General features: G+C 41.6%; 196 protein-coding genes and 6 pseudogenes (1 of these 202 cut by a window edge). 81 read left to right on the forward strand and 121 right to left on the reverse strand.

The genetic code is table 11. From position 1 onward, the window contains the following. The first annotated feature begins 177 nt into the window (after positions 1–177). The 6 genes from VXQ92_RS01455 to VXQ92_RS01480 all read left to right on the forward strand — a co-directional run bounded on the left by VXQ92_RS01455 (position 178) and on the right by VXQ92_RS01480 (position 5,656). Positions 178–462 carry a hypothetical protein gene (locus VXQ92_RS01455; protein WP_416680040.1) on the forward strand — a complete coding sequence of 95 codons (285 nt, stop codon included), beginning with the start codon at positions 178–180 and terminating at the stop codon, positions 460–462. Between the two features lie 145 nt (positions 463–607). Further along, a complete protein-coding gene (gene argC / locus VXQ92_RS01460) occupies positions 608–1,663 on the forward strand; it encodes an N-acetyl-gamma-glutamyl-phosphate reductase (RefSeq protein ID WP_416680308.1) in 1,056 nt (351 codons plus the stop codon). A 76-nt stretch (positions 1,664–1,739) separates the two neighbouring features. Then, positions 1,740–2,489, forward strand: a complete 750-nt coding sequence (locus VXQ92_RS01465; protein ID WP_416680042.1) for a DUF6776 family protein — start codon at positions 1,740–1,742, stop codon at positions 2,487–2,489. 18 nt (positions 2,490–2,507) lie between these two features. Continuing rightward, positions 2,508–2,921 (forward strand): ATP-dependent Clp protease adapter ClpS, encoded by a 414-nt coding sequence (gene clpS / locus VXQ92_RS01470; RefSeq protein WP_064102072.1) that lies wholly within the window; start codon positions 2,508–2,510, stop codon positions 2,919–2,921. Between the two features lie 9 nt (positions 2,922–2,930). Next, the gene (gene clpA / locus VXQ92_RS01475; protein ID WP_064096102.1) at positions 2,931–5,207 is read left to right on the forward strand and encodes an ATP-dependent Clp protease ATP-binding subunit ClpA; all 2,277 of its coding nucleotides are present in this window, start codon (positions 2,931–2,933) and stop codon (positions 5,205–5,207) included. Between the two features lie 95 nt (positions 5,208–5,302). After that, positions 5,303–5,656: a YnfA family protein gene (locus tag VXQ92_RS01480; protein WP_416680044.1), complete on the forward strand. Its 354-nt coding sequence runs from the start codon at positions 5,303–5,305 to the stop codon at positions 5,654–5,656. 107 nt (positions 5,657–5,763) lie between these two features. On the opposite strand, the gene VXQ92_RS01485 is transcribed toward VXQ92_RS01480, so the two are convergent. Then, positions 5,764–6,240, reverse strand: coding sequence for a hypothetical protein (locus tag VXQ92_RS01485; protein WP_064102169.1), 477 nt, complete (start codon positions 6,238–6,240; stop codon positions 5,764–5,766). 354 nt (positions 6,241–6,594) lie between these two features. Between VXQ92_RS01485 and VXQ92_RS01490 the strand changes: the two genes are divergently transcribed. Further along, positions 6,595–7,887, forward strand: coding sequence for an MFS transporter (locus tag VXQ92_RS01490; protein ID WP_416680046.1), 1,293 nt, complete (start codon positions 6,595–6,597; stop codon positions 7,885–7,887). A 56-nt stretch (positions 7,888–7,943) separates the two neighbouring features. Here VXQ92_RS01490 and argF read toward each other — a convergent pair whose 3' ends face one another. Further along, a complete protein-coding gene (gene argF / locus VXQ92_RS01495; RefSeq protein ID WP_416680048.1) occupies positions 7,944–8,864 on the reverse strand; it encodes an ornithine carbamoyltransferase in 921 nt (306 codons plus the stop codon). A gap of 113 nt (positions 8,865–8,977) precedes the next feature. Continuing rightward, positions 8,978–9,625 (reverse strand): TetR/AcrR family transcriptional regulator, encoded by a 648-nt coding sequence (locus VXQ92_RS01500; protein WP_004646788.1) that lies wholly within the window; start codon positions 9,623–9,625, stop codon positions 8,978–8,980. 231 nt (positions 9,626–9,856) lie between these two features. Between VXQ92_RS01500 and prpB the strand changes: the two genes are divergently transcribed. After that, positions 9,857–10,741, forward strand: a complete 885-nt coding sequence (gene prpB, locus VXQ92_RS01505) for a methylisocitrate lyase (RefSeq protein WP_416680050.1) — start codon at positions 9,857–9,859, stop codon at positions 10,739–10,741. 4 nt (positions 10,742–10,745) lie between these two features. Next, positions 10,746–11,885 carry a bifunctional 2-methylcitrate synthase/citrate synthase gene (prpC, locus tag VXQ92_RS01510; RefSeq protein WP_044110021.1) on the forward strand — a complete coding sequence of 380 codons (1,140 nt, stop codon included), beginning with the start codon at positions 10,746–10,748 and terminating at the stop codon, positions 11,883–11,885. Positions 11,886–11,951: 66 nt separating this feature from the next. On the opposite strand, the gene VXQ92_RS01515 is transcribed toward prpC, so the two are convergent. Together VXQ92_RS01515 and VXQ92_RS01520 are read right to left on the reverse strand one after the other, a co-directional pair. Next, positions 11,952–12,572, reverse strand: a complete 621-nt coding sequence (locus tag VXQ92_RS01515) for an aminotransferase (RefSeq protein WP_416680052.1) — start codon at positions 12,570–12,572, stop codon at positions 11,952–11,954. Between the two features lie 104 nt (positions 12,573–12,676). Further along, positions 12,677–13,153: a CinA family protein gene (locus VXQ92_RS01520; protein ID WP_064096108.1), complete on the reverse strand. Its 477-nt coding sequence runs from the start codon at positions 13,151–13,153 to the stop codon at positions 12,677–12,679. Positions 13,154–13,406: 253 nt separating this feature from the next. Between VXQ92_RS01520 and VXQ92_RS01525 the strand changes: the two genes are divergently transcribed. Both VXQ92_RS01525 and VXQ92_RS01530 read left to right on the forward strand, forming a co-directional pair. Then, positions 13,407–13,637 carry a hypothetical protein gene (locus VXQ92_RS01525; RefSeq protein ID WP_064102078.1) on the forward strand — a complete coding sequence of 77 codons (231 nt, stop codon included), beginning with the start codon at positions 13,407–13,409 and terminating at the stop codon, positions 13,635–13,637. A gap of 602 nt (positions 13,638–14,239) precedes the next feature. Then, positions 14,240–14,518: a hypothetical protein gene (locus VXQ92_RS01530; protein WP_064102079.1), complete on the forward strand. Its 279-nt coding sequence runs from the start codon at positions 14,240–14,242 to the stop codon at positions 14,516–14,518. 107 nt (positions 14,519–14,625) lie between these two features. Here the strand turns inward: VXQ92_RS01530 and VXQ92_RS01535 are convergent, their stop codons facing one another. After that, positions 14,626–14,970: a hypothetical protein gene (locus VXQ92_RS01535; RefSeq protein ID WP_064102080.1), complete on the reverse strand. Its 345-nt coding sequence runs from the start codon at positions 14,968–14,970 to the stop codon at positions 14,626–14,628. A gap of 388 nt (positions 14,971–15,358) precedes the next feature. Next, positions 15,359–15,661 carry a hypothetical protein gene (locus tag VXQ92_RS01540; RefSeq protein WP_171254942.1) on the reverse strand — a complete coding sequence of 101 codons (303 nt, stop codon included), beginning with the start codon at positions 15,659–15,661 and terminating at the stop codon, positions 15,359–15,361. A gap of 976 nt (positions 15,662–16,637) precedes the next feature. Between VXQ92_RS01540 and VXQ92_RS01545 the strand changes: the two genes are divergently transcribed. Continuing rightward, positions 16,638–16,784, forward strand: a complete 147-nt coding sequence (locus VXQ92_RS01545) for a hypothetical protein (RefSeq protein WP_171254943.1) — start codon at positions 16,638–16,640, stop codon at positions 16,782–16,784. A gap of 41 nt (positions 16,785–16,825) precedes the next feature. On the opposite strand, the gene VXQ92_RS01550 is transcribed toward VXQ92_RS01545, so the two are convergent. The 5 genes from VXQ92_RS01550 to VXQ92_RS01570 form a co-directional block, all read right to left on the reverse strand. Beyond that, positions 16,826–17,461, reverse strand: coding sequence for an SOS response-associated peptidase (locus tag VXQ92_RS01550; protein ID WP_416680054.1), 636 nt, complete (start codon positions 17,459–17,461; stop codon positions 16,826–16,828). Positions 17,462–17,828: 367 nt separating this feature from the next. Then, positions 17,829–19,067: an alpha/beta hydrolase family protein gene (locus tag VXQ92_RS01555; RefSeq protein ID WP_416680056.1), complete on the reverse strand. Its 1,239-nt coding sequence runs from the start codon at positions 19,065–19,067 to the stop codon at positions 17,829–17,831. Between the two features lie 182 nt (positions 19,068–19,249). Continuing rightward, positions 19,250–20,392 carry a catalase family protein gene (locus VXQ92_RS01560; protein WP_416680057.1) on the reverse strand — a complete coding sequence of 381 codons (1,143 nt, stop codon included), beginning with the start codon at positions 20,390–20,392 and terminating at the stop codon, positions 19,250–19,252. 155 nt (positions 20,393–20,547) lie between these two features. Further along, positions 20,548–20,763 (reverse strand): hypothetical protein, encoded by a 216-nt coding sequence (locus VXQ92_RS01565; RefSeq protein WP_416680059.1) that lies wholly within the window; start codon positions 20,761–20,763, stop codon positions 20,548–20,550. Between the two features lie 411 nt (positions 20,764–21,174). Further along, positions 21,175–22,380, reverse strand: coding sequence for an alpha/beta hydrolase family protein (locus VXQ92_RS01570; protein WP_416680060.1), 1,206 nt, complete (start codon positions 22,378–22,380; stop codon positions 21,175–21,177). 1,556 nt (positions 22,381–23,936) lie between these two features. Here VXQ92_RS01570 and VXQ92_RS01575 point away from each other — a divergent pair. From VXQ92_RS01575 to VXQ92_RS01590, 4 genes and pseudogenes are all read left to right on the forward strand, one after another. Then, positions 23,937–24,221: a hypothetical protein gene (locus tag VXQ92_RS01575; protein ID WP_416680061.1), complete on the forward strand. Its 285-nt coding sequence runs from the start codon at positions 23,937–23,939 to the stop codon at positions 24,219–24,221. Between the two features lie 439 nt (positions 24,222–24,660). Next, entirely contained in the window at positions 24,661–24,798 is a 138-nt protein-coding gene (locus tag VXQ92_RS01580; RefSeq protein ID WP_404794093.1) for an I78 family peptidase inhibitor, read from the forward strand. A gap of 335 nt (positions 24,799–25,133) precedes the next feature. Then, positions 25,134–25,322: pseudogene (locus VXQ92_RS01585) on the forward strand (I78 family peptidase inhibitor); the annotation flags it as partial. Between the two features lie 460 nt (positions 25,323–25,782). Further along, positions 25,783–26,949: an MFS transporter gene (locus tag VXQ92_RS01590; protein ID WP_064096121.1), complete on the forward strand. Its 1,167-nt coding sequence runs from the start codon at positions 25,783–25,785 to the stop codon at positions 26,947–26,949. A gap of 16 nt (positions 26,950–26,965) precedes the next feature. Here VXQ92_RS01590 and VXQ92_RS01595 read toward each other — a convergent pair whose 3' ends face one another. Both VXQ92_RS01595 and VXQ92_RS01600 read right to left on the reverse strand, forming a co-directional pair. Then, on the reverse strand, positions 26,966–28,456 hold the full coding sequence (locus VXQ92_RS01595) for an amidase (RefSeq protein WP_416680062.1): 1,491 nt from the start codon (positions 28,454–28,456) through the stop codon (positions 26,966–26,968). Between the two features lie 49 nt (positions 28,457–28,505). Further along, positions 28,506–29,936, reverse strand: coding sequence for a diguanylate cyclase (locus VXQ92_RS01600; protein WP_144725128.1), 1,431 nt, complete (start codon positions 29,934–29,936; stop codon positions 28,506–28,508). A gap of 315 nt (positions 29,937–30,251) precedes the next feature. Here VXQ92_RS01600 and VXQ92_RS01605 point away from each other — a divergent pair, with 315 nt between their 5' ends. Continuing rightward, the gene (locus tag VXQ92_RS01605; protein ID WP_180086462.1) at positions 30,252–30,695 is read left to right on the forward strand and encodes a hypothetical protein; all 444 of its coding nucleotides are present in this window, start codon (positions 30,252–30,254) and stop codon (positions 30,693–30,695) included. Positions 30,696–30,751: 56 nt separating this feature from the next. On the opposite strand, the gene accC is transcribed toward VXQ92_RS01605, so the two are convergent. From accC to aroQ, 3 genes are read right to left on the reverse strand one after another with little or no spacing between them, the layout of a single operon-like run. Beyond that, the gene (gene accC, locus VXQ92_RS01610; protein WP_144725126.1) at positions 30,752–32,116 is read right to left on the reverse strand and encodes an acetyl-CoA carboxylase biotin carboxylase subunit; all 1,365 of its coding nucleotides are present in this window, start codon (positions 32,114–32,116) and stop codon (positions 30,752–30,754) included. 18 nt (positions 32,117–32,134) lie between these two features. After that, positions 32,135–32,551: an acetyl-CoA carboxylase biotin carboxyl carrier protein gene (gene accB, locus VXQ92_RS01615; protein WP_100355001.1), complete on the reverse strand. Its 417-nt coding sequence runs from the start codon at positions 32,549–32,551 to the stop codon at positions 32,135–32,137. A 16-nt stretch (positions 32,552–32,567) separates the two neighbouring features. Continuing rightward, positions 32,568–33,023, reverse strand: a complete 456-nt coding sequence (aroQ, locus tag VXQ92_RS01620) for a type II 3-dehydroquinate dehydratase (RefSeq protein WP_144725124.1) — start codon at positions 33,021–33,023, stop codon at positions 32,568–32,570. 971 nt (positions 33,024–33,994) lie between these two features. Between aroQ and ybaK the strand changes: the two genes are divergently transcribed. The 3 genes from ybaK to VXQ92_RS01635 all read left to right on the forward strand — a co-directional run bounded on the left by ybaK (position 33,995) and on the right by VXQ92_RS01635 (position 36,441). Beyond that, positions 33,995–34,462: a Cys-tRNA(Pro) deacylase gene (gene ybaK, locus VXQ92_RS01625; RefSeq protein ID WP_191731356.1), complete on the forward strand. Its 468-nt coding sequence runs from the start codon at positions 33,995–33,997 to the stop codon at positions 34,460–34,462. Between the two features lie 193 nt (positions 34,463–34,655). Then, positions 34,656–35,909, forward strand: coding sequence for a YncE family protein (locus VXQ92_RS01630; protein ID WP_416680064.1), 1,254 nt, complete (start codon positions 34,656–34,658; stop codon positions 35,907–35,909). Positions 35,910–35,970: 61 nt separating this feature from the next. Continuing rightward, entirely contained in the window at positions 35,971–36,441 is a 471-nt protein-coding gene (locus tag VXQ92_RS01635; protein ID WP_416680065.1) for a hypothetical protein, read from the forward strand. A 125-nt stretch (positions 36,442–36,566) separates the two neighbouring features. Here the strand turns inward: VXQ92_RS01635 and VXQ92_RS01640 are convergent, their stop codons facing one another. Genes VXQ92_RS01640 through tusD form a run of 4 tightly spaced genes read right to left on the reverse strand, consistent with a single transcriptional unit; the run spans position 36,567 to position 37,958 of the window. Continuing rightward, positions 36,567–36,878, reverse strand: coding sequence for a TusE/DsrC/DsvC family sulfur relay protein (locus VXQ92_RS01640; protein ID WP_064102141.1), 312 nt, complete (start codon positions 36,876–36,878; stop codon positions 36,567–36,569). A gap of 14 nt (positions 36,879–36,892) precedes the next feature. Further along, entirely contained in the window at positions 36,893–37,177 is a 285-nt protein-coding gene (locus VXQ92_RS01645) for a DsrH/TusB family sulfur metabolism protein (RefSeq protein WP_064096131.1), read from the reverse strand. Positions 37,178–37,194: 17 nt separating this feature from the next. Continuing rightward, positions 37,195–37,545 (reverse strand): hypothetical protein, encoded by a 351-nt coding sequence (locus VXQ92_RS01650; RefSeq protein WP_416680066.1) that lies wholly within the window; start codon positions 37,543–37,545, stop codon positions 37,195–37,197. A gap of 44 nt (positions 37,546–37,589) precedes the next feature. Continuing rightward, positions 37,590–37,958, reverse strand: coding sequence for a sulfurtransferase complex subunit TusD (gene tusD / locus VXQ92_RS01655; protein WP_144725118.1), 369 nt, complete (start codon positions 37,956–37,958; stop codon positions 37,590–37,592). A gap of 70 nt (positions 37,959–38,028) precedes the next feature. On the opposite strand from tusD, the gene VXQ92_RS01660 reads away from it, so the two are divergent. The 7 genes from VXQ92_RS01660 to VXQ92_RS01690 all read left to right on the forward strand — a co-directional run bounded on the left by VXQ92_RS01660 (position 38,029) and on the right by VXQ92_RS01690 (position 44,619). After that, a complete protein-coding gene (locus tag VXQ92_RS01660; protein WP_416680068.1) occupies positions 38,029–39,039 on the forward strand; it encodes an NAD-dependent epimerase/dehydratase family protein in 1,011 nt (336 codons plus the stop codon). Positions 39,040–39,177: 138 nt separating this feature from the next. Further along, complete coding sequence (fumC, locus tag VXQ92_RS01665) at positions 39,178–40,572, forward strand: class II fumarate hydratase (protein WP_416680069.1); 1,395 nt, start codon at positions 39,178–39,180, stop codon at positions 40,570–40,572. Between the two features lie 118 nt (positions 40,573–40,690). Beyond that, positions 40,691–41,182 (forward strand): hypothetical protein, encoded by a 492-nt coding sequence (locus VXQ92_RS01670; protein ID WP_416680070.1) that lies wholly within the window; start codon positions 40,691–40,693, stop codon positions 41,180–41,182. A gap of 421 nt (positions 41,183–41,603) precedes the next feature. Continuing rightward, positions 41,604–42,206 carry a nitroreductase family protein gene (locus VXQ92_RS01675; RefSeq protein ID WP_416680071.1) on the forward strand — a complete coding sequence of 201 codons (603 nt, stop codon included), beginning with the start codon at positions 41,604–41,606 and terminating at the stop codon, positions 42,204–42,206. A 129-nt stretch (positions 42,207–42,335) separates the two neighbouring features. Beyond that, positions 42,336–42,698, forward strand: a complete 363-nt coding sequence (locus tag VXQ92_RS01680; RefSeq protein WP_416680073.1) for a hypothetical protein — start codon at positions 42,336–42,338, stop codon at positions 42,696–42,698. Next, positions 42,699–43,067, forward strand: a complete 369-nt coding sequence (locus VXQ92_RS01685; protein WP_416680074.1) for a hypothetical protein — start codon at positions 42,699–42,701, stop codon at positions 43,065–43,067. 784 nt (positions 43,068–43,851) lie between these two features. After that, entirely contained in the window at positions 43,852–44,619 is a 768-nt protein-coding gene (locus VXQ92_RS01690) for an alpha/beta fold hydrolase (protein ID WP_064096140.1), read from the forward strand. Positions 44,620–44,657: 38 nt separating this feature from the next. Here VXQ92_RS01690 and VXQ92_RS01695 read toward each other — a convergent pair whose 3' ends face one another. The 6 genes from VXQ92_RS01695 to tssH are packed head-to-tail and all read right to left on the reverse strand — an operon-like array spanning position 44,658 to position 52,290. Continuing rightward, a complete protein-coding gene (locus VXQ92_RS01695) occupies positions 44,658–45,614 on the reverse strand; it encodes a M15 family metallopeptidase (protein ID WP_416680075.1) in 957 nt (318 codons plus the stop codon). Between the two features lie 5 nt (positions 45,615–45,619). Beyond that, on the reverse strand, positions 45,620–46,261 hold the full coding sequence (locus VXQ92_RS01700; RefSeq protein WP_416680077.1) for a hypothetical protein: 642 nt from the start codon (positions 46,259–46,261) through the stop codon (positions 45,620–45,622). Positions 46,262–46,275: 14 nt separating this feature from the next. Continuing rightward, positions 46,276–47,085, reverse strand: coding sequence for a type IVB secretion system protein IcmH/DotU (gene icmH / locus VXQ92_RS01705; RefSeq protein WP_416680079.1), 810 nt, complete (start codon positions 47,083–47,085; stop codon positions 46,276–46,278). A 5-nt stretch (positions 47,086–47,090) separates the two neighbouring features. After that, positions 47,091–48,455 carry a type VI secretion system baseplate subunit TssK gene (gene tssK, locus VXQ92_RS01710; protein WP_416680080.1) on the reverse strand — a complete coding sequence of 455 codons (1,365 nt, stop codon included), beginning with the start codon at positions 48,453–48,455 and terminating at the stop codon, positions 47,091–47,093. Between the two features lie 6 nt (positions 48,456–48,461). Then, a complete protein-coding gene (gene tssA / locus VXQ92_RS01715) occupies positions 48,462–49,568 on the reverse strand; it encodes a type VI secretion system protein TssA (protein WP_416680081.1) in 1,107 nt (368 codons plus the stop codon). Between the two features lie 55 nt (positions 49,569–49,623). Continuing rightward, positions 49,624–52,290 (reverse strand): type VI secretion system ATPase TssH, encoded by a 2,667-nt coding sequence (gene tssH, locus VXQ92_RS01720; protein WP_416680083.1) that lies wholly within the window; start codon positions 52,288–52,290, stop codon positions 49,624–49,626. Between the two features lie 360 nt (positions 52,291–52,650). Here tssH and VXQ92_RS01725 point away from each other — a divergent pair, with 360 nt between their 5' ends. The 12 genes from VXQ92_RS01725 to VXQ92_RS01780 all read left to right on the forward strand — a co-directional run bounded on the left by VXQ92_RS01725 (position 52,651) and on the right by VXQ92_RS01780 (position 67,893). Continuing rightward, entirely contained in the window at positions 52,651–53,310 is a 660-nt protein-coding gene (locus VXQ92_RS01725; RefSeq protein ID WP_416680084.1) for a hypothetical protein, read from the forward strand. A gap of 26 nt (positions 53,311–53,336) precedes the next feature. Then, complete coding sequence (gene tssB / locus VXQ92_RS01730; protein ID WP_416680085.1) at positions 53,337–53,840, forward strand: type VI secretion system contractile sheath small subunit; 504 nt, start codon at positions 53,337–53,339, stop codon at positions 53,838–53,840. Further along, positions 53,833–55,314, forward strand: coding sequence for a type VI secretion system contractile sheath large subunit (gene tssC, locus VXQ92_RS01735; RefSeq protein WP_416680086.1), 1,482 nt, complete (start codon positions 53,833–53,835; stop codon positions 55,312–55,314). Before tssB ends, tssC begins: the two co-directional genes overlap by 8 nt. A gap of 48 nt (positions 55,315–55,362) precedes the next feature. Continuing rightward, entirely contained in the window at positions 55,363–55,866 is a 504-nt protein-coding gene (locus VXQ92_RS01740; RefSeq protein ID WP_064096151.1) for an Hcp family type VI secretion system effector, read from the forward strand. Between the two features lie 76 nt (positions 55,867–55,942). After that, positions 55,943–56,419 carry a type VI secretion system baseplate subunit TssE gene (gene tssE / locus VXQ92_RS01745; protein WP_416680087.1) on the forward strand — a complete coding sequence of 159 codons (477 nt, stop codon included), beginning with the start codon at positions 55,943–55,945 and terminating at the stop codon, positions 56,417–56,419. A gap of 5 nt (positions 56,420–56,424) precedes the next feature. Continuing rightward, a complete protein-coding gene (tssF, locus tag VXQ92_RS01750; RefSeq protein ID WP_416680089.1) occupies positions 56,425–58,239 on the forward strand; it encodes a type VI secretion system baseplate subunit TssF in 1,815 nt (604 codons plus the stop codon). After that, entirely contained in the window at positions 58,203–59,195 is a 993-nt protein-coding gene (gene tssG / locus VXQ92_RS01755; protein ID WP_416680090.1) for a type VI secretion system baseplate subunit TssG, read from the forward strand. Before tssF ends, tssG begins: the two co-directional genes overlap by 37 nt. After that, complete coding sequence (locus VXQ92_RS01760) at positions 59,192–60,622, forward strand: hypothetical protein (RefSeq protein ID WP_416680093.1); 1,431 nt, start codon at positions 59,192–59,194, stop codon at positions 60,620–60,622. The genes tssG and VXQ92_RS01760 overlap by 4 nt, the downstream gene beginning before the upstream one ends. A 47-nt stretch (positions 60,623–60,669) precedes the next feature. Next, positions 60,670–64,515: a type VI secretion system membrane subunit TssM gene (gene tssM, locus VXQ92_RS01765; protein ID WP_416680094.1), complete on the forward strand. Its 3,846-nt coding sequence runs from the start codon at positions 60,670–60,672 to the stop codon at positions 64,513–64,515. Positions 64,516–64,557: 42 nt separating this feature from the next. Continuing rightward, the gene (gene tagF / locus VXQ92_RS01770; RefSeq protein WP_064102156.1) at positions 64,558–65,517 is read left to right on the forward strand and encodes a type VI secretion system-associated protein TagF; all 960 of its coding nucleotides are present in this window, start codon (positions 64,558–64,560) and stop codon (positions 65,515–65,517) included. 1 nt (position 65,518) lies between these two features. After that, a complete protein-coding gene (locus tag VXQ92_RS01775; RefSeq protein ID WP_416680095.1) occupies positions 65,519–66,295 on the forward strand; it encodes an OmpA family protein in 777 nt (258 codons plus the stop codon). 359 nt (positions 66,296–66,654) lie between these two features. Then, positions 66,655–67,893, forward strand: coding sequence for a tyrosine-type recombinase/integrase (locus tag VXQ92_RS01780; protein WP_416680096.1), 1,239 nt, complete (start codon positions 66,655–66,657; stop codon positions 67,891–67,893). Between the two features lie 13 nt (positions 67,894–67,906). On the opposite strand, the gene VXQ92_RS01785 is transcribed toward VXQ92_RS01780, so the two are convergent. The 4 genes from VXQ92_RS01785 to VXQ92_RS01800 all read right to left on the reverse strand — a co-directional run bounded on the left by VXQ92_RS01785 (position 67,907) and on the right by VXQ92_RS01800 (position 71,589). Then, positions 67,907–69,045, reverse strand: a protein-coding gene (locus tag VXQ92_RS01785; RefSeq protein WP_141667081.1) for an IS3 family transposase whose coding sequence is annotated in 2 segments (ribosomal slippage) — positions 67,907–68,787 and positions 68,787–69,045 — 1,140 coding nt in all. Because the reading frame shifts where the segments join, the coding sequence is not laid out codon by codon here. Then, positions 69,014–69,562 carry a transposase family protein gene (locus VXQ92_RS01790; protein WP_416680099.1) on the reverse strand — a complete coding sequence of 183 codons (549 nt, stop codon included), beginning with the start codon at positions 69,560–69,562 and terminating at the stop codon, positions 69,014–69,016. The genes VXQ92_RS01785 and VXQ92_RS01790 overlap by 32 nt, the downstream gene beginning before the upstream one ends. A gap of 154 nt (positions 69,563–69,716) precedes the next feature. Continuing rightward, positions 69,717–70,409: a response regulator gene (locus tag VXQ92_RS01795; protein ID WP_416680100.1), complete on the reverse strand. Its 693-nt coding sequence runs from the start codon at positions 70,407–70,409 to the stop codon at positions 69,717–69,719. Between the two features lie 259 nt (positions 70,410–70,668). Beyond that, positions 70,669–71,589 carry an NPP1 family protein gene (locus VXQ92_RS01800; RefSeq protein WP_416680101.1) on the reverse strand — a complete coding sequence of 307 codons (921 nt, stop codon included), beginning with the start codon at positions 71,587–71,589 and terminating at the stop codon, positions 70,669–70,671. A gap of 134 nt (positions 71,590–71,723) precedes the next feature. Here VXQ92_RS01800 and VXQ92_RS01805 point away from each other — a divergent pair, with 134 nt between their 5' ends. The 5 genes from VXQ92_RS01805 (at position 71,724) to VXQ92_RS01825 (ending at position 78,797) form a co-directional block, all read left to right on the forward strand. After that, positions 71,724–72,206: a hypothetical protein gene (locus VXQ92_RS01805; protein ID WP_416680102.1), complete on the forward strand. Its 483-nt coding sequence runs from the start codon at positions 71,724–71,726 to the stop codon at positions 72,204–72,206. 127 nt (positions 72,207–72,333) lie between these two features. Next, positions 72,334–72,822 carry a hypothetical protein gene (locus tag VXQ92_RS01810; protein WP_416680103.1) on the forward strand — a complete coding sequence of 163 codons (489 nt, stop codon included), beginning with the start codon at positions 72,334–72,336 and terminating at the stop codon, positions 72,820–72,822. Positions 72,823–73,064: 242 nt separating this feature from the next. Beyond that, positions 73,065–73,739, forward strand: coding sequence for a molecular chaperone (locus tag VXQ92_RS01815; RefSeq protein ID WP_416680105.1), 675 nt, complete (start codon positions 73,065–73,067; stop codon positions 73,737–73,739). Beyond that, entirely contained in the window at positions 73,739–76,162 is a 2,424-nt protein-coding gene (locus VXQ92_RS01820; protein WP_416680106.1) for a fimbria/pilus outer membrane usher protein, read from the forward strand. The genes VXQ92_RS01815 and VXQ92_RS01820 overlap by 1 nt, the downstream gene beginning before the upstream one ends. A 691-nt stretch (positions 76,163–76,853) precedes the next feature. Then, positions 76,854–78,797 carry an ATP-binding protein gene (locus VXQ92_RS01825; protein ID WP_416680107.1) on the forward strand — a complete coding sequence of 648 codons (1,944 nt, stop codon included), beginning with the start codon at positions 76,854–76,856 and terminating at the stop codon, positions 78,795–78,797. Between the two features lie 1,097 nt (positions 78,798–79,894). Here VXQ92_RS01825 and VXQ92_RS01830 read toward each other — a convergent pair. The 9 genes and pseudogenes from VXQ92_RS01830 to VXQ92_RS01870 form a co-directional block, all read right to left on the reverse strand. After that, complete coding sequence (locus VXQ92_RS01830) at positions 79,895–80,173, reverse strand: DUF971 domain-containing protein (RefSeq protein WP_096902715.1); 279 nt, start codon at positions 80,171–80,173, stop codon at positions 79,895–79,897. Continuing rightward, complete coding sequence (locus VXQ92_RS01835) at positions 80,160–81,152, reverse strand: HEAT repeat domain-containing protein (protein WP_096902714.1); 993 nt, start codon at positions 81,150–81,152, stop codon at positions 80,160–80,162. The genes VXQ92_RS01830 and VXQ92_RS01835 overlap by 14 nt, the downstream gene beginning before the upstream one ends. Before the next feature lie 7 nt (positions 81,153–81,159). Next, positions 81,160–81,981 (reverse strand): ABC transporter ATP-binding protein, encoded by an 822-nt coding sequence (locus VXQ92_RS01840; RefSeq protein ID WP_144723747.1) that lies wholly within the window; start codon positions 81,979–81,981, stop codon positions 81,160–81,162. Continuing rightward, positions 81,981–82,703, reverse strand: a pseudogene (locus tag VXQ92_RS01845) (ABC transporter permease); the annotation flags it as partial. The gene VXQ92_RS01840 and the pseudogene VXQ92_RS01845, both read right to left, overlap by 1 nt. Positions 82,704–82,871: 168 nt before the next feature. After that, positions 82,872–84,317, reverse strand: coding sequence for an ABC transporter substrate-binding protein (locus VXQ92_RS01850; RefSeq protein ID WP_416680109.1), 1,446 nt, complete (start codon positions 84,315–84,317; stop codon positions 82,872–82,874). A 9-nt stretch (positions 84,318–84,326) separates the two neighbouring features. Continuing rightward, a complete protein-coding gene (locus VXQ92_RS01855) occupies positions 84,327–84,572 on the reverse strand; it encodes a 4Fe-4S dicluster domain-containing protein (protein ID WP_096902711.1) in 246 nt (81 codons plus the stop codon). A gap of 47 nt (positions 84,573–84,619) precedes the next feature. After that, positions 84,620–86,365, reverse strand: coding sequence for a fumarate reductase/succinate dehydrogenase flavoprotein subunit (locus tag VXQ92_RS01860; RefSeq protein WP_144723746.1), 1,746 nt, complete (start codon positions 86,363–86,365; stop codon positions 84,620–84,622). A 29-nt stretch (positions 86,366–86,394) separates the two neighbouring features. Further along, the gene (locus VXQ92_RS01865) at positions 86,395–87,135 is read right to left on the reverse strand and encodes a GntR family transcriptional regulator (protein WP_163171361.1); all 741 of its coding nucleotides are present in this window, start codon (positions 87,133–87,135) and stop codon (positions 86,395–86,397) included. Positions 87,136–87,601: 466 nt separating this feature from the next. Then, complete coding sequence (locus VXQ92_RS01870; protein ID WP_416680110.1) at positions 87,602–88,564, reverse strand: aldo/keto reductase; 963 nt, start codon at positions 88,562–88,564, stop codon at positions 87,602–87,604. A 271-nt stretch (positions 88,565–88,835) separates the two neighbouring features. Here VXQ92_RS01870 and antA point away from each other — a divergent pair, with 271 nt between their 5' ends. The 4 genes from antA (at position 88,836) to VXQ92_RS01890 (ending at position 93,005) form a co-directional block, all read left to right on the forward strand. Next, positions 88,836–90,278, forward strand: a complete 1,443-nt coding sequence (gene antA, locus VXQ92_RS01875) for an anthranilate 1,2-dioxygenase large subunit (protein WP_416680111.1) — start codon at positions 88,836–88,838, stop codon at positions 90,276–90,278. A gap of 3 nt (positions 90,279–90,281) precedes the next feature. Continuing rightward, positions 90,282–90,776, forward strand: coding sequence for an anthranilate 1,2-dioxygenase small subunit (gene antB / locus VXQ92_RS01880; RefSeq protein WP_064101496.1), 495 nt, complete (start codon positions 90,282–90,284; stop codon positions 90,774–90,776). A gap of 10 nt (positions 90,777–90,786) precedes the next feature. Next, the gene (gene antC / locus VXQ92_RS01885; RefSeq protein WP_416680112.1) at positions 90,787–91,824 is read left to right on the forward strand and encodes an anthranilate 1,2-dioxygenase electron transfer component AntC; all 1,038 of its coding nucleotides are present in this window, start codon (positions 90,787–90,789) and stop codon (positions 91,822–91,824) included. Between the two features lie 161 nt (positions 91,825–91,985). Then, positions 91,986–93,005: an AraC family transcriptional regulator gene (locus VXQ92_RS01890; protein ID WP_416680113.1), complete on the forward strand. Its 1,020-nt coding sequence runs from the start codon at positions 91,986–91,988 to the stop codon at positions 93,003–93,005. A gap of 117 nt (positions 93,006–93,122) precedes the next feature. On the opposite strand, the gene VXQ92_RS01895 is transcribed toward VXQ92_RS01890, so the two are convergent. The 4 genes from VXQ92_RS01895 to VXQ92_RS01910 form a co-directional block, all read right to left on the reverse strand. Continuing rightward, entirely contained in the window at positions 93,123–93,986 is an 864-nt protein-coding gene (locus VXQ92_RS01895) for a hypothetical protein (RefSeq protein ID WP_416680114.1), read from the reverse strand. 66 nt (positions 93,987–94,052) lie between these two features. Next, the gene (locus VXQ92_RS01900) at positions 94,053–95,138 is read right to left on the reverse strand and encodes an LLM class flavin-dependent oxidoreductase (RefSeq protein ID WP_416680115.1); all 1,086 of its coding nucleotides are present in this window, start codon (positions 95,136–95,138) and stop codon (positions 94,053–94,055) included. A 75-nt stretch (positions 95,139–95,213) separates the two neighbouring features. Continuing rightward, positions 95,214–95,744 carry a flavin reductase family protein gene (locus tag VXQ92_RS01905; RefSeq protein WP_416680116.1) on the reverse strand — a complete coding sequence of 177 codons (531 nt, stop codon included), beginning with the start codon at positions 95,742–95,744 and terminating at the stop codon, positions 95,214–95,216. Positions 95,745–95,824: 80 nt separating this feature from the next. Next, on the reverse strand, positions 95,825–97,075 hold the full coding sequence (locus VXQ92_RS01910) for a dienelactone hydrolase family protein (protein WP_416680117.1): 1,251 nt from the start codon (positions 97,073–97,075) through the stop codon (positions 95,825–95,827). Between the two features lie 304 nt (positions 97,076–97,379). Here VXQ92_RS01910 and VXQ92_RS01915 point away from each other — a divergent pair, with 304 nt between their 5' ends. After that, the gene (locus VXQ92_RS01915; RefSeq protein WP_416680118.1) at positions 97,380–98,738 is read left to right on the forward strand and encodes an MFS transporter; all 1,359 of its coding nucleotides are present in this window, start codon (positions 97,380–97,382) and stop codon (positions 98,736–98,738) included. 392 nt (positions 98,739–99,130) lie between these two features. Here the strand turns inward: VXQ92_RS01915 and VXQ92_RS01920 are convergent. Then, a pseudogene (locus VXQ92_RS01920) lies at positions 99,131–99,663 on the reverse strand (transposase); the annotation flags it as partial. 1,711 nt (positions 99,664–101,374) lie between these two features. Between VXQ92_RS01920 and VXQ92_RS01925 the strand changes: the two are divergent. Next, the gene (locus VXQ92_RS01925) at positions 101,375–102,319 is read left to right on the forward strand and encodes a diguanylate cyclase (RefSeq protein WP_416680119.1); all 945 of its coding nucleotides are present in this window, start codon (positions 101,375–101,377) and stop codon (positions 102,317–102,319) included. A 223-nt stretch (positions 102,320–102,542) separates the two neighbouring features. Here the strand turns inward: VXQ92_RS01925 and VXQ92_RS01930 are convergent. The 7 genes and pseudogenes from VXQ92_RS01930 to VXQ92_RS01960 form a co-directional block, all read right to left on the reverse strand. Beyond that, positions 102,543–103,460, reverse strand: a pseudogene (locus VXQ92_RS01930) (efflux RND transporter permease subunit); the annotation flags it as partial. Between the two features lie 2 nt (positions 103,461–103,462). Next, positions 103,463–103,798, reverse strand: a pseudogene (locus VXQ92_RS01935) (imidazolonepropionase-like domain-containing protein); the annotation flags it as partial. Between the two features lie 43 nt (positions 103,799–103,841). Then, a complete protein-coding gene (locus VXQ92_RS01940) occupies positions 103,842–104,762 on the reverse strand; it encodes an ABC transporter permease (protein ID WP_416680120.1) in 921 nt (306 codons plus the stop codon). A 33-nt stretch (positions 104,763–104,795) separates the two neighbouring features. Next, positions 104,796–105,893, reverse strand: coding sequence for an ABC transporter permease (locus tag VXQ92_RS01945; RefSeq protein ID WP_416680122.1), 1,098 nt, complete (start codon positions 105,891–105,893; stop codon positions 104,796–104,798). Between the two features lie 40 nt (positions 105,894–105,933). Further along, positions 105,934–107,532, reverse strand: coding sequence for an ABC transporter ATP-binding protein (locus VXQ92_RS01950; RefSeq protein WP_416680124.1), 1,599 nt, complete (start codon positions 107,530–107,532; stop codon positions 105,934–105,936). A gap of 120 nt (positions 107,533–107,652) precedes the next feature. Further along, complete coding sequence (locus VXQ92_RS01955; protein WP_416680125.1) at positions 107,653–108,753, reverse strand: BMP family ABC transporter substrate-binding protein; 1,101 nt, start codon at positions 108,751–108,753, stop codon at positions 107,653–107,655. 719 nt (positions 108,754–109,472) lie between these two features. After that, positions 109,473–110,528, reverse strand: coding sequence for a Rieske 2Fe-2S domain-containing protein (locus tag VXQ92_RS01960; RefSeq protein ID WP_416680126.1), 1,056 nt, complete (start codon positions 110,526–110,528; stop codon positions 109,473–109,475). 280 nt (positions 110,529–110,808) lie between these two features. On the opposite strand from VXQ92_RS01960, the gene VXQ92_RS01965 reads away from it, so the two are divergent. After that, positions 110,809–111,732 carry a LysR family transcriptional regulator gene (locus tag VXQ92_RS01965; protein WP_416680127.1) on the forward strand — a complete coding sequence of 308 codons (924 nt, stop codon included), beginning with the start codon at positions 110,809–110,811 and terminating at the stop codon, positions 111,730–111,732. Between the two features lie 75 nt (positions 111,733–111,807). On the opposite strand, the gene hpxO is transcribed toward VXQ92_RS01965, so the two are convergent. Next, positions 111,808–112,965 carry an FAD-dependent urate hydroxylase HpxO gene (gene hpxO, locus VXQ92_RS01970; RefSeq protein WP_416680128.1) on the reverse strand — a complete coding sequence of 386 codons (1,158 nt, stop codon included), beginning with the start codon at positions 112,963–112,965 and terminating at the stop codon, positions 111,808–111,810. A gap of 212 nt (positions 112,966–113,177) precedes the next feature. On the opposite strand from hpxO, the gene alc reads away from it, so the two are divergent. Continuing rightward, entirely contained in the window at positions 113,178–114,182 is a 1,005-nt protein-coding gene (gene alc, locus VXQ92_RS01975; RefSeq protein WP_416680129.1) for an allantoicase, read from the forward strand. A 12-nt stretch (positions 114,183–114,194) separates the two neighbouring features. Then, positions 114,195–114,692 carry an ureidoglycolate lyase gene (locus VXQ92_RS01980; RefSeq protein WP_064101527.1) on the forward strand — a complete coding sequence of 166 codons (498 nt, stop codon included), beginning with the start codon at positions 114,195–114,197 and terminating at the stop codon, positions 114,690–114,692. Between the two features lie 56 nt (positions 114,693–114,748). Here the strand turns inward: VXQ92_RS01980 and VXQ92_RS01985 are convergent, their stop codons facing one another. The 5 genes from VXQ92_RS01985 to puuE all read right to left on the reverse strand — a co-directional run bounded on the left by VXQ92_RS01985 (position 114,749) and on the right by puuE (position 118,902). Further along, positions 114,749–115,462, reverse strand: a complete 714-nt coding sequence (locus VXQ92_RS01985; RefSeq protein ID WP_416680131.1) for an outer membrane protein OmpK — start codon at positions 115,460–115,462, stop codon at positions 114,749–114,751. A 126-nt stretch (positions 115,463–115,588) separates the two neighbouring features. Then, the gene (locus VXQ92_RS01990; RefSeq protein WP_416680132.1) at positions 115,589–116,947 is read right to left on the reverse strand and encodes a nucleobase:cation symporter-2 family protein; all 1,359 of its coding nucleotides are present in this window, start codon (positions 116,945–116,947) and stop codon (positions 115,589–115,591) included. A 29-nt stretch (positions 116,948–116,976) separates the two neighbouring features. Beyond that, the gene (uraH, locus tag VXQ92_RS01995; protein ID WP_064101530.1) at positions 116,977–117,297 is read right to left on the reverse strand and encodes a hydroxyisourate hydrolase; all 321 of its coding nucleotides are present in this window, start codon (positions 117,295–117,297) and stop codon (positions 116,977–116,979) included. After that, positions 117,294–117,797 carry a 2-oxo-4-hydroxy-4-carboxy-5-ureidoimidazoline decarboxylase gene (uraD, locus tag VXQ92_RS02000; protein WP_064101531.1) on the reverse strand — a complete coding sequence of 168 codons (504 nt, stop codon included), beginning with the start codon at positions 117,795–117,797 and terminating at the stop codon, positions 117,294–117,296. The genes uraH and uraD overlap by 4 nt, the downstream gene beginning before the upstream one ends. A gap of 142 nt (positions 117,798–117,939) precedes the next feature. Further along, positions 117,940–118,902, reverse strand: coding sequence for an allantoinase PuuE (puuE, locus tag VXQ92_RS02005; RefSeq protein ID WP_416680134.1), 963 nt, complete (start codon positions 118,900–118,902; stop codon positions 117,940–117,942). 309 nt (positions 118,903–119,211) lie between these two features. Between puuE and VXQ92_RS02010 the strand changes: the two genes are divergently transcribed. The 4 genes and pseudogenes from VXQ92_RS02010 (at position 119,212) to VXQ92_RS02025 (ending at position 123,603) form a co-directional block, all read left to right on the forward strand. After that, positions 119,212–120,261, forward strand: coding sequence for a Rieske 2Fe-2S domain-containing protein (locus VXQ92_RS02010; RefSeq protein ID WP_416680135.1), 1,050 nt, complete (start codon positions 119,212–119,214; stop codon positions 120,259–120,261). A 1,055-nt stretch (positions 120,262–121,316) separates the two neighbouring features. Continuing rightward, positions 121,317–121,817, forward strand: coding sequence for an Hsp20 family protein (locus VXQ92_RS02015; RefSeq protein ID WP_064101534.1), 501 nt, complete (start codon positions 121,317–121,319; stop codon positions 121,815–121,817). A gap of 674 nt (positions 121,818–122,491) precedes the next feature. Beyond that, complete coding sequence (locus VXQ92_RS02020; protein ID WP_416680136.1) at positions 122,492–122,878, forward strand: diacylglycerol kinase; 387 nt, start codon at positions 122,492–122,494, stop codon at positions 122,876–122,878. 38 nt (positions 122,879–122,916) lie between these two features. Continuing rightward, positions 122,917–123,603: pseudogene (locus tag VXQ92_RS02025) on the forward strand (phosphatase PAP2 family protein). 54 nt (positions 123,604–123,657) lie between these two features. On the opposite strand, the gene VXQ92_RS02030 reads toward VXQ92_RS02025, so the two are convergent. The 5 genes from VXQ92_RS02030 to VXQ92_RS02050 all read right to left on the reverse strand — a co-directional run bounded on the left by VXQ92_RS02030 (position 123,658) and on the right by VXQ92_RS02050 (position 129,731). After that, the gene (locus VXQ92_RS02030; RefSeq protein WP_416680137.1) at positions 123,658–124,977 is read right to left on the reverse strand and encodes an ATP-binding protein; all 1,320 of its coding nucleotides are present in this window, start codon (positions 124,975–124,977) and stop codon (positions 123,658–123,660) included. A 5-nt stretch (positions 124,978–124,982) separates the two neighbouring features. Next, positions 124,983–125,654 carry a response regulator transcription factor gene (locus tag VXQ92_RS02035; protein WP_416680138.1) on the reverse strand — a complete coding sequence of 224 codons (672 nt, stop codon included), beginning with the start codon at positions 125,652–125,654 and terminating at the stop codon, positions 124,983–124,985. A gap of 1 nt (position 125,655) precedes the next feature. After that, positions 125,656–127,341: a phosphoethanolamine transferase gene (locus VXQ92_RS02040; RefSeq protein ID WP_416680139.1), complete on the reverse strand. Its 1,686-nt coding sequence runs from the start codon at positions 127,339–127,341 to the stop codon at positions 125,656–125,658. 273 nt (positions 127,342–127,614) lie between these two features. Continuing rightward, on the reverse strand, positions 127,615–128,667 hold the full coding sequence (locus tag VXQ92_RS02045) for an NAD(P)-dependent alcohol dehydrogenase (protein WP_416680140.1): 1,053 nt from the start codon (positions 128,665–128,667) through the stop codon (positions 127,615–127,617). 290 nt (positions 128,668–128,957) lie between these two features. After that, positions 128,958–129,731, reverse strand: coding sequence for a glucose 1-dehydrogenase (locus tag VXQ92_RS02050; RefSeq protein ID WP_064096798.1), 774 nt, complete (start codon positions 129,729–129,731; stop codon positions 128,958–128,960). Between the two features lie 661 nt (positions 129,732–130,392). On the opposite strand from VXQ92_RS02050, the gene VXQ92_RS02055 reads away from it, so the two are divergent. Together VXQ92_RS02055 and VXQ92_RS02060 are read left to right on the forward strand one after the other, a co-directional pair. After that, positions 130,393–131,262, forward strand: coding sequence for an SDR family oxidoreductase (locus VXQ92_RS02055; protein ID WP_416680141.1), 870 nt, complete (start codon positions 130,393–130,395; stop codon positions 131,260–131,262). Between the two features lie 212 nt (positions 131,263–131,474). After that, on the forward strand, positions 131,475–131,645 hold the full coding sequence (locus VXQ92_RS02060; RefSeq protein ID WP_004280276.1) for a hypothetical protein: 171 nt from the start codon (positions 131,475–131,477) through the stop codon (positions 131,643–131,645). 82 nt (positions 131,646–131,727) lie between these two features. On the opposite strand, the gene VXQ92_RS02065 is transcribed toward VXQ92_RS02060, so the two are convergent. The 6 genes from VXQ92_RS02065 to VXQ92_RS02090 all read right to left on the reverse strand — a co-directional run bounded on the left by VXQ92_RS02065 (position 131,728) and on the right by VXQ92_RS02090 (position 138,961). Continuing rightward, positions 131,728–132,789 carry an enoyl-CoA hydratase/isomerase family protein gene (locus VXQ92_RS02065; protein ID WP_416680142.1) on the reverse strand — a complete coding sequence of 354 codons (1,062 nt, stop codon included), beginning with the start codon at positions 132,787–132,789 and terminating at the stop codon, positions 131,728–131,730. Positions 132,790–132,814: 25 nt separating this feature from the next. Next, positions 132,815–133,588 (reverse strand): enoyl-CoA hydratase, encoded by a 774-nt coding sequence (locus VXQ92_RS02070; RefSeq protein WP_064096796.1) that lies wholly within the window; start codon positions 133,586–133,588, stop codon positions 132,815–132,817. A 19-nt stretch (positions 133,589–133,607) separates the two neighbouring features. Continuing rightward, the gene (locus tag VXQ92_RS02075; RefSeq protein ID WP_064096795.1) at positions 133,608–134,735 is read right to left on the reverse strand and encodes an acyl-CoA dehydrogenase family protein; all 1,128 of its coding nucleotides are present in this window, start codon (positions 134,733–134,735) and stop codon (positions 133,608–133,610) included. 58 nt (positions 134,736–134,793) lie between these two features. Continuing rightward, positions 134,794–136,443, reverse strand: coding sequence for an AMP-binding protein (locus VXQ92_RS02080; RefSeq protein ID WP_416680144.1), 1,650 nt, complete (start codon positions 136,441–136,443; stop codon positions 134,794–134,796). Between the two features lie 86 nt (positions 136,444–136,529). After that, positions 136,530–137,420 (reverse strand): 3-hydroxyisobutyrate dehydrogenase, encoded by an 891-nt coding sequence (gene mmsB / locus VXQ92_RS02085; protein ID WP_416680146.1) that lies wholly within the window; start codon positions 137,418–137,420, stop codon positions 136,530–136,532. Between the two features lie 11 nt (positions 137,421–137,431). Continuing rightward, on the reverse strand, positions 137,432–138,961 hold the full coding sequence (locus VXQ92_RS02090) for a CoA-acylating methylmalonate-semialdehyde dehydrogenase (protein WP_416680147.1): 1,530 nt from the start codon (positions 138,959–138,961) through the stop codon (positions 137,432–137,434). Between the two features lie 177 nt (positions 138,962–139,138). On the opposite strand from VXQ92_RS02090, the gene VXQ92_RS02095 reads away from it, so the two are divergent. Both VXQ92_RS02095 and VXQ92_RS02100 read left to right on the forward strand, forming a co-directional pair. Further along, complete coding sequence (locus VXQ92_RS02095) at positions 139,139–140,023, forward strand: LysR family transcriptional regulator (protein WP_064101539.1); 885 nt, start codon at positions 139,139–139,141, stop codon at positions 140,021–140,023. Positions 140,024–140,192: 169 nt separating this feature from the next. After that, the gene (locus VXQ92_RS02100) at positions 140,193–140,870 is read left to right on the forward strand and encodes a type 1 glutamine amidotransferase domain-containing protein (protein WP_064096790.1); all 678 of its coding nucleotides are present in this window, start codon (positions 140,193–140,195) and stop codon (positions 140,868–140,870) included. Positions 140,871–140,980: 110 nt separating this feature from the next. Here VXQ92_RS02100 and aliA read toward each other — a convergent pair whose 3' ends face one another. The 4 genes from aliA to badH form a co-directional block, all read right to left on the reverse strand. Continuing rightward, complete coding sequence (gene aliA, locus VXQ92_RS02105; protein ID WP_416680148.1) at positions 140,981–142,648, reverse strand: cyclohexanecarboxylate-CoA ligase; 1,668 nt, start codon at positions 142,646–142,648, stop codon at positions 140,981–140,983. 48 nt (positions 142,649–142,696) lie between these two features. Next, positions 142,697–143,854 (reverse strand): cyclohexanecarboxyl-CoA dehydrogenase, encoded by a 1,158-nt coding sequence (gene aliB, locus VXQ92_RS02110; RefSeq protein WP_416680150.1) that lies wholly within the window; start codon positions 143,852–143,854, stop codon positions 142,697–142,699. Between the two features lie 12 nt (positions 143,855–143,866). Further along, positions 143,867–144,649 (reverse strand): 2-ketocyclohexanecarboxyl-CoA hydrolase, encoded by a 783-nt coding sequence (badI, locus tag VXQ92_RS02115; RefSeq protein WP_416680152.1) that lies wholly within the window; start codon positions 144,647–144,649, stop codon positions 143,867–143,869. A 75-nt stretch (positions 144,650–144,724) separates the two neighbouring features. Next, positions 144,725–145,489: a 2-hydroxycyclohexanecarboxyl-CoA dehydrogenase gene (gene badH, locus VXQ92_RS02120; RefSeq protein WP_064101544.1), complete on the reverse strand. Its 765-nt coding sequence runs from the start codon at positions 145,487–145,489 to the stop codon at positions 144,725–144,727. 503 nt (positions 145,490–145,992) lie between these two features. Between badH and VXQ92_RS02125 the strand changes: the two genes are divergently transcribed. Beyond that, complete coding sequence (locus VXQ92_RS02125) at positions 145,993–146,484, forward strand: MarR family winged helix-turn-helix transcriptional regulator (protein ID WP_064096841.1); 492 nt, start codon at positions 145,993–145,995, stop codon at positions 146,482–146,484. Positions 146,485–146,559: 75 nt separating this feature from the next. Here VXQ92_RS02125 and VXQ92_RS02130 read toward each other — a convergent pair whose 3' ends face one another. Beyond that, positions 146,560–147,831 (reverse strand): MFS transporter, encoded by a 1,272-nt coding sequence (locus VXQ92_RS02130; RefSeq protein WP_144723717.1) that lies wholly within the window; start codon positions 147,829–147,831, stop codon positions 146,560–146,562. Between the two features lie 358 nt (positions 147,832–148,189). Here VXQ92_RS02130 and VXQ92_RS02135 point away from each other — a divergent pair, with 358 nt between their 5' ends. After that, on the forward strand, positions 148,190–149,413 hold the full coding sequence (locus VXQ92_RS02135; protein WP_416680155.1) for a CaiB/BaiF CoA transferase family protein: 1,224 nt from the start codon (positions 148,190–148,192) through the stop codon (positions 149,411–149,413). Positions 149,414–149,483: 70 nt separating this feature from the next. On the opposite strand, the gene VXQ92_RS02140 is transcribed toward VXQ92_RS02135, so the two are convergent. From VXQ92_RS02140 to VXQ92_RS02175, 8 genes are all read right to left on the reverse strand, one after another. Beyond that, on the reverse strand, positions 149,484–151,166 hold the full coding sequence (locus tag VXQ92_RS02140; RefSeq protein WP_416680156.1) for an AMP-binding protein: 1,683 nt from the start codon (positions 151,164–151,166) through the stop codon (positions 149,484–149,486). A gap of 76 nt (positions 151,167–151,242) precedes the next feature. After that, complete coding sequence (locus VXQ92_RS02145) at positions 151,243–152,739, reverse strand: flavin-containing monooxygenase (RefSeq protein ID WP_416680158.1); 1,497 nt, start codon at positions 152,737–152,739, stop codon at positions 151,243–151,245. Between the two features lie 12 nt (positions 152,740–152,751). Next, positions 152,752–153,591, reverse strand: a complete 840-nt coding sequence (locus tag VXQ92_RS02150) for an alpha/beta fold hydrolase (protein ID WP_064101550.1) — start codon at positions 153,589–153,591, stop codon at positions 152,752–152,754. A 129-nt stretch (positions 153,592–153,720) separates the two neighbouring features. Continuing rightward, the gene (locus VXQ92_RS02155; protein WP_416680160.1) at positions 153,721–155,523 is read right to left on the reverse strand and encodes an acyl-CoA dehydrogenase C-terminal domain-containing protein; all 1,803 of its coding nucleotides are present in this window, start codon (positions 155,521–155,523) and stop codon (positions 153,721–153,723) included. Between the two features lie 211 nt (positions 155,524–155,734). Then, positions 155,735–156,715 carry an NAD(P)H-dependent flavin oxidoreductase gene (locus tag VXQ92_RS02160; RefSeq protein WP_416680162.1) on the reverse strand — a complete coding sequence of 327 codons (981 nt, stop codon included), beginning with the start codon at positions 156,713–156,715 and terminating at the stop codon, positions 155,735–155,737. An 11-nt stretch (positions 156,716–156,726) separates the two neighbouring features. Continuing rightward, positions 156,727–157,515 (reverse strand): enoyl-CoA hydratase-related protein, encoded by a 789-nt coding sequence (locus VXQ92_RS02165; RefSeq protein ID WP_416680309.1) that lies wholly within the window; start codon positions 157,513–157,515, stop codon positions 156,727–156,729. Between the two features lie 35 nt (positions 157,516–157,550). Next, positions 157,551–158,474, reverse strand: a complete 924-nt coding sequence (locus tag VXQ92_RS02170; protein WP_416680164.1) for a 2-hydroxyacid dehydrogenase — start codon at positions 158,472–158,474, stop codon at positions 157,551–157,553. Next, entirely contained in the window at positions 158,471–159,226 is a 756-nt protein-coding gene (locus VXQ92_RS02175; protein WP_416680166.1) for a class II aldolase/adducin family protein, read from the reverse strand. Before VXQ92_RS02175 ends, VXQ92_RS02170 begins: the two co-directional genes overlap by 4 nt. Before the next feature lie 110 nt (positions 159,227–159,336). On the opposite strand from VXQ92_RS02175, the gene VXQ92_RS02180 reads away from it, so the two are divergent. Next, positions 159,337–159,774, forward strand: coding sequence for a PaaI family thioesterase (locus tag VXQ92_RS02180; RefSeq protein ID WP_180049424.1), 438 nt, complete (start codon positions 159,337–159,339; stop codon positions 159,772–159,774). A gap of 114 nt (positions 159,775–159,888) precedes the next feature. Here the strand turns inward: VXQ92_RS02180 and VXQ92_RS02185 are convergent, their stop codons facing one another. From VXQ92_RS02185 to VXQ92_RS02195, 3 genes are read right to left on the reverse strand one after another with little or no spacing between them, the layout of a single operon-like run. Continuing rightward, the gene (locus VXQ92_RS02185; RefSeq protein WP_416680168.1) at positions 159,889–161,106 is read right to left on the reverse strand and encodes a 3-oxoadipyl-CoA thiolase; all 1,218 of its coding nucleotides are present in this window, start codon (positions 161,104–161,106) and stop codon (positions 159,889–159,891) included. A 32-nt stretch (positions 161,107–161,138) separates the two neighbouring features. Next, entirely contained in the window at positions 161,139–162,659 is a 1,521-nt protein-coding gene (locus tag VXQ92_RS02190) for a 3-hydroxyacyl-CoA dehydrogenase (RefSeq protein WP_416680170.1), read from the reverse strand. Positions 162,660–162,661: 2 nt separating this feature from the next. Further along, a complete protein-coding gene (locus tag VXQ92_RS02195; RefSeq protein ID WP_416680172.1) occupies positions 162,662–163,435 on the reverse strand; it encodes an enoyl-CoA hydratase in 774 nt (257 codons plus the stop codon). A 454-nt stretch (positions 163,436–163,889) separates the two neighbouring features. Between VXQ92_RS02195 and VXQ92_RS02200 the strand changes: the two genes are divergently transcribed. The 3 genes from VXQ92_RS02200 (at position 163,890) to VXQ92_RS02210 (ending at position 167,785) form a co-directional block, all read left to right on the forward strand. Then, entirely contained in the window at positions 163,890–165,188 is a 1,299-nt protein-coding gene (locus VXQ92_RS02200) for an MFS transporter (RefSeq protein ID WP_064096774.1), read from the forward strand. Between the two features lie 114 nt (positions 165,189–165,302). Next, positions 165,303–166,568, forward strand: a complete 1,266-nt coding sequence (locus VXQ92_RS02205) for a DcaP family trimeric outer membrane transporter (protein WP_416680174.1) — start codon at positions 165,303–165,305, stop codon at positions 166,566–166,568. Between the two features lie 17 nt (positions 166,569–166,585). Beyond that, positions 166,586–167,785, forward strand: a complete 1,200-nt coding sequence (locus VXQ92_RS02210) for an MFS transporter (protein ID WP_416680176.1) — start codon at positions 166,586–166,588, stop codon at positions 167,783–167,785. Between the two features lie 170 nt (positions 167,786–167,955). Here the strand turns inward: VXQ92_RS02210 and VXQ92_RS02215 are convergent, their stop codons facing one another. The 6 genes from VXQ92_RS02215 to VXQ92_RS02240 form a co-directional block, all read right to left on the reverse strand. Beyond that, a complete protein-coding gene (locus VXQ92_RS02215; RefSeq protein ID WP_416680178.1) occupies positions 167,956–170,535 on the reverse strand; it encodes an EAL domain-containing protein in 2,580 nt (859 codons plus the stop codon). A 203-nt stretch (positions 170,536–170,738) separates the two neighbouring features. Further along, positions 170,739–171,398, reverse strand: a complete 660-nt coding sequence (locus VXQ92_RS02220; protein WP_064096840.1) for a 3-oxoacid CoA-transferase subunit B — start codon at positions 171,396–171,398, stop codon at positions 170,739–170,741. Further along, a complete protein-coding gene (locus VXQ92_RS02225) occupies positions 171,398–172,069 on the reverse strand; it encodes a 3-oxoacid CoA-transferase subunit A (RefSeq protein ID WP_064096770.1) in 672 nt (223 codons plus the stop codon). Before VXQ92_RS02225 ends, VXQ92_RS02220 begins: the two co-directional genes overlap by 1 nt. A gap of 40 nt (positions 172,070–172,109) precedes the next feature. Continuing rightward, positions 172,110–173,390, reverse strand: a complete 1,281-nt coding sequence (locus VXQ92_RS02230) for an MFS transporter (protein ID WP_416680179.1) — start codon at positions 173,388–173,390, stop codon at positions 172,110–172,112. A 253-nt stretch (positions 173,391–173,643) separates the two neighbouring features. Further along, positions 173,644–174,843 carry an acyl-CoA dehydrogenase gene (locus tag VXQ92_RS02235; RefSeq protein WP_416680181.1) on the reverse strand — a complete coding sequence of 400 codons (1,200 nt, stop codon included), beginning with the start codon at positions 174,841–174,843 and terminating at the stop codon, positions 173,644–173,646. A 31-nt stretch (positions 174,844–174,874) separates the two neighbouring features. After that, positions 174,875–176,029 (reverse strand): acyl-CoA dehydrogenase family protein, encoded by a 1,155-nt coding sequence (locus tag VXQ92_RS02240; protein WP_416680184.1) that lies wholly within the window; start codon positions 176,027–176,029, stop codon positions 174,875–174,877. A gap of 494 nt (positions 176,030–176,523) precedes the next feature. Here VXQ92_RS02240 and VXQ92_RS02245 point away from each other — a divergent pair, with 494 nt between their 5' ends. Together VXQ92_RS02245 and VXQ92_RS02250 are read left to right on the forward strand one after the other, a co-directional pair. Beyond that, entirely contained in the window at positions 176,524–177,360 is an 837-nt protein-coding gene (locus tag VXQ92_RS02245) for an IclR family transcriptional regulator (protein ID WP_064102868.1), read from the forward strand. 228 nt (positions 177,361–177,588) lie between these two features. After that, positions 177,589–179,301 (forward strand): 4Fe-4S dicluster domain-containing protein, encoded by a 1,713-nt coding sequence (locus VXQ92_RS02250; RefSeq protein WP_416680186.1) that lies wholly within the window; start codon positions 177,589–177,591, stop codon positions 179,299–179,301. A 258-nt stretch (positions 179,302–179,559) separates the two neighbouring features. On the opposite strand, the gene VXQ92_RS02255 is transcribed toward VXQ92_RS02250, so the two are convergent. From VXQ92_RS02255 to betI, 5 genes are all read right to left on the reverse strand, one after another. Continuing rightward, positions 179,560–181,761, reverse strand: coding sequence for an OsmC domain/YcaO domain-containing protein (locus VXQ92_RS02255; protein WP_416680188.1), 2,202 nt, complete (start codon positions 181,759–181,761; stop codon positions 179,560–179,562). A gap of 339 nt (positions 181,762–182,100) precedes the next feature. Next, complete coding sequence (locus VXQ92_RS02260; RefSeq protein WP_416680190.1) at positions 182,101–182,871, reverse strand: hypothetical protein; 771 nt, start codon at positions 182,869–182,871, stop codon at positions 182,101–182,103. 129 nt (positions 182,872–183,000) lie between these two features. Beyond that, complete coding sequence (betA, locus tag VXQ92_RS02265) at positions 183,001–184,656, reverse strand: choline dehydrogenase (protein ID WP_416680192.1); 1,656 nt, start codon at positions 184,654–184,656, stop codon at positions 183,001–183,003. A gap of 11 nt (positions 184,657–184,667) precedes the next feature. After that, complete coding sequence (gene betB, locus VXQ92_RS02270) at positions 184,668–186,143, reverse strand: betaine-aldehyde dehydrogenase (RefSeq protein ID WP_416680194.1); 1,476 nt, start codon at positions 186,141–186,143, stop codon at positions 184,668–184,670. Positions 186,144–186,164: 21 nt separating this feature from the next. Next, positions 186,165–186,743 carry a transcriptional regulator BetI gene (gene betI / locus VXQ92_RS02275; RefSeq protein WP_416680196.1) on the reverse strand — a complete coding sequence of 193 codons (579 nt, stop codon included), beginning with the start codon at positions 186,741–186,743 and terminating at the stop codon, positions 186,165–186,167. Positions 186,744–187,011: 268 nt separating this feature from the next. Between betI and VXQ92_RS02280 the strand changes: the two genes are divergently transcribed. Both VXQ92_RS02280 and VXQ92_RS02285 read left to right on the forward strand, forming a co-directional pair. Next, entirely contained in the window at positions 187,012–189,048 is a 2,037-nt protein-coding gene (locus VXQ92_RS02280) for a choline transporter (RefSeq protein WP_416680197.1), read from the forward strand. A gap of 25 nt (positions 189,049–189,073) precedes the next feature. Next, positions 189,074–189,685 (forward strand): MarC family protein, encoded by a 612-nt coding sequence (locus tag VXQ92_RS02285; RefSeq protein ID WP_416680198.1) that lies wholly within the window; start codon positions 189,074–189,076, stop codon positions 189,683–189,685. 67 nt (positions 189,686–189,752) lie between these two features. On the opposite strand, the gene VXQ92_RS02290 is transcribed toward VXQ92_RS02285, so the two are convergent. Both VXQ92_RS02290 and VXQ92_RS02295 read right to left on the reverse strand, forming a co-directional pair. After that, on the reverse strand, positions 189,753–191,918 hold the full coding sequence (locus VXQ92_RS02290; RefSeq protein WP_416680200.1) for a TonB-dependent receptor family protein: 2,166 nt from the start codon (positions 191,916–191,918) through the stop codon (positions 189,753–189,755). 467 nt (positions 191,919–192,385) lie between these two features. After that, the gene (locus tag VXQ92_RS02295) at positions 192,386–193,303 is read right to left on the reverse strand and encodes a LysR family transcriptional regulator (RefSeq protein WP_416680202.1); all 918 of its coding nucleotides are present in this window, start codon (positions 193,301–193,303) and stop codon (positions 192,386–192,388) included. A 302-nt stretch (positions 193,304–193,605) separates the two neighbouring features. Between VXQ92_RS02295 and VXQ92_RS02300 the strand changes: the two genes are divergently transcribed. Continuing rightward, positions 193,606–193,773: a hypothetical protein gene (locus tag VXQ92_RS02300; RefSeq protein WP_416680204.1), complete on the forward strand. Its 168-nt coding sequence runs from the start codon at positions 193,606–193,608 to the stop codon at positions 193,771–193,773. 162 nt (positions 193,774–193,935) lie between these two features. On the opposite strand, the gene VXQ92_RS02305 is transcribed toward VXQ92_RS02300, so the two are convergent. The 3 genes from VXQ92_RS02305 to VXQ92_RS02315 all read right to left on the reverse strand — a co-directional run bounded on the left by VXQ92_RS02305 (position 193,936) and on the right by VXQ92_RS02315 (position 196,996). Further along, positions 193,936–194,136: a hypothetical protein gene (locus tag VXQ92_RS02305; RefSeq protein ID WP_416680205.1), complete on the reverse strand. Its 201-nt coding sequence runs from the start codon at positions 194,134–194,136 to the stop codon at positions 193,936–193,938. 253 nt (positions 194,137–194,389) lie between these two features. Beyond that, positions 194,390–196,120 (reverse strand): protein kinase domain-containing protein, encoded by a 1,731-nt coding sequence (locus VXQ92_RS02310; protein ID WP_416680207.1) that lies wholly within the window; start codon positions 196,118–196,120, stop codon positions 194,390–194,392. Positions 196,121–196,186: 66 nt separating this feature from the next. Continuing rightward, complete coding sequence (locus VXQ92_RS02315; protein WP_416680209.1) at positions 196,187–196,996, reverse strand: formate/nitrite transporter family protein; 810 nt, start codon at positions 196,994–196,996, stop codon at positions 196,187–196,189. Between the two features lie 286 nt (positions 196,997–197,282). Between VXQ92_RS02315 and cynS the strand changes: the two genes are divergently transcribed. After that, positions 197,283–197,732 (forward strand): cyanase, encoded by a 450-nt coding sequence (gene cynS / locus VXQ92_RS02320; protein WP_064096756.1) that lies wholly within the window; start codon positions 197,283–197,285, stop codon positions 197,730–197,732. Positions 197,733–198,034: 302 nt separating this feature from the next. On the opposite strand, the gene VXQ92_RS02325 is transcribed toward cynS, so the two are convergent. The 13 genes from VXQ92_RS02325 to nirB all read right to left on the reverse strand — a co-directional run bounded on the left by VXQ92_RS02325 (position 198,035) and on the right by nirB (position 213,901). Beyond that, on the reverse strand, positions 198,035–199,384 hold the full coding sequence (locus tag VXQ92_RS02325) for an MFS transporter (protein ID WP_064102881.1): 1,350 nt from the start codon (positions 199,382–199,384) through the stop codon (positions 198,035–198,037). Between the two features lie 328 nt (positions 199,385–199,712). Further along, complete coding sequence (locus tag VXQ92_RS02330) at positions 199,713–200,354, reverse strand: ATP-binding cassette domain-containing protein (RefSeq protein WP_416680212.1); 642 nt, start codon at positions 200,352–200,354, stop codon at positions 199,713–199,715. A gap of 1 nt (position 200,355) precedes the next feature. Continuing rightward, positions 200,356–201,039 (reverse strand): molybdate ABC transporter permease subunit, encoded by a 684-nt coding sequence (gene modB / locus VXQ92_RS02335; RefSeq protein WP_416680215.1) that lies wholly within the window; start codon positions 201,037–201,039, stop codon positions 200,356–200,358. Between the two features lie 6 nt (positions 201,040–201,045). Beyond that, positions 201,046–201,810, reverse strand: coding sequence for a molybdate ABC transporter substrate-binding protein (gene modA, locus VXQ92_RS02340; protein ID WP_416680310.1), 765 nt, complete (start codon positions 201,808–201,810; stop codon positions 201,046–201,048). Between the two features lie 26 nt (positions 201,811–201,836). Then, positions 201,837–203,078 (reverse strand): molybdopterin molybdotransferase MoeA, encoded by a 1,242-nt coding sequence (locus VXQ92_RS02345; protein ID WP_416680217.1) that lies wholly within the window; start codon positions 203,076–203,078, stop codon positions 201,837–201,839. After that, entirely contained in the window at positions 203,075–203,998 is a 924-nt protein-coding gene (gene moaCB / locus VXQ92_RS02350; RefSeq protein WP_416680219.1) for a bifunctional molybdenum cofactor biosynthesis protein MoaC/MoaB, read from the reverse strand. The genes VXQ92_RS02345 and moaCB overlap by 4 nt, the downstream gene beginning before the upstream one ends. 68 nt (positions 203,999–204,066) lie before the next feature. Beyond that, entirely contained in the window at positions 204,067–204,600 is a 534-nt protein-coding gene (locus tag VXQ92_RS02355; RefSeq protein ID WP_416680221.1) for a molybdenum cofactor biosynthesis protein MoaE, read from the reverse strand. Position 204,601: 1 nt separating this feature from the next. Continuing rightward, entirely contained in the window at positions 204,602–204,868 is a 267-nt protein-coding gene (locus tag VXQ92_RS02360) for a MoaD/ThiS family protein (RefSeq protein ID WP_416680223.1), read from the reverse strand. A gap of 2 nt (positions 204,869–204,870) precedes the next feature. Continuing rightward, positions 204,871–205,899 (reverse strand): GTP 3',8-cyclase MoaA, encoded by a 1,029-nt coding sequence (moaA, locus tag VXQ92_RS02365; RefSeq protein WP_416680225.1) that lies wholly within the window; start codon positions 205,897–205,899, stop codon positions 204,871–204,873. 230 nt (positions 205,900–206,129) lie between these two features. Then, the gene (gene mobA, locus VXQ92_RS02370; protein ID WP_416680227.1) at positions 206,130–206,756 is read right to left on the reverse strand and encodes a molybdenum cofactor guanylyltransferase; all 627 of its coding nucleotides are present in this window, start codon (positions 206,754–206,756) and stop codon (positions 206,130–206,132) included. Continuing rightward, complete coding sequence (locus tag VXQ92_RS02375) at positions 206,753–209,530, reverse strand: molybdopterin-dependent oxidoreductase (protein WP_416680229.1); 2,778 nt, start codon at positions 209,528–209,530, stop codon at positions 206,753–206,755. The genes mobA and VXQ92_RS02375 overlap by 4 nt, the downstream gene beginning before the upstream one ends. A gap of 189 nt (positions 209,531–209,719) precedes the next feature. Further along, positions 209,720–211,330 carry a nitrite reductase small subunit NirD gene (nirD, locus tag VXQ92_RS02380; RefSeq protein WP_416680231.1) on the reverse strand — a complete coding sequence of 537 codons (1,611 nt, stop codon included), beginning with the start codon at positions 211,328–211,330 and terminating at the stop codon, positions 209,720–209,722. Between the two features lie 24 nt (positions 211,331–211,354). Then, positions 211,355–213,901, reverse strand: coding sequence for a nitrite reductase large subunit NirB (gene nirB, locus VXQ92_RS02385; RefSeq protein WP_416680233.1), 2,547 nt, complete (start codon positions 213,899–213,901; stop codon positions 211,355–211,357). A gap of 503 nt (positions 213,902–214,404) precedes the next feature. Between nirB and VXQ92_RS02390 the strand changes: the two genes are divergently transcribed. Together VXQ92_RS02390 and VXQ92_RS02395 are read left to right on the forward strand one after the other, a co-directional pair. Beyond that, a complete protein-coding gene (locus VXQ92_RS02390; RefSeq protein ID WP_004280362.1) occupies positions 214,405–214,983 on the forward strand; it encodes an ANTAR domain-containing response regulator in 579 nt (192 codons plus the stop codon). A 10-nt stretch (positions 214,984–214,993) separates the two neighbouring features. Continuing rightward, entirely contained in the window at positions 214,994–215,998 is a 1,005-nt protein-coding gene (locus VXQ92_RS02395; protein ID WP_416680235.1) for a CmpA/NrtA family ABC transporter substrate-binding protein, read from the forward strand. Positions 215,999–216,063: 65 nt separating this feature from the next. Here VXQ92_RS02395 and mtlD read toward each other — a convergent pair whose 3' ends face one another. Further along, a complete protein-coding gene (gene mtlD, locus VXQ92_RS02400) occupies positions 216,064–218,190 on the reverse strand; it encodes a bifunctional mannitol-1-phosphate dehydrogenase/phosphatase (RefSeq protein WP_416680237.1) in 2,127 nt (708 codons plus the stop codon). A gap of 318 nt (positions 218,191–218,508) precedes the next feature. Here mtlD and VXQ92_RS02405 point away from each other — a divergent pair, with 318 nt between their 5' ends. From VXQ92_RS02405 to VXQ92_RS02425, 5 genes are all read left to right on the forward strand, one after another. Beyond that, positions 218,509–219,453, forward strand: a complete 945-nt coding sequence (locus VXQ92_RS02405) for an ABC transporter permease (RefSeq protein WP_416680239.1) — start codon at positions 218,509–218,511, stop codon at positions 219,451–219,453. Next, complete coding sequence (locus VXQ92_RS02410) at positions 219,453–220,334, forward strand: ABC transporter ATP-binding protein (protein WP_064096740.1); 882 nt, start codon at positions 219,453–219,455, stop codon at positions 220,332–220,334. Before VXQ92_RS02405 ends, VXQ92_RS02410 begins: the two co-directional genes overlap by 1 nt. Positions 220,335–220,411: 77 nt before the next feature. Beyond that, positions 220,412–221,419, forward strand: a complete 1,008-nt coding sequence (locus tag VXQ92_RS02415; RefSeq protein ID WP_191730743.1) for an isopenicillin N synthase family dioxygenase — start codon at positions 220,412–220,414, stop codon at positions 221,417–221,419. After that, complete coding sequence (locus VXQ92_RS02420; RefSeq protein ID WP_416680241.1) at positions 221,416–222,297, forward strand: hypothetical protein; 882 nt, start codon at positions 221,416–221,418, stop codon at positions 222,295–222,297. Before VXQ92_RS02415 ends, VXQ92_RS02420 begins: the two co-directional genes overlap by 4 nt. 8 nt (positions 222,298–222,305) lie before the next feature. Next, entirely contained in the window at positions 222,306–222,635 is a 330-nt protein-coding gene (locus VXQ92_RS02425) for a DMT family transporter (protein WP_416680243.1), read from the forward strand. A 67-nt stretch (positions 222,636–222,702) separates the two neighbouring features. Here the strand turns inward: VXQ92_RS02425 and VXQ92_RS02430 are convergent, their stop codons facing one another. The 5 genes from VXQ92_RS02430 to VXQ92_RS02450 form a co-directional block, all read right to left on the reverse strand. Next, positions 222,703–223,725: an ABC transporter substrate-binding protein gene (locus VXQ92_RS02430; RefSeq protein ID WP_416680245.1), complete on the reverse strand. Its 1,023-nt coding sequence runs from the start codon at positions 223,723–223,725 to the stop codon at positions 222,703–222,705. Next, positions 223,722–225,530 (reverse strand): allophanate hydrolase, encoded by a 1,809-nt coding sequence (gene atzF / locus VXQ92_RS02435; RefSeq protein ID WP_416680247.1) that lies wholly within the window; start codon positions 225,528–225,530, stop codon positions 223,722–223,724. The genes VXQ92_RS02430 and atzF overlap by 4 nt, the downstream gene beginning before the upstream one ends. Before the next feature lie 11 nt (positions 225,531–225,541). Beyond that, positions 225,542–225,985, reverse strand: coding sequence for a CopG family ribbon-helix-helix protein (locus VXQ92_RS02440; RefSeq protein WP_004280384.1), 444 nt, complete (start codon positions 225,983–225,985; stop codon positions 225,542–225,544). Continuing rightward, complete coding sequence (locus VXQ92_RS02445) at positions 225,978–226,109, reverse strand: hypothetical protein (protein ID WP_416680248.1); 132 nt, start codon at positions 226,107–226,109, stop codon at positions 225,978–225,980. Before VXQ92_RS02445 ends, VXQ92_RS02440 begins: the two co-directional genes overlap by 8 nt. Positions 226,110–226,598: 489 nt before the next feature. Beyond that, positions 226,599–226,973, reverse strand: coding sequence for a type III-B CRISPR module-associated protein Cmr5 (locus tag VXQ92_RS02450; RefSeq protein ID WP_278356997.1), 375 nt, complete (start codon positions 226,971–226,973; stop codon positions 226,599–226,601). 183 nt (positions 226,974–227,156) lie between these two features. On the opposite strand from VXQ92_RS02450, the gene VXQ92_RS02455 reads away from it, so the two are divergent. Next, a complete protein-coding gene (locus VXQ92_RS02455; RefSeq protein ID WP_278356998.1) occupies positions 227,157–229,019 on the forward strand; it encodes an AAA family ATPase in 1,863 nt (620 codons plus the stop codon). A gap of 21 nt (positions 229,020–229,040) precedes the next feature. Here the strand turns inward: VXQ92_RS02455 and uca are convergent, their stop codons facing one another. Further along, positions 229,041–230,686 carry the final stretch of an urea carboxylase gene (gene uca, locus VXQ92_RS02460; RefSeq protein WP_416680249.1) on the reverse strand. Its footprint extends 1,960 nt past the window's final position, so the window shows 1,646 of its 3,606 coding nt (coding positions 1,961–3,606); the start codon falls outside the window, past its right edge — the gene reads right to left on this strand; the stop codon is at positions 229,041–229,043.

Consider the following 230,686-nt stretch of genomic DNA (forward strand, 5'->3'; position numbering starts at 1 on the left):
TAATGTACAAGTTGCTGTAGAAGCATGTTTAGTTCGTCTGATCACAGATACGTTATAAAGTAGTTTGAGACTTTTTTAAATCCGTCAATGCGTAAGTCCTATATGAACCGCTTACTGACAAGTATTTTAATTTTTATGCTATCCATTCCTGCACTTTTCTTTTATGTGCTTTTTCTTATGAGTATTTTTAATCCAAGTCTGCCCATTGTGTATCCATGGCCATACAGGTTATTCATGTTGGCGGGGATTGTAGCTTGGGGTGTACTTTTTTATATGAGCATTTTATGGGTGAAGCATCTGCAGATCTCTCAATGGATTTCAGCACTGGGAACTTTGCTAGCGATTATAGGCTTAATTCCATTTATTATTCGATTAGACGCTATCGTATTGTTGGCATTGCCGGCATTTTTATTTACGATTTATCTATGCTATTGCAGCTGGTCAACAGCAAAAGCAGACTAACCACTAATAAATACTAATTTTAATGCAAATTTTATATGGACCTTTTGAAAGCCTATAAAAAACCAGCAAACCCCAGCAAAATGGTTTAGAAAAGCATAACTTCCTGTCATACTAGCCTTATAAAAGGCAACATTTATTTGAGGTAATCATCGTGATTTCAGTGGGTATTGTGGGTGGTACAGGTTATACAGGCGTTGAACTTTTGCGTCTTTTACTGCGACATCCAGATGTAAATGTAACAGCACTGACATCACGTACTGAAGCAGGCCGTCGTGTAGATGACATGTTTCCAAGTTTGCGTGGACATACTGATCTGCAATTTTCTGATCTCAGTCTTGAGCTATTAAAATCATGCGATGTGGTTTTCTTTGCAACTCCGCATGGTGTCGCCATGAAACATGCCGAAGAGCTGGTTGCTGCAAATACCAAAGTGATTGACTTGGCAGCAGATTTCCGTTTACAAAATCTTGGACAGTTTGAAAAATGGTATGGCATGCAACATGCATGTCCAGAACTGTTAAAAGATTCTGTATACGGTTTATCTGAGCTAAATCGTGAAGAAATTAAAAAGGCCAGTGTCATCGGAAATCCAGGGTGTTATCCAACCACAGTTCAGTTAGGTCTGGCGCCAGTCTTAAAAGCGACTAAAGCATTGGTGAAACCTGAAAGCATTATTATTGATGCCAAATCTGGTGTATCAGGTGCAGGTCGTAAAGCTAGTCTGGGCATGATTTATTCTGAAAATGCCGATAACTTTAAAGCCTATGGTGTAGCGGGTCATCGCCATCATCCTGAAATTGTCGAAGCGCTGGAAAATATTTCAGGTCAGAAAGATGTGTTTGATCATATTTTATTTGTACCGCATTTGGTGCCAATGATCCGTGGTATGTTGTCGACCATCTATATCGATTTAACTGAAGCAGGTCAACAAGCTGATCTTCAATCACTGTATGAAACATTCTATGCCAACGAACAGTTTGTCGATGTAATGCCAGCAGGCAGTTCTCCTGAAACTCGTTCAGTGCGTGGAGCTAACCAATTGCGTATTGCCCTGTATAAGCCGCAACCCGCTAAACTGGTCATTCTGGTTGCACAAGACAATCTGGTCAAAGGTGCAGCAGGCCAGGCCGTGCAGAACATGAACCTGATGTTTGGTTTTGCCGAAGATGCTGGCTTAAATAATATTGGTTTATTACCATAAAAAACGTATTAGAACTTCACACACATTTAGATTTGCATTTAAATGTGTGTCTTGTATAAAGCAAACAGAGATCAAAATGCCGAATAATGAGTCAAACATGACGATCGCTCAGGAACCCGATACAAAGAAATCATGGATGAAAGGCAACACACCATTAGTAACCGGTGCTGCTGTTCTGATTCTTGGGAGTGGTCTACTGGGCTATACCGTCGGGCATCGGCAAGGTTTGACTGCGGTTGGTTTTGATGCAGATGCGGAACAACTGGTTGAAGTGGTACAAAAACAGAAAGCCAGTCTGGAAACATTGAACAAAAACTTGAATACTGCGGTTCAGGAACGTGATCTGGCAGTCAGTAATGCTAATGATCTGTATCTGGCCATGACCAAGGCACGTGATGAACAGACTCAGGCTGAAAGCGTGGGAACCATTTATCGCGAGGTTTTGCGTCAGCGTGGTGGTTTGGCATTGGCAGTTCAAAATCTGTCAATCAAACCTTTACCCGAAAATGCCTTTGAATATCAGATTGATCTGGTACAGGTGAGTCCAAGTAAAAGCCGTGCTTCAGGTAGCGTAGAATTGCGCCTGATTAAAGGCACTGAAATTCTGGTCGTGCCATTAGAGGATAAAAACTTCAATTTTGAAAATTATGAGCGACTCACAGGCCGCTGGACCATGCCTAAAGGCTTTAAGCCTGAATTTATTGAAGTGCGTCTTACTGGTGCCAAACCTGTAATTCGTCGTTTTAGTTGGGAACAGGGCAAAGCAGTTGAAAATCAGGCTGCCTCCTTGTCAGAAATTCCGAAAACCGAAGCAAATGCAAATTAAGTGTGAAATATAAATCTTATGCCAAGCAATAAACGTCAAATGTGTTTAAGTGATATTAAAAACTCTTTTAATGAGTCTGGAATTGTTGATTGGCATATCAGCCCACGTTTAGCAAATGAACCCTCTGAAGAAGGTGATTCTGACTTGGCTGTACAGACTGCGCCGCCAGAATTGAAACGCCCTCCATTGTATGCTGTCGTTTTATTAAATGATGACTACACCCCGATGGAGTTTGTAATTGAAATTTTACAACAATACTTTGCAATGAATCTTGACCAAGCTACACAAGTAATGCTAACTGTACATTATGAAGGAAAGGGTGTAGCTGGGGTCTATCCTCGAGACATTGCGGAGACCAAAGCGAACCAAGTCAATAATTATGCTCGATCACAAGGTCATCCGTTACTTTGCCAAATAGAGCCTAAAGATTAAGGGGGTTACATGCTCAGTCGTCAATTAGAAGTATCACTACGTTTGGCTGTCAGCATGGCTCGTCAAAAGAGACATGAGTTCCTGACCGTAGAACATTTATTGTTGGCCTTGCTCGACAATGATTCCGCCGTAAATGCACTGAAAGCATGTGGCGCGGATATTATCGTGCTGCGTAAGGAATTAGAAGAGTACGTAGAACAACATACCCCTAAACTTGGTGAAAATAGTGACCAGGCACCACACCCGACAGAAAGTTTTGACCGGATCTTGCAACGCGCGATTTTTCACGTGCAATCAAGCGGCGGTGATCGTACTGTAGAGGGTGCCGATATTCTGGTAGCCATGTATTCTGAGCGTGATTCATTTGCGGTCTATCTGCTGAAACGCCATCAGATTAACCGATTGACGCTAACCCAGTACCTGTCGCATGGTACGCGTAAAGAAGACGTGCAATCTGAAGAAGAGATTGAGGACCTAGATGGCGAATCCACATCTTCAGCGAGTTCAGGCCCACTTGAGCTTTATACGACTAACCTGAATGTGGAAGCCCAAAAAGGCAAGACCGATCCACTGATTGGTCGTGAAAAAGAAATCGAGCGTGCCGCGCAAATCCTTTGCCGCCGTCGTAAAAACAACCCGCTGCTTGTTGGTGATCCGGGAGTTGGTAAAACCTCGATTGCTGAAGGTCTGGCCTGGTTGATCGTAAATGGTAAAGCGCCAAAACCGCTGGAAAATGCTGAAATTTTCAGTCTGGATATTGGTGCTTTGGTAGCAGGAACCAAATACCGTGGTGACTTTGAAAAACGCTTGAAACAGCTTTTAAATGCGTTGAAAAAGAAACCAGAAGCAGTGCTGTTTATTGATGAAATTCACATGATTATTGGTGCAGGCTCGAGTATGGGCAGCACCATGGACGCATCGAATCTGATCAAGCCGGCGCTGGCAAATGGTTCTTTACGTTGCATCGGCTCAACCACTTTCCAGGAATATCGCCAGGTCTTTGAGAAAGATCATGCTTTATCACGCCGTTTCCAGAAAATTGATGTGAATGAACCCTCTATTTCAGAAACCATTGATATCCTACGTGGTCTGAAATCGAAATTTGAAGATTTCCATCATGTGGAGTATGACGATCAAGCGCTGGTATCTGCAGTAGAGCTATCTGCAAAATTTATTAACGACCGCTTCCTGCCAGATAAAGCGATTGATGTGATTGATGAAGCCGGTGCACAGCGCCGTCTTAAAGCGGAGCAAGATGACAGTTTAATTACGGTAGAAAATATTGAAGACATCGTTTCTAAAATTGCGCGTATTCCACCAAAAACGGTCTCTAAAGATGACAAGAGTGTGCTGGAAAATCTTGAGCGAGATCTGAAACGTGTGGTGTTTGGACAGGATGAAGCTATTGAGGCCTTGGCATCTGCAATTAAGTTGTCACGTGCCGGTTTGAAGTCTCCAGATAAGCCTGTAGGTAGTTTTGTCTTTGCGGGTCCTACAGGTGTTGGTAAAACCGAAGTGACCAAGCAGCTCGCGAAACAGATGGGTGTGGAACTGGTTCGTTTTGATATGTCGGAATACATGGAACGCCATGCAGTGTCCCGTCTGATCGGCGCACCTCCCGGCTATGTCGGTTTTGATCAGGGTGGCTTGCTCACCGATGCGATTCACAAAAATCCGCACTGTGTATTACTTCTTGATGAAATCGAAAAAGCACATCCAGATGTATTTAACCTGTTATTGCAGATCATGGACCATGGTTCATTGACCGATAATAACGGGCGTAAATCTGACTTCCGCAACGTGGTCTTGGTACTGACCACCAATATTGGTGCTGAGAGTATTTCTCGTGCCAGCATCGGTTTCATGGAACAAGACAATAGTAACGATAATCAGGAAGCGATGAAGAAAGCCTTCTCGCCGGAATTCCGTAACCGTCTTGATGGCGTGATCCAGTTCAAGGCATTACCAAGCAGCATTATTGAAAATGTTGTAGATAAATTCCTGACAGAACTCCAGGCACAACTGGATGATAAAAAAGTCATGCTCGAAGTGGATCAGAGCGCACGTGAATGGATGGCTGAACATGGCTATGACCGTTTAATGGGTGCACGTCCAATGCAGCGTCTGATTCAGGAACACCTGAAAAAACCGCTGGCTGAAATGATCCTGTTCGGCGAACTGGCTGAAAATGGCGGTAATGTTGCGGTGTCTGTTAAGAAAGAAAATGGTAAGGCGGTCGGCTTAAAACTTGAAGTTTTTGAAGACCAGACAGCTGAACCAGCCTAATTGATGGAAAAGATTAAACCCGTGCTTGCACGGGTTTTTTCATGCATTCATATTTTAAAGCATTACATTCTTTCATCTAGTTCAAAAGATAAATTATGGATATTCAAATTACCAAGTTATTCACGACATTTTTCCTGTTTTTCGTCACTGCATTGATGGAAATTTTAGGCTGTTATTTTCCTTATCTAATTTTAAATCAGGGAAAAAGCCACTGGTTATGGATTCCGACAGCTCTGGCTTTAGCGATCTTTGTCTGGCTATTAACCTTGCATCCGGCCGCTTCAGGAAGGATCTATGCAGCATATGGTGGTATTTATATTTTTTCTGCTCTGATGTGGTTGCGCTTCATTGATCAAGTGACGCTGTCACGTTGGGATCTGCTGGGCGGTATGGTAGTCATACTAGGCGCATTAATTATTATTTTTCAACCACAAGGCTTGGTACGTTAATCGGGGTACACCTCGATAAAAAAGTTCATCAAAAAAGGCAGCCAAAGCTACCTTTTTGTGTTCTAAACTCTGTAATCGAATCACCCGAGATTTCTTATGTATTTAGACTATTTCAATTTGCAATCTTTCTGGGAAATAGCAGTCTTATAAGTTTGCGTTTGCGAGTTCAATGTAAGTTCAACCTTGTAAGGATTTTCAATCTGATAACGATGTTCAAAGAAAATTTCACAATTATTGAGCAGATTATTACGAATTACTTTCATCACCTCTTTGCGCCCTAGATCTTTTTCAAACTGGCTGAAGTCTGGTGTGGTAATCATTCCTTTTAGCGTGGTTTTATTAGCGCTTAGCTGCAATTGTTCAATCACTGTATTCTGGTCAATTTGCAGAGGCAAGGTTCTGGAATCTTCTGCGCTCAGTACTGTCAGCAATTCATTCAGTTCAGCTTTTTTCTTAATTTTAAAGCTACTGTCGAGAATCCCTTTTTTATGAAGATATTGATCAAATTCGGAAGCATTTACATTTGTTGTGAGTAGACCGAGACCAAGTCCTAAAACGCTGAGTAGCTTAATATTATATTTCATATGAATCACAGAAATTACGTTAACTTTATGAGAAAAATAGAAACATGACATGAATAGAAACAACACACAACTTTAATTTCATAGCGAATACTTAAGCGCTAAGTTTTAGTAACAATATTTGCCTATGAGTATTAAAATTTTCATATTTCAGCTTCAAAAAAATCATCAAAAATTACACTTATTATTTTGTCTGAATATTCAGCAAGGCTTATATTCATAGCAAATTATCTACAATAAAAAGTAATAACTCTGGCTTGGATTAATTTCTGGAGAAGGGGAAATAGTTAGTAGGAAGATGCATGCCTAATGCCTATAAATTTTCAACCTGAATAATTAAAATAAGGATGTCGTATTTTGAACCAAACTTATACTAGACAAGAAAAAATTAGTCGAATTAAAGGTGTTGTTGGAGCAGCTTCTGGTAACTTGGTCGAATGGTTTGATTTCTACATTTATGCTGTATTTGCAGTGTACTTTACCCATGCACTAACCGCTCCTGGAATGGAAAGTTCTGCTCAGGCGATTTACGTTTGGGGAGTGTTTGCAGCCAGCTTTTTCATGCGTCCCATTGGTAGTTGGCTATTTGGGCGTATTGCGGATAAATATGGCCGCAAGAAATCGATGGTTATTTCAATCTGTTTGATGGCATTGAGCTCTTTCCTGTTTGCAGCTTTACCTACCTATGAACAAGTTGGAATGATAGCTCCTTTTCTGTTGCTACTGGTACGTCTGCTACAAGGCTTGTCTGTAGGGGGGGAATATGGTGCAGTCGCAACCTATATGAGTGAACTCGGCCTCAAGGGTCAACGTGGATTCTTTTCTTCTTTTCAATATGTGACCTTAACAGGTGGTCAACTCTTGGCAAGTTTGTTGGGCGTCATTTTCTTGAATATTATGACGGAACAGCAGTTACAAGATGGAGGATGGCGAATTCCTTTTGTTATAGGTGGCGTTGCTGCACTTGCTTCTTTACTGGCACGTAGCCGGCTTGAAGAAACTTTATCGCATGAAGATAGTGAAAAGCAGGAATCCGGCACACTTAAAGAGCTATTTAAAAATTACTGGAAAACCTTTTTGCTGGTCGTTGGTTTGACTTCAGCAGGTTCTTTGAGTTTCTATGTGATCACGGTTTACTCAAAAACTTATCTGACCAATATTGGGATTGATGCCAAAACCGTAGGACTGATTATGACGGCGTCTATCTTTATTCTCATGATAGCACAACCCTTTTTTGGCATGCTATCCGACCGTATTGGACGGAGAAATTCAATGCTACTGTTTAGCAGTCTGATGGCTATTGCGATTTATCCCGTCATGGTGCTAGGTATGCGTGCCTTCAGCAGCTCTCCCTTGATTGTAGCGTTTCTGCTGATCTTTCTAATGATGATACTTAGTTTCTATACCTCTATTAGCGGTATTGTAAAAGCAGAATTGTTTCCGCCTCATGTGCGTGCGCTTGGGGTAGGCTTTTCCTATGCTGTTGGGAACGCGGTCTTTGGTGGCTCCGCACCCTCTGTTGCACTACAGTTTAAGGCAGCAGGAATAGAAAACAGTTTCTTTGTCTATGTGATCGTGATTCTGATTATATGTTTCTTCTGCAGCTGGCAACTTCCTAAAGAAGCTCAATATCTAAAAGATGATCTTTAGGAAGTGGAAAATCAAAAAAGCACCTCAGGAGGTGCTTTTTCATAGTTTATAAATTATCAGTCTTTTTTCAGGTTTTCATTGAGCAGAAACTCAACCAGCGCTTTTTGTGCATGCAGACGATTTTCAGCTTCATCCCAAACCACAGCATTTTTATGGTCAAGCAGATTTTCTGAAATTTCTTCACCACGATGCGCTGGCAGACAGTGCATGAACAGACAGTCTGGATGCGCAAGATCCATCAAGCGTTCATTGACTTGGTAGTCTGCAAATGCTTTTTCACGGATTTTCTGTTCTTCTTCCTGACCCATGCTGGCCCAAACGTCAGTCACGATCAGATCGGCATTCACGGCTGCATCTTCAGCAGTATCTACCAGCTCGACACAATGCGCGAATTCAGACAGGAACTGTTGCTGCGGTTCATAACCTTTCGGTGCAGCCACTTTCAGCTTAAAGCCCCACATGTGTGCTGCTTCAATATAAGAATTACACATATTGTTGCCATCACCAATCCAGGCAACAGTTTTACCTTCGATTGAGCCACGTTGCTCTACATAGGTCTGCATGTCAGCAAGTAACTGGCAAGGGTGGTGGTCATCAGTCAACGCATTAATCACTGGAACTTTTGAATAAGATGCAAAACGCTCCACGATATCATGGCCGAAAGTACGGATCATCACAATATCCAGCATGCTTGAAATCACACGTGCAGAATCTTCAATCGGTTCACCACGACCTAACTGGGTATCGCGTGAAGACAGGAAAATCGCGCTACCACCAAATTGGCTCATGCCAGCTTCAAACGAAACACGCGTACGGGTACTGGATTTTTCAAAAATCATGCCCATCACTTTACCAACAAATGGTTGGAACACTTCATTGTTATGCTGTTTGCGCTTAAGCTCAATTGCGCGTTGCAAAATCTGGTTAAGTTCTAAAGTTGATAAATCGCGTAAGGTGAGAAAGTGACGGAGAGCCATTCGTTACTCCACAATAATTGCCGAAAAACTCGATCAACAATCAGTTGTTGGTTAGTTTAAGAAAAAATACGGAATCGGCTAATATACTATAAGCAATGAAAAATGCAAAAAAACTAGACTTTTTGATGACCGTCTAAAAAGCGATCCACACAATAACTGATGTATTTGTCGATTTCCTGATCATCTTCCTGTACCGGAATTCCCATCAGAATACGCCATTCCAGATTGCGCAAAATACCAAAATACAGCTGCGCCGAATATTGTGGATTTTCGCAATGCAATAAACCTTGCGCATCTGCCTGTTCTAAAGCCGTGGCAATGGCACTTTGCACATGCACCGGGCCTCGCTCATGAATATGCTGAGCAAGTTCAGGATTACGCTGGCTTTGTTCCAGCACCAGACGCATAAAGGCCGAGTTTTCCGGTTGCATAATCTGGTGATAAAAATTAAGCAACGTGTGTACTAAATAACTACGAAAATCCAGTGCCATCAGTTCGATCGGAATACTGATATCTTCAAAAAACTTGATACGACGATAATCGCAGATGGCTTTAAACAAGCCTTCTTTATTGCCAAAGTATTTATAAATAGAGGCTTTAGAGCCACCGGCATGCTGGACGATATCATCCAGAGACACAGCATCATAACCCCGTTCCAGAAATAGCTCGGTTGCACTGATCAGCAGCGCAATACAACGCTCATGACCACGTTTGGTCTGTGGCAGATCTTTGGCGAGCGGTTCTAGGGCGAGGTCTTGCATAGGAGATAGTACATCAACATGTCAATAGAGATTGAAACGCCATCATAGCAAATATATGCACATATTTCATAATTGCGCCGGATAAGTGCAGTATTTGCTGGATTAGGTAAAGCAAAACTTAAAAATTTGACTAAAGTTTTAGAGTATTTGTTCTATCGGGTTATGGAATGAGCAAGCCAAATGAGTATACTCGAATTTCAATAATTATAGCCAAGACTGTGGAAAAGGAAGATGACAGAACAAATGTCTGCAGGTTTAAGATTTAGACAAGCGCTTGAAGTCGAGAAACCATTGCAAATTATGGGCACAGTAAATGCCTATGCTGCCATGATGGCCAAACAGGTCGGTTATAAAGCCATTTATTTATCAGGTGCGGGTGTCGCGAATTATTCTTATGGTTTGCCTGATCTGGGCATGACCAGCCTAGATAATGTTCTTGAAGATGTACGCCGGATCACTGAGCGTGTCGATACCCCTTTATTGGTCGATATTGATACCGGATGGGGCGGTGCATTAAATATTGCCCGCACGATCAAGCAGATGATTGCAGCAGGAGCCGCTGCAGTTCATATTGAAGACCAGGTTGCACAGAAACGTTGTGGTCACCGTCCAAATAAAGAAATCGTATCGCAACAGGAAATGGTCGATCGTATCAAAGCGGCTGTAGATGCGAAAACCGATTCAAACTTTGTGGTAATGGCGCGTACCGATGCGCTGCAAAAAGAAGGCCTGCAAGCCGTGATTGATCGTGCTTGTGCCTGTGTTGAAGCCGGTGCTGATGCAATATTTGCCGAAGCAATGACCGATATTACCATGTACCGTACAGTATGTGATGCAGTCGGTGTGCCCGTCCTGGCGAATATTACCGAATTTGGTGATACACCGTATTACACAGTTGATGAACTGGCGGAGCAGGGTATTGGCATGGTGCTGTATCCATTGTCAGCGACGCGTGCAATGCAAAAAGCCGCACTTGAGGTGATGCGGTCGGTACGTGAACACGGCACTCAGGTAAATGTTCTGGATCTCATGCAACAACGAAAAGAACTCTACGAATTTTTAGATTATCACAGCTTCGAAGACACATTAGATAAACTGTTTAAACAGGAGAATTAAAAAAATGGCTGAAGGAAAAGTACTCACCGGCGCAGGATTGCGCGGACAAGTGGCAGGTAAAACCTCACTTTCAACAGTAGGCAAAAGTGGCGCAGGCCTGACCTATCGCGGCTATGACGTGCAGGATCTGGCGGAACATTGCCAGTTTGAAGAAGTCGCTTATCTGATTTTCTTTGGCGAATTGCCGACAGCAGAGCAATTGGCCGCCTATAAAGCTAAACTGAAATCATTACGCACTTTACCCCAGGCGTTAAAAGAAGTGCTTGAGCGTATTCCTGCCGATTCACACCCAATGGATGTGATGCGTACTGGTGTTTCCATGCTGGGAAATCTTGAAACTGAGCAGTCTTTTGAGCAGCAACAGGATATCGCAGACCGTATTTTGGCAACTTTGCCGGCAATCATTTGTTACTGGTATCGTTATAGTCATGACGGCGTGCGTATTGAAGAAAATACTGATGATGATTCGATTGGTGCACAGTTCCTGCATCTTCTGCATGGTGAAAAACCAAATGAGCTACATGAACAGGTAATGAATGTTTCCTTGATTCTGTATGCAGAACATGAATTCAATGCTTCAACTTTTACCGCTCGTGTGTGTGCATCAACATTGTCCGATATGCATTCCTGTATTACCGGCGCAATTGGTTCCTTGCGTGGCCCTCTACATGGCGGTGCCAACGAAGCTGCGATGGACATGATCGAAAACTGGAAGTCGCCTGAAGAAGCTGAGCGTGAAATGCTGGGCATGCTGGAACGTAAAGAAAAAATCATGGGCTTCGGTCATGCGATCTATAAGGACAATGATCCGCGTAACGGCATTATTAAAGTCTGGTCTGAACGTTTAGCCAAAGATGTCGGTGACACGGTACTGTATCCAGTCTCAGTGCGCTGCGAAGAAGTCATGTGGCGTGAGAAGAAATTATTCTGTAATGCGGATTTCTTCCATGCATCTGCTTATCATTTCATGGGCATTCCAACCAAGCTATTTACCCCGATTTTTGTCATGTCGCGTGTGACAGGCTGGGCAGCACATGTGATGGAACAGCGCGCAGATAACCGTATTATCCGTCCAAGTGCAGACTATACCGGTCCAGAACTACGTAAAGTAGTGCCAATCGCTGAGCGTTCTACAGCGGCTTAATCTGTTTCTGTAGTAAAAATAAAAAAAGAAGGTCTCAATTGAGACCTTCTTTTTTAGTGAATTCTGTTATCGGCTTAACAGTGCCGGATCTTCAATGCTATAACCTGTTTCAAAAGGAATACCTAGATACTTGACTGTCACTAGAGTTTTATTCTGTCTCGGAACTTTATAGGCTTGGCTAATTTTCAAGCCTTGCTGATAACTGACTGCTTGCTGAACCGGGCTTTTTTGTGCGCCAGATTTCACTTGATATTGATAGGTCCATTTTGGCACTTTTTCATTCGGATCATGCCAGGCAGGCGCGCTACCTTTCGTTGTCTTTAACACCTTAAGCTGTGGCTTTGATTTTTGAATCGGACTCAATGGGACTAAACGTTTTTTGATTTTGGCAATGTCCTGATCAAACTTGCGGCTATCCTGATCATAATCGATGCGCTTGGTTTTAGGATTGATATATAAGGAATTGACCTGAATCAGCTGATTCGGTGTTTTAGATTTAAAATTATAATAATACAGTTGAGGCAAGCGTCCACGACCATCAAGGTAATGACGAAGGATATAAAGTTTTTGTTCTTTGACTTCATAGCCTAAAACTTCAATATTTTGTGGACCGCCTACTGTAGCGAAAGCCAGACCGGGCAAGCTAAGAGGGAGCAGAAGCAGTGCGGTTTTAATATTCATGGTCATTCCACTCTCAAAAAAAAATAGATTGGCAACTAATCATGCCAATCTATCCTAAAATACGGTAGAAATAATGAAGCTTATTCAGGCTACACAGTAACTTTGAAAGCTTAGCGGTTATTCAGCAGATTGATCATGTCATGTGCAACCGCTGCCGACAGTTTGTTGAGGCGTTCAAGTGGTGAGCCTTTGAGATAATACTGAAACTGATGGATTTGCGTGCCATCATTAATGGCCACAAAAAATGTTCCTTCCGGTTTCTCTGGTGTCGCGCTACCACCTGGTTTAAGCAATCCGGTACAGGCGATAATCCAGTCAGCATTACGAAACATTTTTTTACCTGCTTCCGCCAGCGCAACAGTTACCGGCATAGATTCGGCAGTATGACTATTAATCAAGGTTTTAGAGATACCCAATACTGAAGTCTTGACACTTACATCGTAGCAGATCAAACCACCAAGCAGAATTTCGGCACCTTCACCTTTACAGATGGAGAACTGGCTGCTGAGATATCCAGAACTTGCGCTTTCGATAAAGGCAATTTTTATATTTTTCTCTTCGAGTAAGCTGCAACAGGTTTTTATCATAGTCTCTCTATTTCTTTGTGGGAGTAGTGATTGTCGATCAATCTAGACAGATTTTTCCATCCATTAACTTCAAGTATATTTATATTTTTATGAAAATTAAAACTATTTTCAGAGATAAGTGTAATTTCATGTTGTTTGGACTTTATAGTCTGAGTGGTTAAAGCTTGGGCTATTTTCATAAATAGAGGTTTCTTCTCAAGCGGAACAGTGGTAAAAATAAAAATAAAGTGCTTAGTAAAAGTAGGGCGTTGGAATGCAAACCACAGTAAAATATGTTGTCTTGAAAAGTCTTGACTATCAATTGGGAACACCGTTATTTCAGGAAGAAATCGATGCTGATGGTCAATATTTTGATCAGATTCCAAGCACGCTTTCTTATCAGAACTTACAGTTTAAGGTGATAAGCAAGGAGCTTAAACGTTTACATCTAGCTGAAGAGCAGGAAGATACTCAGACTATTATTGTTAAAGTGGTCAATATCTAATAAAAAATGAGTCTAATAAGTCTCCTTAAAGGAGACTTATTATATAGAAGTGATCTAATAAAGATAATTTAAAACAATGAGTTTACCTAAATTAATAGTAAAAAAAAGAAAAAATTATTTAAGTCAAAATCAAGATAAAATCTATAAACAAAAATTATTATTGAGGAAATTATTTTAATTATCGTATTAAGATGTGTTTAAAATATTTTAAAAAATGGATTATGAATATTTAATTCGATTTTCAAAAAATATTGCAAAAGATAAATTTTTTTATATATTTATAAATATCAAAAGCATAAGTTATGGTAAGTTGTATTTAATAATATTTTTCAATTTTTCTATATATAAAACAGAGCTTAAGTTATTTCTTTTATTGGATAATAGTTTTGATTTTTATATCTTTCCTTATGTTTCTTTTGCATTATATTAGGTGATTTATGTTGCTCATTAATCTCCACTTCAATTACTTAGCTTACTATTTTTTACATTGAATTAAACTGTAACAGGTCAAAGGTTGGATAAATCTAAAAAATGAGTAGAGTGGTTATTAAGTCGAAACTCTATCGGCTTTTAATTTAAAGCAAATAGTAAGGAATACCACCATGGCTAATAACCAACAGCAAGACCAACAGAACCAACAACAGCAACAGCAAAATCAACAACGCAATCAAGATCAACAGCGTCAGCAAAATAACCAGCAAAATCCAAATCAGCAACAACACAACCAGCAGCAACAACAGCCGCAGAGTCAAAGTAATCAGCAACAACAGCAGCAACCGCAGCGCAATCAGCAACAAAACCAGCAAGGCCAACAGCAACAACAGCCACAGCAAAAAAGTAACCAGCAACAACAAAATTCACGAAATCAACAAGATGAGTGAAAAATAAAGCGTTAATTCTTTCCAGAATATACGCTATTTATAAAAAACCGCCTGAATAAGGCGGTTTTTTATGCATTTACTTTTTCTTATAAAATTGAATATATCAACTAGGAACACTGAATATTAGCTTTCTGCTTGTAGAAATTCAGCGCATTGTCTAGATCTTGGAGTAGATCCTTTTCTGTATATTCCTGAGGGGCAAGTTGTAGTAGTGCTGGCATGTAATTATTTTTATATTCTTCAGGATACTGGTTACAGAGGATGCGGATTCTTTCTTCTATACTAATTGTTGAAGAATCTAGTTTATCCAGATAAACACTGAGCTGGTTATCTGACTGTTCAAACTGTGCTCTGATATTTGAATCAGGTTTGGCTGAGCTCTCTGCTTGTTGTTTTTGGCAACCACATATTGCCACGCTCATCAAGACAGTAATCAGTATGCGTTTTTTCATAGTGCTAAATGTTGATATGCCTTATATGAAAAATTATAGAGATAAATAGCGAAAAAGAAAGCAGCCATCTGCAAATTTTATAAGTTGTTGAGAAACTATATATAGTTAGTAGCAAGTATTTTAAAAATGAGAATCTTCTCCCAAAATTTGAACCAAGCTTTTTAATATTTATTTGAATTGATCATCTTTAATATTTGGATGTTTATTGGTCAAATTTGAGGGGTGAAAATATTTTTGCCTAAAATACAGACATTTATTTAACAGAAATAGTGAATATTTCACATTTGGAAACATTGAATCTATATATCCTACACAGATTGGGTGGTTGGCTAGTGATATCTTGGCGTCATTCTAAAAAACTTAATTTAAATAATTAAAAATCAGCATATTACAAAGCCTGTTCAATTGAGGAGAGTTGAACAGGCTTTTTCTTTTTCGCAACAATCTTCTTTTTTGATACTGATTGTAGTTTTCGCCCCTGTTGTTCACATAAGTTTTCATTCACAACATAAAGCATGAAAATTCTCTCAAGAGAAATACATGAATAGATGTTATTTATATATCTCTTTTCACGAAAAGACAGGACAAAGCTATGATGAGATGTATATGCGCATTTGGCATGGGCGTGATGGTCGGCTGTTGTTTTAAATCTTGCAAAGAAAAAATGTGTCAGATGATGAGCAACGAGCATTGTAAAAGTGATCATTGTAAAAAGGACCAGATGACTAAAGCTGAAGAACCTGTACGGACTTAGCTCTGAAGGCTTTAATTTACCTAAATACGAAGCAGAGTAGCGAAGTCGTTCCAGCTTATTCAGCTGATCCAAATCATGATGTATTGGATCATTTTATATTTGAAGCAATAAAGCTCGATTCAGAATCGAGATTTATATAAAAGGAGAAAAACATGATGCAATTTATATTTTGTTTATTTGGTCTTCATGGTGCAACTGAAATCGATTACACCTGTGATGATGATGAAATAAAAGAGTGTCGTGATTGCTTGAAAAATATTGAATAATATTCCAACAATAAACGTAAAGCCTTTCCAGTTCAATCACCAGGTGGCGAGGGCTTTACTGATGAAATTTTCCTTATAATAGAGATAAGGTTGGAAGATTTTCGTATTTGGTCTCGGTGAAAACAAGATTTGGTTGATTACGATACTTATGTATCCGGCAAGATAAATTTATATTCGTCATGTTTTTTCTTCTATGAATATGATAAAGGCCATGGGAAAGAAGTATTGTAAATGTGATGCTTAAAACAGTCTTTTGATTGCTGGCCATTATTGCACCACATTTTCTGTCTTTCTGGTGGAACAACAAAGTCAGTCAAGCAGACTTATCTGAGGTGGTGACGTAATCGCATTTCAGACATATTGAATGACACACGTTAGCAAAATATTCAAAAAACAGGGGGCGTCTGAATCCTTTAATTACACCGCCAAGACTCTCTATTAACCAATAAGTAAGTTTATATTCTCATACGGTATTATCCTCCAATCAGCTATCGAGACTTATTAACTTATGTGTGACAGGTGCTGTGAGAAGTGAGTACATGCTGAAGAGATTAAATTTCTATAATGTAAATGTGAAACATAAATAACATTGATGTTTATTGTCAGATGTCATATTTATTTTGAGTAAACAGATCGAGGAGATATATATGACAAATAAGCCAGAGCAAGAGCAGGAATCAAATCCACAAAAAGAATCAAATGACGATAAAGGGAATCAGGAATCTTATAAGCATGTCAAGCCGGAGAAAAAACCCAATGCCGAGCCAGAAAATCCATTGAGAGAGCAGAAATAAGTATTTTATATGAATAAAGCCCTAACTTGGTTTAGGGCTTTTCAGTTGGTCCACAAACCTTGCTCTTTAGGCCTTGTTATAAATTCATCTTTCATTTCAAAGAAAAAATTATGAGCTTGTTCATGGTCGCAGTTGAGCCAGTCGTGTCGTAATTCTTCAGGAATCACAATAATCGAACGTTTTTCATCATTCGGCTTGTGAAACCGTTTCATAAATGGGTGCTGATCCGAATTTATGGTAAGCATCGAAAAGGATCTGATTTTCTCACCTTCAATCAATGCATCCTCATAAATTGCTGCAACCGTGAAAGGATGACCATCTTCACGTGAAATACCAAACCAGTGTGGTTTATCGTCTATATATTTAGGCTCAAAGAATGTATCGACTGGGACTAAAGTAAACTGGTTATTTTTCCAGGCATGTCGAAAACTTGGTTTGGATGCCACTGTTTCACTCCGGGCATTGTAGGTATGTCTGCCATATTTCAACTCTTTTGCCCAAGATGGAACTAGTCCGAAACGTGCAATATCCAGCTCAAACTTGTCCGCACCACGCATAATGATTGGGGCGGGTGCTAATGGATAAACATGTATTTTTATTCCGAGTTCCAGTTGTTCTTCATGAATATCTAGTAAGGAAAGACGTTTTTTTGAAGGGAATTCATAGTTCGAGCACATAAAGAACCTCTTTCATTCTCATTGTTGTTTGCTAAAGAATTAAGGAATCAAAATGGGGAACTCAAAAATCAAAATTATGAGTTTCAGCAAAAGCTCTAATACTTGCTTTAGCTACACGTTTGCGAAGGAATAAAATTTGGATTAATTAAAGTTAGTTGGCCTGTAGCAGGCCCGGATTAATCTCAAATAAATGAAATATTACGTTTCGATATTCGTTACAGCTTAACTGCGATAAGCGTGTTAATGGCATACTCAGGCCATAATAGCTAAACTTTTAATGATATGCAGTCTAGTAACAGACTGCATATTTCATAGATTTCATATAGTTACCGTGATCACAAATATCTAATCGACAAAAATATGAACATTAATTTGTCTCACAAGTACTCATAAATTTTCCTTGTTCAACTGAGTTGATAAAGTCTTCGACCATAAATTGACTTTGTCTTAAAGAGCCATGATGATCTGCACCTTCAACAGTTTTAAATGCAATCGGCTTTTGTTTGGTACACATTAGCTGATAATAGGCATGAGTACCTTGATAATCTACAATCTGGTCTTTATTACCCTGAACTATCATTACAGGGACAGTAGGTATCATATTTTCGATGGATTGTTTTTTCGAGTATTCTATTAAGGGATTAAGATCTGCATCGGGTTTGAAAACTGTTTGAGGTGCTTCTTTCACATCGGCTTGTAATTCCGATAAGCCATGATTACGCGCATAATTGACAATCTGGGCCATTTCAGGACTCAATAAATTCATAATATTGAGGCTAGGATCCGCGGCTTCAGCACCTAAAAGAACGATAGGAAGAAATGCAACCACACTTTTTTCGATTTGAGGATGCAAGGCTGCGTATTGAGCAATTCCCTCATATTGATATCCTCCTGGGGCGACGACCAGTGCTCCACGTAACTTTAACTCAGGTGCATCTTTTTGCCCATGTGCAGCTACCATTAGGGCAGCAGCGCCTCCCTGACTGTGACCCATGACATACCATTTCCTGTTAAAATGATAAGGCTTTAAAAAATGAAGTGCTCTTACAGAGTCAACCACAGTATGCAGTTGGCTCTGTGCATTCATGTAGGGGTGTTTGCCGGGTGTACCTAAGCCCTGATAATCAGTGGCAACTACTGCATAGCCTTGGGCAAGCCAGGCATCAAGTGGTTTGGAAGCCAGCTCTTGATAGGCATGCACGGGTCCACCGACATAATCACCAGAAGGGGCACAGGTATCTGCCACTCCGGTGGTGCCATGTGCCCAGGCTAAAACGGGCCAGCCACCTCTAGGTGGTTTGCCTTGTGGCAATAAAACAAATCCGGAGACAACAATGGGTTCTGAATGTATACCACGGCTGCGATAGGTAATTAAAAATCGTTGGGCGGCATGGGGAAATAAATCAGTACTTTGTTCTTCGATAGCGAGTAGAGTTCCGGGGGTCTTTGCAGCAATATCACAATTATGATGATTGCATTTCTGGGAATCCTGATTCTTGCATTTCCGGGAAATAGCAGGAGAGGCGAGCAAATAAGCAGAGCCTAAGCCCGCACAGCCCACTATAATTTTCAGGAGAGGACTTTTTGTTTTCATCACAGATACCATTTCAATTTTTATAATTTCATTTATAATGTAGCAGTCTTAGCCATGTTTCTAAATTAACTATTAACAAACTTTGTAAACTAAAATTACTAAAATTATTAAGCTAAATTAAATAAATGATGCAATAATCGCTCTAATTTTAGTTTAAGTTATAATTTAATTAATAATTCATATATATTTAGTTCTCAGTGTGGTTCTAATCTTTTAGTAGCATTCATCTCATGTCTAAGCTGACTGATACGCTCATAAATCACCTTTCGCATCCGGTTTACTCCTCCCAGAGGTTTGTGTTCCGGTACTGTATGCCATGGCGTAAAGGAGAGGTTTTCACAAAATTCGTTTTGTTCAGGTGTATCAAAAACCTGTTGAGGAATATGAATAGTCGCTAGCTTGTAAAAAGGTGCCTGGTTTTCTGGCCATTCGGTCATCGAATCTTCGACCGACATGCTGTTTGATGTTCGGGGTTGTACTAAAAACTCCATGCATGCCTTACTTTTTTGCAATTGGTTCCGTAGATTTTCTCTTAGAAAATTATTGTGGGGATTATAGGGTATAGGATCTGTTCCTCTTGAACATGCTTGGGCTGAATACTTTACAGCTTGACGACCACTGCCTGTTCCTAATTGATAGGGCACCATGGACCAATATCGGGTTTGCAGAGGATTAGATATTGTATTTCTCGTATTTAAGGCAATCCAGGTTCCTTTAGCCCCTAATGCAAAAGGGGTATGCAATTTTTTGAGAAAGCTTTCACTATTTATATCCTGCATAAATGCCATATAACGAGCTGGATCATTCACAAAAAAAACCGGATGATTAATCATGATGAAATCTTGAGTAGACATTTCATCATGATTTAAAAGTCTTTCTCCCGGTACTGCCAAAAGCTTTATTGCCATGCCACGGGCATCTTTTTTAATATCTGCTTGTTGAGCATTACTAGATCCATTAGAAAAACGTATCCAGGCTTGATAGGTTTTTCCGGGAAGAAAAATACCTTGTGCCAACTCTTTGGGAAGTGCTTCAGCTATCTTGAACTCTGCGCGTACACAACCGTGTGCCTTAGGGTGTGCATCACGTAGCGCGATACCGGTCGAATACTCTTTCCGAATAGATTTCTCAATAATGTCTGCGATCTTTTTAGCTGTGATTTCTTCATCAGGATAAAGGCTTTCATTTAAACCACGATCTATATTGGGATATGTGATAGCTTTGGGAGATTCAGGGGTTATAGGCGAGGTATCAGCATATATAGTGTTAAAGATATTGATGGTCATCAGCGGGAGGTAAAGTAGGCCCAAGCCTACAGCTCTTATAAAGTCAGGCATTGAGTATCTCCTTGATATACCGCTAAAGTTAGTTTTAACTTATGATCTGAAATTCTTTGAAGGCCCTTTAGACCAATAATAATGATCATATTTGTTTGATTATCATTCTTTATTAGATACTCTATTTCAAAGTAGGTTTTTACTTTTAATTCAACTTAATAATAAAAATAGGGATCCTGACTGTTTTTTGCCACTTTATTGCAGTTCTTGCACTTGATACTTTCAATAGAGTAGCGCCCATGAGTTTGCTTGCCTTCTGCAGCAGCAATAATAGAAAATTGCTGAGTATCATTAAAGCTATAGTCATCCTGTGCTTCACAAACAGAACACTTGATAATTTTTCTATCGCAGTAGATGTATGCTTCGCTCATTATGTATCTCCTGATTCTTAGTTTTATATTTTCACTGTTTATCATCATCCAATATTATGTAGTATTCACCTAGAACTATATACTGAATAGCTTGTTTTTATTAAATTTTTTGTGTACACATTGATAGATTATTGAGATGAAAATACAATTAAGGTGATGTATGCTTATAATATAAATTTATGAAATTTATAGATTATTTAATTTTTCGAAAAGCGTTTGTAATCCGGTGTAGGCACAGTGGATTCTGCTCTTTAGCAGTTATCTCCTGAGTATAGCTTCTGAGTTGTGGAAGTGTGAAAAGGGCTATGCCTGTATTGCTGTGCATGGCATTAAATGCATGTACAGCCCCTCACTTGCAATCAAGGGGCTGACAATTCTTTAAAGGCTAATTTTTAAAGTTTTACTTGATTATTATTTATTACAGGTACTAATAAATTTCCCTTGTTCAACCGAGCTGATAAAATTTCCTACCATGGATGCACTTTGTCTTAATGAACCATGGTGATCGGCACCTTTAACGGGCTGGAATGCGATGGGTTTTTGCAATTTGCAGATCTGCTGATAGTAAGCATAAGTACCACGAGGATCTACAATCTGATCTTTATCACCTTGAACAATTATTACGGGAACAGTAGGTATCATATTTTCAATCGACTGTTTTGCGGAATAGTTAAGTAATGGAGTAAGATTTGCATTTGATTTGAATACTGTTTTGGGAGCTTCTTTTACTGTAGCTTGCAATTCTGATAAGCAACGATCCCGCGCATTAGTCGTAATCTGTCCCATTTCTGGACTTAGTAGATTCATGACGTTCAGGCTTGGATCTGCCGCATCGGCACCCAGAAGAACAATAGGAAGAAATGCAATCACACTTTTTGGAATTTGCGAATGAGTTGAAACGTATTTGGCAATCCCTTGATATTGATAACCACCTGGTGCAACAGCCATTGCTCCGAGCAGCTTGAGTTCAGGAGCATCTTTTTGCCCGTGAGCAGCTACCATCAGGGTGGCAGCACCTCCTTGACTATGTCCCATGACAAACCAGTTTTTACTGAACTGGTAAGGCTTTAATAGATGGATTGCCCTGACAGAATCCACGACAGTATGTAACTGGCTCTGTGCATTCATATAAGGATGTCTTCCTGGTGTACCTAAACCCTGATAGTCCGTTGCAACCACTGCGAAACCACGAGCGAGCCAGGCATCAAGCGGTTGGGCGGCGATTTGCTGATAGGCATGCACAGGCCCTCCTACATAATCTTCAGAGGGTGCACAAGTGTCAGCCACACCAGTTGTACCATGAGCCCAAGCAACAACAGGCCATCCACCTTTTGGGGGATTACCTTTAGGGAGCAGGATGAATCCGGAAGTTACGATAGGCTCTGAATGTATGCCACGACTACGATAATTAATTAAAAATCGTTTTGAAGCATGAGGAAATAAATCGGTGCTTTGTTCCTGAATGGATAACAAAGTACCTGGTGTTTTTGATACCACATCTGTTAAAGGACTTTTATCTTTTTGGGATTGTGTAGGAGAAGCTGCAACATGGCTAGCAAAGCCTAGACATATACAACTAATCATAACTTTAAGAGGAATAGGATTTTGAATTTTCATTGCCGATACCACTTTAATTTTTATAATTTCATTTTTAATGTAACAGTCTTAGCCATGTTTCTAAATTAATTATGAGTAAACTTTGTAAACTAAAATTAGTAAGCTGATCTCAACAATTGATGCCCTGAGTACTATGGTTTTAAGTAGGTGATATTTGAAAAAATCACAGGAATAACTGCACTCAGTCTTTGTGGTTAAGAGACGTACCATCTGACATCTCCATAAATTTAAAACCCAGATTTTTCCTGATATTTATAAGGTGAGCTTTATATTAAGTGGGCGGTCTATGACTCACTTTAATTGTGAACTGATGTCTCATGAAAATATTGAAAATTGTCTATTTTTTAAAAGGCATATGAAATATTTCACAGCGAATCATCGTGATGACCACGATCCTTGCTTATTAATGGCAACGACAATTCCAAAGTTTATTGATTTACTATCAAAACAACCTGATAAATTTTATGCTTTAAATTTTAGACATCTATAAATACTATTTATTACCAATAAAAGAAGCTATAAGTAAATTAATTGGTATGAAGATGAACCGTGATCAGAGTCAATAATAACTTTTTTATATTGGTCTTATAACATTTTTTAGTATGAGTAACATAAAAAGTACACCGGCTGATGGATTATTTTATTGTTTAGAAAATGCTACAAATTAATAAAATAACCTAAAAAAACACTTTGAAACATTTTATTCATATTTTCTACATTTTATTTAATGATTTTCAATGGTACATTTTATATGCGCTCTGAAGAAGACGCATGTAATACGAAGAAAATGACTACAGTAATGGCCCGCTTGTTCGCAAGAATAAGCGGGCTTTTCAACTGAAAAATAAATTTATTTTAGTCTTGAATATAATTTAAACATATATATAATACAAAAATAGATTCTATGGCTGTAGTTTCTTTAGTTTTTCAACCTCCTTTTTCATAAAGGAGGTTTTTTTTGCTTTTTTATTTAAGATTTTATATATATTAATAATTTGTATTATTTTAAGTGTATGTATTATATAAAAATAATAATAGTAAGGTTAGACTTTTGTGTATTCTATCTGCGCTTTATAAAGGTTAAATTGATATATTTTTAGTAGAAATGAAAAAACTAATTAAAATGAATAAAGAACCAAATATCAGTCTAAATCTATATTAGAAAATGTAATTTTTAAAGATTTACATAGGATCTTAACGCTTAAATTTTAATTCTTTTCACTATTTCTTTTTTTTCAAAAATAAATAGGTTAATATTTGAAAAATAGGGAGTTTTATGTTTTTTTGGAGAAGCAGGCTAATAATTATTCGATTATAAAATTATGTCATTAAAATAAAATACTTTAATAATAATTTGTATGGAAAATAAAAATAAAATTATGGCGAAAATCCACCTACTTAATTTATAAGAATTAAGTGGGATTTTTTAATACGAACAAAATGTGAATTTAAGTTCGTAAAGTAAAGGTTTAAATACGTTTTCTAACTATTTTAAAATCTAAAACTATTTTATCTTTTAATACTTATTAATTCGACCAGAAGATATAGGCATTCACATGACACAGGAAACACTGGTTTTAGTATATGATGAAGCTCTGAAGGTGCATGGTTCAGCTACGCATGACATAAACGGTAAGTTGAAGTTTCTTGCAGAATACTTATCATTATATGCAAAATTAAGGAATGAAGCAGCTCTTATTGAAATTAAGACTTTGACCGTACGATGCAAATACAGATCTAGGTCTAGAACCTATTGGGTATTCGATATGCCTGAAATATCTAATAAAAAGCTATATATTGAATATCTTTTTGATTTAATTGGCGGATTTAAAAGGCTGTAATAATCATTATAAATTACTAGCAATTGAATATTTAACATCTTTAAAAGACAGAATTTTATAAAACTCATAGATAGGTCATATAGCATTAGGGTCTCTCTATTTTAAACCTCCTTTATTAGGAGGTATTTTTTGCCTGTTAAAAAATCAAGGTTTTAGTTTCTGTTTTTAAATCTCTATTTCATAATGTGTATTAAGATTGTTGATAAAGCTAGGCTCATATAAACCGTCTGTCTTAGGTATGATCCTACTTTTATTTATTAAAGATATAAGTTTATGAAATTTATTTATAATTTATCATTTATTCTTGCAGCAGTGGCCTTGAATGCTTGTGCCAGAACTCCAGATAAAGAAGTCGTTTACAAGCCTGAAATGATGAAAAAATAAGTACCTGACAGTGCAGCTAAATTAGCACGTAAGACATTAGCAATGTGAAGCTGATATCAAATCAAAAACAAATGCTGAGGTTGTTAGACTGGTTGCACCGGGTCAACCTATCACTAAGGATTATCATCTAGGACGAATCAATGTAATTGTTGATCCACAAACTCAAAAAATTGTTAAGGCATTTTGTGATTAAAAACTAAAAAGCAATAGTCTACAGAATCTTCTTCGGGAGGTTATTTCCATTATAACTGTTAAAAAAATACGAAATTCGCCAAATCATCAAGCTGAAAGCAAGATACTTTTTTTATTAAGCTTTCTGTTTAAATAGAATGTATAGAGATTGTTGTTAAGCCTGTAGTCGAGGCTACCATATTCTGTATGATTACCTTTTTTATCCTGAAAAGACAAAATTTTATGAAAATTATCCAGAATTTATCTTTAATGTTAGTTGCTGTCGCATTGACAGCATGTGCAAATAATCCTGAACAGATGCCTCCTCACCAAGGAAATACTATGAGCAGCTGTATATCTGATGAAGCAGCAAAACTTGTTGGGCAAACTGGTTTATCTGAAGCGACAATTAAGGCAAAGACTAAAGCTGAAATTGTACGTATGGTGGCGCCTGGCCAGCCGGTAACTTTAGATTACCGTTCAAATAGAATTACAGTAGTTACTGATCCACAAACTAAAATTATCGTTCAAGCATCTTGTGGCTAATAACTCAAGACTGATTAACAAAAAGCCATCTTCGGATGGTTTTTTTATGGTGGCAATTTATGGACGCTCATTAATCTAAAACCCTAACCCATAAGCCTCTATCCAAGAAGAAATCTCGCCATCAATCACAACCATTGCTAACCTAACTTATTCAGATGTGAAAAAGCGGCAATTTGAATTCATGCCAAATAAGATCAAGTGCATATTCAAAATAAATTTCCATATTTAAATATCGTAGATCACTGATTAAAATGACGAGATCTATGAATCCCAAATTATTTTTAAAAAGAATTATATAAAATTCCAAGAGTGATAAAATTATAAGAATTAGCAATTTAGAAAGGAATCTACAAAAATAAAATTTGTAGATTGTAGAAATGCAAAATAAGGTCAATTCAGTGCAGTTAAGAACCACTTTTAGTAAGTTGCAAGTTTCGAAAATACAAGGATATAGATATCTATGCCAGCTCTAGCAATTCAGCATAGACTCAGTGGATTCTACTTTTTTTACTATGCAATTGTCGGGGCGTTCCTGCCTTTTTGGAGTCTGTATCTTGAAGATCAGGGCTTCAATTATCAGGAAATCGGGATTTTATCCTCTATTGCTATTATTACCCGGTTCTTTGCGCCGTTGATTTGGGGCTGGATTGCAGACAAGTCGGGTAAGCGAATGCTGCTGGTGCGTATAGCCACCTGGATGGAAGCTTGTATCTGGCTCATGATTTTCATTATTCCGAATAGCTTTCAATCTGTAGCCTTGCTAATGCTGATTTTCAGTTTCTTTCAGAATGCTATTCTTGCTCAGTTTGAAGGCGTAACCTTGTTCTGGCTCGGAGAAAAAAGAGCAGAGCTCTATGGCAAAGTACGAAAATGGGGATCTGTCGGTTTTATAATCGGTGTATTCGGCTTAGGTACCGTCTTTGAAATTATCAGCATCAGTATGTTGCCAGTCTTGTTGCTCTGTATTTCATTTCTGGCCTTTCTCTGGTCATTTACTATTAAAGAACCAAGGACGGCACCCACTGCACAGAAACAGCTCGAACCTTTATGGCCGATATTCAAACGTCCTGTCGTGTATAGTTTTTTTCTGATCGAATTAATTCTGTTATTTTCGCATGCACCGTTCTATAGTTTTTACAGCAATTATCTAAGTCAGGCTGGATTTAGTACCAGCCAGATTGGTTTGCTGTGGTCAGTCGGAGTTATTGCAGAAATTATCATGTTTGCCTATGCGACGTTCTTTTTGACACGCTGGTCATGGCGTCATCTGGTCACGCTATGCTTGTTAATGACTGGATTAAGATGGTTCATCGTTGGGGTATTTCCTGCTTCATTTACGGCACAGTTTTTTGCTCAAACGATTCACGCTTTCAGTTTTGGTTTATTTCATATGATCGCGATGCGGGTAATTTTCCAGAACTTCTCTGCAGGGCAGCAAGGACGTGGACAGGCACTTTATAGCACTATGTGGGGGATCGGGGTAGCAAGCGGTAGTATTCTGGCTGGTCATTATTGGGATCAAATAGGCGGAACATCTATCTTTATCGCTGCTGCGGCATCGACCTTGTCAGGTTTATTGCTGGTTTTCGGGTTGCCTAACAAAGTCGAACTGCAAAAACAGGCTTGAACATATTATCTTGACATTAAATACGGATTTTTGAGTATTGCTCAAACCACGGCTGTGCCTGCTCCAGTTGGGCCGCCAGTTGGAGCAGTAGATCTTCATGTGCAAACGGCGCAATAAACTGTGAACCGAGCGGCAGGTTCTGGTCATTCCAGTACAGCGGTACCGACATTGCCGGAAGGCCGGTAATATTGGCGAGCTGGGTAAAGGGCACCCATTTCAGATTTTCTTTAACAATTTTATCGACCAGTTTGCCTTGTGCCAGCAAATGGGCTTTACCCACATTCAATAAAGCTTTTAAAATTGGTTTTTGCCAAGCAGGTGTTTTGACCTCACCATTTTTCGGAGCCACTGTCGCCGTTGCAGGCGTCAAATACAGATCATAATCATCAAAGAAATGATTCATCTGGGTTACATACTGACCCCAGTTATTTAGGTTCTGAATATAATCCAGCGCGCTGGTCTTGGCTCCGAAGGCGGCCAGTGCCAAAGAGTCCAATTCAAAATCATTCGATCTAGACGGATAGCTTTTCTGGATTTCATCCAGCATGAAAGAAAACTGGCTAAACCATGTGGTAATAAAATCCTTGGCCAACTGCATCCCATCAATCGCTGGACGGTCTTCAATCACTTCATGACCCAGAGACTCTAGTAGTTTTGCTGTATGTTTAATAGCTTGAATTGCATCCTGAGAGACAGGTGTGCCAATCGTAGAATAAGTGCTAAACGCGATTTTCAGCTTCTTGGGTGGCTGCTGAATTACATCCAGATAATGATGTTGAGGACGTTGAATTTTAAATAGTGAACTATGATCTTCACCATGAGTAGCATCCAGCATTGCAGCACTGTCACGCACCGTTTTGGTTAATACATGCTGAATTGCGGCGCCATGCATGGCTTCACTCATTTGTGGTCCCCAAGGTGTACGGCCACGACTTGGTTTCAGGCCGAACAGGCCACAATAGGAGGCAGGGATGCGAATCGAGCCACCACCATCACCAGCACCCGCAATTGGCACAATTCCGGCTGCCACAGCAGAAGCCGAACCACCTGAAGAGCCGCCACTATTATGCTGTAAATTCCACGGATTTTTACAGCTACCCCAGGCATCTGGTTCAGTAATACCTTTAATGCCAAATTCAGGCGTATTGGTGCGTCCAAAGGTCACAATTCCGGCTTTTTCCCAGCGATTGACAATCTCGGCATTGGTCTCGGCGATATAACTGATCCGTTTTAAACCCTGACAGCCATAAGAAGTCGGATAGCCTGCATATTCCTGAAACAGGTCTTTGACCAGAAAAGGTACACCGGCAAAAGGGCCAGACAGATTTTGCTGGCTACGTTTTAACGCATGTTCATGCATCGGGATGATAATTGCATTCAGCTCGGGATTGGCAATTGAGCTACGTTCCAGGGCAGCAGATAAAAGTTCACTTGAATGTACCTGTTTATTGCGGACCAGTTCAGCGAGCCCTAAACCGTCATATTGTAGATATTCTTCTAATTTCATTGCCATTCCCTAGCGTTGATACTGTTTTAAGGTTGTAGAGGTTTTATGCTTAAGATGCAAGTACCACCTGATTGCGCCCACGATGTTTGGCCTGATATAGGGCTTGGTCTGCAATATTAATCAGGTTTTGCAGATCTTGGGAGTTGGGTTCATTTTGGTGGGTGATGCCTATGCTCACTGTAATATACAAAGATGAGCCATCTGATTGATGCATCGGGGTTTTCTCCACAAGGTCTCGAATCCGTTCTGCAATGATGCGGGCTTCTGAAGGCTCAGTATTCCAGAGTAAGAGTACAAATTCTTCTCCGCCAATGCGTGCAAATAGATCTTGGGCACGTAAGTTGTTACGTACAATTTGTGCAAAGTGTTGCAGGACTTTATCACCGACATGATGGCCAAAATGATCGTTCAGGCGTTTGAAATAATCAATATCCAGCATGATCACTGAAAATTCCATCGTCTTGGCATATTGCAGTAAATATTCGCCTTTCTTAAAGAAGAAATGACGATTCATGGTTCGCGTTAGACTATCGTGATTAGCCAGATATAGAACCCGTTTAAACAGTTCATTGCGGTTTTGGCTGATAATACACAGGATGAGCGGCGATAAGGCCAGCATAAACAGCCCGATCCGCAGTGAAATATAAATCGTGGAATCGGCCAGTATGGTGTGATTGGTTGCATAAAACTGTGTCAGGCTGTAATAGGTCAAAATGATGACAAAAGCATTGATCATGGTCATGGTAAACAGGCGATAGGTCAATGCAGCCCAGATCAGTGCAGCCAAAGGGTAGAGCATTGCGCCCGGGCCTGCAAAAATATTGGTAATGATGACACAGGCCACGACTGAAGATGCCGGTAAAAAATAGCTGAAATAATTACGTTTTTGACGACGGTTTTTAAATAGATACTGCAGGTCTTTTATTCTTGGGAATGCCAAGATTAAAGGGAGAAACACAATATAATTCACCATTTCACCGGTCCACCACAGACCAAAATCAATCCATAAATTTTCTTTGGTCATGAATGAATTTGGTAGATTCGGCAAGGTGAGAACTGCAAAGGCTGCACTGGCCAGACAGCCTGCAAAAGCGAAGATGCCAAATAAATGAACAAAGGTATAACCGGTATTATAGTATTTGTAATTAATCTTGAAATATCGAATAAAAAATATCGAAACAATAGTACTAATCAAATTGGAAAGGGTAAGAAACAGGCTATGCAGTAAACCATTCCCGGTGACCAGATCTGCAAACATAAAAGCACTGAACGCGCCTAACCAGCCTCCCAGATTATTTAAATGTGGAAAGCGTAAAAATAGGGCCAGCAAAGCCGCGTTCGCCGGCCATAATAAGGCCAGATACTCTAGCGGTCTGGTTGCGATCCCAATAAGACAACATACTAAAACAGCAAAAACAATAACGAAATAAGCATGAGTTTCATGATTTAATTGTTTTTCTATTATTCGAGCTAATTGCAAATTTAAAATCCTATATTCAAATTTTTAAGTGTGAATGATCACTTTGTTTAGCAACTAAGTTTGACCCAAAATATGATTTTATTGTTTGATTAATCTGTTATTAATACGAACTATTAAGATTCTTATATACGAAATATATACAAAAAAATCAGAAAAGAAATCTATGTTTTTAAACAATGTGATAAATAGTTTCTGACTCTGTATTGAAATTGCGTTAGAGCGGGACATGATCCCAATAAATATGATAATTTAGAATTAATTGTTAAAAAGATGCCAGTAAATATGAAAAAAACATGTCTTAGCCTTATCTTAATCATGAGCTCACCTTGGCTAATGGCGACAGAAAACAAAAAACCAGAGAATACTCCAGTTAAAACTGCTGAAATTCCAAATACCTTTACTGTTAAAACCCGTCCGGAAATTGTCGGCTTGTGGGGGATGGAAATTCCGAATAATAAAAAGTGTATCGAATATTATAATTTTAAGGGAAATAATAATGTGGTGATCAAAAGTGGCGACGAATGGACATCAGGGTTATATGATTATCAACCCGCACAAGACCCTTCGCAGCAGATTCCCGCACTAATTCTGCAAGTGAAATATGATAATAATGAAAAAGACTGCTCGGGTAACCAAGTTGACCAATCTGGTGAAATTTCACAGTATTTTGTGAAATGGCAAAACCCTTATACGATTAATTTCTGCGCCAATGACAAGGCCGAGCAATGTTTTGCCGTCCTCAGACGCGTATTGCCTTAAATGGTCAACAATAAAAAAAACCGCTGAATGACAGCGGTTTTTTTATAAGCTTGGTTTTAGGCGTTGTCTTCAGCATTTTCAAGCTGCTTTAACAAATGTTTTTCCAGATAATGAATATCCATTGCCTGTTTGCAGAAGTTCTTGTCCTGAAGGATTAAATCTTTATGCAAAGGAATATTGGTTTTCACACCAGTCAGAATCATTTCGTCCAGAGCATTTCTCATGCGCGAAATAGACGTTTCACGATCCTTACCATGTGCAATCAGTTTCGCAATCATCGAATCATAATAGGGTGGAATGCTATAACCTGGATAAACATGTGAATCCAGGCGAATGCCCGCACCCCCTGGTGCATAAAAGTTTTCGATCTTGCCTGGTGAAGGTAAGAAGGTAGAGGGATCTTCTGCGTTAATACGGCATTCAATCGCATGCCCCAAAACCTTGACATCTTCTTGCTGGATATCGAGACCTAAACCACCCGCAATACGCAATTGCTGTTCAATAATATCAATACCCGTAACCATTTCTGTCACCGGATGTTCAACCTGAACACGCGTATTCATTTCAATAAAGAAGAATTCATCATCTTCAAACAAGAATTCGAAGGTACCCGCACCACGATATTGCATCAGCTTACATGCATTCACACAAGCTTCCAGAATGTCAGCACGTGCTTGCTCTGGCAAGTTCGGTGCTGGAGCTTCTTCCAGTACTTTTTGGTGGCGGCGCTGCAGCGAGCAGTCACGATCATACAGATGAATCGCATGGCCATTACCATCGGCGAGTACTTGTACTTCGACATGACGTGGCTTTTGCAGGAAACGTTCCATATAGACCGTATCATCTCCAAACCACATTTCTGCATCACGCTGTGCAGCCTGAACTGATTCCAGCAGGGTATCGACATTTTCGACGATACGCATACCACGACCACCACCGCCAGAAGCGGCTTTGACGATCAGCGGGAAACCGATTTCTTTCGCTTCAGCCAAGGCATTATTAGGCGTCACTGCATGAGCTGAACCGGGTACAGTCGGGACACCCGCTTTACGCATGGCCATAATCGCAGAAACTTTGTTCCCCATTAAACGAATATGTTCAGGACGTGGACCAATAAAGATAAAACCAGAATTTTCTACGATTTCGGCAAATTCTGCATTTTCAGCGAGGAAGCCATAGCCAGGATGGATAGCGTCTGCACCGGTAATTTCGGCAGCAGTAATAATCGCTGGAATATTCAGGTAGCTGTCACTGCTCGCACCTGGGCCAATGCATACTGCTTCATCACAGAAACGCAAATGCATTAGGTCCTTGTCTGCGTCAGAATAGACACCTACAGTTTTGATCCCTAAAGTTCTGCAAGCTCGGGTGATGCGTAACGCAATCTCACCACGGTTTGCAATTAAAACTTTTTGCAACATTATAAATCCCCGGGGTGATTAAGCGCGGTAGCGGAAAAGTGGTTGACCGAATTGAATCACTTCACCATTTTTCACCAGAATTTCTTCAATCACACCGCTTTGAGTGGCTTCAATCGGGTTCATGATTTTCATTGCTTCGATAATACCGAGCGTATCGCCTGCAGAAACGGTCTGGCCAACTTTAACAAATGTCGGTTCACCTGGGCTTGGTGCTGCATAGAACACGCCGACCATTGGTGAAGTTTCAACAGCACCGCGAGGAGATTTTGCCACTGGCGCTTCGGCTGCTGGTGCAGGCATCGCAGGAACAGCTGCTGCAACCACTGGATTACGACGAGTTAATGCAATCGATTGATCGCCTTCTTTAACTTCGATCGCCTGTAAGTCAGATTCAATCATCAAATCGATGAGTTTCTTGATTTTACGGATATCCATGAGACAGTATTCCTAATTAAGATTGTGTAGAAGATTGTATTTTTTCAATGACATAATCGAGGGCAGCAGCATAGCCTTTTGCACCCAGACCACAGATCACACCGATGGCTTTATCGGACAAGTACGAATGATGTCGAAATGCCTCACGTGCGTGCACATTCGACAGATGGACTTCAATGAAAGGAATGGCGACGCCAAGGAGGGCATCGCGAACCGCAACAGAGGTATGGGTCAATGCTGCCGGATTAATAATGATATATTGAACGCCGTCTTGCTGGGCTTGATGAATCCGGTCAACAATGGCACCTTCCCAGTTGCTCTGGAAAGTATCGAGTTGTAATGTGGCCTGTTGAGCTTGGACAGTCAGTTGCTGGTTAATATCATCAAGACTAAGGTGACCATAAACTTCCGGTTCGCGCTTCCCAAGCAAGTTTAAATTCGGTCCATGAATAACCAAAATGGTCGAACTCATCCAGCATGCTCCAATTAAAAGTATCGGGTTTTGTTTGCAAGATGTCTGCAAACTCTGCTTATTATTGCATGATTTTCTACATTACTATTTATAATTTCTTTGAATTGACGTAGAAAGCATATAGCAAACAGTGGCGCTATAATGAAAACTTTGCAGAGATTTGGCAATGTTAAAAAATTACAATTCGCGAGGTATTCATATTATTTTCATTGTAAACCCAATTGGCAAAAACAGTTAATATCCTTTGTGTAACTGTATCTTCATGTTAACGCTAAATTCTTCCTCTTAGTGATATTTTTAATTTTAACCAGCTTTTTCCTGACAAATTTGAATGCGGTATATAAGTTGAATCCGGTAAAAAAAACTTCAGATTAATGTTGAAAATTTTTCTGCTCATTTCTTTTAAATAAAAGTGATAATTTCCTCAGTGTCATGTAATGAAATTTAAAAAACCTAAAATAAGACAATATCTTAATGGATTTTACTTGATGTAAAATCTGCATTTTTTCTAAGATTCTAAAATTAGTCATATCTCTCTAAATTCAGTTGTGCATCATAAATATGATTTCAAGAGGTACTTTATTGCCGAGATATAAGGCCTGTATCCCGGCAAGTTTGACAGAAGATCCTTGGAATATGTACTTCCTATTTATAAGCTAGATGAAGTGACGAATGTGTTCATCTTCATATTTTCTTGCAATCAAAAAATGACCTCTCTAACGCTTAGATAGTGGCAAAAACGCATACATTTGCTGTAATTTTGCTCATCTTCATCTTTGTAATAAAAACTTAAAAAGTGCTGATAGCCACAATGATTGACTAAAAAATGAAGGCTATAAAACAAAATAGGTTTGAAGAGGCCAGAATAGGGATTTAAAGCAAAATTTGCTCTTTAGTTAGTTCATCTGATTTAACTTCTCGAACCAATATTTATATAATCATATGATTTCTCATCACCCATAAGACTTTCCATGACCCCTGCATGTAAATTGTTAAAAGTAAATAAAATTGAATACAGCATTCACGAATATGAACATAATGCCAATGCCAAAAGTTTTGGACTGGAGGCTGCTGAAAAATTGGGGCTTTCTGTAGAGGAAGTCTTTAAAACCTTACTGGTGACGGATGATAAACAATATTTTGTTGCCGTATTGCCGGTACATCATCAGCTTAACCTGAAAAAAGTAGCCCAGGCCGTGGGATGTAAAAAACTCCAGATGGCAGATCCTAAACAGGCAGAACGCTTGACTGGTTATCTGGTTGGGGGAATTAGCCCTATTGGCCAGAAGAAACGGTTAAAAACAGTAATTGATGCAAGTGCCGAACAGTTGAACAAGATTTATGTGAGTGGAGGTAAAAGAGGACTGGATATAGGACTAAAACCGGCCGATCTTGCCAAAGTGCTCAATGCCCAGTTTGTCGATGTGCTGGATACATAAAATCACAGCAAGATGTTCTTTTAAATTCAGAGAATATAGAACGATAAATTTAAATGAGCTGTATTTTTTTTGGTCGGAAATAACAGTAAATCATCTTATACATTTGTATATTAGAGGCGTGAAAACGCAGCCTGACTGTGTCTATAACAAGGAATTAAAACAAAAATACAAATTATTATGCGGAGCATAAGGGATGAAAATTCAAAATAAAAAATGGCCAAAGTTCTGTCTGACCTTGTCTGCGATGGCGATGCTATCTGCGTTGCCAAGTGTGCAGGCCGCTTCTACGCCTTCAGCTGCACCTGCCAATTCTCAGCAGGTTTTCTTTGTCGGAAATAACTGGGATGGTACGGTAACTGTGATTCGTCCTTCAGGTGATTTTGGCAAAATTGGCGTCATTAACATGATTCCTGACCGGAAAGAGCGCCTTAAGGAAATTCACCTGAATCCAATCAAGCTGATTGCCTATACTTACATTCAGGCCACAGCGGGTGAAGGCAATGACCAGCTGGTAGATGATATGTACTCTACGCCAGACGGGCAATCGGTGGTCGCATCACGCCCAAGTTTCGCCGATGTCGTATCAATCAATATCAAAACTGGCAAGATTAACTGGCGCACGCCTGTTGAAGGCTTCCGTGCTGACCATATGGCAGTATCACCAGATGGACAACGGGTCGCCGTATCTGCATCTTCAGGAAATGTAGTGCATGTACTGGATATTAATACCGGTAAGGAAGTAGGTCGTTTCAGCACGGGCGATAAACCGCATGAAAACATTTATTTTGATGGCGGCAACAAGATTCTGAACTCTGCTATCGGCAACGTGGAAACCTCGATGGATGCCCAATGGCAAGATTTTACCAAAGGAAAGCGTTTTATCACCATCGCAGATGCCAATACCCATCAGGTGTTGAGAAAAATTGACTTCAGACCCGCACTGGATGCATTTGGCCGAAAAGATTTGTCCAACTCAGTACGACCAATGGTATTTAGTAAGGATGAAACCAAACTGTATGCCCAGGTTTCATTCTTTAATGGTTTGATTGAATACGATCTGAACCAGAACAAGATTAGCCGGATTGGACAGTTGCCAGGGAGCGACAGTATTCCGAAAGATCGGACAAAATGGGTGAATGATTCGCGCCATCATGGCCTATCGATCAGTGCTGATGGTGAAAAGCTTTGTGTTGCGGGAACTATGGACAATTATGCCACTATTGTTGATCGCAAGACGCTGACTGCCGGGAAACTGATTTCTGCGGGTAAACCGTATTGGGCAACGCGTAGCCCGGACGGTCGTAGCTGTGTGATTTCCGAAAGTGAAACTGATGTGGTTACCGTGATTGATTTTGCTACTGGCAATAAAGTGCTTAGTGTACCAGTAGGAAATCACCCACAACGTGTCCGGATTGGTTATGCGCCTGCAGACTGGTCAACACCGTAGTTGATGAGTAGAAAAGACAGCTTTTGAATAGGGGCTGTCTTTTTAAGCTGAGGACACAAAGATGAATAATAAAACAATTCAGTTATATGTATTGATTACATTGCTCTTGTTTGGAGCCTTACTGGGTATTGGCTATCAAATACGAAAAGAAATCTATCAAACCCATCTTACTAATCAACCCCATTCTGCTCCCGTCCAGCCAGCTGAAAAATCTGCAAATGATGCCTCTGTCAGCTCTACTGCTAATAGTCAAACCAATAAAACCGGACAAAATAATGCATCTGCAAAGCAAAGTGAATTGTTAAGGCAGCAGCAACAATTATATCTGGACTTTTCCACGATGATTAATGCATTAAGTGAAGGACAACGACCCGATCTTCAACAGGTCAGCTTACTAATCACTCAGCAGCAGAAGCTGGTAGAGGCTCAACAGGTCAGCAAGGCCGAGGCGAAAGCACAGATTGAGTTTCTGATCAAAGTCTTGCCTGAAATGCAACATGAACTGCATCGGGCCTTACGAGCTTTAGATTAAACCTGTATTTGCTGTCTGCAGGCTACTTGTATCTTTAATTATTCTAGAAGTGAAAATTGATCGCATAAAAAAGCCCGAATAAAAAGTCAGGCTTTTACAGACAAAATATCGAAGACTTGACAGCTTTATAAACAGTTCGCAGGCTTGGGTACGCCGGCCAAACGGCTTAAGTGACGTGCCACCAGACCAGTATTAAACTTTTCCTGAAGCATGGCATTATTGATATCGGCACTGACAGTTTTCATTAAAAATTTGATTAGAGGGCGCGTTGCTGGTGAATGGCCAAACTGCTGATAGAACTGACGTACCGCTTGCAGAATTTCAAAATGCCATGGGGTCAAGTCAAGGTCCAGGCTATTGGCTAGGAGTTGAGCGACATCTTCATTCCAGATGGTGTAGTCAACCAGATGACCATCTTGATCCAATTCTAAATTCATATTTAACCCATTCATTATTTCATTGAAATGCAGCGATTAAACTGGAGGCAAAGAGCAGCAAAATCTGCATAATTCAACAATTTTACTTGATCAGGTAAGGGCTGTATCAAGAGTTCAGCATCATTTTTCAGCATATAAATTTGCGGCAAGCTTTGTAGAAATGAATGCTCTAGCAACAAAACCGCTTCACCCATCAGCACGACCTGATCGCTCATTGTATAAATCTGAGCCAATTGATCGAGGATCTGTGCAGTTGCCGAATAGCTGGATTGGATCAGATAAAGTGTATGATTTGACATTTGTATATCCTTATTCCTTACCAATACAGCACATGATCAAAGCTTTGAATAAATTCAGGATTAAGCTCAATAAATTCGATTTCTTGTTCGCTCTGCGTCACAAATGGGGAATTTTGATTTTTCTGCTCAATCAGAATCGGAGTGAGATCATAAAACTCGAAACTGTCGACCATATTTGATGCCAGTTTAAAGGCATGTTGTAACTGGTCAAATTGCAATTCTGAACGCAGAAGGCTAAGGGCAGCACCTTGTAGCAGGACTTTAACTTCCGAGCCAAATGTCGCCAATACCATTGTCGCAGACAGACTTTCATGCACCTGCAGGCTGGTCAGATTGGCTTGGGTTAATATAACAAGTACAGATTTCACACAAGATTCCTTGGAAAAGCAACACATTCTAAAAAATGGAACATCTAGAATTGAATCAGACGTTGTGAGGATTGAACAGCATCGGCAAGTTCACCTAAACCGACTAATTCAAACGCATCTGCCAGATTATGCTGATGAATATTGTGACGTTGAGCATTGTCCGGATCTGTAATTCCACGCGCCAGTGCTGCACTTACACAGACCGGGAGGCGAATCTGCAGTGCTTGCCATGCATGTGTAAGATGACGTTGATCGTCGGGTACCCATTGCAGTGCATTTGCGACCGATACGCCGTCCTGATAGAAAAACACACGGAATGCTTCCTGCTTATCCTGCAAAGCCTGAGCTAAACCTAGGGCATGCCAGGCATAAATGGAAGTCGGTGCGGAGGTAACAAGAATTAAGGTACTCATCGAAATTCACTACAGGCTTGATCAATAGCAACAGATTGATCTTGGCTTCATTAGAAAGTAGGTAGTATAAATGATTTTAGTGACGGGTGGATTAGGCTTTTTAGGCTCACATATTGCTTTAAGTCTGTTAGCACAAGGACTAGAGGTCATTGTGGTCGATAATTTGGCCAATGCTAACTTACAGACTCTGGAGCGTCTCGAATTTATTTCTGGTATGTATGTGCCTTTTATCAAGATTGATATTCGCAACACGCCAGCATTGAACAAAGTCTTTGAGCAGAATTCGATTCAGGCTGTGGTGCATACCGCAAGTTTTAAGTCACTGGAAGAATCAGTATTAAAACCACTTGAATATTATAATGATAATGTCAGCTGTATTATGAGTCTCATGCGTGCCATGCAGCGTACCGGGGTACGTCATCTGGTACATTTATCCAGTTTGGCGGTATATGGCCAATCTGGCACAGACTTAAGCGAAGATCTGCCTTTAAACTTTACTTATCCTAATCCTTATATCAAGTCGCAACAGATGGTGGAGGAAATTATTCGGGATACCGCTAAAACTGACAATGAATGGCGGATTGCGATCCTGCGTCTTTCTAATATTGCCGGTGCCTTTGAGCATGGTCTCTTAGGGGAAGCAGTGCCACCTTTACCGAAAAATATTGTTCCTCTGGCAATGCAGGTCGCTGCGCAGCAACGTGAATATCTTGAATTACGCCGTCAGGCCCATACTGCAGATGGCACAGTAGAGCGCAGTTTTCTGCATGTCGCAGACTGTTGTGATGCCGTGATCAAATCCTTACAGTGGTTGTCACAACAGCAGGAATTAAAGTGTGAAGCCTTTAATATCGCTGGTGAACTGATTTCCATACAGGCTTTACTGGATCAGCTTGCTGAAGTCACCCAGTCTGCAATTAAAACTGTGGATGCCTTACCTTATCCCCATGCTGAACTGGACCAGTTAGGTGCGAATACTGAAAAGGCACAACAGATTTTGCATTGGCAACAGCAGCGCTCGATCAGAAAGATGCTTGAGGATGAATGGTTGTTTTATCAAAATATTCTCAAAGGGCAGTAAATTAGATTTTTAATTTAATATTTGATAATAATTATCATTTACATATTTAATGTAATCGATTACTTTAAATGATTAGAGTAAATCATTGATATACAGATTCCTAAGATTATTAATAAGCAAAAAGAATTGAGGTTGAACATGCAAACACGTATCGAACATGACACGATGGGAGAAGTTGCTGTACCGGGTGAGGCATTATGGGGCGCTCAGACTCAGCGCAGCTTGCAAAATTTCAGGATTGGAAATGAACGTTTGCCACGGCCAATGATTCGTGCCATGGGACTCGTCAAAAAAGCGGCTGCCTTGACTAATGCCGAGCTGAACCAGATTTCACAAGAACTGTCACGATATATTGTGGATGCTGCTGATGAAGTCATCAGTGGGCAATGGGACAGTCAATTTCCACTGGTGGTCTGGCAAACTGGTTCAGGTACGCAAAGTAATATGAACTGTAATGAGGTAATTGCCAATATTGCCAACCAGAAACTGGGTAATCATTTAGGGGCACAAAAACCGGTTCATCCAAATGATCATGTTAACCGTGCTCAATCTACCAATGACTCATTTCCGACGGCGATTCATGTGGCTGCGAGCTTGCAGATCAATGAACTTTTAATTCCGGCAGTCACACGTTTACGCGATACCTTATATGTCAAATCTCAGGAATTTGCTGATATTGTAAAAATTGGCCGGACACATCTGCAAGATGCTACGCCGTTAACGTTGGGACAGGAATTTAGCGGTTATGTTTCTCAACTCGATCATGCACTTCTTCGTCTAGAACAGGCCTTGGGGGGACTGTACGAACTGCCATTGGGCGGGACAGCCGTCGGTACAGGGTTGAACGCTCATCCTGATTATGCTGTTGAAGTAGCTAAAACTCTTGGATATTTAACTGGTTTGCCATTTGTAACAGCACCAAACAAGTTTGAGGCTTTGGCTGGCCGTGATGCTGCAGTATTCGCTTCAGGTGCCTTAAAGACTTTAGCCGTTAGCTTAAATAAGATCGCTAATGATATTCGATGGTTAGCCAGTGGTCCACGTTGTGGTTTTGGGGAACTCCGTATTCCTGAAAATGAACCGGGTTCTAGCATCATGCCGGGTAAGGTGAACCCGACGCAAAGTGAAGCGATGACCATGGTAGTCGCGCAAGTTCTCGGCAATGACACCACCATTAGTGTAGCGGGTGCATCAGGTAATTTTGAACTCAATGTATTTATGCCGGTCATTGCCTATAATCTGCTGCAATCTATCCAGTTATTAGGTGATGCTTGTAATAGTTTTAATGATCATTGCGCCGTTGGTATTGAGCCAAATCATGAAAAAATTGAACATTTCTTGCATGATTCATTAATGCTGGTTACAGCCTTGAATCCGGTCATTGGTTATGAGAATGCAGCCAAAGTTGCCAAGACCGCCTATAAGGAGGGTAAAACCTTGAAACAGGTGGCTGTGGAACTTGATCTCGTAACAGCTGAACAGTTTGATGAAGTCGTCAGACCTGAACAGATGGTTTCACCGAATGCCAAATAAAGGTAAATGTTTTTAATCTTTTAGCTGTTTTATCATGGAATAGTCAGCAATGGTTTTTATCTCGGGCAGACTTGCGTACAATAGGGGCTAGATAAGATTACCCACTGATGATTGTTTTATGTTTGATATTTATTTAACGGATGTTCAAAAAAAGGTGCAATTCAAGGATTATCCAGGTGAGCATCCTGTTAAATTTATTCTGAATTTCAAAAAGATTTTTCCTAGTGTTATGGAGCTTCTTTTACCTGTACTGCCAGATAATGAAAATCTGGAAGAAATGTCTTGGGAATCGACCAGCGATGATTTTGAAACCTTCCAGATGTTTTTAACTGGTTGGGGCATCATCGAATTACGTTTGAAAGCGATTATGCAGTTTAAAGATAAAGCATTTGCGGATCGTTTAGTTAAACAAGCCCAACAGAAACGCAAAGATTATCAAAAGCAGCAAACCAAGCTCAGCACAGTTGAATTGGATTATCTTTTTATGCATGAGATGCATGCTTTAATTGATGCAGAGCTGGTTGAGCTCGGTGAAAAATTCTATTTACCGGTTTTACGCGATCTTTGGAAAAACAAAGTATCTGCTCAGGTTTTGAATGCAAAGTTTTAAACCAGGTGTTTAGCTTTTATTTATAAAATTAATCCCTCAATTTTGAGGGATTAATTTTATCTGAAATATGAGAATTTTTTCATAATTCCTTGTCTAGCAAAATAGCCTAAGCTATAGAGATTTTATAAATAAATATCTTAATTTTGCTCAGTAATAGCGCAAGCTAGATCATGGTTTATCATCTGGCCCTTTAACAGTGCATATGTTTTAACGATTGTTCAAAAAATAGATGAAAATGATCATTTTTAGCTAAAAAATATATAAAAATATCAAATAAATAGCCTAGTAATTAAGTCTATTATTTTTTAAGGTATAGGCGCTTTAGCTTATTATAAGGTTAAAGCCTCATTAATTAGTTATCCTTCACAAAAATAGCTGAAGGTTCAAATTTTCCCGAAGATATATCCCAGGATTTTGAAAAATGTCGAACCAGTTTTTAGATTTAATTATTAAACGCCGTACTATTTATGCTATTGCCAAGAATGTTGAACAATCTCCTGAATATTTAACTGATCTGATTCAGACTGCGATAAAACAAAGCCCATCTTCTTTCAATTCTCAATCTTCACGCGCCGTCATTTTATTCAATTCAGAACATGAGAAGTTCTGGGGCTTTGTTGCAGACAAATTAAAAAGCTATGCCAAAGACGAAGAGAGTGCTGCAAAGACCACAGCAAAGATGGCCAGTTTTGCAGCAGGGGTAGGTACAGTCCTATTTTTTGAAGATCACAACGTAGTGAAAGGTTTGCAGGAACAGTTCCCATCTTATGCAGACAACTTCCCAATCTGGGCGGAACATTCGACTGCAATCGCACAATTTGCAACGTGGACAGCATTGCATACAGAAGGTCTGGGCGCATCATTGCAGCATTACAATCCGATCGTAGATGAGCAGGTTCATGCGGAATGGGGCATTCCATCAAACTGGAAACTTCGCGCACAGCTGGTATTTGGTTCGATAGAAGGCGAGCCGCGTGCCAAAGATTATCTTGCCAATGAAGAGCGTTTTAAAGTTTTTAAATAACTTTATTCATATCTGCCCTTAACCAGTGTAAGGGTAGATATTTTTTAGATTTCGATGAAATTCTCATAAGCCTTATTAAAATTAAGTTAAAATAGCGCGCTAATGTAAAAAATTAATGAGTACAACCGAATGTCGAAAAACACGCAAAACCTGTCACCTTTACAAGAACTGATCGCGGAACAAAAACTGCTCTGTGAAGAAGTAGGTTCGGCTTATGTTGAAGTGAGTGGTGATGATGTGGTTGCCGTGGCCGTACATACCTTGAAACAGGATCCAATTGTCGGCATTCGTAAAAAGCCTGAGCCGGTTGAAAATATCAGCTGGTATATTTACGGCGGAGAACCTTCAAGTGAAGATGCTTTTGAAACCATGACTGTACGTGAATTACAGGATATTGCACCAGAAGTATTGCCGTACCTTGCTCTGGAAACAGGTTTTCGTTTCATGATTGATGCCGATGATTATGAAGATGTCTGGAAAGAAGAAATCTAAATGCTAAAAAAATCATCTTTCATTTGTGCTGGATTGCTATTAGGGCTAAATAGTATGCTCTTTGCAGAGCCACTTTCACAAAGTGCCTACGACCAGTTTATTTCAGCACAGACTAAAATCGTGAATGAAACCAAGCATATTTTAGATGAAGATGATCAAAAGGCAGATGCTCAAACTCAACGCCAGGCTTTCTGTAATCGATTGAAAGCCTATCAGGATATTCAAAAGGTGTCCGAAGAAAATAGCAGTCTGAATATGGCACCTACGATGGCAATGATTGCCAGAAACTTTCTGGAGCGGCAGGATCAAAGTTTGACTAAATCTGGAATGACGGCGAGTGTATTTTGTAAAAATAGGGAAGTAGAATAGGTTATAAAACACTTCTCTTTCTCGAACGTTTTTCGCTGGAAAATATAAATAAAGCAAATGATTCTAATTTGAATAACCGGGCTTTTATAAATATGAAAAGTTCATTATTAATATATTTTCAATAAAACTATTAAGTTAATTTAAAATAAATTTGTAGAATTACCTTATATCTCGGGGATATATCCACTGATATTATCTCATTAATTAGAATATTTAAGTAATGGCAATTATTTTTCTAAAAACTTCCTAGAAATACTAAATAGTATTTGATAAGAAATGATTTTCATCCGAGCTAGGCTAGTTGCTGCACGCAGCTCATATTTAATAATTCAAATATCTTTAAAAGTTTGTAAAATAGCCTAAGCGAATTATAAATGTTAATAGCTATGAAAAGAAAAGGGGAGGAAACTTAATAATAGTATTTTCTGCTTAGCCAATTTGTAAGAAGCTAGGTAGTAAATTCCACCTGACTGCTTATACACCCGAAATATGACTTGTAAATGTAGTGTGGCTTATTATGCATATCCAGTTTTTGATTATGAATGAGTAAATAAGTGATAGTCAGAAAATTAAAAATTTTAAAGCTACCTGAGCTTATTTGAATAATAACAGCTAGTTTTTAGACCTCTCTGATTTTAAAAAATTGTACCAGTTTCACCTATTTAGCCTAAGCAAAAATTATTGCATATAAATAGCCTAAGCATATTTTAAAATTTAGCAATTGATTAATTCCCAATAAAATTCCAATATCACCACATCATCTATGAAATCACGGAATTCTCAAATGATCCTCAACTACCAAATCACCAGTCATGATAACTCAACACTTGTACCAATGGTCTTCATTCATGGTTTATTCGGCAGCTTGAGTAATTTAGGAATGCTGGCGCGACATTTTTCAAGCCAGCGTACCGTCATTCAGTTAGATCTGCGCAACCATGGCTTATCTGGACATAGTGATGAGCATAATTACCACTTGATGTCAAAAGATGTACTTGAAACATTAGATAGTCTTAACATCACCAAATTTGTTGTGGTAGGGCATTCTATGGGCGGCAAAGTTGCCATGAAACTGTCTGATATTGCGCGTAATCGGGTAGAGCAGCTTGTGGTTCTGGATATAACTCCAATCCCATATCATGAAAATCATCATGCGGAAATTTTTGAAGCCTTATTTGCTGTCGAGCGTGCAAACCTAAGTTCCCGGTTAGAAGCGACAAAAATCATGCGTGAATATCTGAATGAAGAAATGGTAATTCAGTTCTTGCTAAAATCTTTTAACAAAGGGAAGTGGCTGTTTAATGTACAGGCGCTCTTTAACCATTATCAGGATATTTTATTTTGGGAAGATATTACTCCAATTGATACTCCGGCACTTTTTCTCAGAGGTGGTAACTCTTTTTATATTTCTAAACCAGAGCATTTCGCTGCGATTGACCGCCAATTCACCCATTCCAAAGTTGAACTCATTGAAAATGCAGGTCATTGGCTGCATGCTGAAAATCCTGCACAAGTACTGGAACATATACAAGCATTTCTAGATGCACAATAATAAATAACACGGTTAACTTTGAAACTTTGAATCGAAGGTCAGTATCCAGCTGCCTGTAGCTGACCTTCATTAACCAACTGGTTTGCCATTTCAGCGGTTTTTTTCAAACCTGGCATACGATATTCAGTATGACCATAATCTTTAATCGATTTCCACCGACCGCCCCATGTGAGTCCGACCGATTCTGCGACTTGACCATACAGTTCATAACCACGCATTGCCCATGGATCACGTTCGCTGATGATGACTTTACCATGACGTTTAAAGGCAACGTCAGCTGCTAAACCGAACTGATGATAACTTTGATAACCTCTAGCACGCGTGGTATTCGGATTTGCAGAAAGTGAATTTTGACGTTCCGGACTGCGATAACCTTCTAGTAAAACCAGTTCATATCCATACTGTTCACGCATTATTTTGAAGACCATCAATAAACGCTGTTTATAACGTGGATTAATTTTATTCCATTTCCGGTTAACTATATTGAGATCACTATGATTATGGATCATAGGCAGATGTACATCTTCAGTAGGATCAGGTGGATTTATAACTTGGGCAGAAACAACATTGGTATAGTAATGGACTTCTCCCTGTATGGCTTCTTCAATCAGATGACCTTCTACTTCTGGGGGCGGTGCTAACACCTGACCATCGAGTAAAGTATAAATTTGGGGATCAACTTCACGTAAATAATTTGCTTCAAAAGTACTGGCAGTAATGGGGCGGGTTAAAGTAAAAATTACAATACTGCTAAATAACACTAAGGCCGCCAGCAAAATCCACCATTGTTGAATATGCCAATGTGACTGGATTTTATCTGAAGATGCTGCCTGATTAAATTCCCAGGCAACCTGTCTGGCTGCCAAAATTCGGTTCTTGCTATATGGTGAAATTTGCATGCACAGGTTTATCAACCGGATTCGGAATTCATAAGAAACCAGCAGCAACATACCTAAGCTAAGCAAAACAAAACTGAAAAAAATGAAGTAGATCATGCTGTTTATGACAGTGCTACTTCAGCACTTTCCTGTAGCGTAGTTGCTGAGGGCTGTTCCTGTGACGAAGTATTTGTAGTTTTTAGCTCAACAGATTTTTCTGTTTGTGCTGGCGATAGACGATCAGCATTTATATTTAAAGAACTTTTTTGCGAACCTTTAATTATCTTAGTCTTTATTGCTGAAGATTGAATTGTCCGAATTTCCGGTTTAAGTGGTTTATTTTTATCATTGGCCTGAATTAAAGGTTTTTGCTCTTGGGCACCAAACGCAGATTCAAAAGGTGAAGTATGGTTTTTAGATTCTGCATTACTTTCTGGCTTTGCTACCTTAAACATATTTTCAATATTCTGATCAAAACCATCTTCTGGATTCTGGATATTATCCTGATCCGACGGCGTAGCGGCTTTTGGAATAATTTGCTCAGATTCTGCGGCATGATTTAAGTCTGATATTTGATGATTTTCTGCATTAACTCGTGTACGGCTTGATCCCGAATGATTCTGATAATAACCATAGCCTAGTAAAACAGAGCTTACTGATAGCACCCCCAATACAAATCCGCTCAATAGGTAAAATTTAGGAGAATGAGGAACCGGCTTTATAGACTGTAAAAGACGAATATGTTTATTATTTTTGTTTGCCATAGTGAGTATAATATTTATGGTAAATGGATAGTGATGTGGGCCTGTTCTGCAGGAACACTAATCACATTCTGATATTGGGAAAATGCTGCATTACGGTCTTTGGACAACACATAGTGCAGACCAATAAAGCTTGCCAGAGCAAACACTAGCCAGAAAATCAGAATCCAGAAAAATGGCAATTCACGGTGAATGATATGTTTAATCTGGTCTGGAATTGCAGCAAAAGGAGAAAATGCCTTTTTCCCTTTGAGGTAATCGATTTGATCACCGACACGACTAATCAGACTGTTCAACTGACTCATTGATTCAATTCTGTATTTACCATGAAAACCTAATAATAAACAGTAATGATAAACTTCAAGAACGGCGAGGCATTCCTTGTCTTTATTGCGGATTTCTTCCATGTGTTCAAAAAAACGATAACCAGCCAGTTGTGATCCAAATAAACTGAGTTGTAGCGGGCTCATCATCCAGAAATTTTTCAGGTCAAAAAAACGGGAATCCTGTTGGGTGGCAATCGTCTCATCTAACAAAGCACAATATGCATATTGTGCATTATTAATATCTTCTGCAGAAAATTGCAGTTTTCTTGCCTGGTTTTCAAAACGTGCCAGCATATCTAGCACTTTCTGGCGGAAGGACTCCGGATTAGAGGGTACATACTGATTGCGAATCAGGAAAACCACATAGAATCCATCATGTAATAGATCGACCAGATGGGTAGTTGCTGAGTGTTGACTCTTATCTATCTTTGTATTGGTCTGAAAACCTGTACCAATTTGTCCATCATCAAATAGCGATGGCGCATTATTAATACTATTCATTATTCTTATCCATTTATCACAGCAATCAGTTCAATTGAAATATCCTGGAATCCGCTGGGGATATAGATACAGATGGTCTCGGACTCCAACATCCGTTGATACAGTTCATTATTTGGTTCAATTTCAAAATAGCTTACCCCTGAACGCACTGGAATGGCGGTTGGCACTTGAATCAGATGCTGAACAGGTACAGCTGGCAGTGCTGCAATCACGCGTTGTTCAACATCGACAGTACTGCCAACCTTGAAACGGATCGGCACATAGGCAATCAGATCATGGGCTGGCATGACACTACTCGATACTGCAAGATACAAACGGGTTTCTCGGGAAATTTTGTCTGTTTCAAGACTGCCAACCCAATAGGATGGACGGGTTTCTTTCAGGGCAATACTGATATAGCGGTTTGAAATAATCGTATCCAGCAATTCACGTAAAATCACGTCGAGCTGGCCAAAGCTTTCCTGTAAATGATGATGTTGATATTGGGGTAAATGATCGACAGCATAGGCGGTTGAAAAAGTCAGGAGCGAGCCGGTCAGACGTAATAATTCAGAATACAGCCGTTCTGGATGAATACGTGGATACTGCAAGATGTGATTCAACGTTGCATGTGCAGTATTGAGTGCATTCACCAGCCAGAAAGACACAATATCACCAGAACGGAATTCAATCAGTTTCTGTTCATTTTCCCGGTTATTGTTTTGAATGGTTTTGATCTTGGCCCGGATAATATTCAAGGTACGCTTCAGATTATTCAACAGATTTTCTGATGCTTCGATATGCAGGATGGGGGGAATAAACTTGTGATCCAGTACAAAATTCCCGGAACTTTGCCGTTTCATTGTGCCAATCGGAAGATAAAAATAGCCATCCAAAGCCTGTTCAGGTCCCTGGCTTATTTCAAAAATCTTAAATTCAGCACGACGGCGTACCAAGGTAATTTCTGCTGTAGCCGCATTGGTAAACAGATCATGGGTTGAACTTAAATAGGAATGGTAGCGGCTGGATTGAGAATGATCTTGATGATGAAGATTCTGCTTACTTGCCTGAATCATCGGTAAAGCAAGATAAATCGCCATTTCTGTACGCAGATTCAAAGTATCAAGCTGTATAGGTTCAGGTAATAGATCCAGTTCAGGTGCACGATAAATTTCCCCATCTTGCCAGACCATTTTAATCCGGCTGAGTGCCAGTATATTCATGCCTAACTGGGTTTCATCGAATTCAATTGACTGAATTCCATAGGCAAAAGGCAAGCTCGCCTGAATGATATGGTTCAGGCGTTGTTCGTGATAGGCATCCTGTAACTGAAAATGCTGAGGTCTTAAAAATAGGCCTTCACCCCAAAGAACTTTTTCTGCTTTAAACATTCAGTATTACCACTCATTATTGGAATTATTCATATCGTGTACACCTAGTAACTCTTGAACCTGTTCCAGGGGATTTTCATTTTTAATCACTTGTGCCAGCCATTCATGAAGTGGCATCTGACTCCAGCGAATGGTTTTTTGCAGCATATAACTTACCGGACTATGCGGTTCGTGCATCTGGAAATAATCCGCAATTTCATTTAAGACTTTCAATGCCTGTTCCCGATTGGCCAGATGATTTTGTGGCTGTAACCGGAATTGAGTTTGAACAACAGGGGAGGAAGTATCTGTATAAACTTGCTGAATTCCTGAGTCTGTCGGCGAGATTAAGCTTTCAGTATTTTGATTCGCTAATTGTTCCACTTTATATAGACGTTTAATTAGGGAAATGATCGAATCAATCTGTTCGTCAATTGCAGAAAAACTCGGTGCATTCAAACCCAGTAATTCATCCAGAATAGTTTTTAGATGGTGCCAGTGCTGTTGAATATCCAAAACCTGCTGGTAGTTTTCTATTATTACAGAGTGGGAAGTAGCCTGTAGCAATTGCTCGAACTTTTGTAGCTCATCGTTGCTACTTGAAGATTCGCCATCTTCATCCTGCTGATTACGGCGTATCCGGATATTTTTCTGATGTAAAAATGCCTCATAATTTCCTAAATGATAAAACGGCGCCTGACTGACCAGGGGAACCTGTTTCATCAAAGCTGGAATCTGGTTGATTAAGCCTTGTAGCAAACCCAGGCGCTGATCCAGATCATCATCCTCAATTAAAGGATGCATGTCCTGCCAATATTGCTGAATACTGCGATGGCTCAGTTCCAAGCCGCGTGCAACCCCTTCAAATCCGTGAGTTCTTGCCCAAGCTTCAGCTAACCAAGTATAAAGACGCAGATCTTTGGTTTTATCACTTAACAACTCAACTGATTTATTCAACACAAACTGCCAGTCTGGCTGACGTGGCTCAGAGATCCAGTCGCCTTGATCTAACAGAGGATCATCCTGAATTTTGGCCTTTTTAATGGCATGAAAGTCATTTGAAAACGAGCAATCCTCACCACCTGGCTGATGATCAGAGATTGGGGCAAGCAGTTGTTCAATATCTATAGTCATTCTTCACCTGAAACTTGTTCTTCTTATTTAATTCTTTATCTTTTAAAATATAGCTTTATACAGCATCCGTTTTCTGTTTCCGGATGCGTTTAGTTTTCGCTTTAGATTGCTGTGGATCTAAGTGATAAATGATTTCATCATTTTCAACATCAATCTGAATTTTTTCAGGAACTTTTTCCTCACTCAACGCCATCAGAATTTCAGTCGCTAAAGCGGGCAATACGCTGGCATTAAGAATATGGTCAACATTACGGGCACCACTATCAACTTCTGTACAACGGCTTAGGATAAGCTCTAACAGATCATTGCTATAAGTAACTTCAGTCTTGTATTGAGCTTGTACACGCTGAATAATTTTGCCAAGTTTATGTTCAATGATTCTGATCAGCAGATCATCATGCAGCGGGAAGTATGGTACGATCTGCATACGTCCCAAGAACGCCGGCTTGAACTGTTTATATAAACTTGGCTTAATCTGTTCAATAAGTTCATGTGCACTTGGCCAGTTTTCAGGTTCCTGATTGAGACAGACCTGCATAATCGCAGATGATCCTGCATTTGAAGTCAGCAAAATTGTAGTGTTTTTAAAATCAATCAAACGACCTTCACCATCTTCCAGCATGCCTTTATCAAAGACCTGATAAAACAGTTCCTGCACATCACTATGTGCTTTTTCAATTTCATCCAGCAGAACCACACTATATGGATTACGGCGAACAGCTTCAGTCAGTACGCCACCTTGCCCATAACCGACATAACCTGGCGGTGCGCCTTTTAATGAAGAAACGGTATGTGCTTCCTGATATTCAGACATATTAATCGTGATTAGATGTGATTCGCCCCCGTGCAGTTCATTGGCGAGGGCGAGGGCAGTTTCAGTTTTACCAACCCCACTTGGTCCCACTAATAAGAAAACACCTTGTGGTTTGTTAGGATCTTCCAATTTGGCTTTAGACGTTTTAATGCCTTGCACCAGTTGTTGCAGGGCATAATCCTGTCCCATCACGCGCTGAGCCAGACGATCTTCAAGTTGTAATACTTGCCGGATTTCATCATTGACCATCTTGCCCACTGGAATACCTGTCCAATCCGAAATGATTTCATGAATGATGCTGGTATTGACCCGTTCAAAGACCAGTGGTTTTTTTTGCTGTACTTCAATTAGTTCTAAGCGTAATTTTGCAATTTTTTGACTGGATTTTTCATTATGTTCTTGTGCCTGAATATCCCGGATCTGCTGAACAATCTGCAATTCACGTTGCCATTGCTCTTTAAGACACTGGATATCCTGTTTTAGATCTGAGATTTTTTTAGAAAGATCATTTAGTCTGGCATGATGAATTGGCAGGTTCTGGTTTTCCTGGGTTAATAGCTTGTGTTCCAATTCCAGATTATGCAGTTGTGCTTGTAGTTGATCGAGTTGTGCCGGCTGCGCATTTTGAGTCAGTGCAACACGAGCAGCTGCAGTATCCAGAACACTAATCGCTTTATCTGGTAACTGACGTCCACTGATATAACGATGTGAACTATATACAGCAGCGATAATCGCTTCATCATCAATCTGTAAATTAAAGTGTTGGGCCATCACCGGAATCATGCCACGCAGCATGTCAATCGCGACCGCTTCAGTCGGTTCCTCAACTTTAACGACCTGAAAACGGCGGCTGAGCGCTGCATCTTTTTCAAAATACTGTTTGTATTCTGCCCAGGTGGTTGCTGCAATAGTACGTAATTCCCCCCGTGCAAGTGCCGGTTTGAGTAAATTAGCAGCATCATTCTGGCCTGCCTGACCACCTGCGCCAATTAAGGTGTGTGCTTCATCAATAAACAGGATGATTGGATGAGAAGAACTTTGTACTTCCTGGATCACCTGTTTCAGGCGGTTCTCAAATTCACCTTTGACACTGGCACCGGCCTGTAACAGCCCCATGTCCAGCACATGTAATTGCACATTTTTCAGAGCGTCAGGTACCTGTTGCTGGGCAATTTTTAGTGCCAAACCCTCTACCACCGCAGTTTTACCGACACCCGGTTCACCCGTTAAGATCGGATTATTCTGACGACGGCGCATTAAAATATCCAGCATTAAGCGAATTTCAAATTCACGCCCAATTACCGGATCAATTTTTCCTTCAACAGCTTTCTGGGTCAGGTTGATCGTGTATTGATCCAGTGCTGGTGTTTTTTTGAGTAAAGTTTGAGAGTTTGGAGTTTTTACTGGCAGAGAAGGATGAGTTTGAGTTGACACATTTTCGATACTGTCCTGACATAAAGCCAGAAACTGATGCTTCATTGTATCGATCGGAATCAGTTCAAAAATACAGGATGAACGCATCGCAATCTGATACAGATCGGAAGCAGTCAGTAAAGCTACCAGTAGGTGTCCACTACGGATGACAGGTTCTTTTTCAGCAGATGCCAATAGCCAAGCTTGCTCAAGTAAACGGATAATTGACTTGGCAAAAATAGGGGTGCGTGAGTTTCCTTTGTTAAGCTGGAGTAAACTTTCCTTTAGATCATCCAGCAGGGCATCTTTGGAGAGCTTGTAATTTTTAAGCAGAAACTGGACATCATTTAGCTGTTCATGCGACAGCAATTCCAGGAAAAAATGTTCAATTTCGATTTCGTGGTTTTGCTGGTTAATACAGGTGTTGGCAGATTTCTCAAGACATAAGCGTGCATGATCAGATAATTTAGTAATTAAAATTTTTAGGTTATTCATGTGTTTCTCATTATTTATTCTTGCAAGGCATAATGTCTTTAAAAATTAAAAAATACCACTGTGCTGTTCTTATTATTTATTTGAATGACTGCAAGCCAATCATTTTTACTGATCTATTTGATCATGTTGTTGCATATTTTCTAACAGAATAAAATGATCAAAGTCATATAATCTTTAACATTATTTGAAAGACTGTTAAAAAATATTTTACAAAAGTCAATTTTTGTTGTTGACTTAGTGTGATCATTTTTTGTTAAATTCGCAAGATGATTTTTAAACAATAAATACAGAAAAATCATTTCAAGTAAAAAAATCAACAACCAGAAAAAGAAAAAATTGAGGCTTATTTTGAAAAAAAATATGAGTTCCATACTCGTGCTGATGATGGCTGTCTGCACGATGAGTTTGATGCAGACGCATGCTGCAACCCTGAAAAAATCATGTCTTAAAGCGTATCCATTGGCTAACGGAGATACTGATCCAGAAATACTGCAACAGTATGAACAGCTTTGTGCCAAGCCAACTCAGAAAGATCTTAATTTGCAGCGTGAAATTAAAGCCAATATTGCACAACTTTATCTGGATCGTGGTCTGCATCTGAAGGCACTTCAAGCTGTAGATCAGTTAAATCGTGAAAATTATACAACACGTCAATTAACAGATATCACATTCCTTTCTGGTGTGGCGATTTCAAATAAAGCTGTGAATTATATGCGCAGCACCGAAATTCGTCCGCTGACTGAAGAAACCTATGCCATTACCAAAGTTTTCAATGACAATGTACGTCTGTCTCAACCCGTCACTGTAATGCCTCTACGTGCACAATATAACTCAAGCACCAAGAAACAAAATGTGGTGAGTTCAAATAAAAAATCCAGTTCGACCAAGTCACGTCCAAGTGCTCCGACTAAAGCCAAAGAAATGTCTACCAGTAATGTTGTCGCCAAGAAAAATGAGCCTATCGTCACACGTAATGTCCCGCCTACCTCCAATCCATTTGGCGCACTTCGTAATAATTAATAAAAAATAATATAGGAATCAGCATCATGGCTAAGCGTGAAAGTGTACAGAAGAAATTACAGCGGATTCGTCCACCGCGGGTTCAATTAACTTACGATGTGGAAGTCGGTGATGCACGTGAAGTGAAAGAATTACCTTTTGTGGTTGGGGTACTTGGAGACTTTTCAGCAGCATCCGAGCTGGAAAAAACCAAACTAAAAGACAAGAAATTTATCAATGTGGATTTAGACAATATTGATGAAGTCATGGAATCACTGGCGCCACGTGCCAACTTTCAGGTTGAGAACACGCTGACTGAAGAGGGTGGCAAGATGTCTGTAGATCTGACTTTCAATTCCATGGGTGACTTTAAGCCAGAACAGGTGGTACAGCAGGTTAAACCATTACGTCGGCTGGTTGAGGCACGTGAACGTTTAACGGATTTACGCAACAAAATTTCCAATAATGAACGTCTGGAAGATCTTCTTGATGAAGTGCTGAAAAGTACGGATCAGATTCGCAAGATGAGTGTGGAGGTTGAAAATGAGTAATTTAAATGCAGCAACTGCTGAAAATACGAATGTAGAAGAATACTCATTACTTGACTCTATCGTTGAGCGTAGTCGTATCGCGCGTACTGATGAAGAGCATGATCGTGCCAAAAGCCTGATTGGTGAACTGGCACGCGAAGTCATGGCAGGGACAATCACCGTATCTGACAACATGATCCTGGCATTGGATAAACGTATTGCCGAAATCGATGCGCTAATTTCAACCCAGCTCAGCAAAATCATGCATCATGAACAATTTCAGAAAATTGAATCAACCTGGTGTGGTTTATATTATTTCTGTCAGGAAACGCCATCCAATTCCTTGATTAAAATCCGGATGTTGAATACCACTAAAAAGGAATTGATCAAGGACTTCCAAAGTGCGACTGATTTTGACCAAAGTACCTTATTTAAAAAGATTTATGAAGAAGAATATGGTTCTTTCGGTGGTGCACCTTATGCGACCTTGATTGGTGATTTTGAGTTTGATCGTACGCCATCAGATATGTTTCTACTGGAACAGATTTCACATGTGGCAGCAGCAGCACATGCACCATTTATTTCGGCAGCTAGTCCAAGCATGTTTGGTCTTGAATCATTTACTGATATTGATCGTCCACGCGATGTTTCCAAGATTTTTGAAACCGCTGAATATGTGCAATGGCGTTCCTTCCGTGAAAGTGATGATGCACGTTATGTCGCATTGACCATGCCACGTGTATTGGGTCGTCTGCCATATCATCCAAAAGAAGGTACTGCAACTGAAGGGTTTAACTACGTTGAAGAGGTTTCTGGTGAAGATCATAACGAATATCTATGGATGAATGCAGCTTATGCCTTCGGTACCCGTTTGACCAATGCATTTGACATGCATGGCTGGTGCGCAGCGATCCGTGGTGTAGAAGGGGGTGGTGTGGTAGAAGGCCTACCTGTACATACGTTCAAGACCAATGATGGTGATGTAATATTCAAATGTCCAACTGAAATTGCCATTACCGACCGACGTGAAAAAGAACTCAGCGACTTGGGTTTTATTCCGCTGGTGCATTGCAAAAATACAGATTATGCAGCGTTCTTTGGTGCGCAATCGACCCAGAAACCAAAAAAATATGACAATGATGCAGCCAATGCCAACTCAGCTTTATCAAGTCAGATCCAATACATTATGGCAGTTTCGCGTATTGCGCATTATTTGAAAGCGATGATGCGTGACAAAGTCGGTAGTTTTGCTTCAGCTGGTAATGTTGAAGCCTTCCTGAATGACTGGTTATCACAATATGTACTCTTGGATGACGGTGCTTCTCAGGAATCCAAGGCGCAGTATCCATTACGTGAAGCGTCAATCAAAGTTGTAGAAAGTCCAGCTGAACCTGGTCACTACAAATCAGTGGTCTTCTTGCGACCACATTTCCAGCTTGATGAGTTGTCAGTATCCCTGAGACTGGTCACTGAATTGCCGCAATCGAGTAACTAAGCCGGTTGCATTTTTAATTATTTATAATAAAACAGGTTAAAAATAACAATGAAAGATATATACGTCCAATTTCGCGGTAAATATAAAGTAGATGGTGAATCACGCGATTCTGAACATAAAAGCTGGCTAGAAGTAAATTCCTGGTCACATAATATTCGTCAGCCAAAATCTGCAACTTCTTCTAGCGTTGGTGGCCATACCGCTGAGCGTGTAGAACATTCTGACATGATTTTTGTTAAAGACCTGGATGCAACCAGCCCCAAACTTTGGGAAGCCTGCTCTGCTGGTTATACCTTTGATGAAGTGCAAATTGACTTCTATCGTGCCAACGGCGACAAGCGTATCAAATACCTTCAGATCAAACTGAAACACGTGCTGGTTTCTCAAGTAACGCCAAGCGTGAATGAAGAAGGTGTACCGACTGAAGCATTTGGTCTGAAATATGCTGCGGTTGAGTGGACTTATAACCAGCAAGATATTAACGGAACACAGAAAGGTGCCATAACCAAAAAATGGTCATTATCGAATAATACCGCATCTTATGCAGCTTAATTCTTCTGTGTTTAGAGGCTTGCATATGCAAGTCTCTAGCTGAAATTTGAATATTCCAAATGGATGATGGAAACGCATGAATCTGGATCAGCTTTATCCTTATGGATTCCGTCCAACCTTGTTTGACCGACTGTTGCCACAAGATGATGTCAGTACACAAGGCCAGTCGATTCAGAAATTGCGTGAAGCCGTGGCGGCAGATCTGGAAGATTTATTAAATAGCCGCATGGCCAAACTGGATCATATTATTGATGACTATGCTTGGGTAAAACAGTCCATCCTGCAATTTGGCATTATTGATTTTGTCGGTTTATCGACCGCAAACCCAATGGATCGCGACAAAATTTGTCGCTCAATTGAAGCATCTATTTCAGCACATGAACCACGGCTTAAACATGTACGGGTAGAAATGCTGCTGGATGAAAACAATATGGGTAGTCTTTGCCTTAGCATTCATGCCTATTTAAATATCCATCCTTTATATGAACCTGTAGTTTTTGATGCTTTACTGAAACCGACCACACAACAATACGTTATTTTGCCAAGATTATAATTAGAATGAGCGCGATTGAAGAAGTATTACCTTATTACGAAAAGCAGCTGCAGGAATTTAGCCAGCAGTCCCGAGAATTTGCCAATAAATATCCTAAAATTGCCCAGCGTCTGTCCTTAAATCAGGAGCAGATTGACGATCCTCATATTGAACGCCTGATTCAGGCATTTTCACTGATCTCGGCACGCATTGATAAAAAGCTGAATGACAGCTATCAAATTTTCACCCGATCAATTTTTGAGTTGATGTTTCCCCAGTATTTAAAGCCGTTTCCAGCATGTTCTATTGTTAGTTTTGAAGATGTCAATAAAATCAAACAGCTGAGTAATGCACATCGGATTCCTAAAAATACATCTTTAAAGTCTAAAAGTGTACGCGGCGTACAATGTGAATACCGGACTGTACAGAATGTGACTTTACTCCCCATTGCATTGAAATCTGTCAATTTCAAAACTCATCCTTCGGCACATATTCACTTAAACCGTAATGCCACACTGATTTTGGATTTTGAAATCTTTAATCATCAGCTGAAATTACTGCCACAGTACCAGCTACCCATTTATCTGGATGCAATTTCAAGTTTTCCTTTACAGGTTATGGATCAGATATTTAAGTCTGAAACCCAATTTTCAATCAAGATAGATGATCAAGAATTTAAAATTCCTAATCCATTTGAATTGTTAGGTTTTACTGAGGAAGAGAGTTTACTGCCGGTGGATCAGCATACTCATCATGCATATCGATTATTACTTGAATACTTTTGCTTTCCAGACAAGTTCAGTTTCCTGAACCTGAATATGGATTTTCTCAATCAGGTCGAACCCGATACGTCGAATTTTGAGCTGCATCTTCACTTTAAAATGAACCTGAATGATCAGGCCGCGATTCGCAATTATTCAGAACTGGATCTCGCCAATTTCAAGTTGTTCACTACACCAGTCATTAATCTGTTTGAGAAACAGGCCGAACCACAGAAAATCAATCATCAGCGACTGGAATATTCACTCATTTCAGATGCGCATCATCCTGAATATTATCAGGTGTATTCGGTTTCCGAGATGAACCTGATTCGTGAAAAAAGTGATAAAGAACAATTTGCCCATCAGGTCTTACCGTTTTTTGCCATGAGTCATTACCGGCATGAAGGTGCACAATTTTACTATCATCTGCAGCCAGAAATTGCCAGTACGCAAAAGAATGACCTGAAATTTTCTTTAATTTCCAAAAGCCTGGAGCCACAGAATACCTTCTCTGATTTTATCAGTACTCGGCTGCTGTGCTGTAACCGCGATCTGCCTTATGAAAGCTATAACAAGGATCAGAATGCACTCAGCTTAAATGACAGTCAGCTGGCTCGACGTGGAGTGTTGTTAAAGCGCCCATCTTTACCTTATATATTCAAGCAGAGCCAAAAAGAACAATGGCGTATTATTTCCCATCTTTGCCTGAATAATCTCTCCTTGATGAAAGGCGATGCAGTCACGCATCTTAAGGAATTGCTGGAACTGTATAACCTGCCAGCTTCCAAAGAAAATCAGCAGATGATTGAAGCAATTCAATCGATTGATTTTTCATTGAGCCAGAAATTATTGGACCATAAACCTTTTCCACTGTTTGTCCGTGGTGTAAGTGCAAAGGTCAAGATGAATAACGAAGCATTTCGCGGATCAAGTCTGTATGTCTTTGTCCAATTGCTTAATCATATTTTTAACCTGAAAGTACAAATGAACAGTTATGTGGAAATGGTTGTAATTGATGCTGCAACAGAACAGGAGGTATACCAATGCGTGCAGAACGTTGGTGGCAAAAAACTTCTGTAGTGGAGCAGCTGTATCAGCAGCCAACCCGCTTTGAACTGGTGCAGGCGACTCGTTTGTTGCGTCATTATCCTGAGCAAAATCAATTACAGGACTGGAACAGGGGATTTAGTTTTACGAGTTCACTGAACCTGAATTTTGCAAAATCCGAGATTGAATGTCTGGAATGGAAAGATCGGAAAATTCAGCTGACCAGCGCGATGATTGGCTTGACCGGTATACAGGGAGTATTGCCTTATGCCTATACCTATCGTATTAAGCAAAGTCCACGTCAACAGCGTGAGGAAACCCTGCATTTTCTCGGGTTGTTTAATCATAAACTCACCGCGCAATATATTGATGCTTCAGTTAACTATCATTTGCCACTGCGCTATGAAATTGAACAGGACAATTATTATCTGGAAATTTTACATGCGCTAAATGGCTATGTGCGTGAACAGCATCAGCAGAATCATCTGGATGATTATTTTGCTGAATTTTCCGGCTTAATGCAGGGGCAAAATAATAGTGCTTATGTGCTGAAAACCATGCTGAGTTGCATGTTCAAGCATAAGGTGAAGATCAGGGAGTATTTACCAGAACAGTTCAAGCTGGAAGATTTTCAAAAATCTTCCTTGGGTGGATCTACTCCCGCTTTATTGGGAATCAATAGTTTTTGTGGTGAATTGCTGACCCAGATTGATGAAAAAATTGAAATCGTAATTGGCCCATTAAACCGGCAAGACTATCTAAGCTTTCTTCCGCAACAAAAGCAGAGCGAAAAACTCAAACAGATCATTGCAACCTGGTGCAGCCCGACCTTGATGGTGGATCTGCGGCTGATATTAAACAAGGAAGAAATCCGTCCCATCCGGCTTGGTGATGAAAGTGTAGGGCTAGGACAGGGCGCTTTTCTGATGCCACAAGCATCTGCTGATAATCAGGAAACCTGTTATAGCCTGATGGGGAGAGCAGCATGATTAAGGTCATTGTCTCTACTATTCTGGCGTTGATCCTGATTACAAGTAGTCTAGTCATCTACTACTGGCGTGATGTGCAATACGATCCAACCGGCATGGATATGCTGCAATTCTTTATTCTGCTGCCGGTTTGTGCTGGCTTGTTATTGCTTTCTCCATGGCTGATTTACACATCGCTAAAAGCTTATCAGACAGGGAAAGCACAAAAGTTAGAAGCTGCTAAAAATAAAGAGCAACATCTGCAACAGCAAAGTGAACTAGAGAAAAACAAGGAGAAACCGGTCGAAGAACTGACGCTAAAAGTCTATTCATCTGCGGCAATCCACAGCTTTGGTGAAAATCAGGACATTATTGATGCTTTGCAGGCGTTTAAAAGCCCGGAACTGGATGAAACCTTGGCCAATCACTATGGACTGCCCATCCTGTCTTATCGTATTCGGAGTCTGGACGAGCTATTACCCGAAGCAGAAGAGAATGACACCCTGCACAGCATGCGAGTGCAACGTATAAATTTACTGATTCAGCAGCAGATGGAGCAACATAGTGAAAGCCTGTATCACATTGCTACACATCTTAGAAAGTCAGCTATGTTCTATGATGCAGAGACAGCTTATCAATATCGTATGCATCCGGGCTGGATCAATGAACAGTTTGATGAAGAGAAAGAAACGGATATTCCAGTTGAACAGGTTGCACGATTAAATAAATTGAATCTGCATATTCTGCTGCCGGCAACCTTAATTCATCTCTGGCCAGATGAAACCCAACAGAAGCTGATTGAACAGCTAGAACAGCAATATGAAATTGTGCAGAGCCAGATTCATGTCGAGTTTCATTATGTCGATCATAACAATGCCTATTCACTCTGGATGAACCTGCTCAATGATATTCAGCAGCAAAATGAACTGGTCAGTCTGGTGATTGCTGTACAGTCTGAAATTGACCAGGAGTGGCTGGAACAGCAGTTATGGCAGTCGGAACAATATCTGCCGGGAGAATATGCAGCGAGTATATGCCTGTCTTCACTACAGTTAAGCATTGAAGATTTGACAGAAATAAAAACAATAAAATTCGTTAAGCATGTCAAAAATATTAGTGAATATTTGAAGAAAAAAAGTCCAAACTTTGCTGATCAGCTACAGCAGGAAGCTGCATTTATACTTTTTCTGGATGATCCCTTACAGATCAGCACAGCAAAGAAGGTTCAACAGTATCTGGGTAAATTTGGAATAGAACTGCATCACGGCCTGTATTGTTATGCTTATCTAGGCGGTGCAACAGAGATGAAAGCACTATTTGGAATATTGCTGTGTATGCAAATGAATGAAGATGTCATTACATTGGCTTATTCAGTACAGCATCCTCAGATATTTTTTGTCTATCAACCCGTCAGTATGGTTGAGGAACTTGAACAGAACGCAGCCTGAAAAATTTTAAAAATCTGAAAAATAATAAAGAAATATAAGAGATTACAGTGAATACATTATTTTATACGATCTTGGGATATGTCTGGCAGTATGTGACCAATCCAAAAGCGATTATGGCATTGTCATTTTTCGTGGTGATTTTTTCCATGAAAAATACCGTTTCCGAGCGTGTGTTCTGGATTCTGGTAACGGTTTATAGCCTGATACTGATGATCTGGGGTATTTATGCATTAATCCAGCATTATCGACATGCCAAAAAAGGTGAAGAGATTTACGAGGCGATTGCTAGTACCACTGAAGCTGAACAGTACAAGCATAAGAATAAGGAAGAGTTACAGCTGATCCAACAGCAGATGAAGGAGTCAATTCAACTGATCCGCAAGTCCAGACTTGGAGATCGTAAGGGCAATGCTGCGCTATATGAGTTGCCCTGGTATATGGTGATTGGCAATCCGGCAGCTGGGAAAAGCTCTGCCATTTATCATTCAGGGCTGCGCTTTCCATTTGAAGAACATCACCAGAAAATGGTGTCTTCTGGCTTAAGTGGAACCCGTAACTGTGACTGGTTTTTCTCAACTGAAGGTGTTCTGCTGGATACTGCAGGACGTTATTCAGTCTATACGGAAGATCATTCTGAATGGCTCGGTTTCCTGAGCATTCTTAAGAAAAATCGTTCTAAGACACCTGTAAATGGCCTGATTGTCATTGTCAGTATTGCTGAACTGGTCAGCCAAAGTCCGGAAAAATCTATAAAATTAGCCAAAAACCTTCGTGCCCGTATTCAGGATTTAACCGAACGTCTGGAAGTTTTTGCTCCTGTATATCTAGTCTTTTCTAAAATGGACCTGATCGCAGGATTTACTGAATTCTTTGACTGTTATGATGCACAGGAATTTGATCAGGTCTGGGGGGCAACCTTACCGTATGCAGCCAATTCTAGCGAGCAGGCGGTAGAATTATTCGAGCAACATTACAACATTTTATACGATGGTCTGAAAAGTGTCAGTACAATACATCTGAGCCGTCGCCATTCACAGCATATTTCTCCAAGTGTCATGACTTTTCCGCTGGAGTTTAAGAGCTTAAAACCGGTTCTAAAAACCTTCATTTCTACACTATTTCAGGAAAATCCTTACCAGTTTAAACCGATTTTCCGAGGCTTTTACTTTACCAGTGCCTTGCAGGACGGCGTAATTGAAAGTCCGATGACGGAACAGATCGCTGATGATTTTCATCTGATCCGCAGTGATGATAGTGAAATTGGTCTGCCGAAACAGTCTATTTCTCAGGATCATGGTTATTTTCTGAAAAATCTGTTTTCTGAGGTCATCCTAAAAGATAAGCATTTGGTGCGTCAGCATATTAACCCTGCGAAAAAACGCCAGCGCTTTATGGCCTTCACAGGAGCGATTCTTAGCATATCAATTGTTCTTAGTTTATGGCTATGGTCCTACCGTAATAACCAGCAGTTGATTGCTGAAGTTCAGGCTGATCTTAATAAAGTAGTAAAGATGCAAGTACAGGCAAATCCTTCACTCACTCATCAACTGGATAGCTTGCTGATTTTACAAGGTCATTTACAGCAACTGGATCAATTTGATCAAAACCGGCCATTGAAATACAGTTTCAGTTTGTATCAAGGTAATCAGATTCGGGAAAAACTGCAAACTGAATATCTGAAAGGCATTGAGCATCTGGTTCTTCAGCCAACCCAGCAACAGATTGCACAGTACCTGCAACGGGTTAAAGCCAATGAAGCAGTTCTAAAAGAAAATCATATCCGGGTGAAAATCACCCATGTGGCGCAAGGACGTCAGATTGCTTCAGAACCTTCTGATCAAAATTCTCAAGATGCCTACAATGCCCTGAAAACCTATCTCATGTTGAGTAATCCTCAATATATGGATTCCAGTCACCTAAGTGATCAGATGACGCGTTTCTGGCGTACATGGCTGGAGCAAAACCGGGGTGAAATGCCGCGTGGAGAAATGATCCAGAAAGCTGAACAGATTTTAAGCTATGCCATTACATTGTCAGGACATAATGGTTTCCCTCAGATGAATTCTGATGCGGTACTGGTTGATCAGACCCGTCAGATCTTAACAGCGATTAACACCGGTGTTTCTGCACGTGATCGCGTTTATAACGAAATCAAGATGCGTGCTGCGGTGCGTTTCCCGGCAATTACGGTAAAACAGATTCTGGGGGAAACTAACCAGAATGTCATGCTGGGCAGCTATGCTTTGCCAGGAGTTTATACCTATCAGGCTTGGAAAGATTATGTGCAGCAAGCGATTGAACAGGCAGCAACCAGTTCAACGGATAGTCGAGACTGGGTGTTGAATACCACACAATCAGATGACTTAAGCTTTAGTGGTAGTCCTGAACAGATCCGTCGCCAGCTGACTGAGTTGTATAAAAAGGAATATATTGCCGAATGGCGTAAGTTTCTGAATGCGGTTCATTATGCCAAGGCAGGTGATTTTAACCAGCAAATCAAACAGATTGATATCCTGGGTGAACCTGAAAATTCTCCAATCAGGACGTTGATCCAGCATGTGGCCAAAGAAACCAGCTGGGATAATCCGGTGGTTCAAGCAGAACTGGCTGTGCCACAAAAAGGCTTTATTGCCTGGTTCAAACGTAAAGTGCTCAATCGTGATGCAGAAAAACAAGCACAACTGGCGAGTAACCAGTTAGGCCATGGCGTGATTGCACGTGAATTTCAGGTATTCTACCAGATGGCGCGTCATCGGGATGATCTGCAGAATCAATCCCTGCTAGATGGCTACATGCTTTCGATTTCCAAAATCCGCAGTCAATTCAATGACCTGAAAAGCTCTGGTGATATTGGTCCTGCAAGTATGGCCTTAGTAAAACAAACTATTCATGAGCAGAATTCCATTTTCAACACCACCCATAAATTTGTGGCCGAGAAAATGTCGGCTGGCACTACAGAGCTGGATCAGCAGCTACTGCAAAACCTGCTGATTGCACCCTTAATCCAGTCTTTTGGAAGCCTGATTGTTCCTGCACAGGCAGAAATCAACAAGCTTTGGACCATGCAGTCGTACCAGCCATTTACCCAGAGTCTGGCTCAGAAGTATCCATTTAGCAGTCAGGCAAATTTACAAGCTACTTCTAATGAAATTAATCAGATTTTTGGTGAAAGTGGCAGTATTGCACGTTTTGTAAAAGAGCATCTGGATCCTTTGGTGATCCGTCGTGGTTATACCTTAACTTCAAAAAGCTGGCAGGATCTGGGGATCAGCCTTAATCCAACTTTTGTAGCGAATTTCCAGACCTATGTAGCACCTAGTCATGGCGTAGCAACAGGTGAATTGAATCAGGGGCAGCGTATAGTACCGGCTGTAAACCAGTCCAATTTCCAGTTCTACCCATTGGAAAATCCAAAACTTTTAGCCTATACCTTTGATATCGATGGGCAGCGTATGCTTTTTGAAAATGGGGTACAACAATGGGTGAACTTTGTCTGGCCAAATCCGGGATCGATTCCGGGTGCGCGTATTACCGTGGTGGATCTGGAAGGGAAGACCCACACCATTTTTGATGAACCAGGTGAATATGGAATTAACCGCCTGATTGAAAGTGCCCAGCGTACCCAAAAAGGCAATAACTTTGAAATGATCTGGAAGAGCAAGGAGAATCCGGAACTTTCAGTAAAAGTAAACTTCCGGCTGGTTAGCGGCCAGAATAGCAATTCAATTGGTGGCCAGCCGAACTATACCAACCTGCAACTGGTAGATCAGGTAGTTTCCAATAAATCGGTGCGTGTCGTCGCTGCGCAAAGTGTTTCTATATCTCCTCAGCAAAGCTCAGGCCAAGCAGGTCCGACTACGGCATTCGCCAATACAGGAGCAGCTGTACCATGATGAGGATTCAACTCAAACTGAAGAAAATGGTGGAGGTGAGTAATGTATGAGTTAAAAACTACACCACTTTATTATGGTAAATGTCCAGCTCGTGGCGATTTTCTCAAGTCACGAGGACAATATCAGCTGATTCAGCTGATTGATCAATGGATTACGGAAGCATTGGAATTTGCCATGCAAAAGACAGAGTTCAAACAGGCCTATGCGCAATTACCATCGCTGGATTTCTTTATTGCCAATCCGAAGGCAAGGCTATTTCTGGTAGCGAATCTGATTTCCAGTGAAGACAGCTCAGGCCGGCAGTTTCCCATGGTAGTCAGTCATCTGATTGAGCATGAACAGCCATTTGAAAATATCGTGTATTCACCCTTGTGTTATAAGTCAGCACTGGTTGAGCTTTATCAGTGCAATCGTGTAATGCGTTCAATACGAGATAGCGATATTTTGCTGGATAAACTGAATAAGCTTAGTAACCAGATTATGGTATCCAGCTATGAAGAGGCACAGATATTTTATGAACCTCATACTATTCATTCCTTTGCTAGACTGATGAATCTTAGTGCGTATCAGCTGTCGCAAAGCCTGATTGGATTGGGATTATTGCTGCAACCGGTTATTCAGCAAGGCACAAGTCGTTTGAATAAGGTACTGATTTTACCCATTCATAACATCAGTTATTGCTATGAAATTGCAGCATTTTGGGTCAGTTTAATCAGTCAGTTTGTGAAACATCATCATACAGAACTATTGATTGGTGTATTGCATCAAGAAAAGCCAATCTTGTTATTTGGCTTTAAAGGTGCAGACATACAGGCTTTGAGCGACATTTTCACGGAAAATCTGGATAGTCAGCATTGGGTATCACTTATCAATGCAACCTGGATTGATCAATACCTGGAAAATAATGCAGGCCTGGCAACACTGGAACAGTCCTTAAGTGAGCGTCAGATGAGTCTGGCTCGAGGCATCAAATTATTTAAACAGACATTTGTAGAAATATAAAATGAATATAAAAATCAAGAATTTAAAATTAAAAAAACTTATAAAAATCAATACAATATCATACTTATTAGTGAGTTTTTCTGTATATGCACAACCGGTCATTATCGAAGGTGCTGTACCAAACGAAAACACTAAACAGGAAATATTGAGTAAATTATATACAACTTATGGACGGAAAAATGTAGTAGATCGCATCCAGATCCGTCAGGTCACGGCATCAGCAGGCTGGTCAAATACCGTCAGCAATGTAATTAATGAAGACCTGAAAAAGGTAAGACAGGGAAAATTAACAGTAAAAGGTGCTGATATCCAGCTGAGAGGTAAAGTATCAAATCCTGTTCAAATTCAGGAAACTACAGCTAAATTTCAAAGCCTTATACCAACAAATTACCGTTTAAATACACAGCTTTCAGTCAATCAGATAGAACAGCAGATTATTGATGCAGCATTGAAGAATCGAATCATTGAATTTGAATCTGGCAGTGCGGTATTGGCAGCTTCAGGCATACAGATTCTGGATGAAATGGTCAGTGCCTTAAGTAAGGTGGGTAGTAAAAAGGTACGAATTATTGGCCATACAGATAGCTCTGGCGATGCTAATAAAAACCTCATGTTGAGTCAGCAACGTGCAGAAGCCGTTAAAACTTATTTGATCGCAAAAAATATTCCGGGACATTTACTGAACACCGAAGGATTGGGATCTAGCAAGCCTGTAGCGGATAATACAACGGCTGAAGGTAGACAGAAAAATCGTAGGATTGAGTTTGAAGTGCTTTAAAAATATAAGTTGCTTAAGCAGCAACCAGACAGGCTTGAGTCATACGTTGATCTCGAAAATCTTTGAGAACTGAGACGTTGTATTTCCTTGTCAATCATAGTGTTCAGCATCTCGATTCATATCCAGTCCATGATGTTGATGCGCATCATAGACAAGACATTTTGATTGGTGAGAATGCAGACATTTCTATTTTGGGCTTACAGTTACATTTCGTATAATGTATATTATGTTAAATCCGATACACCTAACAATAACTTCATATCCTTCTTTCTTAAACTAGAATTCAATAACTTAACTAATTTCTATTTCAATCATAAAATATGATATGTTGACCTTAAGAATACTTCATAAACTTTATTATGTTTGCTTTAAAAACAATTAATTTGGAAAAGAAAGTTTCAAACGAAAATCAAATTATTCTTTTATTTGATCTGGATTCATCTTGTCCATGTTTGTACCCTATGCTGTACACCATGAAATTTCTTAGATTTCAAAGTATCTCTACGCAGCATGCAGATTTAATCGCAATAAAATTTTGGTATGAATTTTGGTTTGAAAAGTTTGCCACGTCCTTTTGTGAGTCGTTTTACTCTACATCCTACAATTTTGAGATCATCCAAGTTGAAATTGATAATTTCATTGTCTATTTAGAAAACAATAAAAAATTTGATAGCAATCTTATTCGGCTAAGAAATACAGACCATACCAATTACACAACAATTGGCCATAGAATTAGATCCTTTCTAAAGTTTTACAACTTTTTGATTGATGAATACTTAAGCATCCAAACACAGCCGCAACTCACGTTGAAGGAAATTCAAAAAATTAAAGAAAACTTGAATAAATATATGACAATAAAGAAAAAAATTATAAATAACTTTTCAAAAGCCAATAAAACAATTAAAAGTGAGATAAATCATAATTTTAAGAGTATGAATCAGGAAATGATTAAAGGATTGTATTCAGTTATTTCACCGAGCAACTCTAATAGATACAATGAATTAAACCCTTTTAGATCTAAAAGTGTGCAACTCAGGAATTTTCTGATCATACATCTCATGCTTAATTATGGTCTCAGAATTGGTGAGCTTATGCTACTAACAACCAATTCTATTAAAAAATCAATTCAGAATCATAATTTTAGTTTAATTATTACAAATACAGATGATGAGTTCGATGAACGATCAAAAAAGCCAAAAATCAAAAATGAATATTCGTACCGAGTAATAAAACTACAGGAACGAGACTATAGAATTCTTCAAATTTATATAAATGAAATACGAAAAGAAATTCCTTCACAAATCTTATTTACATCTTTAAAGCCTCCCTACTCTGCTTTAAGTTATGCCAGTGTTAAAAAGATATTTGATCAAGTAGATTTGTCATTAAAAGCATTGTTACCTGAGTGTTTTGATACTTCAGCTTATGATTCAATAGAACGTCTAACTCCACACGTATGTAGACATTCTTGGGCTTATATGATGTTAAGTTTTTCTTTTGAGAAATATAAGAAAGAAAATGCTAGTCACTCTGATCTCAAACAAAGTGTAAATGATGCTCTACTAAAAGCACAGGATGGACTGCTCCCAGTATCTTAGACATGAGATAGCCTCATTTTGAAGCTGTCTCGAATGCTTCTGGGCTCATACCATCGAGGTGCGAATGACGCCTGATTCGATTGTAGAACATTTCGATATAATCAAACACATCCGCACGAGCCATTTCTCGTGTTTTATAGATTCTCTTTTTAATTCTTTCCTTCTTTAAACTGCTAAAAAAAGATTCAGCAACAGCGTTGTCCCAACAGTTTCCTCTGCGACTCATACTGGGAATTAAATTATGCTTTTGACAGAATTTCTGCCAGTCTCCACTACTGTATTGTGAGCCTTGGTCTGAGTGTATGATCACAGGTTCATCGGGTCTGCGTCGCCATACTGCCATGAGTAGTGCATCAAGAACGATATCCTTAGCAAGAGTTGGTTTCATTGACCAACCGATCACTTTTCTCGAATATAAATCAAGCACTACAGCCAGATATAACCAGCCTTGCCAAGTCCGAATATAGGTAATATCAGTTACCCAGGAAGTATTCGGAGTATTCACAACAAACTCTCTATTTAAATGGTTGGGTGGCACAATCTGAGGACGACCACGGCCATAACTTTTATGCTTCTTGTATCCTCTAACTGCTGCAATACCATTGTTTTTCATGATCTTCAGTACACGATTCGGGCCACAGCCTTCACCTAGTTCTTTAAGATCCAAAGTAATGCGACGATAACCATAAATACCATAACTAGCATCATAAGAAGATCGGATGAGCTGTAATAACCGTTTATCTTCAATAGTTCTGCCTGATTCGGGTTCATGCAACCAAGCGTAATAACCAGCACGAGCAAGCTTTAAAACCCGACACATCGTTTTAATCTTAAATTGATTACTGTACTCAAGAATAAACTGATACTTTACTCGGGCAGACTTGCAAAGTACCTTGCGGCCTTTTTTAGTATGTCCCGTTCCTCTTCAGTTTGTCTAAGTTGACTTTTAAGACGGAGGATCTCTTTCTTTGCTTCGAGCAATTCATGTTCATCAGGGTTGTTGCGTAAAGGCTGTATCGCCTTTAACCATTTATAAATACTGTGTTGTGATACACCTAAACGTTCCGCTACATCAGTGACAGAATATCCTCGTTCAGTAATTAATTTTATAGCTTCGTCTTTAAATTCTGGGGTATATCGTTGTCCACTCATAATGTTTTCTCCTGTGCAAAAAGAATAGACGATATTTGTCTAGGAGAGTGGTGGCAGTCCAAAGAATAGACGATATTTGTCTAGGAGAGTGGTGGCAGTCCACTGTGGCATCCACGATCACAACATTCCAGTCGATGCCTTCACCTTCGGGTAAACTCTTCGGTAAATTAAACAGATTGGAGTGAATCAGGCAGTCTTCAACATGGTGTACAATTCTTGAGGCTGTGGGCTCTGAAACCCCGTAACTCGTAGCAACGTGAAATAAGGTTCGGTATTCCCGCCAATAGCTCAGACAGAACAGAACCTGATCCTCCAGGCTTAACTTGGGCGGCCTGCCTTTAGCAGGGACATGTATTTTTAATTGGTCAACCATCCAATAGAAGGTTGACCATGAGATGCCCGTGTATCGCTTGAACTGAGGATCAGAAAGCTTGTTTGAATCGATGTATTTCATCCGCAGATTATGCACGAATGCCAAGAAATCTGGAGTGCAAATATTAACCAAAAAGAAGACCATTTTTTGATTTATGAAAGAGATCTATTAAACGGTCAATGTAAATTTATAACAATAGATGGCGATCTTGTTTACTACAACCAGGGCTTAAATTTAAGGCTATTTGGATGAAGTAAAAACTCTTTGATGAATCTAAATTTGCTGACCACTTTTGGATTTAATTAATTAAACCTATTTGTTTAGCTGCATAAATTGCCTTAGTACGGGAGTTCACTTCCAGCTTTTGATAAATTTTTTTAATATGTGCATCTACAGTGTATTTTGAAATATTAAGCTCCAAGCCAATTTCATAGCTGCTCGATCCATTGGAGATGCAAGTCAATATTTCTATTTCTCTTTGTGATAAATTGGTATGAACGTGCTCATGGCTCATCGGAAAATCACTCAATGATTTTTTAAATTTACTTAGAATTTTTTTTGCGATATGTGGGTCGATAATAGCACCACCTTTCAGCATTGTTCGTATGGCAAACATCAATTCAAAATCATCTGTTTCTTTTAAGACATAACCTGTTGCACCTACATTTAAAGCTTTATAAATAACATCTAAAGTATTCCATTCGGAAAGAACCATAATAGGTACAGTATTTGTACTTTTTGCACGAATATGCATAATAAAATCGATGCCATTGCCATCCGGTAAATTTAAATCTACCAGCATAAATTGTATGGAATTTTTACTGCAAATATTTACAGCAAAATCTATGGTTTGAGAATAGAAGATATCTTTTTCTTTATAACCAAAAGTCTGTAAGACTTTAGAAATCCTCAATTGGTGAGTAGGATCATCTTCTAAAACCAGTATTGGCTTGAGCAATGGCGTACTGAAATTAAACATTTTACCATCCATTTGATTTACATAGATTCTCTTCCTTTAGCCATAGAATTGCTATCCCTAAAATTTGGGATTTTTATATAATTTATTTCAATCATATACAATTATTACAAAAAAGTGAACCACTTAACAAAATTCAAAGATATCAGTTCATTTAATGCATCCGTTATATATTTAAAAAGTCCGCCTTTTAAACCAGACTTTAAACATCTTCAATGACGGAATTAAATACGAACTAATGTGCGCAGCGAAAGTTAAATTCAAACGATTTCATTTATTCCTCAACATTTTTCATCGTACATTTTTTAGAGTTTTCTATAAAATCGACATTTGCGTTCACTAAACCTTTAGGTCTTGCACATTGTATCCATTGCAAATCATTAACACGCGGTACTGCCTTATCGAATTTTTGCTGAGCAAAATAATCATAAAAATTTGAATATTTTGGATCTAGATTATTTTTATTCTTGGTATAAATTTTATTTAGCTCACGAATATCTGCTAACTGTGAATTCTTAAAACCAAACCATTGATTGTTTGGTGTAGGATTTGTATTTTTGACAATATGGTTTTTATCTGCACCAGCAAAGCCCATGCTGTGTGTACCTAAGTTTGAAATGTATTTAACTGCAAATACATTTGGCATATCTGCTAAATGCGGTGCTTTATCAATTTTTTTATACCGTGTTTCATCATGACGGCTGACTGTTAAATAAACTGGTTTATCATTTTCCATCCACAACACTGCATGTTCCCAATCATGAATATGACCGAATACACCCATATCATGCACTGTATATAAACCGAAAATTCGAGCTTTATATTTAGAATTTTTTGATTGGACTTCATTATAAAGTATATAAGAATGATCTAATTGATTTTTTAATTGACATACATTTTTATAATCCTTAAAGAAATTAGTTGTACTGCTAATACCTGCATTTTTTTGAATGAACTGATCGGTTCTATTTTTATAAAATGGCGATGAAGCTAAACAGCCAGAATCACTAAATGCAAATACTACGCGGCCTTGATCAATATCTGCTGGCGCGTTCAATGTATCAGGCAGGCTATAACATGACCGGTCATCATTTTTACACGTATTGCCCCCCCAATTGGGTGCTGTATAGGCATAAGTGGATAAAAGACCAAGACCACTTGCAAGTAACATTGATGCTATTTTAACATCCTTCATAATACTGAGCTCTTATTCAATCATTTAATTTGAAATATGCCTGAGATAAAACTGCTTACAATACTTAAAATTAGGTATATAACAAAAAATAATAATAACTATGATTGGATTAAAAGATTAAGGAATACTCTCAAATGAATATTTTTTTAGTACTTAGTGGTATTTTAAGTTTTGTTGTCTGGTCTCATACAGCCTTTGCTGCGAACTGTACTATTACAGCTGATGCAAGCACTGTGAATTTAAACTTAGCAACTTCATCAGTAACAACAAATGTATATTTTAAGAATTGCATCAACCGAGTTAGGCCTAGCTTTCAATGGACAAATACTATAGGGAATAATGGTGCTTTCTATTTAAACAATCAAGCCAGCACATCCATCCCAGTACCTTTCTACGCTAGAATTGGCGGTGAATGGGATAATACTAATCCAATCGTAGGAGCAAGCCAATCTGCTGCTTCTGCTTCAATTAATTTTGACCGTTTCTTTTCTTCATCTGTCACTACTAAAAATTTGACAATGTATACACAATTTTCTCTGGCAGACTTTGGAGATTTGTCTAAATACCCAGCAGGAACGTATAAGACATCACTGATTTTTAATGCTAACGAATTTTAGCTAATCAATCATATTGATATTCAGAATACCTAATTATAGTTATTTCTGAATGAATTATTAAATTTTAGAATTATTCATATATTCAATATTTGAAAATATATATTTTTTTTAACTTAGAGATTTAACAATGAATTCATTGCTCAAATTATCCAGTCTACTCTTATTAAGCATGGGGGCTTTTGCGGCGCATGCTGCGTCACAAAGCGTAACGGTCAACTACACCCTTACCATACCTACAGTATGTACACTATCAGGTAACGGTACATCCATTAACAAAACTCTGCCGCATGAGGGTACCGCAGTAAATCAAAGCATTGACGTGAAATGCAATGTCCCTTATTCAATCAAAGCGCAATCTGCAAACTCAAAAGGGGTAAACCAGTCTGCAGTGATCAGTACTGCTAACCCAACGCTAAATATTCCTTATAACATCACACTGACTGGCGGCCCGAATGCGGTAAATGTCAATAGTGGCGTCCCTGTAACTGTTGCGCCATCTGCAACAACCAGAACCGATAGCTATACTCTATCTGCAAAAACACCTACAGCTATTGCAATTGAAGATTATATTGCAGGAATCTATACAGATGCTGTCATGGTAGAAATCAGCTACTGATCCTACAGGCGTGTATGCGTAGGATCGTCAACCGCATACATGCCTCATATTTATTCCTTAAAGCCTTGAGTTAAGGCTCTGATCTTTTGGCTTGACGCAACAGCATTGCGGCATAGTTTACACGCTATTAAAAGCCATCTTTACTGCTGATTTGCAAATAAAATACTGCATGGTTTTGGGGAACCTTTATGTCTCATTCATCATTAAAATACTTGTGCTTTTTAGCCAGCATCGCTGGCCTGATGACGGCAACTGCCTATGCCAATGTCACAATTTACCCAGTTAAAATGCAAATCAATGGGGAAAATCGCCAGCGTACAACAACTATCAACCTTCATTCTTCTGCGGACGAAGCACCCAAGAATTACGAAGTCAATGTTTATAAATGGACTCAGGATGAAAATGGTAATGATGTTCTGACACCAGATAATCAGCTCGTAATTAACCCTGCTTCATTTGTACTAGAGCCCAACAGTAAACAAATGATTCGTATGGGCTTTAAACAGTCGATTTCAGAAATGAACTTGCAAAATGAAGAAGCTTGGAGGATTAAAATTTCGCCATTGCCAGATGCAAAAAAATCAAACGGCATTAAATATGCCTATGGTTTTAATATACCGATGTTTGCAGGCAAAGATTTTAAGCCGGATATGTCATTCCATTTGGCAAAAAAAACAAATAACCAATCTTTTATTAATGCCAAAAACTTAGGCACTGGACATTTCCAAATCATAGGCTTTACGCTGCAAGACTCGTCTGGAAACAGCATTTTCAAATCTAATGAAATGAAATATGTTTTGGCACATCAACAGGTGCAGCTGAATATTCCAGCTTTTAAACCACAGCCCGGACTCAAGCTGATTTTAGACACCGCAGATGCAAAATCGTTAAAATTTGACATTGCGGAGCAAGAATAATGAAAATTCAAACGAAAACAGTACGCAATATCGTCAAATCCCCTTCTGTCTTAATTTTAATCTGCTGTAGCCTTCATTCACAGCATAGCCTTGCTCAATCGATCTCTGTGGGAACAGTAACTCCTGAAGCTGCACCAGACTTGCCTGAACAACATTCACTTGCGAATACGCCTAAAGCGGAAAATGCTATTTTAGGACTTTGGATCAATGGTGTAGATCTTCAGCAAGAGACATTCATTCTCAATATGAACAAGCAGCGTTATATTGAATGCAGCATTCTTCAGCAAGGCTTTGTCAATACCGCTCAATTGAGTATGTTAAAACAAGATAATATTCAATATTGTTTAATTGAAAATGCTGGCTTCAGCAGTGAAATTGATACACAGAAGCAACTATTTAAACTGAATATTCCTGCGCAATATATGCTCAAGCAAAAGCTCTCCTCACAGCAGCGGTATTTACCTGACTTGCCTAATTTGGGAGGTTTTATTAACTATAATGTGTATTTTCAGGATGGTGATTACAGTAAGCAAGCCAATGCTTCAACTGACCTGAATTTATTTTGGAAAAATGCGCTGTTTAACAGCAGCCACATGTTCCGTAAAAACTATAATGATCAGCAAACCTATTTTCAAAAAAGCAGTCGTTTAAACACGTCCTTAAGTTTTGAGTTTCCTGAGCAAATGACCACCTTAAAATTGGGTGATAATGTCAGCAACTATACTGGACTAAATCAATCTTTCTATTTTGGTGGTCTAAGCTTCGGCACTAACTTTAGTAGACGCCCCAATTTTACCTACTGGAATACACCATCTGTTCAAGGTAGTGCCTTAACACAATCGACTGTAGATTTATTGATTAACGGTTCACAGGCCTATAATGCCAAAGTAAACCCTGGCCAATACAATATTGACAGCAATATTGGTTTTTCAGGTTTAGGCGATGCTCAAATTATTGTCAAAGATATTTTGGGCAATACTACAGTGCAAAATATCTCGGTTTTTGTCGATCAACGGCTGCTGCGTCCAGGGCTGACAGATTATAATATTTCCGCTGGTAAACTGCGCTATAACTATGCTTATGACGACAATGATTATCGCGACTGGTTTGGCAGCGGCTATATCCGCAGAGGCATAACAGAGTCAACAACTTTAGGTGCAACAGCAGACTACAGTAAAAAACTGGAAAGCGCCGGACTGATGTGGAGCCAATATCTCTATAAGCTGGGATTACTGGAAGTCAACTCTGCCTACAGCCATGCAGATGAAGCAGGTTTAGAGGGCTATACGGTCAATACTGAGTTTAAGCGCAATACACAAAATTACAGTGTTGGCCTGCGCGCGCAGTATTATAGTTCAGGCTTTCGTATGCTAGGTTTAGAAGAGTACAGTGATAACAGCTATCTTCCTCAGTGGGAAAACCAAATCTATGTATCTAAAAATCAGATTCCCTATCTGAACAATCTTTCGCTCAGCTACATTGAACGAAAATACCGTGATGAGTCAAATTCAAAAGATCAACAGCTGTTCAATTTAAGAACCAGCCGTACATTGACACAAAACCTATTTGGCAGCTTGGGCATCTCCTATGATGCTAAAAGCAATGACCGTGCCAGTGTTGATTTCATGCTTAGCTACAACTTCGATGACCGCAAGCATTCCATCACGCTAAATCAGCATGATGATGATGAAACCAGCGTACAGTTCAATAAATACAGTTACGAAAATACAGGTTTTGACTACAGCATCGGCACAAGCCGCTGGCATGATGTTTATTCAGGCAATGCATCTGCAACTATGAAAACGAATGTCGGCGATCTTAATATGCAATACTTGCAAACAGATGACCAAAAATATTACAGTGCCAATTATATGGGTTCATTGGTGTGGCTAGGCAAGCGCTTAGATTTGAGCAAATATATCTCGGATAGCTTTGCACTGGTTCGTGTTGAAAATAGCCCAAATGTCGATATTTACAGTAATGGTTCATTTATTGGAAAGACTAATAAAAATGGTGAAATTTTCAGCTATAACCTATATGGCTATACTGAAAATAGTGTGGTTTTTGATGACAGTCAGATCAGCATTGAAAACAGTTTCACTCACTCTTCTCGCTCGATTATGCCAATCAACCAGCGTGGATATATCATTGATTTCCCAATGGGAAAAATTGCAAGCCACAACATTACCTTTAAATTTATTGATCAAAATCAGCAGCCGCTTGAAAGCGGAAGCATGGTAAACATTGAAGGAATTGCACAGGGTAAATATCCAATTAACAGTCAAAACTTAGTGACTGTTTACGGTCTAAACCCACAAAGCTATTCTATTAAAGTACAAACGTCTAATCAGACTTGCTCAAGTCAGTTTACCTTAGAGCCTGATATAGCTAAGGATGAAATAGTCGTTTTAACTTGCCAATAAAGTACAAAAAAAGGAGCTGTCAATCAGCTCCTTTTTACTGACTTATAAAATGATTTGGATTGTTCAACAATCCAAGATCTATTGTTTAATCCTGCTGTAACGCGTCATTCATACGCAGATACAATCATACTAGGTTCTATAATTTGCATAATAGAGGCATAGGGATTCATAGGTATATTTGGATTCCCGTTCTCCGACTTAAAAATAATCCTTCCATTTGCAAAATTATTTCATTTAAAATCAAGCTTAACCTGTTTGCTACATCAGGTAAGCCTTGCTTATAAAAATGGCTTTGATCTGCTGTGATTAGGTGTACAGGCATATTGGGTGATTTACGCATTGTGCGCCACCGCCAAGCGGATATAGTTCTGAAAATATGCGCTTCAATGTCTTTCGGAATACTGCGCATCACCCCACCCTAGCTTGAATACCATGCGCAAATTAATCATCAAAACACTGTGTATCAAAATCTTTGAATAAGAAGTTATTATTCAAAGTTGGCATGCCTCATCAAAACCGCTCCAGTGAGTATCCAATATTTTCTTTGAAATATCATGAAATTTATCTATATATTTTTGTTCAAAAAAAATATACTTTACAAAATTAGTCTTTGATTTTTATATTTTATTCATTCTGACTAAATATCAAATTTATCCAACTTTTAAAATAAATGAATGGGGAAGCAAGTGTAATGGCTCTGGGATTTGCTCAAACTTCATTTAAGCTAAATCATGACGCTTTTATCATGGCAGTCTTCACTTGTTTCATTTTATGTATAGGATTGTTCAATACGGCATTTGCTGCTTCAACTATTCAACATCCCAAAGATGTATGTCAAACAATAATACAGAGCATAATGGCAGCTCAGGGCAACGTAAATCAGGAAATGCAGCGCCCTGTTCAAGGCTGGGTTAACCTTGAAAAATTACCGGATCGCTGGGAAAAACGTTGGCCCGAGTTTCATGGTATAGCTTGGTATAAGATTCACTTTAGCTACACCTGTGACACTAATATGTCCAATCCACCGCTTAGTTTTGCTATAGAGGGAATCACACAAAGCGGGAAAATCTTTTTAAATGACGATTTGCTATGGCAAGACTTATACCTAAAAGAGCCAGCATCCCGCAGCCAGTATATGCCCCGTATATGGAATTTGCCCACATCTAGCTTAAAGCAAGGTCAAAATACCTTATGGATACAAGTATATGGAAGTATTACGCAAAAATCCGGTTTAGGCCATGTTGCTTTAGGCAATTATCCAAGCACATACAGTCTGTACAAAAAATGGCTTTTAGAAAAAAGAACACTTCCTGAATTCAATACGATGGTCAACATTGTAGTGGGAGTGTTTTATCTTTTGGCATGGCTGGCCAACCGCAAAGAAAAAGCATTCTTATGGTTTGCAGTGACCGGCTTAGGATGGGTTATTTACAGTTTTTGCTTTTTATATACCGACCCGATTTATTTTCTTTCCTTTATCAACATTGACCGTTTACAGAATATTATCTTCTGTATTTATACAGTCACGGGCTGTTTAGGTGCTTGGTACTTTGCAAATAAGTCATTTCCACGTATCCAAAAATTACTCTTTATCTTCTTAGCTGTGGCTACTGTTTGTATTACTTTGGCACCAACCAATCAAGTCAGTACAGTAATACAATTTTTCTTTTCAGTTGCTGTTGTCATCTTTTTATTAAAATGTATTACCTATCCTTTTATTGCTTATAAATCAAATTCTCCAGAAACTTATTTACTAGCCGTATTGTATTTAATCTACTTACCCATAGCTTTTAATGATGCGCATTTTATGTTCACTATGGAGGGGCGCCCGCTTTCACCTTATACTGGGCCTTTTACCACCATGGCGCTTGGCGCTATTTTAGCTATGCGTTTAGCCCGAAATGCACGACAAATTGAACGCTTTAATAAAACACTTGCGGAAAATGTAACTCAAGCCAAGCAGGAGTTGACGGCGTCATTAGGGCAGCAGCATAAGCTTTCGATCGAAAATGCTCGGCTGCAAGAACGCATTCATTTATCTCATGATTTGCATGATGGCTTAGGTGGCTCTATTGTCCGCTCAATCATCACAATGGAACAAAATGATAAAATCACTAAACCACAAGTGCTATCTATATTAAAAATGCTGCGCAGTGATTTACGACAAATTGTTGACTCAGGTTCCAGCTTCTCCTGCAAAGTCCCTTCTAATCCTATGGAATGGGGAGCGCCTATTCGCTATAGATTTATCCAACTCTTCGAGGAAATAGATATCCGTTCACACTGGAACTTTGAAAAAACATGGAAAAATATCCCTATATCTCTGCAATGCCTTACATTAACAAGAGTTCTAGAAGAGGCTCTCACCAATATTGTCAAACACAGCCAAGCATCAGAAGTTAACATATCTTTGACGGAGACAGAGAATAATAAACTGATGATGTGTATTTTAGACAATGGTATTGGCTTTAATCCCAAAACAGTAGAAGCTGGACTGCATGTTGGACTGCAAAGCATGCAGGCGCGCATTCATCGTTTGGGTGGCGAGTTTAAAATTGATTCACAGCCCGGTAAAACCTCAATTCAAGTACTTTTACCTTTGACCATTAATAAAATAAATAGAGATGTTTTCTGAATTGATTAATGCTTGCTGATATGAGAAGAAGTTGGTTTTCAAATAGATTTTAGCAGCAAGGTTCTTCATTTCGAGATTCTTTTACTAAAAAAGAAGCGCTCAAAATAGCTATGATTAACAAAGCCCATAGGGTCTATCTTTTCAAGCTATGAAGTCGCAATTTTTACTAGGTTCATGAACCGAAATTTTTCTAATCTATACTTTATATTGGCTTAAGTAATTAAATTTATTATTAGATTAATAGAAATTAAATTATGAACTAGACTTTAGATAAACATAAGTTAAATTGAGTACATGATACTTTAAGTTCATTAATATTGATATAGACTAATGATTACCCCTTTGGACTGTCAAGTCCTTATAATGCTGAAACTGTTTATAGACTTTAATAACTTCCCATAAATAGTTGTCCATAAAAGTTAATTTTGAAATTTTCAGCAAAAATAAAGGTAAAAGTGAAATCACCAAAAATTAAAGCTAATTTTGAAATAAAAACTCTGTTTCCTCAAGTTTTGAAGATTCATATCTAAACAATATGTAATGCAATATCTTTTACTAATCTTAATAGTCTTGAGATAAGTTCTCTAAACTTATCCTCTTTAATTTTTCCCCATCACCTTTGGGAGTTTAAATAAATATAAATTTATTGGCCCTTATTTATAAATTATTGTTTTTATGAATAATTTTTTACTTTTAAAAGCTAACTTTTTTGCAAAAAAGTGATCCATTTTAAAGAAAAAGATGAGCCCTATTATAATAAAAAATATTATAAATAAATTAAAATACTTATCTATATTTATTTTTTGTGATTCTAAGTAATAGAGGGTTAAGGAAAATATATAAAATATATTTAATAGTAGCATAGATATTATCTTTCTTATTTTTATTACTAGGTTTCTATAGGGTAGTAATTTCCTATATTTTATTGCATACTTTTTTCTATATAAATCTTGTGATTTCATAAGTTTAATCTAATGATTTTTTTATATTATTAATATTTAGTATTATGATTTAAAATAATTATTTTTCTTAACTATCTAATAATTTAGTATAAGTAGAAGATGAAAATTAAAGATTAACTTTCATCTTCCAAAATTTCACGGAATATTTTTTAAATATTCCCAAGGAAAAATACCTTTATCATGCCCATCACTGAAACAGATTTGAATACCATAACCTTGATGATTTAATTCTGTCACAAATACATGTTGATCATGAGTCAGGGCTATATTTTTAATACGCTTTGAACGACAGAATGCACATGGGCAGATTTCACGTAATCGTTGGTAAGAAAAACGTGCTTGATAATCAGGCCAAATAAAGTCTATAGCCTGTGATTGCACATCAACTTTAAGTTCAGGCTTAACTGCTTGCATGGCATTCTCGAATTTGATTTAAGCTAATACGGATGGCTTTACGAACTTCGGGATCTGGATCTAATTCATGAGCTTTTAGTAAAATTTCTGCTTCTTGGCCACCAATTTCTCCTAAAGCCAGTGCAACTTCTTTACGTAAATTACTAATTTCATAAAAAAAGTTATCCGCTAATCCATCAATAGCTTTAACAGATTTTAATAAACCCAAACTACGCACGGCTGGTATTCGTACTTGCCAATACGAATCAGACATTAACTGGATGAGTTGATCTTCAAGCGCAATTAATTTTAATTTACCAACGGTCAATGCTGCTTCAATACGCAATTGCCAGTCATCAGCAGATAAACCATGCTGTAATGCGTCAATAATATTTTGTGTAGGCTGCTTACTATATGCTAAGCCCCCGGTAGCAATTCTACGTGTTTCTAAATCACTTTCCTGTTTGGCAATATGCGCCAAACTATCTAAAGCGGATTCTAACTGTAACCAGCTCAAAGTGCTGACTGCTTCACGTCGTACGAGTACATTTTCATGATGTATATTTGACAGAATTTTTTCAAATAAACTGACCACACGTAAGGGTTTCAGAGCGCGTAAAATAGCGACTTTTACTTCAACGGCATCCTCATTAAGAAATGGTGCGAGTACAGTTGCCGCCTGAGGATTTTTGACTTCACTTAAACTTTGTGTGGCTGCCTCAATCACTTTCTTTGACTCATCAGAAAGTGCATGTGCTAGCGCGAGAAGACTGGTTTCATCTTCCCACCCCTCTAAACGCTTAGCCGCTTCTTCTCGTACAATTTCAGCAGGGTCATGTGACAAAGCATGATAGAGCCAAGGCAATAACTCTTCCCGCTCTTCATCTGCAATATTCATCAATGTAATAAAACGAATTTTTTCATCATCTTGATTCAGCTGATCAAGTAAATCTAAATCATCTTCATCAAGTATTTCTAGTTGTGGGTAATTGGGATTCATGAATGATTTAACCTTCTGTAACAGCTTTTTTCGGGAGACCTAGGGGATTCAAGCGTTTTAAATTGCTTAAGTCATCATGTTTAAGCGCCTGCATACAGTATTTTTTCAGCTCCACAAATTCAGGCGTGGTCACGATTTCAATATCTCGTGGACGTGGGAAACTTAATGGGATTTCTTCAATAATTCGTCCAGGTCGATGACTCATAATCAAAACACGGTCTGATAAATAGAGTGCTTCATCAATATCGTGGGTAATAAAGAGCACTGTAGTTTTGATGTTCTGCCAAATTTCCAAAAGGAGTTGCTGCATATGGACACGCGTTTGCGCATCTAATGCTCCAAATGGCTCATCCATAAGGAGAACTTTAGGCTCATTAATCAAGACACGTGCAATTTCGACACGTTGTTGCATCCCACCAGAAAGTTCAGCAGGAAATTTTTGCTCAAACCCTGTAAGGCCGACCAAATCAATCATTTGCTTAGCTTTTTCTAGACGTTCCTTAGTAGGTATGCCTTTCATTTTTAAGCCAAATGCAATGTTTTCGATAATACTTTTCCACGGAAATAATGTGTGGTGTTGAAAAACAAGCCCTCGATCCGGATGCGGTTGATGCACGACTTCATGATCAACTAATAAATCACCTGACGAATAACCTAGATGGCCTGCTAAAGCACCTAATAAAGTGGATTTACCGCAGCCTGAAGGTCCAAGCAAACAGATAAACTCTCCTGGTGGAATATGAATATTGACATGATCCAATGCTTGAAAACGTTGTTCGCCTTTACCTAAATGCAGGCATAAATCACGTATTGTTATTTCACCTTGCATTAAGATTTCCTCATTTGATACCAAGGCGTAAATTTATGTCCTAATCTGCGCACAATAAAGCTACTGAACATACCTAAAGCACCAATCAACAGCATACCTACAACGATGCTGCTATAGTTTTGTAGGGTAAAAGATTCCCAAGTAAAATAACCAATGCCATGTTGTCCTGAAATCATTTCAGCTGTAACAAGACAGAACCAACAGGTGCCCATCCCAATGGATAAACCCGTAATGACGTTAGGTAAAGCACCTGGAATGATGACTTCACGAATAATGGCTAAGTTGGTTGCACCTAAACTTTTTGCAGATGCAATTAAACGTGGATCAATCGCATCTACACCATGAATGGTATTCAGTAATATTGGAAATAATGCGCCAATAAACGTAATGTAAATCATGGATGCTTCTGAAGAAGGAAAAACCAAGATGGCTAATGGAATCCATGCCACAGCAGGAATTGGTCTCAACACTTCTAAAGGTGGCATTAAGAATGCTGCAATGCTCTTAAATTGACCAATGAATAAGCCAAGTAAAACACCTACACCTGAAGCCAATAAAAAACCTACGAGCACCCTAAAAATACTTGAGCTCACATGAGCCCATGCTGTGGGTAATTGTAAAAATCGTAGGATGGCATCAACAACTGCTAATGGCGTTGGCACATGACTAAAATTAACCACACCTAAATTAATTTTATTCATTGCCAAAATTTGCCATACAACTAAACTCAGCAAGATCGCAACTGTGCCCATCAGAAGCTGATTCAGCTTCTGATGGCGCTCTGTGAGCCAACGCATCGTTGTATGCGCATTCACACGTTTAAAATTTTGTTCGGCAATGCTATTCACACCGATATCCCTCATTGTTGGCTAATCGCTATACAACGTTTTTTAGTTCACGAGCTGTTTGACAGCGTTAAAATCGTAGACTTTGCCACCTTGAGCTTTAGCCCACTGAGTTGCATCACCTTTCAGTAAAAATGCATGAATTTCACCAGCACGGTTGGTTGCAAACCAAGCTAAATTGGATAACAACTTGATATCATTTAGCGCATCTTGGTTATAAACCACACGCACAGATTTACCTGCTGATTCAATCGCTTTTAAATCCTTAAATGCGTGTTCTGGAGTTTCATAATGACGTACCTTTTCTTCACCTTTGACCCAAATTTGAGTCACGCGATGAAAGGTTTTAATCTCTTCACCTGTAAGTGCATCTTTGGACACTAATGGAGATTTGCCATAATTATTTAATGCTTGGCTGTAATCTAAGTCAGATGCTGCAAAAGCATCTTTGATATATTTGTCTTGAATAAACGTGTTGATATCAACGTTTCCGTTATTTTTACCCAGATATTGCAGTGTATCGACAGCGACTTGTGTTGCCTGCTTGTATTCAGTTTTCCACGTTAAGTCACGCGTTTGTAAGCCGAGCGGTCCATGGAATAAATAAATAACCTCAGCTGGAATACCCGTTTTCTCAGCGATGACTTCGCTGTATTTTTCAGGTTCTTTTTGTACGAGTTGATCGGCTTCTATCGTCGCTTTTAAGTAGGCTTTTATCACTTCAGGATGCTGTTCAGCATATTGCTGATTGGCTAAGACGCCATGAAATGTTGCTCCTTTGGCTTGAGAACCATCGTAAATTTTCTTAGCAACTCCCTGGTAGGCAAAGAGTTCACCAAATGGAACAAAATCCGCATGTGCATCAATCTTATTACTCTTTAAAGCAGGTCCAGCAACTTCAGGTGCCTGAGCAATAATCTGTACGTCTTTATTTGGCTCCCAGCCTTGTGCTTTTACGGCACGAAGCAATAAACCATGAGCCGTTGATGCGAACGGTACTGAAATCGTTTTACCTTTTAATTCAGCAAATGACGTCACATGAGATTGATTTGGAACCACAATAGCATTACCACTGCCTGTGATACTACCAGAAAGCGGCGCCAAGAAAATACTGGCTTTGCCTGCTTCTTGAAAAGCGACTAAATTATTGACCGCTGGAAATTCTGCCATGACCCCTATATCTAAGCGGTCTGCAACCATTTCGCTCGTTAAGGGCGCACCAGATGTAAAGTTTTTCCATTGGATATCATATTTAACATTTTTATAATCACCCTCTTTAGGAAGGTGTTTCTCTAACAAACCTAACTCTCTAACCAATAAACCGCCTGTCGCACAGTTAATTGTCGTATCTTGTGTTCCAATCGCAATTCGAACCTTACTCACTGGTGCATCAATGCTGCTCTGCTCTTTACTCGTACAGCCTATAAGCCCAACTGTACCTAGTACCACCATTTTACTTAATAATATTTTTTTAGCTGCGAATGTAGACATTTTTTCTCTCTATTTTAATAAATACGGAATATTTACGTGGATTGCATCTGTTGGACAGTCTTTTTCACACGGCATGCAATACCAACATTCATCAAATTGCATAAAGGCTTTCTGGGTAACTGGATCAATTGCCAACAAATCCATTGGGCAAACATCTACACATACGGTACAACCTTTGTCTGCAATACATTTATCTTCATCGACTAAAACGGGTGCAACGGTGCGGTGTTGAACTTCTTTAAATATTAGGGCCATATTTTTTCCTGATTCATCTGTCAAAAGCATTGATTTAGCGACCTGCCTTAGATTGCTTCGGCTGCTTTCAAAGGTTGATCTTTTTGAATACGTAATTGGTTATAAGAATCTTTTTCTTGTGCCTCGATTGGCACAACATAAGGTTCAACTGGTTTTTTAAAGCTAACCATGTTGTCGTTTTCATCTTTTTTAAGATGCGTATGGCAGAACCAATCGCTATTATTTGTTGCTGGAAAATCAGCACGATAGTGATACAGCCCCCAACGACTTTCAGTTCGGAATAATGAAGCGCGTGCAGCCATTTCAGCACAGTCACGAATGAAGGAGACTTCAGCTGCTCGCATAAGTTCATGTGGGTTGTTGGCTTTAATCTGCGCGATATCGTGTTTGATTTCTTCAAAACGACGTAAGCCAATTTCTATTTTTTGTCGTGTTTTAGGGGGTTGTAGATAGTCATTCACAAATCGACGTAATTTGTATTCGACTTGATCTGCTGGTAAACCTTCTTTTACTTCTAGTGGTGCATAAATTCGTGCTTTTTCAGCCTCAATGTCTGCCTGATTCAGCTCACCCGAATCAATATCTGTAACATATTCTGCGGCATTCTCACCAGCGAACCAACCATAGGTAAATGCGCCCAACATATAGTTATGAGGAACCGCAGCCATATCACCAGCGCTGTATAAGCCTTTTACAGAAGTCTCTGCTTTCTCATTGACCCAAACACCAGAAGCACTATGTCCACTACAGAAACCAATTTCTGAGATATGCATTTCCACCATATCTTTGCGGTAATCTGTGTCACGTCCTTCATGGAAACGACCGCGACTTGGACGTTCATTCGTATGTAGAATTTCTTCAATTGTTTGAATCGTTTCTTCAGCTAAATGATCCATTTTCAAGAATACAGGACCATGACCACTCTGTAATTCTTGATAAAACTCCCACATCATCTGACCACTCCAGTAGTCACACTCAATGAATCGTTCACCTTTACTGTTTGCCGTATAACCACCTAAGGGGCCTGTTACATAGGCACATGCTGGACCGTTATAATCTTTAATTAACGGGTTGATTTGGAAGCATTCTAAGTTCGATAACTCTGCGCCAGCATGGTACGCCATGGCATAGCCATCACCTGCATTGGTTGGATTCTCATAAGTTCCCATGAGGTAACCAGAAGACGGTAAACCTAAACGTCCTGCTGCACCACAACATAAAATTGTAGCTTTGGTTTTAATGACATAGAACTCTCCCGTTCTACAGTCAAAGCCAAGTACGCCATTGATCGCACCCTGCTCATTTTTCAATAATTTGGTGGTCACGATGCGATTATTAATTTTGACTTGGACACGTTTCATTTGGCGATACAGGACTTTCTTTACATCATGCCCTTCAGGCATCGGTAATACGTAAGCACCCATATGATGAACTTTCTTTACCGCAAATTCGCCCGTCTCATCTTTTTCGAACTTGATGCCCCACTGATCTAATTGCTGAATCGTGGTAAAACTATGTTTTGCGTAAGCATAGATGGTGTTTTGATTCACAATGCCATCATTGGCAATCGTGATTTCTTTGGTGTATTGCTCGGGTGTGGCATATCCTGGGATGACTGCATTGTTTAGACCATCCATCCCCATAGAAATAGCACCACTGCGTTTCACATTAGCTTTTTCAATCAGTAAAACACTTAAATTGGGATTCGCTTGTTTCGCTTTAATTGCTGCCATTGGACCTGCGGTGCCGCCACCGATCACTACAATGTCATACTCTAAATATTTGGTATCCATAAGATTCCTTTTGCTTTTTTCTAGCTGCATTAACGGAAAATGCGTAATTGGTACTGGAAACTTTCACCTGAGAAATACAGGTATTCATAATCAATAGGTTGGTTTTTTGCATCGTGCGTTAAACGTTCAACACGTAAAATAGGTGTGTTCACATCTACCGCAAGTAGTTGTGCAAGCTCATCATCAGCTTGAATGGCATCAATATTTAAATCGGCATAACCAAGTGGAATAGATAAGTCACGCTCAATCGCACTAAAAATATCAGTACTGCGTAAATCCACTTCTTTCTCTACTAATTGTTCACCTACCGTTGCAGGTAAATAAGTCAATTCAAATGACACAGGTTCATTATTGAGTAAACGAACTCGTTTAATTTCTACAACTTGACTACGTACAGAAATTTTCAGTTTAGATGCGACTTGTATAGGGGCTTCAATGAATTTTACAGAAAGCACTTCATTTAAAATTTGATGTCCTGTGTGAGACATGGCTTCAGCAAAACCCTGTAATTGAGTAATGTTTTGGTATGCCTTTGGCTTACTCACAAAAGTACCTTTGCCATGAACTTTGAATACCAGCCCTTCTTGTGACAACTTATGTAAAGCTTGACGCACTGTGATACGGCTTACACTGAATAATTCTGAAAGCTCGTTTTCTGAAGGCAATTGACTTAGCGGAGGATATTCACCCTGTTGAATTTTGCTCTGCAATTGTTCTTTCACTTGTTCATACAAAGGCTGCTGGCTATTTTTGCTGGTAAGATCAGACATGTTTAATCAACTTGTTATAACAACTTGAGCAAACAATAATTAATGTTCTAAAGAAATGGAAATACCAAGATGTGATTTATTTATGAAAATTAACGATGAAAAGTAAAATAAGTGTTTATTATTTAAAGTAATTTATTATTATTAAAAAAATATAAGATAGATAATCTAAATAATGGCTCATGAACCAGTGATTATAAAATTTGTTATTAAAGATATATAATTTACTGATATTTAAATAAAAATATTGATGATTATTTTATGAACTAGACCTTAGGTAAACATAAGTTAAAGAAGTACACCATACAATAAGTTCATATTTACTTTCCTCTTACGTTATTTCAATTCCCATAAATAGTTGTCCATAAAAATTAATTTTGAAATTTTCAACAGAAATTGAAGCTAAAAATGAAATTAGAGCTTTTGACAGACATTTCATTTTTAGCTTTAGGTTATGCGTCGACTGAGTTTATTCCATTGACTGTGAATCTACTTCAAGTATTCCGAGATCATCGGCTGTTAGGTTTAATCTAAGTGCTTTACTAAAACTTTCTATTTGCTCTACAGTCGTTGCACTGGCAATCGGTGCGGTAATCCCTTCTCGAGTTAAAATCCAAGCCAAAGCAACATCTGCAGGTTGGACCTGATGCTGTTCAGCGACAATATCAAGCGCATTTAAAATACGTTCACCTCGCGCTGTAAAATATTTGCCTAAACTGTCTGCACGTTTACTACTTTTGATCTGTTCTAAATTACGGTATTTACCGGAGAGGAAACTGCTCGCAAGACTGTAATAGCTTACTACACCAATCTCATGTTCAAGACAAATCGGTTTGAGCTGCTCTTCAAAACCTTGGCGGTCATAGAGATTATATTCCGGTTGGAGTACTTGATAATGCGGCACATTAATCTGTTTTGCGGCATCGATCGATTGCTGTAATTGGGTCGCATCTAAATTAGAGGTTCCATAAGCACGAATTTTCCCTTGCTGTTTGAGCTGGTCAAAAGCAGCTAAGGTTTCTTCATAAGGTGTATTTTCATCTGGCCAATGGGCAAAATATAAATCAATGTAGTCAGTATTCAGACGCTTAAGTGAATCTTCCACCGCTTGCATAATCCAGCGTTTAGATAAGCCTTGATGTCCTGAAATCCCCATATCCAGACCGACTTTAGTAAAAAGGACTATATCATCGCGTTTCCCTGGTTTTTGTTTTAGCCATTCTCCTATAATGCTTTCAGACTCACCACCTTGATTGCCTGCTGCCCAGATCGAATAAAAATCTGCAGTATCAATCGCATTAAAACCATGATCTATAAAAGCATCAAGTACCTTAAAGCTTTGCTGTTGATCTATGGTCCAGCCAAATACGTTGCCACCGAAGACAACCGGTGCGATTTCTAAACCTGTATTTCCCAAAGTACGCTTTGTCATTTTATATCCTCATCATGTAATAAATATACATATCAACTTATTGAATTTTAAAAACATATCGATAAGGTATAGTCTATATATAGAATTTTAAAAATCCATATTTTTGCCTAAGATTATCCATTTTATGGATAAATGAATGAGCATTTTTATAAATACTAGAATTTAAGTGAATGACTTGGAAATTGGATAAAGATTAGAAGAAATCGGATAGAGTGAAGTGGCGTATCCCTGTTCAATCGAGAAAAAGCAATTGATTGAATGGAGGGGTAAAATGAGCTCAAAAACCAATATTGAGTGGCAAAATTTTGTCGAAAGTTGTGTCGATTTCCGTCCTCAAGATGGCGTGTTTCGTATTGCGCGTGACATGTTCACTGAACATGACCTTTTTGAACTGGAAATGCAGCATATTTTTGAGAAAGTCTGGATTTATGCCTGCCATGAAAGTGAAATTCCCAACAATCATGACTTTGTCACCGTACAAATTGGCCGTCAACCGATTATTGTCAGCCGTGATGGCAAAGGTGAATTACATGCCTTAGTGAATGCCTGTGAACACCGTGGTGCAACCCTGACCCGTGTAGCAAAAGGCAATCAATCTACCTTTACCTGTCCCTTCCACGCATGGTGTTATAAATCAGATGGTCGTTTGGTGAAAGTTAAAGCGCCAGGTGAATATGCACCGGACTTTGATAAATCGACACGTGGCTTAAAACAAGGACGTATTGCCAACTATAGGGGCTTTATTTTTGTAAGCCTGGACACGACAGCCAACGATACCATTGAAGACTTTCTGGGCGATGCCAAAGTCTTTTTAGATTTAATGGTCGAGCAATCCCCTACCGGTGAACTCGAAGTCCTACCAGGTAAATCAAGTTATACCTTTGCAGGCAACTGGAAACTGCAAAATGAAAATGGCTTGGATGGCTACCACGTCAGCACCGTACACTACAATTATGTCTCCACGGTACAGCACCGTCAGCAAGTCAATGCAGCCAAAGGCAATGATCTGGATACACTCGACTACAGCAAATTAGGTGCAGGCGATGCACAGACTGATGATGGCTGGTTTAGCTTCAAAAATGGTCACAGTGTCCTGTTTAGTGATATGCCCAACCCGACAGTTCGCCCGGGTTACAGCACCGTCATGCCGTACTTGGTAGAAAAATATGGTGAAAAACGCGCTGAATGGGCCATGCATCGTCTACGCAATTTAAATCTCTATCCAAGCCTGTTCTTTATGGATCAAATCAGCTCGCAACTGCGTATTGTGCGTCCTGTTGCCTGGAACAAAACTGAAGTCATCAGTCAATGTATTGGCGTCAAAGGTGAATCGACAGAAGCCCGTCGTAACCGTATCCGCCAGTTTGAAGATTTTTTTAATGTCTCAGGACTCGGTACCCCAGATGATTTGGTTGAATTCCGTGAACAACAACGTGGCTTCCAGGCACGTTTAGAACGTTGGAGTGATATCTCTCGTGGACACCATACTTGGTGCTATACCCAAAACCATAATGCCAAAGCCCTGGATATTCATCCGGTGATGATTGGGACTGAATTTACCCATGAGGGACTGTATGTCAATCAGCATGGTCATTGGAAACAACTCATGCTGCAAGGTTTAAATCAAAGTGCATTAAAAATGGCAGATGAGGATTCAATGGTCGCAACAGGCGAAGCATGCACCAAACAATCATGTTCTGTGGAGGAGGTTTAAGTCATGTCTATGGAATTACAATTTGCAGTCAGCCAATTCTTATACCGTAAAGCAGCGCTTTGTGACGCGTATGACTGGGATGCTTACCTCGATCTTTATGATGAAGACAGTGAGTATCATATTCCCCAATGGATCAATGAGCATGAATATGTCCAAGATCCAAACCAAGGCTTGTCTTATATTTATTATGAAGACCGATCCGGCTTAGAAGATCGTGTATTCCGCATCCGTACCGGAAAGGCAGCTTCAGCCACGCCTTTACCGCGTACATTGCATAGCATTAATAACATTCAAGTCGAAGAACGTGAAGATGGTCTTCTTGAAGTAAAGGTGAATTGGAATACATTCTATAATCGTCAGGGTCTAGAAGGTTGCTTCTATGGTTTAGCCACTTATGTCTTGCGTCGTACTGAAGATGGTGATTTTCGTATTCGTCGTCAGCATGCTTTATTACTGAATGACAAAATCGATTCTGTACTCGATTTCTATCACGTATAAGGAGCTGAGTATGGGACTTTCTGCGGCACTCAATTTTTCCGATGGCAAAACATTTTTCATTGATGTACAAGATCACGAACTCCTGCTTGACGCCGCAGTGCGTCAAGGGATTACCCTGCCTTTAGACTGTCGTGAGGGGGTTTGTGCAACCTGCCAGGGTCGATGTGATTCAGGTCAATATGAGCAAGACTATGTCGATGAAGATGCACTGACTGAACAGGACTTGGAAGATCGTAAAATCTTGGCCTGCCAGACACGTCTGAAATCGAATGCTACGTTTTATTTTGATCATGCTTCCACCTTCTGTCAGGCAGGTGAAGTATTAAAAATTCAGGCAACAGTGACTGCACTAGACTGGGTATCTGATGAAACGGTTATTTTAAAATTAGATGCCAGCCAATATTCACAACCCATTCAGTTTTTGGCAGGACAATATGCCCGGATCTATGTTCCTGAAACAGGTGAATACCGGGCCTATTCTTTTGCACATGCGCCTACTGCAGACAACCAACTGCAATTTTTAATTCGTTACCTGCCTGATGGTTTAATGGGGCAATTTTTAAAATCACACTGCCAAGTTGGCCATACTTTAGAACTTGAAGTCCCCTTTGGCAGTTTCTATTTAAGAGAATCTGCATCAGAACATCCCCTTTACTTTATCGCAGGTGGTACGGGCCTTTCTGCTTTTCTTGCAATGCTTGATCAAATGCGACCTAGTGATCAAGCAATTCATTTATATTATGCCGTACGACATGAGCTACATCTGTGTGAACAAGAACGTATTGCTGCCTATAAAGAAAAATTTCCAAACCTGCTTTACCAACCCGTGGTTTCGCGTCCAACAAATGCTTGGCAGGGATTGCAAGGTTATGTACAGGATCATTTAGTACCCGAACAGTTAAAAGACAATCACTTTAATATGTATGTCTGTGGTCCACCTGCCTTAGTTGAAGCATTGAAGTCACATTTAGCTGAACATCAAATTGAAAACTGTCATTTTTATAGTGAGAAATTTATTGCCGCTGCAAGTCAATTGGATGTGGCATAGAATTTAAGTTTTTTATATTTTTTATTTACCATATAGCTGCCTACTTAAACCTGAGTTGGCAGCTATTTATATTTTAAAAATATTAAAATAATACAAACATTTGGAACGAAAATTGCAATCACTTAAGTAGATTTTTTTAATCACTTGATTTGGTATTTAAGATGAACGCAGCTGCCCATTTGTTAAAGCATAGCATCCATGCTTCTACGCACTCGATTGATACAGCCAATCAATGCCTTAATCAGATCATTGGCCCACATGAATTAGTAGATTTATCACATGAAGAGCCTTTAAATTTCAGTTTTAAAGGTGAACAAATGGGTGGCATCATTATAGGTGACTTGATCTATGGTAAGGATGTTGTATTTAAGACCCAGCATCAGCAAGATATGCACTTTTATTGCATTAGCCGCCCTAAAATCGGGAAACCTGTTTTCCGTCAGGAACATGGGGTGTTTGAAGCCAGCCCAGGTAATGCGGCTATTGTGTCTCCATTCGATAAATTTGAAATTGAGATTGAACGAGACTGCGTACAATCCTTTATTTCAATCTCTAAACCGTTGCTTGAAAACACGCTTTCAGATTTAATTCAACGACCTCTAGATGCGCCGATTGAATTCAACCATATCATGTCAGTACAGAATGAGCGAGTTAATGCATGGTGGAGTTTGCTTGAATATTTCGGTTCTTACAGCAAACAAGAAATGAACTTTGATTGTTTAATGAATGAAATTAAACATGATTTTGAAAGAATTTTAGTCAAATCACTTTTATTGTCACAGCCAAATAATTATAGCCATTTACTGAGTGACAATCACAATAATGATCCAGAGTTTCTCAAGCGCGCTTTACAGTATATTCACGACAACATCCAGCAAAACATCTGCAGTGAGGATCTGGAGCGTATTGCAGGTGTGTCTAAGCAAAAACTATCCAAAGCTTTTCGTGATCGTATGAAAGTGTCATTTAACAGCTATATTCGCTATTACCGCTTAAAATGTATTTATCAAGAGTTGTCCTCAGCTCAGGATAAAAAGAATATTACCAATATTGCTATGAAATGGGGTGTTAACCATTTAGGCCGATTTTCGATTGAATATAAACAGCAATTTGGAGAAAGCCCGAGTGATACCATTCGTAAATCGATACTGCAACAGCCAGTGCTTTTAACACGACGATAATTTCTTCTAATTTTCTACGTTGGGAAGCAATATATATTTAAATATGTTTCCTTTTTTATAAGTCGCTAAAAAGAGGTCAAATTGAGACCTCTTTTTATATTACAAAGATGTGCTTTTTTAGAAATGATAGGCTGCCCGAATCATTGGTACGCTTGCAGTTGCCCCCTTGCCTGCCTCACCTTTTGTATCATTCCCGTATTTATTTTTCCAATATTGATAAGCTGGACCTATTTTAAAGGTTTGTGCTTTGGTACCGAGTGCATTGCCAATATCATACATAATTGAGGTATCAATAAAGATTTCAGGCTTGGTATCTCCACCAAACTCATTTTTTCCTTTTTCACTCATCCACACCGCAATACCATTAAATTCTAATCCTGTTTTTTGTATTAGAAGCCCCCATGAAAGTTGTAATGCCAGATATGGATCATAGGTATATTTACCATCAATCACATTCGGCTTATTGCTTTCATAATAGCCCAAGATATTGAAGTTTAAAAATCCAGGGACATCAAACATAATACTTGGACCTGCAACAATCATTTCACGATTAGAACCATAATCATCATTTTTAGTGTTCCAGTCACCACCGATGATCAAGCCGATTCCCCGCAGAAAATCTAGTTTGTCTTGAATAACACCAAAGATTTTTTCGTAGTCGAAGGTATGTCGGTAAATCACATAGGCTTCCTGAGCACCTTCGCCAGATACATTGCCATTTGGTTCATTATTCGACTGATGGAGGTTGACCTGGAAGAAATTGCTGCCGTATTTATAACCACTGACATGCACTAATGAAATAATATGCTTATCAATTTCAAAGGCGCTACCATCCCCATTGTTTTTAAACGGTTCTGAAAACTCTGTTCCGTAACTGAGCGCAATGGAAGTATCACTCCACTCTGCCGCCTGTGTACTTATACTTGCTGCAACGATTAAACCAAACCCCCAGCCTTTCAAGGCCATATTCAGAAATTGCATGTATAACATTTCCTTTTTACAGTGCATAAAAAAAACCAACCGTTATAACGATTGGCTTGATGAAAATTAACGTAACCCTTTTGCTTCTAGCAGTGGTAAGACGTTGTCACGGAAGTAAGGGAATTCTTCGACATAATCCAGGAAAGATAAAGTGGTTCCACTAAAGCCTGCCTGATGCAAGTCTTCAATACTCTGTGCAACCTGTTCTGGTGTACCGACCAATGGGAATCCGCCATGTCCTACGGCCATACGGTCACGCAATTGCTGACGAATTTCTGCAGGAAAGCTTTGTGCATGGGCAAACATGAGATTCATTAGATTATCCAAAGCCGGAATATCCGCATTATCTAGCTGACGTTGCCACTCAGCTTGAGCTTCTTCTAAAGTGGGACGACAAATGACATGCGAGAATGTCATCACATTAGTCGTACGCCCTCTCTCTAGACCAGCTTGCTTCAGTTCAGTGACTTCTTCAGCAGAACGGCCCAAGTCTGATACGGGTGTAAATAAAAAGTCTGCATTATTAATCGCAAAGTCACGGCCATTTTTTGAGCCTGCAGCATTAAAAATAGGCGGTACAAAATTAGGACGGGGCTTACCATAGCTGTTTTTGGTTTTAAAATACTTGCCATCGAAGTCAAATGGCTCTTCACTTGCCCAAACTTTCTTGATCAGGTCATACCATTCTTGCGCATAGCCATAGCGAGTTTCATGATCATCCGGCAGCTCTAAACCCAGTGCATCATATTCGGGCTTGTTCCAGCCTGCGACAATATTTAAACCCACACGGTCCTGACCAATTTTAGACATCGTGGCAATTTGTTTTGCAACCGCCATAGGATGATTCACTGCAGTCTGAATCGTGGCAAATACAACAAGATTTTTAGTACAGGCTAAAAGTGCCGATGCCCAGGTAATGGTTTCAAGTACTGTCCCCTGGAAATCCTTTTCACCACCATAACCGGTAAAACGCGCGATTGGCAGCATAAAGTCGATCCCCGCCTCATCAAGGAGTTGAGCTAACTTTAAATTTTTCTCCCAGCTTGCATCCCAACCTTCAGGCAATTTTGAAATGGTCATACCGCCAGAACAGTTGCTCGCAAAAGTGCCTAGCAGGAATTTATTGGTTTCTAAAAATGGATGTTTAGACATGACTTCCCCCTGACATTGAGCTCAAAGCGCAATGCCTGTAAATAATTAAATTGATTTAGATAAGAATAGAGTTAATCAAGCACATTGTTCCAAATGGACAGGATGAAGCTGTGCTTGATGGTATTTACCGTTATGGAATAACAAAGGTTTTCCGACATTCATGCTGCAGTGTTCAATTTGGCCGAGGATAATGTAGTGATCACCGGCTTCAACCCATTGGTAGTTTTTGCATACTAAAGTTGCTAATGCATCAGATAACACAGGAATACCTAGAACATCTTCTACCTGATCAATTGAATTAAACTTATCAGCTGCGGATTTGGCAAAATGGTTAGAAGTTTGCTCCTGCTGATCATTTAAGATATTAATGGCGAAATGCTCACATTCACGGAAATCATCCAGATTTGTTGCCGTTTTTGCGATATTCCATAAGATTAAGGGTGGCTCTAAAGATACTGATGTAAAAGAATTTGCCGTCATACCGACTTTACGTCCGTCTTGACCAGTGGTTGTCACCACAGTTACGCCTGTTGCAAACTGACCCAATAAAGCGCGAAGTTGTTTTTTATCTGCTTCTTCTGCCAAGAAACGTTCTGTTTTTTTCATATTTACTCCAGAATTTTAAGGAGCAGATCAGCCTTGCTGAGGTCGACTGATCTACCCATTCAGTAATGCCTTAAGGCAAATCAGTCAATTGGTTTACCTTCACTTGATGACCAGGTTGGCATTAATTCATTAGAAGGTAAGGTTTCATCAAGAAGTTTGTGTGCAGTAATTGCACCTGCCACGGGCAAACCTGTCGGATCGATTAAACCGAGCTGTACCAACAAACTCGCCTGATCCCAGTAAATATGCTCATGACATAATTTTGGACCACGGAATTTAATAACACCCAGCATTGGAATTTCGACAAATTTTCCGGTGGGTTTGATGCCAGGAATAAGCCAGTCGATTTCCTGATCATGAGTAAAGCGCATGATGAATTCATCTACTACTTGTGTGACACCCACAGTACGGGAAATCGAGATTAAGCTCATATCTTGCGGATTATTGTGTACAAAATGGTGACGGTAAAAACGTGATAACTGTGCATAACCCACACCGCCTGTTAAGGTTGGAATGTGGTTCACGTAAGGTTCTGCCACCATAGTCGCCATCGTTGCGGGGACATCACGGGTTTCAAATTCATATTTGCAGTGATCTTCCCACAGCGCTTCCAAGTCATACTCAGGACCAATCGCTTTACGTAATGCAGTGACTGTACGTTCATGGGCAATTAAAGCACTTGGTTTGTGGTAATGATCACCATGTGGGCGGGCAAAGGCATGATCAACATTTGGGTAAAGGAATGTTTTCACATTCTTTTTATGTGCTGATAATGCATCGGTGATTTGGGTACGTGCCTCAGCTGAACAGAATTGGTCAAGTTCAGCCATATGTAACACAAGCTTGCCCTGAATATTCCGCGCTTCATCCAGGTTATTTTCGATCCCGACGCCGTAATAGCCCACAGCACATGCCACTTCAGGCAAACGGCACGCAGCCAAGTAAGCTAATTTACCGCCAAGACAATACCCAACGACACCTAAGCCGGCTTCTGCATCACATACATCTAAAGTTTTTAAGGTGGCAAGCGTGTCTTTAATATCTTCAATACCAAGATTTTCATCAAAGCCTTGATAAAGCTCAAATGCTTTTGCGAAATCAGCTTCGGTATAACCCAGTTCAATGCCTGCCTGAGTACGCCAGAATAAATCTGGAACCAATACGGTATAACCTTCTTCCGCAAGGAAATCTGCTTTTTCACGCATTACACTGTTGATGCCAAAGATTTCCTGACATAAAACAATTCCTGGACCCTTGCCAGCTTCTGGCACAGCAAGATAAGCATTGAATTTTTTATCCCCGTTTTCAATCGCAATATAAGAACCTGTCATTTTCTGATCTCCTCTATCTTGAATTTATCTTGTAGGTTAAAACCCCCAAAAACTATCCATAAAATTTGTACGTTTTATCCGTTTTCATGAAGTTTTTAACGTGACAGATTCTAGCTTATAGCTGAAAATTTATTTCAAATCATATATATAGTTATAAATACTAAAAATGGATGCATAGCTGCGATTTTTTGGATAGTGGAAATTTCTATTCTTTTGTTCAATCAAAGTTAAATAAACAAAGTGCACTTTTTTTTCACGCTTTGTTTTCATCATCAATTAGAAATAGTAGAACGAAGGAGTGAGCATGCGAATAATTCAACCACAGCATATTATTGACCGAGAGAAACTTTCCCCTTTCCAGTGGATGGTGTTTGCTTTCGGCTTTTTGGTCTTTTTTTGTGATGGTTTAGATACCGGTATTATTGGTTTTATTGCACCTCAGCTCATTGAAGACTGGGGAATCAGTAAGCCTGCGCTTGCGCCAGTAATGAGTGCTGCACTCATAGGAATGTGTTTAGGTGCACTATTTTCAGGCCCCTTGGCAGACAAGTTTGGTCGTAAAGGTTTAATCATCAGTACATGTGTACTGTTTTCAGGATTCACAATTTTATGTGGTTTTGCTAACACCACTTACGAACTGATGCTTTATCGCTTTATTACGGGTCTGGGGCTAGGTGCTGCTATGCCGAATATTAGTACCTTGGTTTCAGAATATATGCCTGCAAAACGTAAGGCCTTTTTAACAGGTCTGGCGGGTTGTGGCTTTATGCTTGGAATTTCCTTTGGTGGGGTGCTTTCAGCTTATTTACTCGATCATTTTGGCTGGGAAATTGTCATTATGATTGGCGGTATTATTCCTCTTGTACTCGCAGTTATTTTATGCATGAAATTGCCTGAATCTGTGCAATATTTAGTAAAGAGTGATCAGTATGATCGAGCATGTGTCATTCTTAGTCAGATCGAAGGTAAACGTTTAAACCCTACTGCTAAACTATCTTTGGATGAGTCTCAATGCGAAACCACAGAAAATCCGGTTAAAGCACTTTGGGCTGGTTATCGCTGGAATTCGATCTTTTTATGGGTGTGCTGTTTTACTAGCCTATTGGTCTTTTATCTATTAACCAGCTGGATGCCGACCATTTTAAAAACAGCAGGACTCACGACACAGCAATTTAGTTTAATTGCTGCGATTTTTCCTTTTGGTGGCGTTGTCGGCGCCATCATCATGGGCTGGTATATGAATAAAGTAAAACCCACCAAAGTGATAAAATATTCTTATCTCATTGCTGTTCTATTTTTCATTATCGCAGGTTTGGTACATACTCATGTGCTCTTACTGGGAATAACAATTTTTCTGATCGGTGCTCTTTTGGCTGGTGCACAATCTTCTTTATTACCACTTGCCGCCATTACTTATCCGACATCCTGCCGTGCAGTAGGAGTTTCATGGATGCATGGTATTGGACGTACAGGTGCAATTCTTGGCGCTTTTTATGGTTCTTTGATTTTTAGTTATGAACTTGGACTGGCACAGATTTTCTTTCTATTGGCAATACCTGCAGCAATTTCATTCCTTGCTTTGTTGGCAAAAGTTATTTATGAAAATCGTCAAGCAACGTTAAAAGTAGAACCTATTGCTCAGCTTGAAACATCACAATCTTAATTAAAATTTAGACATGAAAAGAGATTACAGCAGAACTGTGATCTCTTTTAAATTTTAGTCGGTATATCTGACCTTGAGTTAAATATTTTTGTGATTTCAATTGAGAAGCTTTTTTATTTGCTGGCTTCTGATCACTAAAAATAATTTTAAAAACGATCAAGAGACTTTTACTTACATCATTTTATCTGAGCGAGGCATAAATCAGATAAGAACTTGAATATGCTAGGTTCATGAAGTAGATTTTTTGAAAAATTATAAAAATACACATAAATTTTTGTAATATATAGAATTTTAATTAAATTAAATTATGAAGTGGTCTTTAGGTAAACATAAGTTAAACGAAGTGTACTAAACAATAACTTCATATATGCCTTACATTTGGACTGCCACCACTCTTTGTAGATCCGATATATGCGTTTGTGATTCCATCCATAACCTTTGACATTGCGCAAATACAGATAGCAGAGTTTAAAACCCCACGTTTTATTTTCATTTGTTAGCTTAATCAACCACTCAGCGATTTGAACATTTTCCTCTTTCAAAAGAGCTTTATAGCGGTAACAGGTTTGGCTAACATTAAAAATTAAACAGGCCATGCTGATAGAAATCTTAAACTGCTCAGCAGCCTGCTGTGCAAGAGACTTCCGCTGAACTGGCCTTAAAACTTTTTTGAAAGAGCATCTTGTAAAATGTCAGATTTAAGCCGCTCATCAGCATACATACGTTTTAAACGGGCATTTTCAGCCTCTAATTCTTTAAGCCTAGTCATCATGGAAAGATCCATCCCGCCATATTTAGACTTCCACTTATAGAAAGTTGCGGTGCTCATTCCATGCTCACGGCAAAGGTTTGGAACAGGTGTTCCTGCTTCAGCTTGTTTCAAAATACTCATAATTAAGCTGTCTGAATATTTAGATATTTTCATAGAAAATCTCCTTGGATAAAGATTATTCGATTTTCTACTTTTAAACTCAATTATTTGCAGGGAGCATTACCGCAGAATCTGGATTAGGAATGAAGTTTTTTGTTATTTCTCTTATAGCACTGAGTTTTTGTTCATTCGCAACTTTTGAATCTGAGGGTGGATCATCAAACTCTTTTTCAGTGCAACCAAATAACATTGCAATAACTAAAAAAACCTAGATTTTTCATGATGTTCCCCTTTGCACAAGGGCGAAACTTTACATTATATTTCAACTTATACTAAGGAATGAGAAAACAACTTTGTAAGATTATGTTAGATCGGCCAAAATTCTACTGAAATTGATACTACACGTAACAACCAAAAATCTCTCTTTAGAAAATCTCGTGCAAGATCAAATAATTCAGTTAACCGGTTGGCAAACCATGTAAATAGTACTGGCAATCCCTATCACCGCCAATATGGATATAAATATTTCTATTTTAGTCATCATAGTTATATTCTTAATCTCATTAGAATATATTTTATACGATTATTCTGAGTTAATTAGAATAGCAGTATATTACAAATACATTATATGTTCGATATTAAAAACCACTCTTTCGAGTGGCTTTACCTAATTGAATGTTTGTCCTACGGCGTAAATCATCATGGATATAATCATGACAGCTACAATAATTAATAAGATCTCAATTTTTGTCATTAGGAAGCTCTCCGACTTCTACAGCTATATTTTATATAATTCGGAAAGAAAGACCTATAATTAAAGCGTTACAAGGTTTTAAATTATAAAATTCTCTTGGAGAACAATTTTTTTTTTGATTTTTTATTAGATTGAAAATTAATATAAGCGAAATCAATTTGATCAATATCATCAACCTATTCAATTATGTTTGAGACTTGAGAAGGTGACTTAGTAGGGGCAAAATTAAATATATGGTGTTGATATTCAACTTTAGCAATTAAAAAAATATGCAGCAGTATTCGAAGAATATTGTAAATATTCCTGATAAACCTGTAAATTCATAATTTGAATACTCTAATTGGTTGAGTTTATTTATTTTGTAACATCAAAATAACATCATTGGTTTAAGGTCAAATGAAAAATGACCTTTAATCAGAAAGCTATTGAACATTTCCGGAAATTTGCGTCTTTATTTTGAGCATAAGTTGAAAATACCTGATGCAAATACTTGGTTTTATTTGAATAAATAATAGTTATACTTTAATTAAAATGATAGAGAAGAATAGACCATGAAAGTGAACCTTTTACCTGTTTTACTGCTATCCTTTTCCGTTTGTACTTGCCAGAGATCACAGCCTGAAGATAAGGTAAAGCCAATTATTACGTCCATAGAACAATCAGAAAATACTCTCGCTGGTTTTATAAATCAGCTTGAATCAGATATTATCTCAGTTGAAACGAAGAAAATAATTTTATGTGAAGATTATCCTCGTGAATTTGAAACCAATTTCTTATCTAATATGCTTAAGCTAGAGTCCTCTGAATACACAAAAGAGAGCCTCCTAAAAGATCTAAATTTAACTTTAAGCTATTATAAACATCTTAAGAATATTCAATGCTAGCCAATATATAGAACTCCTTTCAAAACAGTATTTTAGCTTTTTTTCTAGTAAATTAAATTATTGGTGAATATCAGGGTTGGTTAGAATAACGGTAAATTATCAGACTATACGGAAATAGGTTCTCTCTATGCACAATGCAAATTTCAAGAATTTTGAAGAAGCTGGCCAGGCCATTTTAAAATTTTTATCTCAACGATTTGGATTTAAGTTATGGATGATTACCCGTACGGAGGGTAATGACTGGATTGTACTGTTGAGTGAAGACAATGGCTATGACATTAAGCCTGGGCAAGTGTTTAATTGGGCTGATTCTTTCTGCTCACAAATGGTACTAAATAATGCGCCGCGTATAGTTCCCTATTCACCTGATATTCAAATATATGCGAATGCACCAATAAATCAGCTAGTTACTATTCAAGCCTATATTGGTCAACCTCTTTTAAAAGAAGATGGCTCACTGTTTGGTACCCTCTGTGCGATTGATCCTGAACCTCAATCTAAAATTCTTGTTGAAGATACTCCACTATTCGACCTCATAGCCAAAGTGCTTAGTTATACGATTCAGGCTGAATTAAAAGCGGCTGAACATGTGCGTAGAGCTGAACGGTTTGAATTGGAAGCATTGTCTGATCCAATGACTGGGCTTTTTAATCGTCGTGCTTGGGACCGTTTAATTGAATTAGAAGAAGAGCGGTGCAAACGCTATGGGCATCCTACAGCTGTATTAATGATAGATCTTAATGATCTTAAGATTACAAATGATAGCCTGGGACATACGGTGGGTGATGATCTAATCCAGAGAATGGCACTCACGCTAAAAGATATAGTCCGTAGCAATGATATTGTTGCTCGCTTAGGTGGTGATGAGTTCGCTGTACTCAGCATAGAAACCAATCTGGAAAATGCTAAAAGACTTGTATCAAGAATTCAAAAGGCTTTCGCAGAAGCTGGTATTAGTGCTGCAATTGGCCTGGCAATGCGTAATCCGACATATGGGTTATCAACTGCCATCATTGAAGCAGATGAAAATATGTATAAGAATAAATCATTAATCAAATCTGGTAATTATTGATCAAAGCCACCCACCCGATAGAAGCCTGTTTAAATTTAACCTAATTGGTTCCCAATGAAACATTGCTTATAAATAGTTCAGCCACCCTCCCCGTAGCAACAAGCCGACATATTTTAGGGTCAGCTTGTTTTTAAGCAGTTTTGAATAAAAGATGGCACTGATAGAAATAATTATTTAACAGGTTTCTATAATGCCTATCTTTTATAAGCTCTAATTCGTAGTGTTAATATTCCTGTTGCACCAATAGTTTAGAGTTTTGTTGGTGCTTATTTATCCAGAGATACAGTATCGGCAACAGGACTAAAGTAAGCAAAGTTGATGAAATAATCCCGCCAATCACCACAGTTGCCAAGGGTCTCTGTACTTCCGCACCAGTTCCTGTGGCAAGAGCCATGGGTACAAAACCAAGTGAAGCCACACAAGCGGTCATCAGCACAGGGCGTAAGCGTAAGATCGCCCCTCTCCACACGGCTTCCTCTAAACTGTATTGATGTCTTAACTCTTTAATAAACGTCAACATTACAAGTCCATTCAGTACGGCGACACCTGACAATGCAATAAATCCAATACCTGCTGACATCGATAATGGAATATCACGAAGCCAAAGGAACAATACTCCACCTGTCAACGCAAAAGGTACACCGGTAAAAACAAGAAGGCTTTCTTTAACATTATGGAAAACAACCATAAGTAGAATAAAGATTGTCAGTAAGGCAAGTGGAATCACTATTTGCATACGTGATCTGGCTGAAGCCAGATTTTCAAATTGCCCACCATATTCAATCCAGTAACCACTTGGCAGCTCATAATTTTTCACTTGCTTTTGTAGTTCTGCGACATATGATCCTAAATCACGCCCGTCAACATTGGTCGTCACGACAATACGACGCTTACCGTTTTCACGACTGACCTGATTCACACCTTCAATCGTACTCACCATCGCAACATCCGCCAATACAATCTGTCCACCATTTGGAAGCTGTAAGGGCAACTGAGCAACACTTGCAAGATTACGGTCCTCATCACTTAAACGAACCACAAAATCAAAGCGTCGGTCACCTTCTAGAGTCTCGCCTACACTTTGACCGCCGATACTTGCTGCAACGAGATCTTGAATTGAGCGTACGCTCAAGCCATATTGTAAAGTGCCTCGGCATAACACAAATAAGAGGCAATCTTCGCATCCTCTGGTGTCAGTACCCGGTGCATCGGGTCAATATACTGCTGTAACCAATCCCACACTGGTAATCCTTCTGCCGTGCCACGCAATAAACCGGAATGACAATGGGTATTGATCAAGCCCGGCATCAGGATTGTTTGTGGGTAATCCTCAATGAGCGCCTGTGGATAGCATTGAGTTAACTGTGCCAATGTACCCACTGCTTTTATTTGTTCGCCCTCAATCAGTATCGCGCCATTTTTAATGCATTCATTCTGCACATTCATGGTGAGGACATAGGAAGCTGTTAAAATTTTCATGATTTATACTCAAATCTCTTCTATTTATGATGAATGGCTGCGGTTATGGCACGAAGGTTTTGCCTAAAGAAGATGGTAAATTCATTTTCAACACTCTTTTATTCCGCGAAATCATGACCAGCACCACAATGGTGGCTATATAGGGCAATGCGGCAAGCAGCTCATTCGGCACCTTGATTCCAAGCGCCTGGGCGTGAAATTGTAAAATGGTGACGCCACCAAACAGGTAAGCACCGAGCATTAAACGTGTGGGTTTCCACACCGCAAACACCACTAGTGCAATGGCAATCCAGCCGCGACCAGCCACCATATTTTCGATCCACATTGGTGTATACACGGTTGATAAAAATGCCCCGCCAACCCCTGCCATCAAACCGCCAAATAGCACTGCGCCATAACGAATCGCCAACACGTGATAACCCATGGCATGCGCACTTTCCGGTGATTCTCCAACTGCTTTAAGCAATAAGCCCAGACGGGTTTTTGCCAAGACAAACCACACCAGAAAAAAGCTCAAGATGGACAGATACACCACATAGTTTTGCTGGAATAAAATCGGACCCAATACTGGAATATCCGCTAATAGTGGAATATTAAAATTAGCCAGACCCGGTAAAGCCATACTGACGTAGTTCTGACCCAAAAATGCAGAGATACCGAGTCCAAAAATGGTTAAAGCCAAACCACACGCGGATTGATTGGTACTTAAAGACAAGGTAAAAAAGGCAAAAATCAGGGCCATCAGCATGCCTGCCAGACCACCCATCAATAAGGCACTTAACACACTGGCATCATATTGCGCAGCAAAGGCAAAACCTGCAATTGCACCGACCAGCATCATCCCTTCTACTCCAAGATTAATCACACCAGTCCGCTGTGTGACCAATTCCCCCAGACCTGCGAAAATCAGTGGTGTTGCTGCCGCAACAGTACCTGCAAGAATTGCAGTTATTTCTAAAGCCATATCATGCTTCCTTTTGCTGTAGACAACATTGGGTTAGAGGGTGGTTGCTGTGGGCTGAGGGACTGGTGGCGCCATTTTTTTGCTAAAACGGTAACGGTTTTCAATTAATGCATCGGAAGCCAGCAGGAAAAATAACAGCAGACCCTGGAAGATACCGGTAATCGCGACCGGAAGCTGGAGCTGCATTTGTGCCATTTCACCGCCCAGATAAATCAGCGCCATAAAACAGCCTGACAGCACAATACCGATGGGGTTCAAACGCCCGAGATAGGCCACGATAATCGCTGCATAGCCATAACCTGGGGACAGGTTCGGATTCAGCTGACCAATAGGTCCAGCCACTTCACAGAGTCCGGCAATACCTGCCATCATTCCGGAAATCACCAGACTCATCCAGATGGCTTTGGAGGAAGAAAAACCTGCGTATTTTGCAGCTAAAGGTGCCTGACCGCTGACTTCCAGTTTATAGGCCGTCAGACTTTTACGCATAAAGACCCAAAACAGGAAAACTGCAAAAAAAATGATAAAGATAGAGGCATTAATGCGTGTGCCTTCTACAATGAATGGCAGCGTCGCACTCTCACTAAAAACGACTGATTGTGGAAAATTCATCCCTTCAGGATCACGCCAGGGACCATTGACCAGGTATAGCAACACACATACTGCAACATAATTCATCATCAGGGTGGTCAGGGTTTCTTCAGCATTAAAATGGGTTTTCAGTAAGGCAGGAATTGCACCCCAGAGTGCCCCACCAAGTGCGCCCATGACGATCATTAACGGGAGAATCCACCAGCCGATTTGATCATGAAATAAAATCGCAATACCACCGCCAAAAATTGCCCCGATGGTAAGCTGACCTTCAGCACCGATATTGAATAATTTGGCGCGGAATCCGACCGCCAGTCCCAAGGCAATCAGAATTAAAGGCCCGGCTTTCACTGCCAGCTCACTCCAGCCATAAGATGATGTCAGCGGTTCAATAAAGAAAATGTACATGGCTTGCGCGGGATTAATCCCCAACATTAAAAACAGAATACTCCCGACAATCAGCATGGCCAGCAGCGCAATGAGCGGTGAAAGCCACTTCATGATTTGAGATGGATGTTCACGCGGTTCCAGTAAATGCATGTCGCTTTCCTCTCAATTTATAGATTTATTATTGACTGTATTAAGCATGAGCCTGCTGCTCCTCTACTATGATCGCAGTGTCATGGCTTGGAATACCTGACATCAAGACTCCAACATTCTCAGTATTGGTTCCATGGGTAGGTATGGCTGGAGATAGTTCACCATTGGCCAATACGCAGAGACGATCACTGATTTCAAACAGCTCTTCGAGTTCTTCTGAAATCACCAAAATGGCAACACCTTGTCGAGAGAGATCAATCAGGGTTTGCCGGATAAACATGGACGCGCCGACATCTACGCCCCAGGTCGGTTGAGCCACAATCAGGAATTTCGGGTTTTGCAGAATTTCCCGGCCTACAATAAATTTTTGTAGATTTCCACCGGACAAGGAACGTGCTTCTGCCTCTGGGCCACTGGCTTTCACCCCGAATTTTTCAATACAGTGCTGGGCAAAAAGCTTACATTGTGCAAACTTGATTAATCCCCATTGCGTCAGATTCTGCCGAAATGCAGTCAGCAAGGCATTCTGGGACAGCGTCATGTTCGGGACTGCACCGCGTCCAAGACGTTCTTCAGGTACAAAGCCCAGACCCAAGTCACGCCGTTGTCCAGGACTGAATCGGGAAATATCGATTTGATCCAGAACCATCCTGCCATGTTTCAGGCTATTTTCACCCGACAATAAAGACAGCAATTCTGCTTGCCCATTGCCGGAAATCCCAGCGATTCCTACAATTTCACCGGCACAAATATTTAAATTGATATTTTTCAGCGACACACCAAATGGATCATCGGACTGGTAATTGAGATTCTCGACCTGAAACAGCACCTGTTTTTCACCTGTATATTCAGGGCGTACATAGGTCGGTAAATCACGGCCAATCATTAAGCGCGCTAAATCACTGGTGCTGTTGTCTTTGGGATTAATATTTCCGGTCACACGGCCATTGCGCAAGATGGTCGCTTCATCACAGAGTTCTTTAATCTCATGTAATTTATGACTGATATATAAAATTGAAACGCCTTGGGAGGCCAATAAACGCAAGGTCTTAAACAGTTGCCGTACCGCTTGTGGTGTCAGTACCGAGGTGGGTTCGTCTAAAATGATTAAAGCCGGGTTTTGTAAAAGGCAACGAATAATTTCGACACGTTGCCGCTCACCTACCGATAAAGAATGTACTTCGCGGCGTGGATCAATCGGTAAACCATATTGTTCTGAGACTGCAATAATTTTTTGACTTAGAGCTTTTAAAGGAATCTTTTCATCCAGTCCCAGCGAAATATTCTCCACCACGGTCAAGGTTTCAAACAAAGAAAAATGCTGATAGACCATGCCAATCCCGAGCTTTCTTGCCATCGACGGATTATCAATATGAACTTCTTTACCATTCCAGAGGATCTGTCCCTGATTGGCCTTGGTTGCCCCATAAATGATTTTCATCAGAGTACTTTTGCCTGCACCATTTTCACCCAAAATGGCATGAATCTGCCCAGGTTGAACGGTTAAATGAATCTGGTCATTTGCTTTTAGTGAATTGTAACTTTTACAGATATTAATCAGCTGTAAACGCGGTACACCTGAAGAAGCCATGTTCCTCTTTTGTATATGAGCAGATCTATCGTGTTGAGAGGTCATCATCAGTGCCCTATTCAATGCTGTAGTAATGCAGCATCCATCGATGGTTGTCAGGCATGCAAATGGATGCAGAAAAGTACATCAAAGTATTTAAAGTTTTTTGAATTGCAAAATGACAAAGCTTTATTTAGGTAATGAGCCCTCTACGCCCTTCACGTAGTAATTCATTTTACTTAGTGCTGCATCATCTAGGCGCTTGCCTTTTGCCAATACCAATGTGCCATCCTGTTTATGAAGCGGACCAGTAAATGGATGTACTGTGCCCTTTAAAAGGCCATCACGTACACTCAGCGCTTTTGCTTTAGAGGCTGCAGATACTGAAGGACCAAAGCTTTCGATATTTACTGCTTTTTGTTTTACGCCATACCACATGGCACTTGGTTTCCAGTTTTTATTGCTGACTTGTGTCATTACCGGAGTGTAGATTTTTTCCCAATGTAGAACGGATGCTGCAAGATGCGCCTTAGGTCCAAATTTGCTCATGTCAGAATCCCAGCCAAAAGCAAAGACACCTTTTTGTTCAGCCGCCTGTACCACTGCCGGAGAATCGGTATTTTGCATCAGTACATCCGCGCCTTGAGCAATCAAAGCTAGGGCTGCGTCACGTTCTTTACCCGGGTTAAACCATGAATTCACCCAAATGACTTTGGTTTTAATTTTTGGATTTACACTTTGTGCGCCGAGGGTATAGGCATTGATATTACGGATAACTTCAGGAATCGGAAAAGACGCAACTACGCCCAAAACATTATTTTTGGTTTTTTGACCGGCGACTACACCCAGCATATAAGCACCTTCATAGGTGCGTACGTCATATACCCCTAAATTTTTGCCCTGCTTATAACCGGTTGCATGCATAAATACGGTATTTGGAAATTGCCTGGATACTTTCTCCATTGCATTCATATAACCAAATGAAGTCGCAAAAATAACTTTATTGCCTTGCTGCGCCAGGTTACGGATCACCCGTTCGGCATCTGCTGTTTCCGGGACATTTTCGATATAAGAGGTTTTATATTTTCCAGTTAGTGTTTTTTCAGCCTTGATACGACCCTGGTCATGAGAATAAGTCCAGCCATGGTCGCTGGTTGGGCCAATATAAACAAATGCAGCTTTATCTTGGGCCTGAACATTGGCGACAGCGGCCATGCCCATTACACCACTTGTAATTAACACCCCTACCAATTTTTTCAATCCGGTTTTCAAGCTATTTTTTTCTTTCATTCTATTCTGCTCTTGGTTGTTCTGTGTCATGCAACACATGCTTTAAAATGACTTCACTTAAATGTGCTCAGTCTGTTCAATATATAATTAGCAATAAGCATTCCAGTTTTTATCAAAAATAATAAAAATATGGTTTTAAAATAAGATGTTTTTATTTTTATGATTTAATTAAAGCGTGATGATATTAAATTTATAAAAGCTTATTTTATGATTGATAGGGAATTTAATTTATAAAATGGATTTATTTTTTATTTTTGCTTATTAGTGGTGCGATAAAATAAAATGCCTTTAATTTGCGCATTCCTTTTTTTAATCCAAGCTTCATATTTTTCATGAGCAAAGATAAATGTAGATGATAGAACCATGTATTGAGCTTCATTGATGGAATGGAGTTATTTTTAATATAAGTTATTAATATTAAAATAGATTAATGGTTTTTTAATAATTGGATTTAGCTTTAATGCACCGAAATATTGATGTCTTACAGATATTATTCTTTTCTCTCCTCATTGAAGGAAGTTGGAACTAGCTAATTGAAGCTTGCCTAGATTGATTTATTTTAATTTCCAAATTTTGACAATATTAATCAATTTTAATTAAAGAATAAGGAGGTATAAATAATATTTTTATCATTTAAAGAAATATAAATAAAAACCACTATATTAAAATATAGGGTTTTTATTCAAAATTTAATCCATATTTTTAAATTTTAAGATATATTAGACAACATAACGTTTACTTAATCCCCACTCAGCTAAGATGCGACGGTAGGTGGTTGAAGAACGATCCGCTTCAAAGTGTGCTTCCATGGAAATATCGAGCGGTAATTCTTCAGGTTTCTGGCTTTCCACCATGTCCTGATCTTCGGCAAAAATTTGTGCATTGAAGTCATATACCGCCTGTAAATCTCCTGTGGTATCGAAGTTGCGTGTCAGTGGCACAAATAAACGGGTTTTATTGTGTGAGACCGGGCAACAGGCATTGAGAATTTTTAATAGTCCCTGTTCTGGGAAATGTACGGTAAGTACTGCAGAAAACGGTGGATAGACATCAAATACACGTTTCCACAAAAAGCCTTCCGGTGCCAAATCTTGCATACCATGTGGATAGTTGCTGACACTGCTAACATATTCGGTATGCAGGCCGTAATCTGTACGTTCTGTCGTGTATTTGGGTACAACCTGATTTTCAGGATCTGCGAAAGACCCCTGATGAACCCAGGCAAAATGTGCAACATCAATAAAGCCTTCCAGTTGACGGCCACTTGAGCCGGCAATATCGACAAACGGCGGTAAAATTGCCTGATGTTCTGGCATCTCCCAGGTATCTAAAACAGGAAAATTGGCTTTTGCTTCGTCACGGCTAAAAATACTGGTCCAGATCAAGCCATATTTTTCCACTACAGGAAATTTAGTCAGAGAAAAGCGCTCAGAAATACTGGTCAGCTCGGGTTGTGCAGGAATTTTGATACATTTTCCCTGGCCATTGTAGTGTAGACCATGATAAGGACAGACCAGATTTTCACCCGAAACCCAGCCTTTGGTTAAGGGTACACCCCGGTGTGGACAGAGATCACGGACCAGATGAATATCTCCACTTTCTGTTTTGTACAATGCCAGTTTGACATCAAGCAGGGTCACTTGTTGCGGTTGGGTAGAAACGTCCTGAATCCGTGCAACCGGATACCAGTGACGAGCCAGAATGTCCCAGTCCTGATCATCAATCTGGCTATAGCAGGGTTTGTTGAATAAATTGATGACTGGAATGGCGTTCATATCAAACCTATATTTTTACTGTGGATGGTCTCTTTTTACAGGCCTTGAACATTGCAGAACTGTGCAATTTTGGCTTTGCTTATGATTGAAATTACTTAATTTATTGTCATTCTGTCTATTAGAATGATTCGTACTATTCATTCTTAAAATTAGAACACGTCAACCATGTACAAATATACTTGCCGATTAAAGCTGCCTTCTTTGGCATAAAACTCGCATAAATTACGGTTATCTCAAATATTGATATGAATAAACGGTGGTTCTTCGCTTGAGTAAATTAATGAATACGCCTTTTTCCCGATTTTCAGAATATTTTCTCGCGGTGGCGAAAACGGGAAGTTTACGCAAGGCCGCAGATCAATTATTCATTTCCGTGTCTGCAGTACATCGGCAAATTGCTCTGGCTGAAGAAGAACTGGGAATTGTGTTATTTGAGCGCTTGCCCAATGGTTTAAAATTGACACTGGCGGGCGAATTACTCTATGCCGATGTTATGAAATGGCAAAAAGAATTCCAGCAAACCCGGATTCGCTTTGATGAAATTCAGGGACTTACGCGTGGGACCATCGAATTCGGTTTAATTTCTGCCTTAAATGATGGTTTTGTCATGCAGTCCATGCAATATATGTATGAACATTATCCCTGGATCAATTTTAATATCCGGGTCGCAGACAGTGAAATTGTAGCCAAAAAAGTGATTGAGGCAGAACTGGATTTTGGCCTGATCCTGAATCCAAAGTCCCATCAACATATTGAAGTCCTTCATTTTCTGGAACTGCCTTTAGGTTTTGTGATGGGTAAATCACATCCTCTTGCTCAAGCAGAAAAGATCTGTTTTTCCGATACCTTGAATGACAACCATTTTATTCCGGCCGAACCCCTGATTATTCATGATTATGTACAGGCACTGTATAAACATCATCAATTTATACCTGCACGTAAAACGGAATCGAATGATATCCGTCTGATGAATACTCTCATTAAGGCGAATTCCGGGATTGGAATTTTTAGTTATCTCGATGTTTTACCCTATGTCGAGCGAGATGAAGTGGTCTTTAAACCTGTCACTGAAAAAGGGCTGCATCCGCTGACCATTGCCCTCTGTGTGGCGCCTAAACGCCAGATTTCACGCGTTTCCCAGTTGATGATCAAACATATTATTGAACAAATGGAAGCCTTAAAAAGCAAGGTGCAGCAACTGTAGTATTTTCATACTTAAATAAAAAAACCGCGATGGTTAAAATCGCGGTTTCTAGATATGTGATGCCATTAATGAGGCTTAATCCAATGGATTACCCACAATATTGCTAATAATGCCTTTCATAATATGTGGGCCTTGCTCTTTACGCAGGTCTGCATACCAGTCTTTGGTAATTTGCTCATCTTTCATATGCGTGACATCACAACGCTTACGTGCACGTAGCAGCAATTCATTGGCGCGTTCATTGCGTTTATTCTGATAACGTTTCAGGGCATCTTCCAGACCTAGCGTATTAATTTGTAAGGCACGTGCCAGATAGACCGCATCTTCCATTGCCTGGCAACCTCCCTGCCCGATATCCGGTGTGGTGCTATGTGCCGCATCCCCTAAAATTACCACACGGCCCTTATAAAACTGGGTAAAAGGCTCAATATCATGGATTTCGACACGATTGGTTTTCTGCTCATCAATACTCTCAATCAGGTATTGAACCTGTGGGCACCAGCCAGAGAAATATTGCTTTAATAGGGTCTTATATTCCGAACGCTGATTTTCCAGACCTGCGCGCAATGGCACATCAAAGAAGAAATAAAAGCGATGCTCTGCCACAGGCATCAGTGAAGCACGTTTGCCTTCACCGACAAACGTGGTCCACTGCTGTGCAGGCGCTAAATCTTCAGAGATCTCAACCAGTCCGTTCCAGTTCACATAACCGGCATAACGACGCTCAACCTGTTTGCCCAAGACATACTGACGCGTTATGGAATGGGTACCATCTGCGCCAATCAATAATGCTGCAGAAGCAGTGCTGCCATCCTGAAAACCGATTTCGACGTGTTGCCCCTTATCCTCAATAGACACCATTTTTTTACCGAGCTGAATATCCTGCCGGCCAAACTCATCCATTAACATATTTTGTAATTCAGCACGCGATACCGGATATGGACGTTGACCGACTTCTTCAATTAACGGCGCCAGACTAAACTGCGTCATGACCTCACCATTCAAACCATCGATATAGGCTAAGTCATTCATCTGGCCACCTAGCTTTGCAACCTGCTCAGTTAAGCCCAGATAATTCAAACACTTCACCCCGTTTGACCACAAGGAAATTGCAGCACCGACAGGTAAAATCTGTTCTGCCTGCTCATAGATGGTGACTTGATGTCCGAACTTTTTTAGTGCAATTCCTGTGGTTAATCCGCCCATACCTGCCCCAATAATTGCAATTTCCATCTATTTCTCCTGGCTATTTCATCTTCATTGCCAGCTAAAATGCTAAAAACGTGCCATCCTTGAAAAAAGATGCACTAAAAAAATTGCGAAAGTTGGCATACGCTGTGCTTTTAAATTCCTTCAATGTCCTGTTTTTATAAATACAGAATCAAATCTGGGTTTATAAAAATGCATATTCATGTGACGTATAACAATGATGATGGAAATTTAAGATGGCGACCTTATTAGCTCCAATTTTTGATCTGCCTGCTCCAGTACAGCAGTTAACTAACCTTGCAGATGCGCGAATTGGCGCAGAAATTCTTGAATGTTCAGATGAGTTTTTTGCTGAAGCGAAACGCATGTTGCAGTTTGAGACACCGGTCTTTATCGAAGACAAGTTTGATGAGCATGGCAAATGGATGGATGGCTGGGAAACCCGTCGCAAGCGCCACGCGGGCTATGATTGGGCTATCATTAAACTTGCTGTTGCGGGTCAAATCCAGGCACTGGATATTGATACGACTTTTTTTAGCGGCAATTATCCGGCTTCTGCTGCTGTGCAAGCATGTTATGCGCCAGATGGAAATCTTGATCAGGCAGAATGGATCAGCATTCTGGAAAATAATGTCCTGGGACCCAGTCAACATCATATTTTTCAGATTTCAGCAAAGCAGATATTTACCCATGTCCGTTTGAATATTTATCCTGACGGTGGGATTGCACGTTTTAAGGTCTATGGCCAGGTAAAAATCGATCTGCAAGATCGTGATCAAGTGCTGGATGTCTTGGCTCTCGAACATGGTGGTCGTGTCGTTGCCTATAGCGATGCGCATTTTGGACATCCACGCAACCTGATTAATCCGGGGCGTGGCATTAACATGGGCGATGGCTGGGAAACCAAACGGCGTCGTGCTCCAGGATTTGACTGGTGCATTTTGGCTTTAGGATCGAGTGCCCGAATCGAGAAAATTGAAATTGATACCGCCCATTTTAAAGGTAACTTCCCTGCCGAGGTTTCTATTCAAGCCATCTATGTTGAGGATGCAACCGATGAGCAACTCATTCCACAAAGCATGTTCTGGCCTTTTTTGTTAGAAGCCCAGTCCATGCAAATGGATCATATTCATCATTACATCAATAAAATTTTACAGCACGAAAAAATTTCCCATATTCGTGTCAACATGATTCCGGACGGTGGCATCAGCCGGATTCGGCTCTGGGGTAAATTGGCTTGAAGGATGAATGATATGTCTATGCAAAGTATAAAAATACAGTCTTTAAGCACTGAAAGTTTTCTGCCTTTTGGAGAAGTCATTGCCTGTCAGGGTAATCATTATTTTCATATCAATGAGCAGCAGACTGAGCGTTATCATGCTTTGGCTGAAGTAGAAAGTGATACCAAGGTCGGAATGAGTATTTTTAGAAATATACAAGCCACGACAATTCCTTTTCATATCTCAATGCTGGAAAGGCATCCTTTAGGATCACAGGCTTTTATTCCAATGCATGGCCAGCAATTTTTAATCGTTGTAGCGCCTGAACTTGATCATACACAGCCCGATATTAGTCAGATTCAGGCATTTATCAGTGATGGTTCGCAAGGCGTGAATTATCGTGCCGGAACCTGGCATCATCCTTTATTGACGCTTGAAGCCCCCAGTGAGTTTGTGGTGGTGGAGCGTATAGGTAGCGGATCAAACTGTGATGTTCATCCTTTCCCTAAAAGCATCCAGATCGTATTTTAAGTATATTAAAAAAGCCCTTTTTATCAGGGCTTTTACTTATTTCTTCATCACTTTGTCTAGAAGTGATATTTCACCAAAGCACTGACATTATTTTCATCAGCATTCGGGATTCCGAATTTATTGTTCCAGACAGAATGTTCAACCCCCAGATACAGGTTAGTTTCTGGCGAAATGTGTTTGCCGACATTCCATTTCCATTGTGTCGTCCAGTTCATTTCGCTTTTATGATCATCTTCTGCTGTTGACCAATCCAGGAAGCCATCCACCAGGAATTCTTCAGTACCCAGTTTGAATGGCACGGCATAGGTGAGTGTCAACTGGTAATCATCCTCAATACTCTCATTATTAGCTCGATAAAGATGAATGCCAGCATAACGGAAATATGGAATATCCAGATCGAAACCTACCCCATACAGGAAATTATCAAAACCCTCTCCACCTTCCCAGGTTGTTGCAATCAATACGTCTTTAACCGGACCAAAGGCAAGCTTCTGGCCTGATATTTCACCCAAACTTAATCGTGGTGAAAACTCAAAATAACTGGATTTAACATCATCTGCACCACGCATGCGGTCAATGAAGAAAAATACATCTGCATATTTTACTTTTGCCACATACTCAAAGGTGGCAGTCGCCTGTTTTTCATCGACCACCTCATAGTTTTCCCCATAAAGTCCGGTGACACTGAAGTCTTGCCAGACCGGTTTTGCCTGTGCGGATGCCGCACCTAATACAAGTAATGTTGCAGCCGTAAGTTGAGTGAATTTCATAAATAAGGGTCCCCAGTGGAATGAAAAAATCACGTTTTGAATTAAGCAAGAACAAAGCCAACTTTTTTAATTTTTGATAAAAAAATAGCCCATTTTCCGGGCTGCTTACAATCTGGTTTAAACTTTCTAATGTGGAAGCTTTGCCACAACTTTGGCTGTTGCCGTACTTTTATTTTTAAATAAGTTTAGATGATTGAATAACAGGTTGAGTAAAATGGCCATTAAGCAGGTTGAACTGATCCCCGAATGAAATAAGGTTTGCACCCATTTTGGAAAGTTGGCATAAAAGGAATGATCAATAATTGGAATCATGCCTGCTGCAATGGCCGTCGCGACAATGATAAGATTTTTTTGCTCGTTATAATCAATTTTAGCCAAGGTACGAATTCCGCTCGCAGCAACGGTTCCAAAAAGCACCAGACCCGCACCGCCCAGTACAGGTACAGGAATTGCGGCAATCAAACGCCCCATAATTGGCAGTAAACCCAGCACGACTAAAATCATGCCGCCCGCAGCGACCACAAATCGGCTTTTAATTCCGGTAATAGCTACTAAACCCACATTTTGCGCAAAAGCACTTTGCATGAAGGAACCAAAAACCGGTGCCACCGCACTCGATAACATATCGGCACGCAAGCCATTCGAGATACGATCCGCATCCACTTGGGTACCTACAATCTCACCCACTGCAATGATATCTGCTGTGGTTTCGGTCATAATCACGAGAGTAACGATGAGCATGGAAATAATGGCAGTGACCTCAAAAGTCGGTAGTCCAAAGGCGAAGAAGCTGGGCACCTGGATCCATGTTCCATTCGCAACTTTAGAGAAATCACCAAAACCGAATAAATAAGCCAGTACTGAACCTAAAACAATTGCCAGTAAAATAGACAAGCGACGAATAGCAGCATGTCGGCTCAAATTCAGGCAGACGACTAAAGCTAAAGTCATGAGTGCCAGACCAATATTTTCGACACTTCCCCATTCTGGTGCCTTGGGATTGCCGCCCATCATCCAGCGGACTGCTACAGGTAATAAAGACAAACCAATGATAGTAATGACGCAGCCTGTCACGACTGGTGGAAAGAAACGGATAATTTTGGAAAAATAAGGTGCCAGAAAAAAACCGATCAATGAGGCGACAATGACTGCACCGTAGACGGCTTGCAAACCACCGCCTGTAGTCACAATCGCCACCATCGTCGCAACCCCGGCAAAAGAAACTCCCTGCACCAAAGGTAATTTCGCGCCAATATATTTCACCCCAACGGTTTGCAAAATTGTAGCTAAACCACCCACAAATAGCGCCGCTGCAATCAATAATCCAATTTGATAGGCTTCTAGGCCGGCTGCCGTTCCCACGATTAAAGGTGGTGCAATAATTCCACCATACATGGTCAGTACGTGTTGCAAACCATAAGCTGCACTTTTTCCCGCACCTAAATATTCATGTTCAGGTGATATTGTTTTACTTTGTTCTGTCATTTTTCTCACCTCAAAGTCAAAATATAAAATCAGCTTCCGCGATATGTGGAGTACGCGAATGGGCTGATCAGTAAAGGAATATGAAAATGCTGGGATGCATCTTTTATATAAAAATGAATGACTGCTTTAGGAAAAAAAGTTTCTAATCCCAAACCTTCAAAATAGGCAGATGTAAAAAACTCAAGACTATAGATACCTGTGTTTAAATCGACCATGCCAAAATCACTGACGCGGCCGTCTGTATTGGTTTTTGCTTCCCTGATCAGGCGACCGTCTTCTGAAAATAGTCGAACGACCACGTCTGTTGCAGGTTTTCCCAGATGCGTATCCAGAATATGTGTGCTAATCATGCATGAAGCTCCTGAGCCAGTCGTGACAAGGCAATTTCTGCCAGTTGTTGATGCACAATACATTTCTCAATCTCTGGATCATTCAGCAAGCGAGATGTCAGGGCGTGAAGAACGTCTTCACTGCTCAATCCAGCGGCTTTGATCAGAAAGATAAACCCATATTTTTTTTCATAGGCAAGATTGCCTTTAAGCAGTGCAAGCCGGGTATCATCATCTGCGGCAATGCCGGATTGTTCATGATGGGAAAAGTCTTTTTCTATTTCACTTAATTCAGCTTGTGCTTTTTTCTCGCCTATACGGGGATGATTATCCAGCGCAGCTTTAATCTCATCCCAGTTCCAGGTCGCTGCTTGTTGTTGCGCTGCACTCAAAACCTCCTCAAGCGATGCATAAGGACGCTTTGCGACAAGCTCGGTTGACCAACTGGGTATTTGCACGCAGTGCTTTAAAAAGATCATCGCCTCTTCTGTTGATGCTTGATTAAATTCAAAGAGTTGCACTATTCAATCGCCTGATTATCTGGAATGATTATTTAAGGCAAGTTTTGCAATAATAGTGCCAAAGCTGAGTTTTCATGATTTTCATAAAGTACATGACTCAAAAAAGAGCATTTAAACTGATATTTCCAAACATATTTTATGATTATGGCGCATGATGGTTATACCAGTGCTCGGCAATATCCCCACGGCGGCAAATCCAGACCTTGTCATGATTTTGAATGTAGTCCAAGAACCTTTGTAGTGCTTTAAAACGTCCCGGCCGTCCTAAAATACGGCAGTGCATGCCAATCGACAGCATTTTTGGCGCAGTTTCACCTTCGGCATAGAGCACATCAAAAGCATCTTTGAGATATTGATAAAACTGTTTCCCGCTATTAAAACCGCCAGGTGAACTGAATTTCATGTCATTGCTATCCAGGCTATAAGGAATAATCAAATGCGGACGTGTTTCCCCTGCCTGATTAGTCAAGGTGCTCCAAAATGGCAAGTCATCCCCATAGTAATCAGCGTCATATTTGATTTGAGGAAATTCAGCCAGAAGTTGACGGGTATTCGGACTGTCCCGACCGGTATACCAGCCGATTGGTGCCTCATCAAACAGGCTTTCCAGAACACTGATCACCTGATCCATATACTGACGTTCGAGTTCAATTGGCATGTCCTGATAATGTAGCCAGCGCTGCCCATGTGAAACGACATCATAATGAGCGGCTTTAATCGCCTCGACTACATAAGGATTACGTATTAAGGCCATACCGACTCCAAAGATGGTCATCGGCAAACCACGTTTCTGGAACTCCTGATGAATGCGCCAGAAACCTGCACGTGAACCATATTCGTACATCGAATCCATCGACATATGTTTATCTGGAAAGCTGGCAGCACCAATGATTTCAGATAAAAACTGTTCTGACCCTGTATCGCCATGTTCAATGTGGTTTTCACCACCTTCTTCATAATTCAGTACAAACTGTACCGCGACACGCGCGCCGTTTGGCCATTGCACTTTTGGTGGTTCGCCATGATAACCAATCAGGTCACGCGAATAAGGTGCACTGCGAATGCTGTCAATAAGTTCTTGTCCGCGTAAGTAGCTAGTCGTCACATCAATTCCTTGTCGATTCTAGTAAATGATCAATGGTCTATACGCGTGATAAGCAATTTATGCGCCAAAGTAGAGCATTGAAACTGAGAGCACGCTTTTTAAAAAAATATTTTCAGCGAGATTTAAGCTTAGAAATATCCCACCTCAATATTTGCGTGGTTGAATATAAAAAAACTGGAAAGATGTTTATTTGTTTTCAATCGCCGGTCAGTGTTCTGATTTACGCAATCCTGTGTCCTGTTAATTGAAATTTCATAGAACACATTGCTGTTTTATAGTCCAGCTAAAGGTCACGAAACAGAATCCACCATGAATACAAATATCGCCACTTTTAGTCCCGACTTACCAGTCCATATGACATTCGAGGAACATGACTGGCATCTCTTGGCTCAGCACTGGTATCCGATTGCTCTTGCGCGTGATATTACAGACCAGCCAACAAGTAGCATGCTGCTTGATATGCCGCTGGTGATTTATAAAATGAACGATGAACTGGTGGTGGCGAAAGATGCATGTCCGCATCGCGGTGTACCTTTAAGCTTGGGGAAAAATGACGGCCAGGGCGTGGTGTGTCGTTATCACGGTTTACGCTTTGGCAGTGAAGGTAAATGCAACCGTATTCCTGCCCATCCTCAGCATAAAATATCGGAGCGCTTCCATCTAAAAACTTATGCTGCGGTAGAAAAATATGGTCTGATCTGGTGTTCGTTAAGTGCCACAAAAGATGCAGAACCTCATATTCCTCATATGCCTTTTTGGGATGATGCTGAGTATCAGCAACTGGTCTGTCCTCAGATAGACATTCAATGTTTTGCAGGAAGACAGCTCGAAGGTTTTATTGATGTGGCACATTTTGCCTGGGTGCATCCAGATACTTTTGGCGATCCGGACGATGTAGAAGTTCCTGAGTATAGTACGACAGAAACAGAGGTCGGTTTTAACGCAGATTACATCAGCAGTGTAGGACGTTATCCGATCGGAATCGAGCAGCGTGGCCAAGAAGATTTTAAATGGTTACGTCATTTCGAAGTCAGCCTACCCTTTACTGCAACCCTTACGATTCATTTTCCGAATAATGCCAAGCAGGTCATCATGAATGCGGCTTCACCGATGACTGCACGTTCAACACGACTTTTTGCACCTATTTGCCGCAATTATGATAAAGATTTACCGGTTGAAGATGCCTATGCATTTAATATGAAAATCTTTGAAGAAGATCGTGTCATTGTGGAAAACCAGAAACCTGAATATTTACCTTTGGACTTATCTTTAGAAGCGCATTTTCCGGCAGATCGGAGTTCAAGCATGTATCGGAAATTGTTACGCAAACAGGGATTTAGTCCATTATTTGCAATGTAGAAATTTAAGTACAAGAGCAGCGACTTGAGACAGATTTTTCAATATGTCTCTTTTTCCGCTATAACCCTCCACAGTACTTTTCCAGGATGGGCCTGTGTCATAAGTGCCTTATCTGACTTTAGCGGATTGAATTGTTTCCGAGCATAATATGTGTTCCGAACTAAAAAAACTATGAGCGTTGCTTGCTGAACAGACAGTAACTGAGTTTCCAACCACTCCTTGTTAAGTGAGCCAGTAATTGCTGTATTAATATAGCCACGTTCACTTCACTCTTATGAGCTAGACCAATTTCACCAACTTCCCCATCATTTTTGGATTAAGTCGTTCCGATTCGTATGTATAAAAAGATATTGCAAAAAAATGAGGATATTTTTCCTCCCTCATCAGTGCTTTGGTTTACTCGCTAAGAATGCAGATTTAAAAGAAAAGTATTGCTTTAATTACATCTTATAGTATGTAGAGTAATATAAATTATAAAATAAAAACCAAGAAACTCAAGTCGTGATTTTTTAAATATAAAAAATTAATTTAATAATAATTATAATGATAAGACATTTGTTTATTTTAAAATTAATATTATTTATTAATTAAAGTGTTGAATAAAAATTCCGATTTATTTTTAGATACGAATGTTTTGTAGGCCATCATCTTTTTTTAAAAATAAATAAATAAATGTGAGTGCATTGGAAATAATTTTTTATATAAAATCGAGATCTATATTTAATTAAATTATTGATAATAATAAAAAATTATTTTTTAATATTTTAATAAATATTTATTTAAGATTAAAGCTATTGATTTAAATGAATAAAATTAATAAATTTTTTTTTAAATAAATTTTTAAATTCAATAGGGAATCAATAAATATTATTTAATAAGAAATATTACAAAATTATGTTTTATTAAACATTAAAATTATTGAGTATAAATATTATTACCTTATATTAATTAAAGGCAATCTAATATTTTTAGATATTGCTTTCTATCTGTATTTATTAAATCTATGAATATCAGTATAAAAATACTGGTTCTAATATTTTTTTGGAGAACTTTTAATGAGCAATTCAAATCTTTCACCACTATTACGCAGAAGCATGGGTTTTGATCGTTTCAATGATTTATTCGACTATGCCCTGCAAACAGTTACGCCTAATTATCCCTATTATAATGTTGAAAAGGTAGGAGAAAATGATTATCGCATTTCTGTTGCTACGGCAGGATTCAATGAAGATCAGCTTCAAATTAATGTAGAAAATCAATTATTGGTTATAACTGGGAATGTTGAAGAAGAAAGCTCAGAATCTACGGTTGAATTTTTACATAAAGGAATCTCTAAGCGGTCATTCAAACTATCGCTGCGTTTAGATGATAATATGGAAGTACAACAGGCCAATTATGAAAATGGTTTACTAACCATAGACTTGAAACGCAACATTGATGAAGAAAATATGTCACGTCAAATTCCAATTGGGCGTAAGTCTAATGAACAAAAGATGTTAGATGACTCTAAAGCAGACTCTAACTCGGAATCTCAATCACAGTCTAAAGCGGAATAACTTAAAATTTTCGGTTCCTGGTATAGCCTCGGACTCATCTGTCAAGAAAAGCATAACTCTCTAATTCTTTATTTTAATTCTTTTTATGTTCAAGAATTAGAGAGTTAAATCTTCCCTACCTCTGATTTTTTATAATTATTTATTGTTATTATGAGACTGATTAGATCACTTTTTAACAAGATAATCACCCCTAAATTTCATAAATCCGATCACTGACTTATAAGAAAGTGTGATTAATATCACTCAATTGATCACAGCAACAAATCGTTCAATTTGGCTGTCAATTCTTAAACTCTAGCTCTCACTGGTCTAGACTTCATGGCACATTGATTTATTCAGATTTACGGAGTCCGCACGTAACGCTGTTTTGAACAGGCTCGTCCGGGGGCTTTATGCTAGCTGTTTATTGCCAATTTTTTTACTCATAATTTATTTAAGCTAAAAAAAAGCAGGTGCCTAAAAGAATTGGCGACCTGCTACTCTAGGGGAACTATATCAACACGACATCTCACTTCATTCTTAATATAAAAGTCCAAGCTTAAAAATCGCTTAATTTCGCGCAAAAAAATGTAAACACCATGTATAAAAATTCTATAAGGCCTTGGATTTTTTAAGAGAGTTTTAAGCTTGGAAATTTATGCTTTACTTCATCTCTGATTGACCGAATCTGTTCTATGTCCTCCTACCGATCACCTTATAAAGGTACCTCGGGAATCCTGCGTATTTTGAATGCAGCACGTTATTCCCTGGCTGGTTTTAAAACAGCCTTTCAAAATGAGGCCGCCTTCCGGCAAATCCTGCTCATCAACCTTATTTTGATTCCATTAAGCTTTTGGATTTCGGTTAGTCCAGCTGAGCAAGCGCTCATGGTGGCTGTTTGTCTATTGGCGCTGATCATTGAACTGATTAACTCAGCCATAGAGGCTGCGGTAGACCGGATTTCCATGGAACGGCATGAGCTGTCTAAAAATGCCAAGGACATGGGCAGTGCTGCCCAGTTTGTAGCACTCAGTCTAATTACAGTGACTTGGGGCATCATTTTGGCTGGTCATTCGATTTGACCACTGCACCCGCTACTGCCTGAAATGGACCATTAAAAATGATCACTGACCGTTCCCGGTTTTTATTGACTCAAATTTTAATTTTGATCTTCAGTTTTTTGATTCTTCTCAACTTCTTTGACATTGGAGGAGTGCTGGACTTATAGCTCATCTATCCCTTTATCGATAATCAGGGTCAATTTCCCCTTCGACAACAATGGGCGCTGGCAGAACTTAATCACCGTTATGTTAAAGACATGCTGATTCTGGTGTATATCCTATTATTTCTGGGCTGGCAGATATCACTAAAATGGCAAAACTGGCATACACGCCGCTGGGAATTTGGCTATTTCTTTAGCATGGTGGCAGTGACCACAGCCTCGATCGGAATTTTAAAATCCCAGTCGGCCCATGCCTGTCCGTGGAATATGGTTATTCCCACTTATGATGGTATTTTATGGGATTTTAGTGCTACTGCTGGCCACTGTTTTCCTGGGGGGCATGCCTCTAGCGGTTTTGCCTTTGTGGCTGGCTATTTTGTTTATCGTATGTCTAATCCCAAGCGGGCTTATTTCTTTCTGATCGCTGCAGTAATTTTAGGATTAGCCATGGGCTGGGCACAAATGATGCGTGGAGCGCATTTCCTGAGTCATAACCTTTGGACTGGCTGGATTATCTGGTGCCTGAATGTTATCGGCTATGCGCTGTTTAGCCACAAATTAGAGATAGAAAAAACTGTTCCTTAGCGCGTTTAATCAAGCAGCCTCAACGCCCAAATAGCCCGAAGCTTATATCCCCCCTTAGGCTTTGGCTAAAGGAAACTTGACCTGGACACAAAGGCCACCCAGATTGAGACTTCGGGAAAATTCGAGCGTTCCACCCAGGCGTTCGGTGGCTTTATCTACAATAGACAAACCCAAACCACTGCCAATTTCTGCATGATTATGTATCCGGTAGAAGCGTTGCCGAATCTGATTGAATTGAGCCGTATCAATCCCGGTTCCGCTATCTTCGATCTGTAAAACTGCCTGCTGGCCTTGCTGGAAAATCGATACGTTAATTACGCCATCCTTCGGACTATATTTAATCGCATTATCGATCAGGTTATAAATAATTGAATGCAAGGCCGAAGCCTGGCCCTGAATCAACAGTTCCTGCTGCTGCTCCACCCCTAAATCTATCTCTTTCTGCAATGCCAGTTGAATCAGTTCTTCGATACAAGTGACAGTCATCTGATTCAGTGACAGCAATTGAACCGGCTCACTTAAACCTTCGCTTACATCCTGTTTGGCGAGACTTAATAACTGGTTAACCAGATGCTGCATGCGCAAAATGCCTTGGCTCAAGTTATGGATAGACTTACTTTGCGGAAATTGCTGTAGCAAAATTTGTAGCTGTAAATTCAAGGCCGTGAGTGGCGTACGTAACTCATGTGCAGAGTCCGCCACAAATTGACGTTGTTCCTGTTGGGCCAGAGAAATTCGACCGAACAGGTGATTCATTTCCTGAATGGTCGGTTCCAGCTCCAGGGGATAATCTTTCATTGCAATCGGCTTTAAATCTTGTGCCTTGCGGCTGGCCAATTCAGTTCTAAAATCATTAAGAGGCTGAAAATTTTTCCGGATCATCCAGCCTAAACCGAATAATGCAAAAGGTAAAAAAAGCACATAGGGAAGAAACATATTGGCTGCCAGTTCCAGAGCAAGTTCCTGCCGGACATTTTGCTGCTGGCTCACCTGAATCTGTAATTGCTTACCAGGAATAATATAAGTTAACCAGGTTCCATACGGCGTTTGATGCTTGTAGAAACCTGCCTTCCTGACCGGTGCAACCAGAACATTGTGAGGATGCAAGGAAGTGGCTGTATCTGTATAGGACCAGATATCTACAAATAAATCTTCTTCACCGTACTGTTTTGCCAGATCGATTTGACTCTGCAGGGGCTGCGGATGATTTTCTGCAATGCGCTCTGCCAGACTTTGCATCTGTTTATCCAGTACTTCATTAATTTCTTCGAGTGCAATCCGGTAGGCTGCAAAGATCAGCACACAGCCTAATACCAGGCTAAATAATGAAATATAAATAACCAGACGTTTTTGCAAGGAATAACGTTTTTGCATGGCGCTCATCCTAAGCGATACCCTAGCCCACGTATGGTGCGGATGAAGTCTTTTCCTAGTTTTGCCCGCAGATGATGAATATAGACCTCTACCGTATTACTGCTGACATCACTATCAAAATCATAAAGCTTGTCTTCTAAATCGTTTTTAGAAAAAATTTTGCTAGGATGCATGAGCAGTGCAGTGAGAATAGACCATTCCCGATTAGACAACTCGATCGGTTCATCATTAAAGCATGCGATGTGCTGTTCTAGGTCCAGCTTCAGCCCACTGTGTGCTAACTTCTTATCGATATGTGTGCTAGTGTTTTTGAAGCCGGCACGTCGCATTAAGGCATGAATACGGGCCAGCAGTTCCTCAAACTCATAGGGTTTAATCAAGTAATCATCTGCTCCCTGATTCAGCCCATCTACCCGGTTTTGTAATTGATCCCGGGCGGAGATAATCAGTACCGGTAAATTTGGAAACTTCTGCCGGATATTTTTTAGCACCAGCATGCCATCCATCATCGGCAAGCCTAAATCGAGCAGGACAATATCGTAGACCTGCTGCTGTAACTGTTTTAAACCCTCAATCCCATTATTGACCCAGTACACCTCAAACTGATGCAGTTTAAGCAATGTTTCAGTCGACTCGGCAATCATAAAGTCATCTTCAATAATCAGTATTTTATGCATCTCAAGCTCTGTTTTTTAATGATGATGAGCATTGTGCAAGCATATCATTTTTAGCTTCAATCACTTGCGTTTTTATATCCAGCATACTTAATAAGCTGGGGAAAAGATGGTCGTGACTGCGTGCCTGTCCGGTCTGTGTTTTTAAACAGCTTAGCTGCCGGGCATGGTACTGTTGCCAGGTATCGGAAAACCACATCAGCATTGGGATATGGGTTTGCTGAGTGGGCGCCATGCTATAAGGAGCACCATGCAGGTATAAACCATGCTCTCCGGTGGATTCTCCATGATCAGACAGGTACCAGAAACCGGTTTGATATTGAGTTTGCTGCTTTAAAGTTTCAATGATCTGGGCAAGAACATGGTCTGTATATACAATCGAATTATCATAGCTATTCTTTAATTCTTCTGTACTGCAGCCCTGAATGGCATTGGTATTACAGGTCGGTTGAAATGGCTGATATGGCGCTTTGGAACGCTTGTAATATGCGGGGCCATGACTACCCATCTGATGCAGTACAATTAATTGGGGTGTCGGGTTGTTTTTATCCAGATGTGCCAGATAATCTTTCAGGCTATCCACCAGGATTTCATCAAAACATTCACCACCGGCATCACACCACTTCTGTTTCAATTGTGCCGGAATCTGGTATTTTTGTACCCGGTCACAGGCACCTTTACAGCCCGAATTATTATCAATCCAGGTCACCTGATACCCGGCGCGCTGCGCAATATCCAGTAAACCTTCTCGGTGGCTGGCTAACTGTTCATCATAGGTTTCACGTGACATGCCCGAAAACATACAAGGGACTGAAACGGCTGTTGCAGTTCCACAGGAGCTGACCTGATTGAAATTAATCACCGCTAACTTGCTCAGTTCAGGATTGGTATTGCGCGTATAGCCATTTAAAGCGAAACTCTCGGCACGTGCAGTTTCTCCCACAACCAGCACCATCAATTTAGGATGATCCTGCATTTGGGCCTGCTGTAACAGATGTGCATCTTCGCCGAAAACCACCAAAGGCAAATTTGCTTTAGGTGCTTTCTTTTTATAATAAGACAAAGTAGACGCAATGCTGTTTTGTGGCGAAAGCATGCCTTTCAGATCGCGATGTTCTCGGAAGATCGCTGCATAATCGATATAAAAACAGTATAACAATCCCAGAATTAAACCGGCTGAGAGCACACTGCTCAGGCTCTTATGCACTAGCTGATGTCCAAGCGATGCAGGCTTAATTTTCAGTATCCACACAACGCAGAGGGGAAAAATCACAAACACCAATGTCCAGATGACCAGTCGCATTGACCAGAGATCTCGAACTTCACGGGCATCGGTTTGCAGCATATTCTGGATCTGGTCAGGCGTAATAACGACCCCTAGACTATTAACAAAATAAGCACTAAAACCACCTATAATGATCAGGACACTGGCCAGTATTTTGGCATTCCATTTCCAGTTCAGCCACTGTAATATCAGATTGTAAAACGCAATAATGATCAGTGCCGTGGCAGCCAGTAACAGACCTGCTTTTAGATTGGTATAAGGCGTAAATTCATGGATTTTCTGATAGAAAGCAAAGTTTAGGATCAATCCCAGCCAAATAGCCAGCAACACGTTAAAACCTAAAAGACTGATCGACTTTTTCGGTTGTTGACTAAAAAAATAAGAATGGGAAAATAGCTTCAGCATAATCCATGGCTCAAAGACTTTAAGATGTTTCAGCTTATAATTTGAATCTTAAAAATGGCTTAAAGAGATGTATATTCACAATATATTTTTTGATTTCAATCGTTTAATAGTCTGTCACTATTAATCAACCTGTTTTAGATGCTTCAGGTATAAAAAGAGCATCCAATTATTTTTGGATGTCTTTTCAAACTATCATATATATACGTAAGGATTACAAGTCAAACCTTGATAAGGTTGTTCGCACATAAGAGGATATAGAGCAGAAAACCAGAATTAATTTTCGACTAAAGTTTTTATATCGATCACAAAACGGTATTTCACATCACTCTTTAACATGCGTTCAAAAGCTTCATTGATATTGCGCATTTCAATCATTTCCACATCAGCAACAATATTATGCTCCCCACAGAAATCCAGTAACTCCTGAGTTTCCTTAATGCCACCAATTACTGAACCGGCAATTGATCTTCTTCCCATAATCAGTGGAACTGAATTTGCACGAATCTCTCCCAGATATCCCACCAGAACAATGGTTCCATCTAAGGTTAATGTTGGAATATATGACTCCAAGTCATGGTTGTAAGGTACCGTATCTATAATTAAATCAAACTGATTCGCGACGGAATTCATTTGAGCTTCATCTGTTGATAGCACTACCTGATGGGCACCTAATTTTTTTGCATCCCCCTCTTTATTGACTGAACGGGTAAATAAGGTCACATCTGCGCCCAAGGCATTGGCCAGCTTAATTGCCATATGTCCCAAACCACCTAAGCCCACAACCGCTACTTTACTGCCCTTGCCAATATTCCAGTGACGTAAAGGTGACCAGGTGGTAATGCCTGCACACAGAAGTGGAGGCACAGCTTTAGTATCCAGATTTTCAGGTACTTTCAATACAAAATCTTCACTACAAACAATTATTTGTGAGTAACCGCCATAAGTAGGCTGCTGGTCATAACGATCCAGGCTGCCATAGGTCTGAATATTTCCTTGTTCACAATACTGTTCTAATCCTGAATGACAGGCTGAACAGGTACGACATGAATCGACCATACAGCCAATTCCTACCAGATCACCCTCTTTATATTTTTTAGCTCCAGAACCCGTCGATATGATGCGTCCTACTATTTCATGACCTGGAACTATGGGATAAAAACTAAATCCCCAGTCATTTCTAACGTGATGTAAATCAGAATGACAGACACCACAATATTCAATTTTGATCACCACATCATCTTCACGTGGCGTTCGACGTTCAAACTTAAAAGGTACTAAAGGACTTTGTGATGAATGTGCGGCATATCCTAATACTTCGGTGTTCATATTTTTTTCTCGTATATCGCGGTCAGGATAAAATCTGGTAAATAAATATTTTTCCTGAAGTATTAATTTTGAACAGTCGCTAAAATTTCAATAAAAAATCAAGGACTGGTATTATTAAAATAGTATAAAAATCAAAAAGTGTATGTCTGATCTGATGGCTTTAAAATATAGACTGAATTTTCATTAAAAATGATCAATCAGTCCGTTTATCTTAAGCCTGAAAATAACATCTCAGCCAGTCTTTATAAAATAAATCATTAAAATACTATAATAATTTTATATTTTAAAAATTAGTCAAGAGTTTGCTCTCCCCCACCATTTACAAACAATGTTTGCCCAGAAACCCAGGAAGACATTGGAGAAGCAAAAAATAATACTGCGTTTGCAATATCTTCAGCTTCACCCAGTCGTTGTAAAGGAGTATGAGCTAACATTTTTTTTTCAATTTCCGGCGTAAGTACTTTTGCTAATGCAGCAGTACGTACTGCTCCTGGCCCAACGGCATTAATTCTGACGATAGGCCCAAAATCATGGGCCAAGTTAGCGCCCATATGATTAAGGGCAGCTTTTGAAGAGGCATAGCCACTCATGGCTGGGCTTTTATTAATGGAACTCATTGAGGTAATATTGACGATTGAGCCATATCCGGCTTCATTCATATAAGGAACAACCAGTTGGCAAAGTCGCCAGGCTGCAAATACATTTAATTTGAAGTCTCTGATAAAGTCGTCAACTGTAATTTTTGAAGGTGATTCCCGGCCACCACCTCCACCGCCCGCATTATTTACTAATATATGGATAGCTCCAAAAGTATTTCGGGTGGTTTCTACGGCGTTTACGAGGTCATCATCTTCCAGAATATTACAGGCTACACACTGGACTTCACCTCCTGTTTTTTCATGGATTTCTTGAGCAGCCTGTTTAGCCTTCTCCTGATTTAAATCCGCAATCATGACTTTAGCTCCCGCCTGAGCAAGAGTAAGAGCACAGGCATGGCCAATCCCTGCCGCCCCTCCCGTAACCAAAGCCACTTTTCCTGTTAAATCTATTAGAGAGTTTTGCATGAGATACCTCGTATTAATACATTGTCATATAACTTTATGAGGTTAAGATTTTTCCCTATCATAAATTTTCAGCACTCTAAAAGTAATATATTTACTTTAGAATTTATTTTTAATTGTAATAGTAGGTGTAATTGTAATTTTTACTTATAAATATCAATTTTATTCATAAAAATAATATCAATTTAATACACGACTATTATTTATTTTTAAGATTATTATTCTTTGGGATTCTTTTATTTTAAAATATTCCATCTTATTAAAATAATTAGTATAACTTTCATTTAAATATCAAAGAAAATTATTATGGAAAATGTATTTTATTCAGTCTGGTTTCAATAAAGACTTTTATTTTTGCACTTTTTATTATCTATGCAACGCATAAGAGATAAGCTACAGAGGATTACCCATAAGAAGTCGATCATGATTTGCCTGAAGTTGTACGGGCAATGGATCGACATCAAATAAAACGTATCTCCTCTCATAATATTTATATATCTTTATTTAATGTAATTAAGTTATTAGACCAATGATAATCTGGATGAATAATTGATAAATCTCGAATACATTCTGTTATGAAATGTTGAATACAATCTTATTTTTTCCAAAAGCCACTAATATATTTTGTTCTTATATGGCTAAAATCATTGGAATTGGAAAAGATATGAATCATTATCCTGAAAGCCCAGCTTCAAGTGAAAAACAAGACCATCAGCCGGGTGCACAAAATGAAATGAATCCTGCACCGGAAGTGATAAAACCGCAATATAAAGGCAGCGAAAAATTAAAAGGCAAGGTTGCCTTGATTACCGGTGGTGATAGCGGGATTGGCCGCTCTGTATCGGTCCTATTTGCCCGTGAAGGTGCTGATATCGCTATTTGTTATCTGGATGAAGATCGCGATGCGCTGGACACTAAAAAAATGGTGGAAAATGAAGGGCAACGATGCCTGCTGATTAAATGTGACTTACAGGATCAAGAAGAAATCAGGAAAATGGTTGAACAGACCCTACAGGAATTTAAAACCATCAATATTCTGGTCAATAATGCAGGGGTTCAGTATCCGCAAGAAAGTATTACCGATATTTCACCTGAACAATTATTTAAAACTTTCAACGTGAATATTCTATCCATGTTTTATCTGACTCAGGCAGTGATTCCGCATATGCAAGCCGGTGATAGCATCATCAATACTACCAGTATCACCAGTTATCATGGGCATGACCAGTTAATTGACTATGCAAGTACGAAAGGTGCTATTACATCCTTTACCCGTAGCTTATCTACCAATTTGTTGAAAAATAAAACTGGAATTCGAGTTAATGGTGTAGCACCTGGCCCAATCTGGACACCGTTAATTCCAAGCAGCTTTGACGAAGATCAACTTGAGGATTTCGGTAAACAGACCCCAATGGGCCGTATGGGGCAGCCAAGTGAAGTGGCACCAGCCTATTTATTCCTGGCCAGTGAAGAAGCCAGTTATATTTCAGGCCAGGTGATTCATGTGAATGGCGGCAGTATTATTAACGGCTAATCAAGCAAAGAAGATAATGGTTTTAGCTGACCGTTATCTTCATCTCCTTGATTTCAGGACATATATTTTTACGAAATCTTTTTAAACATTAGTGTATAAAACATTTTCTAGATCCTATTTTTCTTTTATAAAATAAGTCAAACAAATACTTACCTTCATAGAAACCAGCCCTTGTTATAGTAATTTCAGTCAAACCTGAGGAGGATATAAAAATGCCTAGAGGTGACAAATCAGCCTATACCGATAAGCAGAAACGGCAGGCTGAACATATTGAAGAAAGCGAAAAAGAGCGTGGGCATTCTGAAGAAGAAGCCGAACGTATTGCCTGGTCGACGGTCAATAAACAAGACGGTGGCGGCAAGAAAAAGAAAACCTCTCATTAATCAGAATTCATACTGATGATGCGATAAGATACATATAAAGACTCTTTATAATTTAATTATAGAGAGTCTTTTGCCATCAGCTTTAAGTAATGTTTTCAATACGCTGCTGAGTCCATGCTGGCCAGAGCTTTTCCAGTGTTTGTTCAAATTCTGCATTCTCAGTTCGCCACTGCGGATTTTTGTCCTTATCAATAATCAGCGCACGAACCCCTTCAATAAAGTCGCCCTGCTCTAACCAGACATCCTGCAAGTCGCGTTCTAACTGCATGCATTTTTCTAGCGACAAATTCTGTCCGGCTTGCTGTAACTTCAAGCTGGTTTGCTTGGCCATGACCGGACGCTGCTGCAAAATTGCCAGCATTTTACTAGCCCATTCCTGATCGGTTGAATTACTTGTATGAGCAAGACTCTGTTCAATCTCCTCGAGGTTTTGATAGCCAAAATGCTGATTAATATGCTCTATACTTTTTTGTAGCTCGCTTTCTACCGGATGCGTAATATAGGAACTAATAATCTTTTGAATCTCCATCGGGTTTAATACCGGCGCTGCAATCAATGCCGCTTCCAGTTCAGCAAAACGCTCACTCGGCACATGATAATCCACCAGATCCAGATACAGTGCATCACTGCTACTGATCTGCTCACCGGTCAATGCCATATAGACACCGACTTCATCCAGTCGGGACAGAAAATGGGTTGCACCGACATCAGGGAAAAAACCAATCGCGGTTTCTGGCATGGCAAAACGTGATTTTTCACTGGCGACCTTGATATGACAGGCCTCAGCCAGTCCAAAGCCGCCTCCCAGTACATAGCCATCCATCATCACGATCACGGCCTTTGGAAAATTACGCAAGGTGCTCAGCATCTTATATTCAGTGGCAAAAAAATCCTGATACCGGGTATTGCCGGCCTGATAGCTGTCATACAGATAACGGATGTCTCCTCCGGCACAGAAGGCCTTGGGACTGTTGGAATTGATCAGGATGGCTTGCACTTCTGGCTCATGGCGCCACTGATTGAGTTGCGCCTGAATGCCCTGGATCATTGGCAAGGTTAAGGCATTTAAATGGCTGGTGCGGTCCAGGCTGATGATGCCCAGACCTCCTGCGACCCGAATCGCTAAATTATTTTCATCACTCATTATTTTTGTTCCTGGTATGAATTTCTTATTGATGGGTAAATTTGGCTGGCCGTTTTTCCACAAAGGCTTGCATGCCTTCCTTTTGATCGGAACCTGCAAAAATGGAATGGAATACCCGGCGTTCAAAGCGCAGGCCTTCAGCCAGGCTCACTTCAAAGGCCCGATTAATTGATTCTTTAATCATCATCACGGCAGTAAGCGACTTTTCAGCAATTTTTTCGGCAGCTTGCAGGGTTTGTTCCAGCAATTCTTCCTTGGCAAATACCCGAGCCACCAAACCACTTTGTTCCGCTTCCTGCGCCCCCATCTGCCGTGCCGTCAGGCACATTTCCATGGCTTTGGCCTTACCAATCGCCAAGGTTAAACGCTGGGTACCGCCAATGCCCGGCAACACGCCTAAGGTGACTTCAGGCAAACCAAATTTTGCATTGTCGGCGCAGTAAATAAAGTCGCACATCAATGCCAGCTCACAACCACCACCCAAGGCATAGCCACTCACTGCGGCAATTAAAGGTTTACGGCGCTGGGCAATTCGATCGGCCAGACTGAAAAAATCATCCAGATAAATTTGTGGAAAATTCAGATCTGCCATTTCCTTAATATCGGCACCGGCAGCAAAAGCTTTTTCCGAACCGGCAATCACAATACAGCCAATTGCCGGATCTTTTTCCAGTTGATCCAGTGCCTGATTCATTTCAAAAATCAGCTGGTTATTCAGTGCATTTAATGCTTGCGGACGGTTTAAAGTAATCAGCCCGACACCATTACGTTGTTCTAATAAAATCGTTTGCCACTGCATGAAATAAGTCCTTTTAAAATTAGAGGCTGCGTGCAATCACCAGGCGCTGAATATCGCTGGTGCCTTCATAAATCTGACAAATCCGCGCATCGCGATAAATCCGCTCAATCGGAAAATCTTTAAGATAACCGTAGCCGCCAAAAATCTGCAGCGCTCTGGAACAGACCCGTTCTGCCATTTCTGAAGCAAATAGCTTGGCCATGGAGGCTTCGGTTAAACAGGCTTCACCGGCTTCTTTTTTGCGTGCTGCAAAATGCACCAGTTGCCGTGCCGCTTCAATTTCAGTCGCCATACTGGCCAGCCTGAAGGAAATCGCCTGCTGTTCAAAAATCGGTTTGCCAAAAGCCACGCGGTCATGCGCATAGGCCGTTGCTTCTTCCAATGCGGCACGCGCCAAACCCACAGCCTGTGCCGCAATGCCGATCCGTCCACCTTCCAGATTGGCCAAGGCAATTTTTAAACCTTCACCTTCGGCACCGAGTCTTAAACTTTCATGAATGCGGACATCGGTTAAGGCAATCTGACAGGTATCCGAAGCATGCAGGCCCAGTTTTTCTTCGACCCGGATCACTTCATAGCCAAGTGTGTCTCGCGGCACTAAAAATGCACTCATGCCTTTTTTGCCCGCAGCTGGATCAGTCACAGCAAACACAATAATCATCCCGGCATTGTGGCCTGAGGTAATGAACTGTTTGGCGCCATTCAGAATGTAATGATCGCCCTCCTTGACCGCTCGGGTTTTAATCGCGGCAGCATCCGATCCTGTATGCGGTTCGGTCAGCGCAAAGGCCCCAATCATTTCACCTTGAGCCAAAGGCTTTAAAAATTGCTGCTTTTGCTCTTCTGTGCCGAACTTGAAAATCGGCACACAACCCACCGAGTTATGTACGCTCATAATCGCGGATGTTGCACCATCGGCCGCAGCGACTTCTTCTAAGGCCAGAACATAAGCCAGTGTACCTGTACCCGAGCCGCCCCATTCCTCGGGAATCAGCATACCTAAAAAACCCAGCTCTCCCATTTGGGCCAATGCATCTTTGGGAAAGATACCTTTTTGATCCCACTCGCCGGCAAAGGGTTTAATCTGTTCCTGGGCGAAGCTTTTGGCCATATCCTGAATCAGTTGTTGCTCTTCCGTTAGTTGCATCGATGCTTCCTTCAATCTCTTTATTTAATCTTCTTATTCAATCTGTTGGCTTTGGCTGTTATGCAGTCTTGGCTTGCTGCTTGTTGATTTCCTGATTGCGCAGTAAAAAGCGTTGAATTTTACCGCTTGGGGTTTTTGGCAATTCGGTCACAAATTCAATCAAGCGCGGATAGGCATGCGCAGACAAACGCTTTTTCACAAATTGACCCAGCTCTTCTTCCAGATGGGTCGAAGCTGAAAAATTATTCGCCAGAATCACAAAGGCTTTAATCACTTCGGTACGCTCGGGATCAGGCACACCAATGACTGCTGCTTCAATCACGGCATCATGTTCTAGCAAGGCACTTTCCACATCAAATGGGCCGACCCTATAACCTGACGTTGTAATGACATCATCACTACGCCCGACAAAGCTCATACTGCCATCAGCATGAATCTCTGCGGTATCCCCAGTTAAATAATACTGTCCGACAAATGGAGATTTACGGCTTTCTTCATAACCAGAGAACCACATCATCGGCGATTGGCTGATATCCACTGCCAGGATGCCCGGGACGTCAGCTGCTAATTCATGCCCCTGTTCATCGACAACGGTAATCCGGTAACCCGGGCTGGCAAAGCCTGCCGAACCTGAACGGACCGGATGTTCCAGGGCATGATGATTACACACCACCATCCCGACTTCAGTCTGGCCATAATGGTCATAAATCGGCACATCCAGTACCTCTTTAAACCAGTGGATCACTTCCGGATTTAACGGTTCTCCCGCACTGCTGACGACACGTAACTTGCCGCGCAGTTTTGCCATTTGAGCAGGATCGGCTGCCATCATCATGCGGTAAGCGGTCGGTGCGCCAGCCAGATTGGTAATGCCATATTCCTTAACAATTTCGCAGACACTTTCCGCATTAAAACCACCTTCATAAAATAAGGTCGAGTGTCCAAGCATTAAGGGACCAGTAATCGCATAATACAAACCGTAGGCCCAGCCGGGATCAGCAATATTCCAGAAAGCATCTTCAGGAGTTAGACCAATGGCATTTTGCATATAGCTTACAAAAGCAATCAGCGCTTTTAACGGGACTTTAAGAGGTTTCGCTGGTCCAGTAGTACCGGAGGTAAACATCAATAAAAAAGGATCATTAACATTCAGGATTTCCAGCTCACAAGCTTCAGCCTGACGGTTTAATACCGTCCAGAAGCTGAGGTCGTGCGGATAGCGCTCTGCCTCAGTTTCGGCATGTACCGTCACAATCGGTGGACAGTTGCTGATCTCGGATAATTTATCCCGATTCGCCAGATCAGTCACCACAAGCTTGCTTTGCGCCAGCTGAATACGATGCTCAATGGCTTTGGGACCAAAGGCGGTAAACAAAGGCTGATAAACCGCACCAATCCGCCAGGTTGCCAAAATAGTAATGATCAACTCGGGGGTACGTGGTAATAATCCGGAAACGCGGTCGCCTTTACCAATGCCTTGAGACTTTAAAAAGTTGGCAAACTGGCTAGAATACTTTTTGAGCTCAGCAAAGCTATATTGTTCTTTACGGCCATCTTTACCATGCCAGTACAAGGCAATCGCATCGGAATTGGCATGACGGTCACAGCATTCATAACAGGCATTCACTGCCTGCATTGAACCAGAGAGAAACTGACTTGCAACCGTATTTAAATCAAAATTTTGAACCGTTGTTTGATAATCTAACATGTTAAACCTCAGCCTGAATTTATCGTTATTACTGACAGGGTGTAATTATTGAAGCGAATCCTTGCTCCATCTGAATCTTTTAAGTTTTAAGCAGGTGGTGTGGTGTATTGATGCATGATGCTGGAGAAGTCCAGATGGGCATCACCTTCCTGACACAGTTGTTGATAGAGTTTCTGTACCATGCTGCCCAGAACCACCGGTTGATCCACCTGTTGCGCTGCATCGACCGCCAAACCTAAATCTTTGAGCATCAATTGTGCGGCAAAACCGTCGGTATAACCCCGCGATGACGGTGCATTGGCACAGATATCTGGCCATGGATTATAAATTTCAGAACTCCAGCAACGTCCAGTGGAACTGTTAATCACGCCAGCCAAGGCCTGTGGATCAATACCCAGTTTGGCTCCGAGCGCCATTCCTTCTGCAACAGCAGTCATGGAAATGCCCAGAATCAGGTTATTACAGATTTTTGCTACCTGTCCTGTTCCCACCGCCCCACAATGCACCAGATTTTTACCCATACAACCGAGAACCGGTTTGACGGCCTCAAAGGTGGCATCATCTGCACCGACCATAAAGGTTAAAGTGCCATCTTTGGCACCTAAAGTGCCGCCGGATACCGGCGCATCACAGACGCGAATCTGTTTGGACTGAGCTGCTGCAGCAATGTCCTGAATGGTTTGCGGGTCAATGGTGCTGCTGTCGATACACAAACTGCCCGATTGAAGTACCTCTAAAATACCATTTTCACCTAAATAGACTTCACGCACATGCTTGGCTGCGGGCAACATACTGACCACGATCTCCGCCTGCTTCGCGGCAGCTTGTGGACTGTCGCAGACTACACCGCCCGCTTCTGAAAAATGCTGTAAAGCCACTGCACTTAAGTCATAACCAAAAACCTGATGACCCGCCTTGAGCAGATTCTGCGCCATCGGACCACCCATGTTGCCTAAACCGATAAATGCAATCTTCATACTGATGCTCCTTAACGCAGACTGATTGTGGTATTCACACCACTATTTTCCTGATCATCTTCAAACCAGCGGCTGGTGATGGTTTTGGTCTGGGTATAGAACTGCACCGCCTGTTTGCCATAAGGACCTAGATCACCCAGTTTTGAACCGCGTGAACCGGTAAAACTGAAGAAAGGCACAGGTACAGGAATTGGAATGTTAATGCCCACCTGACCGATATCAATCTGGTTCTGGAAGGTACGTGCCGTATTGCCATTCTGGGTGAACAGTCCAACGCCATTACCAAATGGATTAGCATTAATCAGCTCAATGGCTTGTTCTAAAGTATCGACATGCATGATCGCCAGTACCGGACCAAATACTTCTTCTTTATAAATGCGCATATCGGTCGTGACCTGATTAAAAATCGTTGGGCCGACAAAATTGCCTTGTTCATAGCCTGGAACCTGTACCTCACGGCCATCCAGCAGTAGTTCAGCACCTTGTTCGACACCGCTGTTAATTAAATCGATGACACGGGCTTTGGCACGGGTTGAAATCACTGGTCCAACATCGGTATTCGGTTCATGCCCCCCATTAACTTTCAAAGTTTTGGTTTTATTGACCAGTTCATCGACCCAGTGCTTGGTCTCACCGACCATCACCGCCACTGAAAGTGCCATACAACGTTGACCTGCGGCGCCGAAGGCTGCACCGACCAACGCATTTAAGGTCTGTTCTTTATTGGCATCTGGCATTACCACGACATGGTTTTTAGCGCCCATCATCGACTGCACACGTTTTCCGTGCTGACCAGCGAGATTGTAGACATGCGTGCCGACCGCGGTCGAACCGACAAAAGAAATCGCTTTGATATCGCGATGGGTACACAACTGATCGACCACTTCTTTGCCGCCATGCACCACGTTGAGCACACCTGCCGGTACACCGGCTTGAATCGCTAACTCAACCAGCATCATGGTCGATAGCGGATCCTGTTCTGAGGGTTTTAATACAAAGGTATTGCCGCAGACAATCGCCATCGGGAACATCCAGAGTGGTATCATCGCCGGAAAGTTAAACGGCGTAATCCCCGCACAAACACCCAAGGGTTGCTGCAAGGTATAGGTATCGACACCGCGTGCCACGCCCTCAATATACTCACCCATCTGTAATGAACCGATCGAACAGGCATGTTCCACTACTTCCAGACCACGCTGGATATCACCCTCGGCATCGGCCAGGGTTTTGCCTTGTTCTGCTGTTAAGACCTGGGCAATACTTTTTAAGTTAGTACGGATCAGATCCTGCAATTTCAGCATAATCCGCATACGTGCCTGAATCGGGGTTTGGCGCCAGCTGGCAAAGGCATTTTGTGCAGCCTCAATCGCTGCATTGACTTCTTCAGCAGTGGCAAAAGGCACCTGACCCAAGACTTCCTGAGTGGCAGGATTGACAATATCTTGCCAATGGCTGGTTTTTGATTCGACAAATTCACCATTAATCAGGAGTTTTGCGGTAGTGAATCCGGTACTTTGCTGGGGATGAGAAATAGCGTTCATGATCGCTCCGTGCTGGTTTGTTATTGTCGTTGTGTGAGCCTTTAATGGCTTTTATTTAACGTATAATTTTTGCGCTGTTTTAGCAGACTAACAAAGAACACTTTGACCACCAATAGAAATTGATGCACGATGGTTGTGCAAATATGCACAGGGATTTAACAGGACGTTAAATAGAAAATGAAAGTAGATTGGGATCATTTACGCTTTTTTCTGGTTTTGGCACGTGCTAAAACGCTCACCAATGCCGCACGCTTGATCGGAGTGGAACACAGTACGGTAGCAAGGCGGATTCAGGCCCTCGAAAATACCCTAGGGACGCAACTATTCAAGCGTGAAGCGACAGGTTATGAACTGACTGCAGAAGGGCTGGCACTGGTGCCACGGGTCGAACAGATGGAACAGTCCTTTATCCAGATTGACAAGCGCCATAATCCCTTGCAGGGACGGGTTAGAATTGGTGCACCAGAAGGTTTTGGTACAGCGTTTTTAGCTCGTCTTTTGGCAGAATTTTCCCAACATTATCCTTTGCTGACCATTGACCTGATTCCGGTGCCGAAGGCGATTAAACTTTCACATCGAGAAGCCGATATTGTGATTGCGATTGACCGGCCCAAATCTGGACCTTATATCATTACCCGACTGACCAATTACTGCCTGAAACTGTATGGCAGTCAGCATTATTTACAGCAAAATCCGGAAATTAAAAAACTGGAAGACCTCCAGCAGCACCGTTTTGTCGATTATATTGATGATCTGGTCTATAGCACTGCACTCTATTCGCTAGAGCGTCTTCCACTGCAAGTCAGTGCCTGTTTTCGCAGTAACAGCATTCTGGCGCAGGAAATTGCCGTGCGTGCAGGCGCTGGACTGGCCATTTTGCCGAAATTTCTGGTCAATGATAAAAGTGAACTGAAAGAGGTGCTGGGTCATCAGCTCAGTTTTACCCACACTTTCTGGATGCTAACGCTGGTCGATCTGCAACATGAACCAAAAATAAAACTGGTCTGGGATTTCCTGCGCAAGCAGGCTGATCTTCAGCAAGATCTGTTAATGGGTAGATGAATATTAAATACAACTGTGCTGTATATAGAGTCACCTCTTTAAGTTAAATCAACTGAATTAACAACGTATCGATACAGCAAATGAACGTATCACAACACTCCTGACCTCTGTGGCTTGTTAAATTAACAGTCGATTATTCACGATGTTTAACGAGATACAGGAAAATAATATGAAAATCTTGATGGTACTGACTTCACATGACCAGCTGGGTGATACTGGCAAAAAAACCGGCTTCTGGCTGGAAGAACTGGCTGCACCCTATTACACCTTTGTTGATGCAGGCGCAGAGGTAGTTTTGGCATCTCCTGCAGGTGGTCAGCCACCACTAGATCCGAAAAGTAATGAGCCGGATGCGCAAACCGAAACCACCAAACGCTTTGAAGCAGATGAAGTGGCTATGCAGGCTCTTGCCAATACACATAAGTTGAGTGAAGTCTTAAATCAGGATTTTGATGCCGTATTCTATCCGGGTGGTCATGGACCACTATGGGATCTGGCCAAAGACCAGAATTCCATTTCTTTAATTGAGCAAACCTTGCAGGCAGATAAACCTGTTGCGCTGGTCTGTCATGCACCAGGTGTCCTGCGTGATGTGAAAGATGCCGAAGGTCGTTCTATTGTAGAGGGCAAGACAGTCACCGGTTTCAGTAATACTGAAGAAGACGGCGTGGGTTTGACAGATATAGTTCCGTTTCTAGTTGAAGACATGCTGAAAGAAAAAGGTGGGAAATATTCCAAAGCTGAGGACTGGCAGGTATACGTGCAACAAGATGGTCTGCTCATTACTGGACAAAACCCGGCCTCTTCTGCTGCAACGGCTGAAGCTTTATTAAAATTATTAAAGTAGAAGTTAATCTAAAATTCGTATTAACCTTTTAGATCGCTTCTTTTTGAATAAGAAAAACCCTGAATAAAGCAATATTATTCAGGGTTTAATTTATCTATTTATTCCCAGATTTAGTTCGCTTCAACTGCCGTTGAGGCAATATGCTGAGCCAGTAATTCTCTGAGTTTAAATTTCTGGATTTTCCCGGATGGCGTCATCGGAATTTCAGCCCAGATCTCCAAACGTTCTGGAAGATATTGCATAGTCAGATTATGGGTTTTCAGGAACTCTACCAGTTCATTGAAGCTCAAAGGTTGAGCCGGATTTTTCAGCTTGATGATTGCACAGGCACGCTCGCCCATTCGCTCATCTGCATAAGCCACTAAAGCCACTGTTGCAATATTCGGATGTTTATACAGCAATGATTCAATTTCTGCGACCGGAATATTTTCCCCGCCCCGAATAATCACATCTTTCTTACGTCCACAAATCCGGATATAGCCCTGCTCGTCCTGATAGGCAATATCGCCAGTATCGAACCAACCTTCGGCATCTGTATCATTTAAATGGGGGCGTTTTAGATATCCGCCAAAATTTGAACAGGTACGGATCATCAAACGACCGGATTCATTCAGGGCTTTGCTCTGACCTTTTTTATCCACGATCTTGATTTCTACACCTGGTAAAGCGATGCCATCAGTATTGAAAGAGCGCTCATCTTCATCTTTAGGTCGGGTTAGCGTCACCGCACCACATTCAGTCATACCCCAGGCTGATATGACTTTAACACCCAGAATTTCCCGGGCTTTTTGCACCAATGGACCTGGAATGGGTGCGCCGGCACACAGGAAAATTTTCAGTGAATCAACCTTGTCATGCTGTTCCGCCACGGTATTGGACAGGTCATTCAAGAATGGGGTCGAGGCCATGGTGAAATTCACCTGATGCTGATGAATCAGATCTACGGCTTTGGCTACGTCCCAGACATCCTGTAACACCACTTTGGTATTCAGCTGAATTGGCATCATCAGGCCATACATAAAACCGGTCTGGTGCGCCATAGGTGACGCCATTAACACCACATCATTTTCAGTTAAATGTAGCCGCTTCGCATAAGGCACAATATTGGAAAATAAAGTATTGGCGGTATGCATCACCCCTTTCGGTTCACCGGTCGTGCCTGAGGTAAAGATCAGTTGGGTAATGTCATCCGGGCCAGATTCCAGTCCATCCATCGCAGCAACTGCTGAAGCATCTTGTTCCAGTCCATGATTGAGCAACAGGCGATCAAAATTATTTTTGCCTTCACCATTGACCACCACTACATGCTTCAAGCTTTCCAGTTTGTTTTGCAGCTGATTGGCCAGCTGTTCATGATTAAAATTGCGGAACATTTTCGGTACAACAAAAACTTTGGATTCACCATGTTTGAGCATGAATTCCAGTTCACGTTCACGGAAGATCGGCATAAGCGGATTGAGCACGGCACCGATATGGCTACACGCCAGGTAAAGCAAGGTAAGTTCCCACCAGTTCGGTAGCTGGCAAGACACCACGTCATTTTTTGCTACACCCAGCTGTTTCAGACCCAGCGCAATGTTATTGGTCATGTCCCAAAGCTGCTGATAGCTGAAAGTCTGTTCAGTTTGATTCTCAACCTTAACGCTTACCAACGCTATTTTGTCCGGATTCTTTTCTACGGCACTGCGTAAAAAATCGAGTATTGTCTGGTTTAACCAGTGTCCCTGTTTAAGCATAGCCTCTTTTCTGGCCGGGATCAGAACCGCATCGAAATCCATTCGCTTACTCCTCATTATAATTTTAGTTCAGGCCTGTGCTTATTTTCCTTAAGCTGGTACAGCCTTACGTCCTGCCTTATGCCGCGCAATAATCGTTTTCATGATTTGTGCTGTTCCATCACCGATCTGGAAACCGAGTACATCCCGCATCCGCTGTTCCATCACACCGCGATCGTAACCGGCATGACCAAAAGTCAACAGACATTGATGAATTACATCATAGGCCAGTTTTGGCCCCCACCATTTACACATGCCTGCTTCAGAGGTATGGGGCAGATGATTGTCTTTCAGCCATAAGGTTTGCAGGCAAAGTAAGCGTGCAGCTTCAACCTGAGTTTCGTATTCAGCGAGTGGATGCGAAACTCCCTGAAAAGCAGTCAATGGCTGACCAAAAGCTTCGCGTTGCGCGGCATATTCCCAGGCTTCATCCAGACTCACCCGGGCAACGGCCAAAACCTGTAAACCGATCAGAGCACGAGAAAAATCAAAGCCCTGCATCACCTGCACAAAACCTTTGTTTTCATCCCCTAGACGGTGATTGACTGGCACACGAACATTGTCAAAAAAGATTGAACCGCGACCGATCGCGCGCTGACCATGACAGTCAAAACGTGTGGTACAGATGCCCGGTAAATTCATCGGAACCAAGAGCGCTGTCACGCCATGTGCACCATCTTCATTGGCGCCAGTGCGACCGAAAACCACCGAAGCATCTGCCTGATCGGCCGCAGAAATTGAAGTTTTTTCGCCATTAATGACATATTCGTCGCCATCACGTTCAATCTTTAAACGTAAATTTGCTGCATCAGAACCGCCTCGCGGCTCGGTCAAGGCAATTGAGAAGATAGCCTCGCCTGCAGTGAGTTTTTTCAGCCAGGGCTCAACCACTTCAGGCTGCCCATGTTCGGCCAGAATTTGGCCATTTAGGGAAGCAAGCAGGTTGATATAGGAGAAACTTAAATCCGCTTTGGCAATGGCTTCATGGATAATTCCAGCCGCCAGTCTGCCCATGCCCTGACCGCCGTACTGTTCCGGAAGTTCAGGTGCAATAAAGCCCATTTCACCCATCTTTTTGACCAGATCACGGTCAAAGACTCGGCTTTGGTCACGTTCCAGAAAACCGGGAGCAATATATTTCTGGGCAAATTTTTCTGCTGTTTCTGCCAAAAACTCGAGTTCTTCAGTGATATAAGAATTCTTTTTCATGGATCAGTCTCCTTATTTGGCATATTTACGGAATTCAGGCTGACGTTTTTCTTTCAGTGCATTGACTCCCTCACGAGACTCTTCAGTATCGTAATAAAGTTTCAACGCATACATCCCCATGCCGGCAATACCTGCCTGATGCGCGGTATCCATATTGAAACTGCGTTTGGCAATTGCTATGGCAGTCGGACTACGCTGACAGATTTCTTCAGCCCAGGCCTTCACTTCGGCATCCAGTTGATCGGCCGGTACGCATTTATTCGCCAGACCCATTTCCACAGCTTCCTGACCAGAATAACGGCGGCACATATACCAGATTTCACGGGCTTTCTTCTCACCTACCACACGCGCTAAAAATGCCGTGCCATAGCCCGGATCAACCGATCCCATTTTCGGACCAACCTGACCAAAAATGGCTTTGTCTGAACAGATGGTCAGGTCACAAATGGTTGCCAGCACATTGCCACCACCAATGGCGTAGCCTTGTACGCGTGCAATTACCGGTTTAGGTACATCACGGATGGCGGTATGTAATTCTTCCATCGGCAAGCCAATCGTTCCACGGCCATCATAATTGCCATCATGCGCGGACTGGTCACCACCGGTACAGAAAGCTTTCTCCCCCGCGCCTGCCAGTACAATTGCACCGACATTGCGATCATAGCCTGCTTTATTCAATGCCTTGATCAGTTCGTCACAGGTGGTACCACGGAAAGCATTCATTTTTTCTGGACGGTTAATCGTGATCCAGGCAACACCGTTTTTAACTTCATATAAGATATCTTCAAAATTCATTTTCTTTACATCCTGTACTGTTTTTATCTATCTGGTTGAACTGTGATTGTTATGAGATTTAATGATGATGTCCGTTTAACCGTTCATGGTTAAACCGCCAGAGACACTGAGTACCTGCCCGGTAATAAAGCTAGCATCATCACTCAAGAAAAAGGCAATGGCAGAAGCCAAATCATCCGGTTGACCCAAGCGACCCAGTGGAATGGCACGAATAAAGGCTTCACGTAATTTTTCCGGATTTGACGCGCCTTCAGTCACGCCTGCAAGCAAAGCCGTATCGGTGGGTCCCGGGCAAATCACATTTATTTTGATGTTATGACGTGAATGTTCACGTGCCAGCGTTTTAGAGAAAGACAACAAGCCGCCTTTACAGGCCGCATAGACTGCTTCACCTGAAGAACCGACCCGGGCTGCGTCAGAAGCAATATTGACAATACTGCCGGAATTGCGTTCAACCATGCCTTTCAGCACTGCAAAATGCATATTCAACATACCGACCAGATTAATCTGGATCAGTTTTTCCCATTCCTGCGGATTGGTTTTAACAAAAGGTTTAAAAATATCCCAGCCGGCATTGTTGACCAGTCCATCAATTGGACCGAGTTCAGTTTCAGTTTTTTGAACCGCCTGCTCAACCACATCACTTTGGGTAATATCACACTGAATTGCCAGTGCCTGACCGTATTGATTGATTTTATTCGCCAGCTTTTCAGCCGCTTCCAGATTCATATCAAAAATGGCAACTTTGGCGCCTTCCTCTGCCAGACGTCGGCAGGTGGCTGAACCAATTCCGCCTGCTCCGCCTGTCACAATCACAACCTTGTCTTTTAATCCTTTCATTGCTCATCCCTACGCTATTTTGTTGTCGAATTTAATCGGCTGTTGTTTTAATTCAGTGTGTTTTATCTAAAATAGAAAGAGATTGAATTTATGTCAACATATTTACATAAAATAATATTTATAAATTATTATTTATATATTTATCATTAACTTAATATTTTTATTTATTCAATGTATTGACCTATATTGGTTTTTGGCTTTAGATTAATTTGAATCCGACTTCACTCTAGGGCCAAATTATGTCTTTTGCATGACAGATAATTTATTCCTTTAAAATTGAGAAGAAAACCTTAGAGATTTGACGAGTGAGCGCAATGGAAGTGAGGAGAAAAAGAGAGATTTCCAAACCATAAAACTGATTGACTAAGAATTTAAATAGGAAAATTTCTGCAAAAACACTATGATTTTTAAAACAAATTATAATAGAAACTGATTTGTGCGAAAAAGCGATAGGCTATACTCTGCGCGGCTCGGCTATTTCAGTTTTGAGGATGTCCAATATTGTGAGTGATACTTTGTCAAAAAAATATGATCAATCCTTATACTCTGCTCATAACCGGCTTTTTTTCCGGCTGTTTCAGGTGGGCAATAGCCTGGACCGAAAATGCCTCAATGAGCTGAAAATATCCCCAGTGCATTGGGCAGTACTGGGTGCTTTGTCCCGTCCAAAAGTTAAATCAGGAATGTCTTTTTCTGATCTGACTGAATATCTCGGGGTGAGCCGGCAAAACCTGGACGCAGTGTTAAAACGGCTGGAACGTGACGGTCTGGTGGAACGGGTCATTAGTGAACAGGACCGCCGCGCTAAAATTGTTGCACTGACGGCTGAAGGCTTGGAAACATGGGACAACTTGCAAGCTGATTTCTTTGATTTTTATGGTCAGGCCTTAAATAAGCTGGCCTTTGACGATGTGATTACCCTGATTCATCTGCTCAATAAAGTAAATGATGGTTTAAAAAGTATTCATCTGCATAAAGAAACAGATCAAGAATAAACAAATAGAAATACAGCTTTAATTGATGAATATAAAAAAAGAGCCTGTATTCAGGCTCTTTTTTTGAAGTTGAAATTATGCTTTTTGTGGATCGTATTGACGGTCTTTGATGAAAATCCCGGACACTGCCCCACACAAGAAATAAGCACCGCCCATAATCAGGAAGCCTAGGCCAATTGAACCACCGCTGGCTGCCGCGCCAATAATCGCAGGTGCAAACATGGCGCCAATACGGCCTGCATTATAAGCACCGCCTACCGCAGTACCACGAATCGAGGTGGCGAAGCTTTCTGTCATATAAGTGGCATTAATCGCATATGGAATGCCATACAGGAAGCCAAAGAAAATTAGCAGATAGGCAATGTTATCTGGGGTATTGAATAGCACAATCACGGGCAGGAAAATCGCCGTTCCGATGGCACCAAAAGAAAAGACAGCGCGTCTACCCAGACGGTCTGCGGCAAAGCCCGCCAAAATTTTGCCGAAAATCATCGCCACATAAGTACCAATCATATAGCCGGCCATGGATTTAAAATTCATGTGCAATTCAGATTCCAGATATGCCGGCATCCAGTTGTTTACCCCATAATAGCCAAATTGCAGAAAACCGGCCGTAAAGATCCACAAAATAAACATTCTGCGATTCGCATGATCCGCGAAAATCTCTTTAACTGTGCTTTTTTTGGCGGGTTGCTGTGCTGTGATTTCAGCTGGGGCATATAGACGCTGCAAACGTGCACGCTGCCAAGATTCTGGCTCAGGAACCAGTTTCTGGATAAAAATCGCCATAACCGAGGGAATAATGGCAATAAAAAACAGGGTTCGCCAGCCATATTCCGGAATGATCCAGCCTGCCAGTACAGTGGCCACAATATAACCGACGGTCCATCCTGCCTGTAAGGTACCTAAAACCGTGGTGCGATATGCAGTTGGAACATATTCAGCCATGAGCGTATTGGCTGCAATATATAAAGAGCCAATACCGAAAGCAGACAGAAAGCGTAAAACAGCAAATTGTTCAAAGTTTTGTGCAAAGCCTAAGGCTGCGGTCAATATAGAAAATACCAGAATCGAAATGACTACGGTACGTACACGGCCCAGATGGTCACAGGCCCAGCCACCTATAAAGCCACCAATCGCCATACCTGCTAAGGTAAAACTGCCTAGTGTACCCGCCTGCAGATTACTGAGACCAAACTCTGCTTTCAGGCTATTTAAACTGAAAGACAACAGCAACATGTCAGCGCCATCTACCAGTAAAGCCAGAAAAGCGAAAATAAAAGCAATTTGCTGGGTTCGTTTGGTCGTCGGTTTAATCTTTTCTAATTCTCTAGCTAAATCCGTCATATTTAAATCTCTGTTTTCCTATCCTTAGGTTTTCATGATCTTTTTATATTTAAAGCTATTCCGCTAATGAATATGCTTTAAGGCTAATCCGTTTTTTATTCACTTGATTGACTCCTTTTTTAATCCTGTCTGGGAGATCCCTTTTTCCTTTTTATCAGTTAGCTCTTATTCCTCGTTCATGCTTATATTTGCATCAGGCTAAAGAAAATAAGATGAATATTCAATCATTTTAGATGTTTTATTTTGTTATACGAAATTTATTATCATAAAGTTGATTGTTCTTTCATTTTCATATAGCTTTAAAAAGAGGGATAAGAACGATATGTCATTTGAATAGGATCGAACAGGGAGCGTAATAATGGGTGCCTTAACAGGATTTCGTGTACTGGATTTAAGCCGGATTTTGGCTGGGCCCTGGTGTAGCCAGATTCTGGCTGATCTGGGTGCAGAAGTGATCAAGATTGAAAAACCGGATCATGGGGATGATACCCGTATCTGGGGACCACCCTGGCTTAAAAACAATCAGCAACAAGATACCCAGGAATCGGCTTATTACCTGTCAGCCAACCGTGGCAAGTACTCGGTTGCAATCGATTTATCTACACCTGAAGGTCAACGTATTATCAAAAAACTTGCTGAACAGAGTGATGTAGTCATTGAAAACTATAAAGCCGGTTCTTTGAAACGATATGGGCTGGATTATGAAAGTCTGAGTGAGCTAAATCCGCGACTGGTATATTGTTCTATTACTGGTTTTGGCCAAAACGGTCCGCGTGCGCAAGAGCCGGGCTATGATTTTATCGTTCAGGGAATGGGCGGCATGATGAGTGTCACTGGCGAACGTGATGACCTGCCCGGTGGTGGCCCGCAAAAAGCAGGTCTGGCCTTTGCCGATTTGACCACCGGCTTATATGCCGCAATTGCCATTCAGGCGGCTTTGTTGTCCCGTGAGAAAACCGGTGAAGGTCAGTATATTGATATGGCGCTGTTAGATACTCAGGTTGCGTCCCTCTCTGTTCTGGCCATGAATTATCTCACCTCAGGCAAAGTTCCCGGTCGCTTCGGAAATGCACATGCCAATATTGTGCCCTATCAGGTGTTTAAAGCCCAGGAAGGTGAATTTATTATTGCCTGTGGTAACGATCTGCAATTCCAAGCTTTGTGTCAGGCCGTTGGTTTGGCTAAGGTGGCAGAAGATCCTCGCTTCTTGAAAAATTCAGGACGTGTTACACATCGTGAAGAACTGACCACAGTTCTACAGGCTCATTTCTATACTCGACCTGCAAAAACCTGGGTGGATTTAATCCATGCGGTTAAAGTACCGGTAGGAATGATCAATGACCTGAAACAGACTTTGCAAGAAGAACAGGTATTGGCACGCGATATGGTGATTCAGATGCCGCATACCTTACGTGAAGATTACACCTCAATCGGTTCACCAATTAAACTCTCCAAGACACCGGTAGAATATAAAAAGGCCCCACCTTGTCTGGGTGAAGATACCGATGCCATTTTGAGTCAATATTTAAGTTCTGCTGAAATAGAAGAACTGAAAATCAAAAAAGTCATCCAGCAGCGATAAGCCTGCAAGCAGTAAAAAAGGAATCTTTCGATTCCTTTTTTATTTTAAATCTAATGGACTAGATCATTCCTTAACAGGCTTTGGCACTCGACTGAACAGTACGAGGCAGCTCGCGACGCAGAATTTTTCCTACTGCAGACTTTGGTAATCCAGCCACAAACTCAATGTATTTCGGCAATTTATAACTGGTCAGTTGCTGCTTCAGATAAGTCATGACTTCATCCTGGGTCAGAGTTTCATCCTGTTTCACAATAAATGCCTTGGGTACCTGTCCAGATTTTTCATCATCAATACCAATCACTGCACATTCCAGTATTTTAGGATGTTTGGACAGCACGCCTTCCAGCTCATTGGGATAAACATTAAATCCGGACACCAGAATCATGTCTTTTTTGCGGTCCAGAATGGTGATATAGCCTTGTTCATCCATACAACCGATATCACCTGTCAGAAAAAATCCATCTTTGGTAAATACCTGTGCTGTTGCTTCGGGTTGCTGCCAGTATCCTTTCATCACCTGTGGACCACGTATGGCGATTTCTCCAGCCTGATTAAGCTCTACAGGTTTCCCTTCATCATTCAGAATTAGAATTTCAGTTCCTGCCAATGGCAAGCCAATCGTGCCACTAAATCGCCGGCTTAAAGGCGGGTTAAAAGTTGCAGTCGGTGAGGTTTCAGAAAGTCCATAGCCTTCATAAATCTGGCAGCCTGTGACCTCATGCCATAACTCTGCCGTATTTTTTAAAATCGATGCTCCCCCGCCGGTTGTGGTTTTCAGGCTTGAATGATCCAGTTCACGAAAACGTGAATGATGCGCCAAGGCATTAAACATGGTATTCACCCCGGGGAAAACAGTGGGTGGATGTTTCTGGTATTGATCCGCCAAAGCATCCAGATCTCTCGGATTTGGAATCAGCACATTAGCGAAACCACGGCTTAAACCATAACTGAACAGGCAGATGGTAAATCCATAAATATGATACAGCGGCAAGGCACAGAATACATATTCATTTTCAGTGGCATAGCGGTCACCAAAATGGCTGATAAATACGGTACTGTTCTGGGCAATATTAAATAGAATATTACGGTGACTCAGTTCAGCACCTTTAGAAACACCTGTGGTACCTCCCGTGTATTGCAGAATGACCGTATCTTCCTGATGCTGTACAGGTGTTTTGAAATCAATAATTTCTACCTGATTTATTGCCTGCCTAAAGTCAGAAAACTGTTGATCCGGATATTGTACTGCCTGACTATAAATAGCACTTGGCTGCTGTTGAATAAAATCCAGCGGATGCGTCGAAATGACATATTTGAGTTCAGGACATTCATCTAGTGCTGTTAATTGCTCCAAAGTCTGTCTCAGGATAATCAACGCTTCTGCACCTGAATCCTGTAGCTGATGATAGAGCTCGCGCTGGGTGTACATGGGATTGACATTGACCAGCACATAACCGGCACGAATAATGGCAAAGGTCGCAATTGGATACTGAATAATATTGGGTAACATCACGGCAATACGGCTGCCAGCAGTCAATCCAAGACTCTGTAAATAGCTTGCCAGTTTCTGGCTATACACATCGATATCGTGATAGCTGAATTTGCGATCCAGATAGATAAATGCGGTTTTATCCTGAAATTTCACCAAATTCTCAGCAATTGTCGTGCTCAGCGTTTTCTCAGGATCTGGCCGGGTAAACTCCGGATTGATATTCCACTTTTTATATTCTTCCATCCATGGCTGACTGCTCATGACTATACTCCTGTCCTGGATTTACATTTATTTTGTATTGTTGAAACTATAAAATTTTGATTTTAATTAAATGTTTTTAAACCACTTTCTGCTGTCTCGATTCAACATACTTGTAGTGATAACCGCTACGAATAAAATGCTGATTTTTATCCCTAAATGAATGAGCATAATCAGGCCAGACCAAAGTCAGCTGGCGACTGACCGGGTCCAGATACCAGCTTTTACAGCTTTCCGATAACCAGACACTACCTTGGGAAAGCTGCTGTAGCTCCTGCATATAGCTATTTTCAGCTTCTTGATCTGCTTCAAAGACCTGAATCTGTTGCTGCTCAAAAAACTGCAAGGCATCCAGCACCAGATCAAACTGGGTTTCCAGAAAATAAAGTGCTGAATTATGTCCACTGCCTGTATTTGGCCCATTCAGGATGAACAGGTTTGGAAAGTTGTGTACGGTCGTTGACTGATAACCCTGCATACCACTGGACCATTGCTGCTCCAGGCTTAAACCCTGTTTACCTACCACCTTCGCGGCATAAGGTGGACGTGCCGCTTCAAATCCGGTGGCAAATACGATGATATCTGCAAAAAATTTATTTCCAGCCTGGCTTAATACACCGTCTTTCGTAACTTCTGCCAATGCTGAATCTTCAAGTGTGACATGCGGTTTTAAAAAGGTTGGATAATAATCATTAGAAAGCAATAAGCGCTTACAACCAGGTTCATAATTCGGCGTGAGTTTGTGCTGTAATTCAGGATCTGAAATCTGATGTTTTAAGAATTGCAGGCAGTTTTTCTTGACCCGCTCAAACTGGCTTTTCAGATTACGGCGCTGGGCAAAATTGTATTCATTGCCCCAAAACAAGGAATGTCTTAAGGCTGACATACTGTCCGGATCTTTGCGGAAAAGCTGTTTTTCTGACTCAGAATAAGGTCGGTCTGGTCGGGGCAAAATATATGGTGCACTACGTTGCAAGACGGTCAGGTTTTTTGCTGTTTTGGCAATTTCCGGCACAAGCTGAACGGCTGAAGCCCCTGAACCCACCACAACGACATGCTGGTTCTCCAAACTTATCTGATGATTCCAGCGTGCTGAATGCATGACCTGGCCTTCAAATTCTTCCAGCCCCGGAATTTGCGGGAGATGCTCATCTGCCAGATGTCCGGTTGCGGTAATTAAGATCTCAGCCTGATACAAACCTTTAGAGGTGTGAATTTCCCAGATACGTTCTTTAGCATTCCAACTGGCTCTTTCCAATTGGGTGTGAAAATCAATATGGGGCCGGATTTTTTCCTGATCACAGCATTGAATTAAATATCGCTGAATTTCTGCCCCTTGCGGAAACACACGTGACCAGTCCGGATTTTTAATAAAAGAGAAAGAATATAAGTGGGAAGGTACATCACAGGCGACCCCGGGATAGGTATTGTCACGCCAGGTGCCGCCCACTTCTGCTGCACGTTCAATGATTTTAAAATCGTGGATGCCCTGCTGTTTAAGGCGGATTGCCATTCCCAAACCACCAAAACCACTGCCTACAATTAGAATCTTGCTGCGCTGTCCTTGAGCTTGCATTATTTATCTCCTTTAAGGCATATAAGGCTGGATTTTTTGATTCACCGGATATTGTTCTGGATGCTGGCTAAACTGGTTGACCAGTTGCACCACTTCGGCTGGTGCTTCGATATAGAGCGCATGTCCTGAAGAAATTTCGATATAGCGACTGTTCGAAATTGAAGCAAACAGCAGTTTTGCTTGGGCTACAGGCACCATGCGGTCTTCACGACAGGCAACGACTAGAGTTTCTGCACAGATGTCAGATAAAGCTGACGTAATATCAATGCGATAATTCAGTTCCCGCTGTTTGGCTGCATCCTGGGAAGGTTTAACAAAGCGTGCCAGATCCAACACCTGCTGTTCGCTCCGTGCAGACAGATAATCATCGCTATACAGGCAATAATTGACAAAATGCGGCAAGGCAGCAGATTGATCATTAAATAACTGTTGCCAGATCGTGGTACGCAGTTGTTGGACTGAACTGGTTTTTGCCCAACCGGCTAACAGGATCAAACGCGCTACGCGCTGTTTTAAACTGGCTGCTACTTGTGCAGCAATCACAGCACCGAGTGAATAGCCTACCACTGTAATGGTTTCATCTTCTGCAACTGCATGCTGAATCAGTGCTTCAACCTGTTGGCTAAAATGGGTCACCGCCAGATCGGCGTTATCTGGGGTATGCAAATCAATGGATAAAACCCGCTGATGAATACCCAACATCGGAAAAATATAGCTGAAATGCTTGTCGGTATTTCCACCGGTGCCATGAATCAGAATAATGGTGGGAAATGCAGAACGCTGTCCGACTTCATGAAAAGTAAGCTGCAGATCAGCATAGGGACACTGTCGAGTAATCATGTCTAAATCCATATAGACTCCTGATCTTGTTGTTTTATGGTTTATTCAACACCCGAGAATAAATCTAAATATTTGAATTGGGTTAGGATGCAAAAATTATTAAAAAAAGACCCACGACACGAGTATCGTGGGTCAAAAGGTTTAATCGAATTTGAACTCTTCAGGCTCAAGTAAAAACAGGCTTTCACCACCCGCCTGAATATTGGCAAGGTGGGTTGAGGTTCTTGGCAAAATACGTGCAAAGAAGAATTGTGCAGTTTTGATCTTGGCTGCATAGAATGGATCAGTATTGCCTTCTTCAATTTTCTGTTGCGCAGTAATTGCCATTTTCAGCCACAAATAAGCGGACACGACATAACCAGAGAAATATAGGTAGTCAACTGATGCTGCCCCAATTTCATTGGCAGACTGCTGAGCCTGCTCCTGAATGGTTCTGGTTAATTTCAGCCATTGTTCAGTCAACTGGCTGACTTGTGCAACTTGCTGGCTCAACTGGACATGTTGCTGATGCTCTTTCACATAAGCTTGGATTTCATCGGTTAATGCGGTCAACAGACCCAGTTTTGAGCCCAACACTTTACGCGCCAGCAAGTCAATGGACTGAATTTCAGTGGTTCCTTCGTAGAGGCTGGCAATACGGGCATCACGGGCAATCTGTTCCATGCCATGTTCAGCAATATAACCGTGACCACCGAAAACCTGCATACCATGTTTAGCTGATTCTATGCCAGTTTCGGTCATTAACGCTTTGGCAATTGGGGTTAGTAATGCCAGACGGTCTTCAGCTGCTTTTTTCTCTTCAGGGCTTTCAGTGGCTTCAGCGATATCGGCATAGGTCGCCAGATAATATGCAAGTGCACGTGAACCTTCTGCAAACACCTTTTGAGTCAGCAGCATGTTACGTACTGCGGGATGCACGATAATCGGATCTGCAGGCTGGCCTGGCACTTTTGCACCTTCAAGTGAACGCATCGCCAGACGGTCTTTGGCATAAACCAATGCCCCCTGATAAGAAGATTCTGCTGCTGCCAAGCCTTGAATGGCTGTACCGATACGTGCCGAGTTCATAAAGGTAAACATGCAGTTCAGGCCGCGATTTTCAGGCCCAATCAGGAAACCTTTGGCATTATCAAAATTCAGCACACAGGTCGCGTTACCGTGAATGCCCATCTTGTGTTCAATGGCACTACACACTACGCCATTACGGGAAGCCACATTACCAGCTTCATCCAGATTGTATTTCGGAACAATAAACAGCGAAATACCTTTGGTTCCCGCAGGCGCATCCGGTAAACGTGCCAGTACGATATGCACGATATTTTCAGCCAGGTCATGTTCACCGGCTGAGATAAAGATTTTCTCGCCACTGAGGCTGTAACTGCCGTCCTCATTTGGCACAGCTTTGGTACGGATCAGCCCCAGATCAGAACCGGCATGAGATTCAGTCAAGCACATGGTTCCAGTCCAGCGACCTGCAATTAAAGGTACCAGGAATTTCTGTTTTTGTTCATCACTACCGTGGTGCTCTAAAGTACGCATGGCACCATGTGACAGACCTGGGTACATCCCCCACGACCAGTTGGTTGCAGTAATAATTTCAGAAATAGCAATACGGTATAAGGTCGGGAAGCCCTGACCGCCATATTGTTCATCACCGGTTAAAGAGGTAAAGCCGAGTTCTACATATTTTTCATAAGCTGCTTTAAACCCATCTGGAGTAGTTACGACACCATCCTGCAAACGGCAGCCCTGCTGGTCACCTGTCGCATTAATCGGTAGAAGTTCGTTTTGGCAAAAGTCCGCAGCGACTTCCAGATATTGCTCCATAATATCCATAGAAACCTTGTCTGAGAATTTTGCATAGCCCTGATATTTCTGTTCCACGTTTAACAGGTCTTTCAGGACAAACTTCATGTCTTTTAATGGCGCAATATAATTTCTCATCGTAATTCCCTTGTATGAGTTCTAATTTGTATATTTATGACTATTAATTTCATAATACGAAATTATGTTTTAAATCTACTATAATATAATTTAAAGAATAAAATCTAGTCATTCGATGAAATTTCCCATTTAAAAATAAAAAATATACAGGATGAAAAAAAGCCATTCATGGTGGAATGGCTTTTCTATACAGCGACTGCACTAAAGCTGATTAACGTGGGAAAAATTGAGCTAAACGCTGATGAACGATCTGCTCTGCCTCCTGCATGATATTTTCAATCAGCGTCTGACAAGTCGGAATGTCATGAATCAATCCCATCACTTGACCTGCAGTCAGTACACCAGCATCAATATCGCCATTTTCTAAAGCGAGCTTGCCTTTTAAACCGCTGACATAGGGACGAATCTGTTCAAATTCCAGGTTTGGATCTTCACTCATTTTCACCACAAGATCAGATACCGCATTTTTGGCAACACGGGCAGTATTCCTGAACTGTCGATACAGCAGATGTGTCGCCCTTTCATCATTATCGACATAGAACTGTTTGATGTTTGGATGGATCGGCGCTTCCTGAGTGGCACAAAAGCGAGTACCCATATTGATGCCTTCAGCACCTAAAGCCAAAGCTGCGACCAGACCACGGCCATCAGCAAAACCGCCACTGGCCACAATCGGCACAGTGAGCTGATCCGCTGCCGCAGGAATTAAAATCAGGCCAGGAATATCGTCTTCACCCGGATGGCCCGCACATTCAAAACCATCAATCGAAATAACATCCGCGCCAATTCTTTGTGCTGAGAGCGCATGACGAACGGAAGTACATTTATGAATGACAATAATGCCATGCTGCTTAAACGCCTCAATATGTTCATGAGGCTTGTTACCTGCTGTTTCTACGATCTTGATACCGCTTTCAATGATCGCCTGTCGGTATTCTGTATATGGCGGTGGATTCATGGCGGGCAATAAAGTCAGATTGACTGCAAAAGGCTGATCGGTCATTTCTCGGCAGCGTGCAATTTCCTTGACCAGGGCTTCAGGCGTCGGTTGAGTCAATGCCGTTAATGTTCCCAAGCCACCAGCATTAGATACCGCGCTGGCCATTTCTGCGGTACCGACCCACATCATGCCGCCCTGAATAATTGGATAACGAATGCCTAAAAGCTCGGTAATACGGGTCTGAATTTTCATAAATGCTCTCCTTAGCATCCGGTAAATTGTGCAGGGCGTTTTTCGACAAAAGCCTGGACACCTTCTTTATAGTCCTGACTGCTCAGAGCCAGATATTGCAGGTTTTGCTCCAGCTCCAGTTGCTGGTCCATGTTATTTTCAGCACTGCGCTGCAAGGCCTGTTTGGTTAAAGCCAGCGCATAAGTCGGCTGTTGAGCTAATCGCTGTGCAATGTCGTCGATATAAGCATCAAATTCTGTATCTGGAAGCATTTTCCAGATCATGCCCATTTCAGCGGCCTTTTTGGCATGCACCGGTTCGCCCAGAAAAGTGAGTGCCGTGGCACGTGCATAGCCGATTAAACGTGGCAACATCCAGGTGCCACCTGCATCAGGAATCAAGCCAATTTTAGAAAAAGCCTGAATAAATCGGGCACTTTCCTTGGCAATGACCAGATCACAGGCCAGTGCGATATTGGCACCTGCACCGGCAGCCACACCATTTACTGCTGCGATTACCGGTTTGGGACTCTGACGGATCAGGTTAATCAAGGGATTATAGTATTTGGCCAGCGAGCCTTGCGGTGGCAAAGGCACATTGCCGAGCTGTCCAGCACGTTCTTTTAAATCCTGTCCCGCTGAAAACGCCCGGCCATTACCGCGAATCACAATCACCCGAATATCCGGATCTGTATTCCAGTTTTTCAGCACCTGCTGCACTTCCTCATGCATTTGCCGGTTAAAACTGTTGAGTGAATCCGGGCGGTTAAAGCTTAAGGTCGCGACGCCTTGCTGAACCTGAGTTTGAATCGTTTCCCACATCATCAATTTCCTTATTTTTGTCTGTATCCCTACACTTAATAGCCTTTATTGACATCTACCTGATGGCACAAATCCAGCCCGAGATTTAAGCGTCGGTCATTTTCCAGAATCTGTTCCACCACCACAGACATGGGCGCATGTGAGGCGACATGTGGTGTAACAACGATCTTTTCATGCTGCCAGAATGGATGTTCAGCAGCTAATGGCTCCTCTTCAAATACGTCGACAATTGCACCACGTAACTGGCCGGAATCCAGTGCATTGAGTAGATCCTGCTCGATTAAATGCTGCCCACGCCCCACCTGAATAAGAGCAGCTTGGTCGGGTAATTTTTTAAATAGCTGTTCAGATAAGATGCCAGTATTGTCTGCAGTTAAAGGCATTAAATTAATCAAAATCTGGCTATGGGCCAAAAACTCGGAAAGCTGTTCTGTACCGACATAGCTTTTGACCTGAGCAAACTCTTTTGGGGAGTTGGACCAACCCGAGACCTGATAGCCCATGTCGGCGAAACGTTCTGCCACATAACCGCCCATATGGCCAAGGCCCATAATCCCGATCTGGATATGATGGCTATAACTTTGACGATACTGTTTCCATAGCTGCTGCTTTTGCTGCTGGATCATGCGGTCAAAATAACGCTGAAAATACAGCACGCCCCAGAGCAGATAATCAAACATGCCCTTTTGATGATGTGGATCCAGTACCCGGCAGACTGACTGGTCAGCTCTAATCTCGTTTAAATTTAAATGTTCGACTCCTGCAGCAATCGAATGAATCAGACCAAGTTCTGGAAGTTGCCGGAGTTTTTCCAGATCTGGAAACCACGAAGCTGCTGTGGTCGCCTGTTCAGCTTCCGGGCTGTCCAGTGTACAAAAACTGCCCTCAGGCGCATATTTCTGAAAAGACTTCACCAGAATGGCTTCAATATTCGGCACAGTACTGGATATCACAATCATGATGCATACTCCGTATATTGATGCTCAATCAGGGATAACGCAGCCTGCCAGGCACGCTGTAAAATCGGTTCAACTAAAGGACTGGCGAACTGCCTGGCGGTTTTAATTCGGACTTCTTCTGCTGGATAATGCAGTTCGGCACCGCCACTTAAGGCCTTCACCTGCGCCTGACAGGCACGCTCCAGAAAATAGATTTCATGAAAAGCCCGTGCAATCGTTTCGCCAGCCGTTAAAAGTCCGTGATTGCGTAAAATCATGGCGCGATGGCCGCCCAGGTCCTGAATCAGGCGTTCTTGTTCATCTGTTGACAATGCAACGCCCTCATATTCGTGATAGGCCACCTGCTGATAAAATTTCAACGCATGCTGGGAAATGGGAAGAAGTCCGTGTTTCTGTGCAGAAACTGCTATGCCATCTGCGGTATGCGTATGAATGACACAATTCAGATGAGCATGTGCTTCATGAATCGCGGCATGGATGACAAAGCCTGCCATATTCACCGGCTTGTCTTGTTCATAGCTTTCTACCACTTGCCCTTCATGATTAATCTTCACCAACGTTGAGGCACGCATTTTTTCAAATGCGACACCATATTGATTAATCAGAAAACAGTCAGGCTGATCGGGAACTCTTAAACTGATGTGAGTATCAATCAGGTCGGTCATTCGGTAATGCGCAATAATGCGATAAAGCGCTGCGAGTTCGCAACGTGCCTGCCATTCAGCATCTGTGACGAGATTTTTTATTGTCATCGTTCCATCCTGGAAAAATATAGCATTTCGATCATCATCTGTTATATCATAATTCTAGAAAAACAGAATATTATTTCATAAAGCGAAATAAATCGTTACAAGGAGTGGATATGCCCACATCACAATTAAACGGACTTGAATATCTCAGCGCAATTAAGAATGGGGAAATTCCCAGCTCAGCCATGAGTGAAATTATTCCCATGCGTCTGACCTTGGTGCGCGAAAACTATGTGGAATATGAGGTGCGTCCTGATCAGCGCCATTACAATTTACAGGGTGGAATTCATGGCGGCTTTTGTGCAACGGTTCTAGATAGTGCCACTGGCGCTGCCGTGCATACGACAGTAGATGCAGGTGTTAGTTTCTCGACCATTGACCTGAATGTCAAAATGCTGAAAGCGATGAAAAGCGGCGAAACTTATACAGCTATTGGTGAAGTCATCCGGATCGGGCGTAATGTACTGACCTCAGAAGGCCGAATTATCGATAAAGAAGGTAAAGTTTATGCATTTGGTTCAGCGACTTTATTAGTCACTGCCCGTAAGTAAATCATTACACTGATGTAATCAATCCCTGCATGTGCAGGGATTTTTATTTTGAAAGAAAAATCCCAATAAAAAAATGCCATGCATATCACATATACATGGCATTTAGGTGATGACTTAAGATGTTGCAGCTTCAGGGTTTTCAATCACCATCGCCAGGCCTTGACCCAGACCAATACACAGACTGATCACGGCATATTTTTTACCGGTACGCTGTAACTGACGTGCAACGGTTAAAGCTAAACGCGCACCCGAACAGCCCAGTGGATGACCAATGGCAATCGCACCACCATTTGGATTGACACGCGGATCATCCAAAGCGACATCCAGACCTTTCAGGCAAGATAATACCTGACTGGCAAAGGCTTCATTAATCTCGATGATATCCATATCGTCTAGCGTCAAACCCGCACGCTGTACTGCCTTTTTAATCGCTTCAATTGGGCCTGCTCCCATGATGCGTGGCTCAATGCCAGCGGCTGCAGAAGACAGGATACGAGCGAGAGGTTTTAAGCCATACAGTTCCTGCACTTTTTCACTGCCGATAATCAGTGCTGCAGCGCCGTCATTGATACCTGATGCATTACCCGCTGTTACTACACCACCTTCGAAAAGCGGTTTTAACTTGGATAAAGCTTCAAATGTTGAAGAAGCACGTGGATGCTCATCCTCAGTAATTTGTTTAGGCGGCAATTTGCGTCCTTGAGAAACTTCAATCGGGGTAATTTCACCTTCAAAGAAACCTGCTTCTTTCGCTGCCTGATATTTTGCCTGTGATGCAGCAGCAAAGGTATCAGCCTGTTCACGGCTAATACCGAATTCTTCAGCCACGTTATCACCTGTTTCAGGCATGCTGTGCGCGCCAAACTGATCCGTAAATTTACGGTTCGGGAAACGGGTACCAATCGTGGTGTCATAAATTTTGGCATCACGTGAATAAGCACTCTCTGCTTTACCCATTACAAAAGGTGCGCGGGTCATGCTTTCTACGCCACCGGCAATGTACAACTCGCCTTCACCTGCAGTAATGGCACGTGCCGAATCAATCACAGCACCGAGACCTGATGCACATAAGCGGTTTACCGTCTGACCCGGAACTGTTACCGGCATACCTGCTAACAATGCTGCAAAACGTGCCACATTACGGCTGTCTTCACCGGCCTGATTGGTACTACCAAAGATTACATCTTCTACATCTGCTGCCGGAATACCGGTTTTTTCCAGCAGGTTTTTAATGACAGTCGCTGCCAGATCATCTGGACGTACGCTTGCCAGACTTCCTGCATGGCGACCGATTGGTGAACGTAAACCATCATAAATATATGCATTTAACATGAGTGTTATTCCTTTAACTTTTAACTTTTTAATTAATTTGTTGTATGAACAAGAGGCAGACCAAGCTGAACGCGGCGACGCAACCAAGGACTTGGACGGTAACGCTGGTCACGGGTAATCGCAGTCATACGGTCTAATATTTTCAGAATTTTTTCAGCACCCAGCACATCCCCCCATTCAATTGGGCCATATGGATAGCCAAGACCTAATTTCACTGCGATATTGATATCTTCCACCGTTGCAACGCCTTGCTGGGCAATATCACAGCCAAGATTCACAATCATTGCCAAAGCACGTTGAGCCACAAAGCCGACGCTTTCCTGAATTACACTGGCGGTCACACCATCCAGATTGAAAATCGAGTGGGCTGCTTTTATCAGTTCAGGTTGGGTGACAAAAGTTGGCATCAAGGTACGGTGTTTATGCAGACCATATAGCAAGTCGATACACACCACTTGTTGAGGTGCCAGCTGATAACGGATCGCAGCTGATGTTGCATCTTCACCATAAGTGGCAATCAGGATTAAAGCCTCTGCTGAAGGTGTCTCAGTTTGCTCAATATGAATGTTGAACTGTTGCAGATATTGCTCAAGTGCCTGACGGTCTTCGTCATATTCGGTGCCTAGCCAGACTGATGGATATTGACTTAGCTTTTCAACCAATGCTGGAGCAACATCACCTTCTTTGCTACCTGAAGTGTAATCATAAAAACCTTTACCGGTTTTACGACCTAACTGCTTGGCAATAAAACGCTGACGGGTAATCACGCTTGGACGGTAACGTGCTTCTTCATAATACTGGTGATAAATCGATTCACTCACTGGGTGCGAGACATCCATACCGGTCAGATCACCTAATTCAAACGGCCCCATCTTGAAACCGATTCCGTCACGGTAGATCCTGTCAATATCATAAAATGGTGTGACATTTTCATTCAGAATTGCATAGGCTTCGCTGCCAAAGGCACGGCCGGCATGGTTAATGATAAACCCTGGCGTATCTTTAGCTTTGACCGGACGATGCCCCATTTTTGTCGAGAGCTGGGTTAATGCTTCAATAATGTCAGCACGGGTGTTAAAGCCTTCAATCACTTCGACCACTTTCATGAGTGGTACCGGATTAAAGAAGTGATAACCGGCAACACGTTCTGGCTGCTTGCAGTTGGCAGCGATTGCACTGATCGACAATGAAGAGGTATTAGATGCCAGAATCGCTTCTGGTTTTATAACTCCTTCCAGTTGCTGCATCAGTTTTTGCTTGATTTCCAGATTTTCAATAATCGCTTCAACAATCAAGTCGCAATCTTTCAGGTCTTCTAGCTGCTGCGCAGTCGACAGATGAGCAATATCTTCAGCGGCTTTTTCATGGCTGAATTTACCTTTATCTGCCAAGGTATTTAATGTTTTGGCCAGTTTGTCCTGTGCCTGTTCAGCTGCCCCTTCTTTGGCATCAAACAGTACAACATCATGACCAGACTGAATCGCGATCTGGGCAATACCTGCACCCATCGTGCCTACACCAATAATGCCGATTTTCTGAATCTGAATACTCATGCTTATCGTCCCTGATAATTCGGTTTACGTTTTTCAATAAAGGCCTGCATACCTTCTTTTTGATCTTCTGAAGAAAACAGCATCTGGAAAGATTTACGCTCCAGGGTAAGTCCAGCATTGAGTGGTACATCTTCGGCCAATAAAGCCACTTCCTTGATTTGCTCCAAGGCAATTGGTGGCATTTTCGCTAGACATTCCGCCATCTTGATAGCTGTAGCAAGGGTTTCACGGTCTTCAGTCACCTGGGACACCAGACCAATTTGATAGGCTTCCGGTGCAGGTACCAGACAACCAGTCATGATCATGCGCATGGCATGAAATTTGCCAACTGCACGGAATAAACGCTGAGTACCGCCTGCACCGGGCATGACACCTACTTTCACTTCAGGCTGACCAAACTGGGCACTTTTCCCAGCAATAATAATGTCTGCATGCATAGCCAGTTCACAGCCACCGCCGAGTGCGTAACCGTTTACAGCTGCAATTACCGGTTTTGAGCACTGTGCAATCGCCTGCCAGTAACGTTCAGTTCGACGCTGCATCATTTGAATGGTTTCTGCATTGGCCAGTTCTTTCAGGTCTGCACCTGCTGCAAAATCTGTTTCACCACCCGTAAGAATAATGGCACGGACATTTTCATCATCATTCAGTTGCAAAAAAGCCGCCGCAAGTTTCTGGCGAACTTCTGTATTCAGGGCATTTTTCGCTTCTGGTCGATGAATTTTAACCATCGCTACATGTGCTGAAACTTGTTCTACTTGAACTACCTGTTCCATTAAAATCTCCATTTATTTTGTATAGCGAAATTTTATTTTATATAAAACTAAGGTTTCTTAAGCTATAAATCAAGGATTTTTAACTCCAGAATTCAAAAAAGTTATTTTTAAATAAAAATAGAGTAAAAACTCTTGTTCAATTGCTCATTTTATGATTAATTAATTTCGCAATACGGAATTAAATATTTTAAATGCAATTTGATTATTCATTTCAATGAATAATCACCATAAGGCAGAACTTAAAAGTAATTTACGAAATCAAATTTTCCAGCAATGAGAGGATTTTGATTTTGCGTAAAGCGTGAAAAATCGAATGTAGCCTGATAATAAATGCAGCGGCTGTTGTGTTTAGAGCAAGTCTGTTAAATCAGGAAAACTATGTTTCCGTGAGGAAGAAAAATGGATTTAGCGGTAGCAGAGGAAATGCTACTTTGAATATATAGAGGATATAAGAATGACAAGCGATACCATCGTAACAGGAGACAATAAAACCGATGTCTCCTCCACGGATACCATCAAACAGGCACCAAAACGTCTATGGATGACGGCTTTTGTCTTTGCTTTTCTGATTTTGCTCTGTGACGGTGCAGATATCGGGATTCTGGCTTTTAGTCTGACCAGTCTGAAAGCGGAATGGGGCCTAACTTCTGTACAGGCGGGGGCCTTGGGAAGTTATTCTCTTTTAGGTATGGGGATTGGAGGCTTTATTGGTGGATGGGCATGCGACAAATTTGGACGTGTCCGCGTCATTGTACTGGCAACCATCGCCTTCTCGATCTTGTCTGCCTACTCAGGTTTTGCGCAGTCTTATACTGAATTTGCAATGTTACGTACTCTGTCCTGCTTAGGTCTGGGCTGCTTGTATATTGCCTGTAATACCTTGATGTCTGAATATGTGCCTACCAAATACCGTACCACAGTGCTGGCAACATTGATGACCGGCTTCACTCTGGGTTCTCTGGTGATTACCATGCTTTCAGGCTGGATTATTCCTGAGTTCGGCTGGCGTATGCTGTATTGGATTACGATTGCACCTTTAGCACTCGGTATCCTCATGCACTTTATGGTGCCTGAACCAGAATCGTGGAAACGTGTTCGGGAAATGAAAAGAACTGGCCAGATCGTGGATAATAATGCGAAAAAAGGCAATCCATATATCACCATTTTAAAAGATAAAACCCACGGCAGAATGTTTATCTTATGGTCATTCAGCTCAGGTTTTCTCTTATTCGGTTATTTCGGTGTAAGTAACTGGCTGCCAAGTTATCTGGAAGCTGAATTAGGTATCAAATTCAAGGAAATGGCGATCTATATGATTGGTACTTTCTTGACCATGATATTCGCCAAAATCATTGCGGGCTATGTTGCTGACAAGATCGGCCGTCGTATCGTGTTTGCTTTCGGCACCATGGGAACTGCGCTGTTCATTCCGGTCGTGGTCTACATGCACACTCCAGATAACATCGGTGTACTGATGCTGATCTTTGGTTTCCTGTACGGCATTCCATATGCCATTAATGCAACCTATTTAACTGAAAGCTTCCCGACTGCAGTTCGTGGAACAGCCGTGGGTGGTGCATTCAATATTGGCCGGATCGGTGCCATTTTTGCCCCGATTACCATTGGCTATCTGGCCATGCATGGCTCAATTGGAACTGGCTTGATGGTGATGGGCGCTGCCTACTTCTTCTGCGGCTTAATTCCGGCCCTGTTTATTAAAGACCGTTTATACGATCCGCAAAAAGCAGAATAAATACTCTCCGGAAGACAGTACAACTTGCTGTCTTCCTCTTTCTCCAAATATTGACCACACGTATAGAAAGGTTTCCTTTCATTCAGGATTAAAAGTTTCTTCAGGGATTAAGAAATGAAAAAATTAGTTTTAGCCACATTGTGCGGTATCGCATCAGGAACTGTACTTTCAGCAGAAGTATCGGAAGATCGTATCCAGTTTCTAGAAGCACAGCTCAAACAGATTCAGTCTGAACTGGAACAGCAAAAACAGTCACAGCTTGCTTTAAAAGCACAACAGGAACAGTCTAAAGCAGCAGACTCCAAAAGTTTAAGTAGCATGATGGACAATGTGGATGTGTATGGAATGATCCGTCTGGATGGCGCGATTGATTTTAAAAGTACGCCAGAAACCCGTGGCCGAACCATTAACCAGATCAATAAAGTGCCTTTTACTGAACCTGATTCAGTCCGTTCCGATTTTACTGCAGCTGCCAGCCGTATTGGTTTCCTAGCCAAAGATCTGGGAGGTAATCCGAATATTTCCGCACGTCTGGAAGCTGATTTCTGGACCAACAATGGCAAAGGTGATGGTGGCCTCCGTATCCGTCATGCATATTTTAAATATTATAACTGGACTTTTGGTCAGGCCTGGTCACTCATGTCTACGCCGGAAATTAGCACCGATGCGGTAGACTACAGTTTATTGCTCGGTGGTTCGATCTTACGTACTCCCCAGGTCAGTTATGCGTTTAAGCTTGATCCGGAAAATACCTGGAATGTCGGCTTGGAATATATGGCCGGTGGTGATCGCTCCTCTGCCTTACCTGCCTTAACCACCAAATTTGTACATCAATCCGGTCCGCTACATCTGTTAGCTCAAGGCTTTATCAATGAAAAGCAGGCGCAAACCGCGACAGGTGATATCGAGAAAGTTGGCTGGGGGGTTGGTGCTGGTGGACGTTATCGTTTTGATGATAGAAACTCTATTCAGGGCAATTATTTCCATATAGTAGGCGATCAGCGTATTGCTGCCTTTTTAATTCAAGGTTCTACGGTTGACGGTGCAGCTTGGGGTGGCGACTATTCGGTTGATACAGCCAATAATGAACTTTTACTGAATGAGTTTAACAGTTTGAATATCGGATTTACGCATAAATTCACACCGAAATGGCGTAGCAGTATTGCAGCCAGTGTGGTCGATTTTGATGATTCTAGCGATTATGCCAAAGCCAATCCGGAAGCCAATAAGCGCTTAACCGACTATGTGGCTAACGTGATCTATTCTCCTGTTCCAAAGATTAATCTGGGTGCAGAATATCATCATGGCAAGCGTGAAACCTTTGACAATAAGGAAGCAGATATTTCGCGTATCAACCTCTCTGCCAACTATAGTTTTTAAGGCCTCAGGAGACAAGGATGTCAGCCCAAGGGCAAATTTCACGCCGTTTCATGTTCATGATGGCAATGACCTGCGCACTTTGCGCAGGTTGTAATTATTTTAACCAGCCCTTGATTTATTCTATTGCAGAGGATCTGCAGATCAGTGTAGCCCAGTCTGGCTGGACTGTAGTATTGACCCAGATTGGCTATGCCACCGGGTTATTTTTGTTTGTCCCTCTGGGGGATTTGTTCGAAAAACGGCTGTACATCTGCAGTTTAATGTTCTGTACCGGACTGGCACTTATTGGGCTTTCAGCCAGTACCAATCTGCATATGTTGTATGGCTTTACTCTGCTCGCCTCTTTTTGTTCGATTACCACCCAGATTCTGATTCCTTTTGCCGCCAGCCTGTCGCAACGTGATAAAAGTGCCGAAGTCGTGGGCCTGCTCATGAGTGGTGTTCTGGTGGGTATTCTGTTTGCCCGTACCGTAGCCGGACTGATTTCTACTTTATGGTCCTGGCATGCGGTATACCTATTTAGTGGTTGTGCAATTCTTCTGCTAAGTCTGGCGATGTGGTTCCAGTTGCCGAGCACCAAGAGCCAGTTGCAGATGAATATATTGCAAATTTATCGCTCACTATTTACCTTTGCCCGAACAGAACCCATGCTGATCCGGCGTAGTATGATCGGAGGTTTGGGTTTTGGCATGCTGAGTATTATCTTTACTACCATGACTTTTATTCTGGCTGAAGCACCGTATCATTTTAATGATTTCCAGATTGGTCTCATGGGTATTGTGGGTGTGGTCGGCATCTGGTCCTCTCAATGGACCGGTAAAATGATTGGCAGGCATCGGGAAAAATGGATTGCGCATCTGGCCACATGCGGACTGATTCTGGCCTGGATTCCCTTATTCTTTGCCCAGAATTATTTATGGATTTATATCCTGGGCTTGATTCTGGCTTATTTTGGAATTTCCTGTTTGCATGTCTTGAACCAGAATCTGGTCTATCGAATTTCAATGCAGGCTCGCTCGCGGATTAATGCCATCTATATGACCTGTTATTTTTCAGGTGCCGGTCTGGGGGCATTTTTATCGCTGCATTTATGGAAAAGCTATGGCTGGTCTGCCTGTGTCATTTTAGGTTTTATTTTTGCCGTGTTGATCTTTGTGATTAACTATTATGATTTAAACCAAGAAAGAAATTTAGCCAATATTCAGCCTGAGCCTTAGATACTGTTAAAAACCTTTGGGGTTAAAAAGCTTATTTTTTATCCCGCTTTCTGTACCAAGTGCAAATTCTAAAGATGATACGTTCAAAAATAGAAAAATTCTTTAGACTTTTAACGTTTCCTTTCTCTCTGAAGAGCAGTTGAAAATATTGATATCTTAATTTTTTAGAGTTAATTCAATTTACTATTTTCCATTGCGAGATAAACAGATTTCAATTCAGTTAAAGGTGCAGGTTTTGCATAAAAGAAGCCTTGTAGCAAATCACAGCCCTGCTGATAGAGCAAACTGGCCTGACTTAAGGTTTCGACACCTTCTGCGACAACTTCCAAATCCAGCTGATGGGCTAGATGAATAATAGATTGCACAATTGCAGCATCCTGACCATCGAGGGTCAACTCTTCAATAAAACTACGGTCTAGCTTGATTTGATTGATTGGCAAGCGACGCAGATAACTGAGACTCGAATAACCTGTGCCAAAGTCATCAATGGCAACCTGTACACCTAAAGTACGCACCGCTTTTAAAATTTCTATGGTTCGGTCTGCACCATTAATGATGACACCTTCCGTAATTTCAATTTTAAGTAGTTCCGGCGGTAATTGGCTGAGTTGAAGCGCATGTTCAAGTACCTGTAAAAAGCCTGCTCTACGGAATTGTAGCGGAGAAATATTCACCGATACCGTGATCTGGCTATTATGTTTCTTGTTCCAGTGCGCAATATCTAAACAGGCCTTTTCCAGCACCCACTGGCCTACACTAATAATCTGCCCGGTTCTTTCTGCAAGAGGGATAAAAATTGCTGGGGAAATATAACCCTGTTGCGGATGACACCAACGGATTAAGGCTTCCACACCTATTACATGTCCAGTTTCAGGATGAACCAGCGGCTGATAGAACAGGTCGAAATTTTCCTGATTGATCGCTTCCATGAGTTCCAGACGCAGATTGGTATAATCTATTTCTGCGACAGGCTGCATTTTGTTTTTTTCATACCACTGCCAGATATTACGCCCCTGTCTTTTGGCTTCCTGCATTGCCAAAACAGACTGATAGATCAGTTCAGATGAATGCTGGATTGAGCTGTCATCCGCCACAATACCAATACTGGCACTTAAATGTATTTTGTACTGATCAATAACAAAAAGTATGGAAAGAAGCTCAAGAATTTCTCCAGCGATCGCCTCCACTTCAGATGACTCATATATTCCTGAAAGCAGTAAGATAAACTCATCTTCAGCAAAGCGGCATAGTACGTTATCGTCTTGAATAAATTTTTGCAGCCGCTCACCCACACTTTTAAGAATCTGATCCCCCACCAGATGACCCAAGCTGTCATTAATATTTTTAAAGTCATCCAGGTCTATATATAGCAGCACCAAAGGTTCTGAACTCTCATGCTGTACTTCAAAAATATTTTCCAGAATTTGCTTAAATGCATGCTGGTTCGGCAAGCCGGTTAAATAATCATGGGTATGCTGATGCCGGATATATTCTTCGTGAATAAGTTGCTGGGTAATATCTTCCTGAATTCCTAGAAAATGGGTACAGGTTCCAGTCTGATCAAAAATAGGACCTAGGGTTAAACGGTTCCAGAACCAGCTGCCATCTTTACAGTAACTTTTTATGGTGACCTGAATTTCTTTTTGTTTCTTAACTGCTTGCTTGAGTAATGAAATTTGATCCGGATCAGTATCTGGACCCTGCAAGAAAAAACAGCCTTGCCCTAAAACTTCTGTTTCTGTATAGCCTGTGAGCTTGAGAAAAGCCGGGTTCACATACACCATTAACCTTTCTTCTGAAACATCGGTAATAAAAAGACTATTCGGACTGGCTTCTACTCCCCGTTTTAATAAACGCAGATCCTCCTTGTTTTTACGGGATAAAGTAATATCCCGCGCAATACCAATAATGCCGGTAACTTTCTGATTTTGTATAATCGGTAAATTGGTCAAATCCAGCCATAAAACATCTCCAGTAACATTATAGATTGGAAGCTCAAAATGTTGAGATTTGCCTTGCAGCGTTTCTATAAATGAAAAGTTGGCCAGCTCATGAAATTCAGGTGGTATAAAAGCACAATAATGCTGACCACAAATTTGCTCTTTAGAAAATCCTGTAATTTCTTCGCAAGCAATATTGGTAGTAAGCATATGTCCCTGTAAATCAAGTTCAAAAATGATATGGGGATGATAAGTATAAAAAGAACAGTATTTCTCATTAAGTTCCTGTCTTTTTTGACGCTCCTGATCAAGTTCGATTGCGAGGGCCACTAATTTTGTCGCTTGTTGCAAAAGCTCAATATGCTGTTCTGTCGGTATTTTGGGTGCCCGATAATAGGTCGAAAAAGTGCCATATAAAATATCTGAGGCATTTATAATCGGCATAGACCAGCAACTAGACAGCTTTTCTGCATTCACTACAGCACGGTAGGACTGCCAGTTTGGATCTTTCATTAAATTTGGACTAATGACGAGCTGACGCAAAAAAGCAGCTACGCCACAGGTTCCTCGATCAGGACCAATCTTTAAATCTTGGATGACATTACAGTACTCTTTTGAGAAATGCTGCTGGCCACTTATAACATTTAAAGTTTGCGAGTCTTCTCTATAGAGCATAATTGTGACAAGCGCCTCTGGAATACGTGATTCCAGCCATTGGCTAATAATGTCGAGAATAGGTTTGAGTTCAGTATGGCGGCCAATCAGATTAAAAATATGAAAAATATCTTGATCATCACAATTATTATGCATTCAGACTATCACCTTCCTTAGCTTGTTAACATTTTAGACTTATTCTTAAGATAATCATTAGCAAAAGTTTATATGTACATCTTAAAAGTGCGAAATTTGCCTCATTTTATGTGTAAAAAATATTAATATTAAAGTTTAAAAATCACAGCCAAAGCTGTGATTTGAAATTATGTTTCACTCGTTCAAATTTTGATGTCTTATTTTTAGGCTGCTTGTTGACGACTGTCTACTAATTTACAGCCAGTCTTCCTTTGCAACTCCTCAAAACTTAAGCCATCCACTATTTCAATAACCTGAGCTTGGCCATCTTTTAATTCAATCACACAGAGATCGGTATAAATGCGGTTGACACACTGCTTACCTGTTAGAGGATAAGTCAGTTCTTCAACGATTTTTGCTTCACCGTTTTTGGTCATATGCTCCATACAGACATAGACACATCGAGCACCCACTGCCAGATCCATTGCACCGCCTACAGCAGGTACAGCATCAGCATTACCGGTATGCCAGTTCGCCAAATCACCATTAATAGCAACCTGAAAAGCACCCATGATACAGATATCCAGATGCCCGCCTCGCATGATATCGAAAGAGTCCGCAGAATTCATAAAACTGCCACCTTGCAACATGCTTACGAGTTCTTTACCGGCGTTAATCAGGTCATCATCTGCCTGTTCAGGATCATTCAATGCAGCAAAACCTAAAACACCATTTTCCGAGTGCAGAATTACTCCTTGTTCAGGTTTTAAATAACCAGCCACGCGTGTCGGTAAACCAATACCCAAATTCACAAAAGAGCCAGCTGGAATGTCTTGCGCCACTTTAGCCACAATCTGTTCACGGCTACGTTTTTGAATATTCATCATTTAATATCTCCAACCTTGACCACATGCTGTACAAAAATTCCTGGCGTTACAATAATCTCTGGATCAAGCTCTCCCAGTTCCACAATCTGATGCACTTGTGCAATGGTGGTTTTTGCTGCTTTGGCCATGATCGGACCAAAATTCCGTGCTGCCTTACGGTAGGTCAAGTTGCCCCACTGATCTGCCTGATTGGCATATACCAAGGCATAATCAGCATGAATCGGATATTCCAGCACATAATCTTTTCCATTGATATTTCGGGTTTCTTTACCTTCAGCAATTTTGGTACCAAAACCGGTTGGAGTAAAAACAGCTCCTAAGCCAGCACCGGCTGCCTGAATGCGGCAGGCCAGATTGCCTTGTGGCACCAGTTCCAGTTCAACTTTTCCTGCCTTGTACAGGTCTTCAAAGACGGTTGAGTTATTGGCCCGCGGGAATGAACAGATCATTTTTTTAACCAGTCCAGACAACAGCAGATTGGTTAACCCACGATCTCCAGAAGCAGCATTGTTGTTAATAATAGTTAAGTCTCGAGGACCCAGATCAATTAATGCTTCGATTAATTCTACCGGCTGACCTGCCAGGCCAAAACCACTGGTCATAATGTGTGCACCATCAGGAATTTGCTTGAGTACTGTCTCGATATCCTGTGTGATTTTATTCATCATATTGCTTCCTAGCATGTTCTATCTATATTGCAAGTGCAGATTAATCTGCCTTTTGCGGATCAAATAAGCGGTCTTTAATAAAGAAAGCGGGTATCAGGCCACAAAGAAAATAGGCAATCCCCATAATCAGTAAGCCCGTACCAATTGAGCCTCCTTGAGCAAAATAGCCAATAGTAAGAGGTGCAAATACAGCACCCAGTCGGCCGACGTTATAGGCACCACCCACTGCTGTTCCACGCACTTTGGTGGAGAAGCTTTCTGTCATGTAAGTCGCATTAATACCGTATGGAATACCATAGAGAAAACCAAAAAATAACATCAGCCAGAGAATGTTATCCGGCGTATTACCAAAGACAATCACAGGGATAAAAATCGCAGTACCCATGGTGCCGAAAGCAAATACCGCACGACGGCCAATCTGGTCAGCGATAAAACCGGCAATGACTTTGGTACACATCATGATCAGGAAAGTTCCGATCATATACATGGTCATTTCTTTAAACTTGATTCCCAGATCGGTCTCTAAATAGGCCGGTAGCCAGTTGCTGACTCCATAATAGCCAAACTGTAAAAATGCGGTACTGAAGGACCAGAGGATAAACATGCGACGGCTAAGTGCATCTTCAAAAATCATTTTGAAAGTGTTCTTGGGCTTTTCCTGCACAATGCCACTGGCTTTTGCATCCAGGCGTGCTTTACGCGCATCTAACCAGGCTTTCGGTTCAGGCACCAAGAAGTACATCGCGAAGGCCAGTACAATTGGAATAATGGCAATATAATAGAGGTATCGCCAGCCAAATTCAGGCAATAGCCATCCAGCCAGAACAGTTGCGACCACCGAGCCTAAAGTCCAGCCAGTCATAAGCGTTGCCAATACTGTAGAGCGATATTTGGTGGGTACATACTCTGCCATGAGTGTGTTACAGGCAATATATAGAGCACCTAGTCCAATCGCAGACGTAAAGCGCAGCCATTTGAACTGATCATAACTTTCTACGAATCCTAACCAGAAGGTTAATGAAGAAAATAATGCAATGGCAATGACGATCACACGAACCCGGCCAAAACGGTCACAAGCCCAGCCACCAAAAAAACCGCCGATAGCCATGCCTGCAAGTGTCCAGCTTCCCAAGGCACCCGCCTGCATATTACTTAATGAAAATTCTTGTTTCAGACTGGTCAGACTGTAGGCTAATAATGCAATGTCAGCCCCATCAACCAGTAATGCCAAAAATGAGAAGATAAAGGCCAGAATCCAGACTTTTTGCTTGGGTTCGTTTCCACCTTCTACTTGGTGTTGTTGTGAACTGATCGTATCCATAATGCTCTTTCTACTTTTCGGCACTCCTGTGCCTTTTAAAAATCAATATTTCACTTAATTATTTAATTGAAATATATAATATTTATTGATCATTATCACGCTTTAACAAAGTGATATAAAAATGCTTTTAAGGTTTTTAAAAATTGAATACGGTGAAATCACATAGCAATCTACAAATAGATGTGATTAAGCCGCGATTCTTAACCCCGAAAACAATCTAGCCAGCAATGCTGGCTAGAGGGAGATCTCAGGTTTAGTTGCAAAAGGCTGCAATTCCGGTTTGTGCACGACCTAAAATTAACGCATGCACATCATGTGTACCTTCATAGGTATTTACCACTTCCAGATTAACCAGATGACGGGCTACACCGAATTCATCGCTAATGCCATTTCCACCCATCATGTCACGGGCCAAACGGGCAATATCCAGTGCCTTACCGCAGTTATTACGCTTAATTAAAGACGTACCTTCAACTGAAGCAATGCTCTCATCCTTCATACGGCCAAAACGTAAAGCCACCTGTAAGCCAAGGGCAATTTCAGTTTGCATGTCTGCCAGTTTTTTCTGGATCAGCTGATTCGCAGCGAGTGGTCGGCCAAACTGTTTCCGGTCCATGGTGTACTGATGAGCGGTATGCCAGCAGAATTCTGCAGCTCCCATCGCACCCCATGCAATCCCGTAACGCGCACTGTTCAAGCAGGTAAAAGGCCCTTTTAAACCACGAACTTCCGGAAATGCATTTTCTTCTGGAACAAAGACGTTATCCATCACAATTTCACCGGTGATTGAGGCACGTAGACCCACCTTGCCGTGAATCGCTGGAGCAGAAAGCCCTTCCCAGCCTTTTTCTAAAATAAAGCCACGAATGTCACCGACATTACCTTCGGCAGAAACTTCTTTGGCCCAAACTACAAATACATCGGCAATCGGACTATTGGTAATCCACATTTTTGCGCCTGTTAAACGGTAACCACCCTCGACTTTTTTAGCACGGCTAATCATGCTGCCAGGATCTGATCCATGATCTGGCTCGGTCAAGCCGAAGCAACCAATATATTCACCGGTTGCTAATTTTGGTAAATACTTCTGCTTTTGCTCTTCAGAACCAAATTCATTAATGGGTACCATCACCAGAGAGCTTTGTACGCTGGCCATTGAACGGTAACCTGAATCGACACGTTCAACTTCACGGGCAATCAGACCATAACTGACATAATTTAAACCTGCACCGCCGTACTGTTCCGGAATGGTTGGACCGAGTAAACCCAGTTCTCCCATTTCACGGAAAATAGCCGGATCGGTTTTTTCATGACGGAACTGTTCCAGTACACGCGGCATCAGTTTGTCTTGACAGTATGCTGCCGCTGCATCGCGAATCATGCGCTCTTCTGATGTCAGTTGCTGTTCGATTAAAAATGGGTCTTGCCAATCAAATTTAATTTTTGTCGTCATTTTAATATTTCCTTATTTTAAAATTATGAGACTAGGCAGTTGCTTGTTTAATCATTTCACGCGCAATAATAATTTGCTGGATTTGTGTGGTTCCTTCATATAAACGGAACAGTCGCACATCACGGTAGAAACGTTCAATTGAATATTCACTGATATAACCCGCTCCGCCATGAATCTGCAAACAGCGATCAGCTATTCGGCCACACATTTCGGTTGCAAACATTTTGGCACAAGAGGCTTCAGTCGTAACATTTTGACCCGCATCACGCAGACGCGCAGCATCCAGCACCATACATTTGGCTGCATAAATTTCGGCCTTAGAGTCTGCCAACATCCCCTGGATCAGCTGGAAATTCGCAATGGGCTGACCAAACTGTTTGCGTTCCACTGCATAGTTAAGTGCGTCTTCCAGCATGCGCTCTGCCATGCCAACGCTATAACCGGCAATGTGCAGACGACCCTTATCCAGCACACGCATTGCTGTTTTAAAGCCAATCCCTTCTATACCGCCAATCAGTTGATCTTTATGCACTTTACAGTTTTCAAAAATTACATCACAGGTATAGGAACCATGTTGGCCCATTTTCTTGTCAATTTTACCCAAGCTTAAACCAGGTGTGCCTGCTTCAACTAAAAATGCTGAAATAGCACCAGCACCTTTAATCTCTTGATTGGTACGTGCCATCACGGTAAATGTCGTAGCACGTGGCGCATTGGTGATGAAGCGTTTAGTTCCGTTTAAAATATAATAATCGCCGTCTTTAACTGCACTGGTTTTTAAAGCAGCAGCGTCTGATCCTGAATCTGGTTCAGTCAAACAGAATGAACCAATAATTTCGCCGGTTGCATAACGCGGTAAATATTTCTGTTTTTGCTCTTCTGTACCGTCGATAATGATGCCACTTGAGCCAATGCCGTTGTTAGTACCAATTAAAGAGCGGAAGGCAGCCGATGTCTGACCCAACTCCATCGCGACCAGAATTTCTTCTTCCATGGTAATACCTAAACCGCCATATTCTTCTGGAATCGTCAGGCCAAATAAACCCAACTCTTTCATCTGTTCCACAATATGTTCGGGAATGGCATTGTTCTCTTCTACTTCATGCTCGAGAGGCACCAGTTCATTTTTTACAAAATTTCGAATCGTCGACAGAAGCTGGTCTAACATTTCTGGATCACGAATCATATAAATCTCCATGGATATAATTTAGGTAAATTCCTTTACCATTATTTTTGTTTCGTAATACGAAATAAATAATCATATAAAATCATTTTTAGCAAGAAAAATTACCAAAATTTTTATTTTTATCTTGAAAATGAAATTTTTCTGGCATTTGAGTTCAGTTGTGTTTAAGATTTAATTTCACAATGCGAAATATTTCCAGTGAAGAATCGTTGTTTCTATCAACTTTGTTGAAGATAAGGCTTCATCTTTCTTCTTGAGGTAATGCTTCTTAATTATTGCTATTGTGGGGGAAAATCGAAATTTTGAATGACTTTCATTAACCTGAAAACCAGATGATTGTATGTTGTCTTGAAGCTTGGATAACCACATTCTTTCCGTTCACAAATAATTTAGGTACTTTTTTCTACATTTTATCTTTTGTATAAGTGTTTTATTTTGTATCGTGAAATTATATTGTTATCATATTTACTAATTTAACCTTAATTGCCTTGAACATGACAAAAAATAAAACTGGTGAAATTCCCAATTTTGATGAAATCCGTTTAGACCCGATTTCACATATTCATAGAGAAAACAATCCTCAATTTATTGCGTCTATTGCGCGTGGATTGGAAATCTTGCGCTGCTTTTCTTCAACTAATCAATTACTTGGAAATCAGGAAATTGCACAATTAACCAACTTGCCTAAGCCGACTGTAGCGCGTATTACCAGTACCCTGGTTTCTTTAGGTTATTTAAAACAATTGCCTAATACCACAAAATATTTACTAGATGTGGGTGTATTGGCTTTGGGCTATGCAGCTCTGAGTAATATTTCTGCGCGGACTCAGGCTTATCCATTTATGGAAGAAATGTCGCGTTATTCTCAAGCTCCTGTGGCAATGGCTACACGTGACCGTTTGAGCATGATTTATCTGGAAGTGGTACATACAGAATCGACGCTGACCATGCGCCGCCCTGTCGGTTCTACCTTACCGATTCATAGCAGTGCCATGGGACGTGCCTGTCTGGCAGCAATGGATGTAAAAGAACGCGAATATTTATTTGATGCGATCAAAAAAAGAAATGAAGACCAGTGGCCAACCATTAAGCGTAATCTGGAACGTGCAATCCGTGATTATCAGGATTATGGCTACTGTCTGTCTTTAGGTGACTGGGCTAAGGATGTGAATTCCGTGGCAGTTCCACTGGTTCACCCTAAACACGGAATACTAACGTTTAACTGTGGGGCTCCAAGTTATCTGTTAAATCAGGAAAAACTGGAAAATGAAATTGGACCGCGTCTGATTCATATGGTGAACAATATTGCAATGAATCTCAACAACATATAAAAAATTAATCATCAGAGCGACATTCAGTCGCTCTTTTTATGAATACCCAGTCTATACATCTTCTTCTTACTTTACCCAGAATTTGCCGCAAACCTTTTTAATGCTGTGAAATAGATAAGATTTAAAAAAAAGATAAAGTCCTATTTCAAATAAAAAGATCAAGAATAAGCTTCATAACCGATTTAGATAATGCTATATATATCGCTATACGAAATTGGATTTTATATTATGGAAGATATAACAAGAGAATCGATGGAGTTTGACGTCGTCATCGTAGGCGCAGGCCCTGCGGGTCTTTCTGCTGCGATCAAAATCCGTCAACTTGCAATTGAAAACAACTTAAACGATCTGTCCGTTTGTGTCGTAGAAAAAGGCTCCGAAGTCGGTGCACATATTCTGTCTGGTGCTGTGCTTGAACCACGTGCCATGAACGAATTGTTCCCGGACTGGAAAGAACAGGGTGCCCCGCTGAATGTCCCGGTGACTGAAGATAAAACCTTCTTCCTGCTGTCAGATGAAAAATCACAGGAAGCACCGCACTGGATGGTGCCTAAAACCATGCATAATGATGGCAACTATGTCATCTCGCTCGGCAACGTGGTGCGCTGGTTAGGCCAGAAAGCCGAAGAACTGGAAGTATCAATCTTCCCGGGCTTTGCAGCTTCTGAAATTCTTTATCATGAAGATGGCACGGTAAAAGGCATCCAGACCGGTGATATGGGTATTGGTAAAGATGGTGAACCGACACATAACTTTACTCCGGGTTATGAACTGCACGCTAAATACACGTTATTTGCTGAAGGTTGCCGTGGTCATTTAGGCAAGCGCCTGATCCAGAAGTTCAACCTGGACAAGGACGCCGATCCGCAGCATTACGGCATCGGGATTAAAGAGCTGTGGGAAATTGATCCAGCCAAGCACAAACCGGGTCTGGTGATGCATGGTGCCGGCTGGCCACTCAATGAAACCGGTTCTTCAGGTGGCTGGTGGCTATACCACGCCGAGAACAACCAGGTGACCCTGGGCATGATCGTGGATCTTTCTTATGAAAACCCGCATATGTATCCGTTCATGGAAATGCAACGCTGGAAAACCCATCCGCTGATCAAGCAGTATCTCGAAGGTGGCAAGCGCATTTCTTATGGTGCCCGTGCCGTGACCAAAGGTGGTTTTAACTCGCTGCCGAAATTTACTTTCCCGGGCGGTTCTTTAATTGGGGATGATGCCGGCTTCCTGAACTTCGCCAAGATCAAGGGTTCTCATACAGCAATGAAATCTGGCATGCTCTGCGGTGAAGCGGTATTTGAAGCCATTGCTGCGGGTGTAGAAAAAGGCGGTGATCTGGCGGTGGCGCGTGTTGTAGAGGGCGAAGATTTCTTTGTCAAGGAACTGACCGCGTATACCGACAAGTTCAACCATAGCTGGCTGAAAGAAGAGCTGTACAGCTCGCGTAACTTCGGTCCTGCGATGCACAAGTTCGGTCAATGGATGGGTGGTGCATTCAACTTCATCGACCAGAACGTGTTTAAAGTACCGTTCACCTTGCATGATCTGCTGCCTGACTTCAAGGCATTAAAAACTGTCGATGCAGTGAACTTCAAGCCGACCTATCCAAAACCGGATGGCAAGCTGACCTTTGACCGCCTGTCTTCAGTGTTTGTGTCGAACACGGTCCATGAAGAAAACCAGCCTTCGCATTTGAAACTAACTGATCCATCCATCCCGGTTGAAGTGAACCTGCCGAAATGGGATGAGCCTGCACAGCGTTACTGCCCAGCGGGGGTGTATGAAATCATGGAAAATAATGACGGTTCCAAGCGTTTCCAGATCAATGCAGCCAACTGTGTGCACTGCAAGACCTGTGATATCAAGGATCCGTCCCAGAACATCACCTGGGTGACACCGGAAGGTGGTGGTGGTCCGAATTACCCGAATATGTAAGGTAGTTCCTGTGAATGAGAAAAATACATCTATTTCTCACATTCATATACCCAATCTTGAAGCAGTTAGTATTAACACTTCACTTTAATTTTTTAGGTAATTCCAGTTCCCTCGGGAGCTGGAATTAATAAGTTAGAATAGAAATAATAGAAAAGATTGCATATAGGATCAGAGATAAAAATGGCCTACTCGAAACCGAGTAAGCCATTTTTAAGATTTAAAACAAATGACGAAAAATTTTAGTCATTCATCTATGGATTATTGCTGAGCCACAAACTTGGCACGCGCTGCATGCAATTTCTTATAGCTGTCAATTAAACGTAGATGACGATCCAGCCCTTCAAGCTGCATGTTGGTTTCGGTCAAACCATAGAAACGAACTGTTCCTTCGATTGAACCTAGAACGGCATCCATACGGGCATCACCAAACATACGACGGAAGTTGTGTTCATAATCTTCCAGTTCCATTTCATCATCCAGAATGACTTCCAGAACGACATTCATGCACTGGTAGAACAGGCCACGTTCAACGGTATTGGTATTGAACTGCAAGAACTGCTCAACCAGATCTTTGGCTTCTTCAAATTGCTGCAAAGCCACATAAATCAGCAGTTTCAGTTCCAGAATCGTCAGTTGGCCCCATTCAGTATTTTCATCGAACTCGATACCGATCAAGGTTTTGATCTCGGTATAGTCATCCTCATCTGCTTCTTCCAGACGCTCAACCAGTGCTTCCAGTTGTTCATCATCCAGACGGTGCAGATTCAGGATATCTTCACGATATAACAAAGCCTTGTTGGTATTGTCCCAAACCAGATCTTCTACCAGATAAATTTCTGAATAGCCCGGTACCAGAATACGGCAAGCTGTTGCACCTAGATGCTGATACACCGCCATATAAACTTCATGGCCCATGTCTTCCAGAATCGTGAATAATTCCTGAGCTTCATCCGCATTCGAATTTTGACCGTTATTAGTGAAATCCCACTCGACAAAATCATAATCTGATTTCGCGCTGAAGAAACGCCAAGACACTACACCGCTTGAGTCGATGAAATGCTCAACAAAGTTATTCGGTTCAGTTACTGCATTGCTGCTAAAGGTTGGTTTTGGCAGATCATTCAGGCCTTCAAAACTACGGCCTTGCAATAACTCGGTCAGACTGCGTTCTAATGCCACTTCAAAGTTAGGATGGGCACCGAATGAGGCAAATACACCGCCGGTACGCGGGTTCATCAAGGTGACACACATGACCGGGAACTGGCCGCCTAATGAGGCATCTTTGACCAGAACCGGGAAGCCCTGTTCTTCCAGACCTTTAATACCTTCAATAATTTTCGGATATTTTGCCAGAACATGTTCAGGCACATCCGGAAGTGCGAGTTCACCTTCCAGAATTTCACGTTTTACCGCACGTTCGAAAATTTCAGAAAGACATTGTACTTGCGCTTCAGCCAAGGTATTGCCGGCACTCATCCCGTTACTTAAGTAAAGGTTTTCGATCAGATTGGACGGGAAATAAACGGTTTCACCATCAGACTGACGTACAAATGGCAATGAACAGATGCCACGAGCCTTATTGCCCGAGTTGGTATCATAAAGATGGGTACCCAATAACTCATCTTCTGGATCATAAATTTCACGGGTATGTTCATCCAAAACTTCTGCAGGTAGTTCGCCATTCGGACCTGGCTGGAACCACTTTTCATCTGGATAATGCACAAATTCTGCATTGGCAATATCTTCACCCCAGAACTGGTCGTTATAGAAGAAGTTACAGTTCAGACGCTCAATAAATTCACCCAAAGCAGATGCCAGCGCACTTTCTTTGGTCGAGCCCTTACCGTTGGTAAAGCACATTGGCGACTGCGCATCACGAATATGCAATGACCAGACATTCGGCACGATATTACGCCAAGACGCAATTTCAATCTTCATGCCGAGGCCTGCCAGAATGGCAGACATATTGGCAATGGTTTCTTCCAGCGGAAGGTCTTTACCCGGAATGAAAGTCGTATGATCAGAAGCCAGACTTGGCATTAACAAGGCCTGAGCATCTGCATCGATACTCTCTACTTCTTCAATAACAAATTCAGGACCGGTTTGAATTACTTTCTTGACGGTACAACGGTCTATCGAACGTAAAATTCCTTGGCGGTCTTTTTCAGAAATATCAACCGGCAGTTCCACCTGAATTTTAAAAATCTGTTTATAGCGGTTTTCAGGATCAACAATATTGTTTTGCGAAAGGCGGATATTATCGGTTGGAATGTCACGTGCTGCGCAATAGACTTTGACAAAATAAGCCGCACAAAGTGCCGACGACGCCAGAAAATAATCGAATGGGCCGGGTGCCGAACCATCGCCTTTATAGCGGATCGGCTGATCGGCAATCACCGTGAAGTCATCGAACTTGGCTTCCTGGCGTAGATTATCGAGATAATTGACCTTAATTTCCATGTGGATACCTAAATATTCTTATGTGCCGTCACGGACAGATAAGATGCTGAATCTGAATACAAGCCGGTTCACGGAGGAGAACTTGAATGAAAAATAGAAAATGGTCAGGTTATACCATTTGACTAAGTGTCTGGATAACGCTGCCGAGAATGGGCGCTATTATAGAATTATTTTATGAAATTGATAATGTTTGTCTGAAATTCTGGCAGATTAAACCAGACCCTCAGTCTTTCCCGAGCTACCGGAGCATGAATCTACTTCAAGTCATGGCTTATACTATTAATCAAAATTGCAGATAAGGCAGATTTTCACCCGCCTAATCTGAATGATTTCATAATTTTAAAAATCATAACTCAGCGCAAATACTGCAAGATTACGCTGCTTGTCATCATAGCGGTCATAACCGCCAAAGATATATTCACCTGACACACTCAACTGCGGTAAAAGCGCATAACTGAGTCCGGCAGAAGCATAACGAAAGGCAAACTGCTTTTCGGTATCGCCCAGTTCACCGCCCTCATATTTGCCTTCATCGTTAAAATAGCTTCCTGCTGCCGTAACACTGGCATTCAGGCGATCATTCAATTGATGGCTCAGGTTAAGTGTATAAAAGGTATCGCCCTGATTGGCATAAGCCACATCATACAGATAGGTCGATATGCTGGCCCCGATACTGGTCTGATCATTCAACGCACGACTGACATTTAAACCCAGCTCATTTCCGGTAGTATGCTTGCCGCCCGGATAATAATAGGTTGCGTTCCATAGATCCCAATCATAATTTTTGCTGCTATGGGTATAACCCAGCAGAAAGTCATGCTCGAATTTGTCTGAGCGATGTCTCGGACGCCCCTGCACTTCTGCATAAGAGTATCCAAGCGTAGATCCCCAATATCCGACATAAAAATTGCCATAAGCCAGATTCAATGCAGCCTGTACAGCAACGTCATCATTTTCAGGTGCATTGGTCAAACCGCGGGAGATATATTTGGATACCACACTCAAGTTTCCGCTTGCTTCTATTTGTTTTACTTCTGCATCATCGGCATAACAGTAAAGACTTGAAACAGCAGCACAGCCAAACAGCACTGTTTGATTGAATATTTTCATAAAATATAAATTGTATTAAGCAAAGCCGGAGATAAAACGAAAGCAGTCGAGGTTTTATCTCCGTTTTTGGGAAAAAATTGAAATTCGTTTTACTCCTGCTTTGCCAGATGACAGGAATAAAACCATGATTTAAGCGCGAGGCGCCTTGTAAAAAGGTGCCGATGAAGGCGCAAGAGCAGGTTTGCCACGAATATGGTCTGCCAGTTTTTCAGCGATCATAATCGTAGTTGCATTGAGGTTGCCGGTAATGATCAAAGGCATTATCGAGGCATCAATCACACGCAACCCCTGCATTTCATGTACGCGTCCATAACCATCGACAACCGCCATGTCATCCTCACCCATTTTACAGCTACACGATGGATGATACGCGGTTTCTGCATGATTACGAACAAATTCATCAATTTCAGCATCTGTTTGTAGATGTTTTCCTGGACTGATTTCTTCACCACGATAGGGATCTAATGCCGGCTGATGCATGATTTCCCGGGTAATACGGATGGCATCGCGGAATTCACGCCAGTCCTGCTCAGTACTCATATAGTTGAACAGAATACTTGGATGCTCAAACGGGTCTTTGGATTTCAGACGGACACGGCCACGTGACGGTGAACGCATAGAGCCCACATGAGCCTGGAAGCCATGTTCATGAATGGCATTGGTGCCATTATAATTAATCGCCACAGGCAGGAAATGATACTGGATATTAGGCCATTCAAATTCGTCTGAAGAGCGGATAAAACCACCGGCTTCAAACTGGTTGCTGGCCCCAATACCTTTTCCTAAAAATAACCATTCAGCGCCAATCATTGGCTGGTTATACCACTTGAGTGCCGGATATAAGCTGACAGGTTTTTTGCACTTATATTGCAGGTACATTTCCAGATGGTCCTGCAGGTTTTCACCCACGCCTGGCAAATCCTGAACCACAGGAATATCCAGACTTTTTAACAGTTCAGCCGGACCCACACCGGAGCGTTGCAGGATTTGCGGCGAGGCAATTGCACCTGCACATAGCAATACTTCACGATCTGCAAAGACCTGAATCGGCTGTAAGGTATTTTGTCCTTCAAAATATTCCACACCAATCGCCTGATTACGATTAAACAGAATCCGGTTGGTCATGGCGTGGGTAATAATTGTGAGATTATCCCGGCCTTTGGCCATATCGAGATAACCGCGTGCTGTACTGGAACGACGGCCTTGCGGCGTTACGGTACGGTCCATCGGCCCGAAACCTTCCTGCTGATAGCCATTCAGGTCATCAGTACGTGAATAGCCGGCCTGTACACCTGCCTCGACCATGGCATGGAACAGTTCATTATTGCCATTTTTCGGTGTTGCGACCGAAACCGGTCCAGAATCACCATGATAATCATTGCCGCCAATATCGCGCGTTTCAGCTTTTTTATAATACGGCAGACATTCGGCATAGCTCCAGTGTTCTAGCCCCTTAAGGCTGGCCCACTGTTCAAGATCCATAGCATTACCACGAATGTAACACATGCCGTTAATTAACGAAGAACCGCCCAGACCTTTTCCGCGCCCGCACTCCATACGACGATTATTCATATGAGGTTCGGGGTCGGTCAGATAGGCCCAGTTATAGCGTCGTCCATGTAGGGGATAAGCCAACGCAGCTGGCATTTGTGTTCTGAAATCTAGACGGTAATCCGGTCCACCCGCTTCTAGCAGCAGGACTTTCACATCCGGATCTTCAGTTAAACGCACTGCGAGCACATTTCCTGCCGAACCTGCACCAATAATAATATAATCGTAATTCATCCAATCCTCCCTTATGCGCTAAATACAGACTGGAAAGGACTGAGTTCGACCTGAACTGACTTGGTCTGGGTATATTGCTGTAGCGTGACAATACCGTTTTCGCGACCGACACCTGAATGTTTATAGCCACCAACTGGCATTTCTGCCGGTGATTCGCCCCAGGTATTAATCCAGCAAATACCGGCTTCGATTTGATGAATAATACGATGCGCACGTGCCAGATTCGGCGTCACGACACCAGCTGCCAGACCATACTCGGTGTCATTGGCTCGACGAATCGCCTCTTCTTCTGAGTCATAACTCAGAATACTCATGACTGGACCAAAGATTTCTTCACGAACAATCGTCATGTCGTCACGACAATCGGTAAATACCGTTGGTAGCACATAAGCGCCTTGCGCAAACTGCTCATCTTCAGCACGGCCACCACCACACAATAAGCGTGCACCTTCGATCTTGCCCTTTTCAATATAGCTCAATACTTTTTCCATATGAGAGAAGCTGGACACTGGACCAAAATTGGTCTCAGGATCAAGTGGATCCCCCATACGGATATAAGGAATACGCTGCAAAATCTTTTCTTCGAATTCGGCTTTCAAGGCTAAAGGTACAAATATGCGGGTACCATTGGTACAGACCTGACCGGAACTGTAGAAGTTGGCCATCATGGCAATATCTGCCGCCAGATCCAGATCGGCATCTTCACAGATAATCAGCGGGGATTTTCCGCCCAGCTCCATAGTCACTTCTTTCAGGCTGGAATTCGCAGCTTGGGCCATGACTTTTTTGCCGGTTGCGACACCACCGGTAAATGAAACTTTGGCTATGTCCGGATGTGAAGTCAGATAGCCACCAATTTCACCACTACCGGTCACCACATTAAATACGCCATGCGGCACACCTGCTTTAGTATAAATTTCTGCCAGTTTTAATGCAGTTAAAGGCGTTACTTCACTGGCTTTAAAGATCATGGCATTGCCTGCTGCCAGTGCAGGTGCCGATTTCCATAAGGCGATTTGAATCGGGTAATTCCATGCACCAATCCCGGCAACCACACCTAAAGGTTCACGGCGAGTATAGACAAACGAACTGCTTCTGAGCGGGATTTGCTGGCCTTCTAATGCTGGTAAAATACCTGCATAGTATTCGAGTACATCTGCACCTGTCGCAATATCGACGGTGGATGTTTCACTGAAAGCTTTACCACTGTCGAGGCTTTCTAAACGCGCCAGCTCGTCATTACGTTCACGGAGGATGGCAACCGCCTTGTTCAAAATACGGGAACGTTGAATCGCCGTCATTTCTGCCCAGACCTTTTGTCCTTTCTGTGCCGATTCAACAGCGCGATCGATATCTTTTCGCGTACACACTTGCACGTCTGCCAGAACTTCGCCTGTTGCAGGATTAATCGTTTGAAACGTGCTATTGGACGTTGCATCGACATACTGTCCATGAATATAAGGACATTGCAGTTTGAATGTTGTCAATGGAATTTCCTCGCAGGTGGGTTATTTGAGTTGTTGCCGGATATATTCACTACACAGTTCAATCGGCAGTTCTGGATCAATTTCGCCACTTACCAAAGCACCTCTTAGCCAGAATCCGTCAATCAATGCTGCCAGACCTTGAGCAGCTTTCTCTGCCTGGTCTTTACTCAACTTTTTCATGAATTCATATTTGAGATTGGAATGTAAACGGTAATGATTGATCTGCTGTAAACGGTGTAATTCAGGTTGGTGCAAACTGCTAGCCCAGAATGCCAACCAGACTTTCATGGCTGCCTTGTCCGTTTGTGGAGCAGCAAAATTACCACGGACGATCGCCAGTAAGCGTTGTTCCGGTATGTCATCAACCTGCATCTTTATCTGTGCAACAGATGTACCTAATTGCTGCAACAAGTAACGCATTGTGGCTTCGATCAAGCCATTTTTACCTTGAAAATAATGACTTATGATGCCGGTTGAGACACCTGCCCTTTGAGCAATCTGACTGATTGAAGCTTCTGCAAAACCCAGCTCATTGACTGCAGCTAAGGTGGCGTCGATAAGTTGCTGACGGCGGATCGGTTGCATACCAACTTTGGGCATAGGTCTAACCTGAATAACGGATATAACAATAGAAAGTTACTTTGCTAGATAAATAGCAGAATGATGTAACAATTAATAAACGCTTTTTTAATTGAACGTTCAATTAATAAAAATTATAGTGCCAGCTCACCCTTGATGTACAGCGCAGTTTGTTTTGGATTTGCAAAAGTTTGTAATTCACGAAAACAGGGAAGCTTTATGCATGTTTTTACTTTTAAATCACACGGCACTGTAGATCATCCGGCAACAAAACGATGGTCATGGATTTATGCAAAAGAAAAATGAAGAGATGCAAGATGGTCTGAATAAAGTAGTTTTTTATTTTTCGGCGACACTTATTCTGCTGTTTTCTATCATTACCATTTTATTTAATGAACAAGCCAATCAAGTCATTATTAATATTTTAAACTGGGTCAGTCGTACCTTTAGCTGGTATTACCTGCTGGCGGCAACGCTGTATCTGGTTTTTATCGTCTTTATCGCCTGTTCCCGTTATGGCGAGATTAAATTAGGTCCCAAACATTCCAAGCCAGAATTTAGCCTGCTGAGTTGGTCGGCGATGCTATTTTCTGCCGGGATCGGGATTGACCTGATGTTCTTCTCGGTGGCGGAACCGCTTTCCCACTATATGAATCCGCCTGTAGGCGAAGGCGAAACTTTTGAAGCTGCGCGCCAGTCCATGGTGTGGACCCTGTTTCACTACGGTTTAACCGGCTGGAGTATGTACGCGCTGATTGGGGTCGCTCTAGGTTATTTCAGTTATCGCTATAATTTACCGCTCACCATCCGATCAGCACTCTATCCTATTTTTGGAAAAAGAATTAATGGTCCAATTGGCCATACGGTTGATACGGCTGCGGTACTCGGCACGATTTTCGGGATTGCCACCACCTGCGGGATTGGCGTTGTGCAATTAAATTACGGCCTGCATGTGCTGTTTGGTTTACCGGAAAATATCTGGATTCAAACTGCACTCATCGCCGTTGCTGTGATTATTACTATTATTTCAGTGACTGCCGGTGTCAATAAAGGCATCCGGATCCTGTCTGAAATTAATATCTATGTGTCAATTGGGCTGCTGCTATTCATTCTGTTTGTAGGCAATACCGAGTTTTTATTAGCCGCCTTGATTCAAAATTTTGGTGACTATATCAGTCAGTTCCCGAAGCTTTCTTTAACGAGTTTTCCTTTTGAACAACCGAAAGAGTGGATGAATAGCTGGACCCTGTTCTTCTGGGCATGGTGGATCGCCTGGTCGCCTTTTGTTGGTCTGTTCCTGGCCCGTATTTCCCGTGGTCGTACCATTCGCGAATTTGTCACCGGGACTTTGGTTATTCCTCTGTTATTTACCCTGACCTGGTTGTCTATTTTCGGTAACAGTGCTTTATACAGCGTGATTTTTGATGGTAATACTCAACTTGCTACGACAGTTTTAGAAAATCCGGCACATGGTTTTTATGATCTGCTGGCGCAGTATCCAGGCTTTATGTTTACAGCAGGTGTCGCCACCATTACCGGCTTGCTGTTCTATGTGACCTCAGCGGATTCAGGGGCATTGGTATTGGGAAATTTCACCACTAAATTCACTAATATTGAGCATGATTCACCGCGCTGGCTCAGTGTGTTCTGGGCCATTGCCATCGGTTTGCTGACTTTGGCAATGCTCATGGCGAATGGCGTGACAGCATTACAGAACACTACGATTATTATGGGTCTGCCTTTTAGTTTCGTCATTTTCTTTGTGATGGCGGGACTCTATAAGTCCTTGCGTCTGGAGGATTTTCGTCAGGCCAGTACCAGCCTGAATGCGGCACCTGTGGTCGGTAATGTGGATATCTTGAACTGGAAGAAGCGTCTGAGCCGGGTCATGCTGCATCCAAGCCTGTCCCAGACCCGGACCATGCTGGACAATGTCTGCAAGCCGGCCATTGAGGCCGTTGCAACCGAGTTAATTGACAAAGGCATTCAAGTCAATATTCAGGAAAAATCACTTGAGGAAGAACCTGAACTGTATCACCTGGATCTGACCATTCAGCTCGATGAAGAAGAAAACTTTGTCTACGAAATATGGCCGGTACGCTATGACACGCCAAATTTCAGTTCACGTGGTAAACGAACCAAACGTTATTATTATCGTCTGGAAAGTTATCTGTTTGAAGGCTCTCAGGGCAACGATCTGGTCGGTTATAGCAAGGAACAGGTGATCAATGACATCCTGGATAAATATGAACGCCATATGATGTATCTGCATATTAACCGGATCAGCCCAGGTAAACGTCCGCTGTTCCCGGATCGTGAAATCTAGGATTACTCAACTACGGAAGGACGCAATGATGTCAGAAAGTTTGAATACTTTTGCCCTGTTTTTCTCCCTGCTCAATCCTTTTCTGATGAGTATCTACATGCTCGGAATTATCCGTAATTCCGACGCAAAAGTATTCAACATGGCATTGATTCAGGGCAGCCTGATCAGCTTTATTGTGTTCATCATTTTTGCAAAAACCGGTGAAGCCTTCTTTAATGAAGTCTTGCATGTACGGTTTGAGTCCTTCCAGATTTTTGGCGGTATTATCTTTCTGGTGATTGGCTATCGTTATGTCTTTGAAGGTGCTGATACGATTGGCGTGATGCGTGGAGCGCCTAGTCATCTGGCGGGCACGATTGCCATGCCGTTTATGATCGGTCCGGGCACCATTTCGGCATCTGTGATCACCGGTATACAACTCAGTTTAATGCAAACCATTCTGGTGATTTTCTCAACCCTATTTCTGACCTGTAGCCTGCTAATCCTGATGAAATACCTGCATGATCATTTACAGCACAAGTATTCAAACTATATTGACCTGTATGTCGATATCGTCGGTCGTGTTGCAGCGCTTTTAATCGGTACTATTGCCATCGATATGATCGTGACAGGTATTACAGGAATATTAGAAACCTGATAAATCCGTTCTATCAAAAAATAAAAAGAGCGGGAAATATCCCGCTCTTTTTTTAATTTTTAAATAATTAAAATTTAAATGACACACCGGCATAAGTAGAAAAACCTTCACCCGGTGAAGATCGGGCAAGATCTGCACCCCGATCGTCATAACCTGGAATCACGACTGCTGCATATTTTTTATCGGTAATATTTTTAAAGTTAATCCAGGTTTTCCAGAACTGATGTTCTGGTGCATAACCCAAGTCAATGCCCCAGATCTGATAGTCATCACTGAATCGGCTATTGGCATAATCATGTGCCATTTTGGACGCATATTCTGTATTCAGGCCAATATACAGGCCGTTGTATAATGCATAACTGAGCTGTGCCTGATATAGATGTTTGGGTATCCCCGGCAACTGGTTTTTACCAAATAATGGATCATTTTTATAATGAAAATCGCTAAGGGTATAAGCCTGTTGCAGACGCAGCTCGCCAAATCGGGATTCATGTAATGGCGTATCCAGACTTAGCTCCACCCCTTGATGAATGGTCGGCGTGGCATTGGATTCAACAGCAATTGGCTCTGAAGGTCGTTCTGCTCCATCTTCATAGGTTTTGATCAGTTCTGAAGTTAGCAGTTCATTTTTCACTTTGGAATAGTAATAGCTCAGTGCCCAATCGCCAAAGACTGATTGTCCTCGGCCACCCAGTTCCAAGCTATTGGCGGTTTGTGTATCCAAGTAAATGGGAGCACGCACCCGGCCAGAAGCAATGCCACTGTCAAAATAATAAGGCGAAGACCATACCATAGACCAAGGGTGCGTCGGTTCAATGCTGCGGCTTAAATTGGCAAACCATTGTACATCGTCATTCGCTTGATAAGTCAATCCAAGTCGTGGTGCAAAATTCCATTCATAACGGCTGACTTCCGGGCTGGCTACAGGATAAGTCACTTCACTTTCCCGATGGGTATAGGCTGCTGCGAATCCCAGATCCAGTTTAAACTGATCATTTAATGCAGTTTCCTGATCAAATTGCAGCACGTTGTCTGAACCCCGATAGGTATAACGGCGAGTAACCGTATCTGCCGGATATAATGTTCCATCAATGGACATATCACGTCGGATAGTTTCCGTTACCCCACTGTTTGGGCGATGGGTGGTACTGCGTAAAGCGATACGTCCCTGATGCTCCAGACCTAGAAACTGGTAAGGCTTTTCATACTGGAAACGTGTACTAATGTCTTCATAATCGACATTCGTGCGATAACTGCTTTCACGCAAATCCAGAGGATAATGGTGATAGGCCAGACTACCGGTCAGTTTGGCATCATCCTGTAAATTCCAAGTTGTGGTATTGGCCAGCCAGGTACTGCCCGGCTGAATTCGTTTGGCATCCACTGCCAAATTAAAACTATTTGCTGTTCTAGGATTATGCTTAAGCTGTTCCTGAGTAATCCGTCCCGGAGTTAAATGCTGGCTTTCACGGTAACGGGCATAAAAACGAGTTTCGATATCCGGACTAACTTGATAGCCCAGATTAAAAGCCAGACCTTTGCCATCGCCTTTGGCATGAGCCTGAATTCCGTCAAACTGGTTAGCTATTACCGCCAGATAATAATCTGATTTATCCAGTTTTCGGCCGGTACTGAACTGATATTTCTGATAACCATGGCTACCCATTTCATATTTGAGTTCAGAACCATTCTGCTCTGCCCCAGTTTTACTTTTATAGTTAATTGTTCCGCCTAAAGACAATCCACCCTGTTTTAAACCGTTGGCACCACGATACACCACGACATGATCAATCCACCATGGCTCGAGCAGCTCATAAGCTGTACCGCCCGGTCCTGTAAACGGAATATCATTGATCATGACATAGGTACCAGAGGCATGCGCACCTGAAGTGCGGTTAATTCCTGAGCCACGAATTGAGACTTTTACTCCTTCATTTCCCGCAAACTGGGCATAAATTCCTGACTGCAAACGGAATACATCGGCCGTGGTTGCAAGTCGCTGCTGTCCTAGCTGCTGCTCACCAATGAAATTTGTTCCTCCTGAAACCTGAGCCAGTTCTTTCTGAGATTGCTGTTGCGGAGTGGCATTTTTTTCAGCACTGATCACGATAGTATTCAACTGTTGAACATTACCCGGTTCCCTGACCGTTTCAGCATAAACATGCCCCGAGAAAATCGACAGGATCATGAGGCTCAGTGGGCTTTTTTTAAGAGGTATTTTTGTCATATGCATGGCGAGTTTATACAGTCCTGTATAAGTGGTCCTGATCTGCTTGAGATGTGGATTAAAAATCTTGCTGTAGCATAGATCAACCTTGGTATTTTCAGGAGTTATTTTCTGCCAAAAAATTGACTGATTAGCGTATGTTTTTAAATTTTATTTAATCTTTTTATTAAAAATGAATTTGCAAGATCAGAACTATATTCCTACAAGTTCCTAGAATTTAAATTTTAAGTAATTGATATTGAATGTTATACCATTTAATTCTGCACAGATGTATTCCCACTTGGCAAAATGTAATACTTGTCAGAAATTATGATCGACTAAACCAGTTCATTAAATTCAAAAGCTGGATTAATAGCTGCATCATCTTATAGATCAATCAAAATGATGCAGACCAGGAAAGTTAAAATTAAAAAATCCTGACTAACAGGATTTTTTAGCAGTAATAAGTCTAAAGATATTCAATTTTTCATTGATTAGTTGTAATAAGCCTGCCTTTTTTTGGAAAAACGGTCCAGCTGTTTCAAGAAGCCTTCAAAATAATCTTTCTGCTTTTCTTCTGTACGATAGCCAGCGTATAAAGTACGGCGCAATCCTTCAGGCGCCACACAGTCTAAACGGCGTGAAGTCACCCAGCCCTTTTGTTCATATTCATTTACCACCCAGTCTGGCAATGCACCAATCCCGCGCCCACTGGCTACCAGCTGGATCAGCATTTGGGTTAAATCAGTGGTACGAATAGCTTTAGGTAATACATTAGCGGGGATAAACAGACGCGACATGATATCCAAACGGTGTTTATCCACCGGATAAGTCACCAGCGTTTCTTCAGCCAGCTCCTCAACAGTAATATGTTTTGCTCTTACCAAGGGATGAGTATTGGATAAAACCAGGCGCGATTCATATTCAAAAATCGGAAAATATTCAATGCCTTTGAGTGCAATTGGATCAGCAGTGATCAGCAGATCAAACTCTCCAGTTTGCAGTAATTCATGGGGGTTCGATTCAAAACCTGAGGCAAAGTCTAGGTCTACATCCGGATATTGCATCCGGTACTGGTTAAGCAATGGCATTAGCCAGTCAAAACAGCTATGACATTCAGAAGAGAAGATAATTCTCCCGGTCTGACCATGCACAATACGGCTGATATCACCCTGTGCACTTTGAACTTGCGGTAATATTTCATCCGCCAGTTTTAATAACCGTAACCCCACATTTGAAAAACTTACAGGACGACTACGCCGGTTTACCACTTCAACGCCAAACCACTGATCAAGCTCACGTAGCTGATGTGACAGGGCCGATGGTGTTAAACATAAATCACTTGCGGCTGCAACCAGGGAGCCATGCTCCCGCAGAGCGGTCAGGGTTCTTAAATGGCGGAGTTCTATCATGGGAAATACCGAAAATTCAAAAAGTAATCACATTTGTTCTGTCTTTAGCATACCCCAATCGCTCACAATTATTTATTAATTTTCATTTAAATTGAAAATTAATGAGCATGACTCATCTAAGATTACCATAAGTTAAAATTATAATTTTTATACAGTTAATTATTTTAATTAAATTCCCCCATAAAATATTGCTTAAACTTACAGCTGCAACACGTTAGAAAAATAACTCAGGCATAAAAGTCACAGACTAATTTTGCTTTATTCATACAATAAAAACAGACAGTATTAGAGGATAAAAGACCATGCATAATCCAATCGATCGAAATGATGAAGAACTCACTGAAGAACAACTTGATCCGCAAGAAAAACAGGATCGGGAAATCCAGCGCGGTCAATTAGGTATCCAGGATCCACAGCGTCAGCGGGATCAATTGCGTCAGGAAAAACAGGATGAGGAACAAATTCAGTAATTTTCCCTGAGATGCAAAATAAAAAACTCCCCATGGTTTAAAATATGTGGGGAGTTTTTTTATTTATGAGCATTGCAAAAATTCTGCTCTATCTATTCCAAGCCATACATTTTATCTATCAGATCCAAGAAGAAGGGTAAGTCTTTTTATATGGCTGCTGTTTTACTGTTTCGGCTCTGTACTGGCTTTTGCTTGTAGGGGCGGAGCTTGTGTTTCTGCCACTTTTTTCTTGGCCTGAATTTGTGCCACTTTTTCCTGATTCTTTTCAGCAAAACGTAAGCCCCCATCTCCCGCGAAACTGGTTTGGCTCATCACAATGGAGCTACTCGCGATTAATATCAGCCTAAAAAATTGAAGTTTCATGTCTTATTTACCTTTTTATTCTAGTGGTATTAAAAATAAGCAATTATTATTCCAATATTTTTATGCTTATTTAGATTTTAACTGCACTTGCTATTTTATATAGATAATCTTCAAAAACACAGAGTCAATCATCGTAAAAATATAAAAAAATATAATAAGAATAAATAGATATTTTGACTGCATCTCAGCTTGAATCAGATCCGATTTTTTACTCCAGTCAAAAAAATCGTTGAACAGCCTATTTGAATTATTTTCATTGGCTAAAATACAGTGCAAACACCCAGAGCAATAACAACAGCAGAACTGCTGTGCAGGATTTCCAGAAGGTGACTGGATGCTTTTCAAGCATAGGACGTGAAACTGATTTTTTAAATTTGAGATCTGGGTGTTTCAGATCATATATAAATGCTGAAAGTGCTTCATAGCGCTGCTCTGGACGAATAGAAAGCGCTTTTTTAAAGATTGCGTCCAAGTCATGTGGCAGATCCGGTCGATACTCATAAAGTGGATGATATCGAACCTGCTTTAAGGCCTTTTCGGTCTTGCAGCGCGCGAGGTCTGTCCCATAAGGTAATTGTCGGGTCAATAAATAATAACTCATCACCGCCAGCGAGAACTGATCTGATTTTATTGAGGGCGAACGTCCAATAAAATACTCAGGTGCCATAAAGGCCAAAGTTCCTAAAGGGACGTCTGCATGTTTGGGATTCAGTTCAACCAGACCTCTGACCGCCGTCGATCCATAATCAATCAGTTTTACTTTCAAGGTATCAGCTGGTTCAAGCAGCATGACATTTTCTGGCCGTACATCTTGGTGCAGCATTTCAAGACGGTGCATGGCATTCAATGCTTTGGCCACCTGTTCAATGATGGGAAGCAACTTCTGTAAAGTTAAAGCTGTTTTTTGACGATGCAGCCAGCGACTTAGGCTTTCCCCTTGCAAGTATTCATAACTTTGAAATAAAAACTGCTTGCTGCCCTTATGCGGATAACATTGCAGCAGATTTTCATGTTTTAAGCGTTTCGATACCCAGTCTTCCATCTGGAATTGTTCTACCGCTTTCAGGTCATCCTGCACATCGACAGACAAGGTTTTAATGACCAGCTGATTTTGTGTCGCTTCATCACGCGCCAAATAGAGGCTGCTGCGATGATTCTGGTGCAGGATTTTATCAATTCGATAACCTTCAAACAGGTCGCCATGACTCAGCTGTTGCGGAAATAAAACATGGCTCTTGATATGAAAGGATTCCTCCTCAGGCAACTGTTCCACTTTAATGATTTGAATGGTGAGATTATCATCACTACCCCGCTTTAAGGCCAGTTCGATTATCGACCTGGCAATGATATCCAGATGTTGTTTCTGTTGCAGCATTTCCGAGATGAGCTGCATCTCCATAAATTCATAGACACCATCTGTCATCAAAATAAATAAATCATCTTCATATAATTCAAGCTGCTGATAATCGACATCGATACGATGGTCGGCACCCAGAGCACGACTTAAATAATGTTCTGTTGATGACAGGAAAACCCGGTGATCAGCCGTCAACTGTTCAATGGCTTGTGCCTGAATGCGATAAATCCGGCTATCGCCTGTATGAAAAATATGCGCCCTGTTTTGTTTCAAAATCAGTGCACTAAAGGTGCAGACATAACCCTGATCTTTATCAAAACGCCCGCGGCTCTGCTGGGTTTGTGCATAGAGCCAGGAATTGGTCGCACGAATGACCCGTGCCGCTGAAGTTTGAGTACTCCATGCATCTGAAGTCGAATAATAATCCGATAGAAAACTGCTGACCGCAGTTTCTGCTGCAATATGACTGACATTGCTGCTGCTGATCCCGTCTGCAATTGCACAGGCAATTCCCTTACTGCTAAGCGCGTGGCCTTCAGGAATATAGACCCCGTGAAAATCCTGATTCTGTGCTTTGATTCCAGCAGAAGAATATTGCCCAATGCTGATCTTTAATTTTTTATTCATTTTAAATACTCAAAAAGGGATCGAATCGATCCCTTTAATCTCAAGACATAAATCATCATGCTTAGATTAGAATTCTTTTTTAGCGCCAGTACGTACATGCGTGGTATAGAGCGCCAGACCTGTCAGTGCCAGACCGCCCACCAGATTCCCCAGTGCAACCGGTAATTCATTCCACAAGAAGTAGTCTGTAATCGAGAAATCACCGCCCATCATCATGGCAAATGGGAACAGGAACATATTCACGACTGAATGTTCAAAGCCCATGGCGAAAAACAGCATGATTGGCATCCACATCGCGATGAATTTGCCGCTGACCGTGGTTGACATCATGGCACCAATTACACCAAGTGATACCATCCAGTTACACAGCATGCCGCGGATAAAAATCGTGATCCAGCCAGCAAGACCATATTCGGCATAGCCTAAAGTCCGGTCTTCACCTATATGGGCAATTTTCACCCCGACCGCATTCGGTTCAGCGGCGAAACCCATGGTATAGACAGCGGCCATTAACACTGCCACGGTTAAACATCCGGCAAAGTTACCTAAAAAAACCAGACCCCAGTTTTTTAAAATACGTGACCACGTCACCCCTGGTCGTTTGTCTAGCCAAGCCAAAGGGGTCAATACAAATACCCCAGTGAGCAGGTCATAGCCCAAGAGATACAACATGCAAAAGCCAACTGGAAATAACAGTGCACCGATCAGCAGTACTCCTGTTTGTATACCCACAGTAACTGCAAATACTGCTGCCAGCGCCAGAATTGCACCTGCCATAAAAGCACGAATCAAAACATCACGCGTTGCCATATGAAGTTTTGCCTCACCGGCATCAACTACTTTTTTTGCAAACTCTGCAGGAGCAAGATAAGCCATATTTTTATCCCCTTTATATAAATAACTTGCCTGTTTGCAAATAAAAAACGCCTAAAGTCTATTTCAACCCTAGGCGTCTTTGCCTTGCATTATTCAAACAGATTAATCGTGTCATGGCGCCATTGCCATATTTAATAAAGATAAAAGCAAATAGCGTGCCACTCATTTTAAACGACTAATAAAAATAATATAAATTATTTTAAAATTTAATCCTTATAATTATATTGGCACAATCTCTGCATTATCTATAGTGGTCATTTTTTAAATATAGCTATTGGAGAAGATTATGATTAGCCATCGTCAACAAGTGACAGACATGATTATTTCAGCGAAAGTTTTAAAGTCTATCAAATGGGCAGATGTCGCTGAAGCTATAGGCCTTTCTAAAGAATGGGTGACTGCTGCATGTTTAGGTCAGATGGCTTTTAATAAAGAACAGGCAGAAAAAATTGGTGAAATATTTGGACTGACTGATGAAGCCATTGCCTGGCTGCAAATCGTACCTTATAAAGGTTCTCTGCCAACTAGTGTGCCGACAGATCCGCTGATTTATCGCTGGTATGAGGTTGTCAACGTTTATGGTATGACCATTAAAGAGCTGATCCATGAAGAATTCGGAGATGGTATTATGAGTGCAATTGATTTCAGCATGGATATTCAACGAGAGAATAATCCAAACGGAGATCGGGTGAATGTCGTATTATCCGGAAAGTTTTTACCTTATAAAACTTATTGATCTACTTTTTTTTAAAAAAAAGCCATTATTAAAATGGCTTTTATTTTATCTGTACTTATTAAATTTATTTATTTTTTAATAATCTTTATTAAAACATATATAATTTTTTCATCTCAAATTAAATATATAAACTATAAATACTTTTATTGTTTATCCGATTAATTCAATCATCCTGTCCTTTTAAAATAATACTTTCCTATCCTGAATATTGAGTTCATCATTTTATTATTGAGTTAGCAAAACCAACAAAAAGGATATTGCTATCCTTTTTGTCAATTCATTTTATATCAGGGCGTGTTGTGTTATTGCTGTGCTTCCGCCAGATGACGTTCATTTACTGCCTGTTCATATAACAGCTGTTCTTTTTCTTTATGCTCGACAGAGAAGCGGATCATCAACACACAACTTGCAGCAATCACCACCAAGCCACCCAGTACCATCAAAGTGGTTTGAATATCCAGCATGCCTTTTAACAGGAAACCTGCAGCTACCGCGCCGACATTGCCACCTGCTCCAATAATACCGGCCACACCACCCAAGGCATCACGGTCGATAAAAGGCACCAGTGCATAGGTAGCGCCACATGCCATATGGGTAAACAAGGCAAAGATAGTCATCGCCATGATCGCCAAGGTCGCGCTGTTCATTTGCGAAAATAGAATAAGAAACAGACCTTCCAGCATGATCAAGGCAAACAGGACTTTGGTTCGACCATCCAGACCTTTTTGAATCGCAACTTTGTCTGAAACAATGCCACCCAAGGCGCGGGCAAACAACGCCAGTAAACCAAAAATTCCGGCAGCCATGCCTGCTTCTTTTAGGCCAAACTGGAAGTTGTCGACAAAGTACAAGGCAATAATGTTATGGATGAAAATTTCAATACCAAAACAGGCTGCATAAGCTCCAAACAAAATCCACACACGGTAGTTACGTGCGGCATGCATCAAGATTGCAAGGCCGCCTTTTTTATCGCTACCAACAGAAATACCTTGAGCACGGAGTTCTTTAAAATTGCCTTGTGGACAGTCCTGAGTGAACTTCCAGTACAATACACCGACAATGATCATCAGAATACCCGGAACCAGAAGTGCAATTCTCCATCCCATTGCCTGTTCTACACCGAACATCACCAAAGCAGCCAGCATTAAAGGCATCAGGGCTTGAGTCGCACCGCCACCGGCATTCCCCCAACCGGCTGTAGTCGCATTTGCCGTTCCCACGACATTCGGTGCAAACATGATACTGGTATGATATTGGGTAATCACGAAGCTGGCACCGATGGCGCCAATCAATAAACGGAAAAACAAGAAAGATTCATAACTGTTGGCCGACGCCACACCAAACACTGGAATACTGCCAATAATCAGTAAAGCGGTATAGGTTTTACGCGGACCGTATTTATCACACAATGGTCCCACGATCAGACGCACCAGAATTGTAATGGCGACTGCGGCAATATTGATATTGGCGATCTGCTCTTTGGTCAGGCTGAATTCACCGGCAATGACGGGCATTAACGGTGCACAGGCAAACCACGCAAAGAAACAGACAAAAAAAGCGAGCCAACTCATATGGAAGGCTCGCATCGCTGAAGTACTGAAGTTAAATAGACTTATTTTTGTTGCTTTATTGAGACTTGTATTTGAAGACATAGCCATTTCCTTACCAGAACTGAACTTATTTAATTCACTGTGATGCCGAGGCATATCAGTAACGATCAGAACGGACGTCATTGGCCGTCATACAAATGTAGAGTCTTCTTTGACTTTAATCAGATATATGCACAGGTCATGCCAGATTGTTTTTAAAATAAAATAAGATATTGTTTTATATAAAATAATTTATATTTAGGCTTCTAATTTAGATGTTTCTTTCTTAAAAATAGTGAAAAAATAGCTATCTTCTGAAGCATTTTTTGCAAAACAGCGAGAGGATGACCTGCTCGGAATCATTGCTGGTTTAAATCGGTGCAGCATTGAATCAGACTATTTTTCCCTTTTCAAAATGCAGCAACTGCGCCTGTAAATATACCACTTCATCTACATGATGAGTCACATAAATCATGGGTAAGTTTGTTTGATTAATCACAATTTTCAGAAAAGGTAAAATCTGGTTTTTCAGCTTTTGATCCAGTCCATTTAAAGGTTCATCCAAAAGTAATAGATCGGGAGAAGATAAAAGTGCACGTCCGATAGAAACGCGCTGTGCCTGTCCACCAGAAAGTTGATGCGCCCGATGCCGAAGTAGTGGCTTTAATTCAAGTAACTCCACAATGTCTTCAAACATAAATTTCTGCTGACCTTTATTTTTTATATTGAGCTGTTCTGCATATCTTAAATTCTGCATGACATTCAGATGCGGAAACAGTAGGGCTTGCTGAAAAGTCAGGGCAATTTTTCTTTGATGAACCGGAATATTCAGTTTCTGCTGATGATCGAATAATATTTTTTGCTGAAAATGAATAAAGCCTTGTGATGGTTTTAATAGCCCTGCAATATTTTTTAAAAAGGTGCTTTTCCCACTTCCTGATGCTCCGACAATACCAATCAACTGCATCTGCATATCCAGATTGGCCTGTAGCTGGAAATTTTCGTAATTAAACTGAAAATCACACTTCAACATCTTAAGCTTCCAATTTACGTTGATACTTCTGCATGATCCAGTAATTTGCAATCAAGGCAGAAAAAGCCAGAATCAGAGATAAAATGACCAGACGCATGGCCATGCTTTCTCCATCAGGTTGTTGCAACAGGCTATAAATGGCGATAGGAATCGTGCGGGTTTCCTCGGGAATATTGCCAACAAAGGTAATCGTGGCACCAAATTCTCCCAGACTGCGACTGAAACATAAAATGCTGCCGATTAAAATCCCCGGCAAAGCCAATGGCAGACTAATGCTACAGAATACCCGCCATGGTGCAGCGCCCAGAGATCCTGCCACTTGTTCTAACTGTCGGTTGATCATTTGAAAAGACAAGCGAATTGGTTGAACCATTAAAGGAAATGCCACAATTATTGCTGCCAGTACAGCACCTTTCCAGTTAAATATCAGCTGAATTCCCCATGCATGCAGATATTGCCCCATTATCCCCTGATAGCCAAATAGCAGGAGCAGAAGATAGCCCAGTACTACCGGCGGCAGTACCATAGGCATCTGCAATATTGCCTCTACGAGAAATTTGGCCCTGAATTCATAACGTGCCAGCAGCCATGCTACGGCGATAGCAAATGGCAGGCACACCGCTGTAGCAAAGCCCGCCACTTTGGCTGAAAGCGCTAAGGCATTCAATTCTTCTGGTGTAAGCATGAGCAGTTAGCCTACCTTAAGCTTAAAGCCATATTTCTGAAAAATCTGTCTGGCCTGTGCGTTCGTCTGGATAAATTCAGAAAATTGGATTGCTGCCTGATTTTTCTGGCCCTGCCGGGTTAAAGCAATCGGATACACAATCGGACGATGTGTACTGGCTGGAAATACTCCCGAAATTCTAACTTTTTTACTCATTAATGCAACGGTTCTATACACAATACCGACCTGACATTCGCCACGTTCTACAAAAGCCAAGGTTGAACGAACGCTATCCGTACCGACTATTCTGCCTCGAAGCGGATTCAACCAGCCCAGCCGGGTTAAGCTTTGCTGGGCATATTTCCCAGCAGGCACCGATTCCATTTGCCCAGTACATAAATAACCTTGAAAGGCTTTAGCAAAATTAAAGTCGGCTGATATTCTAAAATGGTTTTTTTGCTGAATAGGACTAATCAATACAAGTTCATTCAAGAGCAAAGGTCGAATCTGACCGATCGAAATTTTTTGTTTTTTAAGTAAATTATGCATCCATTCAAGATCTGCAGAAAAAAAGATATCACTCTCAGCTCCCGCTGCAATCTGTCTGGCCAGCACAGAAGAGGCTCCAAAAACAGGAATAATCCGAATATTGCAATGTTGCTGCTGATATAGCTTGGAAATATCAGTGATTGCATTGGTCAGGCTGGCTGCAGCATATATTTTTACTGTCTCAGCATGTGTTAAGCCGGATATAGGCAGCATGCCGATGAATAAGATTCTGAAAAGTTGCATCTGTTTATTTCTACTTTGCATTCAGTTTAAATCCATAAACCCTGTAGGACTTGACCAGCATGGATTTCTGTTCCTGCCGGAATACGGACCAGACAGTTGGCCTGCATCAGATTACTCAGCATATGCGACTGCTGCTTTGCCAGGCTCTTGAGTTGTAAGTTACCCTGATCAAATTCGGCAGCCATTCTTAAAAATCGCTCGCGTGCATCCGCTTTCAAATCATGCGTCATCACCGCACTGAGCCATGCAGGTGACTGCTTTTTCCCTTGTAAGGCATTCAATAAAGTTGCCATATAGAGTTGCATCCCGACATACACGGCAGCTGGATTTCCCGGTAAACCCAAGAGATAACAGTAACTTTGATCATCTCGACGATACTTGGCAAATAACATCGGTTTTCCGGGCTTCTGCTTCACTTTCCAGAAAATCTGCTCAAAACCCTGCTTCAGGGCAACCGGGCGAATAAAATCATAATCACCTACCGAAACCCCGCCTGTGGTCAAGATGACATCGTATTGGTGTTTGAGTCGGTTCAGTAATAATTGCAGTTCGGACTCACAATCGGACACATGCAGAATATCTACGTTTTGTCCCTGTGACTGAAACCAGGCCTGAATTAGTGGAGCATTGGCGTCAAAGATTTTGCCGGAATTCAGGTCTTCAATGCTGGAAGCAACTTCATCTCCAGTAATCACAACGGTGATTTTAGGATAACGATAGACTGAAACCTGCTTCACACCTGCCATACTTAAAGCTGCAATTGCACCTACATGCAGTTTTTGTCCTACATCTGCCAGACACTGCCCTTGAGCGATTTCCTCGCCTGCATCACGTATATCCGCATGAGGTTTTAGGTCTGTTGTGATAATGATTTGATTGGCATGGTATTCGACAATTTCCTGACGGGCGACCGTTGTAGTGCCTGCCGGAATCCTGGCACCGGTAAAAATCCGGACCGCCTGCCCCGGCTGCAATTCAATTTTGATGCTTTGTCCTGCCCGAATCTCTCCAATGAGTTCAAAAGTGCTTTGTGCACTAACCATGTCTGAGCTACAAAGCGCATAGCCATCTACAGCACTTTGTGAAAACAGCGGCAATGGTATGGTCGAATCAATCGCTTCTGCCAGATAGCTATTCAGAGCCTGAGCAAGCGGCAAGCTTTCAGTTGCCAAGACATGGGTCTGTTCCAGTAACATCTGCAGCGCCTGATCAACAGAAATCAGTCCCGGTTCAGCACCGCAGGCTGAATGCGATAGTGCCTGATTCATTGATAGCCTCCCGCATGTGGAATATTTTTTTGTACATCAAACAAGTGTACCAACGCAGGAAGTACCGCGATCAGGGATTCTTTTGCACCCTGCCGACTTCCCGGCAGGGTCATCACCAGACTGTTCTCAATATAGCCCGCCACGCCACGACTTAATGCCGCATAAGGGGTACGTTTTTGCCCAAAACTACGTGAAGCTTCCATCAAGCCGGGAATTTCCCGTTGCAGCAAAGGTTGCAGGGTTTCAACCGTTAGGTCTTTAGGACCTAAACCAGTACCGCCCACAGTTAGAATTAGCGGATACTGATTTTTCTGCTGTTCAATCAGGGTCAAGAGCTGTTCTGGGCTATCGGGAATGACCTGATAACTAATAGAGTTAAAATTAGCCTCTTGCAAAATTTCCAGTACGTTTTGTCCGGCAGTGTCCGGCTTTTTGCCTGCTGCGACCGTATCGGACAGTACAATAACTGAAGCGGACAGACTCTCTTTAAGTACGCGGGTAAAATGTGATTTTCCACCTTTTTTCTGCTGCAACCTGCATTGATCCAACGACAAATCTTCCGGTTCACAATGCGGCTTCAGCATATCGTACAAGGTCAGACCCGCCAGACTTACCGCTGTCAAAGCCTCCATTTCCACACCGGTTGGTCCAATGGTTTCCACGGTAGCAATAATTTCGACATGCGCATCACACAGTTCATATTCCACATCGGCACGATAAATCGGCAATGGATGGCATAGTGGTATCAGCTCATCGGTCCGTTTTGCACCGAGAATGCCGGCAATGCGTGCTGTTTTCAGGGCATCCCCTTTTTCAGTATTGCCATTACGCAGCAACTCAATGCAATGTGGCGGTGCATGCAGGATTCCAGTGGCAATCGCTGTACGGTAACTTTCTGCTTTCATCCCTACATTTTTCATGATTCGTCCCGGGCTAATTTTAAAATCTGTTTAAAGTGATTCACCTTATGCATCCTTATTGGACGCATTTAATTAGATGGTGATTGGCAAGCGTGTGGTGCTACATGGTGATGGTGACATTGCACATCTTTTGCAGGATGAGAGTGATCCGTTTCAGGTCCATGATCTTTTCGGATACAACAGCCTTCGACATACTGGCTGCTCCCATCCATATAAAATTCCTCTTTCCAGACTGGCACTTCATGTTTCACCCGTTCAACGGCTTCCTCGCAGGCAGCGAATGCTTCACGACGATGGGCTGCATAGGCCAAGGCAATAATGGCGGTTTCACCGATGTCCAGTGCACCAATACGATGTACCACACGTACATAAGACACCTGATATTTGGCCTGAATCTGCTGTTCAATTTCACGGATCATTTTTTCAGCCACAGGCGCATAAGCTGTATACTTCAAGGCACGAACCGCTTTACCTTGATGGTGATTGCGTACTGTACCGATGAAAATGCCGATGCCGCCACATTCTGGAAAATTGGCGATTCCATCAAAATCCTCTAACTGGAAAGCATTCTGCTGGATTCGGGAAAATTGCTTCAGTTGCATCTCAACCTCCTGCGACAGGCGATAACAGCACCAGCGTACTGTCCTGAGTTAATACGTGCTGTCTGGAAATAATGTCCTCACCGATGGCACAGGCACAGCGCTCTAGCATTGAATCTACATTCGGATAAAGCACCAGCAATTGATCCAGAACGGTAGAAACTGGAATCTCTGCGACACACAGCAGGCTTAAATCAGCCGGAAGTTGCCGTTCAATTGCACCAAAAGCTTCAATTTTTATCTCAATCGAATTTTGATCCGTGAGTGACATATTTATCCTCCAATACTGTGCATACTGATTTTTCGAATGGGCTTTTGGGTTTGCGCTTGCTGCTGGATCGCATGGAAACCGGCTTCTTTGTGCCAGATGTAATAATGCAGCTTGTCCTTTAATGTATTGGTGGCAAATCCATCACGAGCCAATTGTTCGATATCCGCTTTCAGGTTCAGGCCCTGTCTGGCAAACAAACAGTTATAAAACTCACCCTGTGCGTTCAAGCGCAAGCGGTCACAGTCGCCACAAAATGAATGGGTAATGGTAGAAATAATCCCCAGTGGCAGTCCATTGACCAGATAGCCACGCGCCGGATTAGCCGCTTGCTCTTGAGAACGGCTGATCTCAAACTCAGTTTTGAGCTGGTTTAAAATATCCTGTTCGCTCACCACATCGGCTGGATTCCATTTTTGATCACCATCCAGCGGCATAAACTCAATAAAGCGCAGTTCCAGCTTTTGCTGCTGCGCCCATTTCACTAAAGGCATAATCTGATCGTCATTAATGCCTTTAAGCAGCACGCTATTGATCTTGACGGACAAACCTGCCTGCTGCGCGGCAGCAATGCCCTGAAGTACAGGCTGTAACTGTTTTTGGGTCAGTTGCTGAAACTGCCTTGGATCAAGACTGTCCAGACTGATATTCAGGTCGTCCAGTCCTGCCTGTTTAAGCGGCTGGGCATAATCTTTTAAATAATGGCCATTACTGGTCATGGAAATACGTTTCAGACCAATAGCTTTCAGCGTCTGTAAGCGGGCAATAAAATGAACAATACCTTGACGCATCAACGGTTCTCCCCCCGTCACCCGGATCTGCTCAATCCCGTGTCGCACCATAAACTCGCAAAAAGCATACAGGGCTTCAAAACTAAGCAAATCTTTTTTGTTCATCCATTCCGGATGTTCAGGCATGCAATAACTGCATTTGAAATTACAACGGTCAGTTACTGATATCCGCAACTTACGTTTCTGGCGTCCAAACTGATCCTGAAAGATACTGCGAGATGCTAAAGCTGTCATGCTGTTCATTGCTGCGGTCCATGATGAGATCTGCACGGTTATTTAACAGTCTTGATTTACTGCCCTATTTCTTCACAATGAATGAGCAATAAGTGTTCCAACTTTGCACAAATTTATTTTTCTTGAATATTAATGGATAATATTTGTTCTTTTTTAGTCCGAAAGTTTGCTCGAAAAATAAAAAAAGCAATATTTTGGTGAGCCAGAATATAATAATTCGGCTTTTAGCATTTTAAACGCTAGAGAAAGTTAAGCTGTTGATGCTGTTGTAGCTCATCAAATGAATTAATGCTGTGGAAAAACAGGGCACGATTTTTAAAGCTTGCCCGCTGCATGTGCATGTCAGCAAAACAGAGTTTTAAACTGTGCTGATCATTTTCAAGGTGTTGGATAAGAGTGGGTAAGCTGCTGCGTTTCATCAGACAGAATGGAAACAATGCCTTTTCATTGATTTCAACCACCGCCACTTCACATAAAGGATGTCGTTGCAGGGTCTGATGTAAACGTGAAATGACCTTTTTGGGGATATAGGTCACATCACAGGGTACGAACAGCACATAATCAGATTGTACATGTGACCAGGCACTCTTCATGCCCATCAATGGTCCCTGAAAACCGGGTTCATCGTCCTGATAAAAGTCGATAGAAGGAATCATCCGTTTATAAATGGAATGATCCCGATGGCTATTGACCCAAACTTTGCTTGCCCGGGACTTCAACTGCTGATAGATTTTAATCAGCTGGATTTCATCATCAAATTTGTGCAGCAATTTATTGATGCCATTCATGCGCCGCGCTAAACCGCCGGCCAGGATCACCACGTCAGTTTCCGGATAAGATACCGTTTTCATCACTCTTCTTTTCATTCTATGCACTCCGTCTGGCAGGCTTTAATCAGGCCTCTAATTTCTGGCAAGCATGAACCACAATTTCCTCCGGCTTTCAGACATGCAGTCACCTGTTTTTCATGCGTGATATTTTTATCTTTAATGGTTTGGACAATTCGGTTCTTACCGACCTTAAAACAGCTACAGACCAATGGCCCTTCACTATTTCCCATCGACATGGCCTGACCTGCCAGCAATGCTTTACGATGCAATGCACTCAGACGTTCACGTCTAAACAGGCCTGCCACCCAGTCACGATCTGGCAATAGTGCTGCCGGTGCGATATAAAAACTGGCAATTAACTGGCCATCCTGAAGCACCACACTATGACTGATATGCGCCGTTTGATCTTCGAGATTCAGCCATTCAAAGCTTTCATCATCAAAGGCTAACAGGCTCTTGATCTGCCCGGTGATCTCAGAAAAACGGCGCCGGTCTGCCAGTTCATAACGGATGGCCTGAGCGGTTTGAATTTTGCTCCACCATACCGTATTTTCAATCATGGTCTGGATCTGCTGCTCAAAGCCTTCCCGTACATACAGCACGCCCTGCCACTCAGTATAAAATGGCTGGATCATCACCGGAGTATGCTTAAACTCTGGCTCGCCGGAAATCGGGTCAACCACCGGATTCACCACTTTACCAATCCGCGCATCGGACGCAAACTGGTCGTTCCAGTGAATCGGTGCAAAAATCTGGCCACGTCGCATATTTTGTGAAAATTGCACACGGAGTACGCAACTTCCCCAAGCGGATTTCACCTCGACCAGCTCGGCATCTTTCAGGCCATACTTCAGCGCATCTTGCGGATGCAGCTCACAATAAGGCTCGGCACGATGCTGGGATAAACTGGCAGATAATCCGGTACGGTTCATGGTGTGCCATTGATCGCGAATGCGTCCGGTATTCAGGATCAAGGGATATTCAGCAGAAATAGTATGTACCGGATCGGCTGCAACTGTTGGCACCAGTCTGGCTTTGCCATCTGCATGGCTAAACTGGCCTTGGCTAAATAGTTGACCAACCTGATGAACTTCTTGCTTATCCCAGACCGGCCACTGGACTGGTACCAGATTCTGGTATTCCGCAAAACCGAGATGAGTTAAACCTTGCAGGTTGAAATAGCGAAAATTGGGTGTATCTTCACGTTGCGAAAGTGAACTATTCTGATAGGCAGATAAACGGGCATGTTCCAGAAAAATGTCATGGCTATTTTTAAAGTCAAAACCGCGAAAACCTAAGACCTGAGCCACCCGGGAAATGGCCCACCAGTCTGCTTTAGCCTCACCCGGAGCCGGTAAAAAAGCCTTTTGCCTTGAAATACAGCGCTCCGAATTGGTGACTGTGCCATCTTTTTCGCCCCAACCCAGTGCCGGCAACAGTACATCGGCATATTGCGTGGTATCGGTGTCGAGACAAATATCGGAGACCACCACAAATTCACACGTTTCCAGAGCGCGTTTAACCTGATCTGCATCGGGTAAACTTACGATCGGATTGGTGGCCATAATCCAGATGGCCTTAATTTTCCCGCTTTCCACTGCTTGAAATAAATCTATGGCTTTTAATCCGGGCTGCCGTGCGATGACCGGGCTTTGCCAGAAATCCTGCACCAGTTGCTGATGCTGCGGGTTATCCAGATCCAGATGACTGGCCAGCATATTGGCCAGCCCACCGACTTCCCGTCCGCCCATGGCATTCGGTTGTCCAGTCATGGAAAAAGGCGCCGAACCGGGTTTGCCTATTTTTCCTGTCAATAAATGACAATTGATAATGCTATTGGCCTTGTCTACCCCTTGAGAGGATTGGTTTACGCCCATGGAAAATAGGCTCATGATTTTTTCGGTCTGGGCAAATTTCTGAAAAAATAAGGTTAATTTTTCAATAGTAATCCCGGTTCGTTGAGCCACGCTTTCAAGTGATGACTCTGTCGAGCTGCTGGCAAGTGCCTGCTCCAGACCTTGAGTATGTTGGGTAACAAAATCCAGATCGGCATGACCATTTTTCTGAAGATACTGCAACAAACCATTAAACAGCGCGACATCCTGACCCGGTAAAATGGGCAAGTGTAAGTCTGCCGCTTCACAGGTTGCGGTAAAGCGGGGATCAATCACCACCACAAATAAATCTCGCTCTTCTTTGGCTTGCATGATGCGCTGATAAAGCACCGGATGGCACCAGGCGGTATTGGAACCCACCAGAACCACCATTTCTGTCTGCTCAAAATCTGTGTAGCTGGCCGGTACTAGGTCTTCGCCGAAAGCCCGTTTATGTGCTGCCACAGCAGATGACATGCACAGCCTTGAATTGGTATCAATATTGGCAGTACCGAGATAGCCTTTTACAAACTTGTTCACCACATAATAGTCTTCAGTCAAAAGCTGGCCGGAGACGTAAAAGGCGATGCTGTCGCGCCCATACTGATCAATACATTGCTGAAATTTATTGGCAATACTTGGAATGGCATGATCCCAAGTGCTTATTTGCCGCTGTTCTTTTCGACCTGTCATCGGATGCAGAAGCCGGGTTTTTAGACTAAGTGTATCGGCGAGATGACTGCCTTTAATACACAACTTGCCCAGGTTCGCAGGATGCTGAACATCGCCTTCAATCTCAACCTTTTCACCCGTCGGGGTTTGGTTTACATACGCGATGACACCACAGCCCACCCCACAATAAGGACAGGTTGTCTGAGTGGTTTTTATTTGGGATTCAGTAGAGCTATGTAGTTCCATAACCGGAATACTATTCATTGCTGCTGTGCTCCTTAATCATCCAAATTTACTTGTCTAGCCAAATCTCTGATATCTAGCTTTTATATATTTAATTTAAATTTTTCTATGTCTCAAAAGCTTTGATCCTCCCCAACCCTCCTTTAGCAAAGGAGGGAGATTCCCCTCTTTGAAATTTGAAAAAGAGGGGTTGGGGGGAGATTGATCCGATTACCCAGCCTTTTTTAATGCAAAATCCCGACCAAAAAGCAGTTTGCTGCGGATATTACTAATCGGTGTCTGATCTGCAATCAGTTCTGCATACCAAGCCCCATCTTCGGTATCGCCAAATAGCACCGCACCAATGACTTTGTCCTGCTGGATAATGATCCGTTTATAAATCTGACGTTTTTCATCATTCAGCACGATATCTTCAAAATCATCCTGAGGTTCGAAATTTCCGGCTGAGAAGACATCACATCCGCTAACCTTGAGTTGGGTCGGAACAGTCGGTGCCTTAAAGGTCAGTCGGCCATGTTCAGCCAGATGTGTCGCACAGATAAAGGCCTGTCCCCATAATGGCTCAACCAGTCCAAAGGTTTGGCCACGATGCTCAATACATTCACCTACCGCATAAATACTCGGGTCATAGGTTTGCATGGTGTCATTTACCAGTACTCCGCGATTACAGCGCAAGCCAGCCTTCTCAGCCAAGGTTTTATTCGGACGAATCCCGATGGCAAAAACCACCAAATCGGCATCCAGCATTGTCCCGTCTTTTAAGCGCAGTTGAGTCACGTGACCGTCAATACCGAGCAGCTCTTCGGTATTGGCTTCGGTAATGATCCGGATACCTTTGTCTTCAATTGATTTTTTCAGCATTTGACTGGCTTTCATGTCCAGCTGACGATCCATAATACGGTCCATCAGGTGCAGTACAGTTACATTCATCCCTTGCTGCTTCAGTCCATAAGCTGCTTCCAGTCCCAGCAGGCCGCCCCCAATCACGACGGCGTTTTGTTTGGTTTTGCAGTAATCCAGCATGCGGTTAACATCCTGAATATCCCGGAAGCTAATCACGCCTTCAAGTTCAGTACCTGGAATTGGTGGTACGAAAGGTTTCGAACCGGTCGCGAGGATCAGACGATCATAAGCAACGACTTCGCCTTTTTCGGTATGAACCTGCTTACGTGAACGGTCGATAGAGATGGCAGCATCTCCAGCAATGAATCGAATGCCTTTTTCGGCATACCAGTCGGCTGAATGCAGCATAATTTCGGCAAAGCTTTTCTCACCAGACAATACCGGTGACAACATGATCCGGTTGTAATTACCCCATGGCTCTTCCCCAATCACGGTCATTTCATAACGATCTGGTGCCATATCCAGCAAGTCTTCCAGACAGCGCATACCCGCCAGTCCATTCCCGACCAGTACCAGTTTTAAACGCTCTGTGTTTTGACCATTACTGGAAATATAGGTCTTTTGTGGAGTTGGACTCACCAGAACTTTGCCATTTTCAATTCGGGTTGGAAATACTAGTAATTTCTGCTCTTGTTCTTCCAGACAACGACCGGTCACCAGACTGAAATGCTGCTTGTAAATTGGGGATGCGACTACACGCTCACCTTGCAGATCACCCAGAATGCCACGTGCCATGACATTGGCCAGACTAAACGGATCCTGATTGCTAAGCGCATAAACCCGCTGTTCCTGACCCACGCGAAAAATTGCAATCTGCTGATCTTCAATCAGGGCTGCCACACCGGTATTCGGAGTGATCTCATCCAGATTGCAGACTTCGTACCAGTTCAGTTCGTTCATGTCTTTTAAAATTGTCATTTTCATTCTCCCTGACTGTGGTATTTAGGCTTCAACCACTGGAATACGGTTTAAATCACGTTCAGCTTCTGTCTTTGGACGAATCTGGCCACGAACAGGCGCAAACTGAATATGCGGGTCATTCTGCTCGGCTGCTTTGGCATTGATAAAAGTCTTAAAGCGTTTGCGCACTTCAGGATCTTCAATCGCAGTGCGCCATTCATCCTGATAAGTGCCAATCACATGCTGCATACGGCTTTCCAGTTCAGCGGCAATGCCGAGCGAATCATGCACAATGACATCTTTCAGATAGTCCAGCCCACCTTCCATATTGTCACGCCACACACTGGTGCGCTGCAGACGGTCTGCCGTCTGGATATAGAACATAAAGAAGCGGTCGATATATTTGATCAGTGTGGAAGTATCCAGATCCGAGGCGAGTAGTTCAGCATGGCGCGGTTTCATACCGCCATTGCCGCATACATACAGATTCCAGCCTTTTTCCGTGGCAATGACACCGACATCCTTGCTCTGTGCTTCTGCACATTCACGGGTACAGCCAGATACTGCCATTTTGGTTTTATGTGGTGAACGCAGGCCTTTATAACGGTTCTCCAGGAAAATCGCCAAGCCGACAGAATCATCGACTCCAAAACGGCACCAGGTACTGCCCACGCAAGATTTCACCGTACGTAAGGATTTGCCGTAGGCATGTCCGGACTCGAAACCGGCATTGATCAGTTTTTCCCAGATTTCAGGCAGCTGATGTACCTGCGCACCAAACATGTCAATTCGTTGTCCGCCCGTGATTTTGGTATATAGACCATAATCTTTGGCGATCTGACCAATGGTAATCAGGCCATCCGGAGTAATCTCGCCACCTGCAACACGCGGCACAATCGAATAGGAACCATCTTTCTGAATATTACCGAGGTAGTAGTCGTTGCTATCCTGTAAACCGGCATGGCTAGGTTTTAAAACAAAATCATTCCAGCAGGATGCCAGAATATTGGCTACGGTCGGTTTGCAGATATCACAGCCCATGCCGTGCCCATGTTGCTGAATCAGGTCAGAGAATGTCTTGATTTCATGCACGCGTACCAGGTGATACAGTTCCTGACGTGAATAGGCAAAGTGTTCGCACAGGTGATTGTTCACCGTGACACCCTGACGCTGTAATTCAGATTTGAGAACCTGCGTCACCAGTGGCGCACAGCCACCGCACGCCGTTGCAGCCTGCGTGCATTTTTTCAGTGCACCCAATGAAGTTGCACCGCCATCAATGGCTGAACAGATATCAGCTTTGGAAACGTTATTACAGGAACAGATGGTCGCACTGTCAGGCAATAAATCGATGCCACTACCACCCGATTTGGAAGTTGACTGATCAAAGCCCGGCATGATCAGGCTTTCCGGTTGCTCTGGTACAGACAGACCATTCAGCATCATTTGTAAAAGATCGCTATACTCTTTGGCACAGCCCACCAGTACCGCACCCAGCAGCTTGGTCTTGTCTGCTGACACCACGATTTTTTTATAAACCTGCGCCGCTTCATCAGCATAGAAATAGCTCAAGGCATCTGGTGACATGGCGTGTGCATCACCAATAGAAGCAACATCCACACCCATCAGTTTGAGCTTGGTGCTCATGTCGGCACCAGCGAATGCATGGCTCTCTTGGTCCAGTACATGTTTTGCCGCGATCCGCGCCATGTCATAGCCCGGTGCAACCAGACCATAAATTTTATTGTCCCAAAGTGCACATTCACCAATGGCATAAATGTCCGGATGTGAGGTCTGGCAATAATCATTAATGATGATGCCGCCACGCTCACCAATCAGCAGGCCGCTCTGGCGCGCCAGTTCATCACGCGGACGAATACCGGCCGAGAACAGGATGATATCGGTTTCAAGTACCGAACCATCTCCGAACTTCATTACATGCTGAGCGTTGTAACCATCTTCAATAGATGAGGTTGCTTTTTGGGTATGCACCTTGACACCAAGGTCTTCAATTCTAGAGCGCAGTACCCGGCCGCCCAGATCATCAATCTGCACCGCCATCAAGCGCGGAGCAAATTCTACGACATGGGTTTCCAGATTCAGATCTCGCAAAGCCTTCGCTGCTTCCAGACCCAGCAGACCACCGCCAATTACCACACCGGTTTTGGCATTCAGGCTGGCTGCGCGAATGGCATCCAGATCTTCAATGGTACGATAAACAAAGCAATTCTGACGGTCATTGCCCGGGATTGGCGGTACAAAGGCATAAGAGCCGGTAGCAAGAATCAACTTGTCAAAATTCAGCACATCACCCTGGCTGGTGGTGACGGTTTTATTGAGCTGATCAATTTCAACTGCTTTGGTATTAAGACGCAAATCAATGCCATAGGCATCGGCAAAATCACTACGGCATAGGCTCAGATCCTTGACCGACTTGCCGCTGAAATATTCAGTCAAATGTACCCGGTCATAAGCTAAATGTGGCTCTTCTGCCAAAATGGTCAGCTCAATGTCATCACCGGCCTGTTCCAGTACAGATTCGATGAATTTATGCCCCACCATGCCATGCCCAATCATGAGAATTTTCATATCTGCACTCCAACTATTGTTTTTTTAAAGATGATAAAAAGCCGCATATCACGTCTAGGCATTGATATGTCTGCTGATTGAATATGTTGTAAATACCGCAACCCAGCGCTTTGTAATGCTGGAGGAAGGGTTGAAACGCTTGTGCGTTTTGTATTGCTGAACAACTGACCATGTCATTTATCCTGTGCTGAACGAAATACCAATCACACTCCTTGAAAGTGCAATTACGATCAGAACGGACATCGTTGGCCGTTGTTAGTATTGAAAGTCATCTTTGACGATTTAATAAATGCAGAAATCGTGCCAACTTTTCCAACAAGAAAACGCCTTATTCCAAGCAGATGATCTACCTAAATGCTTCATTTTGATCAGCTATCAGCTGAAATCCCTAAAGCTATGCACCAAATTGAATAGAAAAATAGAATTTTATGCACCAATTTAATGGCATGTTTTTTGCTTTACTCCTGCTTGAATATTCCTTAGGCCTTACTTGAAAATATTCCATGTCCAAATTACGAATTGCTCTTATTGATGATGATCTGGAGCGCGCCCAATTCATCCAGGAATCCTTACTTTCACATGATTTTCAGGTGGTGGCCTGTTTAATCCTGAATGACCTGAATATGGTACATGTTAAGGGTATTCATGCAGATGTGATCCTGCTGAATATGGATCATCCGCATCGGGATATTATTGAAAGCTGTGTCAGCCAATATGAACTTCCCACCGTGTTGTTTACCCAGAACTCCAATAAAGACACCATCAAAAGTGCCATTGATGCCGGAATCACGGCTTATATCGTCGATGGTATTGATCCCACCAAACTAGAAAGCATTCTGGAAATTTCGATTGAACAGTTCCGTAAGCATAAAAAGCTGCTAAATGATTTAAAAGAAACCCAGGACAAGCTCATTGACCGTAAAGATATCGATAAAGCTAAAGCCCTGCTCATCCAGCTACATGCCTTAACAGAAGAACAGGCTTTTGCTTTATTACGTAAAAACGCCATGAGTCACCGGATCACCATTGGTGAAATGGCCAGACGCTTACTGGATGCACAGAAGCTGTTATTGGGCCAATAAGGAAAAGCATATGTCCACATTAGAAAAAACTGAACTCAATATTGGCTATATTCCTTTACTTGATTGTGTTGCCATTCTCTGGGCCGAAAAACAGGGGTATTTTGCCGAGCAGGGATTAACCATCAATTTAATCCGCGAGGCCTCCTGGTCAAGTCTAAGAGACCGTCTGGCCTATGGCTTTCTGGATGCTGCACATTGTCTGTCCGCCATGTTGCCCGCTGCTGCCCTGGGCACAGACCAGTTACAGGTGGCTTTGCAAACCCCTCTAGTACTGAGCGTGAATCAGGCTTTTATTAGTCTGCGCCAGGATCTGTGTTATGAACTCGGCATCCAGCCTGGGGATGATGAACAGAGTACCTCAAAGAAACTTGTGCAGGCTTTACAACAGAATCATCCGATCAATCTGGCCTATGTGTATAAATATTCAATTCACCATTACTGTTTAAAAGAATGGCTGGCACTGACTGATCCACAACTTGCCAAGAATATCCAGCTGATGACATCTCCACCGCCTTTCATGGTAAAAGGAATCTCGGAACAGGTATTTGATGGCTTTTGTGTGGGAGAACCTTGGAATATTCAGGCCAAACTTGAAGGCTATAGTTTTATCGTTGCAGCGAGCCAAAATGTCATTCCAAAAGTTGCCGACAAAGTCTTGGCCATGACCCAAGAATGGGCAGAACAGCATCCATTTACTGTAGAGGCAATGGTCAAGGCTGTACAAAAAGCGCAGGATGATTTAAAGCAGCGCAGCGATTTATCAGAAGTATGGGACATGCTGGTGGACTTTCAGATTATTCAGTTTGAATGTTCCGCCCAGCGGCATGTCTATGACTTTCACAAGATCAAGAATATTATCCGGAATTTTGTTGGGGAAAGTGCCGAACCGAAAGTCGATGATTTTATCTGGCTCCTGCAGCAGATGCAGAAATGGGAAAATCTTGATCTATCAGAAGATGATCAGCTACAGATTGCACAATCCTGTATTTATCAACAAGAATCTAGCACTGTTTAATACTTTGTATATTCCCATAAAAAAGACCCGGGAAAATTTCGGGTCTTTTTTATTTAACGTTTTATTTAGCTTAATGCTTGCTGTAAATCCAGTTGCATGAATTTTTGCAAGGACAATTTTCCAGCAATAATCTGATTGATGAATTGTGACATTTCATCATACAGAATCTCATAAAGCTGCGGCTCTAATGCCATATGTCTTAACTGAATCTGCAAATGCATCAAAAGTTCCTGCTGCTCGCATTCACCCTGCTCTAGGGCATAGACATAACCGAGCACTGCGCCTTTTAACACAGCATCAAATGGCAAGCTATATTTAAGCAAGGTGGCCAATGATCCCATAACACGCTCATTATGCTCAAGTTTTCTTAAGGGCTCACGACCTACACGTGCGCATGGATCCTGATAGGCATTGGCACAGGACTCACTAAAGCTTTGAGCCAGACGTTCAAGGTCTGAGGCATGTTTTGGAATCTGGTAGCAGAGACCATGCTTCACCTGAGCTAAGGCCTGATTCATAAATTTTCTGACTGTATGATCAGACATGGCAACACCAATAGTCTGATGTCCACGCAGACTGGCATACCAAGCCATCATCGCATGCACGCCATTCCATAAGCGGTTTTTAATCAGCTGGATATTGGCAATATCATCTACCAGAATCATCTGCCGCATTTTTGCCAGTAACGGACTGTTATTTTCCACATAAATCGGCATATCCGTTTCAGCGTTAAACAGAATCAGATCCATAGACTGCAGGATATGACTCGGCTGGAAATTACGGCGCAGGTCTTCAATATATAGCCCAGCCTGATGTTCCTGTTCTGTATTCAGTGCCGTAGCATCATCCAGATCAACTACGGACAGATCTTCATCCAGCTGATACTGCTTGAACATGTTGTATTTGATACGCAGCTGACGATACAGTTTCTGGTCTGACAGCTTGGACACCATACGGTTGACCACGGTGTCACAGAAATAATGCTGATCCATAATTTTCTGGGCGGTCTGTTCATCAGTAATCATTCGCAGACTATTCAGAATCTGCTGCATCACCTGTTGTTTAGCACCGATTTTATTCAGGATAATTAAAACTGTCAGTGGCTGATCCTGCTGCTGATAAGCCAGATAACGTGCGTATAAGCCCTGTGCAATGACCTCCGCTTCAGAAACCAGTGCTTCCTCAGGTACGCAGACTGCGACAAGACTGGATTCAATATACATGTTCTGCATCTGTTCCAGATCATGTGCATCAATTACGCTCATATTTTCAATACGCTGGTCAAAAGAATTCTGACCATAGCGAATGCAGTAAGTGCCAAAAGCATTAACGCTAGATTGATAAAGCGGATTACGTGTCGAAGCAATAATTTTGCGCGGACGAGTGTATCCATCCCAGTGTGATAATACCTGAGCCAGATAACCGCCCCCAATTGCACCAAAACCGTGAATCCCGACAGTCAGCTGATTGAGTGTTTGCGGAAAAGCAGTCTCCAGTTCCGGCATGTCCAGAACCGGAACAAACTGGTTCAGTTCCGTCAAAAAATCTTCGACCGTTTCATAATAATACTGGGCTTGTGCCAGCATGGACTCGTTCGGTATTTTGATATCCTTGAACAGCACCGTCATACCACCTGCATCGTAGGCAGAACGCAAACCATTTTCAGAATCTTCAAACATCAGGCACTGGGTCGGGCTTAAATTGATTTTTTCGGCTGCACTGATAAAAATTTCCGGATGAGGTTTCCCCTGTCTAATCTCATCGCCACACACCAGTACATCAAAAAACTTATAGACATTGGCATTGATCAGATATTCTTCTGCGATCGCACGGCGACTTGAAGTCGCTACCGCCATTTTCAGGCCTGCCTTGCGTAGGCGTTCCAATACCTGCAATAACCCCTTTTTAATGGGAACACCGTGATGACGTACATGTTCCAGTTCCAGCACATCAGCACGCTGGCGAATCTCGGCATAGGGCACATCCTGTCCATAACGCTCTTTGGCTAGCTGCTCTGCACTACGGGCACTGAGGCCCAAACACTGAATTAAATAACTTTCAGAAAATTCGACACCAATCAGCTCACGTGAAGCTTGCTGCAAGGTTTGAAAGCGCAAGCGTTCCGTATCGAACATGGTTCCATCCATATCGAAAATAGCGCCATGTACGATTTGATTTTTAAACTCTAACATTGCTCCCCTTTTTATAATTCAATGAGTTAAGAAGTGAGCAATACCTTAAAGAAAAGCTGGGTCGAATTAAACCGATGTAAAGATATGAAATAGTTTTGATTATAAAACAACCAATAAAGACTAAAATTCTATGTTTTATGTTTGCATATGTAATCAAATTGTTAACTTAAGTAACTTATCATCCCTGTTTTTCGTTTTAAATTTTCTTTTGAAATATAAGAATATTTTAATATTTTGGCTGTTCCCACCCATAATGGCATTCATTTTGCTTATTCAGTATTACGTTTTATAAAATTTGTAATATTGAGGGGCAACACTATGAGTTACGTTGCACGTGAACTCAGTCAAAGAAATAAACTGCTACTTGGCTTGGGGTCTTTTTTAATACCAATTCTGATTTGGTGTGCGGTCAGCTATTTGCCATTTATCTGGCATCCACAGGTCGAGATTACCAATCCCGGTAGTGTGAGCTATTTACAGGTCAATAGTCGAATCGATAAAGACGTGTTTTTTTCCGCTGCCCAATCCGCAGTGGATCAGGGTCTGGCCCCACCTCAAGGCATCCTGGTCAATCCCATCTATTTGCCAGCACCGCATCAAGTGGCAATTGCATTGGTAACCGCGTTTACCACCCCTCCTGTTCAACCGAATGCACCCTGGTTTTATGAAAGCCTGTGGCACAGTATCAAGCTGGTCTTTACTGCATTCTTTATTTCTTGCCTGATTGGCATTCCACTCGGAATTTTATGTGGTTTTTCCAAGAAAATTTCCCTGTTAACAGAACCTTTTGTCGAGTTTTTCCGTTACTTGCCTGCTCCGGCTTTTGGTGCACTTGCCGTTGCAATATTGGGAATCAATGATGCACCTAAAATAGCCATTATTGTGATTGGAACCCTGTTCCAGATGATTCTGTTGATTGCTAATACTACTCGTCTGGTCGATCGCAGCCTGATTGAAGCCGGTTTCACCCTAGGCACCAATAAACTCAAAAGCCTGTTTCATGTGGTGATTCCAGCGGCTATGCCAGAAATTTACCGTAATCTGCGCGTGTTGCTGGGTTGGGCGTGGACGTACCTGATCGTAGCTGAACTGATCGGCAGCACCTCCGGAATTACCTGGTTCATTACCCAGCAAGCCCGCTATCAGAACTTTCCCAATGTCTTTGCCGCGATCCTGATTATCGGGGTGATTGGTCTGCTGTGTGATGTGATTTTAATGAAACTGGGACAACGCTTATTTAAATGGAAACCGGGAGCTAACTGATGCAAAACACTGAATTTAATACCCGCGAATACTTTGACAAGATTTATAGCCGTCCGGTGATTCTGGAAGCGAAGCAATTGACGCAAAAATTCAGTCATGGCAAAACTGAACGTACGGTTTTAAATGCACTCAATTTGAAAATTCATAAGCGTGAATTCATCTGTGTGATTGGGCCTTCCGGTTGCGGCAAGTCAACCTTTAGCCGTGTCGTCGCCGGTCTGGATCCTTATAGCAGTGGTGAGATTCTGGTAGATGGTCAGCCAATTACCGGCCCAAGTCCGGAGCGTGGCATGGTGTTCCAGGGCTATACCCTGTTTCCATGGAAAACCGTCAAGGAAAATGTCATGTTTGGTCCGCGCATGAAAGGCCAAAGTAGTGCAGCGGCCGAAGCACAGGCACGTGAATGGATCAATATCATTGGTCTGGAAAAGTATGAAAACCAGTATCCGCATGAGCTGTCTGGCGGGATGAAACAGCGTGTTGCGATTGCCCGGGCTTTGGTCAATGAACCGAAAATCCTGTTGATGGATGAACCTTTTGGGGCACTTGATCCACATACCCGGCAAAAAATGCAGCGTCACCTGATGGACCTATGGCAAAACATTGATATCACTATCATTTTTGTGACCCACGATATGGATGAAGCCATTTTACTGGCCGACCGGATTGTTGCACTGAAAGCCAATCCGGGTGAAATCAAGGAAATTATTGAAGTTGATCTACCTCGTCCACGCCATCCAGACGTCATGCTTAGTCCTGAATTTAAACAGTTAAGACAACGTGTCGATTATCTGGTGCATGCTGAAGAAGATGAACTGGATCCGGCACTGGCAGAACTGCCGGTCATTCCGCGTATGACCAAGGTCAGCAGCAATAAATAATATTATCCAAAATGCCTTTGGGACGACCCGAAGGTTTTAATCGCTGTGTTGGACGACCAACATTAGAGGTGATTGTCATGCAAGCGCAATATGTACTCCCACTGGTTGATATTTCAAAATTGCAAAGTCCGGATTTAGCTGATCGTATTGAAGTTGCTCATGCTCTGGATCATGCCTGTAAAGAAGTCGGATTTCTTTATCTGCAAGGTAGCCAGTTTAATTTTGACTACGCCAAAGCCCTGATTGAAATGGCCCAGTCCTATTTTTCTCAGGATCGGGACACCAAAATGCAGCACTATATTGGCAAATCAAAAAACCATAGTGGCTATGTGCCGATTGGCGAAGAACAGTTTGCCGGCAACAGTTATGATTTAAAAGAAGCCTATGATGTCAATTATGATTATCAGGGTACACAAAAAAACTTTCCTTTACTTGGCCCCACCTTATGGCCAGACCATCCGGATTTCAAGTCTATTGTCAGCCAATACTACAGCCATCTGCGTGAGATCAGCCGGCAGGTTTTTTCTGCCTTTGCACTGGCATTGGGCGTTCGTGAGGACTTTTTTGAAAGCAAAATTACTGATGCACCAAGTCAGCTACGCTTGATTCATTATCCCTATAATCCGGAAGTGCAAGATGCCGAAGGCATTGGCGCACATACCGATTACGAATGCTTTACCCTGCTGTTACCCACCGCACCCGGCTTACAGGTTTTGAATAAAGCAGGCGAATGGATCGACATTCCACTGATTGAAAACACACTGGTGATGAATATCGGTGACATGATGGAAATTCTGTCAAATGGTAAATATCTCGCCACCAAGCACCGCGTGAAAAAGGTCTCGGAAGAACGTTATTCGTTCCCGCTATTTTGCGCCTGCAATTATGACACCGTGATTGAACCGGTTATTCCCACTGAAAATTCCAAATATTCTGCCCTGATCGGGGGTGAGCATCTGTTTAATCAGACCGCCCAGACCTTTCAATATTTAAAACAGCGCGTTGCTAGCGGTGAACTGATCTTAAAAAATGCTGTACCACTTTCCTCTTTTGGACTTGAAGAACAGGCGGAGACAGCATCATGAATCTGTTTGAAGTAATTAAAAGCTTAAAGCCTGTGACTTTTCAGCCAGAGATTATTCCAGGCTTTTTATATGGGGCATTTCGGCGTAAAAGCATCAGTTTTTATAATGGCCTGACCGATGAAAACACCATTGTGTACTGGTTTCAGTCGCGCAGTTTTACCATTGATCTTCGTCTAAAAAGCCAGACAGGAACTGCTGTTCAGGAGCGCCAAGGCTGGATTGGCAATACACTTTGGGATAGCGCTAGCCAGCTATTGTCCTGGGAAGTGAAAGACTACGCCAATTACCAGAATCATGTGCAGTGGCCGGAACCAGCCAAGTTGCATGCGATTGGCAACTGCATTCTGGAATTTTCTCCAAGCAATGTCTATGTGGAAGACTGGCGCCAGCAGGTACAACATGGCCTATTTTTAGGGCTGCGGCTGCAATCTGCGATTGATGTTCAATCTGGTCAGACACTGGAAATGGATGGTGGTCTGATTATTTGTGGTGATCATATTGCTTATGCCCTGACGCGTTTGCCTGAAGTGCAAAGTGTAGTAGCTCAAATGGATTTGAAAGCAGTCGATCCGACCGTGTTCGCCTTGGTGGAAAGTTTTGAAGTTTCTATCGGGACTGATGGCCAAGCTAAAACTTACAGCACCCGCACAAGCGAAACAGGCAAAGCCTTTAAGCTGGAAAATTTTGAAGTTCTCAATGAAAGCAGTCTGGTTCAGCATGTCATTTTAGATGGTCGTCAAATTGACCTGATTTTTGAGCTGGATATATACCAGCCGGATTACCAATTTCAATATGCTACCCCCACGACTACACAAGCTGAAAGCTGGTTAAAGTCAGAACAGGATCACCTGATGCAGCATGCAGAACGGGTGTTATAGGGAGAAATATGTCTTTTTTATATCTGTCGATTGCCATTATTGCAGAAGTCATTGCAACTTCTGCATTGAAAGCTTCCAATGGTTTTAGCGTGCTCTGGCCTTCACTTGCCACCATTGCCGGTTATGCCGTTGCCCTGTTTTTCCTGTCATTGACCATGAAAACCATCCCGATGGGCATTGCTTATGCAATCTGGTCTGGTGCCGGTATTATCCTGATTTCAGCGGTTGGCCTCTTGGTGTTTAAACAGCAACTGGATCTTCCCGCGCTGATCGGTCTGGCATTTATGATTATTGGCATTATTTTTATCAATGTCTTTTCCAAAAGTACGCAGCTTTAATTTTTTAATATTCATCTGATAGTAAAAAATCCCCAGACCGGGGATTTTTTATGCAAGAGATCAGGCTTTATTGCAGCTCTTGTACCAGCGTTGGAACAATCACGCCATCCACGTTCATTTCAGTCGTATAAATGCCGTTAGCCACATTGAACTTGTTCACATGATAGCTAGAACCATAGATCGAGTCGAAACCATCACCTTTGGTAAAGACTTTCTTGTTGGCGGCCAGATCCAGCAAATGCGTGCCATCAATGAACTGCATATAGGTTTTCGCATCGACACCGACACGTTTGGACATGATCTGCGCAGCGTCTTCTCGAGTCGCCGGGTCATTGATGTATTTGACGGTTTTATCCCAAACCTGAATCACCTTTTTCCATTGCTCTTTATTGGCTTCCAGATGGGCGGGATTCACGGTCAAGGTATCGTAGATTAATCCCGGCTTGTCTTTAGAGGTGAAAATGATTTTTGAACCGGCCACTGCAGATAGAGCCTGATTCGCCACTGGCTGCCATACCGCAATCGCATCAATATCGGGAGTGGCAAAAACCTGTGGCAATTCATTGGTCATGGTATTGACCAGTTTGACCTCATTCATGCCAATTTTGGCATCCTCTAGTGCAGTGGACAGTAACAAGTGATCGACCAGGCCTTTTTCAGTCGCAACTGTTTTACCGCGCAGATCCTGAATTGAGTTAATGCCATTCTTGGCAATAATTACGTCATTTCCAGCTGAATAATCAGTCGCCATGATCATCACACCCTTGGTACCGCCAGAGCCAGTGACCAAATTATCACCATTGGTGACCAGTACAGCATCCAGCTGATTCGCTGCGAATGCAGAGAGTGAAGCAGAATAGTCAAACCATTTAAAATCGGCATTAACTCCGGCATCTTTCAGCCAGCCTTTTTCAATCGCCACCTGCCAGGCCACAAATCCCGGCCAGTCACTATAACCAATCCGGATGGGCTGAGTCGTCACACGTCCTTCTGCCTTGGCACTTGGTTCAGGTACTTTAGCGGTATTGTCACAGCCACTAAAAAGGATTGCAGACAGTACGGAAACGGACATCAGTGCTTTTTTGATCATTTTGCGACTTCCCCTATGCATTCACATTTAAATTTGGTATTTGAAAGTTGTTTAGATTTCATAAATTCGCGCCAGCCACCGAAATGACTGATATCTGTTGCATCTTCAAGTGCATAGCCTTCACAGATAAAGCCTTTGACCCAAGTACCATCGATCAGCTGAACATTACCGATCCCCAAAGGTGCTGGCACTTCTGCAACAATGTCCCCGAACAGTGCACGCGGAATGTCCCAGACTTCGACTTCAATTGAACAACCTTTCACGCTGTATTGCAGGCCGGGTTTTGGCGGTGTGGTATTTTTTAAAGCATAGAGTTTGTAATGCGAAGCAGTCTGGGTCTGCTTGATCAGGGTGCCACCACGTGTGGTCAGCTGAAAATTCAGCGGCATTCCGGTCAGATGTGCTCCGACGACAGCCAGTTTGACGCTGTGACCCGATGAGATTTCAGTTGTTTTTTCATAGCTAAGTTCAGAGGTGCCCTGTTTTACCTGGCTCGCCTGCTGCCATTTTTGCCCGAATTTGGCCAGTGCTTCATCCATCCAGGCTGACGCAATAAAGGTCACGCCCGTTGGCAAACCATCAGCACGAATGCTATTTGGTAGCGCCAAAGCTGACAGATCGGCAAAATTGACAAAATTGGTATAAGCGCCCATGTGGCTGTTTTTGACCAGAGGATCGGCTTCTACTTCTGCAATGCGATAAATAGTGGGTGCAGTAGGCACCATCAAGGCATCATAATCTGCCAGTGTATTTTGAATAATACGGCTCAGGCGGGCGCGTTCATATTCATCTTGCATGGCATCGACCGCATTGAACCGGTCTGCCTGCGCAATAATCTGGCCAATTACCGGATGGGTCTGCTCGCGTTGCACCATTTTTTCTACGGCACTGGTACGTTCAGCCACCCAAGAGCGATTGTAAAGTGCAGTCGCCAGTTGCTGAAATGGAGCAAAATCAATCGGCTCAACCGTATAGCCCAAGCTTTGTACACGTGCGATCGCCAGATTAAACGCTTTTTCAGTTTCAGCATCGCCATAAAATTCCAGTGTATCCGGAATGGCAATTTTCCCTTTTGAAAATTGGCTCGGTACATTTTGAGGATGTACTCGGGAATAATCATCACTGGCATCATAGCCTTGCATGACTTGCGCCACCTGCCAGGCATCATCCACCGTTAAGGCAAAAATCGAAATCACATCGATGGTGCGACAAGCCGGAATCAGGCCTGTAGTCGAGAACCAGCCTTTGGTCGGTTTGAGTCCGACAATGTTATTGTGCCCTGCCGGCACACGTCCTGAACCTGCAGTATCTGTACCCAGTGAAAATGGTACTAATCCATTGGCTACCACCACGCTGGAACCTGAGCTTGAACCGCCACTGATATATTCAGGATTAAAGCTGTTTTTCACCGCGCCGTATGGGGAGCGCACACCGACCAGACCCGTCGCAAACTGGTCCAGATTGGTTTTACCCACGACAATCGCGCCGGCAGCTTTTAATTTGGCTACTGCTGTAGCATCGGAAGTCGCCAGATAAGCTGCCTCTTTACATGCGGCTGTGGTATAGAACCCTGCAACATCAATATTGTCCTTGACTGCAAATGGCACCCCATAAAGTGGCAAGCTTGCAATATCTGCACCAGTCAATGCATCAATTTGTGCCTGTAATTGTGCTGCTGTCGCAATTGAAATCCAGGCATGATCGTCATTCTTAAACTCGGCAACATACTCAATCAGGTCACTAAGCTGGATATTGTTATTCTGGTAGGCGTGTTGCCAGTCCTGTACAGTCCATAAGTTGTGCACAGCTGTTCTCCTTAAGTGTGTTCGGTATTTTGTGGAATGGGCGGCATGACAGCATCCATCAGTTCGAGATGCCCTTTAATCACGCCTTTCAGTGCAATAAATTGTTCGCTAATTTCTTTCAGATCACTGCTCGCGCCCTGCATCAGCATGACTTGCAGGATTTTTTCATCATCCAGCTGGATATGAAGCGAATTGATCACTTGTGCCAGATACTGCTGTTGCAGATCGACCAGCTGACTGCGCAGCGGTTTCAGACTGACGTCATAGAGCAAGGTGAGTGTGCCAACCATGACTTCATCGCGAATCACCAGATCATCAATCAGGTGGCGGTTAATCATGTCGACAATGGCCTGTGAGCGGCTTTCATAATGCTGCTCGACAATTTTTTGGTCCATCGCATGTAACGTGGTTTCTGGCACGGTAATACTGATCCGTGCCAATTTTTGTTTAGGCACGATGTTGATCCTTGGGTTGGTATTGGGAAGACTGTTTAATGTGAAAGCCTGCGCGTATGCTGAGCAGCTCAACCAAAAAGTGAAGCCATGGATGCATTTTTTTATTTGATGTCGGATTGTTCATGTGCATCTCCTGTAAATATTACAAAACCAAAATTTCGTATTACTTAGGAAAATGCAGAAAGTGTGCCAATTTTTAGTTATTTGGATGAGGTGAATAAACTTATATAAAAGGGCGAAAAAAAGCCCCATAACATTGAAATGGGGCTTGTTCTAAAGCAAAAGTAAGTTTTGTATTTCACCGGTTTATTCCATTTTGATTGCTCATGTCCTTGCTATTCTTTTTATACATGAATGGTTAACCGATGTTTGTGATTATGAGTGATCAAGTGTATTGCTCTCCTCTATTTATGTTGTATATAAATAAATGCATTAAGCGTGCCACAATATAAAAATAGAATAGATTTAAGCAGAATGCGTGGCAAATCAATTACATACGTAAAAAGAGGCAAAACAAGAATAATTTATTTTTTAAGTATGCCTAAAAAATAGACCATTTTGCACCATGAGGGTTCGAGGGTGCATCAAAGTGTGGCTGAACATATTAAACTCTTTAAGCGCGGTTTTTGTGAACTCGAGCTCGTAGGTCATTAATACTTATCTTTACAGTTTTTTCAGTTTCAACTTCTTCTGCAATTTTTAATAATTGACGATCTTCTTGAACAAGATTATTTAAAATTTCATTTGCCTTTTCTAAAATTCGTTTTTGACTTTCAAGGCTACGCTTTCCTAAAAGTTCTTGTAAATTCTTTGCCATATTCCATTCATCCCTGAAAATTCCTGTTTTGATTTTAACAAGAAAATTATTCACCTGATGTAATTTTAAGAATGATATTGTTTCGATAAAACCATTAGTGACCACTTCCATTGGGTTCTTTTTAAGGTCTGAAAAGCTTGCGACAAAGCGTGAGTGGATAATATTGTTCATATTAGTCGAGGTCCTAGATATGCAAGTAATCGTCAAGTAATTACCGTTTTAAAGATCTTTTAAAAGACTAATTAGTAGGTCTTTTAGTTAAGTCATATTTATCTTTTAATCACAAAAACAAAATGTTAAAGTTTAATTGGATTAATTTTTAAACTAAAAATTCAACTACAGATAAATATTATTATGAAATTAATAGCACTTAAATTAGAAAATTTTAGGGGATATCAGGGCGAGAACTTGATATATATTGATTCAGATTTAACAGGAATCATTGGTAAAAATGATGCTGGTAAATCTACTATTTTAGAAGCACTAGATATTTTCTTTGAAAACTCTTCTTTAGATAAGAGTGATAAATGTGTGAACTGTACAGAAGAGGATAATATTTCAATAACTTGTATTTTTGATGACATTCCAACTTCTCTAACACTTGATGCAACGTCTGTCACAACTTTACAAGAAGAGTATTTATTAAATTCAGAAGGTTACTTAGAAATTAAAAAAACATTTCGAGTAAATCAAAAAGTCTCTACTGACTTATGTCTCCTTGCTAAGTATCCAGATAATAATGGTTTAGATAATTTGATCATTTTGAAAAATGCAGATTTAAAAGCATTGTTTAAAACAAAAGGGTTAGATATATCTCAAGTACAAGATCAAAGATCTAATACATCTTTAAGACAATACCTTTTTCAATCTGAACCTTTAACATTCAGACTTAAAGAAGTTCCCCTAAATAAAGAAGATGCTAAAAATGTTTGGGACGCCTTAAAGAATTTTTTACCAATTTACGCTTTATTTAAGTCGGATCGAAATAGTAGTGATCAAGACAGTGAAGTCCAAGATCCTATGAAATTAGCAATTAAGCATGCGCTCTCTGAAATTCAACCACAATTACAAAAAATCCAAGAACATATCAAAACTAAAGTTGAAGATGTAGCTGGGCGAACTCTAGAGAAATTAGCCGAAATGGATCCAAATCTAGCACAAGATTTGATCCCAGATTTTTCCAAAGAACCTAAATGGGAATCTATTTTTTCTATGGCGTTAAGTTCAGAACAAGGAATACCTATTAATAAACGAGGAAGTGGTGTCAGAAGACTTATCTTATTAAATTTTTTTAGAGCTGAAGCAGAGAAAAAATTCCGGGAAGCAAATGGCCGATCAATAATCTATGCTATTGAAGAGCCTGAAACCTCACAACATCCTGATTATCAGGAGATGTTAATAAAAGCACTTCTTGATTTATCTATATTGCCAAAAACTCAAATATTAGTAACTACTCATACCCCAGCCTTAGCGGGACTGATGCCTATTAGTAGTTTAAGATACATAACTAAGGATGAAAAAAATCAACATGTGATAGCCCATGCTGATTGTAATCACATTTTAAAATCAATCAGTTCAGATTTAGGCATACATCCTTTTGGTGATATTTCTAATCTTCAATGTCGTGGATATATCTTTGTTGAAGGTGTTTCAGATGTTGTATTTTTAAAGCACATATTTACAAAATTTGCAGAAAATGGATTGATTCAAAAAGATTATATCGCTGAATTAGATGTACAACTTCTGATTAGTGGTGGAAGTGACAACTTAAAACATTGGGTAAATTATAAACTCATAGAATCCTTACAAAAACCATGGGCTGTATTTTTTGACTCAGACAATGATGGTCAAAAATGTCCTAAATATCAGCAAAATTTAGCCATAAAAGCAAAATATCCGAATATAATTTTTCATCTAACAAACAAAAGAGAATGTGAAAACTATTTACACCCAAACCTAATACTTAGGGTAACAAAAAATGAGGTTAATCATTCACCTGATGACTTTTCTGACCAAAAGGTAATATTGCAACCACTCTTGTTGCCATATAAATCAGTTAAGCAAACTAACATTATTGAAAAATTGTGGGACTTAACTACATGCGATGAAATCATACAAAGCTGTACAGACCAACAAGGAAATAATGAATTCCTTAAATTCATTAACCAAATCGAGGAAAGATTTGGTTTAGTGGAATTAGAAAAAAAGACCGCCTAAGCGGTCTTTTTTTCTAATTCCTCAAGCCACTGGCGCTAACGTAAACAACACCTGCCCCGTTTTCACCGTTTGCCCTTTTTCAATGGTAATCGCTTCAACCTTCATACGCTCAGGCGCAATAATCGGAATCTCAATCTTCATCGCTTCAATCACTGCAAGCGTTGCACCTTCTTCCACAATATCCCCCGACTGACATTCAATTTTCCAAATTGAACCCGGCATATGCGATTCCACTGCACAACCACCTTCAGGCACTTCAACACCCTCACCATCATCCACGGCATCCAGGCTTTCAGAGACATATTCTGCAAGCCCTGCTTCATGCCAACGTTTACGCTCCGCATCAAAGTTGGCTTGTTGTACCGCTTTAAAGGCAGAAATAGATTCTTGATTTTCCGTTAAGAAGTCATTGTATTCTTTGAGGTTCAATACACCTTCTTCAATACGCAGTTTTAAACGACCCGCTTTAAAGTCCTCACGCATTTGCATGAGTTCCGCTTCAGACACTTCATAAAACTTAATTTGGTCAAAGAAGCGTAATAACCACGGCATACCTTGCTCAAAATCAGGGTTTTTACGGTATCGTGACCACATTTGCGAGGTACGACCGACAAACTGATAGCCACCCGGACCCTCCATACCGTAAACACACATATACGCACCGCCAATACCGACAGCATTCTCAGGTGTCCAAGTACGCGCAGGGTTATATTTGGTAGTGACTAAACGCTGACGCGGATCAAGTGGTGTTGCTACAGGCGCACCTAAGTACACATCGCCCAAGCCCATGACCAGATAACTCGCGTTATAAACCACGTCTTTTACGGCTTGTTTGTCTTTTAAACCATTGATACGACGGATAAATTCGATATTGTCCGGACACCACGGTGCATCTGGGCGCACGGTTTGCATATAACGTTCAGTGGCAAGTTGGGTTTGTGAATCTTCCCAAGCAAGCGGTAAATACACAGTACGTGATGGCACTTGCATCTCGGTCACATCAGGCAGTTGCTCTTCCGCCACTTGTAGCATACGCAATAAATCAATCTGATCGAGCTGGGTCGAATCAAAATGGATTTGCAGTGAACGAATGCCCGGTGTGAGGTCGATAATGCCTTGAATGTTTTTATCTTTCACCCATTGCATTAGCGCATGAATACGGAAACGCAGGTTTAAATCTAAAACCAATTCGCCATATTCAACGAGCATATAGTTGTTGCCCGCAGGACGATACACCACATCAGGCGTACCATTTTGACCTTTTAAGGTATCTAAAATGGCAGATTTCAGCGTGCTAATTTCAGGATAGAACGATTCATCAAAAGCGACGGCTTGCGTATCTTGAGCAGTTAATTGCGCATGATATTTTTCATTCAGCAGTTTGGCTTGATGGTAGCTCACAGGCACAAATTTGACTTTATCACCGGCTTTCAGCTGACCGAGTTTCCAAAGTTCAGAATTGATCACCACCGCAGGACAGACAAAACCACCAAGGCTTGGACCATCTGGACCTAAGATAATTGGCATATCCCCAGTGAAATCAATCGCACCAATTGCGTATGCATTGTCATGAATATTGGATGGATGTAGACCCGCTTCACCACCGTCCTGACGTGCCCATTCAGGTTTAGGCCCAATCAAACGGATACCGGTACGGCTTGAGTTAA

The sequence above is a fragment of the Acinetobacter sp. 228 genome (assembly GCF_048147885.1).

Bases quoted from the DNA above. Each gene is read 5' to 3' on its own strand.
- VXQ92_RS01725 (WP_416680084.1), top strand. From the start codon at position 52,651: ATGAGTTCCATACTCGTGCTGATGATGGCTGTCTGCACGATGAGTTTG.
- prpB (WP_416680050.1), top strand. From the start codon at position 9,857: ATGACAGAACAAATGTCTGCAGGTTTAAGATTTAGACAAGCGCTTGAA.
- VXQ92_RS01955 (WP_416680125.1), bottom strand. From the start codon at position 108,753: ATGAAAGAAAAAAATAGCTTGAAAACCGGATTGAAAAAATTGGTAGGG.
- tusD (WP_144725118.1), bottom strand. From the start codon at position 37,958: ATGAGTACCTTAATTCTTGTTACCTCCGCACCGACTTCCATTTATGCC.
- VXQ92_RS01960 (WP_416680126.1), bottom strand. From the start codon at position 110,528: ATGAACGCCATTCCAGTCATCAATTTATTCAACAAACCCTGCTATAGC.
- VXQ92_RS01500 (WP_004646788.1), bottom strand. From the start codon at position 9,625: ATGCAAGACCTCGCCCTAGAACCGCTCGCCAAAGATCTGCCACAGACC.
- aroQ (WP_144725124.1), bottom strand. From the start codon at position 33,023: ATGAGTTCGACCATTTTGGTTATTCATGGACCGAATTTAAACTTGCTT.
- antB (WP_064101496.1), top strand. From the start codon at position 90,282: ATGTCTATGGAATTACAATTTGCAGTCAGCCAATTCTTATACCGTAAA.
- VXQ92_RS01555 (WP_416680056.1), bottom strand. From the start codon at position 19,067: ATGGTATCTGTGATGAAAACAAAAAGTCCTCTCCTGAAAATTATAGTG.
- VXQ92_RS01910 (WP_416680117.1), bottom strand. From the start codon at position 97,075: ATGACAGGTTCTTATATTGCGATTGAAAACGGGGATAAAAAATTCAAT.
- betI (WP_416680196.1), bottom strand. From the start codon at position 186,743: ATGCCCAAAGTTGGTATGCAACCGATCCGCCGTCAGCAACTTATCGAC.
- VXQ92_RS01570 (WP_416680060.1), bottom strand. From the start codon at position 22,380: ATGAAAATTCAAAATCCTATTCCTCTTAAAGTTATGATTAGTTGTATA.
- VXQ92_RS02035 (WP_416680138.1), bottom strand. From the start codon at position 125,654: ATGCATAAAATACTGATTATTGAAGATGACTTTATGATTGCCGAGTCG.
- VXQ92_RS01895 (WP_416680114.1), bottom strand. From the start codon at position 93,986: ATGCAATTTCTGAATATGGCCTTGAAAGGCTGGGGGTTTGGTTTAATC.
- mobA (WP_416680227.1), bottom strand. From the start codon at position 206,756: ATGAAAAGAAGAGTGATGAAAACGGTATCTTATCCGGAAACTGACGTG.
- VXQ92_RS01945 (WP_416680122.1), bottom strand. From the start codon at position 105,893: ATGCATTTACTGGAACCGCGTGAACATCCATCTCAAATCATGAAGTGG.
- VXQ92_RS02315 (WP_416680209.1), bottom strand. From the start codon at position 196,996: ATGGCTTATCTTGCTCCTGCAGAGTTTGCAAAAAAAGTAGTTGATGCC.
- VXQ92_RS01660 (WP_416680068.1), top strand. From the start codon at position 38,029: ATGATTTTAGTGACGGGTGGATTAGGCTTTTTAGGCTCACATATTGCT.
- VXQ92_RS01820 (WP_416680106.1), top strand. From the start codon at position 73,739: ATGAAAATTCAAACGAAAACAGTACGCAATATCGTCAAATCCCCTTCT.
- VXQ92_RS01560 (WP_416680057.1), bottom strand. From the start codon at position 20,392: ATGCCTGACTTTATAAGAGCTGTAGGCTTGGGCCTACTTTACCTCCCG.
- VXQ92_RS02145 (WP_416680158.1), bottom strand. From the start codon at position 152,739: ATGCAAGCTCAAGGACAGCGCAGCAAGATTCTAATTGTAGGCAGTGGT.
- VXQ92_RS01575 (WP_416680061.1), top strand. From the start codon at position 23,937: ATGACACAGGAAACACTGGTTTTAGTATATGATGAAGCTCTGAAGGTG.
- VXQ92_RS02100 (WP_064096790.1), top strand. From the start codon at position 140,193: ATGAAAATCTTGATGGTACTGACTTCACATGACCAGCTGGGTGATACT.
- VXQ92_RS02160 (WP_416680162.1), bottom strand. From the start codon at position 156,715: ATGAAAATTCAGACCCGTATTACCGAGCTTTTAGGCATTCGTTATCCA.
- VXQ92_RS02290 (WP_416680200.1), bottom strand. From the start codon at position 191,918: ATGCATATGACAAAAATACCTCTTAAAAAAAGCCCACTGAGCCTCATG.
- nirD (WP_416680231.1), bottom strand. From the start codon at position 211,330: ATGACAATTTTAAAAGACATGAACGAACTGAACTGGTACGAAGTCTGC.
- VXQ92_RS02260 (WP_416680190.1), bottom strand. From the start codon at position 182,871: ATGAAAATATTCAATCAAACAGTGCTGTTTGGCTGTGCTGCTGTTTCA.
- tssE (WP_416680087.1), top strand. From the start codon at position 55,943: ATGAATCTGGATCAGCTTTATCCTTATGGATTCCGTCCAACCTTGTTT.
- VXQ92_RS01775 (WP_416680095.1), top strand. From the start codon at position 65,519: ATGAATATAAAAATCAAGAATTTAAAATTAAAAAAACTTATAAAAATC.
- VXQ92_RS01810 (WP_416680103.1), top strand. From the start codon at position 72,334: ATGAATTCATTGCTCAAATTATCCAGTCTACTCTTATTAAGCATGGGG.
- VXQ92_RS02360 (WP_416680223.1), bottom strand. From the start codon at position 204,868: ATGTCACTCACGGATCAAAATTCGATTGAGATAAAAATTGAAGCTTTT.
- VXQ92_RS02130 (WP_144723717.1), bottom strand. From the start codon at position 147,831: ATGACGGATTTAGCTAGAGAATTAGAAAAGATTAAACCGACGACCAAA.
- tssF (WP_416680089.1), top strand. From the start codon at position 56,425: ATGAGCGCGATTGAAGAAGTATTACCTTATTACGAAAAGCAGCTGCAG.
- VXQ92_RS01850 (WP_416680109.1), bottom strand. From the start codon at position 84,317: ATGTCTACATTCGCAGCTAAAAAAATATTATTAAGTAAAATGGTGGTA.
- tssK (WP_416680080.1), bottom strand. From the start codon at position 48,455: ATGTTTAAAGCAGAAAAAGTTCTTTGGGGTGAAGGCCTATTTTTAAGA.
- VXQ92_RS02050 (WP_064096798.1), bottom strand. From the start codon at position 129,731: ATGCAAAACTCTCTAATAGATTTAACAGGAAAAGTGGCTTTGGTTACG.
- tssG (WP_416680090.1), top strand. From the start codon at position 58,203: ATGCGTGCAGAACGTTGGTGGCAAAAAACTTCTGTAGTGGAGCAGCTG.
- VXQ92_RS02095 (WP_064101539.1), top strand. From the start codon at position 139,139: ATGAAAGTAGATTGGGATCATTTACGCTTTTTTCTGGTTTTGGCACGT.
- VXQ92_RS01790 (WP_416680099.1), bottom strand. From the start codon at position 69,562: ATGGTCTTCTTTTTGGTTAATATTTGCACTCCAGATTTCTTGGCATTC.
- VXQ92_RS02080 (WP_416680144.1), bottom strand. From the start codon at position 136,443: ATGTTAGATTATCAAACAACGGTTCAAAATTTTGATTTAAATACGGTT.
- VXQ92_RS02240 (WP_416680184.1), bottom strand. From the start codon at position 176,029: ATGATTCGTGATCCAGAAATGTTAGACCAGCTTCTGTCGACGATTCGA.
- VXQ92_RS02150 (WP_064101550.1), bottom strand. From the start codon at position 153,591: ATGGATTTAGACATGATTACTCGACAGTGTCCCTATGCTGATCTGCAG.
- tssC (WP_416680086.1), top strand. From the start codon at position 53,833: ATGAGTAATTTAAATGCAGCAACTGCTGAAAATACGAATGTAGAAGAA.
- clpS (WP_064102072.1), top strand. From the start codon at position 2,508: ATGCCAAGCAATAAACGTCAAATGTGTTTAAGTGATATTAAAAACTCT.
- VXQ92_RS01940 (WP_416680120.1), bottom strand. From the start codon at position 104,762: ATGGCTTTAGAAATAACTGCAATTCTTGCAGGTACTGTTGCGGCAGCA.
- VXQ92_RS02055 (WP_416680141.1), top strand. From the start codon at position 130,393: ATGAATCATTATCCTGAAAGCCCAGCTTCAAGTGAAAAACAAGACCAT.
- VXQ92_RS02305 (WP_416680205.1), bottom strand. From the start codon at position 194,136: ATGAAACTTCAATTTTTTAGGCTGATATTAATCGCGAGTAGCTCCATT.
- VXQ92_RS01905 (WP_416680116.1), bottom strand. From the start codon at position 95,744: ATGAAAAAAACAGAACGTTTCTTGGCAGAAGAAGCAGATAAAAAACAA.
- moaCB (WP_416680219.1), bottom strand. From the start codon at position 203,998: ATGAAAAATGTAGGGATGAAAGCAGAAAGTTACCGTACAGCGATTGCC.
- modA (WP_416680310.1), bottom strand. From the start codon at position 201,810: ATGCAACTTTTCAGAATCTTATTCATCGGCATGCTGCCTATATCCGGC.
- VXQ92_RS01825 (WP_416680107.1), top strand. From the start codon at position 76,854: ATGGCTCTGGGATTTGCTCAAACTTCATTTAAGCTAAATCATGACGCT.
- VXQ92_RS01780 (WP_416680096.1), top strand. From the start codon at position 66,655: ATGTTTGCTTTAAAAACAATTAATTTGGAAAAGAAAGTTTCAAACGAA.
- VXQ92_RS02410 (WP_064096740.1), top strand. From the start codon at position 219,453: ATGCAAAACACTGAATTTAATACCCGCGAATACTTTGACAAGATTTAT.
- VXQ92_RS01980 (WP_064101527.1), top strand. From the start codon at position 114,195: ATGTCTATGCAAAGTATAAAAATACAGTCTTTAAGCACTGAAAGTTTT.
- betA (WP_416680192.1), bottom strand. From the start codon at position 184,656: ATGAATTACGATTATATTATTATTGGTGCAGGTTCGGCAGGAAATGTG.
- VXQ92_RS01535 (WP_064102080.1), bottom strand. From the start codon at position 14,970: ATGAAAAAACGCATACTGATTACTGTCTTGATGAGCGTGGCAATATGT.
- tssB (WP_416680085.1), top strand. From the start codon at position 53,337: ATGGCTAAGCGTGAAAGTGTACAGAAGAAATTACAGCGGATTCGTCCA.
- VXQ92_RS01760 (WP_416680093.1), top strand. From the start codon at position 59,192: ATGATTAAGGTCATTGTCTCTACTATTCTGGCGTTGATCCTGATTACA.
- VXQ92_RS02175 (WP_416680166.1), bottom strand. From the start codon at position 159,226: ATGACAATAAAAAATCTCGTCACAGATGCTGAATGGCAGGCACGTTGC.
- VXQ92_RS02230 (WP_416680179.1), bottom strand. From the start codon at position 173,390: ATGGATACGATCAGTTCACAACAACACCAAGTAGAAGGTGGAAACGAA.
- fumC (WP_416680069.1), top strand. From the start codon at position 39,178: ATGCAAACACGTATCGAACATGACACGATGGGAGAAGTTGCTGTACCG.
- badH (WP_064101544.1), bottom strand. From the start codon at position 145,489: ATGAAAGGATTAAAAGACAAGGTTGTGATTGTGACAGGCGGAGCAGGC.
- VXQ92_RS01865 (WP_163171361.1), bottom strand. From the start codon at position 87,135: ATGTCTGATCTTACCAGCAAAAATAGCCAGCAGCCTTTGTATGAACAA.
- VXQ92_RS02040 (WP_416680139.1), bottom strand. From the start codon at position 127,341: ATGCTGAAGCTATTTTCCCATTCTTATTTTTTTAGTCAACAACCGAAA.
- VXQ92_RS02155 (WP_416680160.1), bottom strand. From the start codon at position 155,523: ATGAGAAATTATATTGCGCCATTAAAAGACATGAAGTTTGTCCTGAAA.
- VXQ92_RS02220 (WP_064096840.1), bottom strand. From the start codon at position 171,398: ATGAATATTCAAAAACGTAGCCGTGAACAGATTGTGGCTAAAGTGGCG.
- VXQ92_RS01830 (WP_096902715.1), bottom strand. From the start codon at position 80,173: ATGCAAGCAGTTAAGCCTGAACTTAAAGTTGATGTGCAATCACAGGCT.
- VXQ92_RS01860 (WP_144723746.1), bottom strand. From the start codon at position 86,365: ATGGATACCAAATATTTAGAGTATGACATTGTAGTGATCGGTGGCGGC.
- VXQ92_RS01525 (WP_064102078.1), top strand. From the start codon at position 13,407: ATGCAAACCACAGTAAAATATGTTGTCTTGAAAAGTCTTGACTATCAA.
- accC (WP_144725126.1), bottom strand. From the start codon at position 32,116: ATGTTGCAAAAAGTTTTAATTGCAAACCGTGGTGAGATTGCGTTACGC.
- VXQ92_RS01515 (WP_416680052.1), bottom strand. From the start codon at position 12,572: ATGACCATGAATATTAAAACCGCACTGCTTCTGCTCCCTCTTAGCTTG.
- VXQ92_RS01675 (WP_416680071.1), top strand. From the start codon at position 41,604: ATGTCGAACCAGTTTTTAGATTTAATTATTAAACGCCGTACTATTTAT.
- prpC (WP_044110021.1), top strand. From the start codon at position 10,746: ATGGCTGAAGGAAAAGTACTCACCGGCGCAGGATTGCGCGGACAAGTG.
- VXQ92_RS02170 (WP_416680164.1), bottom strand. From the start codon at position 158,474: ATGATTGTGATATCCAGTACTGTGCCGAATATTGAAGCCATTCTGGTG.
- VXQ92_RS02180 (WP_180049424.1), top strand. From the start codon at position 159,337: ATGCCCACATCACAATTAAACGGACTTGAATATCTCAGCGCAATTAAG.
- VXQ92_RS01965 (WP_416680127.1), top strand. From the start codon at position 110,809: ATGAATACGCCTTTTTCCCGATTTTCAGAATATTTTCTCGCGGTGGCG.
- antA (WP_416680111.1), top strand. From the start codon at position 88,836: ATGAGCTCAAAAACCAATATTGAGTGGCAAAATTTTGTCGAAAGTTGT.
- VXQ92_RS01835 (WP_096902714.1), bottom strand. From the start codon at position 81,152: ATGAATCCCAATTACCCACAACTAGAAATACTTGATGAAGATGATTTA.
- tagF (WP_064102156.1), top strand. From the start codon at position 64,558: ATGTATGAGTTAAAAACTACACCACTTTATTATGGTAAATGTCCAGCT.
- VXQ92_RS01855 (WP_096902711.1), bottom strand. From the start codon at position 84,572: ATGGCCCTAATATTTAAAGAAGTTCAACACCGCACCGTTGCACCCGTT.
- VXQ92_RS02070 (WP_064096796.1), bottom strand. From the start codon at position 133,588: ATGCAGTGGCAAACGATTTTATTAGAACAACGTAATGGTGTCGGGCTG.
- VXQ92_RS02325 (WP_064102881.1), bottom strand. From the start codon at position 199,384: ATGTCTTCAAATACAAGTCTCAATAAAGCAACAAAAATAAGTCTATTT.
- VXQ92_RS01695 (WP_416680075.1), bottom strand. From the start codon at position 45,614: ATGATCTACTTCATTTTTTTCAGTTTTGTTTTGCTTAGCTTAGGTATG.
- VXQ92_RS01530 (WP_064102079.1), top strand. From the start codon at position 14,240: ATGGCTAATAACCAACAGCAAGACCAACAGAACCAACAACAGCAACAG.
- VXQ92_RS01700 (WP_416680077.1), bottom strand. From the start codon at position 46,261: ATGGCAAACAAAAATAATAAACATATTCGTCTTTTACAGTCTATAAAG.
- VXQ92_RS02215 (WP_416680178.1), bottom strand. From the start codon at position 170,535: ATGCATAATAATTGTGATGATCAAGATATTTTTCATATTTTTAATCTG.
- VXQ92_RS02200 (WP_064096774.1), top strand. From the start codon at position 163,890: ATGACAAGCGATACCATCGTAACAGGAGACAATAAAACCGATGTCTCC.
- argF (WP_416680048.1), bottom strand. From the start codon at position 8,864: ATGGCTCTCCGTCACTTTCTCACCTTACGCGATTTATCAACTTTAGAA.
- uraH (WP_064101530.1), bottom strand. From the start codon at position 117,297: ATGATTAGCACACATATTCTGGATACGCATCTGGGAAAACCTGCAACA.
- VXQ92_RS02375 (WP_416680229.1), bottom strand. From the start codon at position 209,530: ATGAATAGTATTCCGGTTATGGAACTACATAGCTCTACTGAATCCCAA.
- VXQ92_RS01915 (WP_416680118.1), top strand. From the start codon at position 97,380: ATGCGAATAATTCAACCACAGCATATTATTGACCGAGAGAAACTTTCC.
- VXQ92_RS01590 (WP_064096121.1), top strand. From the start codon at position 25,783: ATGCCAGCTCTAGCAATTCAGCATAGACTCAGTGGATTCTACTTTTTT.
- moaA (WP_416680225.1), bottom strand. From the start codon at position 205,899: ATGAACAGCATGACAGCTTTAGCATCTCGCAGTATCTTTCAGGATCAG.
- VXQ92_RS02190 (WP_416680170.1), bottom strand. From the start codon at position 162,659: ATGAGTATTCAGATTCAGAAAATCGGCATTATTGGTGTAGGCACGATG.
- VXQ92_RS01795 (WP_416680100.1), bottom strand. From the start codon at position 70,409: ATGGATGGTAAAATGTTTAATTTCAGTACGCCATTGCTCAAGCCAATA.
- antC (WP_416680112.1), top strand. From the start codon at position 90,787: ATGGGACTTTCTGCGGCACTCAATTTTTCCGATGGCAAAACATTTTTC.
- VXQ92_RS01595 (WP_416680062.1), bottom strand. From the start codon at position 28,456: ATGAAATTAGAAGAATATCTACAATATGACGGTTTAGGGCTCGCTGAA.
- VXQ92_RS01985 (WP_416680131.1), bottom strand. From the start codon at position 115,462: ATGAAATTCACTCAACTTACGGCTGCAACATTACTTGTATTAGGTGCG.
- VXQ92_RS02135 (WP_416680155.1), top strand. From the start codon at position 148,190: ATGGGTGCCTTAACAGGATTTCGTGTACTGGATTTAAGCCGGATTTTG.
- cynS (WP_064096756.1), top strand. From the start codon at position 197,283: ATGATTAGCCATCGTCAACAAGTGACAGACATGATTATTTCAGCGAAA.
- VXQ92_RS02250 (WP_416680186.1), top strand. From the start codon at position 177,589: ATGGAAGATATAACAAGAGAATCGATGGAGTTTGACGTCGTCATCGTA.
- VXQ92_RS02390 (WP_004280362.1), top strand. From the start codon at position 214,405: ATGTCCAAATTACGAATTGCTCTTATTGATGATGATCTGGAGCGCGCC.
- aliB (WP_416680150.1), bottom strand. From the start codon at position 143,854: ATGAAAAAGAATTCTTATATCACTGAAGAACTCGAGTTTTTGGCAGAA.
- badI (WP_416680152.1), bottom strand. From the start codon at position 144,649: ATGAATTTTGAAGATATCTTATATGAAGTTAAAAACGGTGTTGCCTGG.
- VXQ92_RS02090 (WP_416680147.1), bottom strand. From the start codon at position 138,961: ATGAACGCTATTTCTCATCCCCAGCAAAGTACCGGATTCACTACCGCA.
- VXQ92_RS01805 (WP_416680102.1), top strand. From the start codon at position 71,724: ATGAATATTTTTTTAGTACTTAGTGGTATTTTAAGTTTTGTTGTCTGG.
- VXQ92_RS02415 (WP_191730743.1), top strand. From the start codon at position 220,412: ATGCAAGCGCAATATGTACTCCCACTGGTTGATATTTCAAAATTGCAA.
- VXQ92_RS01545 (WP_171254943.1), top strand. From the start codon at position 16,638: ATGACAAATAAGCCAGAGCAAGAGCAGGAATCAAATCCACAAAAAGAA.
- VXQ92_RS01990 (WP_416680132.1), bottom strand. From the start codon at position 116,947: ATGACAGAACAAAGTAAAACAATATCACCTGAACATGAATATTTAGGT.
- accB (WP_100355001.1), bottom strand. From the start codon at position 32,551: ATGGATATCCGTAAAATCAAGAAACTCATCGATTTGATGATTGAATCT.
- VXQ92_RS02395 (WP_416680235.1), top strand. From the start codon at position 214,994: ATGTCCACATTAGAAAAAACTGAACTCAATATTGGCTATATTCCTTTA.
- VXQ92_RS02430 (WP_416680245.1), bottom strand. From the start codon at position 223,725: ATGATCAAAAAAGCACTGATGTCCGTTTCCGTACTGTCTGCAATCCTT.
- VXQ92_RS02205 (WP_416680174.1), top strand. From the start codon at position 165,303: ATGAAAAAATTAGTTTTAGCCACATTGTGCGGTATCGCATCAGGAACT.
- VXQ92_RS01565 (WP_416680059.1), bottom strand. From the start codon at position 20,763: ATGAGCGAAGCATACATCTACTGCGATAGAAAAATTATCAAGTGTTCT.
- VXQ92_RS01890 (WP_416680113.1), top strand. From the start codon at position 91,986: ATGAACGCAGCTGCCCATTTGTTAAAGCATAGCATCCATGCTTCTACG.
- VXQ92_RS02015 (WP_064101534.1), top strand. From the start codon at position 121,317: ATGAGCAATTCAAATCTTTCACCACTATTACGCAGAAGCATGGGTTTT.
- ybaK (WP_191731356.1), top strand. From the start codon at position 33,995: ATGACCCCTGCATGTAAATTGTTAAAAGTAAATAAAATTGAATACAGC.
- clpA (WP_064096102.1), top strand. From the start codon at position 2,931: ATGCTCAGTCGTCAATTAGAAGTATCACTACGTTTGGCTGTCAGCATG.
- VXQ92_RS01635 (WP_416680065.1), top strand. From the start codon at position 35,971: ATGAATAATAAAACAATTCAGTTATATGTATTGATTACATTGCTCTTG.
- aliA (WP_416680148.1), bottom strand. From the start codon at position 142,648: ATGGATTTCGATGCGGTTCTGATCCCGGCCAGAAAAGAGGCTATGCTT.
- VXQ92_RS02235 (WP_416680181.1), bottom strand. From the start codon at position 174,843: ATGACGACAAAAATTAAATTTGATTGGCAAGACCCATTTTTAATCGAA.
- VXQ92_RS02255 (WP_416680188.1), bottom strand. From the start codon at position 181,761: ATGGAAATTAAGGTCAATTATCTCGATAATCTACGCCAGGAAGCCAAG.
- VXQ92_RS01485 (WP_064102169.1), bottom strand. From the start codon at position 6,240: ATGAAATATAATATTAAGCTACTCAGCGTTTTAGGACTTGGTCTCGGT.
- tssH (WP_416680083.1), bottom strand. From the start codon at position 52,290: ATGAATAACCTAAAAATTTTAATTACTAAATTATCTGATCATGCACGC.
- VXQ92_RS02210 (WP_416680176.1), top strand. From the start codon at position 166,586: ATGTCAGCCCAAGGGCAAATTTCACGCCGTTTCATGTTCATGATGGCA.
- VXQ92_RS01690 (WP_064096140.1), top strand. From the start codon at position 43,852: ATGATCCTCAACTACCAAATCACCAGTCATGATAACTCAACACTTGTA.
- VXQ92_RS01640 (WP_064102141.1), bottom strand. From the start codon at position 36,878: ATGAATTTAGAATTGGATCAAGATGGTCATCTGGTTGACTACACCATC.
- VXQ92_RS02030 (WP_416680137.1), bottom strand. From the start codon at position 124,977: ATGCAAAAACGTTATTCCTTGCAAAAACGTCTGGTTATTTATATTTCA.
- VXQ92_RS01680 (WP_416680073.1), top strand. From the start codon at position 42,336: ATGTCGAAAAACACGCAAAACCTGTCACCTTTACAAGAACTGATCGCG.
- VXQ92_RS01950 (WP_416680124.1), bottom strand. From the start codon at position 107,532: ATGATGACCTCTCAACACGATAGATCTGCTCATATACAAAAGAGGAAC.
- VXQ92_RS02060 (WP_004280276.1), top strand. From the start codon at position 131,475: ATGCCTAGAGGTGACAAATCAGCCTATACCGATAAGCAGAAACGGCAG.
- nirB (WP_416680233.1), bottom strand. From the start codon at position 213,901: ATGAAAATTCTCATGATTGGGCATGGCATGGTGGGGCATAAATTCATC.
- VXQ92_RS02330 (WP_416680212.1), bottom strand. From the start codon at position 200,354: ATGTTGAAGTGTGATTTTCAGTTTAATTACGAAAATTTCCAGCTACAG.
- VXQ92_RS02355 (WP_416680221.1), bottom strand. From the start codon at position 204,600: ATGCAACTGAAGCAATTTTCCCGAATCCAGCAGAATGCTTTCCAGTTA.
- VXQ92_RS01455 (WP_416680040.1), top strand. From the start codon at position 178: ATGAGTATTTTTAATCCAAGTCTGCCCATTGTGTATCCATGGCCATAC.
- VXQ92_RS02195 (WP_416680172.1), bottom strand. From the start codon at position 163,435: ATGGAACAGGTAGTTCAAGTAGAACAAGTTTCAGCACATGTAGCGATG.
- VXQ92_RS01630 (WP_416680064.1), top strand. From the start codon at position 34,656: ATGAAAATTCAAAATAAAAAATGGCCAAAGTTCTGTCTGACCTTGTCT.
- VXQ92_RS02295 (WP_416680202.1), bottom strand. From the start codon at position 193,303: ATGATAGAACTCCGCCATTTAAGAACCCTGACCGCTCTGCGGGAGCAT.
- VXQ92_RS01645 (WP_064096131.1), bottom strand. From the start codon at position 37,177: ATGTCAAATCATACACTTTATCTGATCCAATCCAGCTATTCGGCAACT.
- VXQ92_RS01550 (WP_416680054.1), bottom strand. From the start codon at position 17,461: ATGTGCTCGAACTATGAATTCCCTTCAAAAAAACGTCTTTCCTTACTA.
- VXQ92_RS01740 (WP_064096151.1), top strand. From the start codon at position 55,363: ATGAAAGATATATACGTCCAATTTCGCGGTAAATATAAAGTAGATGGT.
- VXQ92_RS01815 (WP_416680105.1), top strand. From the start codon at position 73,065: ATGACGGCAACTGCCTATGCCAATGTCACAATTTACCCAGTTAAAATG.
- hpxO (WP_416680128.1), bottom strand. From the start codon at position 112,965: ATGGAAATTGCAATTATTGGGGCAGGTATGGGCGGATTAACCACAGGA.
- tssA (WP_416680081.1), bottom strand. From the start codon at position 49,568: ATGACTATAGATATTGAACAACTGCTTGCCCCAATCTCTGATCATCAG.
- VXQ92_RS01605 (WP_180086462.1), top strand. From the start codon at position 30,252: ATGAGCTCACCTTGGCTAATGGCGACAGAAAACAAAAAACCAGAGAAT.
- VXQ92_RS02425 (WP_416680243.1), top strand. From the start codon at position 222,306: ATGTCTTTTTTATATCTGTCGATTGCCATTATTGCAGAAGTCATTGCA.
- VXQ92_RS02455 (WP_278356998.1), top strand. From the start codon at position 227,157: ATGAAATTAATAGCACTTAAATTAGAAAATTTTAGGGGATATCAGGGC.
- modB (WP_416680215.1), bottom strand. From the start codon at position 201,039: ATGCTTACACCAGAAGAATTGAATGCCTTAGCGCTTTCAGCCAAAGTG.
- alc (WP_416680129.1), top strand. From the start codon at position 113,178: ATGGCGACCTTATTAGCTCCAATTTTTGATCTGCCTGCTCCAGTACAG.
- VXQ92_RS01900 (WP_416680115.1), bottom strand. From the start codon at position 95,138: ATGTCTAAACATCCATTTTTAGAAACCAATAAATTCCTGCTAGGCACT.
- VXQ92_RS02165 (WP_416680309.1), bottom strand. From the start codon at position 157,515: ATGTGGGAAACGATTCAAACTCAGGTTCAGCAAGGCGTCGCGACCTTA.
- VXQ92_RS02345 (WP_416680217.1), bottom strand. From the start codon at position 203,078: ATGAATCAGGCACTATCGCATTCAGCCTGCGGTGCTGAACCGGGACTG.
- VXQ92_RS01925 (WP_416680119.1), top strand. From the start codon at position 101,375: ATGCACAATGCAAATTTCAAGAATTTTGAAGAAGCTGGCCAGGCCATT.
- icmH (WP_416680079.1), bottom strand. From the start codon at position 47,085: ATGAATAGTATTAATAATGCGCCATCGCTATTTGATGATGGACAAATT.
- VXQ92_RS02420 (WP_416680241.1), top strand. From the start codon at position 221,416: ATGAATCTGTTTGAAGTAATTAAAAGCTTAAAGCCTGTGACTTTTCAG.
- VXQ92_RS02075 (WP_064096795.1), bottom strand. From the start codon at position 134,735: ATGCAACTAACGGAAGAGCAACAACTGATTCAGGATATGGCCAAAAGC.
- VXQ92_RS02450 (WP_278356997.1), bottom strand. From the start codon at position 226,973: ATGAACAATATTATCCACTCACGCTTTGTCGCAAGCTTTTCAGACCTT.
- mtlD (WP_416680237.1), bottom strand. From the start codon at position 218,190: ATGTTAGAGTTTAAAAATCAAATCGTACATGGCGCTATTTTCGATATG.
- VXQ92_RS02300 (WP_416680204.1), top strand. From the start codon at position 193,606: ATGCATAATCCAATCGATCGAAATGATGAAGAACTCACTGAAGAACAA.
- VXQ92_RS01800 (WP_416680101.1), bottom strand. From the start codon at position 71,589: ATGAAGGATGTTAAAATAGCATCAATGTTACTTGCAAGTGGTCTTGGT.
- VXQ92_RS02285 (WP_416680198.1), top strand. From the start codon at position 189,074: ATGATGTCAGAAAGTTTGAATACTTTTGCCCTGTTTTTCTCCCTGCTC.
- VXQ92_RS02405 (WP_416680239.1), top strand. From the start codon at position 218,509: ATGAGTTACGTTGCACGTGAACTCAGTCAAAGAAATAAACTGCTACTT.
- VXQ92_RS01540 (WP_171254942.1), bottom strand. From the start codon at position 15,661: ATGCTCGTTGCTCATCATCTGACACATTTTTTCTTTGCAAGATTTAAA.
- VXQ92_RS01870 (WP_416680110.1), bottom strand. From the start codon at position 88,564: ATGACAAAGCGTACTTTGGGAAATACAGGTTTAGAAATCGCACCGGTT.
- VXQ92_RS02245 (WP_064102868.1), top strand. From the start codon at position 176,524: ATGACAAAAAATAAAACTGGTGAAATTCCCAATTTTGATGAAATCCGT.
- VXQ92_RS01840 (WP_144723747.1), bottom strand. From the start codon at position 81,981: ATGCAAGGTGAAATAACAATACGTGATTTATGCCTGCATTTAGGTAAA.
- mmsB (WP_416680146.1), bottom strand. From the start codon at position 137,420: ATGAAGATTGCATTTATCGGTTTAGGCAACATGGGTGGTCCGATGGCG.
- VXQ92_RS01520 (WP_064096108.1), bottom strand. From the start codon at position 13,153: ATGATAAAAACCTGTTGCAGCTTACTCGAAGAGAAAAATATAAAAATT.
- VXQ92_RS02310 (WP_416680207.1), bottom strand. From the start codon at position 196,120: ATGAATAAAAAATTAAAGATCAGCATTGGGCAATATTCTTCTGCTGGA.
- VXQ92_RS01670 (WP_416680070.1), top strand. From the start codon at position 40,691: ATGTTTGATATTTATTTAACGGATGTTCAAAAAAAGGTGCAATTCAAG.
- VXQ92_RS02445 (WP_416680248.1), bottom strand. From the start codon at position 226,109: ATGAACAATCCGACATCAAATAAAAAAATGCATCCATGGCTTCACTTT.
- VXQ92_RS01685 (WP_416680074.1), top strand. From the start codon at position 42,699: ATGCTAAAAAAATCATCTTTCATTTGTGCTGGATTGCTATTAGGGCTA.
- VXQ92_RS02140 (WP_416680156.1), bottom strand. From the start codon at position 151,166: ATGAGCAGTCAGCCATGGATGGAAGAATATAAAAAGTGGAATATCAAT.
- VXQ92_RS02280 (WP_416680197.1), top strand. From the start codon at position 187,012: ATGCAAAAGAAAAATGAAGAGATGCAAGATGGTCTGAATAAAGTAGTT.
- VXQ92_RS02225 (WP_064096770.1), bottom strand. From the start codon at position 172,069: ATGATGAATAAAATCACACAGGATATCGAGACAGTACTCAAGCAAATT.
- VXQ92_RS02020 (WP_416680136.1), top strand. From the start codon at position 122,492: ATGTCCTCCTACCGATCACCTTATAAAGGTACCTCGGGAATCCTGCGT.
- VXQ92_RS02185 (WP_416680168.1), bottom strand. From the start codon at position 161,106: ATGTTAAATGCATATATTTATGATGGTTTACGTTCACCAATCGGTCGC.
- VXQ92_RS01480 (WP_416680044.1), top strand. From the start codon at position 5,303: ATGGATATTCAAATTACCAAGTTATTCACGACATTTTTCCTGTTTTTC.
- VXQ92_RS02045 (WP_416680140.1), bottom strand. From the start codon at position 128,667: ATGAACACCGAAGTATTAGGATATGCCGCACATTCATCACAAAGTCCT.
- VXQ92_RS01465 (WP_416680042.1), top strand. From the start codon at position 1,740: ATGCCGAATAATGAGTCAAACATGACGATCGCTCAGGAACCCGATACA.
- VXQ92_RS02065 (WP_416680142.1), bottom strand. From the start codon at position 132,789: ATGAGTGATGAAAATAATTTAGCGATTCGGGTCGCAGGAGGTCTGGGC.
- VXQ92_RS02010 (WP_416680135.1), top strand. From the start codon at position 119,212: ATGAATACAAATATCGCCACTTTTAGTCCCGACTTACCAGTCCATATG.